Raw genomic sequence first — 189,908 nt, 5'->3', positions numbered from 1 at the left:
CTGGCGTGAAAGGTGAAACAGGGGAGCTAAGCTGCGGGACAAGGTCTTACCTTAATGGACGCGTCAGATTCACCCTGTTTCAGGTGAAGGTAGCTAACCATCACCTACTGCAGGATTCAAGATACAAGGGACGCGCTTTTGCCCGGCCAATTCATCGACTGACTCCGATAATCCGCAATCAGGGTCAACCCACTGCGGTGTTTCGTGGTAACGTGGATGTTTTGTGGTAAGTGTCAGGAAAGGCAGTGATGGCAACGAATAAAATTGATACCACGCTGGTTAGCGCGGGACGAAGCAAACGTTACACTCAGGGCTCAGTTAACAGCGTCATTCAGCGCGCATCTTCACTGGTTTTTGACACGGTTGCTGACAAAAAACGGGCGACGGCAGGTCGTGCATCGGGCGAGCTTTTTTATGGTCGCCGTGGCACCCTCACCCACTTCTCGCTGCAAGACGCCATGACCGAACTGGAAGGCGGCGCGGGTTGCGCGCTGTATCCGTGCGGTGCAGCGGCAGTATCCAATGCGATTATCTCTTTTGTCGAAGCGGGCGATCACATTCTGGTGAGCGGCGCCGTGTATGAACCGACGCAAGATTTCTGCACCAAAATTCTCAGTAAGCTGAATGTCACCACCACGTTCTTTGATCACTGCATTGGCAGCGAAATCAGTGAACTGATTCAGCCAAACACGCGCGTGGTATTCCTCGAATCTCCCGCCTCCATCACCATGGAAGTGCAGGACATTCCCGCCATCGTCGCCGCCGTACGTGCGAAAGCGCCCGACGCGATCATCATGATTGATAATACCTGGGCGGCGGGCGTGTTGTTTAACGCGCTGGAGCATGGCATCGATATTTCGATTCAGGCGGGCACCAAATACATTATTGGTCACAGCGATGCGATGATTGGCACTGCCGTCGCCAATGAACGTTGCTGGCCGCAGCTGCGTGAAAACTCGTACCTGATGGGCCAGATGGTGGATGCCGATACGGCATACATGGCCAGTCGCGGCTTGCGCACGCTCGGTACGCGTTTGCGCCAGCATGAAGAGAGCGGTTTGCAGGTTGCCGAATGGCTGGCCGCTCAACCGGAAGTGGCGCGCGTTAACCATCCGGCGCTGGCGCAGAGTAAAGGTCATGAATTCTGGCAGCGCGATTTCAACGGCAGCAGCGGACTCTTTTCCTTCATCCTGCATGAAAAATTGAGCCGTGAGCAGCTGGCGAATTACCTCGATCACTTCCACCATTTCAGCATGGCTTATTCCTGGGGTGGCTATGAATCCCTGATTCTGGCCAACCAACCGGAAGAGCTGGCGGAGATTCGCCCGGCAGGCGGCGTCGATTTCGACGGTACCCTGGTGCGTTTGCATATTGGTCTTGAACACGTTGATGACCTGCTGAACGACCTGAAAGCGGGCTTTGCGCGCTTAAAACAGTAAATATTTAAACAAAACCTAAACCATTTCGTGCCGCATCGGTGAGATCAACGTCTGCGATGCCACAGATGGTTAAAATAGAATCCTTGTGACTCGATGGGATAGCAGATGGGTGTTTTACATGAGATTGTTCACGCGCTCTGGCATCAGGATTTTGCCGCGCTGGCCAATCCGGATGTCGTGTGGATTGTCTACGGCGTGATGTTTTTAACGCTGTTTCTGGAAAACGGTTTGTTGCCTGCCTCTTTTCTGCCGGGTGACAGCCTGTTGCTGCTCGCAGGCGCCATGATTGCCAAAGGCGTGATGGATTTCGTGCCCACCATGGTGATTCTGACCACCGCCGCCAGCCTGGGTTGCTGGTTGAGTTATTTACAGGGGCGATGGCTGGGCAATACGCGGATGGTCAAAAGCTGGTTGATGCATTTGCCGGCGCAATATCATCAGCGCGCCTGGAATCTGTTTAACCGCCACGGTTTGATGGCGTTGCTGGTCGGGCGTTTCCTGGCGTTTGTTCGTACCTTGCTGCCGACCATGGCGGGCATTTCGGGTTTACAGAATGGGCGCTTCCAGCTGTTTAACTGGCTGAGCGGCGCGCTGTGGGTCGGGATTGTGGTCGCCATGGGCTATGGCATCAGTCAGGTGCCGTTTATCAAGCGTCACGAAGATCAGGTGATGGCGGTGCTGATGGTGCTGCCGATGGTGTTGCTGTTTGTCGGTCTGACCGGCAGCATCGTGGTGATCTGGAAAAAACGCCGCCAGAAAATATGATTAAGACGCGGCGTCAAACGGCAACGTTTGACGCACGCGGCTGGCTTCCTCTCCCGGCGTCACGCCGAAATAGCGCTTAAACTCCCGCGAGAATTGCGAAGGGCTTTCATAGCCTACACGTACCGCTGCCGCACTGGCTTTCATCCCATCCTGCAACATCATTAATCGTGCCTGATGCAGACGATAGCGCTTCAGATATTGCAGCGGCGAGGTTTGGGTGACGGCTTTAAAGTTGTGATGAAATGCCGAAACGCTCATGTTCACTTCGGCTGCCAGCATATCGACGCTGAGGCTTTCGGCGAAATGGCTTTCGATGCGTCGCAAGGCGCGCGCAATCTGGCTGAACTGGGTCTGACGATTCACCAGCGACAGCAGCGCACCGCCAATCGGGCCGGTGAGCACGTAGTAGATAATTTCCCGCACCAACTGTGGGCCCAGCACGCGCGCATCACGCGGATGGCTCATCGCATCCAGCAAACGCTCGGCAGCGCACAGCATCTCTTCACTCATAAACGCCGAATGGATACCGGAAGTCTGCAACTGCGGCTGAAATTGTTCGTCGTCGCCAATATCCATCAACAGATCCTGCAAGCTGGCGATATCCACGCTCAGGCACATGCCGGCCAACGGCTCTTCCGGAGTGGCTTCGGTTTCGCACTCCACCGGCAGCGGTACGGTCAGCATCAAATACTTCGTGGCGTCGTAATGAAACACCGTGCTGCCGAGATAACCGGTTTTACGTCCCTGAAAAAGAATCACAATGCCGGGTTGATACATCATCGGCGTGCGCGGAAGCGTTTCGCAGGCGTAGATGAGCTTGACGTTTTCCACAGCGCACAGCGGCTTACGCGCATCATTCATTAGCGCGGTTACGCGCTGCGCCAGCTGGCGGCAAAGGGCATCGTTCGGCATGGATCACTCTCAGGCAGCAAAAAAATCAGTGTGCCGCAATGCTGCTCAAAGCTCCACCCTTCAGCAGAATCAGGCAAGATTCTGGCAGAAATGACCAGGGTAAAAGGGCGAGGTGATTGCCACAATGATCCTGCGGTTGAGTTTGTTGACTAGACTTAACCACAGCGCTTTTACGGTAAGTCACTGCGACAGATAAGGAGCAACTATGGCAGAGCAACCCATTATCAAACTGCACGACGGCAATATGATGCCGCAACTCGGACTCGGGGTCTGGCAAGCGAGTATCGAGGATGCCCGGGCGGCGATTGTCGAGGCCCTAAAAGTAGGCTATCGCTCGATTGACACCGCCGCCATCTACAAAAATGAGGAAGCCGTCGGTCAGGCACTGCAGGACACCGATGTCGCACGCGAAGACATTTTCATTACCACCAAACTGTGGAATGACGACCAGCAGAACGGTCAGCAGGCGATTGAGACCAGCCTGAAGAAGCTGCAACTGGAGAGCGTCGATCTCTATCTGATGCACTGGCCGTGCCCGGAAAAAGATCACTACGTTGAAGCCTGGAAAAAGATGATTGAGCTGCAACAGCAGGGCTTAACCAAAAGCATTGGCGTCTGTAACTTCCATGAAGCCCATCTCAAACGCCTGATCGATGAAACAGGCGTCTCGCCGGTGGTGAACCAGATTGAGCTGCACCCGATGCTGCAACAGCGCACCCTGCATGCCTGGAATGCACTGCATCAGATCCAAACCGAATCCTGGAGCCCGCTGGCGCAAGGCGGTAAAGGAGTATTCGATCAGGAGATCATCCGCGAACTGGCGAAGAAATACGGTAAGACGCCAGCGCAGATTGTCATTCGCTGGCATCTGGATAGCGGATTAGTGGTGATTCCAAAATCGGTGACGCCGGAACGTATTCGTGAAAACTTCCAGGTGTTCGACTTCAGACTGGAAAAACCCGAGATCAGCGAGATCACTAAGCTGGATAAAGGAAATCGTTTGGGGCCGGATCCGGAGAGCTTTAACGGCTAAGTCGGCACCGTTTAACCGCCAGGCGGATACGGTCAATGCGTGCTCGCCTGTATTGGCTTCACAACAGCCATGCGGTCATGTGCGGGTTGCTATGAATCGTGATCCTGTCGATTTGACGATCTGTTGTAAGGTGCGCATCGCTGCGCACCTTTTTTCTTATGGCACCGGATTGACCTGCAACTGCCCCGCCGTGCCGCGGTCGGCTAATTCCAGCGTCTGGCTGTAGTAGACAAACGGGAAGTGATCCGACGAACTCTGCGGGAAGCTCACCAGCAACTCCACATCACCATCCACCCATACCGTATCTTTCCAGCCGCGATCTTCGCCCATCGGCTGTGCGCCATTGACGCTTTTGATCAGGAACATCACGCCCTGAATATGCAGCGATTGCGGGCGATCGGCATGGATAATCCAGCGTTCAAAGGTGCCCTGCTGCACCGTGGTGTCGATGCGGCTCATGTCCCACAGTGCGCCATTGATACCCGGCACACTGTCGCCAATGCGGAATTCGCGCGTGCGCACCGCCACGCCATCCAGAATCTGATCCGCTAATAAACGCATCGGCAGATTGTCGGTAACCAGCGGCAGTAAGCCGGTGGGGCGCAGGCTGAGAACCAGCGTGTTGGCGAGGATGGAGGAAGGTTCAAACAGACCACGCAGGCGATCCATCAGGCCCGCCGCAGTCCCTGCCGTAATCGAGACTTCATCGCCCTGCGACATATCCACCAGCACTTCACGGCGTTCACCGGGTGCCAGCGACAGCGTTTGCACCGCAACGGGCGCAGGCAGGAAGCCTTGATCGCTGGCAATCACGGTAAACGGACGATTATCCGAGAAGCTCAAATCAAAGCGACGCGCGTTCGAAGCATTCAACAGGCGCAGACGCACCCAACCACGCGACACCTCGACATACGGATTCTGCACGCCGTTGACCAGCAACGTATCCCCGAGGAAACCGCCGTCTGATGGTGGGTTATAAACCGGCGTGGCAAAGTTATCGAGACGCTTGTCCTGGATAATCAGCGGGAAGTCATCAACGCCATAGTGTTTGGGCAGCGGCAGCGCTTTGCTGACGTCATCTTCAATCAGCCACATGCCCGCCAGACCGTTGTAGACGTGTGGCGCCATACGATTTGGCGTATTGGCGTGATACCACAAGGTCGATGCCCCCTGGCGAACCGGCAATACCGGCGCCCAGTCAACGCCGGCTGACATCATGCGCGGTGCACCGCCCATTAAGGCACCCGGCACCTGCAATCCACTTACCGTCATCGCCACCGGTTCGTTGAGACGGTTGCTGTAAATCAACTTCACGTCATCGCCGCTGTAGACGCGCACCGTGGGACCGAGGTACAGGCCATTAATACCCCAGACCGGCACTTTATTGTTATTACCGCTAAATGACCAATGGCTGCGTTGCAGCGTCAGAAAGAGCGGTTGGCCACGGCGAGACTCAAGCAGTGGCGGAACAGGAAGCGGCACATCGCCCATCGGAGCCGCAGCGTAGGCGGCATAAGGCATGCTACTGGTCGCCAGCGCAACACCGGCGGAAAGCTGAATAAACTGACGTCTGCTGCAAGACATAAAACTTCAGACCTTTTGAGCGGGGCGTGAAGACGCCGTGTCCATGTTGTTCTTGTTAGTGAGTTTTTGCTGTGATGAGCACGGGGCAGCGTTTCTACCCCGTGGATGGCTAGAGTTTACCGTTTTTTTCGCGTTCGGCGACTTCGGCGTTCAATTCTTCCAGCTTAGCAGACATTAATTCGCGGCAGTGGGTGGCTAATTTGCGCACCGAGGTGGTTTCAAACTGTTTGGTATCCACTGGCGGCAGCATTTCAACAATCACCAGGCCGTTGTTCCAGCGATTAAGTTTCACTTTGCCGTGGGTATTCGACACCACCACAGGAATGATCGGCACACCTGCTGCCACTGCAGCATGAAACGCACCGGTTTTAAACGGCAGTAAACCACGGCCACGGCTGCGGGTACCTTCCGGGAACATCCAGAATGAAATCTTCTTTTTATTAAACTGCTCGACCAGTTCACCGATGGTGCCATGCGCTTTGGCGCGGTTATCACGGTCAATCAGCAAATTACCGGTCAGCCAGTAGAGTTGACCAAAGAATGGGATCCACAGCAGGCTCTTTTTGCCGACGGTGACCGTGGTCGGCTGCACGATCTTCGCCGCCGTGATCATGTCGTAATTGTTCTGATGGTTGGCAATATAAATCGCATTGCCATAGCTCTCCGCGTCGGCGGGTTTGCGCAGCTCGACTTTGACGCCAAATACCGTCGACAGGCGACCAAACATATGGCCGAACGTCGCCACATGGCGAGGATTACGCGGTGAGAACAAACACCAGATACTGCCGAAGATGCACACCAAAATCGAATAAACGATAACAATAATCGTGCGTAAAATTAGTAACATAGCTTCCTCAAGTTGGGCAATCCATTGCCTGGTCAGTCTTATTCTTCGCTACTGGCGTCACTTTTCGGGCGCGCTGGCGCGTTCACTTCCACGCTATCAATGCGCTGCAGGCCACGCGACACGCTGCCACGACGACCGCGATCGGCACGCACTTTTTGCAGATCCTCATCACGCATGATCAGCTTACGTTTGCCGACATACAGGGTAATCGAGCTGCCCGGCGGCAGAATCAGCAACCACTGCAGCTTATCCACGCCCGCAGCGGCATCCGCTGATGGAATAGAGATGATTTTATTACCTTTGCCTTTCGACATCTGTGGCAGATCGCCCACCGGGAACATCAACATACGTCCGGCCTGGGTAATCGCCAGCAGCATATCATCGCCCGAATGCACCGCCATTGGCGTCATCACTTTGGCATTGTCTGGCAACGTTAGCAGCGCTTTACCGGCGCGGTTGCGCGAAATCAAATCGGCAAAGGTACAGATAAAGCCGTAACCCGCATCGGAGGCCATCAACAGTTTTTGGTCGTCCGCTTCCATCAGCACCTGTTCAAACGCGGCACCTGGCGGTGGCGTCAGTTTGCCGGTTAGCGGCTCGCCCTGCCCGCGCGCCGACGGCAACGAGGTCGGATCCAGCGTATAGCTACGGCCGGTGGAGTCGATAAAGGCCACTGGCTGATTGCTCTTACCGCGTGCGGCGGCGAGGTAACTGTCACCGGCTTTGTAACTGAGACCGGTTGGATCGATATCGTGGCCTTTGGCGCTGCGCACCCAGCCCATCTGCGACAGCACAATCGTCACCGGCTCGGCACTCACCAGCTCGGTTTCGCTCAGCGCTTTAGCTTCTTCACGCTCATGCAGCGGCGAACGACGATCGTCGCCATAAGCTTGCGCATCCGCCAGCAGCTCTTTCTTCAGCAGGTTGCTCATCTTGCGTTCGGACGCCAGAATCGCCTGCAGTTGATCGCGCTCTTTCTCCAGCTCCGCCTGCTCACCGCGAATCTTCATCTCTTCCAGTTTGGCGAGATGGCGCAGTTTCAGTTCCAAAATGGATTCGGCTTGCGTATCGCTGAGTTCAAAGCGCGACATCAGCACTTGCTTAGGCTCGTCCTCGGTACGGATGATGTGAATCACTTCATCAATGTTGAGGAACGCCACCAGCAAACCTTCGAGGATATGCAGGCGGCGCAGCACGCGCTCTAAACGATAGTTCAGGCGGCGCGTCACGGTATCGCGACGGTACACCAGCCATTCAGACAGGATCTCCAGCAGGTTTTTCACCGCCGGACGGTTATCCAGCCCAATCATATTCAGGTTAACGCGATAGCTCTTTTCCAGATCGGTGGTGGCAAACAGATGATTCATCACCTGCTCCACATCCACACGATTCGAGCGTGGCACAATCACCAGACGCGTTGGGTTCTCGTGGTTGGATTCATCACGCAGATCTTCCACCATCGGCAGCTTTTTATTACGCATCTGGTTAGCGATCTGCTCCAGCACGCGCGCACCGGAAACCTGGTGCGGCAGTGCAGTGATCACCACATCGCCATCTTCTTTCTTCCACACCGCGCGCTGACGGATCGAACCGCGCCCGCTTTGGTAGATTTTGCGGATCTCGCTGCGCGGCGTGATGATCTCGGCTTCGGTCGGATAATCCGGGCCCTGCACAATATCCAGCAACTCATCCAGCGTGGTGTTGGGTTTGTCGATCAGCTTCACCGCCGCTTCCGCCACTTCACGCAGGTTGTGCGGTGGGATATCGGTGGCCATGCCCACGGCGATACCGGTGGTGCCGTTCAGCAGGATATTCGGCAGACGTGCCGGCAACATCTTCGGCTCCTGCATGGTGCCGTCAAAGTTCGGGATGTAATCGACCGTGCCTTGTCCCAATTCACCCAGCAAAATCTCGGCATATTTGGAGAGGCGTGACTCGGTGTAACGCATCGCGGCGAAGGATTTGGGATCGTCCGGCGCCCCCCAGTTGCCCTGACCATCCACCAGCGGGTAGCGATAGGAGAACGGCTGTGCCATCAACACCATCGCTTCATAACAGGCGCTGTCGCCATGCGGATGATATTTACCTAATACGTCACCGACGGTACGGGCAGATTTTTTGAATTTGGCGCTGGCATTGAGGCCCAGTTCCGACATCGCGTATACAATTCGGCGCTGCACCGGCTTGAGGCCATCGCCGATATACGGCAGTGCGCGGTCCATGATCACGTACATGGAGTAGTTCAGGTACGCGTTTTCCGTAAATTTGTGCAGGGCAAGACGCTCTGCACCATCCTGCGTCAATTCGCTCATTAAGCTCGCATCCTCACTTCGTGGCCCGCAACGGCGGGGCATCCGGCGCTCATTTGGCGAGGATAGTACCTTATTCGTGCGAGTTAGTCACAGGGAAGCCAATGACCGCAGGCAGAATCGTATGGCATTAAATAACGTGATATCGGTTGGAAAATGAAAAAGGAATGAGATCAATATCACAATGAATATCCCCATTAATATGTGAGCATGATCGCAATTAATTATTAACTATTTCAGGTGTATTAAAGCTGTCCGTAATCATGGACAACATTTAGTATTGTTGCTTACACCGTCCTTTCCTAAATTTATACTCCATAAGACATCAATATTGCGCTCCTGATTTCTGGCATGAAGAAATAGATAACGAGGAAATAATCTTAAAAACGCTTTGCCAAAATAAAGGGTGACCGAATGCAAATACTGACTTCGCGACAACACCGTTTAGTCAAACTGCTGTTGCAACATGCTGCACCGCAGCCGATCAGAGAATTAGCCCTTCAGTTGGGCGTGTCAGAAAAGACGATTCAGCGCGACTTGCAGTGGCTGGAAAGCTGGCTTGGTAGCTGGTCACTGACGCTGGAGAAAACCCCAGGCCGCGGCGTGCGTTTGCGGGTTGATGATATCCAGCAGCGCCTGCAACTGGAGCAGCAACTCAACGGCGATGAAAGCAGTGCCGATGCGCTGGGGCAAAACAGCCGCCGAGTAAAAATTGCCTCGCAGTTGCTGAGTGACGCCCCGCGTGCGACCTCTATCAGTAAGCTGTCGGAACGCTATTTTATCAGCCACGCCTCGATTGTGAATGACCTGAAAGTGATTGAAGAGTGGCTACAACCGTTGGGTTTGACGCTGCAACGTGGGCCAGGTGGCACCCATATCGAAGGTAACGAACAGGCGCTGCGTCAGGCAATGGTCTCCCTGATCAATGATGTGATGCAGCAAAACGTTGCCGGAACGCCGCTGTTGCCACGTCTCGATCCCGGCAGCCAGCAGGCACTGGTGCATTATTTTGGCGATGAGGATGTGGCTTTTGTGCAGACGCTGCTGCAACAGATGGAGCAGCAACTCAGTTACCCGCTGGGCGATGCCTGGTATCTGAATCTCTGCACCCATATTCTGATCATGATGCACCGGATGGCGCAGGGGAATGCGCTGGCACTGGCAACTCTGGCCACAATGCAGGATCTCGATCAGCGCATTTTACTGATTGCCCAGCAAATGGTGACGCAGATTGAACAGCGGATGTGCTGTGCCCTGCCCGCCGATGAAGTGGGTTTTATTTATCAATATATCGTGTCATCCGGCATTGTGGTGGAAGAGCGCGGCGATAATGCGCCGATGCATAATCAATTCTGCACCGCAGAGTCCGTAAAAATAACCTGTGAATTAATTGATCGTTTCGCAGCCTTTATTCAGCAAGATTTAGCGCAGGACCGATTATTATTTGACGGCTTACTGGTGCATATAAAGCCACTATTAAATCGACTCAAATATCATATTCATATTCGCAATCCGCTGCTGGAGGATATTCAGCAGGAAATGAAAGGCATATTTTCGTTAACGCACCAGGCGATGCAATTAACTGCTCGCACTTATGGGCTTTCGCCAGTGGCTGACGACGAAATCGGTTATCTCTGCGTGCATTTCCAGGCCGCGCTGGAGCGGCAAATTGCCCATAAACGCATTCTGGTGGTGTGTTCCAGCGGCGTGGGGACGTCGCATCTGCTGAAGAGCCGCATCTTGCGGGCGTTCCCTGACTGGGAAATCGCGGGTGTCGTCTCCGCCAGCAATCACGCCGCGTTTTGTCAGAACCAGACAGTGGATTTAGTGATCACCACTATCCATCTCAACGCCGGGCCTATTCCGGCAGTGTATGTGAGTGCATTTTTTAACGATGACGATATCCGGCGGGTCACTGACGCCATGATTGGCAGCCAGCTGCCGGACGGCGCGCACTGCGCGTTGGCTGAACATTAATTGAATGAGGTAAAACCCATGGACATTTCCCGCATTCTGACGCCACGCCGCGTTAACCTGGCGCTCACCGCCACCACCAAAGAAGAAGTGATCAACGAACTGACCGATCTGCTGTATCAGGACGGCGCCATCACCGATCGTGCAGCCTTTATTGAAGATGTCTGGCTGCGTGAAGCTGAGGGCTCTACCGGGTTCGAAAACCACGTTGCCATTCCGCACGGCAAGTCTTCCGCCGTCCAACACACCACATTAGCCATTGGTCGTACCCAACAGGATATCCCCTGGGAAACGCTCGATGGCAGCCAGGTGCGCTGCATCATCCTGTTCGCGGTGCGACTGGAAGATCAGAACACTACCCATATTCGCCTGTTGTCGCAGGTGGCCAGCGCGCTGGCCGATGATGAGGTGATAGCCCAACTGCTGGTGGAAAACGACCCCAGCAATATCATCCGGCTGTTTAGCCAGTACGCCGAAACCGACCTCTGTTAATCCCCTAACTCTTTGAGGTGACACATGAATATCGTCTGTGTAGCGGCCTGCACGGCAGGCATCGCGCATACCTATATTGCGCGTGAAAAACTGATCAAAGGCGCTCATGCACTGGGCCACACCATCCACGTTGAAACCCAGGGCACCATCGGCACTGAAACCGCGTTGACGCGTGAAGACATCGCCGCCGCTGACGTGGTGATCCTCGCCATTGATGTGAAGATCAACGGTGAAGAACGCTTTCAGGGCAAACCCATCGTACGAGTGAAAACCGAAGTGGTGATCAAGTCACCGGTGAAATTCCTCGAAAAAGTGGCGGATTCACTGGCGCGTGCCTGAGGAGATCCATCATGAACGACAACAAACGTCAGTACGGACAAGAGATCAAAGGCCATCTGCTCACCGGGATATCCTGGATGATCCCGCTAATCGTCGCCGCCGGGATCTGTATCGCGCTCGGCCAGGTGATTGGCGGGCCGGATGTCGGCAAGCAAACCGGCACTATCGCCTGGATGTTGAACCAGATCGGCGGCTGGGGCATGGGCTTGATCGTGCCGCTGATCAGCGCGGCCATCGCCTACTCCATCGCCGATCGTCCCGGCTTTGCGCCCGGTTTGATCGTCGGTTTTATCTGCGGGCAGATCGGCACCGGTTTTATCGGCGGTATGCTCGGCGGCTTCCTGGTGGGTTACACGGTATTGCTGTTGCGCCGCACCATTAAGCTGCCGCAGTCGATGCAGGGGTTGATGCCGATTATGGTGCTGCCGGTGTTGAGCACCATCATCGCCGGTCTGTTGATGATGACCTTTATTGGCCAGCCGATTGTCTGGCTGCAGAAGGCGCTGATTCATCTGCTGGAATCGATGCAGGGCGGATCGAAGTTTGTGCTGGGTGCGGTGCTGGGTGCGATGGCGACTTTTGACTTCGGCGGCCCCATCAACAAAACCATGTCGCTGTTCGCCGACGGCATGCTGGTCGACGGAATTTATGGCCCGGAAGCAGTGAAGTTTGTCGGCTCAATGATTCCGCCGTTTGGCATCACGCTGTCGTATCTGCTGACGCGCCATAAGTACACCAAAGCGGAGAAAGAGGCGCTGAAAGCCGCCTTCCCGATGGGTATCTGCATGATTACCGAAGGGGTGATTCCGATTGCGGCGCGTGACCTGCTGCGTGTGGTCGGCAGCTGCGTGGTGGCCTCTGCCATCGCCGGTGGGCTGATTATGGTGTGGGGCGTGGAAGCACCAGTGCCGCACGGCGGCATGTTTGTGGTGCCGCTGTTCACCAAACCGCTGATGTTCTGTCTGGCGCTGGGCATCGGCACCGTGGTATGCGGCGTGATGCTGTCGCTGATGAAGAAACCAGTGACGCAGGCAGATGAAGAGTTCGATGACGTGGAAGCCCCTGGCGTCCGCGACGAAGAGATCAAATTCACACTGGAATAAGGAGCCACCATGTTTGCCATGATGAATGACCTGATTCAGGCCGCCGCTAAGCAGCAGTATGCCGTGCTGGCGATAAACTGCTTCAACCTTGAAACCGCGCGGGCGGCGATTCAGGCCGCCGAACAGCAGCGTGCACCGCTGATATTGAATGTCTATCAGGGTCACAGCACGCACTTCCCACCCGCCGTGGCCGTGCCGCTGGTGCAGGCGCTGGCGAAAGACGCCACGGTACCGGTTGCCCTTGCGCTGGACCACGGCAAGGCCTTTCCGCTGATTGGTCAGGCGTTTCGCGCCGGCTTTACCGGCCTGATGATCGATGCCTCTGCCGATCCGCTGGCCGAAAATATTCGCCAGACCGCAGCGGTAGTGAAGATGGCGCACACCGCTGGCGTTTGCGTCGAAGGCGAGCTGGGGCATATCGCCGATGCGCCGACCTACGAGTTAGCCGATGCCTCCGTGAAGATGACGCAGGTTGCCGACGTGCTGCCGTTTATCGAGCAAACCGATATCGATTTGCTGGCGATTTCAGTGGGCACCGCGCACGGCCTTTATCCGGCAGGCGTGAAGCCGAAGATTGATTTCCAGCGCTTGCAGGAGCTGCATGCGGTCTCAACACGCCCATTGGCACTGCATGGCGGTTCGGGCACACCCGCCGAGGATATTCGCCGCGTTAGTCAGCATGGTGTAGCGAAGATTAACGTCGGTGCCGCCGTGTTTGATGCCGGTAAAAACGCGGTTGAGCAGGCGCTGAAACAGCATCCGCACGCGGAACTGGCCGATCTGCTTGGGCTGATGGAATCCGCCTGCCGTGAAGTGGTGATTGAGTATCTGAGCTGGTCGGGATCGGCTGGCAAAGCGTAGTGCTGAAACGAACGCACGTGATTTGACGCATGAATACGCACCTGAAAAGCCGCTTCGGTCATCGCGATTTAAAGCAGCGGCAAGATACCGCGCGATAAATCGTGCAGCAACAGGATGCAGAAGCATTTCCCTTTTTATCCATCATCGGGTCGGCGCACGCGTCGGCTCTGGTAAAACTCACGTTGAGGAAATATTAACATGTTGATTTCAATGAAAGAGATGTTGGCACCGACTCGTGAACACCGCTACGCCATCGGCGCATTTAACGTGGCAGACAGCTGCTTTATCCGTGCCGTGGTGGAGGAAGCCGAAGCCACCAACACTCCGGCGATCATCTCGATTCACCCGAGTGAGCTGGAGTTTGTGACCGATGAATTCTTTGGCTATGTGCGGGAACGCACGCTGAAGAGCAAAGTGCCCTTCACCATTCACCTCGACCACGGTGCATCGATTGCGCAGGTGCTGCGCGCCATCCAATGTGGATTTACGTCGGTGATGATCGATGGATCACTGCTGCCGTACGAAGAGAACGTGGCGCTGACCAAAGAGGTGGTGAAGCTGGCGCATTCGGTGGGCGTGTCGGTGGAAGGTGAACTCGGCACCATTGGCGATACCGGCACCACCGTGGAAGGTGGCGTTAGCAAGGTGATCTATACCGAACCGGCGCAGGCAGAAGATTTTATCCAGCGCACCGGCGTCGATACCCTGGCAGTGGCAATTGGCACCGCACACGGTATCTATCCAAAAGATATGAAGCCGGAACTGCAGATGCATATTCTGAAGGATATTGCTCAACGCACCGATATTCCGCTGGTGCTGCACGGTGGTTCTGCTAACCCGGATGCGGAGATTGCTGAGGCGGTGACCCTCGGCGTGGGCAAAATCAATATTTCCAGCGATATGAAGTACGCCTACTTCGCTAAACTGCGCGAAATTCTGGCGCGTGAAACCTGGTGGGATCCCAATGTGATTTATCCGGAAGCGATTACCGCCGCCAAAGCAGTGATTCGCTACAAGATGAATCTGTTTGGTGGATTGGGTAAAGCGAGTTTGTATCGCTGAGTGCTCGAATGGGGCCACGTTGCCCCTTTTGAGCCACGCAATAATCGCGCCGCTCCAGTAGCGGCGCGATGCATCAGGCCTGAGTTTACTTAATCACACCCAGCCACTGCGAGGCGATCTGCGCATATTCGCCGGTGGCGGTGCTGAGATGTAGCCACTGATCGACATACAGTTTCCAGCTCATATCATCACGCGGAATCATGTAGGCTTTCTCACCATACTGCATCGGCTTATCCGGATTGATGGCACACAGCGTGGGGTAATGCTTCATCTGGAACAATGCTTCGGACGCATCCGTAATCATCACATCGGCTTTCTTATCCACCAGCTGCTGGAAAATACCGACGTTATCGGCCAGTTGCAGCGTCGACTGCGGTAAGTGGCTGTGCACAAAGGCTTCATTGGTGCCGCCAGCCGGTTCAATCACCCGCACGCTCGGCTTGTTGATCTGCGCGACGGTTTGGTATTTGTCTTTATCATCACAGCGCACCAGCGGGATTTTGCCATCCACACCCAGCGGCTCGGCAAACCAGGCTATCTGCTGGCGTTTTAAGGTAACGGACACGCCACCCAGCGCGATATCACACTGCTTCGCCACGAAATCGTCACTCATGGTTTTCCAGGTGGTCGGCACCCACTGCACTTTGGCGCCCAGACTTGCCGCCAGTGACTGCGCCATGCTGATATCCAGCCCTTCATACTGCCCATCGCTGCGCAGATAGCTGTAAGGCTTGTAGTCTCCCGTGGTACAGACTTTCAGGGTTTTACTGCTACGAATCTCGTCGAGGTGGGATTGCGCCGACGCAGCGCCACTCACCAGAAGTAATGCACTCAGTATCGCGGTTTTCATGGTTTCTTCTTTTTTATGTTGATGTTGGTTTGCGCGCGGATTGTTGCATAGCCCTGCGCATTGTTGCTTTATTAGCAAAAGTCTTGTGATCAATCACGCATTTTTTTGCTTCGCCTGCGCGCGTACAGTGTGCGCCATCAACGGGAAACGGAGCGAATCATCCATGAGCAATATTTTAATCATCGACGGCGGTAAAACTTTTGCCCACTCGAAAGGCGAACTGAATCACACCCTCACTGACGTGGCAGCCAGCCAGCTGCGCGATCTGGGCCATAACGTGGTGGTCACCCTTGCAGACAGCGATTACAACGTGGCAGAAGAAGTGCAGAAATATCTCGACAGCGATGTGGTGATTTATCAGATGCCTGGCTGGTGGATGGGCGAGCCGTGGACGGTGAAAAAATACATTGATGACGTGTTCACCGAAGGCCACGGTTCACTGTATGCCAGTGATGGCCGTACGCGCAGCGATGCGGGCAAAAAGTACGGTTCAGGCGGTCTGATTCAGGGCAAAAAATACATGCTGTCGCTGACGTGGAATGCACCGCTGGAAGCGTTTAATGATCCTGAGCAGTTCTTCGAAGGCGTGGGCGTGGATGGTCTCTATCTGCACTTCCACAAAGCCAACCAGTTCCTTGGCATGGAAGGTTTACCGACCTTTATCTGTAACGATGTGATCAAGATGCCGGACGTGCCGCGCGATATCGAACGTTATCGGACTCATCTCAGCCAGATCTTTGCTTAACTGTAAGCACACCGGGAAAAGAGGAAGCGCTATGTTAACCGTCGTTGCAGAAATTTGCGTCAAGCCAGGCCGCCGTCATGTGGTGCTGGATGCCATCAATAAATTGATCCCCACCGTGCTGGAAGAAGAGGGTTGCCATCAGTATGACGCGCTGGTTGACCATCAGGCGCAGGTGCCGTGGAAGCAAAATTCCCCAGATTCCATTTTCATGCTGGAGCAGTGGGAATCGCTGCGCCATCTTGAGCAGCATCAGCAAATGCCGCATATGGATGCGCATCGCGCCACGATTAAAGACGATGTGGTGGATGTGAAGATCCTGGTATTAGAGCCGGTTCGTTAATCGTCTAAGCCTCTGCCTATGCAGGGGCTTTTTTATAGCAGGCGATCTTGTTCTATCTTCTCGCGCAGAAAATCGAGAAAACAGGTAATGCGCGAGGTCAGAGATTGATTACGGTAATACACGGCGTGAATCGGCAGGCGCCATTCGCGCGTTTCCTGCTCCAGCACCTGCACTAAATCGCCCCGCTCGCGATCTTTACGGCTGACAAAATCAGACAGGCGCGCAATGCCCTGTCCTGCTAACGCCAGCTGACGCAACGTCTCGCCACTGGAAGCCGACAGCGTGGGCTTAATCTGCAAAAACTCACCCTCACTTTGCCAAACAGGCCAGACATTGTGTGCATCCAACTGACTGAAGCCGAGCAGCTGATGAGCTGCTAACGCCTCAACTGATTCCGGGCTGCCATACTGCTGCAGGTAAGCCGGGCTCGCCACTAAACGCGTGGCGCTGCTGCCCAGCACGCGGGCACGCAGCGTAGAATCACGCAACTCCCCGACGCGAATCGCGATATCGGTCTGCTGCTCCAGCAAATCGATCATGATGTCGTCGGTATTCAACTCCAGCTGAATCAGCGGGTAACGCTGTCGAAATTCCGCCACCAGCGGCACGATCACGTGCAGCATAAAGGGGGCGTTGGCATTGATGCGCAATCTGCCTGAAGGAATGTCTCGGCGCTGGGCGATCTGCTCTTCTGCCAGTTCTACCGACGAAAGGATCTGGCGCGCATGATCGAGGAAGATCAAGCCTTCCTCGGTAAGCGCGAGACGCCGCGTGGTGCGGTGCATTAGCGTGGTTTGTAATTTGCTTTCCAGCCGACTCAACGCCCGGCTGATACCAGAACTGGTTTGATCGAGCTGCTCGGCCGCCGCTGTGATTGAGCCGGTATCCACCACCGCCACCCAGGCGCGTAGCTCTTCCAGTGTGATTTTCACGTTCCTTTCCCCGGTAAAAATGTTTGGCTTGCCCAAATAACAAGGGACGCCGCAGCGTCCCAGGTCATCAAGCTTCCAGGTCGGCGAGGTCGCCTTTTTCCTGTAGCCAGTTACGGCGATCTTCAGAACGCTTTTTCGCCAGCAGCATGTCCATCACGCGCAGCGTCTGCTCGACATCATCATCGCTGACTGTCAGCTGCACCAGACGACGGGTGTTCGGGTCGAGCGTGGTTTCACGCAGCTGCAGCGGGTTCATCTCACCCAGACCTTTGAAGCGCTGTACGTTCGGTTTGCCCTTCTTGCGCTTCAGCTGCTCTAGCACGCCCTCTTTCTCGTCTTCATCCAACGCGTAAAAGACTTCTTTGCCGAGATCGATGCGATACAGCGGTGGCATGGCGACATAAACATGGCCATGTTGCACCAGCGAGCGGAAGTGCTTCACAAACAGCGCACACAACAAGGTGGCGATGTGTAAGCCATCGGAGTCCGCATCCGCAAGGATACAGATCTTGCCGTAACGCAGTTGGCTCAGATCTTCACTGTCGGGATCGATACCGATCGCCACAGAAATATCATGAACTTCCTGCGAGGCCAGCACTTCGTCCGATGAGACTTCCCAGGTGTTCAGGATCTTACCTTTAAGCGGCATGATCGCCTGATAATCACGATCGCGCGCCTGCTTGGCCGATCCACCTGCGGAGTCCCCTTCCACCAGGAAGAGTTCGGTGCGATTCAGATCCTGTGCACTACAGTCTGCCAGTTTGCCCGGCAGTGCGGGTCCGCTGGTGAGCTTTTTACGCACCACTTTCTTGGCCGCGCGCATACGACGCTGAGCACTGGAGATCGCCAGTTCGGCCAGCATTTCGGCGGCTTGCACGTTCTGGTTCAACCACAAGCTGAAAGCATCTTTTACGATAGCCGAGACAAATGCCGCGCACTGACGCGAAGAGAGACGCTCTTTGGTTTGACCGGCGAACTGTGGATCCTGCATTTTGACCGACAGCACGTAGGCGCAGCGATCCCAAATATCTTCCGCAGACAGTTTTACGCCGCGTGGCAGGATATTGCGGAACTCGCAGAACTCACGCATCGCATCCAGCAAGCCCTGACGCAGACCGTTAACGTGCGTCCCGCCTTGCATAGTGGGAATCAGGTTGACGTAGCTTTCGGTCAGCAGTTCGCCGCCTTCTGGTAGCCATAGTAACGCCCAATCCACCGCTTCCACATCACCGGCAAAGCTGCCGACAAAGGGTTTTTCCGGCAAGGTGGGGAGGCCGTTGACTGCTTCTGATAAGTAATCAGAGAGGCCGCCATGATAGAGCCATGTCTGCTCGGTATCATTGACCTTGTCTTTAAACACGATCTCCACGCCCGGACACAGCACCGCTTTGGCTTTCAACACATGCGTCAGGCGCGACACCGAGAAGCGTGGACTGTCGAAGAAACTCTCATCCGGCCAGAAATGCACGCGCGTGCCCGTGTTACGTTTGCCGACCGTGCCGGTCACCGTCAGATCCTGCACTTTATCGCCATTTTCGAAGGCAATATCGTAGATCTCGCCATTGCGGCGCACGGTGACTTCAACGCGTTTTGACAGGGCGTTGACCACCGAAATCCCCACGCCGTGCAAGCCGCCGGAGAACTGGTAGTTTTTGTTGGAGAATTTACCGCCCGCATGCAGACGGCAAAGAATCAGCTCAACCGCTGGCACACCCTCTTCCGGATGGATATCTACCGGCATGCCGCGACCGTCATCGATGACTTCCAGTGACTGATCCGCATGCAGGATCACTTCCACGCGCCTGGCGTGACCCGCCAGCGCCTCATCGACACTGTTATCGATCACTTCCTGGCCCAGATGGTTTGGGCGCGTGGTATCGGTGTACATCCCCGGACGACGACGCACCGGTTCAAGGCCGGTTAAGACCTCAATGGCATCGGCATTATAACTTGATTGGCTCATCGTAACTGTCTGATTAGCAATAGGAATAGGGGTCCATCTCGCAGCAATCAGGGAGCATTTAGTCCCAGAAAATCAATGATCTGCGCAAAATGGCGTTCGAATCCGATATAAGCATGATTGCCACCCTCTTCGACCGTTTGGCGGCATGCGCTGTAGTATTCCAGCGCCTGGCGGTAATCGAGTACTTCATCGCCGGTCTGTTGCAGCAGCCAGAGTAAATCGGGCGCTTCGAGAGGGTCAATCTGCATGACTTTCAGATCGTAAATGTGGCGTGACTCTAACACATATTGCTGGCCGGTGTAGGGATTACGGTTCTCGCCGAGGTAATCCACCAGCAGCTCAAACGGGCGCACCGCTGGATTGACCACCACCGCAGGCAGCATAAAGCATTGCGAGAGCCAGGTAGCGAAGTAGCCCCCGAGCGACGATCCCACCAGGCCGAGCGGTTCACCGGCGTACTGCATCACCAGCTCTTCCAGCATGCTGGCGGCTTCGGCGGGGAACGTGGGCAGCTGCGGCACCAGAACATTAATGTGCGGATGATGTTGCGCTACCCACTGCTGCAGTTGTGTGGCTTTGGCCGATTGCGGAGAGCTGTTGAATCCGTGCAGATAGATCAGCGCCGCCATCGCTTAGTAGCCCTCGGAATCTAAATCGGGGCGGAACAGATCGCTTTGCAGACGATTCACTTCGGTCTCCAGTAAGCCATCTGCCTTCAGAGTTAACCAGCGCCAACCTGGCGCGACGTTATCGATGGTGAAGTTGGTGCAATGCGGTTTGAACTGCACGCAGGTCGAAGGAGAAGCCAGCACGCGACGACCATGCCAGTCGAGATCTAATTCCTGATGAATGTGGCCACACACCAGATTACGCGCACGCGGGAAGTGTTGCAGCACCGCTTCTAATTGATGGGGATTGCGCAAGCTATGCTGATCCAGCCAGGTACAGCCGGAAGCGAGCGGATGATGGTGCAGCAGCACCAGCGTATGGCGCTCAGGATGCAGGCGCAGCGCCTTGTCGAGCCACTCGAGTTGGTATTCGCTTAACATGCCATGCGGCACACCAAAGACCTGACTATCCAGCAGCACCAGCTGCCAGTGCTCACCCAACAGCACATGTTTATCGGAAGCGATACCGGCATCGGCGAGCGTATTGACCATCGCGGGCTGAAAATCGTGATTCCCCGGCAGCCAGACACACGGTTTCGGCAGGCGTGAAATGCCCGCTACAAAGTGTTGATAAGCTTCGACGGTGTGATCCTGGGCGAGATCGCCGGTGGCGATAATCAAATCATAATCGCGCTGTTGTGCCATGATGGCGTCCAGCACCGCATCAAAACTCGACCAGGTATTTACCCCAAGCAGCGATTGATGTTTTCCTGCAAAAAGATGGGTGTCCGTGATTTGTAAAATCCTGATATCGGCCCCATTTGCCGCAGGAAGAGTAAGCAGGCTATCCAAAGCGTTTCCTTTCTCTCCACGCCATAGTTGTATGCTATCAGCAGACCGGCACTGCTACAGCGCCGTGCGCCAGACAATAGCGCAACCAATCTGCAAGAAACTGGTTAATCTGATGTTTTTCATCGCGCTGATGCAGTTTTTTATTAGGGTAATCATAGCGCGCTTTGAAGCGATAGATCTGCTGAGTGGAACACACTTCAGCGACCATCGCATCATGGTACAGCCGAACGGACATGGATGGCAGGCTCCAGTAACTTACTGCCGGGGCCACCTGGCGAATCTCCACCAGCGTGGTATAACGCGTCGACTCTTGAATAGTCAGCTGATAACGGGCGCCGCTCACCTGATAGATCACCGACGCGCCTGCCTCGTCATCACGCGGCAGCAGGCGACGCAGTTGGGCGAAATTGGTTTCGCACAATCGCATCATTTCGGGAAAGTCAGGGGTATAGCGCTGTTTCATTTTAGCTTCCACTCTTGTCGTAGTTTTTCATGGTGCAACGCCAGCCATTGCAGGGCGATGACAGATGCCGCGTTATCAATAATCCCCTCTTCCACCCAGCGATAAGCCTGTTCGCGGCTCACCACATGGACAAGAATATCCTCATTCTCTTCCTCCAGCCCGTGATTTCCCTCTGCCAGGCTGGCATCCACTTCGCCCACCAGCACCGACAAACGTTCAGACGTTCCGCCTGGGCTGGCTAAGTAATTCACTATCGGTTTCACACGCCCGACCTTGAGGCCTGCTTCTTCTCCGGCTTCGCGACGCGCCACATCTTCCGGCGTTTCACCGGGTTCAATGATACCGGCCACCATTTCCAGCAGCCAGGGCGTTGGGCTGGAATCATAAGCCGGGATGCGAATCTGTTCGATTAGCACCACTTCGTCGCGTAAGGGATCATAGGGTAGCAGCACGGCGGCGTGTCCGCGCTCAAAAACTTCGCGTACCACCTCACCGCTCATCTCGCCATTAAAGCGGCGATGGCGGAAACGGTAGCTAATAATGGAAAAAAAACCATCGTAGCGTGTATCGCGTGCAATAATTTCTACATCGTTTTTTGTGAAAGTCACAGGGGATTTTTTTTCACCCGCCATCATCTGGTTCCTTATGCAGATTGGGATGGAGCGAAGAAAAGCCAACCCTTGTGCTCCGTCCGAGTGGTTCTTTCTGAATTATTTACGTAAATTAGGGGAAGAAGGCACGTTCAGCCAACTTATCTCTGACGCCGCCTCTGTAGAATCGGCGATTATTTTTTGGCTTACCTGCAGCACTACCAGTGCAATTTGCTGCAACAAAAGGAATGCAAATGAAAAAACTGCTCCCACTTTTTATTGGGTTGAGCCTGGGCGGATTTAGCCTTGCCAGCCAGGCAGAGAACCTGTTGCAGGTTTACCAGCAGGCGCGCCTTAGCAACCCGGATCTGCGTGCTTCAGCCGCTGACCGTGATGCAGCCTTTGAGAAAATTAACGAAGCGCGTAGCCCTTTATTGCCACAGCTCGGTCTGGGCGCAGATTATACCTATAACAACGGTTACCGTGACAGCAGCGGTCTTCATTCCAACACGACCAGCGCTTCTCTGCAATTAACACAAACCATTTTCGATATGTCGAAATGGCGTGCGCTGTCGCTGCAGGAAAAAACCGCCGGGATTCAGGATGTGACTTATCAGGTTGCACAGCAGGATCTGATTCTGAATACCGCAACGGCGTATTTCAACGTGTTGAAGGCGATTGATACCCTTTCTTACACAGAAGCGCAGAAACAGTCGATCTACCGCGAATTGGATCAAACCACCCAACGCTTCAACGTGGGTCTGGTGGCGATCACTGACGTGCAGAACGCCCGTGCGCAGTACGACAGTGTGCTGGCCAGCGAAGTGACCGCGCGTAACAACCTTGATAACGCGGTGGAATCGCTGCGTCAGATTACCGGTATGGATTATCTGGCACTGGCTTCACTGAATATCGATCGTTTCAAAACTGCACGCCCGGATGCCGTTGCTTCCTTGCTGAAGCAGGCTGAAAGCCGCAATCTCAGCCTGTTATCTGCACGTTTGAGCCAGGACCTGGCGCGCGAGCAAATTCGCTCTGCTGAATCTGGTCATATGCCAACGCTGGATCTGACTGCCTCTACTGGTGTGTCTAACAGCAAATATGGCGGCAGCCGTGCTAACCAGAGTTCTGGCACCACTGACTCCATCACGGGTTCCAACCAGGTTGGCCTGAGCTTCTCCCTGCCGCTGTACAGCGGTGGTTCGGTGACCTCGCAGGTGAAACAGGCGCAGTACAACTTTGTTGCCGCAAGCGAACAGCTGGAAGGCGCACATCGTAGTGCGATCCAGACCGTACGTTCGTCCTTCAACAACGTTAACGCGTCGATCAGCAGCATCGATGCTTACAAACAGGCCGTTGTGTCTGCTCAGAGCTCATTGGATGCGATGGAAGCCGGTTATCAGGTGGGTACCCGTACCATCGTTGATGTGCTGGATGCGACCACAACCCTGTTCAACTCTAAACAGCAACTTTCTGATGCGCGTTACAGCTACCTGATTAACCAGCTGAACATCAAATATGCGCTGGGTACGTTGAATGAGCAGGACCTGCAGCAGCTGAACAGCACGCTGGGCAAGGAAATCACCACCGCACCTGAAGTGGTGGCTCCGGAAAACAGCCAGCAGGCTTCACGTGTCGATAATGGCCCGAAAACTTCGGCACCTTCAGCCGCCGCGAAAGCGCGCCCGGCTGCCGCGCACAGCAGCGGAAATCCTTTCGGTAATTAATCCCTTAAGGGGCCGCTTGCGGCCCCTTTCGCATTCAAACGTATAACAACGTAAAGATCCCCCAGCCATCCGGCTTCTCGCTTCATTTTCCACCACTCATCACCTATCCTAAGCCCCACCTTTGGGCACAGGATGAAAATAATGAAACGGACTAAACATATTCGTCATGCCGCTTTTCGTAAAAGCTGGCAGGCACGCCATTTAACGCCAGTGGCACTCGCGGTGACCGCAGTGTTTATGCTGGCTGGCTGCGAACAAAGCGATGAGACAGTATCGCTGTACCAAAACGCGGATGATTGTGCGAAAGCTAACCCTAGCCAGAGCGCGCAATGTACCACTGCGTATAACAATGCGAAGAAAGAAGCCGAACGCACCGCACCGAAATACGCCACGCGCGAAGATTGCGTCGCAGAGTTCGGTGAGAATCAGTGCCAGCAAACACCTGCCCAGGCCGGTGTCGGTAGCACCAACAATGCCGAAGCGCAGCAGAGCGGTAGCTTCTGGATGCCGCTGATGGCCGGTTACATGATGGGTCGCATGATGGGCGGCGGCGCGGGCTTTGCGCAGCAACCGCTGTTCTCACCGAAAACCCCGAACAGCCCGGCTAACGGCCAGTTTGTCGATGCTTCCGGCAAAAACTATGGTGCAGCGACCTCAGGCCGCAGCATGAACGTGCCGAAAACCGCCATGGCACCTAAGCCAGCGACCACCTCCACCATCACCCGTGGTGGCTTCGGTGAAACCGTTGCGAAACAAAACACCATGCAGCGCAGCAATGCCACCAGCACCAATCGCAGCAGCACTGGCAGCAGCCGCTCGATGGGAGGCTAAGCCGCAATATGCAACGTATTGCTATCAGCGAACGTCCGGACTGGCGTGAAAAAGCCAACGAATATGGCTTCCAGTTTCACACCATGTACGGTGAACCTTATTGGTGTGAAGACGCTTACTACCAGTTCACCCTCGCACAGGTTGAGCAATTGGAAGATACCACCGCTGAACTGCATCAGATGTGTCTGCAGGCGGTGGAAAAAGTGGTGAACAGTGATGAACTGCTCACCCGCTTCTGCATTCCCAAACACACCTGGGACTTCGTACGAGACTCGTGGAAGCTGCGTCAGCCGTCGCTCTATTCCCGCCTGGATTTAGCCTGGGACGGTAAAGGCGATGCCAAGCTGCTGGAGAATAACGCCGACACGCCGACCTCTCTGTATGAAGCCGCCTTTTTCCAGTGGATCTGGCTGGAAGATCAAGTCAATGCGGGCAACCTGCCACAAGGCAGTGACCAGTTTAATAGCCTGCAGGAAAAGTTGATTGAGCGCTTTGCCGCGTTGCATCAGGAGCACGGTTTTAACTGGCTGCACTTTGCCTGCTGCCGTGACACCGAAGAAGATCGCGCCACAGTACAGTACATGCAGGATTGCGCCACCGAAGCCGGCCTGCCGAATGAATTCCTGTATATCGATGAAATTGGGTTGGGTGAAAGAGGCCAGTTTACCGATCAGCACGATCAGGTGATCAGCAACCTGTTTAAGCTCTACCCGTGGGAATTCATGCTGCGTGAAGTGTTCTCCACCAAACTGGCGGATGCCGGTGTGCGTTGGTTAGAACCGGCATGGAAAAGTATTATCTCGAATAAAGCGCTGCTGCCGCTATTGTGGGAGATGTTCCCTGACCATCCCAACCTGCTGCCTGCCTACTTTGCCGATGATAAAAATGCCCCGCAGATGGACAAGTACGTGGTGAAACCGCTGTTTTCACGTGAAGGTGCCAATATTCGCATCATCGAAAACGGCCAGGAGATCGCCCGTGCTGACGGTCCGTACGGCGAAGAAGGGATGATCATCCAGCAATTCCATCCGTTGCCGAAGTTCGGCGACAGCTACACCTTGATCGGTAGCTGGCTGATTGACGATCAACCTGCTGGTATCGGCATTCGTGAAGATCGCGCGCTGATCACTCAGGATCTGTCACGCTTCTACCCGCATACCTTTATCGAATAAATGCTGTGCCGCCCGTGAGACACGGGCGGCCAGTGCATTAACTGACCTGCACCGAAAGCATACTGATTGCGCCCATCTCCATCCCTTCCACCGGAATGCTGATCGACTCCTCCTCGGCACGCGCGCCGAGGATATAGAGCAACGGCAGATAGTGCTCTGGCGTTGGGTTGGACATCTCTGCACCTTCGTGTTGCAGATAATTCACCAGTGGATGATCCGCTGCTTCGCCGGCAAAGCTCAAATTCTCACGCACAAATTCATTGAAGCTTTCTGCCCATGGATAGCTTGTGGCGGCACCCTGCCAGCGCAGCATCCGCAAGTTATGCACCACGTTACCGCTGGCGACGATCATCACCCCTTCGTCACGCAGCGATGCCAGTTTACGACCCAGTTCGAAGTGCCATTCCGCTGGTTTTGTCCCATCGATACTTAACTGCACCACCGGGATATCGGCTTGCGGGTACATTTTGGCTAACACGCCCCATGAGCCGTGATCAAATCCCCACTCCTGGTCGGCATGCACGTCAATCGGTGCCAGCAAATCGATCACTTGCTGTGCCAGTTCTGGCGAGCCCGGTGCTGGATAACGCACATCAAACAGCGCCTGCGGGAAGCCACCAAAATCATGGATGGTGCGAGGATTATGCATGGCCGTTACCGCCGTACCGCGTGTGTACCAGTGTGCCGACACCGCGAGAATGGCGCGCGGACGTGGCAATGTTGCACCCAGATGCTGCCATGCGCGGGTATAGGTATTGTCTTCCAGTACGTTCATCGGGCTGCCGTGACCTAAAAACAGGGCGGGCATACGGTTGTGGCTCATGATGGTTCCTCTGACGAAAGTGTCGCTTTATTAGCCGCTACGATACGCGCTTTCGTGCCGGGATTAACGCTGATAACTGTGATGATCTCTATCAGGGAATTTGAATAAGAAATGGCGGAGTGGATGGACGGTGAAAATGGGGTTTTAAGATGTACTTATGCGCTATAAAAAATCCGCAGCCTGGAAAGCCGCGGATCTTTTGATGACGATAACTGAGGCTTAGCTTGCCTGGCGCGTTTCACGCTCGCGGCGATAAGCCACCAGATCTTCAATCGTTACGACCGGCATATCGTGTTGTTTGGCAAACACAATCGCTTCTGGCGCATGCGCCATGCTGCCGTCGTCATTGGTCAATTCACACAGCACACCGGCGGGTTTGAAGCCTGCTAATGTCACCAAATCGATGGTGGCTTCAGTGTGACCACCACGCGTCAGCACACCGCCTTCGCGCGCGCGCAGCGGGAAAACATGGCCTGGACGGTTGAGATCGCTCGGCTTCGCGCCATCTGCCACAGCGGCACGAATGGTGGTGACGCGGTCAGCGGCAGAAACACCGGTGGTGACACCTTCCGCTGCTTCGATGGTGACGGTAAAGCCGGTGCCATAAGAGCTGGTGTTGGTTTCTACCATCATCGGCAGATCCAACTGCTGGCGGCGTTCTTCAGTAATGCACAAGCAGACAATGCCGCTGCCGTGGCGAATGGTTAATGCCATTTGCTCTACGGTCATGGTTTCGGCGGCAAAGATCATGTCACCTTCGTTTTCACGATTTTCATCGTCGAGCACCATCACACCGCGACCGTTACGCAGCGCATCGATGGCGCGTTCTACACGCTGTTCCGGCGTGCCAAATTCAGAAAGAAGCGTCTGATTCATGGTAAAAAACCTTATAAAAAATATATGAGTTACCAGAACCAGGGCGTGCTTAGGAGTGCGCAAATAATACACATGGCAAAAACGTGACGCGGGCGTAAGCCCGGCTGATGTCGTTACCCTCTCCCATCCGGACTCTAACCGTCGGCCCCGGAATTACACCGGATCTGCTGACCTTTCACTTTGCAGCGAAAGCGCTCGCGGGCTTTCAGCCGAAGCTGATTTACCGCCGGTGGGGAATTTCGCCCCGCCCTGAGAATAAGCGAGGTCACTATAACGCCAATCATCTGGACGGGCAATCGACAAAAGCGCAAATGCTTTTGCATTTACTGCGATGCGGAATTCAGGTTTAACCTTTTCGTTTCAGGCATTACACTTAACCTTTGTTGAGTCGGAACACGTGCTGTTATCAGCCACCGCAACCAGGAAATCATCATGATCGACACGAAAAAAATTGAACAACTGGCTCGCCAGGTCCATGAAGCCATGCCAAAAGGGATTCGCGACTTTGGCGACGATGTCGAAAAGAAAATTCGTCAGGTATTGCAGGCGCAGTTAACCCGCATGGATTTAGTTAATCGTGAAGAGTTTGATGTGCAGACGCAGGTACTGCTGCGCACGCGCGAGAAGTTGGCCGCACTGGAACAGCGCCTGGCAAAACTGGAGAGTGAGAGCCCAGCCGCACCGGCGCCTGCGGTGGTGACACCGGACCCGGCGGGTAAGATCGACACTCCGCAGTAATTCGCTGACTCGGCGGCGTATATTGCTCGAAAACACTCGCTGAGCTTACATTGCTCGCAGACAACAACAGGCGGCCATTAGGCCGCCTGTTTAGTCAGAATACGCTTGCTTCTTCGCTCGCCGTGAGTGATAGCGAATCATCTGGAATCTTAGTGCTCGCGTGAGTGGCTGCGAATCATTGAAAACCCCAGTGCTCGCTTTTGATGACAGCGAATCTTCTGGGATCTCAATGCTCATCATGAGTGGCTGCGAATCGTCTTGATGATGTTAGTGGTGGAGATACCGTCTTCAAAGTTCAGCACGCGCACGTCACCGCCGTTGGCCCAAACCTCTTTACTGCCCGCGATATCTTCCGGCTTATAATCACCGCCCTTCACCAGCAGATCCGGTAACACACCTGCAATCAAACGCTGTGGCGTATCTTCTTCAAACAGCACCACCCAATCCACCGCTTCCAGCGCACCGAGCACGATCATACGGTTTTCCTGCGGGTTAACCGGACGGGTTTCACCTTTCAGACGTTTGGTGGAAGCATCGCTGTTCACCGCCACAATCAGACGGTCACCCAGCTTACGTGCATTGGCAAGATAGGAAACGTGGCCCGCATGCAAGATGTCGAACACGCCGTTGGTCATCACCACTTTCTCTCCGCGCTGACGCGCCAGCGCCACCGCTGCTTTAAGCTCGGCTTCGGTCATCACACCAAACCCGCTGTCCGGGCGGGCGTGAATGGCGTTTTCCAGCTCAACGGTGCTCACGGTTGATGTGCCGAGTTTACCCACGACCACGCCCGCTGCGGCATTGGCGAAGAAACAGGCTTCTTCCAGACTGTCTCCGGCCGCCAGCACGGCGGCCAGCACGCCAATCACCGTGTCACCTGCACCGGTGACGTCAAACACTTCCTGCGCCTGCGTCGGCAGATGCAGCGGCGCTTTGCCCGGTTGCAGCAACGTCATGCCGTTTTCAGAGCGGGTGACCAGCAGCGCGGAGAGCTCATAATCGGCGATGAGCTGCATGCCGCGGCTGACAATCTCTTCCACGGTTTTGCATTTACCCACCACGGCTTCGAATTCAGACAGGTTTGGCGTCAGCAGAGTCGCACCGCGATAGCGCTCAAAATCCGTGCCTTTCGGGTCGATCAACACCGGCACGTTGGCTTCACGCGCCAGCTGAATCATGGTTTGCACGCTGCTCAACGCGCCTTTGGCGTAATCTGACAGCACCAGTGCACCGGCCTGCGCCAGCGATTGACGCATACGATCGTGAATAGGCTGTGGATCAACCTGCTCGAAACCCTCTTCGAAATCGAGGCGGATCAGCTGCTGGTTGCGAGAAAGCACGCGCAGTTTGGTGATGGTGGGATGGCTTTTCACCGCGACAAAATCACAATCGACTTTGACCTTTTCCAGCGTCTCACTCAGCACACGTGCCGCATCGTCTTCACCGGTCAGGCCAATCAAACGCGAACCAGCACCCAGTGCAGCAATGTTCATCGCCACGTTGGCCGCGCCGCCTGGACGCTCTTCGATGGTATCGACTTTCACCACCGGTACCGGGGCTTCAGGCGAGATACGGCTGGTTGGGCCATACCAGTAGCGATCTAACATGACATCGCCAACAACCAGCACAGCGGCTTTGCCAAAAGCGGGCAGTGTTACTTTCATTCCAAAGACTCCAGACTACGGTCAAAATTATGCGCGGATAATAACATACCCCGATGAGACTTCGAGCCACAGGTGCATGGGCAGCGCGCCTTCCTGTAGGCCGGGTCACTAAGGGGCGAAGCGTTATTTTACGTTTCCGCGCTATCAGATTCGGTGGCAGCCAGCCAGCGTTGCCAACTGCGATGCACGGCAGCCCGCTCAGTAGCAAAAGATTCCGGTGCGACGTGCCCCGGCAACTCCTGCAATGCCAGATGGTGCAATGCATCACGCAGCGTGACATAGGCGTGAGTCAGCGCCTGCGCTTCTTCTGCATCCATGATCTCCTGACGCGCCATCAACTCAAAAATTCGCACATTGTCCGACCAGCGCGTCAACGCAGGCTGCTCTGCCGCGTAGCCTAAGACAAGATATTGCGCGATGAATTCAATATCGGTGATGCCGCCTTCATCAGTTTTAATCTCCCAGCGTCCTTTGTGTTTGTTGCTGAGGTGGGCGCGCATTTTCTCACGCATTTCACGCACTTCTTTTTGCAGTGCAGGACGCTCACGCGGCAGGCAAAGAATGCCGCGACGGATGTCATTGAAGCGATCGCAGAGCGACGTCTCACCAAACACAATACGCGCACGCACCAGCGCCTGATGTTCCCAGGTCCAGGCTTCATTACGCTGATAATCATCCAAGGCGGCAAAGGTACTCACCAGCATGCCCGCCGCGCCAGACGGACGCAGGCGCGCATCGACTTCATACAAGATGCCTGAGGAGGTGCGCGTGCTGAACAGATGCATCACGCGCTGCGCCAGCCGCAGGTAAAACTGGCGGCCATCAATCACGCGTTCGCCATCAGTTTCCGCATCGTCCGGGCAGTCGTGCAGGAACACCAAATCCAGATCGGAGCTGTAACCCAGCTCCCAGCCACCCAGTTTGCCGTAGCCGACCACGGCAAAACCACGCTCGCTGTTGCTGGTGAGGTGCGAAGGACGACCATAGCGCTGCACCATCATTTGCCACGCTTGCTGCACCACCGATTCGATAATGGCTTCCGCCAGCCAGGTTAAGTGATCACTCACTTTCATCACCGGCAGCGTTTCAGCGATATCGGCAGCAGCAATGCGCAGATGCTGCGCCTGCTTGAACTGTCGCAGCGCTTCCAGCTGCTGTTCTTCATCATCGGTAGGAATGCGCAGCAGATACTGGCGCAATTCATCGCGATACGCATCGGTGGCTGTCGCCTGGTACAGCGTGGCGGGATCGAGCAGTTCATCCAGCAACAGCGGATAACGTGCCAACTGGCTGGCGACCATTGGCGAGGCGGCACACAGGCGAATCAGATGGCGCAGTGCGCCGTGATATTCCGTCAGCAGCTCCAGATAGGTGCTGCGCGTCAACACACCGAGCAGCAGCGGTGTCAGGCGCCCCAGTACCACATCGGCGTCTTCGCGCGGACAAACCTCACTCAGCAGACGCGGCATCAGTTGATCAAGCGCTAAACGCCCACGCGGGCCGATGGTGCGACGACTGACATCCTGGCGGAAACTGTTTAGCGATTCGTACAGCGCATGACGTTGCGCTTCGTTCAGCTGCGGCACAGCAGGAATGAGATCGCTCTCCTCCAGCGTGTCTTGCCACAGGCCTGCGAATTCAGCCAGCTGCGGTTGATCGTCAACATCTGGCGCATCATCACCAATCAGTTCATCAAAGATACTGCGCACGCCTGCCATCTGCTGCTCAAGCTGCACCATCAGCGCATCCCAGTCCGCCGCGCCCATCGCCCAGGCTAAACGCTGGCGATCGAGTGGGTTTTCCGGCAGCGTTTGCGTCTGCTCATCGTTGATGCTTTGCAGCAGATTTTCCAGACGACGCAGGAATAGATAGGCCTCACGCAAATGTTCCACCTGCGCCGTGCTCAGCAAAGCCAGTTCACCGATGGCCTGCAGCGTTGGCAGCAGGGAACGAAGCTGAAGTGAGCGCTCACGTCCACCACGAATGAGCTGGAACACCTGCACGATAAATTCGGTTTCGCGAATGCCGCCCGCCCCGAGTTTGATGTTGTCTTTCAGGCCACGACGCCGTACTTCACGGGCAATCATGCCTTTCATGTTACGCAGTGACTGAATCACACTGAAATCGATGTAGCGGCGATAGACGAACGGACGCAGCATCTGCTGCAGTTCCTGGCTCCAGTGGCCCTGGTCGTCGCCCATCAGGCGCGCTTTGACCATCGCGTAACGCTCCCAGTCGCGGCCCTGCTCCTGATAATAGTCTTCCAGCGCAGCAAAGCTCAGCACCAGCGGACCGCTGTCACCAAACGGGCGCAGACGCATATCCACGCGATAGACGAAACCATCCACGGTAGGCTGATCCAGCACTTTGATCAGGCGCTGACCCATGCGGGTAAAGAATTGAGCGTTATCGAGTTCGCGACGGCCCCCTTGCGTCACGCCGTTTTCCGGCCAGGCAAAGATCAGGTCGATATCGGAAGAGAAGTTGAGTTCGCCGCCGCCCAGTTTGCCCATGCCAAGGATCAGCATGGGCTGCGCTTCACCGGCTTCATTGCACGGCGTGCCGAAATCGCGGCTGCAATCCTGCCACACCCAATCACGAGCGGCAGCGATGAGGATCTCCGCCAGCGTGCTGAGTTGCGTCAGGCTCTGTTCGGTACTGGCGTGTTGCAGCGCCTGCATCCACGCTATACGCACCAACATATGGCGGCGGAACAGGCGCAGTTCGCGCATCAGGGAAGTTTCATTTTCCACGCCCGCCAGCGCCTGATTTAGCCAGGAACTGTAGTGTTGCCACTCATCTGGTAGAGGCGGTTGCTGCTGGAGCTGTTGCCACCACTCCGGATGCTGCTGCAGGTTATCAACGATAAAGTCACTAAAGGTCAGCGCGCCCGCCTGCTCTGCCGTAAAGGCGGAAGGCGGCATATTCAGGCGCTCGGCCACGATAGCTAACTGCGCCTGCATCAGCGCCGGTAACGGTAACAACATCTTCCCTCCCTGATTCGATTGTGCGTCCGACTTAGCGTTTCACTCCGCTATTCAGCCAGAACGGCGATGGCCGAATGGCCAGATTAACCAGTTGAATCAACCCGCGCTCCTGCTGGATGCGAATCGCATGCTGCAGCTCCTGCCAGCCTGCCAGCCAGACATTCACCTCTTCCGCTGGATAAGCCCCTGCCAGCAGATGCACCGCTAAAAGCTGGCGATTCAGGCGCGTGGATTTGTCCTGGAATTCGTTAAACAGCTGCACGTCGACAAAGGTCTCACGCAGATCGGCAGCAATACGGCTGAGCATGATATCGCTGAAGCGTTTGAACGAACCCTGCAGCTTGCTTTTGCTCTTATCATCCAGCCAGTTCTGCCATTGCGACTCCACCAGCCAGTGAGTAAGTGCTAACTGGGCATCAACAGAGACCGTAGAAAAACAGGCGGTTTCCGCATCAATTTCTGCATCCGCTAACAGCTCATCGAGACGCGTCAGCTTCTGGCGCAGATCGCTGCTCGCCTTGCGCGGCACCAGCGCACCAAACAGCGAGAACGCCTGTCGCAGGGTTTCCAGCGCATCCATCACCGCTTCTTTGGCATCGGTATTTCCACGCAGCCACACTTCTTCATGGTACTGCCACTGGTTAAGACCGGCGGTCATCGCGTTGACCATGCCCTGCTCTACTGTGGCTTTAGCGCCGATTTTTTGTAGCGCTAACGCACGCAGCGGACGGGCAGGATTGCCCTGAGCGAGCTGATAACCGCGCGCGGCTTTGCTCAAACTGCCCAGGCGCAGGCCGCCTGCGGTGATCAAGGCTTCAGCGAACTTCAGCATGTCGGCGCGCTGGCCGCTTTTCAGCTCCAGCTCCACTTCGTACAGCGGCTCGCTCAATTCACCTGCGGCAACGTCTCCACGATCAAACGCCACTTCAATTTCGCTCTCACCAAACTGCACCAGCCAGGCTTCACGCTGGAAATGGGTGCTGAACAGCGGTTGCAGGCGCTGCTGTAATGCCGCCACATCGGTGCCTTCTGGCCAGATTTCAGCCGGCAGCTGGGCGATATCCAGCGTTGGCTCGGTGAGGTCGACGTTATATTCCGGGCGCTGATGCAGACCGCCCACGGTTTTTCCGGCGGCCTTCAGCGTCATCTCATAACGCTGATCGACACCGCGGATGCGCAGGCCCATGTCCCAACGACGTAGCTGATTGTCATCGGTCTCAAAATAGATGTTGGTCAGCTCGCGCGCGGCGAAGTGCTGATGTGGCCACGCGGCAAGGGTTTCACCGAGTTTTTCGGCGGCTTGTGGTGTGGCAATGAACTTTAATTCGATTTCGATGGTCATAATTTTTTATTCAATACGCTGCTGGCACTTACGAGTTTAATCTGGCGAAGAGTAATGCACCGGAAGCCCGCTGTCTCCGCTTTCTTGTGCTTTTACGACCCTTTTCGCACCAGATTGAGACCAGGATAGTTCTCATTCAGATTTTTGAGAAGCGTCTCCAGACTGTGCCGGTAATTTTACGCCATTAAGAAAAAACGACATCGAATGAAAAAAATCACACTTGCTGCCCTTTCTTTGCTGGCATTTAGCGCCATCGCCCCCGTTCATGCTGCTGACGAAAAGCGTTATATCTCCGATGAATTATCTACTTGGGTACGCAGCGGCCCGGGCGATCAATATCGCCTGATTGGCAAGCTGAATGCCGGAGAGGAAGTCACCCTGTTGCAGGTCAACAACGATTCCCAATATGGCCAGATTCGTGATGCCGAAGGGAAAACCAACTGGATCCCACTGTCCCAGTTGAGTGCCGAACCGAGCCTGCGCACTCGCGTGCCGCAGCTGGAGCAACAGGTCAAAGATCTCACCGCTAAGCTGGCGAATATCGACAACAGCTGGAATCAGCGTACTTCTGAAATGCAGAGTAAAGTGGCGAACAGCGACGGCACCATTGACGGCCTGAAAGCGGAAAATCAAAAGCTGAAAAATGAGCTGATTGTCGCGCAGAAGAAAGTCAGCGCCGCGAACGTCCAGTTGGATGACAAACAGCGCACCATCATCATGCAGTGGTTTATGTATGGCGGCGGCGTGTTAGGTGTTGGCTTACTGCTTGGTTTGGTGCTGCCGCACATGGTGCCGCGCCGCAAGAAAAACGATCGCTGGATGAACTAAAACCGCCACGCCGATTTGTTCTTTTCTTCAAGGGGATCGTAAGATGCCCCTTTTGGCGTGCCCGATATTTAGCCAAAGTATGCAACAATAACGCAACATGCGTGCACGGCGCGCAGAATACATTGCCTCTGGAGTGGTTGAGTGAAGACGTTTCTGGTCGGTGGCGCGGTGCGTGATGCCTTACTGCGTTTGCCGGTAAAAGATAGAGATTGGGTGGTGGTCGGTGCCACACCTGAAGCGATGCTGGCACAAGGTTATCAGCAGGTGGGCCGGGATTTTCCGGTTTTTTTGCACCCACGCAGTCGTGAAGAGTATGCACTGGCGCGTACCGAACGCAAAAATGGCAAAGGCTACACCGGTTTTGTCACACAATTCGCCCCAGACGTGACGCTGGAGCAGGATTTGCAGCGCCGTGATCTCACCATCAATGCCATTGCGCAGGCCGACGACGGCAGCTTAATCGACCCTTATCGCGGACAGCAGGATTTGGCGAAACGCACCCTGCGCCATGTCTCATCCGCTTTTAACGAAGATCCACTGCGCGTGCTGCGCGTGGCGCGTTTCGCTGCCCGTTTTGCCCACCTCAATTTCCGTGTCGCGGATGAAACGCAGGCTTTAATGCGTGAGATGGCGGAGAGCGGCGAATTAGCTGACCTCACGGCCGAACGCGTGTGGAAAGAGACCGAGAAGGCGCTGCTGACCCGCAATCCGCAGGTCTATTTTCAGGTATTGCGTGACTGCGGCGCATTGCAGGTGCTGTTCCCGGAGCTGGATAACCTGTACGGCATTCCGGCGCCGATCAAATGGCATCCCGAAATTGATACCGGCGTGCACGCGTTAATGACGCTGACGATGTCTGCCGCGCTGTCAGAGGAATTGGACGTGCGCTTCGCCACGCTGTTCCACGATGTCGGTAAAGCGCTGACGCCGCCGGAAAAATGGCCGAGCCATCATGGTCACGGTTTAGCCGGCGTGCCGATTGTTGAAGCACTGTGCCAGCGGCTGCGCGTGCCCAATCAGGTGCGCGATCTGGCACTGGTGGTCACGGAATTCCACGATATCGTCCACACCATTGAACGCCAGTCAGCGGAATCATTGGTTGCCCTGTTCGATCGCATTGATGCATGGCGCAAGCCCGATCGCGTAGAGAAGATGGCACTGACCAGCGAAGCCGATGCGCGTGGTCGCACCGGAATGGAAAGCATGGCCTATCCACAAGGCGATTATCTGCGTCAGGCGTTTGCGCTGGCTCAGGCGGTACCAACGAAGGATGTGGTCGCAGCAGGTTTTAAAGGACCAGCCGTGCGGGAAGAGTTGACGCGTCGTCGGGTGATGGCAGTGCAGGATGGGTTGATCAACGTGCGGCCAGCATAACCGGCCGCACGCCGCGCTTACATGAAGATGGCGTAAACCGCCGCCGCCACGATAAAGCGATAGATAGCGAACGAAACAAACGAAATACGCTTAATCAGTTCCAGGAACACTTTGATCGCCAGCAGAGCAACGATAAAAGCGGTCACGAAGCCGACGGCGAACATTGGGAAATCCTGCATGGTCAGGAAGCCCATGCTCTTGTAGAGATCCAATCCGGTGGCACCAATCATCATCGGCACCGCAAGGATGAATGAGAACTCTGATGCAGCATAACGGCTCACGCCCATCAGCATACCGCCAGAAATGGTGGCACCCGAGCGCGAGAAGCCCGGCCACAGCGCCAGACACTGGAAGCAACCAATCATAAACGCCTGGCGGTAAGTGATATCATCGATACCTACCGCTTTAGGCTGTTTAGGTTTGAAGTACTCAGCCACCAACAGCAACACGCCGCCGACGACCAGTGCGTACATCACGTTAATCGGATTAAACAGGCTTTTGATTTGATCGTGCAGCAGCAAGCCAATCACCACCGCCGGAACCATACCTAACAAAATGTGAATCAGGGTCAGTTTCCCGGTTCCAGTGCCTTCATGCGGCTCTTTACCGAAGTGAATACCAATCAGTCCGAACAGGCGACGCCAGAACATCACCACTACCGCTAAAATTGAACCCAGCTGAATGACGACTTCAAAGGTTTCAGCTTTATCGCCCTCGAAGCCCAACAGATGGCCAACGATGATCATATGGCCCGTAGAAGAGACCGGCAGGAATTCCGTGAGGCCTTCCACAACCCCCAGGATTGCAGCAACCCAAAGCTGGTGAATATCTGCCATCAAAATTTTTCCTCTATCCGTTTTAAACAGTAAAAAGGCGGTCGCAAGGTGCTACCGCCTAAAATTATGCCTGCGCCACGCTGAAGGAAACCTTAAGAAAATCGGCAACTTCGCGTCCGTTAGCGCAACGGCCTCAAGTGAGACACACCATAATTTGGTTTGGTTTCATTGTGATGGCAATCACGGATGATTTATTTAGGAATAGTCCCGCGCTCGATACGCACGCCAACGGTCGCTGCCTGGGCCACCGCGCCAGGTTTACCGACCTTGATGCGCACACCCGGCGTTTTGAAACGATTCATCAACAGATCGGCAATTTCTTCCGCCACACGTTCGACCAGGGCAAAGCGCTGGCCCTGCAGATGATTGAGGATAACCTCGGTGACATCGGCGTAGCTCAGACAGTCGTTCACATCGTCACTCACCGCAGCACGACGGTTGTCCCACGCCATTTCGACATCGAGCACCAGCTTCTGCTGCATGCCCTGTTCCCAGTCGTAAACGCCAATGGTGGTGAACACGGTGAGTTGTTCTATAAATACGATATCCATGATGTCAGTCTCTGTTTTTGGCTAAGCCGGATACCACTTCCGGCGGATTATGCGTATTATCCACGCTTATCGAGAACAAAACGACCCAAAAGGAACGGTACGAGGCTATGAGTGCTATCGCGCTTGGTATGATTATTTTCGCGTATCTTTGCGGCTCGATTTCCAGTGCGATCCTGGTTTGTAAACTCGCGCGTTTACCCGATCCGCGTACTGCTGGCTCCGGCAACCCCGGTGCGACCAACGTGTTGCGCATTGGTGGTAAAGCCGCTGCGGCTGCGGTACTGATCTTCGACGTGGCAAAAGGGATGATTCCGGTGTGGATCGCCTATCTGCTGCACGTTACGCCGATGTATCTCGGCTTAACCGCGATTGCCGCCTGTCTCGGCCATATCTATCCGGTATTCTTTCGTTTTCGTGGCGGTAAAGGTGTGGCGACGGCGTTCGGTGCGATTGCACCCATTGGCTGGGATTTGACGGGATTGATGACCGGCACTTGGCTGCTGACGGTGCTGCTGAGCGGCTACTCCTCGCTGGGTGCGATTGTCAGTGCGCTGATTGCCCCGTTCTACGTGTGGTGGTTCAAACCGCAGTTTACCTTCCCGGTTTCGATGCTCTCCTGTTTGATTCTGTTGCGTCATCACGACAACATCCAGCGCCTGTGGCGCGGGCAGGAAAATAAGATCTGGAAGCGGAAAAAGAAGAAATAAAAAAACCGGCGCGATGCCGGTTTTTTCGTTTTAGATAGCGGGCAATTCGGCCAGTGGCCAACGTGGCCGGACGCTGACGCCTAATCCACCGCGTGTGCCGCCTTTCAGCCGCACCATGCCAGCGTAGGCAATCATCGCGCCGTTATCAGTACAGAACTCCGGGCGTGCATAAAACACCTCGCCACCGCGCTTTTGCATCATCTCGGCCATACGCTCACGCAGCGTACGGTTGGCGCTGACACCACCGGCAATCACCAGACGTTTAAAGCCGGTCTGCTCCAGCGCGCGTTTGCACTTGATCATCAGCGTATCCACCACCGCATCTTCAAACGCACGCGCGATATCGGCACGCGCCTGTTCATCGCCGTTATGCTCACGAATGGTGTTGGCGGCGAAGGTTTTCAGACCCGAGAAGCTGAAATCCAGCCCTGGGCGATCGGTCATCGGGCGCGGGAATTTGAAGCGACCCGGCGTGCCCTGCTGCGCCATGCGCGACAGCATCGGCCCGCCTGGATAATCCAGACCGAGCAGTTTGGCGGTTTTATCGAAAGCTTCGCCAGCCGCATCGTCAATCGATTCACCCAGCAAAGTGTATTCACCAATACCCGTGACGCTGATCAACTGCGTGTGACCACCCGAAACCAGCAATGCCACAAACGGGAATTCCGGTGGATTCTCTTCCAGCATCGGCGCCAGCAGATGGCCTTCCATATGATGCACAGGCACCGCAGGCACATTCCACGCAAACGCCAGTGCACGGCCGATAGTGGCGCCCACTAAAAGCGCACCAACCAAACCTGGACCGGCGGTATAGGCCACGGCATCAATGTCTTTTGCGGCTAATCCGGCTTCTTTCAGCGCAGCCTGAATCAGCGGAACGGTTTTACGCACGTGGTCACGTGAGGCCAGTTCGGGCACTACGCCACCGTAATCGGCGTGCAGTTTGACCTGGCTATATAATTGATTCGCCAACAGACCGGACGCATCGTCATAAATCGCGATGCCGGTTTCATCGCAGGACGTTTCAATACCCAGAACTCGCATAGCTTTTATCACCCTCTTCTTGCGGCGCGCAGTGTAGCACAGGCGAATCACACGCTGGACGACTTTGCCAGGAAAAAGTGTTTTTCTGTCGCACAAAGAGTGCGCTATACTCCACGGCCTGAAAAAACCGGCAGCCGCGATGGCATATGTCTCTGTTGGTTCTAAATTGTTCATGGTGCTTTACAACTCGGCTACGGCTGGAGTAAAATGCTGCACCATTTTAAAAGTGCTGGCGCCGCAGTCAGCAGCAAAACCGAATTTATCGAGGTAAGAGTTACATGCCGGTAATTAAAGTACGTGAAAACGAGCCTTTCGACGTAGCACTGCGTCGCTTCAAGCGTTCTTGCGAGAAAGCAGGTGTTCTGGCGGAAGTTCGTCGTCGTGAGTTTTATGAAAAACCAACGACTGAGCGTAAGCGCGCTAAAGCGTCTGCTGTTAAGCGTCACGCCAAGAAACTGGCTCGCGAAAACGCACGCCGCACTCGTCTGTACTAATTTCTTTCGGAAGTTCGCTTCCGCCGCGTGTTAAACGCAGACAGAGTCAAGTAAGAGGCCGTGCTTTCCGAAAGGAAGCGCGGCTTGTTGCCGTTTATGAGCTGAAAAACCGGGGCTTATGGCTGGACGAATTCCACGCGTATTTATCAATGACTTACTTGCCCGCACGGATATCGTGGATCTTATCGATGCCCGCGTTAAGCTGAAAAAGCAGGGTAAGAACTATCACGCGTGCTGTCCTTTTCATAACGAGAAAACCCCCTCTTTCACCGTAAGCGGTGAGAAGCAGTTTTATTACTGCTTCGGCTGTGGCGCCAAAGGTAACGCCATCGACTTCCTGATGAATCACGATCGTCTGGATTTCGTTGAAAGCGTTGAGGAGCTGGCCACGCAACACGGCTTAGAAGTGCCGTATGAAGCGGGCAACGGCCCCAGCCCGATGGAACGTCATCAGCGCCAAAGTCTGTATCAGCTGCTGGAAGGCCTCGACGGTTTCTATCAGCAAAGCCTGCGTAACCCGCAAGCGACATCTGCACAAAATTATCTCGCCACACGCGGTCTCAGCCAGCAAGTGATCGATCACTTCGCGATTGGTTATGCGCCAGCAGGCTGGGATAACGTGCTGAAACGTTTTGGTCAGCAGAAAGAGGACCGCGAATCCTTGATGGAAGCGGGCATGCTGGTCAGTAACGATTCCGGCCGCACTTATGATCGTTTCCGCGATCGCGTGATGTTCCCGATTCGCGATAAGCGTGGGCGCGTCATTGGCTTTGGTGGACGTGTACTGGGCAACGATACGCCGAAGTACCTTAACTCGCCGGAAACACCGATTTTCCATAAAGGCCGTCAGCTATATGGCCTGTATGAAGCGCAAAAGAATCATCCGCAGCCAGCGCGTTTACTGGTTGTAGAAGGCTATATGGACGTGGTGGCGCTGGCGCAATTTGGCATTGATTATGCCGTTGCCTCGCTGGGCACCTCGACCACCGCTGAGCACATTCAGCTGCTGTTCCGCTCTACCGACACGGTGATTTGCTGTTACGACGGTGACCGCGCGGGGCGCGAAGCCGCATGGCGTGCACTGGAAACCGCATTGCCTTACATGAATGACGGTCGTCAGCTACGCTTTATGTTTTTGCCAGATGGCGAGGACCCGGACACGCTGGTGCGTAAAGAAGGCAAAGAGGCGTTTGAAGCGCGGATGGAGCAGGCTTTACCGCTCTCCACGTTTTTATTCGACAGCCTGATGCCGCAGGTCGATCTGAGCACGCGTGACGGTAAAACCAAGCTGGCAACGCTGGCGCTGCCGTTGATTAGCCAGATCCCCGGTGAAACTTTACGCATTTATATGCGTCAGAATCTGGGTAATAAACTCGGCATTCTGGACGATAACCAGTTAGACAAGCTGATGCCAAAGCAGGCAGAAAGAGGCACTGCGCCAACGGCTCCCCCGTTGAAGCGCACCACCATGCGCGTGTTGATTGCGTTACTGGTGCAGAATCCGCAATTTGCCGCCATCGTTCCTACGCTGGACGGGCTTGAGCAGTCAAAAATGGCGGGTTTGCCGCTGTTTGTGGAGTTAGTCAGTCGTTGTACGGAGAATCCTGGCCTGACGACCGGACAGCTACTAGAGTTATATCGCGGGACAGAATTTAGCCAGCCCCTTGAAACGCTGGCCACCTGGAACCACATGATAGTGGATGAAGAAGCAGAAGCCGTGTTCCAGGATTCACTGGCGAGTCTTTATGACTCAGCCCTTGAACAGCGCCTTGAAGCGCTTATCGCACGCGACCGTACCGAAGGCCTGAGCGCCGCCGAACGCCGCGAGTTCTGGGCCTTAAGCCAGGCATTAGCGAAAAAATAAGATTATTACCGGGTCAGAACTGTGAAGGCTGTGAAAGCACACATTCTGACTTGGGTGTACGGTTTTCGCTTTTTTAAGCCCACCGTACGAGGGCCGTCGGCGTCGAAGCCAGTTTCGTTACCGCCAGCGCGCAGTAACCGGAGCGTACTGAAGTACGTGAGGATTACGAGCACTGCCGGGGACGAAAATGGCGAGTAAGCCAGGCCCGAACAGAACTCAAGCGGCTTAAGTGCCGATATATGAAGGGTCGATACCCTGGCCGCGTTGAAGGCAGCGGCAAAAGAACAACGCCTTCACTGTTATAGTTGGCTCGCTGCCGACCGACACCAATCTAATTAACAGAAGTGTGGATACCGTCTTATGGAGCAAAACCCGCAGTCACAGCTTAAGCTGCTTGTCACCCGTGGTAAGGAGCAGGGCTATCTGACCTATGCTGAGGTCAATGACCATCTGCCGGAAGATATCGTCGACTCCGATCAGATCGAAGACATCATCCAGATGATTAACGACATGGGTATTCAGGTTGTTGAAGAAGCACCTGATGCCGATGATCTGATGTTGAATGAGAACAGTACTGATACTGACGAAGATGCCGCAGAAGCTGCCGCGCAGGTACTCTCTAGCGTTGAATCTGAAATTGGCCGTACTACTGACCCTGTGCGTATGTATATGCGCGAAATGGGTACCGTTGAGCTGCTGACGCGCGAAGGCGAAATCGACATCGCTAAGCGTATCGAAGACGGTATCAACCAGGTTCAGTGCTCAGTTGCCGAATACCCGGAAGCCATCACCTATCTGCTCGATCAGTACGATCGTGTGGAAGCGGGCGAATCTCGCCTGTCTGACCTGATCACCGGCTTTGTTGACCCGAACGCGGAAGAAGATATCGCGCCAACTGCCACTCACGTGGGTTCTGAACTGTCTGAAGAAGACCGTAACGACGACGATGAAGAAGACGAAGATGGCGACGACGACAGCTCTGACGATGATAACTCCATCGATCCAGAACTGGCGCGTGAGAAGTTCAACGATCTGCGCACCCAGTACGAAACCACCCGTACCGTGATCAAAGCCAAAGGCCGCAGCCACGCTGATGCCGTTGCAGAAATCAATAACCTGTCTGAAGTGTTCAAACAGTTCCGCCTGGTGCCGAAGCAATTCGACTACCTGGTGAACAGTATGCGCGTCATGATGGAGCGCGTGCGTACGCAAGAGCGCCTGATCATGAAGCTGTGTATTGAAATCTGCAAAATGCCGAAGAAGAACTTCATCACCCTGTTCACCGGCAACGAAACCAGCCCAAGCTGGTTCAAAGCGGCGCTGGCCATGAATAAACCCTGGTCAGAGAAACTGCTTGAAGTTGAAGATGATGTGACGCGTTCACTGCAGAAATTGCAGCAGATTGAAGAAGAGACCGGCCTGACCATCGAGCAGGTTAAAGACATCAACCGTCGCATGTCGATCGGCGAAGCCAAAGCGCGTCGTGCGAAGAAAGAGATGGTTGAAGCGAACTTGCGTCTGGTTATTTCTATCGCGAAGAAATACACCAACCGTGGTCTGCAGTTCCTCGATCTGATTCAGGAAGGTAACATCGGCCTGATGAAAGCGGTTGATAAGTTTGAATACCGTCGTGGTTATAAGTTCTCAACTTATGCGACCTGGTGGATTCGTCAGGCTATCACCCGTTCTATCGCCGACCAGGCACGTACCATCCGTATTCCGGTGCATATGATTGAGACCATCAACAAGCTCAACCGTATTTCGCGCCAGATGCTGCAAGAGATGGGCCGTGAGCCAACGCCGGAAGAGCTGGCTGAGCGTATGCTGATGCCAGAAGATAAGATTCGCAAAGTGCTGAAAATTGCTAAAGAGCCGATCTCTATGGAGACGCCGATTGGTGATGATGAAGATTCACATCTGGGCGATTTTATCGAAGACACCACGCTGGAGCTGCCGCTGGATTCTGCTACCTCAGAAAGCCTGCGTTCAGCCACCCACGACGTGCTGGCGGGTCTGACTGCGCGTGAAGCGAAAGTCCTGCGTATGCGTTTCGGTATCGATATGAACACCGACCACACGCTGGAAGAGGTTGGCAAACAGTTTGACGTTACCCGTGAGCGTATTCGTCAGATCGAAGCCAAGGCGCTGCGCAAGCTGCGTCACCCAAGCCGCTCCGAAGTGCTGCGTAGCTTCCTTGACGATTAATCCTCGTTAAGACGAAAAACCCCGGCTCGCCGGGGTTTTTTATTGCCTTCAAAACGGCGTTAGCCCTTTTTCCTGCATCATTTTGCGCGCTTTGTCGCTCTGCAAATACTTCACAAACTGCGCCGCCGCCTGCTTCTGCTGTGTGCTGCGCGTAATCACCGCGCCGTATAGCGTATCCTGCTGCACCGCTGGCGGAATCAGTCCGACGATGGTAATCCCCTTCACCGCCTGCAGCTCGCTGTTCTGCTGGAAGCCCAGCTCCGCTTTACCTTGTGCCACCGCTTCACCCACCGGTGTGGCGGGGATCACGGACACTTTGCTGGCGGTCTTCGGCCCCAACTTCAGCTTACTCAGCATCTTGCCTTGAATATATTTGCCGCTGGCACTGTCTGATATCGCGATGCTGGAGGCTTCCGTGAGGACCTGTTTGAATTTCGCTACCGTGCTGATATCCGGCGGCGTCATGCCCTGCTTCACCGCCATCGCGATATAAGAGTGCGCCAGCACCTTATGGCTGCGGCTATCCACAAATTTGGCCTGCTCCAGCGGTTTGATGGCGTAATCGACCATCACCAGCACATCGGCATTATCCTGACGTTTCAGACGATTAGGGATCGCCTGTGGCGTATCGCCCATCGAGGGCGCCGCTTCCAGCTGCAGAGTATTGCCAGTTTGTTGCTGATAATCCTGCTTCAGGCTCTCAATCACCGGATACATGCCACCGGAGCTAAATACTTTCAGCGTCTCTGCCTGTGCCGTCTGTTGCGCCATCACCAGCAGCGCCACTAACGCGATTGTGCGTTTCATCTTCCCTCTCTTTATTTGCCATAAAGATTTGGGTTTAGTCAGAAACCGCAAATTGAACAACTTTAGGGCCGCGTTAAGCGGAGCACGCTCACGCGTTATTCTGTAACCAATCATGAAGTTGGCGATAAGCTGTCGCCATCTCCTCTATCGTCGCGCGGTTCAACCCGCTGGGATTGGGCAGCACCCACAGGCTCGTTTCGCCCAACGTTTGCGGCTGCTCGCCTCACTCTACTTTGCGCTGTCGGAACGCTTTCTGGAACGCATCCTTACCCAGCACCGCCAGTGCACGCGGCTGATAGCGTAAGATCTTCTCCTGCAAACGCGCCCCACCATCGCGTAGCTCATCACCCGCCAACTCGTTAGCCTGAATGGTGGGACGCTCAACCAGCATGGTGATGCCACAACCTGTTTCCAGCAGCCGCTGCTCCTGTTCCGGTTTCAGCAATTCGCGGGTAAAACCGGCCTGATGGATCACCTTCCAGAAGCGATTCCCCGGATGAGCAAAGTGGAAGCCGGTGTGCGCCGATGACTTGCCCGGATTGATGCCACAAAACAGCACCTGCAAATCCGGTGCAATAATGTCCTGAATATCGTGCTCGCTCATGCACTCTCCAATCCTGCGCGCTGTTTCACCGAGCGACGGCTAACCGCCAGCATATTGCGCGCTTCCTCATCATCCGGACAGGCGCGCGCCAGCGCCACCGCACCGACCATTTCGGCCAGCATACTGGCGGCGACATCATCAGCCTGAGGATGGTGCATTTCATTGAGTGCCTGCGCCAGCCGTTGCCGCACCGCATCACGACGTTGCGAGAACAGCGTGCGTGTTTCAATCGGCAGATGGGCAATCTCACTCACCAGGGCAGGCATCGGGCAGCCTTCTCCCGGCGTGTTGCGATGATGCTCAGAGAGATAGTTATCGATCAGTTGTGTCAGTCGCTCGGCTGGATCTTTCAGACTGATAATCGCAGCGAAGCGCTGCGCCGAATCGGCAAACATCTCGGCAATCACCGCTTCAACCAGCGCTTCCCGCGAATCAAAGTGCGCGTAGAAGCCGCCGTGAGTTAAGCCCGCGCGCTTCATCAGCGCCGCCACGCCAATACCTTCAGTGCCGCATTCACGCATCACCACTGCTGCCTCATCCAGTATGCGCTGCCGCGTGCGCGCCTTGTGGCTCAGCTTTTCCATCTCTCACCATCCTGCTCATCGTTAATGGCAATCAGTGTAATTATTACGATCATCATATTCCAGCTTGACGAAAAATATGATGATCGTCATATTAAGTTCCATCAGATATGACAACCATCATTTACAGGAACCGACCATGACACAACAACTGGCTTTGATTACCGGCGCATCCAGCGGCATTGGTGCAACTTACGCGAAACAGCTGGCCGCACGCGGCAGCAATTTGATTCTGGTGGCGCGTGATGCATCGCGTCTTAACCAGCTGGCGCAGTCGCTGCGTGACGCGCACGGCGTGGAAGTGAGTGTGCTGGCGGCCGATCTGACGCGCACTGAAGATTTGCAACGCGTGGCGCAAACCCTTGCGGACAACGAGCGGATTACGATGCTGGTGAACAATGCCGGGATGGCAGTTGAAGGCGAGTTCGTCGCGGGTGATATCTCGCAAATACAAACCATGCTGACGTTAAACATTGTGGCTCTGACGCAGCTGGCACATGCAGCCGCGCAAGCATTCCGCCGCCGTGGTACGGGAACGATTGTGAATATCGCTTCCGTGCTGGCACTGGTGAATGAAATGGCGAATGGTGCGTACAACGCCAGTAAGGCCTTTGTGCTCTCGCTGACGCGCAATATGCAGCGTGAGCTGGCGGAGAGTGGCGTGCGTATTCAGGCGGTATTGCCGGGCTTAACCCGTACCGAAATCTTCGAGCGCTCGGGGAAATCGGTTGATGACCTTCCGGCTGAGAGCGTGATGGAGGTTGAGGATTTGGTGGCTGCGGCACTGCGCGGGCTGGATAGCGGTGAGCTGATCACCATTCCTTCAGTGGAAGATCTGGGACTATGGCAGAGCATGGAGAGTGCTCGCTTCGCCATCCTGCCGTTTATCTCGTTGAATAAGCCGGCTTCGCGTTATTTATGAGATGTGAGTGGTGATTGAGATGAGGTGGAAGGATAGCCTTGTCTCAAAAACCTGCTGAGGTTGTGGGCTGATTGAGCGATCTTAGGGGGTGGGAAGGGATTTTTGCTTGGAGATCAAGGAGTCAGAGATTGTTCTAATTTTCACCAACCGATTGGTGAACGCTGGATCACCCCTCCGAGATACTTTATAATCCCCGCTCCGCTGGCCCCTTAGCTCAGTGGTTAGAGCAGGCGACTCATAATCGCTTGGTCGCTGGTTCAAACCCAGCAGGGGCCACCAAATTTATCTTTAAAATCATGTAATTAAGTCAATTCATCTGCAATTGAATGTCCCCCTTTTGTACCCCTACATTTTTTTGTGCCTTCACAGCTACATTTACGCACGCCAAACTGAATGAAACTGAAACGCAGCGCTTTGAATGCGCATCCTGTAATCTCATTATTGACCAGCTCGTTGTCGAGCTTTACTGAACTGTTCAACTTTTTGCTGAACCACATCTGAGGAATGTGCATCAAGGCGTTCGCCAAATGCCTCATCTGACCTTTTTAAAAGGGCGATTTCTTTAGGAATAAATTCGCTTCCCCCTTTTGTTTTGTCTGTTAATACTAGATTTCCCCCTTCCAACTTTACCTCAACAACTGCAAATAAATACTTTTTACCCATAATAATTTCATAGACATATCCAACGCCCGACTTTCTGAAGGTGTTTTTGTACCCTTCCAATAAAAAGTAGTCCGTAATTTGTGGCGTTGCTCGAATAAATTCCCGGATAGCTGGGGTTGAAATTATTCCATCGAACTTACCATCATAAACATTTAAATCCATCGTTGTCTGATCGTCGTTTTCAAGCCATTCATTTGCTGAAATAGAGCCTTCATTGTCATTTTCAGTTCGTGATGACCATGAGCCACTCATTGAAGGCGTTGATAAATACCATCCTTCAACCAGATTATAATTTCTCTTAACTAAATCTGAATCTACTGTCACAATCGTAAAAATAGCCCCAACAATAGCAGCAATAATAAAATACCACTTTTTAATTAATTCCATTCCCAAACCCATAAAATATTTAAATTATTAAATAACTATAAATTAACAATCCTAACCTTTCTACCTTGACTAATAATAGGCGTCAAAATAAATGATCTTCACTATGCATTGCTTTATCATCCGAAGAGAACATTTTACGCTCCTTCATTTATAAATTAGGTCTTAATCAAAATTGAACTATGGTGAATGGTTTCTGAGTCATTGCATTTCAAATAAACCTTATGTAGCATTTCTAATTCACACTCGTAGTTAACAATGCTGTTAACATAATCCGCCAGACTTGTGACTCCACTTTTAAAAAAATCGGACTTGATTTTATTACTTAAGCGTTCATCAATTGAATACTTATCATCCTGAGAAGAATATTTAATTGCTAAAAAAACCACATTATTAGATATTAACATTTCAGACGGCGATGACAACTCAATAAATTTCGCGCTACCGTTAAACTTATCTAAAGACCGCTTGTTGATATTAGCATTACGAATAAATGAACAACGGGAGTTTGAAAGGGAACTGACTATCTGTTGAACTGTAAAACCCATTTCCAAATAGCTGAAACACATTAATAACACTAGCAGACGATCACTCACTTGCGTTTCATAAGTGATATTATTATCATCGCTAAGTTTAATATATTTGTTGCCATGCGCAATAGCATTGCGGAAGCGCTTAATTAATTTAAAATCTTCATCCGTGAAACCAATGATTTCTTTCAAATCATCATTCATTTGGGTCATTAAAAAATCATATTTACCTTGCAATGTTCTCTCGAAAGATCTTTTTACTCCCATAACTCTTTCTTTAATTAAATAATAAACTTCACTATCAGTATCACTGAGATTTAGGGAAGATTCAAAGCTATCTAAAGTCTCCTTTATCTTAGTTTTTAACTGATTAAATATGTTTTCATCCATTAATCCAGTTTTAGCTGGCGTTGTATGACTGGCAAACATTTCAAGAACAATTATTCTAGATAGAATCTGATATTCCCAAACGCCTCTATACTCATAGGAAGTCGGAAGTCTATTCCAAATTTCCCTAAAAGAAATTTTAGAAAAATAGTTTGTGAATATGTCACCCCAAGCGTCATCTCTAATAATATCAATATAATTTTTGAATGCATGGTGTTTATCACTTAGAGGCTCCTGGGAATCTAATGCAGAAGGAAAATATAAACTTTTAAACCTTGCACGATTGGAACTCAAATACGTATTAACGCTTTGTATTGAAATAAAAACCCCAATTAATAATGAAAATAAGTTTCTAATCTCATGACAAAGCTCACTAGCTTCATTTAGCCCTAACAAACCACTATTTTTCTTGAGGATAATGCTATATTCTGTAATGACGCTGGTTTTCAAAGAACCTTCACTTTCAAAATCAATCCTTCGATTATTTTCTATACTATAACTGACACCATTGAAAATGAACTCTTCTCTGAATGAATCCACACTTATATCGCAAGAGATAAGATCGCCATCGTTCTTAAACGGCTGAATTTGCTCAAACCATGTAGATAACCCTGTAAAAAAAATTTCTAAAGTATCAAATTCAAATTCACTATTTCCCAAAGATACATAATTACAAAAAATCGTAAGGTCTCTAACCTCTACAGCGTGCAGTGTTAAGCTGACATTTGAATCTCTGTCTCGGCAAATAATGTTATCTTGACCAGAACTAATGCTTTTCAAACTTAAAGACAACTCTTTTGAAAATTCATCAAAACTTAAATGTGGAATAGTCCCCTTACCAAAACTTAAAGTTCCAGTAAAACTTTCATCATTAATTGAGACGATGACTTTAAATGTTAGAAGTTTGAAAAAATCAAATGATTTATTAGCCACTTTATTATATCCTTATTATAAAATAATTTACCCTAGTAAACATACGCAGCCTGCTGCGCTTAATTCTTATTCGAAAATGGTTCATCTGCAATAGGCAACTATTCCAGTTTACCAATTCCATTTTTTGAACCGTACATCCCAAAACTCCCCCCGCGTCCAAACATGTACCTTTTATACGCCGCAAGCTTCAATCCAGAATGCATCTTCTGTGAGATTTTCACCACATGCCATAAAAAAAATGTGCGCCGTTGATGGAAATCTTCTTCATTTTATTGCCCTCACACAAACCCAAACTCAATATATAATAACAGTGTTCTGATTTACATGTTTAAAGATTCCCTCTGCGCTACGAAATTCCCCAACTCCCTGCCACAGCTGGATTTTGTTGGGTAATGGGTTCAACCGAATGAGACTCATTTAAAATAAAATATGCGACATAAAACATAAAATATCCTTTATTTTCATAGCATTGCTATTTAATTAAGATCCATTCAAGATCCACAAAACTGAAAATCATTAGAATTCTTCTAATGTTTTCATATAGCGAACCCAAGCAGAAAGCCAGCAGCGACACGCTCTGGCACATCGGTTTGTAGGAAAATAAAACTAAAAAACTTTTATAGTGCAAAACCCGCAGGCTGGTGCGGTGTTGCGCCTTTGGTGAGTTAAGCAATTATTTTGCCCGGCTGGGTCGTAGCCAGTGCCACGCTATGCGCATGATCCTCTTGAAGGGGGAAGTTGGGCAGGTCCGATGCTTGCGCGTCTCTCTGCGCCGCTGATGGTGGCTGATGGCAGGCGAAAAAAAACGCTTTATTAACGTGTCTTTCGGGGTTACGGCTTAGCCTACAGCGGGTGAATACTTCTTGCGTAATGCGGTGGTTTTCTGGCCACTCTGCATAATCTCAGCACTGTTCGTAGGCTGTTTCGTTGGCGGGTGCTTATGTCTGGCTAACTGGTCAGCTAGTAGCTGCACAGGTTCAACCGTATAAAGTATCAGCTGTGCCACGTTTATCTCTTGTGACCCAAACCATACCCTAGGCGCAATTATCTCCTGACGCGTCCGGCAATGCTTTTACGCAACTGACAAACCATTTCTGACAGTTCCTTTCCCAAGGTGACCGACGCACTTACCGTGATGTCGGTTTAAACATCCCCCCTACTGTAGCCAGCTGATTACCCTTTATGCCCGTAATTAAATTCCCGGTTGTGGCATGCTTAAAATAGCACCTGCCAGCAGTGTAGCCTTTCCCTGTACTGAAGTTTTATAGGTGAGCTTGATGATGGTTTCACGGCTGACAAGTTCGCGCGACTCGGTCTTGGCTCTCACCTAACGCGCCATCGATGCTTAACGAATGGCTTGATAGGTCTTCCGCTCCCAGTCTGCCGCCTGCATCACGCACTGTGATATCTCTTCGCGCTGCAGTTGCAGCTGCAGCTGATCGCCGGGTTTGACGTCCAGCAGGCTGGTGCCATCCGGCACAGTTTGTCGCACAAACGGCTTGTCCGGCCTTCCACAGTTTAATCCCACTTCAATCAGCGTTCCTTCCGGCGGCAACTGGAATATGCCCGAATCGTTACCCGCCATTGGCACGGAAAGCCAAACAGCCGGGCAAGCTGGCGTGGTTCCGCCCGGCTTACGCCGCGCACGGTTAATTTAAAGCTGGCGTATTTCAGGTAACGTGCTACGCCGGTTAAATGAATGGACCGCACCCAATTCTCTAGAGAACGTGCGAGAGTTTAAAATCAGTGAATCGGAGATGGCATATCTGACCATTGAGAAAATTAGAACCCTCCTCGCCGAATGTGAGAACAGCCGTTCTAAGGATTTAACTACAGTTGTGAAAATCTGCCTGGCAACTGGTGCACGATAGAGTGAGGCTGAAATCCTGAAGGGTAATCAAATCCGCGACGGTCAGATTATCTACGTGAAAACTAAAGGCAAGAAAAACCGAACGGTGCCGATAACTAAAAAATTACAGGCTGATCTGCCATCCAGTTGAAAAGCGCACTTGCTCTTTAAACCTTGTTACTCAGCCTTTAGAAAGGCCATGCAGCGCGCCGGTATTGAAACACCTACTGGTAAGCTTACGCATGTTTTGCGCCACACCTTCGCGTCTCATTTAATGGTGAATCTCGGCAACATCCTTGTGCTTCAGCGGATTTTGGGGTACACGAATATTAAGGTCACGATACGGTATGCGCACTTTGCTACTGACCACCAATCAGAAGCGATGATGCTAAATCCGCTAAATCGACTAGATGAGTTTTAAGACTACATTATCCGCCACATCTACGGCGACATAAATTAACAATTACCAGTAATAAAATATAAAATATCAGAGAGGATAAGTTCATCATGGATAATGAAATAAAAACATCTCAAGATCTTAAGATAGAAGAATTTCTAGTCAGAAATAATCTTACAAAAACTGACTTTGAAAAAGCCAATATAAAGTGGGCAGAGCTCTTAAAAATCGGCATATCTCATTCAGAAAACTATGGCTACTTAAAAGAAACGGCAGTTATGCTATCTTCGGTCTTTCAACAGGTGAACGAAGTGCATTCGGTAAGGTGGCGAGTCAAAGACCCCGAGCATCTTATGGCTAAAATAATTAGAAAGCGCAATGATAAAAATGAAAAGTATAATGAAATATGTGATGAAAACTACACCAAAATCGTTACTGATTTAATTGGAATAAGAGTCCTACACCTATTTAAGGAAGATTGGCGGCCGATTCATGGCTTCATAAAATCTAAGTGTAAGTTATCAGAAAAGCCTGTGGTGTATATCAGAAAGGGGGATGATGAGGCGCCGGATGAATTTAATAGTGAAGATTGTGAAATTAAGATCCATAATGCAGGATATCGCTCCGCACATTATATAACCACTACGCGTCCAATGATGGAGGATATCTTCACTGAGATCCAAGTCAGAACTATATTTGAGGAAGGATGGAGTGAAATTGATCATAGAGTACGTTACCCTAATTTTTCTGATAACGAACTTTTGAATTATTTCCTAATGATATTCAATAGATTCTCAGGTAGTGCCGATGAAATGGGTTCTTTCGTTCTATCTCTAAGGGATACCATTGAGTTAATGGAACTATCAAAAATTGAGATTTCAAAAATAGAAAATGAAAAAGCGGAAAGTTTAGCAAAGATTGAAGAACTTGTTGCCAAATTAGACACTGAACAGAAGAGAGCAGGTAAAGCGTCTAATGAACTTTCAGAGCTTAGAAAAGAGATTAACATTCTTAAAATGAATGAATCAGCGAACATAAGAAATAACTTTAGAAAATCAATTGATACATCTAACATTAAAAACTTAAATTCGAATTATGAAAGTTCCTTTGGAACGAGAGTTAACAGTAGAGAAAAACCCAATCCTTTTGATGATAACTTGCCACACTATTTAAACTCAAGGATAAATGAAAAATTGACAACACTTATGAAATCAAGCAATAGCAGACAGCAAAAAATGCTTTTGGAAGTGTTAGGGAATAACCCAATTTTACAATCAATAGAATTGGAAAATGTTAATAATCTTAAAAAGCGATCAGATTCTGCCATTGGTCGGTTGAGCAAAGTTAAAGAGGATGATTCGATATTGAAAATAGAAAAACCGAAAACAAACAAAAAATCTAATGGTAGGCTGAAATAAATAGTATTAAATAATAGTATCAATGTATATTTTCACCAAACAGAGATCACCCTGAGATAGTCAATTATTGACATCTGAGCCATGTTGGCAGCAAAGTGGCAGCAGAGCGCAATGCGATGTGCCACTTTTCATCACTATTCATTCTAGAAAAAACAATTAAATCAGTAAATTACTTATTTACCTCGCTTCAAATTGGGACTCATAATCGCTTGGTCGCTGGTTCAAACCCAGCAGGGGCCACCAAATCTTCCTACATTTCCTAAAAGCTTTCGCAACATCATCAACCACTTGATAGCTCACTCGAATGCCCATTCGCGTGAAGAAATTCTATTGTTCGGTTCTTAACAATCTTAACCCATTCTTCAGCTGACAATTCCCATCGCTCGGGTGCGAACTCGCCACGATAACGCGCTATAAATACGTCGTATCCATCGGACTGCTCTTCGATTTCAATCAGATTTGCTAACAACATGCGCTGATTGAATGGCATTGAGGTAGATAAATAATCATCGAGTAAATTATCGAACTCACAATTTTCATCAATCAAATCACAATCCTGCCCAAAATGAGCGATTACCAAAGTATCGATTTCACAAGGCTTAAGAATGTTAGTATCCATTTATTTCTCACATAGTAAGGCACACGGATATAATTAAATTTATTTTCAATCAAAAATTTGAGTTCAAACTAAGCTGTCTCATTTATCTAACCTCACTATTATTTATTCCTGCAAGCAGTTTACTTACACCAGAAACGGTAATAATAGCTAACACAACAGCAAAAATGCCAAAACATATAAGTAGAGAAAGCAGAGGATTGACTATTCCGCCCAAGCTAGTGAAATCACTCAAACGAGCAAGCTGTCCAGAGGGTAAAGTACGAAGAATGATCTCCGGTATAATTAGAAAATAGATAATAACAACCAAGACATAAATAAGCGTTTTTTTTGTTTTCTTCATCTTCTTTCTTGCCCTTACTTACGAACATGATCAAAAATTGGGTATAGGATACATCATGGAGCGAAGGTATGTCACAAACCTATTTATAGCTGAAGATGCAGTCCAATAAGCAGCTGGCGATCGCGCTAACTCATTCATTAAACCAGATCCATGCAGATCAGCTGTCTACTATAGATATGTTCAAGATGGGCGCACAGCGGCTCAGCAACTATGGTTCATGCTTTGTACCTAATGAATATTATCGCAGCTCATGCCGTGATACATGGAGAGAGGACAAAAGGTTAGTTCTGGCGTTAGGTGAGATCTATAAAAGAAAAGATGTCGCATTAGATATGGTCGAAATATATTTTCGTAAAACCTTCACAAAACTTGGCGTTCAAAAAAGCAATAATCTCGTCTCTCACATCCAAAAAATGTTAGGGATCGCGGCCGAACATGCTTCAACAAAATCGAGCAAAATGGCTTTATCACTGACGATTGCCAATTTAGTGCTCGGCAGCGCCGACTTCAAGAAAAAGCATATCAATCTCGTTAACTCATTTTCTACATGGTTTGTGAATGGCGCTACGCTTTATGCCAAAGCGCAAACGGCTGCCTCTGCGGCTAACAGATTAAAATTTCAAAATCCTGCTTATTATCAAGCTCTATCAAGAGAAAATATTGAGATGCTTTACTTCCTCATTGAACCGCAAATGTCTGAAATCATTTATCAGGTAAAATCCGGTGATAACAATGAAGAAAAAATTGCAGATGCTTTATACGAGATTTTGAAAAAATGAAGAGAGCACTTTTGTGGTTACTTCAGTCACTTATCTACCTCATTCCCCTCGCAGCCGTTGTAGCAGGGATCTACATTTTCGTCCGCTTTATGCCAAATTACGCAGCCTTCCTTAGCATATCCTGGGTGATCGTTGTTTCCTTCATCTACATCAAATACAACAGATGGTATTGAATATCTCCAACACCATCTGTCAGCACCCTCTTTTAACACCCAACCCAAATCATCGGTGATAGAGCCACTCAACTTGAGAAGACCGGTAAATCGTAACCCAACCCATCACTCCCCTTCCAACCCACAAACCTGCCACCGCACTGAACTCACGCCCTTCTCCAGACTAATCCGTCCCACCAGACTCTCCAGCTGATCCGTCATACTCGGTTTACCAAGTACTTCCGCATTGACCTCCATGCGATGCGGCGGGTTCATATCTTCGCTGTGCAGTGATTGCAGACGTAATCCGCTGCCGCCGAGGCTATGCAGCATCAGACTGCGCACCTGCACTTCATCTTGCGCCAGACAGATAATCTGCACTTTGTAGTGCTGCACCACTTCTTCCGCAGGCACCAGGCTCTGGCGATTTATGCCCTGCGCCAAATCGCGCAGCAGAATATTGGCGCACAGAATCACCATGCAGCCAATCGCCGCTTCCAGTAGCAATCCCATGCTGCACAGCACGCCCACGGCGGCGGTGCACCACAGGGTTGCGGCAGTATTCAGGCCGCGCACGTTAAGGCCGTCGCGCATGATCACCCCGCCGCCGAGGAAGCCGATGCCAGAAACCACATAGGCCGCTACGCGTGAGGCATCGGTGGCGATGCCGGGTACGCTTTGCGTCATCAAAACAAATAAACAGGCGCCAGTGCTGACCAGCGCATTAGTGCGCAAACCGGTCATACGTTGGCGAAGCTGGCGCTCGCTGCCAATCAGCGCGCCCAGAACCAGCGCGACAGTGACGCGCAGTAAAAAGATTTTCCAATCCATCATAAACCTCACTCCGCTGCTTCAGGCAGGCGGAACTTCAGGGGGTAATAAATGGATTACAGCCGGTGCCGCTGCCGCTGAAATTCAGCAGCATCACGCATAAAAACAGGGGGAGATTCTGGAAGGAAATCCACCGTCTTAACGCACGGTTAAGACAGCGTTGAAGGCTATCTTACCGCAGGGACCTTTTGTAATCGTTCGGGACAGGTGTCCAATGCAGTTATCCTCTTGGGTAAAAATTCGCCGGGATTCTAAACCTCGTATCCTGTTATGGCTACTCCAAATAGCGCTTTCGTTTAGGTTGGGTTAAAGACTTCGCTATCGGAATCCCCAACCTGTTGATGCCTTTTATCACCGTGCTATCTTACCCACTCGCTATACCGCAATCGGATCAAGACCAATGGCAAAACAACGTGTAGGAATCGTGTTTGGTGGCAAATCGGCCGAGCATGAGGTGTCGTTACAATCAGCGAAAAACATCCTCGAAGCCATCGATAAGAGCAAATACGAGGTGGTGCTGCTGGGCATCGATAAACAGGGTGAATGGCATCTGAATGATGCTTCCGGCTTCCTGCTGAATGCCGATAACCCGGCGCTGATTGCCCTGAATCGCTCAGGTGAAAACGTCGCGCTGGTGCCGGGCAGTGCTTCGCAGCAGCTGATCACCCGTCAGCAGGCGCAGCCACTGTCACAGCTTGATGTGATCTTCCCGATCGTGCACGGCACCCTGGGTGAAGATGGATCACTGCAGGGCTTGTTGCGCATGGCGAATCTGCCGTTTGTCGGATCGGATGTGCTGGGCTCAGCGGTGAGCATGGACAAAGATTTCACCAAGCGTTTGCTGCGCGATGCGGGCTTAAAAGTCGCGCCGTGGATCAGCGTGACGCAGGCACAGCGCGCACGTCTGGATGCGCAAGCCGTGATCGATCAGTTCGGATTACCGCTATTTATCAAGCCCGCCAATCAGGGATCGTCTGTCGGTGTCAGCAAAGTGGATCATATCGACGATCTGGCGGCTGCGCTGGATCTGGCCTTTACCTTCGATCGTAAGGTGCTGATCGAGCAAGGCATCAAAGGCCGCGAGATTGAGTGTGCGGTGCTGGGTAATGATGAACCCGAAGCCAGCCCGTGTGGCGAAGTGGTGGTGCATGATGCCTTCTATTCGTACGACACCAAATACATCAGCGCCGACGGTGCACAAGTGGTGGTGCCCGCCGCCATCAGCGAGCAAGCCAGCGAAGCAATTCGGGCCGTGGCGATTCGCGCGTTCCAGGCGCTGGAGTGCTTTGGTATGGCACGCGTTGATGTGTTCCTGACCGAGAGCGGCGAGATCGTGGTGAACGAGGTGAATACCCTGCCGGGCTTTACCAATATCAGCATGTATCCGAAGTTGTGGCAGGCGGCAGGATTAAGCTACAGCGATTTGATTACGCGCTTGATTGAGCTGGCGCAGCAACGCCATCAGCAGAGCAGCAAGCTAAAAAGCAGCGTTTAATCTTCACGTTCCGGGTGCGCATGAATGCGCACCCTACAACGGCTAAACAGGTTTGTCATTGATGGCGATCGAAACAAATTAGCGCCAGGCAGTTGTGAGGTTGTCATCAATGGCGACCGAAAAAACCAGCACCAAGCCATCGTAAGGTCGCCATTCACGGCGAACAAAACAACCCAGCATCAAGCCATCTGATGGTCGCCACTCACGGCGACCATCACGCACTTCACGCCACGTCATTCACCATGCTTCGCGGCTCCATCGCTGGAGAAGTTTGGTTACGGCCATTGCGTTTCGAGAGGTAGAGATTTTTATCCGCTGCCGACACCAGACGGTTAATCACGCCCGGCCATTCCCGCTCACTCTGCGCACTGCCGCGCGCCAGGCCTAAACTGGCGGTGACCGTCACCGTGTTGCCCTGAATCCAGAACTTCTCTTTGACCATCGCCTGACGAATCGCTTCGGCCAGTTGGTAAAGTTGCAGATGGCTGTAGTCGAACACCACCACCACAAACTCTTCGCCACCAAAGCGACACACCATGCCGCGATTGCCCACCACGCGTTGCATACGGCGCGCAATCTCTTCCAGCACGCCATCACCGGCATCGTGGCCAAAGTTGTCGTTAATCGCTTTGAAATAGTCGACATCCAGCATCACTACGCCCGCTTCGCGCTGTAAGGAGAACGGCTCCTGTTTCAGGCTTTCATACAGGCCAGAACGCGACAGCAACTGGGTGAGGAAATCGAAATTCGCCCGCAACGCCAGACGATGATTGAGCTGACGAATCGCATCCATACTCACTGCCACCAGCAGCGGGCTGAGGGCCACCGTTGCCACACCCAGTCGCGCCGAGGTGAGGTGGCTGATCGGCAGCAGTGCGTCATCGCCCTGAATATTCATTACGCCATGGGAAACGAGAACGATCTCAGTGATGCCGGTAATCAGGATCACCAGGCTTGTAACAGGAATCGGTAACACGATGGCGCACCAGATCAGCGCCGGCACCGGGAAGGTTAAGCTACCTGCCCCGCCAATCATCGCCCCCATGGTCAGTGACAGCACCACTGCCGCCAGCGGCAACAGTTTGCCGGGATGCAGCAAGGTGCGCGGTGAGACGTTGCGCAAGGAGCGCGCCAGCATCACCGGCAACAGCATCAGGGAAGTCGAGAACTGCTCGCTAAACCAGTCGCCCCACGCCACCACAAAGCGCGCGTTGAAATCGATATCCTGCGCCCATGCACCCCAGGTGGCACAGGCGGCGGCACCGAGGAAACAGGCCGGGAAGATGCGCATGGCGTTGAACACCTGGCTGTTGGCCGAAGGTGGCTGCAGGTGTTTGATCAACATGCTGACCGAAACGAGAATAAACAGGATATTGGCGAAGTTTACGGTTACCGCAGGCAGCGCCCAGCCGGAGAACACCGTGTCGTTAAAAATCATCGCGGCAAAGCACACCAGATAGCTGGACGTGGTATGCAGGAAAGGATTTCGCACCATTAAACCGGCAATCAGCGCGTTCACCGGCCAAAACAGGGAGAACTCCTCCGGAATGCGCAGATGACTGCCAATAAAGCAGAAGAAAAGCGTAATCAGGAACAGCGAGAGTGCATTCTTTTTTAAATTATTCTCAGCAAACAGCTTAACGCGCATACGTCTGAACCCTGTAACCTGGAAATCGCTGCCTCTTGCCCACGGGCATCAGCAAGCATTTAACCTGAAATAACTGTGCGATGATTCGGCAATTAAGCGAGTGTTCGTCATCCTACTCTGCGACTGGGCGGCACTCAATGCGCCGGATCGGCGAGATGTGAGCGCGCTAGCAGGGTTGAAACCCGAGAAACAAGGATGAGAGCTGCTGCAATTATGCCCTGCAAATAAAAAAATCGGATATCCGAGATATCCGATTTTTACGTGAAAAACCAGTTTTTCAGCAAAGCGTTATTGCTATTTAACCGCAACGGGCCACTGACTCAGACGAATACCACGATCGCGCGCGTTTTCGCCGAAATCCTGTAGTACCGCTTTGACGTCCGGATCCAGGTACTCGGCGTTATCGTGATCAACAATCACCGTGCTGTTTTCCGGGATCTCCGCCAGCAATCCCTGCAGTTTTGGGTTGTGCATAAAGGTGAGGTTTTGCTGGAAGCGCAGCACGTAGTGATCGTCATAGCGGGTAAGCTGCAGCGCGTTGCGGTGGCTTTTGTAGATGCTATACAGAATCTGCGTGGCGATACCGATACCAATCCCCGCCAGCATGCCGAACACAATAATGCCGCCGATGGTGGCGAGGAACGGCACGTACTGCTGAGCGCCCATGCGGAACTGCTCAATGAACAGACGCGGCGTTGCCAGCTTATAGCCGGTATACAGCAAGACAGCGGCAAGGCTGGCTAGAGGAATGGCGTTGAGCAGATCGCTGAACCACAAGCCGCAGATCAGCAACAGCGCGCCGTGGATCAGAATCGACAGTTTGGTCTGCGCCCCGACGCTGACATTCACCGAGCTGCGCACAATCACCGCCGTAATCGGCATCGCACCAAGGAAACCAGCAGTCAGGTTGCCGATGCCCTGTGCGAACATCTCTTTATTTGGCGAAGGTGCCGGATGCTGCGGACGCAGTTTTTTCAGCGCCTCCTGACTCAGCAGCGTTTCCAGGCTTGCCACCAGCGCCAGCGTCACGGCAACCACCCAGACTGAAGGATTTTGCCACGCCAGCCAGTCAGGGGTTTCCAGCTCCGCCGCCAGCGCTGACAGGCTATCAAAGGCTGGCAACGCAATACGCGGTAGCCCTTCCGCCAGGCTCGGGAACAGGCGATCGCCAAACACCGTCGCCATGCAGCCGAACAACACGGCCACCAGTGGGCCCGGAATCCAACCAAGCAGCTTGACCGATTTCACTATTGGCGTGGTCCACAGCCAGAGAATCAGCAGACCGATGCCCGCCACCAGCATCGCACTTAGCGAAAACTGAAATCCGCCATTCACCAGCGACACCAGCTCAGCATCACCTGCGGCACCGAAGGCCACCGGGATCTGCTGCATAATCAGCAAAATACCGATCGCCGCCAGCATCCCTTTGATCACACTGCCCGGCACCAGCGAAATGAAGCGACCGGCTCGCAGCAAACCAAGCAGGCACTGCAGCACGCCCGCCAGAATCAGCGCGGTGAGGAAAGCGGAGAAGCTGCCTAGCGTCTGGATCGAGGCCACCACAATGGTCACCAGACCTGCCGCCGGGCCGCTGACGGCAAAACGCGAGGGACTCAGTGAAGTGACCAGCAGGCCGCCGATCACCCCGGTGAGCAATCCGGCAAACGGCGGTAAACCGCTGGCCTGCGCGATGCCAAGGCACAGCGGCAGCGCCACCAAAAACACCACCAGACCGGCGGGAACGTCCTGACGCAGCGTGTTAAGGTTCATGGCACCGATTCCTTTGCAGATTGCTGAGTAAGCTCTTTCAAATGACCCGACTGCAGGTCATACACGCAGCCAAACACTTCCAGCGATTGCCCGGCTTGCCAGGCCTGTCGCACTGGCTCACACGCCACTAACTGAGCAAACTGGGCGATGACGTTGGCTTCGACTAAGCGGTTGAGCTTACTGCTCTCCTCTTCCTCAGCACTGGCGTGATATTCCACCAGACCTTGTTGCAGGCTACTGCGCAACGCAGCGATGCGTCTTGCCAGCGCCGAATCCTCTTTTGCCAGCGGGCTAGCGGGCAACCCCAGCGCAGCCTGCACGCCGCCGCAGCCGTAGTGGCCGCACAGGACAATGCGCTCCACGCCGAGGTAGAAAATCGCGTATTGCAGCACGCTCATCAGGTTATCGTCATCGGTCACCACCATATTGGCGATGTTGCGATGCACAAACAGTTCGCCGGGATGCGAGCCAGTCAGCACTTCGGCAGGTACGCGGCTATCGGAACAACCGATCCACAGCGAATGCGGTTTTTGTTGATGCAGATATTGTTCGAAATAATCTGGATTACGCTCGCGGCGCTGTAATGCCCAACTGCGATTTTTCGCTAATAAGGGTTTAAGTGTCGTCACAATTATCTTCTCTCTACGTCCAGAAATATCGATTTCAGGCTAAGTCACAGGGTTTTAAACGCCGCTAAGACGATCGATGGAGTATGAAAGCAGAGCTTCCTCACATAAATTGTTTATAGCTGCTAATGCTTGTGGTTGCACAATCAATATTTCCGTGCACAACAAAATCGAACTCCCTGTAAAATAAACGTCAGGAAGTGTCGATTAAAAGTAATTTAATGCAAGCCGAGAGAATTGATTAAAAAACAACATTTGTTATGTGAATCATGTAATTAATCTGAATATTAAATTATGCATCTGGAATGAATCGACAAAAATATACACGCAGTCTTTTCATGCCTTTGCACTAGTATGGTGAATTGAATGATTTGAGTTGAGAAAAATCTTAATTATAAAATTTATGATTGGAGTCATTCACTGGGTAAATAGCAGAATAGCGATATTTTCCGCCAATCACTTGCCTGTAATTAAGCAAGAGATCAGGAAAATAATAAGGAGAATAATAATGACGATGAAAAGTAAATATCACTGGCCCTGAATTAAAATCACCGCGCCTGCCGCAACAGGCGCTAATTCGCTTGACGAATTATTTACCGTTCCACGCTTTCATACGCGCTTCACGCACCTGCAGCTGCTGTTCCGGCGTCAGTTTGTTGTAGTTCTCCGCCATGCCACTTTCCCAGTCACCGTACAGCGGATTAGGCAGCACGATAAACTGCGTACCAAAATGCTGATGATTGAGGTTAACGAACTGCTGACGCTGTGCATTGCCCTGATGCCAGGTCGCGCCACCAAAATCATTCAGGTTATCGCCCACGTACAACACCACGTTATATCCGGCGTTTTTAATCGCATCGAAGCGCTCCTGTTTATTGGAGTTCCCGGTGCTAAGACGCACGGTTTTGTCACTCACGCCGCTGAAGCCCAGCTTGTTGAGGTTGTCCACCGTCGCGGCGTAATCCTTCTGGTCGCGGTTCGAGACGTAGAACAGGGTGCCGCCGTGGCTGTTGACGTAGTTGGCGAACTCCACCGCGCCCGGCACGGCGGTGGCCTGACGCGCCTGAGTCCAGGCTGACCAGGTTTTGCCAGAGAACGGCTGGCCGTTTTTCGCCTGCCATGCGCTATAGGCACTGTTATCGATCATGGTTTCATCGAGATCGACGATCACCGCTTTCGGCTTGCCCGCCAGCGATGGCGCAGCATCAAACGCCATGCGCGCAGTGTTAAATGCCTGCCAGCTTAATGCCTGATACTCACCGGACTGCTGGAACCAGTTCACTGCCAATACCGATTGCTGGCCGAGCTGCTGCTGCGCCTGCTGTTTGGCCGGTTGCGCGCATCCTGTTAGCAGCAGCGCAAGAATGCCGGACGCTGCCAGCAAAGAGGTGTTTTTCATCAGATCATCCTTAAGTGATTATGGTCAGTTTGTGTAAAGCTTTAAAAATGTAGCAGTTAACGTAAGCTGTGGGCAGAAGAAAGCTGCCGCCCTGTCAAAGGAGACACTTATGTCACATGCCGGACCGCGTTCAACGCTGCTTGATGCCCTGCCGTGGCTCGATTATGCCTTTCAGCCTGCGGGCCAACCGGTGCCCACGGATGCCGCCTATGGCCAGCAGCGCCACAGCGCCCAGGTGGTGCTGGCAACCCAAAACCTGCCGCCGAAAAGCTGCGAATCCGATGGCGTGATTGGGGAAAACCAGCTGCCGGTGGCGGTGTATACCGCTGACTGTTTGCCGGTACTGTTCGCTGATAGCGCGCAGCATCAGGTGGCGGCAGTGCATGCCGGATTGAAAGGCACGCTGAGTGGAGTGCTAAACAGTGCCATTGACGGATTGCTCAAACGTGGTGCCCGCACCGAAACGCTGCATGTCGCCATCGGCCCGGCCATTGGTCCGTGCTGTTATGAGCTGGGCAAAGATTTGGTGACGCAGATGCAAGAACGCGCAGATTTGCCTGCGCTGCAGTGGGCGAGCGAGCAACCACGCAATAGCGCAGCGATCCGTCCGCAGGCGCGGGCGCATCATCAGGGCGTGTGGTTTGATTTGCCGCATCTGGCGCGAGGGTTGCTGTTACAGCGTGGCATTCCTGCCGAGCAGATCGAGGTGTTAAACGTCTGCACTTATTGCATGGCGGAGTCGGGATCGAGCTATCGCTACAACACCCATTTTGACAGCGGCTATCAATCGCGATTTTCGTGGATTCGTCGTCGCGACTGAGTGGCTGCACGTCCCTGTGCAGCCCGTTGCATCAGTGAATGATGGCGTTAAGTGCCAGCACACCCGCCAGACCGAGAATCGAGATCAGCGTCTCCATCACCGTCCAGGTTTTCAGGGTTTCTACCACGCTCAGGTTGAAGTACCCCTTAAACAGCCAGAAGCCCGGATCGTTGACGTGTGAGGCGATCACGCTGCCCGAACCTACCGCCAGCACCATCAATGCCGGATCGGCATGGGTCACCGCGATGATCGGCGTGACGATCCCGGCGGTGGTGATCGCCGCAACCGTGGCCGATCCCAGCGCGATACGCAGCATCGCTGCCACCGTCCAGCACATCAGCAGCGGAGACAGTGACGATCCTTTCATCATGTCCGCAATATAGTTGCCCACGCCGCTGTCCACCAGCACCTGCTTAAACGCACCACCCCCAGCAATGATGAAGACGATCATGGCGATAGCGGCAATCGACTCGCCGCACATATCCATCACTTCTTCCATCTTGCGACCGTTGCGCAGACCCAGCGTCAGTACGGCGATCACTACGGCAATAAACAGCGCCACCGCCGGGTTACCGATGAACTCAAAGAACTGACGCAGCGGGTTCTCTTTTGGCGTGGTCAGCTCAAACACAGCGGCAATCGCCATCAGCACCACCGGGATGATGGCGGCAAAGATACTGATACCGAAACCTGGCATCTCTTCTTCAGAGAAGATCTTCGGGTTGTACAAGCCTTCCGGTGGTGATTTCTCAAAGCTCTTCAAGAATTTCGAGAAGATCGGACCGGCCACGATCACCGTCGGAATGGTGATGATCATGCCGTACAGCAGTGTGGTGCCAAGGTTCGCGCCAAAGATGGTGGCGATCGCGGTTGGACCGGGATGCGGCGGCAGGAAGCAGTGCGTCACCGAGAGTGCAGCCACCATCGGCACGCCGACGTACAGCAGCGGCAAACCAGCCGCCGCGACGATGGTGAACACCAGCGGCAGCAGCAGCACGAAGCCCACTTCATAGAACATCGCCAGACCAACGATCAGTCCGGTGACCACCAGCGCCCATTGCAGCCGCTCTTTACCAAAAGCAGCAATCAGGGTGGTGGCGACGCGTTGTGCCGCGCCGGTGTCCGAAACTAATCGCCCGAGCATGGCACCGAAGCCGAGGATCATCGCTAATCCACCGAGCGTCGAGCCGATACCTTTTTGGATCGAGGCCATTACGTTGAGCGGCGTCATCCCTTCAGCGATACCCACCACCGCCGAGACAAACACCAACGCAATAAAGCCGTTGACCTTAAATACAATCATCAATACCAGCAGCAGTATCACACCCAGCACAATAATGGTTATTGGCATTTTTTATTATCCTTAGGAATACAGAGGGGTGATTAAGGTCTAGGCGCGGCCCGGCGAAAATGCCAGCCGCACCATGGCATTACACGGCGACGCGCATACCGCCATCAACGAACAGCAAGTGACCATTCACGAAATCAGACGCGCCCGAGGCGAGGAACACCGCAGCACCGATCAGCTCTTCCGGTTTACCCCAGCGGGCGGCTGGCGTGCGTTTGGTGAGCCAACCGGTAAAGGCCGGATCGTCGGCCAGCGCCTGCGTCATCTCCGTGACGAAGTAGCCTGGTGCAATGGCGTTCACCTGGATGTTATGGCGCGCCAGCTCGACGCACATACCGCGCGTCAGCATGGTGACGGCGCCTTTGGAAGCGGCGTAAGGCGTGATGGTGTCGCGGCCCAGTTCGCTTTGCATCGAACCGATATTGATGATTTTACCGCGCTGGCGATCGACCATTTTTTTCGCCACGGTTTGAGAGACCAGGAACACGGCGGTCTGGTTAACGGCAATCACGTCATTCCAGTCCTGCTCCGGGAATTCGAGGAACGGACGGCGGCGCTGGATCCCGGCGTTGTTGACCAGAATATCAATCGGTCCCCATTCGGCTTCAATCTCATCCACCGCCTGCTGCACCTGCGCAGACTGCGTCACATCAAAGGCTTTGGCATGGGCGCGCAGGCCCAGCTCGCGCAGTTTCGCCGCGCCCTGTTCTGCCCCCTGTTTGGTGGTGGCGTTGACGATCACTTCCGCGCCGGCTTCACCCAGGCCACGCGCCAGCAGAAAACCAATACCGCGCGCCGAACCGGTGAGTAATACACGCTTGCCTTCGAGGGAAAATAACTGACTCATCACTGCTCCTTAAAAGGTTAACTGGACTTTCGCCGCACGAGTTTTATCGCCAGCAAACTGCAAGGCCGCGTCGATGTCCTGCAAATCGTATTCACCGCTGAACAGCGGCAGCGGGTTGACCACACCGTTCGCCAGCCACTCGACGGCGGTGTTGAATTCATGGGTAAAGCGGAAAGAACCGACCAGCTGAATCTCTTTGGCAATCAGCGCTATGATCGGGAAGTTCGGGATAGTGCCACCCATGCCGACCTGCACCAGCGTACCTTTGGCGCACACCACATCGAGGCAGCGCTGTAACGAGGAAGGATGGCCAGAAGCCTCAAACGCCACATCGAAATAGCCTTTGTCGGCCAGATAAGGCGTGAAATCGCCCTCGGCGGCATGGATCACATCGGTCGCGCCCATCTGCTGCGCCATCTCCAGCGAACGCTCGCTAATGTCGCTGCATACCACAGAGGCGGCACCGCGCGCTTTCGCTGCCGCCGCAATTAAGCAGCCAATCGGACCGACGCCGGAAATGAACACGTGCTTGCCGGTAAGATCGCCCGCCTGATGCGTGGCGTGAATGCACACCGCCAGCGGCTCGGCAAACACCATCACGGTTTCATCGGCATCCTGTGGGAAAGGCACGCACTGTTTGCTATCCACCACTTTGTACTGGGTGAAACCGCCGTCGACATGCGGCACATACATCGCACTGCCGAAGAAGCGCATGGAGGTGCACTGGTTTTCCTGATCGCGCTGGCAGTATTTGCACTCGCCGCACGGTTTGGACGGATTGACCGCCACTTTTTGATTCGGCTTCAGGTCCGGGTTGTCGCTTTCCACCACATGACCAATCACTTCATGACCGAGGATCATCGGCATTTTGACTTCGAAGCTACCGACTTTGCCTTCCTGATAGTAATGCAGGTCAGATCCACAAATGCCGCCGCGCGTAATACGCACCAGCGTGCCTGTGCCGTCCCAATTCACCTGTTGCGGTGCGACGCTGACCTGTTTTTTCCCGGTAATCACGCAGGATTGCGTTTCGATATTCATGGTTTCCCCATTTGTTGCTGTTGCAATGGGGGCTATCAAAGCGGGATCAGAGGCTGAAAACTGTGAACCAGATCACTCTAAATCATGTTACGAAATAGCTGTTACCTGGAACGTGAACTGCTCGTACAGAAGATGGAAGCGGGATCACTTTTTGCTGGGGAAAACCAAGACTCGTCTTGGGGATTAACCACAGTGAGCTATGTCATTATCGCCGCACCCTCACCCGGGAAAGTCGTCTGGATTGAGTCTGACAGGAGTCATAACTATAGAGCTAAATCATTAGCCCTCATCTTCAAGCTGTTTCAGGGTGCACAGGTCTCTTCCCGTGCCGGGCGAAGGAGTCCGAACCTTTCGCCTGCGACCTGTCGCCCTGCTTTTTTTGAGGTTTCTCACAGCCTGAACACCGCGAATTTCCATCCCAACCAATTCCCGCTAAAGTTGACTCATCCGACCACTTTCCGAGACTGTGTTCATGACTGAGCATTACGCCCACCTGTTTGCCCCGCTGGATCTGGGATTTACCCAACTAAAGAATCGTTTTCTGATGGGTTCCATGCACACCGGGCTGGAAGAACACACTGATGGCGCCACACGATTAGCCGCGTTTTATGCGGAACGCGCGCGGGGAGGCGTGGCACTGATTGTGACCGGCGGCATCGCACCCAACCCACAGGGCGTGGTGGCACACGGCGGCGCCATCCTCAATCAGGAGAGCCAGTGCGACTGGCATCGCACCCTCACCGATGCGGTGCATGCCGCGGGCGGCAAAATCGCGCTGCAAATTCTGCATGCCGGGCGTTACAGCTATCAACGCGATTTGGTTGCGCCTTCAGCGTTGCAGGCACCGATTAACCCTTTCACGCCGCGCGAACTGAGCGATGGCGAGATTCGTCAGACCATTGCGGACTTTGCCCAGTGCGCGAGGTTGGCCCAGCAGGCCGGTTATGATGGCGTCGAGATCATGGGCTCCGAAGGTTATCTGATTAATCAGTTCCTGGTGGCGCACACCAACCATCGTGACGATGAGTGGGGCGGCGATGTGCAGCGCCGTCGTCGCTTTGCGCTGGAAGTCACGCAGGCGGTGCGCGAAGCGGTCGGCCCGGCGTTTATCATCATCTTCCGCCTGTCGATGCTCGATCTGGTGAACAACGGCAGTTCGCTGGAAGAGACGCTGACGCTGGCAAAGGCGCTGGAGCAGCGCGGTGTGACGCTGTTCAACAGCGGTATTGGCTGGCACGAAGCGCGCATCCCGACTATCGCCACTTGCGTACCGCGTGCCGGTTTTGCGTGGGTCACGCAGCATCTGCGTGAAGCGGTATCCGTCCCCGTTATTGCCACTAACCGTATCAACCATCCGCAGGTGGCGGAATCGCTGCTGCGCGATGGCATTGCCGATATGGTCTCGATGGCACGTCCGTTTCTTGCCGATGCGGCCTTTGTGCGCAAAGCGCAGGCAGGGCAGCCGGATGCCATCAACACCTGCATCGCCTGCAATCAGGCCTGTCTCGATCAGATCTTTGTCGGCAAAGTCACTTCATGTCTGGTTAATCCCCGCGCCTGCCACGAAACCCTGATGCCGGTAATCCCAGTTGAACAGCCTAAACAGATTGCGGTGGTCGGTGCTGGCCCGGCGGGCATGGCGTTCGCGCTACAGGCAGCCGAGCGCGGCCATCAGGTGACACTGTATGAAGCGGACGCACAGATTGGCGGCCAGTTTAATATTGCGCGTCAGATCCCCGGCAAAGAGGAGTTTAGCGAGACGCTGCGCTACTTCCGCCATCAGCTGGAGACACAGGGCGTGGCAATTCGCACCGGGCATCGCGTGAGCGCTGATGAGCTGGAAAGTGTGGATGAAGTGGTGATCGCCACCGGTATTGCGCCGCGTCAGTTGTCGATTCCCGGCATCGACCATGCCAGCGTACTCAGCTACCTCGATGTGATTCGCGATAAAAAGCCGGTCGGCCAGCGCGTCGCCATTATCGGTGCGGGCGGTATTGGCTTTGATACTGCCGAGTTTTTGCTGCATCAAAACGCGCACGAAGATTTCTATCAGAGCTGGGGCATCGATCACAGCTTACAGGCGCGCGGCGGGTTAGTCCGTCCGCAGCCGCTGGCAGCGGATCGGCAAATCTGGCTGTTGCAACGTAAATCCGGCAAGCCCGGCGCCGGGCTGGCGAAAACCACCGGTTGGATCCATCGCGCCAGTTTGCAGGCGCACGGCGTGCAGATGTGGGGCGACGTCGAGTATCTGAAGATTGATGATGCCGGATTGCACTTGCGCCATCAGGGCGAGCCGATCACGCTGGCGGTGGATAACGTGGTGATTTGTGCCGGGCAGGAACCGTTGCGTCAGCTGGCGGATGAGCTGGCCGCACGCGGTAAAGCGGTAAAGCTGATTGGTGGAGCCGATGTGGCGCAGGAGCTGGATGCTCGCCGCGCCATCGCACAGGCCACTGAGCTGGCGCTCAGCGTGTGATTAACGCAGTTTGACCGAACGCAGCACCACGAACTTGGCGTTAGACGCCACCAGCTCACAGTTGCCAAACAGCTTTTTCATTTTGACGTGATAACCGAGGTGGCGGTTGCCGACAATACGCAACTCGCCGCCGTACTGCAGGCAACGTTTGGCATCACGCAGCATTTGCCAGGCCAGATGATCGGTCACCGCGTGCTGCTGATGGAACGGCGGATTGCACAGTACCGCGTGCAGACGATCCGACGGGAAGCCACTCAGTACGTTGTTGACGCGGAACTGGCAGCGTGCCAGATCCTGCGGACGGTTCACTTCCACGTTGAGCTTACTGGACGCCACGGCCATGTAGGATTCGTCATAGAACAGCACGTCCGCCTGCGGGTTCTGTTCCAGCGCCAATAAACCAATCACGCCGTTGCCGCAGCCAAGATCGAGGATTTCCCCTTCAATATCTGACGGCAGATGCTGCATAAAGAAACGCGCACCCACGTCCAGCGATCCGCGAGAGAACACGTTAGCGTGGTTGTGAATCTGGTAAGAGGAATCGTCCAGCGGCCACACCGTGGTCTCTGACACCTCCGGCAGTTTGGGCGCGCTGTAAGTGCAGTAAATCAGGCGCGATTTCTTCCACGCCAGTGAGGTTTTGCTCTCACCGAGAATGCGATCGAACAACTGCTGCGTGGAGTTGTGGATGTCTTTGGCTTTTGCCGCGCCGAGGATCAGCGTATCAGCCGTGATCACTTTACGCAGCGCGCGCAACTGGTGCTCCAGCAGGGCCAGCGCTTTCGGGATTTTAATCAGCACGACGGCAGGCGCAGCAGGCAGCGGCGCCAGGCTATCGATAAAGTGCACCTGATCTTCATCCATCTCATTGAGACGCAGGTTCTGCTTCGCCGCCTGCTCGCTCAGCAGCGAGTCGCTGACGTGCCACACTTCACGGCCGTTCAGTCCGCAGGTCAACGCACCAAAGCTGTCGTTGAACACCAGCACCGGTCCTTCTGGCAGTTCTTGCTGCAACAGATATTCATCGGCGGAATCCCACGCCTGTAACGGGCTTTCTTCACGCATCGGCGGGAAGCGCTGCAAGGTCAGCGTGCGATTGGTCAGTTCAAGTTGGCTCATGGAATCTCCGGCGTGGTACACTTTGCGCGATTTTCGCCCTAAAAAGGGGGCGCAGTATACTGTCTTTCGTCGGGAATCCCAATGTCATTAATCTATCTGCAGGGTTATCCTGAAAACATCCTCGAACAGGTGCAGTTGCTGATTGATAATCAGCGATTGGGCAGCTTTTTGCAGGAACGCTATCCTGACACGCACAATATTGTCAGTGACCGTGCGCTGTATGATTACACCCAGGCAATGAAAAACCGTTATATGCGCAGCGCGCCGCCAGTGAGCAAAGTCATCTGGGATAACAAAATCAAGGTGATGAAACATGCGCTTGGCCTGCACACCGCCATCTCGCGTGTGCAGGGCGGCAACCTGAAAGCCAAAGCCGAGATTCGTATCTCCACCTTCTTCCGTCTGGCACCGGAACCGTTCCTGCGCATGATCGTGGTGCACGAACTGGCGCACCTGAAAGAGAAGGATCACGACAAAGCGTTCTACCAACTCTGCTGCCATATGGAACCGGATTACCACCAACTGGAGTTCGATGCGCGCCTGTGGATGACGGATCAGGCGATGCGCGGTAACGCGGCTTAGCGATTCATTTCGTTGCAATTTTCCCCTCAGCGCATATGCTCAGGAGTGTCTTAGATCGGCCTCGACTTCTCACCTGCTGGGCTAAAAACGATGACACTCCAACAATTACACTATTTTCTGGCGGCGATTGATCTGGGCACCATGTCCAAGGCCGCCGAGTCTTTAGAGATCTCTCAGCCCTCCCTTTCCGATCAGATCCTGCGACTGGAAAGCGAAATGGGCACCCATCTGTTTATTCGCACCAACCGTCGCCTGATATTGACCGATGCCGGTCTACGCCTTGAGCCTCATGCGCGCGCAACCGTGCAAGCGGCCAAACGCGGTTATGAAGCGGTGCAGTCCGTGCGCGAGCTGAAAGGCGGACTGGCATCTTTCGGCACCTTCAGTTCTGCCTACCAATATTTTCTCGCCGATCTGATTTGCGAGTTCCGGGCGCGCTATCCCGGCGTGCGTCTGCGTTTAACCGGCACTAACTCTTCGGACGTGGCGCGCTCGGTGATTGATGGCGAGATTGAAGCCGGGCTGGTGATGCTGCCGGTGAATAATAAAAATCTGGTGGTCAGTGAACCGGTCTGGTCAACGCAAATTGGCTATATCTCGGCGAGTGATGCGCGTTTATATGGGCCGAAGGATATTCATGCCTTATTACAGGCACCGCTGATATTCAGTGAAGCCACCTGGCACACCAGCGATCCGATCCGTCGTCTGCTCAATCAGCGTGCTCAGGAGATCGGTGCGCGGCTGGAACCGATTATTGAAGTGGAACATCAGGCAACGGCACTGGAATTGGCCGCGAGAGGATTAGGAGATCTTATCGCTACGCGTCCGATCCTGCACCACCTCGGATACGGCGATAAGCTGAAATGGGTACCCATCGAACCGCCCGCTTTTGAGGTGTTTGCCTTTATTCACCGTGCTGACACCGCCATTTCTGCTGCCACCCGCGAAATGATGCAGCTGATGCGCCGTTATTTGCAGGAGGTGCAATCCACTTACAGCCATATCGAATGCTAATGGCTGAGCGTGCATATAGGGCAAACCTATATGAACCAAAATCATAACCCTATTCATTCTGCGCAAATAGCCGCTTAAAACTATGTCAATCACGTTACCCCAATGTTGCAAAAACTTTGCAGGAGAGACGTATGACATCCCAGGCTCGCTATTGTGTGATTGGTGCGGGTGCCGCCGGACTGGCAGCACTGCGCACTCTGCAGGAACAGGGTATTACCGCCGATTGCTTCGAAAAAAGCGATCGGGTGGGCGGTCACTGGCATCACGATTACGATGCGCTTCATCTCATTACACCGAAGAAATCGTCAGGATTCGATGGCTTCCCCATGCCAGAAGCGTGGCCGGTTTATCCCAGCCGCGATCAGGTACGTGAATACATTGATAGCTATGCCGATCACTTCAATCTGCGCCAGCAGATCCGTTTCAACAGCAGCGTAGATCGCATAGAGCCGCTGGGTCATGCGGGCAGTGACGGCTGGCGTGTCGCCGTCAATGGCAAACCCCATGTCTATGCTGGGGTGCTGGTCGCTAACGGCCATCTTTGGGATTGCGCTTTCCCGCCGCAAGCTCAGAATTTTAGCGGCATTTCGCTGCACTCGGGCCAGTACCGCAACACTGAACAGCTGCAAGGCAAAGTATTGGTTGTGGGCTGCGGCAACTCCGGTTGTGATTTGGCCGTAGACGCGGCGCAGCACCGTCTGGTGACCGATATCGTGATTCGTCGCGGCCAGGTGTTCCAGCCAAAAGCGCTGCTGGGGGTACCGCGTGCCGAAATCCCGTTCCTCAACGACTTGCCTCCCGAATTGCAAAATGCCTTCACTCAGGTGCTGACGATGATTTCATTGGGGCGCTGGGAGAATTACCCTGGCATGCCTGAACCGGAAAGCTGGGATTTGGAAAAACAACCACCGGTGGTGAACACCCTCTTGATGTACTGGATCCAGCATGGCCGCATTAACGTGCGTCCCGGCATCGACAGCATCAGCGGTAAAACCGTCACGTTTAGCGATGGCAGCCAGGCGGATTACGACAGCATTTTGTGGGCGACGGGCTTCAATACGCGCTTGCCGTTCCTCGATGACAGTTTACTGGAGTGGCAGGATGGCGTGCCTCTACGCACCGCCGCCATGACGCTGCCGACCTCGCTGGAAAACCTCTACTTCGTCGGACTCGCCGCACCGCGTGGCCCGCAGTGGCCAACTTATTGCCTGCAAACCCGACTGATCGCCCGCATGTTGCAGCTGCGCGAACAGGGTATCAGCAATCTCAGCCACCTGCTGGCCACCCAGCAGCAGCCCGATTCGCGTATCGATATTGTGCGTCGCCTGTGGCTGGAAAATCTTGAGGAGACCTGGCGCACGCTGGATCTGCTGGAGAAAGTCAGCATCGCCCCGAAGCACCCTTCCACCCTGATGGCTTGATCGGAGTAACACAGAATGCAATCACAAAAACCTGTGGTGTTGGTGACCGGTGCTGCTTCCGGTATGGGCAAAGCGGTGATGGAGAAGTTTCAGCGTGAACAGTGGGAAGTGATCGCCATCGATCGTTGTGAGATGGCGCACCAGCCGGGTATCACTGCCGTGACCGCCGATATCACGCAGTATGCTGCGCTGCGCGAGGCCGTTGCCACAGCACTTGAGGGACGGCACATCCACGCGATGATCAACGCCGCCGGCATCTTCCCCACCTCAACATTGGAAAGCAGCACCGACGCCCTTTATCGGCTGATCTTTGACGTCAACGTACTTGGCAGCGTCAACATGACCAAAGTCGCCAGTGAATTCATCTGCCCCCAGGGCGGCGCTTTCCTGCTGTTCGCCTCGGTGGATGCTTTCGCTGTCTCCCCTTCGCAACTGCTGTACAGCGCATCGAAAGCCGCGGTGGTTTCTCTGGTCAAATCGCTGGCGATTGAGCTGGTGGGTCAAGGCATCGTGGTCAATGCCATCGCTCCCGGCTGGGTGGAAACCGAAGGCACCTTAAAGAGCGGACGTATTCATGAGGGCGTGAAGTCGGTGCCGCTGCAACGTGCCGCCAGCGTGACAGAAATCGCCGACTGGGTGTGGCATCTGGGCGCGCAACCAGGCTACGTCACCGGTGAAACGCTGGTGATTTCCGGGGGAAGCTACATGCGCTAACCCTTTTACAGACGTCGTACTCCACTTCAATCAGACAGGGTAAGGCAATGAAAGAAAACACAATAAGTCCATCGCTTAATGGAGCTGTACGATTTGTAAAGGACCGAACTCCCTCACGCCAGATGTCGCGCCAGGGGCAACTCACCAAAGCCGTAACCGGGGTGACGCTGGGCAACATGGTGGAGTGGTTCGATTTTGCCATTTACTCCTCCATGGCGATGATCATGGCGAAAGTCTTTTTCCCCACCACCAACAGCTATAACGAACTGATTGCGATTTATGCGGCTTTTGCCGCCGGTTTTCTGATTCGCCCACTCGGCGGTTTCCTGTTTGGCCCGATCGGTGACCGATTTGGCCGCCGCACCGCATTAGTGTTGAGTATCAGCATGATGTCGCTGGCGACCTTGTGTATCGCCATGATCCCCAGCTATCACAGCATTGGCATTGTTGCGCCTATCTTGCTGGTGGTGATGCGCATGCTACAAGGGCTCTCTACCGGCGGCGAATACGGTGGGTCCTGCATTTTTATCGCCGAACACAGCCCTGATAAACGTCGCACCTTCTTCACCAGTTGGCTGGAGTTCGGCAACATCGCCGGCTTCCTGGTGGGCGGCATCATTGTGAACGTGATCAGTAGTGTGTTAGGCGAAAACACCATGGTGGCATGGGGCTGGCGCGTCCCCTTTGTGATTGCCGGACTGATGGGCATCGTGGCGCTGTTTATCCGCCTGCATGTCGATGAAACGCCGGTATTCCGTGAAATGCAGGCTGGTAAAGCTAAAGCCACGGCACGGGCGCCGTCTTTGTGGGCGCTGATCCTCAAAGAGTGGCCCCAGTTGCTGCGCTGCGCAGGCCTGGTGGCGGCTTTCAATATCAATTACTACATCGTGCTGGGCTATATCCCGAGTTATCTGGTGAGCTTTATGGGCATGTCAGAAACGTTCAGCGCCAATCTGTCGTTGATTGCCACGCTGGCACTGCTGTTGTTTATTCCGGTGTTCGGCATGCTGGGCGATCGCTTCGGTCGTAAGCGCATGCTCACCATCGGCAGTGTTCTGATCATCATTTCCGCCATTCCGGTGTTTTGGGCACTGCAAAGCCACGGCATGGCAGCGATTGTCATCGGCATGACGGTACTGCTGCTGGGCATGCTGTTCTTTGAGGGCACCATTCCCGCCACCCTGACGTCACTGTTTGGCAGCACCGTGCGCTACAGCTGTTTTGCCATCAGCTACAACCTGTCTGTTTCACTGCTCGGCGGCACCGCGCCGCTGATCAACACCTGGCTGATCAAGCAGACCGGCATCACGTTAATCCCCGCGTTCTATCTGATCGGCGGCGCCGTGCTTGGCTTACTGGCGCTATGGAAAATGCATGATCGTACTGGAAAGCCCTTACCCACCTAACCCTCAGTTTTAATGGAGAACGTTATGAGCCCAACCCCTAAAGTGAAGATTTCCTCTGGCGGCGCTTATGAAGCCGTATTTGGCTACTCACGTGCCGTGAAGGCTGATAATCAGCTGCATATTTCCGGCACCTGCGCCACGCCGGATTTTGAAAAAGCGGATGCCTATGAGCAGACCAAATCCATCCTCAGCACCATTACTAAGGTGGTGCATCAGGCGGATATGGAAATGGAGGATGTGGTGCGCACCGTGGTGTATGTGCGCGATATGAATGATGCGGATAAAGTGGCGCAGGCGCACCTCGAGACCTTTGGCACCATCCGCCCGGCCAGCACCATTGTGCAGGTGGATTCGATGCTGCGTACCTGGCAGAGAGTGGAAATCGAAACCTACGCCATTCGCTAAATGGCTGGCAGCGCCCTTAACCGGGCGCTGTTGTTATAAGAATTCCTGCGCCTTCTGAATCAAACTGGTTTTGGTCAAGGCACCCATAAAGCGGCGCTCTTGTGGATTGTTGAGCACCGGTAAACGCTCCAGCGTCACGCGGGCAAAGGCCTCCCAGCCTTCACGCATACTCTGGTTCTGATAAATGCACGGGAAGTTATCATCCATCACGCTGCTGACCGGGGAATCCAGGGTGATCTCCTGCGATAACACTTTGCGCGAGATGTCATGGATCGATACTACCCCCAGAAACTGCCCCGCACTGTTGATCACATACACATAGCGTTCGCGCTTCAGCGAACTGACTGCCAGCGCCTGCCCCACAGACTCTTCCGGCTGGAGCGCCGCACCAGGAATGATCAGCTGATCTACGCGCATATTATCGAAATCGAATTTGGCTTCTGAGCGGCTAAAGTGGTTGCTCACCACCGGATAGGTGCTGGCCGATTGCAGTCGGTACACCACCATGGAAGCCAGCACCGAGGCGATCATGATCGGGAATAACAGGCTGCTGTTGAGCGTCATCTCCAGCACCATCAGCATCGCCATTAACGGCGCCTGACTCACGGCCGCTAATACCGCCGCCATACCAATCGCCGCGTAAAGCAGGGTATCGCCAACCGGCAGATGAAGTGCCACGCCCATCTGCGCCAGCGCCACGCCGAGCAGCGCGCCAATCAGTAGCGAAGGGGTAAACAGACCGCCCACCGCGTTCGATCCCACCGACAGCGTGGTGGCCAGGGTTTTGAGCACCAGCAGGCCAATCAATCCAGCCAGCACATAGTGACCATCGATAATCTTCACGATCACTTCGTAGCCGTTGCCCAGAATATCGGTGGATATAAGCGCCAGAAAGCCCACCGCTAAGCCACCAAGCCCCAGACGTGCTGGCAATGATTTAATACGACCAAATAGCGTTTTGCTGCGGGCAATCAACTTTATCAGCAACCAACCGGCAAAACCGGCCACCACGCCAATCAGAATGGTCATCAACAAACTGCTGATATCCATCTGGAACAAGGCTTCGGAGAGCGGATAGAGCGCACTGCGAAAGCCAAGTGACCACATGGTCATCACCGCCACCGCCGAGGCGACAATCAGCGGGATCAGCCGCTGCAGCGCCGAGATACCAAACGCAATTTCAGCGACAAATATCGCTGAGGCCAGCGGCGCGTGGTACACCGAAGAGAGCCCTGCCGCTGCCGCCATCGCCACAATATCGCTGTTACGCATCTGCGGGAACCAGCGGCCCATCAGGCTGCCACTCAGCGCGGAGAGCTGCACCATCGGCCCCTCTTTACCAATCGAAGCACCGCTGCCGATACTGGCAATCGAGGAGAGTGCACGAAACAGCGAAGTTTTGGTCGGCACCGCATCCAGGCGCGCGTTGATCACTTCGAGGTAATCGGTTTTGACCGTTTCCTGTTTCTCAATCGCCACCGCATAGCGCAGGAAGAACCCCGCCAGCACACCGCCCGCGCCCACCAGCAGCGGCCAGAAGATCCATGGCCAGACATGCATCGCCACGGTGATTTCGCTGTCGCTGTTAAACAGCAGGCGGTTAATCAAATCAATGACGCCGCGAAAGGCTAAGGTCACCAGCGACGCGACGAATCCCACGGGGATAGCAATCAGCAGTGTGGTCCAGTTCAATGCATGTTTACTTCCACTCACCCACGCGTCCCCACTAGCTGGTTAAAAAAATGTGCCGCATCATCATATTGGAATGCGGATCGCATGATCAAATTTCGTCTGACGAACGATCCGCTGAACATGCTACTCTGCCGCTTTACTGTTGCAGGAGTACAAAGCCGTGATTCGTTTTGCCATTGTGGGAACCAACTGGATAACCCGCCAGTTTATCGACGCCGCGCATGAGACCGGCAAAATGAAGTTAAGCGGTGTCTATTCGCGCCAGCAGTCACAGGCGGATGCCTTTATCGCTGACTATCCCTGCAAACTTACCTTTACTTCCCTCGACGATTTGGCGGCCAGCCCGGAAATCGATGCGGTGTATATCGCCAGCCCGAATGCGTTACACGCTGAGCAAGCGATGTTGTTTATGTCGCACGGCAAACATGTGATTTGCGAAAAGCCGATGGCATCGAATCTGCGTGAGGCCGAGGCGATGATCGCCTGCGCGCGCCAGCATCAGGTAGTACTGTTCGAGGCGTTTAAAACTGCCAGCCTGCCGACCTTCCTGCAACTGCAGAACACCCTGCCGCAACTTGGCAAGCTGCGTAAAGCGTTGATTAACTACTGCCAGTATTCATCACGTTACCAGCGTTATCTCGACGGCGAAAATCCCAATACCTTTAATCCGCGCTGGTCGAACGGCTCGATAATGGATATTGGCTTTTACTGCCTGGCCGCTGCCGTCACATTGTGGGGCGAACCGCAGCAGGTGAAAGCGCAGGCTTCGCTGCTGGAGAGTGGCGTCGATGCGCACGGTGTGGTGGTGCTGAGCTACGGCGATTTTGATGTCACGCTGCTGCACTCCAAGGTGAGCGATTCACTGATTCCGAGCGAAATTCAGGGCGAAGCCGGCTCACTGGTGATTGAGAAAATCTCGGAATGCCAGCAGTTACGCTTTATCCCACGCGGTGGCGAGAGCCAGAATCTGACGCAACCGCAGCATATCAACACCATGCTGTATGAAGCCGAGGCCTTTGCCCAACGGGTTAAGCAGCGCCAGGTCGAGCATCCGGCACTGGAAGCCTCGCGCATCACAGCAAAACTGCTGACGGAAATCCGCCGCCAGACTGGCGTGGTGTTCCCGGCAGACCAGGCTTAAGTGTAAATATTGCAGAATATTTCAAACTCCCCATTGAATACCTCAGCCGTTGGACGTATCTTGACCGCTGCAAAGGGGAGTAACTTGTAAGCTGATTGATCGTCATTACGATGCTAAACGCATCCGGTCGTCAGGCAACCCGGAATCTATTCTGAGTTGTAAGTGAGACCTTGCCTGAAGGCGAGGTTTGCTTGCAGCTTGATCAAAGCGGCTAACGTCTTCTGACTTAGCCGCTTTTTTATTTTCCGGACAGGATTACAACTATGCACACTGTAGGCACACCGTTACTCTGGGGCAGCTTCGCTGTTGTTGTGCTCATCATGCTGGCGATCGATCTCTTCTTACAGGGACGTCGCGGCGCACAAACCATGTCATTTAAGCAGGCCGCCGTTTGGTCGTTGGTTTGGATCTCCGTTTCCCTGCTGTTCAGCGCCGCTTTCTGGTGGTACCTCGAAGGCACCGCCGGCCGAGAAGTGGCGACCGCGCAAACCCTCGCTTTCCTCACCGGCTACGTGCTGGAAAAAGCGCTGGCGGTGGATAACGTCTTCGTCTGGCTGATGCTGTTCAGCTACTTCGCTATTCCGGCAAACCTGCAACGCCGCGTGCTGGTGTATGGCGTGCTGGGCGCGATCGTATTGCGTACCATCATGATCTTCGCCGGCAGCTATCTGGTGACGCAGTTCAGCTGGATCCTCTACGTGTTCGGCGCTTTCCTGCTGTTCACCGGCCTGAAAATGGCGTTTGCCAAAGAAGGCGATGACGCGGCAGTGGGCGACAAACCGGTGGTGCGCTGGCTGCGTAAACATCTGCGCATGACGGATAATCTCGAAGGCGAGAAGTTCTTCACCCGCAAAAACGGGGTGCTGTTTGCCACCCCGCTACTGCTGGTGCTGATCATGGTGGAGCTAAGCGATGTGATTTTCGCGGTTGATAGTATTCCGGCGATCTTCGCAGTGACGACCGATCCCTTTATCGTCCTGACCTCGAACCTGTTCGCGATTCTCGGTCTGCGCGCCATGTACTTCCTGCTGGCGAACGTGGCTGAGCGCTTCTCGATGCTGAAATATGGCCTGGCGATTGTGCTGGTGTTTATCGGTATCAAGATGCTGATCGTCGAGTTCTATCACATCCCGGTGGGCATCTCACTGTCGGTGGTGGGCGTGATTCTGGGCGGTACCCTGCTGATTAACGCCTGGGTTAACCACAGAAACGACCAGAAACACATCTCATCATAATCTTCTGCAGGGGCGGTAATCGCCCCTGCTTTGTTTCGCCAGCTGCAAATTTCACCTTTCATAGCTCTGTCACATTTCACATCGTCAGCAGATCAAAAAACCGATCTGCGCCGCACGTCCAGAATTATCTCTTCCCTCACCAGGACTTTTCCTTATACTCCGCCGGGCAAACCGTTTGGCGCGGAGCAACCGCGCACAACACTCATACCGCTATAAAAAGACCGAACTATGCTAAATAACTTTATTGGACGTCTGGGCGCGCTGTTCGCAGGAAGCCTGGTAAAACAAATCATGATTGGCCTGATTGCCGGCGTAGCGCTGGCGTGGTTCTCACGTGATGCCGCTCTGGCCGTAGGTCTGCTGGGTGAACTGTTCGTTCGCGCCCTGAAGGCGGTGGCCCCGCTGCTGGTGTTGGTTTTGGTGATTTCTTCGATTGCTAATCATCAACAAGGGCAGAAAACCAACATCCGTCCCATCATCATGCTCTATCTGTTGAGCACCTTCTTCGCCGCTGTGGTCGCGGTCACCTTGAGCCATCTGTTCCCGCAAACTCTGTCAATGAACGTGGGCGCAACCGAAATTTCACCGCCGTCTGGCATTACCGAAGTGCTGCACGGTCTGTTGATGAGCATGGTGGCTAACCCGATTGACGCGTTACTCAACGCCAACTACATCGGCATTCTGGTGTGGGCCATCGGCCTCGGTCTGGCTTTCCGCCATGCCAGCCCAAGCAGCAAGGCGTTTCTTACCGATGCTTCGCATGCGGCGACGTGGGTGGTGCGTTGCGTGATTCGCTGTGCGCCGCTGGGGATTTTTGGTCTGGTGGCCTCGATTCTGGCCTCAACCGGCTTTGGTGCACTTGAGGAGTACGCTACGCTGCTGGCGCTGCTGCTGGGATGCATGGCCATCATGGCGTTGATTGTGAATCCGATTCTGGTGTTCCAAAAGATTCGTCGTAACCCTTATCCGCTGGTGTTTACCTGCATCCGTGAAAGTGGCGTGACCGCGTTCTTTACCCGCAGCTCTGCCGCAAACATTCCGGTGAACATGGCGATCGCCAAACGCCTGAATCTTGACGAAGACACTTACTCCGTCTCCATTCCACTGGGTGCGACCATCAGCATGGCAGGCGCGTCTACCACCATCACGATACTGACGCTGGCAGCGGTGCATACCTTGGGGATTTCTGTGGATGTGCCGACGGCCATTCTGCTGAGTTTCGTGGCCTCGATTTGTGCCTGTGGCGCCTCGGGTGTGGCCGGCGGTTCGCTGCTGTTGATTCCTGTCGCCTGTAACATGTTCGGGATTCCAAATGACCTGGCGATGCAGGTGGTGGCCATCGGCTTTATCATCAGCGTATTGCAGGATTCCGCCGAGACGGCGCTAAACTCGTCGACCGATATTCTGTTTACGGCAGCGGTGTGCCAGGCGGAAGCCGAGCGCGAACCGCGTACGGTGTCTGAAGCAGAATAAATTGGCATTGCACAGGGCGGCATTCATGCCGCCCTTAAGATAAGCAGGTGTGATTGTTTTCAGATGCACATCGATCGCACCTGAGCTTTACAGCGTGACACCACTCTTAAATATCGCTAACTCGCGAAAATCATTGGCTTCGTTACGCGCCGGTTGACCGTTGGCAATCGCCACAATCATATCGACGAAATCGGCCAGCATCTCCGGCATACTCATGCCCTCAATCAAACGCCCGGCATTAAAATCAATCCAGTGCGGTTTCTTCTCTGCCAGCTGCGAGTTGGTGGCAATCTTCACGGTAGGCACGAATCCGCCATAGGGCGTGCCGCGTCCGGTGGTGAACAACACCATATGACAACCTGCGCCCGCCAGCGCGCTGGTAGCCACCGCGTCATTCCCCGGCGCACTCAGCAGATTCAGCCCCGGCGTATTCAGTCGTTCGCCATATTTCAGCACATCCACCACCTGGCTCTGCCCCGCTTTCTGCGTGCAGCCAAGGGATTTCTCCTCCAGCGTGGTGATACCGCCCGCCTTGTTACCCGGCGATGGGTTCTCATAGATCGGCTGCTGATGGTCGATAAAGTAACGCTTGAATTCGTTGATCATCGCCACGGTTTTATCAAAGGTGGCTTCATCCCGGCAACGGCTCATCAAAATGCGCTCTGCGCCAAACATTTCCGGCACTTCGGTCAGCACCGTAGTGCCGCCGTTGGCAATCATCTGATCGGAGAAGCAGCCCAGCATCGGGTTGGCGGTGATGCCAGAGAAACCGTCAGATCCGCCGCATTCCAGTCCGAACTTCAGTTCGCTGAGCTTGCCCGGTTGACGCTGATCGCCACGCATCACGTTGTACAGCGCATGCAGCCGTTCAAGGCCGGCTTCGACTTCGTCGTCCTGCTTCTGACACTCCATAAAGTGCACGCGGTCACTGTCGAAGCCGCCCAGCGTTTCGCGGAACACATCCACCTGATTGTTCTCACAACCCAGGCCGATCACCAGCACCGCACCGGCATTGGGATGGCGCACCATGTTTTGCAGCATGGTGCGGGTGTTTTCATGGTCCTGACCGAGCTGAGAACAACCAAACGGATGGCTGAACAGGTGCACCCCATCGATCCCTTCTGCCTCGTTGGTCTCCTTGAGGAAGCGCGACAGAATCTGCCGGGCGATGCCGTTCACACAGCCCACCGTTGGCAGAATCCACAGCTCATTACGAATACCGACTTCACCGCTGGCGCGGCGGTAAATCTGCACCTCGCGATCGCCGGCCTGAGCGGGGATATCGAGAAACTCCGGCTGGTAGTCGTACTCATCCACATCGCTCAAATTAGTGCGGGCGTTGCTGGAGTGAATGATTTCGCCAATGGCGATCGGGCGCGTGGCATGGGCAATCGGCAAGCCGTATTTGATCACCAGCGCATCCGTTGCCAGCGGCGTCAGCGCAAACTTGTGGCCCCGACCAACCTCTTGCTGCAAGGTAATGAACTGGCGATCAATCTCGACTTTGGTATCGGCAGGTAAATCGCGCAGCGCTACCGCCACGTTGTCGCGCGAATGGATTCTTATCGCATCTTGCATAGCGTTATCTCAGTTGTACCAGCGCCGTCCGCATCCCGTGGACAACGATGTTTTGCAGGTATTGGCTGACTGCGGCCACTAATCCGGGCCGCTGAGTGAGATCTTCGCCCCAGTGTGAGCGGTTGCTGAGTACCGCCTGCACCAGCTGTTCCGGGGTCAATGTGTCCTGGTTTACGGCTGGCCACAGTTCTGCGAACTGCTGCAACCAGTGGTCGTCGTCTTGCAAAGGCCACTGCTGGTCGCCCTGCTTGCCGCGATAAAACGCCAGTAGCGCGGCAAAGGCGAAGGTTAGGCGCGGTGGCCATTGGCCGGTTTGCTGCTGAGACAACAATAGCTGTGGCAGCAAACGGGTACGGAATTTGGTCATGCCGTTGAGCGCAATGGAGAGCAGCGCATGGCGGATAAACGGATTGCGGAAGCGACGCTGTACCGCATCGGCAAAGGCGTGCAGTTCATCGCGCGGCAGATCCAGCGTCGGGATCACTTCTTCACGCAGCAGCGCATCGACATAGTTCGCAATGGCGGCGTCATCCATCGCCTCGCCGACGCTTTCCAGTCCGGCCTGAAACGCCACCGGCACCATCGCAGTGTGCGCACCGTTGAGGATCGCTACCTTCTGGGCTTTGTAGGGCGTGATGTCATCAACGAACTTCACTTCCGGCGCCAGCGCGGCGAGCTTCAGTTCCTGCGCCAGCGCATCCGGCCCCTGAATGACAAACTGGTAATAGACTTCGCCCGCCACCAGATAGCGATCTTCGTAACCCAGCTGTGCAGCGATGTCAGTGCCATCGGCGGGATAACCGGTGACAATGCGATCCACCAGCGTGTTATAGAACGCACAGTGATCCAGCACCCAGCGGGCAAATTCCGGCGGCAGCTGCCAGTGCTTGATATAGCGCAGCACCAGATCACGCAGTGCATCGCCGTTGTGATCGATTAACTCGCACGGCACGATCAACCAGCCTTTCTCTGCCGCACCGGCAAAGTGGCGGAAACGCGCCCACAGCAGTTGCGTCAACTTGCCGGGGAAGGAAGAGGCTGGCGCATCCTCCAGCCGATCCTGCTCAACAAAGGCAATGCCTGCTTCGGTGGTATTAGAGAACACAAAGCGCATCTGCGGCGCACGGGCCAGTGCGAGAAAACCCTCAAACTGCTGATAGGGCTGGATCTCGCGATTGAGGCTGCGGATTAGGCGGGTTTCACTTACCTGCTCGCCCTGCGTGTTCAATCCACGGATCAGCGTGGTGTACAAACCGTCCTGCTGATTCAGTGAGTCTTCCACCACGCGATTGCGCGGCCGCACCACCACCACGCCCGCATCGGTGCCCTGATGCTCATTGAGCCAGTCGAGCTGCCAGTCAATAAACGCCCGCAGGAAGTTGCCTTCCCCAAACTGGATCACGCGCTCGCTATAGCTTACGCCGGGGAAATCGTGACGGTTTAGCCGCTGCATCATCAGGCTCCCAACTCAATGCCGAAGTAATCGCGCGCGTTGTTAAAGCAGATGTTTTGCACCATCTGCCCCAACAGCGCTTCGTCGGCTGGCGCTTCCCCGCGTTCAACCCAATTGCCGATCATCTGGCACAGCAGGCGACGGAAGTATTCGTGGCGGGTGTAGGAGAGGAAACTGCGGCTGTCGGTGAGCATGCCGACGAAGCGACTCAATAGGCCGATTTGCGCCAGCTGCGTCATCTGACGATGCATGCCATCAAGCTGATCGTTAAACCACCATGCGGAACCAAACTGCATCTTGCCGGGTTCACCTTCGCCCTGGAAATTGCCCGCCATGGTCGCCAGCACTTCGTTGTCGCGCGGGTTAACGCAATAAAGGATGGTTTTCGGCAGTGCATTGTTGCGGTTCTGCGCATCCAGTAAACGGCCCAGCGGGATCGCCATCGGCGCGTCATTGATGGAGTCAAAGCCTACATCCGGGCCGAGAATATCGAACTGCCGACGATTAGCATTACGCAGCGCGCCAATGTGATACTGCTGCGCCCAGCCGCGACGCGCATATTCGCTGCCAAGCCACACCAGCACCGCTGTTTTGAACTGCGCCACTTCTTCTTGCGTCGGTGCAGCACCTTGCAGGCGACGCGCCAGGATACTATCCAGCGTGCTTTCATCGGCCTCGGCAAACAGCACTACGTCCAGCGCATGGTCGGAGATTTTACAGCCGTGTGCGGCAAAATGATCGAGACGCAGGCTCAACGCGCGGCGCAGATCATCAAAACGTTGCACGCTGACATCGGCGACCTGTTCCAGGCGCTGAATCCACGGCAGGAAGGTATCCAGCTCAATGTTGAAAGCTTTATCCGGACGCCAGCTTGGCAGCACTTTAACGCTAAAGCTGGCATCGTCCGCCAGCGTGCGATGGTGCTGCAGATCGTCAAGTGGATCGTCAGTGGTACCGACCATTTTCACCTTCATCTGCTGCATGATGCCGCGTGCGCTAAAGGCATCCTGCGCCAGCAGCTCATTGCACTGCTGCCAGATGCGATCCGCGCTCTGCTCATTCAGCAATACATCGGTAATGCCAAACGGACGGCGCAGCTCAAGGTGCGTCCAGTGATACAGCGGATTGCCGATAGTGTGCGGCACCGTGCGTGCCCAGGCGTTGAATTTCTCGCGATCGCTGGCGTCGCCGGTGCACAGCGCTTCGGGTACGCCATTAGCACGCATCGCACGCCATTTGTAATGATCGCCTTTCAGCCAGATGTCATAGAGATTGGTGAAGCGGTAATTTTCGGCAATCTGCTGGGGCGGTAAATGGCAGTGATAGTCGAAAATCGGCTGGTCTTTGGCGTAGTCATGGTACAGACGACGGGCGAACTCGCTATCGAGTAGAAAATCCTCACTCATAAAACGCGACATACCTGCTTCCTCATGTTTGGGGCCAATTGGCTTCTGATTCAAAGTTATCATACCAATTTTGACGATCGGCAAAATTGTTTGCGATAGACCTCACAATAATGACAGTTTCCCTGTGGGTATATGGACAAAATAGTCAGCCACATTGCACTAACTTGCTGTTATAACGCCTGTTTAGCGGATCACACAGCACATGCAGGGTTTTTGTGATGGCATTCAACTTTTAAAGTTGTATAACAAGTTAATCTCTCGCCTCGTTGATGCCGAACCTCCTGGCACATCTCATAACAACAAGGCGGCAGGTCTGATTCGTCATCGCCGCCAGCGGGAGTGCTCAAGTGCTCCCCTACCTTTAATGGCAAGTGTTACGACAGACTGGAAGAGGTTAATGATGCGTAAGATCAAAGGGCTACGCTGGTACATGATTGGGCTGGTGACAGTGGGCACCATACTCGGTTACCTGACGCGTAATACCATTGCCGTGGCTGCGCCGACGCTGGAAACGCAGCTGGGTATTACCACCCAACAATATTCCTATATCGTCGCCGCCTATTCGGCGTGCTACACCGTGATGCAACCTGTGGCGGGTTATGTGCTGGATTTGCTGGGCACCAAAATTGGCTACGCGGTGTTTGCCATCCTCTGGGCGATCTTCTGTGCTGCCACCGCCATGGCAGGCAGCTGGGGCGGTTTTGCGCTGGCACGTGGCGCGGTGGGCGCGGCCGAAGCGGCGATGATTCCTGCAGGCCTGAAAGCCAGTAGCGAATGGTTCCCGGCCAAAGAGCGTTCCGTCGCGGTAGGCTACTTCAACGTTGGTTCATCGATTGGTGCGATGCTGGCGCCACCGCTGGTGGTATGGGCGATTCTGGCGCACAGCTGGCAGCTGGCCTTTATCATTACTGGCGTGCTGAGCATGGCGTGGGCGCTGTGCTGGTTAATATTTTATAAACATCCTAAACAGCAAACCAAGCTCAGCGATGAAGAGCGTCACTACATTATTTCCGGTCAGGAAGTACAGCATCAGACCGGCAATAACAGCAAAATGTCAGCCCGTCAGATTCTGCGTAATCGTCAGTTCTGGGGTATTGCCCTGCCACGTTTCCTCGCGGAACCGGCATGGGGCACCTTTAACGCGTGGATCCCGCTGTTTATGTTCAAGGTCTACGGCTTCAACCTGAAAGAGATCGCCATGTTCGCCTGGATGCCGATGCTGTTTGCCGACCTCGGCTGTATCGTCGGTGGTTACCTGCCACCGCTGTTCCAGCGCTGGTTTGGCGTGAACCTGATTGTGTCGCGCAAACTGGTGGTGACCATGGGCGCTGTGCTGATGATTGCACCGGGCACCATTGGTTTGTTTACCAGCCCTTACGTAGCGATTGGTTTGCTGTGCGTCGGTGGCTTCGCCCATCAGGCACTGTCCGGTGCATTGATCACCCTCTCCTCGGATGTATTTGGCCGTAATGAAGTGGCCACGGCAAATGGCCTGACCGGCATGGCCGCGTGGACTGCCAGCACCCTGTTTGCGCTGGTGGTGGGTGCATTAGCTGATACGCTGGGCTTCAGTCCGCTGTTTGCCGCGCTGGCAGTATTTGACCTGCTCGGTGCCTGTGTAATCTGGACCGTGCTGAAAAATCAGCCGGTATCTGAGCTGGACGTTCAGCACGTGGCACAACCGGCAACAGCTCGCACTTAATCTCCACGCTTTGGGCTGGCGCACGTCAGCCCATTTCCTCCACCCGGTCAAAGTGGTATAACAACTCATCCTTCCCTGCCACAGCGAACCGCGCAATGGATCTGAACGAATCCCGTCGTCTTTACCAACAACTCGCCAGTGAACTCAAACGTCGTATCGAGGCGGATGATTATCGTGTAGGCGATAAGCTGCCTGCTGAACGCCTGATCGCTGAAGAGATGGAAGTCAGCCGCACTGTGGTTCGCGAAGCCATCATTATGCTGGAAGTGGAAGGGTATGTTGAAGTACGTAAAGGCTCAGGCATCCACGTCATCAGCAATCAACAGCAAAACCGTGAGACCACCCCCAGCCAACTGGAATTTGCCAGCTTCGGACCGTTTGAGCTGTTACAGGCGCGCCAGCTTATAGAAAGCAACGTGGCCGAGTTTGCCGCCACCCAGGTCACACGCCAGGACATCATGGCGTTGATGGCGATTCAGGAAAAAGCCCGCCAGGAAGACCATTCTCGTGATTCAGAATGGGATATGCATTTCCACGTACGCATCGCTCAATCCACGCAAAATAGCGCGCTCGCCGCGATTGTCGAGAAGATGTGGTTGCATCGCCTGCACAACCCTTATTGGCTCAAACTGCACGAACATATTGATGCGCGCAACATCACCAGCTGGTGCGACGATCATGACCAGATTCTGAAAGCACTTATGCGCAAAGATCCCGCCGCCAGTAAGCTGGCAATGTGGCAGCACCTGGAAAATACTAAACAGATGCTGTTTAACGCCACCGCCGACGATTTTGAATTTAATGTCGACCGTTACATGTTTGCGGAAAATCCCGTCATCCTGCCGGAAGGTAATGACAATTCTTATTGATTCTGCTGCATTTCCAGGCGAATAAGTCAGTTAATCTGCAATAGTGTCAGCTCATGTAAAGCTCCTTTTGAGCATCTGCGTCAAAAGGTAAAACTCCTGTGCGAGCGCCACTTTACACTGTCTGACCTGCGTGATTTTTGTTACAGTTATCGCCCTTTTCTTACCCTTTGCGACAGGGCTTTAAAAAGTCGCTGATTTAACAATCAATTCTGGATGGATCCGGAAATCCCGCAACGGCTGCATACCAAAAATGTATAACCAAGCCAGCCTGCGCCTCAGCCCCTTACGGGCACGTTTAACAATGATGTTCAGGAATGATTGATGGATATTTTGAAAGCATTGCTGCATGCCCTGTGGCAGCAGGATTACGAAATGCTCTCCGACCCGACACTGGTTTGGGCCATTTATGGCGTGCTGTTCTTGATCCTGTTTCTTGAGAATGGCCTGCTACCCGCCGCGTTTCTGCCCGGCGATAGTCTGTTGATTTTAGTCGGTGTTTTGATTGCCAAAGGCACCATGGGTTTCCCGCTGACCATCCTGATTCTGACCACTGGCGCCAGTCTGGGCTGCTGGGTAAGCTACATTCAGGGCCGATGGCTGGGGAATACGCCTACCGTACAGAAGTGGCTCTCGCACCTTCCGGCGCAATATCATCAACGCGCGCACAGCTTATTCCATCGCCATGGTCTTTCGGCCTTGCTGATCGGTCGGTTCATTGCCTTTGTGCGCACCCTGCTGCCGACCATCGCGGGGCTTTCTGGCCTGAGTAATGCACGCTTTCAGTTCTTCAACTGGATGAGCGGCTTCCTGTGGGTGCTGATTCTGACGGTGCTCGGTTTCGCGCTGGGCAAAACGCCGATTTTCCGCCGCTATGAAGATGAACTGATGTTCTGCCTGATGCTGTTACCGCTGGTGTTGCTGGTGATTGGTCTGGTGGGCTCTCTGGTGGTGCTGTGGCGTAAACGTCAGTCTTCACGTAATGGGAATTCACAGCCATGATCAGATTCCGTGGATTCCCCAGGCGCTTCGTGCCCTGGGCGCTTGGCGCTGTGCTGGCGCTGCTGGCGGTGATTTTTGTGCCGTCGATGTTGCAGCACGATACCGTGGTGCAAATCCGTGTTGCCCACAATGGCACCAATCTGCCGGATGGCTTTTATCTGTATCAGCAGCTTAGTGCGCAAGGTGTGCGTATCAAAAGCATTACACCTGCGGGCGATGCGCTGGTGATTCATTTCGAAAATGAAGAACAAAGCCTTGCCGCCCAAAAAGTGCTGAAACGCTTACTGCCACAGGGCTTTGTCGTTGCAAGCGGACCGCAAGCTTCGCAGCAAGTACCTGACAGCAACCGCCCAACTTATAGCTGATTTTAGCCGTCTGGTGATAAGCCAGACGGTGAATCAATCCTCGCTATCCCCGCGTCTTCGTTGAATTTTTTCGTCTGCTGTCTATGCTTAAAGGTAGCGCGAGTTAAGACAAGCTGGGACGCTTCTCCTGCCCGGTTTGCGGCAGGTCATCAACAATGGAAGGTAAAACCTGATGAAACATCAATTACTGCTGGGTGCTATTCTGTTCTCTCTCTCGGGATCTCTGATGGCAGCCGAGTCGCTGTGTCAGCAAAAAGAGCACGACATTCAGCGCGAAATCGACATGGCTAAACAGCATGATAATCAGCGCCGGGTGACCGGGCTGGAGCGCGCGCTCACTGAAGTACGTGCGAATTGTACTGATGAGAGACTGAAGTCAGCCCACAGCGAACGCATTGCAGAGCAAAAACACAAAATTGCGGAACGTGAGCGTGAGTTGAAGGAAGAGCGTCAGGATGGAGACAAAGATAAGATTGAGAAGCGCGAACGTAAGCTGGAAGAGGCACAGCACGAGCTGAAAAAGCTTGAGGCTGAGCCCTACTAATCGGACTTAAATAGATGATGTAATGGAGAACTTCATGTCTAAAGACACCACATCTGAACATCTGCGTGCGGAACTGAAAAACCTTGCTGACACCCTGGAAGAAGTACTGAGCAGCTCGGCGGATAAATCGAAAACCGAACTGGACAAACTGCGCAGCAAAGCGCGCGGCGCGATTGAAAGTTCGCGTGAGAGACTGGGCGATTCCGGTGAACGCATCGCGCAATCCACGCGTGAAGCGGCAGAAAAGGCCGACGAGTATGTGCGCGATAATCCGTGGCACGGCGTAGGCATCGGTGCAGCTGTCGGTGTACTGATCGGCATCCTGATCTCACGTCGTTGATATGAGCGATAGTCAGAGCCACGGCCCAGGCAAAGGGGTCTTCAACATCGGTCAGCGCATCGTCACCACCCTGGTCGGGATGGTGGAAACGCGCGTCCGTCTGGCGATTGTCGAGCTGGAGGAGGAGAAAGCCAATCTGATTCAGATGCTGATGATGGTTGGACTGACGATGCTGTTTACCGCTTTTGGTTTAATGAGCCTGATGGTGCTGATCATCTGGGCGGTAGATGCGCAGTATCGGCTGATGGCGATTGCCATTACTACCGCCGTACTGTTTGCGCTGGCGCTGATCTTTGGTGTGTGGACGCTATATAAGTCACGCCAGTCAACGTTGCTGCGTCATACCCGCAAGGAGCTGGAAACCGATCGCAGCTTGCTGGAGGAGCATCGCTCATGAGCCGTCGTGAACGTGAAGCACGCATTCATGAACTGTTGAATCAGGTTCAGCAGCAGCGATTGGATCTTAGTGCTGCACGCCGTGACTGGCTGGATGGCACCGCTCACTACGATCGCGGCTGGCTAACGTTTCTTAGCTTACGCCGCTATCTGGCGATTGGCAGCAGCGCACTGGCTATCTGGTCAATCCGCAGTCCTAACCGTATTTTGCGTTGGGCAAAACGCGGTTTTGGGCTTTGGAGTACCTGGCGCATGATTAAGTCCACGCTCGAACCTCGCTAACGCCTTCATTTGAAACCGGATCTAAAAGATTCGGTTTTTCTTTATCAAAATCCCTGAACAACATTGACAGTTTAACTCGCTTACAACTGTTGCAACCTGCGACTATCATCTTCCTCCATCAGCCCAACGAATTGCGATCAGCGATTCTGCGGGATCAAAACCTTGCAGGCCAACAACCTGCTTCTTAATTCTTGTTGGAGTAAATGATGAAAAAATTCGAAGACTCAGGCCTGTTGCTGGCACGCGTATTAATGACCATTCTGTTCATCACTGCGGGCTGGGGCAAAATCACCGGTTATGCCGGTACCGCACAATACATGCAGGCGATGGGCGTCCCGGGCTTCTTATTGCCGCTGGTTATTCTGCTGGAGTTCGGCGGCGGTCTGGCAATTCTGTTCGGTTTCCTGACGCGTTTCACCGCACTGTTCACTGCGGGCTTCACTGTGCTGACTGCGTTCCTGTTCCACAGCAACTTTGCTGAAGGCGTTAACCAGCTGATGTTCATGAAGAACCTGTCCATCGCCGGTGGTTTCCTGGTGCTGGGTCTGGTAGGTCCGGGTGCATACAGCATCGACCGTCTGATTCGTGCTCGTTTCGCACCAGCAGCCGCACGCTAAGCACACAAGCGCTGCCAGAACACATATACTGATTTGCAGGGGCGAGGATTTTCCTCGCCCTTTTTCTTTATGGAGGGCTTATGGGACAACTGATTGACGGTGTATGGCATGACACCTGGTACGATACGAAGTCAACCGGTGGCCGCTTCAAACGCACAGAAGCAGTCTGGCGCAACTGGATCACCGCAGATGGCAGTGCTGGCCCCACCGGCAAGGCGGGTTTCGCTGCCGAGCGCGATCGCTATCATCTTTATGTTTCTCTTGCCTGTCCGTGGGCACACCGCACGCTGCTGATGCGCCAGCTTAAAGGGCTGGAAGAGATGATTTCCGTCTCAGTGGTGCATCCATTGATGCTGGAAAACGGCTGGACCTTCGACGACGATTTCCCGGACGCAACCGGCGACTCTCTGTATCAAAACGAATACCTCTATCAGCTCTACCTGCACGCCGACCCGCAATATACAGGCCGCGTGACCGTTCCGGTGCTGTGGGATAAAACTCAGCACACCATCGTCAGCAATGAATCGGCTGATATCATCCGTATGCTCAACACGGCCTTTGATGCACAAGGTGCCCGCGCCGGGGATTATTATCCGCCGGCGTTGCGCGATAAGATCGATGAGCTGAACGGTTGGATTTACGACACGGTGAACAATGGCGTGTATAAGAGCGGATTCGCGACCTCGCAGGCGGCCTATGATGAATCAGTCACCGCGCTGTTCCATTCGCTGGCGCGACTTGAGCAGATCCTCGGGCAGCATCGCTACCTGGCCGGCGATCGCCTGACGGAAGCGGATTTGCGTTTATGGACCACCTTAGTCCGCTTCGACCCGGTGTATGTCACGCATTTCAAGTGCGACCGTCACCGCATCAGTGATTACCGCAATTTGAGCGGCTTCCTGCGTGATATCTACCAAATGCCAGGCATCGCCGACACGGTAAATCTGCCGCATATTCGCCATCACTACTACTGCAGCCATAAAACCATCAACCCGAGCGGCGTGATTTCGCTAGGCCCGGCGTTTGACTGGGATGAGCCACACGGCCGCGGTTGAGGTTAGTGGGGATCATTGCGTTCAACACACTCCTTTTTTAAGGAGTGTGTTGTGCAGGTTTTAAAAGGTGGAATACGAGGTGAACCGCCTGACACTCCATTTCTTCATGCGCGTTAGCCGCTAAGAGTCAGGCCGATGTGCCCACTTTTAAGCAAACTTAATCAGCACCATCCCCGCAATCAGCAATCCCACCCCTAACCAGCCGATGCGATTCAGACGTTGACCAAACAGTACCCAACCAGCCGCTACCGTTGCCACCAGACCAAAACCACCCCACAGTGCATAAGCCACTGAGAGATCGATCCCTTTCACCGCTTGTGACAACGCACTGAATGCCCCCAGCACCGCGACCAGTGAGAGCAGGCCGTAAATGACACGGCGGAAACCATCGGAGTATTTGAGAAAGATATTCGCGACGATCTCCAGCCCAATCGCCAGTGCAAGCCAGGCAACGTGCGCCGCATTAAACGTGGCCATGTTGCAGCTCCTTGCGTGTCAGCGTGCCAGATTTGATTAGCGCAATTCCCGCCACCAGCGTGATTAAGCCCGCCACCTTCATCAGCGATAAGGGTTCACCGAACAGCGTGACGCTGAACAGGGTGATAAACAGAATGCCGATACCTTCCCACATCGCATAGGCCACGCCTAAAGCGATACGTTTTACGGCGAAAGACAGGAAAATATAAGAGAGCGCGATCATCACCAGCATAAAAATAAAACCCGCATTGTCGTCATTGACGCTGGCCCATTTCATAGAGAGCGTGCCGGTTATTTCAGCCAGGATAGCTAAAACTAATAAAAGCCAATAGCGCATACTTTCTCTCCTTAAGAGAAATAGAAAACTATCACGCGAAATAAACGCATGTGAAATTTTAAGAATATTTTTAAATAAGGAGAGTGTGGCGCTAAAGCGCGAAGCGCCAGTGCTGGTCGCAGATCGAGCAGTGGAAGTGTTCAGAGAGATAAATAGAGGTTGCCATCATTGGGGCGAGCATTTTGTCCATAATTTTACAACTTATCCACGCTGTTGCTTTTCGTCGATGTGGATGAAAAATTGTCCTCGGTAGTGAAACACGCACCTATTCTGGCATAAGGTTTATTTTGTTATGCGGGATTTTCATTTCTTTACGCTTTGGCATTTTTTATTCTCTGCGAACGAGAATTTATTTTAATTATTGGTATGCCGCGTTCTTTTCATAGAGAGGGGAGTGGACAGTCATTCATCTTGCGCCGTACGCCAGATAGCAAAAAACCCGCCGAGGCGGGTTTTTCACATGAAAAAGTCGAAACTGACCGATAAGCCGGGTTCTGTCGTGGACAGTCATTCATCTAGGCCAGCAATCGCTCACTGGCTCAAGCAGCCTACCCGGGTTCAGTACGGGCCGTACCTTGTGAACCCCTATTTGGCCTTGCTCCGGGTGGAGTTTACCGTGCCACGAACTGTTGCCAGCCGCGCGGTGCGCTCTTACCGCACCCTTTCACCCTTACCTGATCCCATTACTGGGCCATCGGCGGTTTGCTCTCTGTTGCACTGGTCGTAGGCTTGCGCCCCCCAGGCGTTACCTGGCACCCTGCCCTATGGAGCCCGGACTTTCCTCCCCTCTGCCCGTCTCCCCCGAAAGGGACGACGACAAAGCGGCGACTGTCTGGTCAGCTTCGGCGCGGGATAATAGGCGATCCGCCCGCGTTTGTCACGCCTCTTGCTGCTCCAGCGCGTACTTATAGAGGGCGTTCTTCTTAACGCCATGAATTTCCGCCGTTAACGCAGCGGCTTTTTTCAGCGGCAACTCAGTTTGCAGCAACGCCAGGGTTCGCAACGCTTCGGCAGGCAGCGCTTCGTCATCGGCCTTATGCCCTTCAACAATCAGCACCATCTCGCCTTTGCGACGGTTTTCGTCTTCCAGTACCCAGGCCAGCAGTTCGCCCACCGGCGCGCCCTGGATGGTTTCCCAGGTTTTGGTGATTTCACGCGCCAGCACCACATAGCGATCTGCACCCCATACGCTCACCATATCTTGCAGGCTATCGATCAAACGGTGAGTGGATTCATAAAAAATGAGGGTACGTGGTTCATTCTCAAGGGAGCGCAGCACATCGCAGCGGCCTTTACTCTTGGCAGGCAGAAATCCTTCGTAACAGAAACGATCTGACGGTAACCCCGCCGCACTTAATGCTGTAATCGCCGCGCAGGCACCCGGCAACGGAACCACGCGCACACCTGCTTCACGGCAGCGACGTACCAGATGATAGCCAGGATCGTTGATTAATGGCGTGCCCGCATCCGAGACCAGCGCAATGCTCTGGCCTTCTTGCAGCTTGGCTAACAACACTTCTGCTTTCTGTTGTTCGTTGTGGTCGTGAAGTGCGAACAGTCGCGCATTGATGGCGAAATGTTGTAGCAACAGCCCGGTATGACGTGTATCTTCCGCTGCGACCAGATCGACGCTCGCAAGCACCGTCAGCGCACGCTGCGTGATATCACCCAGGTTACCGATCGGGGTAGGAACGATATAGAGCGTGCTGGCAGAAATCTCTGCCCGATCGAGTTGTTTCATTGTTTCATCCGAATTGCCGATTTAATATTGAGCATCTAGAAAAAAACATCACTGGATACAGTATGCTTCCTTCAAAAGTCGTACGTCATAAAGCAGGACGCTTTGTACCTGTTCTTCTCGCTGGACTGATTTTAGCCGCCTGTAGCGGCCAGGGACCGCAGCAAACCTCCAACGTCAATATTCAGGGGCCTGCTACTGGCAGGTCTGACTATTATCTGCAGCAGGTGCAGCAAAGCAGCGATGATAGCAAGACCGACTGGCAATTACTTGCCATCCGTGCCCTGTTGAAGGAAGGAAAGTATCCGCAGGCTAACGATCAGATCTCGCAACTGCCACAACAGCTCTCTGCAGTGCAGCAGCAGGAGCTGCAATTACTGCGCGCGCAGATGCAGATTGGTCAGCAGGATTTCGGCGGCGCTCAGCAGACGCTGGGTCAGGTGAAGACTGATGGCCTGTCTCAGGATCAGCAGGTGCGCTACTACGCTCTGCAAATCGCTGCGGCACAGAATCGCCCTTCACTCGCACTGTTACGCGCCTATATTGCTCAGGAGCCGTTGCTGCAAGGCGCCGACCACCAGAGCAATATTGACGCCACCTGGCAAGCTCTGACGCAAATGACGCAGGATCAGCTGAACAGCCTGGTGATTAACGCCAATGAGAACACCCTGCAAGGCTGGCTCGATCTGCTCAACACCTGGCACACCAACAGCCAGGATCCGCAGATGCTGAAAGCGGCGATCAAAGACTGGCAGACACGTTATCCGCAAAACCCGGGTGCGAAAACATTACCAACGCAGCTTAGCCAGGTGCAAAACTTCACCAAAGCCTCGACCAGCACCATCGCCCTACTGCTGCCGCTGAATGGCCAGGCACAGGTTTTTGCCAATGCGATTCAGAAAGGTTTTAACGATGCTAAAAATGGCGTGTTAACTGCACCAGCCCCGCAACCCGCCCCTGCTGCGCCAGTGGCAACCAACGCCAACGCTCAGCCTTCAGCGCCACAGACTGGCGACGCCAGTGCTCAGCAGCCTGCCGATGCTAACGCTGCCGCTAACACGGTTGTCAGCCCGGCCATGGCGGGCAATATGCCACCGCAGACCGAACAGCCGCAGCCCGCAGCACAACCGGCGACTACGGCGGCTCAGCCGGACAGCAACGCTCAGGTTAAAGTTTATGACACCAGCAGCCAGCCGATTGCCCAGGTAATGCAGCAGGCTCAGCAGGATGGCGCGACCATCGTGGTGGGCCCACTGTTGAAAAACGACGTGGAATCGGTGGTGAACAGCCAGACGCCACTCAACGTGCTGGCGCTGAACGAGCCAGAACAGATCCAGAACCATCCGAATATTTGTTATTTTGCGCTTTCTCCTGAAGACGAAGCGCGCGATGCCGCGCACCATATCTACGAGCAAGGCAAACGCCAGCCATTACTGCTGGTACCGCGTAGCAGCTATGGCGATCGCGTCAGCAAGGCGTTCGCACAGGAGTGGCAGCAATTGGGCGGCTCCACCGTACTGCAACAGCGTTTCGGTGGCGTTTCTGAGCTGAAACAAGGTATTAATAGCGGAGCCGGTATCGCATTGAGTGGCACGCCGTTGACGGTTGAACAGCCACAGTCTGCCGGCGTGGCCGTTGCGGGTTTGACCATTCCGGCACCGCAAACCACCCCGCCAGCGCCAACGGCCGATGCCAGCGGTGGCAGTGTGGATGCGGTGTACATCGTGGCCAGCCAGGATGAGCTGCAACTGATCAAGCCGATGATCGCGATGCGCACCAGCAGCCGCAACAACATCGCACTGTATGCCAGCTCCCGCAGTGCGCAGGCGGGTGCCGGTCCAGACTTCCGTCTGGAAATGGATGGCCTGCAGTTCAGTGATATTCCGCTGCTCTCCGGCAACAATCCGGGTCTGATGCAGCAGGCGGCGAAGTCGTTTAACAACGATTATTCGCTGGTTCGTCTCTACGCGATGGGCATTGATGCCTGGACGCTGGCGAATCACTTTAACCAGATGCGTCAGGTGCCTGGCTTTGCCATTGACGGCAACACCGGCAAGCTGAGCGCCGACACGGATTGCGTGATCAACAGGAAGTTGGCATGGAACCAGTATCGTCAGGGACAAATCGTTCCGGTGCAGTAAACCGCCAGCGCATTGGCGCTGAGCAGGAGCAGCAGGCGCGTCGCTATCTGGAGCGCGCCGGGCTGCGATGGATTGCCAGCAACGTGCGTTGCCGCAGTGGGGAAATTGACCTCATTATGCGAGACGCCGATTGCTGGGTGTTTGTCGAAGTGCGCTATCGACGCGATGCGCGCTACGGCGGTGCCGCCGCCAGCGTGACGCGCCAGAAACAACAAAAGCTGCTGCGTACCGCTGCATGGTGGTTGCTGGCACGCGGCGGCAGTTTTGATACGGTGAATTGCCGTTTTGACATCATTGCCATTACCGGGCGTGAGCTGGAATGGCTGCCCGATGCCTTTAATGCCGATGGATAGAACCAGGTGGTCTTGTGCAGGACAGAATTAAAGCGTGTTTTACCGAAAGTATTCAGACTCAAATCGCCGCTGCGGAGGCGCTGCCGGATGCGATTTCTCGCGCCGCTATGACGCTGGTGCAGTCGCTGCTGAACGGTAACAAAATCCTGAGTTGTGGTAACGGTGCTTCATCGGCCAATGCTCAGCATTTTGCCGCCAGTATGATTAACCGTTTTGAGACCGAGCGCCCCAGCCTGCCTGCGTTGGCACTGAGCGCCGACAATGTCATGCTGACGGCGATCGGCAACGATCGTCTCCACGATGAAGTTTATGCCAAGCAGGTTCGCGCGCTTGGTCAGGCCGGTGATGTGCTGCTGGCTATTTCAACCCGTGGCAACACCCGCGATATTGTTAAAGCGGTTGAAGCTGCGGTGACTCGCGATATGACTATCGTCGCGTTGACCGGCCATGATGGCGGTGAGCTGGCGGGCCTGTTGGGTCCGCACGATGTGGAAATTCGCATTCCGTCACATCGCAGTGCACGCATTCAGGAGATGCATATGCTGACGCTGAACTGCCTGTGTGATTTGATTGATAACACTTTGTTCCCACACCAGGAATGACTGAAGGAGCTCAAATGAAAGCATTGAACGCTGTCGCCATTCTTTTAACCGCCATGATGCTGCAAGGCTGTGTTGCCGTTGTGGCAGGCGGCGCCGCTGTGGCGACCAAAACCGCAACGGACCCGCGCACCGTAGGTACGCAAGTGGATGATGGTACGCTGGAACTGCGTGTCAGTAACGCACTGGCTAAAGATGAACAAATCAAAAACCAGGCGCGCGTCGTGGTCACCGCTTATCAGGGCAAAGTGCTGCTGACCGGCCAATCACCATCGGCGGATTTGGCGAGCCGCGCTAAGCAGATTGCCATGGGCGTGGATGGTGCCACCGAGGTGTATAACGAAATCCGCACTGGCCAGAAAGTGAGCCTCGGAACCTCATCATCCGATACCTGGATCACCACCAAAATCCGCTCGCAGCTGCTGGGTAGCGATCAGGTGAAATCATCGAACGTGAAAGTGACCACGGAAAACGGTGAAGTGTTCCTGCTGGGTCTGGTGACACAACAGGAAGCCACTGCGGCGGCCGATGTGGCCAGTCGTGTAAGCGGTGTGAAACACGTAACGACCGCGTTCACCATCCTGAAGTAATCTGCATCTGACGGGCGCAGTCAGCTGCGCCCCGACCACAGACAAGGGCAGCCTCAGCGGGCTGCCTTTTTTATGCCGGTAAATCGATGACGAGGGCACGTAGCGGCGTTTTCGCCTGCAACGTAATCTGCTGTTCTTCACTCAAGAACGCGCCGTCACCGCAGCTCAGTAACTCCTGATTGGCGCTACTTGCCTGCAGATCCAACGAACCGTGGATAGATTGCAGATAGGCACGAGGGCCGTTCAGTTTCACCATATGCTGCTCACCGGGTGCGAGTATCACCTGATGGACCCAAACTTGCTGACGCAGTTGCAGGCTGCCATCCACGCCGTCTGGCGAGGCCAGCAAGAAACGGGTCTGCTGCGGCACAGCGATTTTCTGCAGCAGCGGATTCTCTCGATCCGGGCAGGCCGCCAGCCAGAGCTGCATGCGTGTTAGCGGGTGATCTTTGCTGATATTGATTTCACTGTAGTTCACGCCCTGCCGCGCCGACAGCAGCATGGCTTCGCCTTCCCGCGCGATCAGGTGGTTACCTTCGCTATCGCGGTACTCTGCTTCGCCCTGCAACACCAGGTTCAGCACATCCACCTGCGGATAGCTGCGTGGCTGGAACGCCGCACCGGGTGCCAGCACTTCCTGATTGAGCACACGCAATGAAGCGTAGCCCATTAATTTCGGGTCAAAATAGTGGCCAAAAGAGAAGCTGTATCGCGCCTGCAACCAACCGAAATCGGCCTGGCCACATGCTGACGCGCAGCGGGTTGTCATCATGATTTACCTCCGACGCACTGCGGTGAGATTCGACCACAGGCTTTATACGTTAATGGTAAAAGGCTGGACGCCGGATTGTTAGCCAGTTAATCTGCCTGGCATATTCAAATTTACTGACAGAGAACCGGCATGGCAAAAGACCGCGCGTTAACCCTCGAAGCTTTACGTGTGATGGATGCTATTGATCGTCGTGGTAGCTTTGCTGCGGCAGCCGATGAACTTGGCCGCGTTCCCTCTGCATTGAGCTACACCATGCAGAAGCTGGAAGAAGAGCTGGACGTGGTGCTGTTTGACCGATCCGGCCATCGCACCAAGTTCACCAATGTCGGGCGTATGCTACTGGAGCGTGGGCGCGTGCTGCTGGAAGCGGCCGATAAACTCACCACCGATGCCGAAGCGCTGGCTCGCGGTTGGGAAACCCATCTCACCATCGTGGCCGAAGCACTGATCCCCACCAATCTGCTGTTTCCTGTCGTTGAAAAGCTGGCTGAGAAAGCCAACACGCAGATTTCGCTGGTGACGGAAGTGCTGGCCGGTGCCTGGGAGCGCCTGGAACAAGGCCGCGCAGATATCGTGATAGCGCCTGATATGCATTTCCGTGCATCAACCGAGATCAACACCCGTAAGCTCTACAGCATTATGAGCGTCTACGTGGCCAGTCCGGATCACCCGATTCATCAGGAAGCCGAGCCGCTGTCTGAAGTGACGCGCGTGAAGTATCGCGGCATCGCGGTGGCGGATACCGCGCGCGAACGCCCGGTGTTAACGGTGCAGCTGCTGGATAAACAGCAACGCCTGACGGTGAGTAGCATGGACGATAAACGCCGAGCGCTGCTGGCAGGATTGGGTGTCGCCACCATGCCTTATCCGATGGTGGAACAGGATATCGCCGAAGGTCGTCTGCGTGTGGTGAGTGCCGAATACACCCGTGAAGTGGATATTATTATGGCGTGGCGCCGCGATAGCATGGGTGAAGCCAAGGCGTGGTGCCTGCGTGAAATCCCGCGGTTGCTGGCAAAGCAGCGCGGTTGATTAAGACCAGAACGGGATAAATGCCACCCCAACGCCGAACATCGTAATGGCGGCATTCATCCCAAACATTTTAATGCGGAATTCATGCCGGACATTGTTTTGGCGATATTCAAGCCGCCCTGATTGACGATCACATCCGGCTCAGACAATCGATCGCCACCGCTTTAAAGCTGACGAAATCCGCGCAATCGCGCAATCGGGTCATCGCCCTCTCCCGCAGGAAGGTGACGAACAGATCGTAAATCGCCATCGCCTCTTCGTATTCGCTTTTGCTGATCGCCAGCATGAAAATCACCGAAGCGGTTTCATCACCCCAGCTCACGCCATGCGGCGCCAGCACGGTATACACCACGGTTTTCTTCGCCAGCAATCCCAGTGAGTGTGGCAGCGCAATGCCTTCGCCGAGCAGGGTGCTGACAATCGCTTCTCGCTCTTCGACGGAGGGATAAAAGTCCGCATCCACACAGCCTTCTGACTCCAGCTGATCGCACAACACGCGGAACAGCGCGGATTGCGTCATCGGCTTATCCAGCACCATAAAGTGCTGTGCATCGAAGTATTTTTCCAGCATGTAAGGCCGTGTGCGATCCACCAGCACCAGCTTACCCAACTGCTCCAGCTGGAACTCGGTCGGGAACGGCGACATCACCGCAATCGGTTTATTCTTCTCACTCAAACGCACGGTGGAAATCACGAAATCTTCGTCAATGTGTTCGCGCATCTCGTAATCACGCTGCGACAAACGCGCCGTGACCACCAACTGCGGGTATTTACGCAGCAGTAGCGCTTCAATCATGCGCAGTGTGGAGTTGCCGCTGTCGCACACCAACAGCACCTGCGGATGGCGTTGATAGCCGACATCGTAATGCCGCTCTAGCCCGACACCGATGTGCAGCACCAGAAAACCGATTTCGTTCTCGCTGATGCTGTACGGCGTGTACTTTCCCCAGCTGGTGACCGCCGCCAGCGTCACGTCATACGCCATCGGATAGTGCTGTTTGATGTTACTCAGCAGCGGGTTGGGGATGTGAATCTGGTAGCGCACCCGGGTAATCATAGTTTTGATATGGGTGAGCAGATCGGCCCGCAGTTGCTCATCCTGCTGCAAGCGGTAGTTGTAATGGGTGTTGATGTAGTTCAGCAGGTAATCGACTAACGCATCGGCGTCATCAGCATTAATGGTGCTGGGCGACAGCGCCTGAATCTGCCGGGCGGCGATATTGACGCGCAGCCAGTTCTCTTCCGCCTGCGAGATCGGTTTGCCGACCAGCGGCTGCATCAGATTCACCAGATGATGCGCGGCTTCGCGCACCTCATCACCGACATCTTCTGCGCCGGGATCGTTGAGCGGGAAACCTTCGCTGATGCGTCGCACCGCCACCGCACAGTAAATTTGCAGATAGCGCTCGCCCTCATCGCTCAGGCGAATCGCATACTGATTAAAGCAGTGCTGCAACAGCGGTTCCAGCTGTGCCAGGATGCCGCTGTGCAGCGCTTCCACCGTCAACAGCGGGCTGTCGGGCATCTCCTGATCAATTTGCCACAGCAAATCCGTCAGGCAGGTGCGGATCGCCGCTTCGCTGCCGAACAACTTCATGCCGTAATGCGGCTTGGTTTCGATATTCAGATGATAGCGGCCCAGCCACTCGCGCACTTCCGCCATATCACTTTGCAGGGTAGCGCGGCTGACAAACCACTCTTCCGACAGGTCTTCCAGCTTGAGTGAATAGGCGGCGGTGAGAAAACGCGTGAGCAAATAGCGCACGCGATCCTGAGAAGTGCGCGGCACGCGCAGCGGCGCGGCGCTCTCTTCCTGCAGACGGTCAAAAAGCGCCACATCGTCGATCTTCAGCTGATATCCCGCGCCGCGCGCCAGTACGAACTGTGCGCCGTGTTGCTCCAGCAGCGCATTCAGCGCGGTGATATCGGTGCGCACCGTGCGCGTTGAAACTGAAAAGCGGCGCGCCAGTTCATCCTGTGGCAGCGTTTCGTTTTGCAGCGCAGCGAAAAGTTGGGCCAGACGCTGATTGGGAAATCTCACGGAGCTTCACCTGTGACTCGTTTGTTACAGCAGTTTCTTGCACGTTGCCAGAAGCTGACGCACATCGTCAATGCGCGTGTCGCCAGTGGCACTGTCGATGATCGAACTATAGACGTGTGGAATCACTTTGCTGACGCCCGCATCGAGTGCAATCTGCACAATGGCTTCGAAGTTATTGAGATCGATGCCGCCGGTCGGTTCCAGCCAGAAGTCGTGACGCGCACAGGCTTCAGCAACGGCACGGTACTCATTCACCGCTTTTAAGCCGCCCATCGGGAAGTATTTCACCGAACTGCCACCCATGTCTTGCAGCATGGCGATGGCGCTGTCGATCGGCACAATCGCATCTTCCAGTTGCGAGCTGCGCGGTCCGGTGGAAATTTTCACCAGGCCCGGCGTGCCGGTTGGTGAAATCAAACCGTTGACCACGGTGTGATTCTGCCCGAGCAGCGCGCGGCTGGTCGCCACACCGGTAAACACCTGGTTCACGTGCTGCGGTTGCAGCACCGCTGAGATCTCACTCACCATCGCCGACTGATTCGGATCGCCCGCGCCCAGTCCGACGGACAGCGCGTTGTCGATCAGTGCCGCGTACTCACGCATATCGGCAATCGCTTCTTCATTGCTCGCGTAATTTTTTGATAAGACGCCCACCAGCACGTGGCCTTCTGCGGCCTGCCAGATCTCTTTGGCGTTCTGCTTAGAACCGGCCAGCACGTTGAGGCACAGACGGCCCTGATAGAAATTCGGGTTCAGACTCATGCGCGTTTTCCTCCGCTGAGTAACGCCTGGATACGGCTAAAAATAATATGCAACTGATCGGCACTGACGCTGCGCACGTCGGCTTCGATAATGCCTTCATTGGCCTTGTAGCCACGGAAGTAGATAGCAATGTCGCCGGTTTTCAACGCCTGCACCAGCTCGCCGGTTGGCCATTGTGTGACGGCTTCATCGAACTTGATCTCAGCACGGGCGATATCGCGGCCCGCCGCATCCCACACTACGCGTGCGGACACACCATTCAGCGTATTGAGGTTGTCGATAAACGGCGTCATGTTGGCGACCATCTCAGCGCCGGTGGTTTTCGGCTGCACCAGATAGTTTTCAATCGCCTGCGTCAGACCGAGAATGCCCTCTTTACCAACTTTCATCGCGCGGCCAATACCGTTGCTTTGACGTTTGACCCATTCAACGTACTGGGTGCGGCCAATCACCAGACCGCTGGTCGGCCCTTCAATCGCCTTGGCACCGCTGTAGATCACCAGGTCTGCACCCATCTGGTAGTAGCACTGCAGATCTTCTTCTGCCGCCGCATCCACGATTAACGGGATACCGTGTTTACGCGCGACCACCGCCGCCTGCTCCACACTCAGGTGGCTCTTCTGCACGCAGTGATGTGATTTGATGTACAGCAGCGCCGCCGTGGTTGGCGTGATGGCGGCGGCCAGCTGCTCAGGCGAGCACTCGTTGCTGTAACCGGCTTCCACTAAACGTCCACCGCCCAGTGCCACCATCGCGCCCACCGGTGCGCCGAAGTTCACGTTGTGGCCTTTCGGCACCACAATATCGTGCGGCACGGTCAGCGGCGCGGCATGCAGGTTGTCCAGCAGCCAGTCGTTATCTTTGACGATCACCGCCGCCACGCTCTGCGCGATGCCAGCCGAGGCGCAGGAGACCACTACCGCGTTCTCCACATCCAGCAGTTTAGCGATATAGGCGCCGGTTTTATTGACCAGATCTTTGATCTCGAAATAGTGATTCAAACCGTAGCTGACGGTCTCGACCACATCGGCAGATGGGGTTGAAACACCGAGAATGGTCATACGACCGGAGGCATTGATGACCTGTTTCAGGTCATATTTTTCATAAATCGAAGACATGATTGGCTTTCCCTTCATCTGTCAGATGCCACTCACCCGCGACAACCACGGCCAGCGGCAGCAAATGTTGCTCACCCAAAACCCGTTCGCCTTCAGCATCAACGAACGGGCGGGCTTCCTCTTTGACGGTAAAAATGGTCAGGTCGGCGTCATAACCTTCGGTTAAGCGCCCTTTGCCCGCTAAGCGCAGGCCAGCAGCGGCATTACCGGTGACGCAGTCGATAACCTGCGGCAGCGTCATGCCAATGCTGAAGAATTTCGACATCACGTGCGCCAGGCTATGTACCGGGCCGTTGATGCGGTTGCGACAGTAAATGTCCGAGCTAATAGTGTCGGGCAGAATGCCCTGCGCGATGGCCTGACGGGCCACTTCGAAGCTGAAGCTGGCGCTGCCGTGGCCGATATCCAGCTTCACGCCGCGCGCGATGGCATTTTTCACCGCGGCTTTCAGTTCGCCCTGCGGCGACAGAATGCGGTTCGGTTTGCCGTTGAAGCAGTGAGTGATGATGTCACCGGAGGTGAGCAAATCGGCGATCTCTTCCAGCACCGGCGGGTTGTTGCCGATGTGCACCATCAGCGGCAGATTTCCCGCCGCCTGCTGAATGGCTTTGGCGCGAATCAGCGGCTGAATGCCATTTTCACCCACCACGCTGCTGCTCATGCGCGCTTTCAGCCCCACGATAAAGTCCGGGCGACGTTTCACCGCCTGCACCACCGCATCACCGTCGATTTGCGCCATATCCGCCAGTTCGTTCTGGGTGATGATGCCGGTGCGTGAGATGTTGATCAGCGCGCGTACTTCAGTGGTGGCGGAACGGGTGAGCTGATAGAAATCGTCGATATGATCCGCGCCGGTGCTGCCTGCATCAACCACGGTAGTGACGCCCTGCGCCATCCCAATCGCATCGGCTTCATCGTGATAAATCGGGGATTTGGGATAGCAGTGCACGTGGCTGTCGATCCAGCCGGCGCTGACGTAATAGCGCCCCTCTAAATCGCGCTCCTGCTGAGCTGAACCGCTGACGTCGCCGACCGCAACAATTTTGCCGTGCTGGATGGCGATATCCACCAGCTGTTCGTCGCACAAACGCGCGCGGCGCAGAATCAGATCAAACATATTTACTCCTTAACAACCTGCATTCAGCCTGGTGCGCATCAATACGCACCCTACGGAATTTGCATCACATCTGTGTGGGGTCATCAATGCGCCTCCACACAGAATGCACTGTTCAATCGTAGGGTCGCCGTGAAGGGCGACCGTTAAATCGGTGACAGCTTTACAGCGAAACCGGGAACATTGCGCCTAACGCCATGGCACCTAAAATCGCGCCACCGGTGATCGGTTTGTTCCACAGATAAAACAACAACGCACCCACCAGCGAACCGATGCCAATCGGAATCGACGCGGCCATCGCAGACAGGATGATCAACGGCCCAAGGAAGCGACCCGATGCATTACCTGCGCCCATCATCACGTCCGCACCGTAGGTGGAATCGCTCTGATTGATGGTGAACTTACGCGCCAGGATAATCAGATAACCGATCGCTAAACCCACCACCAGGCCCGTGGCCAGTGATGCGGCAAAGTTCGCCACCGGGAACACAATGCCCGCGCCCAGCAGCAAAGCCGGAACGCCCAGCCCGACACCGGTTTGAATCGCACCGCCAATATCCAGAATCCCGACCAGCGAACCCTCGATGATGCGGGCAAACAGGAAGCTGGCACCAAACGCCGCCACGGCGCCATACACGCCGGTTTCCATGCCGGAACGCAGCATTGAAACAAACGCCACTTCGTTAAATGCACCGATGCCGTACAGGTAGTACATGTGCGTACCGGCAAACACCCCGGCGGACAGCAGGCCAACAAAGATCGGGAAAGACCAGTCGGCGTACCAGAACCCTTTGTTTTCGGTCTCGTTCATTCTCAAGGCTCCTTATTTGCCGCTCAGGCTGTTGTGAATCATGTCCAGCCAGCCAGGAATGCCAAGTTGGAAGGATTGCAGCAGTTTCATGTCGAAACCACGGAAGAAGCCGCTCAGAGCGAACAGCAGCACAATCGCGAACATCATCACTTTGGTGACTTTGTTCCAGCCGCTCTCTTCCACGCCTTTACCAATCAGGATACCCAGCACCAGACCCGGTACGGCATTGCCCATGATCAACTGCGCCAGACCACCAAAGATGGTCGCCCAGAAACCGGATTTCTTACCGGCATCAATCGCTGCCAGCCAGAAGATCACCGGCATTACGGTGTTCACCAGCAGGTTGGCCGCCGGCACCAGTACTTTAACCGCCGTAACCTGTAATGCCGCCGGCACCGCAGAAGCGGTACTGTTGAGGAACGCCACCACGATCATGCCGATGATGCCGCAGGCAATCGCCATGCGTTTCGGGTTGTGCAGGGTTTCCGCGACGTTACGATTTTTCACCATCAACGCAGCCGCGCCCCAGTTGGGCAAAATGCGGTGGTCAACGTCCTGTGTGAAGGAGCCTGCCGCCACAGACGATGCCCAGGCGTTAAAGAAGAAGCCAAGACCAAAGGAAAAGTGCGATGCAGGATCGCCTTCACAGGAATTGAGTTCACCCAAGGTACGAAACGCGCCCATACCCTGGGTGGTCGGTGCGTGGAACATGCGCGCTGCGCCCGCTCCTACCCCAACGCCAACCAATCCACCAATGATCAACGACTTAAACAAAATGATTAAAAACATGTTGTTGTACCCTTTGTTGTCGTTTTTATTTCGTCGCGATGAAATCCACCTTGTCGGTGTCGATCACGGTGACGCTGACGGTAATCTCCAGCTCGACGCTGTAATTCCGTCGTTCGCGCGCCAGAAAGAAGAACAAGAACTTCTCTGTGCGTACGCTCTCCTGCGCGCGCAGCACCCGCACATCTATGGGTTCAATGCGCAACAGAATCTTTTGGCTGGTGCGCAGCACTTGCTGCTGCACCTTGCTCAATGCATCGGAAAAGGCTTTCGCTTTGCTGTCGCCTTTGCCCTGCACCGTTACCTGCGTCTCGTATTGCTGTTTCATGCTTAGCTGCCGTGTTTTTTATTCCAGGCCTGCACCAGACGTTCACCCAGCTCTTCTTTATCCATAAAGCCAAAGCCCAGCACGGTGGCGCCTTCGTTGATGGCGGTCACGCCTTCATCAATCGAACGCATACCGTGTTTGGCTTTGTAGCCATATTTGTTCTGTGCAGTGATGGCACCCGCGCCGCCGCTGCCGCAGAAGGAGATGCCGAAATCGGCGTTTTCCGCTTTCATCACATCGCCCAGCTTCATATCCGCTGCGACGCCCGGCACCACCACGGCACGGCCGCCTGCTTTCTCAATACCGGCTGCGACTTTCTGACCTTTACCCAGACGATCACCAATCACGACTGTTACCATGTTCAATTCCTCTCGATTTATGCTTCGTTGGATTTCGCCACTTCGATATGCACCGATAACAGCCAGGCTTCTTCTTTGGGCAGATTGCCAAACAGATCCACCACCTGCTGTGCCAGCGCCATGGTTTCTGGCGAGATATCTTCAAACAGTTCGGCTTCCACTTCCGGCAAGGCTTCTCCCGTGAGGGAACGCGCTGCCATCGCCCGTACATGCGAGGCCAGCATTTGCTGCTGCACGGCATTGGCTTCGATGTGGTGCGCGGCGTAGATCGCCGCAATCTGCTTCAACGTGTTATCCGCCAACGCCTGAATGGCTTCTGGCGTACTCGGTTTCAGCGGGACAGCTTCACTCCTCACCTTGCTACTCCTGTTTACTGCGGATAATTAGAGATAATTCGCGTTAGAAAGAAATTACGCTTTCCGCTTCAGGCTGTGGAGACGCATCTTTTCCACCTCAAAGTGGAAATCCCACGGGCGTGTGTGCGCCAGATCGCACTACGCATGAAGTGTGCGAAACAGGTCACAAAAATGCGGGTTATGACGGAAATCGATGCGTTTAAACGGAGGGAATGCGAGAGGAGATAAGGCCAGCCACAGGGCTGGCCGGGTTATCAGCGGAATTTCTTATGGTTGGCGTTACGAATATCTTCCAACTTCTTCGCTTCAGTTTTGGCTTCGTCGAGCTTGTTGGCTTTCGCCAACTGATCGACGACATCAATCTGCGCAATCAGAGAATCAAGACCGGCGTGATAATCCTTAATCTGGGCGCTATCGGCAGCCTGACCTTCCAGTTTTTCCGGCGTGGATTTTTTAGCATCCTCCGCCGCCTGGCGCATCTTGCCGAGCGCGGTTTGCATTTCCTGAGCATCAGAGGTTTTCTTCACCACGCTCAGGCCATCTTTCAGGGTATCCATATCACTCTTCAGGTCAGCGGCGAATACGCTAGCCGAGGAGAACAACAGCGAGAGAGACAACATTGCAATCACATGCTTACGCATAAATATTCCTTATTTCCCGTCATATTTCAGGTTCCAGACACGTTGGCTACGCTCACTCACCTCAGTCACTTACTGATGTAATGTCCTGAGGATTCATTCACTTGCCGCCTTTCTGTCACGCGAATTATTTAGGGGTATTATTGTCGGGCTAAAAAAAAAGCAGCCTTGCGGGCTGCTTTCATGAAGCGATGTCTTTATTGTCCGGCGATTTTCATCTCCGGCAGCAGCACCGACCCGCATTGTATATTGCTGCGCGTTTCAATGTCGTTACCGAGCGTTACCATATTGAGCCACATATCCTTGAGGTTGCCCGCAATTGTGATCTCACTCACAGGATATTGGATTTCACCGTTCTCAACCCAGAAGCCTGAGGCACCGCGTGAGTAATCACCGGTCATGGCGCTGACACTGGAGCCCATCATTTCGGTAACCACTAAACCACGGCCCATCTGCTTCAGCATATCTTCAAAGCTATGCCCCTGACCCGCAATGCGCCAGTTGTGAATGCCGCCCGCATGACCGGTGCTCTGCAGGCCAAGCTTGCGTGCCGAATAGCTGGTCAGCAGCCAGTTTTGCAGCACGCCATCTTTGATAATGTCACGCGCCTGGGTACGCACGCCTTCGCTGTCGAACGGCGTAGACGCCAGCCCTTTCAGCAGGTGCGGCTTCTCTTCAATGGTCAGCCACTCGGGCAGAATCTGTTTGCCGAGTGAATCCAGCAGGAAGGTCGCTTTGCGATAGACGCTACCGCCGCTGATCATGCCGACCAGATGGCCAAACAGACCCGTCGCCACTTCCGGCGCGAAGATCACCGGCGCTTTCATGGTTGGCAGTTTGCGCGGCGCCAGGCGTGACAACACGCGACGTGCGCACTCTTGTCCCACCCAATCCGCAGTTTGCAGATCGTCAATGGAACGGCCGATGGTGTAGGCATAGTCGCGCTCCATGTTGCCATCCTGCTCGGCAATCACACAGCTGGAGAGCGAATGGCGGCTGGAGCAGTAGCTCTGCAACATGCCGTGGCTGTTACCGAACACTTTGATGCCGACGTGGCTGTTAAAGCTGCCGCCTTCGGTATTGGTGATGCGCTTGTCAGCTTGCAGCGACGCCTGTTCGGCCTGTGCAGCCCATTCGATAGCGCGATCGGCGTCGATCTCCCACGGATGGTAAAGATCGAGATCCGGCGCTTCAAACGCCAGCAGATCGGGATCGGCCGGTGCGCCAAAAGGATCAACCGAGGTGTAGCGCGCAATGTCGATCGCCGCCTGCACGGTGCGTTTGATGGCATCCGGGCTGAGATCGGTCGAGGAGGCACTGCCTTTGCGGTTCTGATGATAGACGGTGATGCCAAGTGCACCATCGCTGTTGAATTCGACGTTTTCCACTTCGCCATAGCGGGTACTGACGCCGATGCCGGTGGTTTTGGTCACCGCGACTTCTGCTCCATCGGTGCTGGCTTTCGCCAGTTCCAGCGCCTGCGCGACAGCCTGTTCTAACACTTTACGTTGTTCTGCAACCTGAGTAGATACGTTCATCGACCTGCCGTCTAATCTTAAGTATGAATTCATTGAGTCTATCAGACTCAGAGAACAATTTCGCAGTCGCCCGATAAACTGGTAGGATTAGCCTCTTTTTTTTAGGGAGCCAAGAGATGACCAAGCAGCCCGATGACTGGCTCGACAATGTGCCAGATAATCAAAACGAAGAAGATGAAGACGAAGAGATTATCTGGGTCAGCAAAAGCGAAATTAAACGCGACGCCGAAGAGCTGAAACGCCTGGGCGCCGAGTTAGTTGATCTGGGGAAAAACTCCCTCGACAAAATTCCACTCGACGATGATCTGCGTGCCGCCATTGAGCTGGCACAGCGTATTAAAAAGGAAGGCCGTCGCCGCCAGTTGCAGCTGATCGGTAAGATGTTGCGCGCGCGCGATGAAGATCCGATTCGTCAGGCACTGGATAAGCTGAAGAACCGCCATAACCAGCAGGTTGCGCTGTTCCATAAACTCGAGCAACTGCGCGATCGCATGATCGAGAAAGGCGATGATGCTATCGCAGAAGTGATTAATCTCTATCCGCAGGCCGATCGCCAGCAGCTGCGCACCATGATCCGTAATGCGCAGAAAGAGAAAGCCGCTAACAAACCACCGAAAGCCACCCGTCAGATCTTCCAGTATCTGCGCGAGCTGGCAGAGGCGTGAGTTTACCGCGTGCATAAAAAGGGTCGCCAGTGGGCGACCCTTTTTAGTTTGGGCAAATAACAGAGCGTCATCAAACCCAGTGGCAACCCCGATTAAAGGGTCGCCACGCCATCAACGTCCCAATCTCTCCAGCAGTTTCTGGTGAATGCCACCAAACCCGCCGTTACTCATCACCAGAATGGAATCACCTGGCTGGGCTTCTTTTGCCACCATTTCCACCAGCGTATCGATATCCGCGCTCCACTTCGCCGGCTGGATGCAGGCTTCCGCGACATCAGACACCTGCCATGGAATGTGGTGCGGCTGGAACAGGAACACGCTATCGGCGCGACCCAGAGAGGGGGCCAGCTCGTTTTTGCTCACGCCCATCTTCATGGTGTTGGATCGCGGCTCCAGTACCGCCAGAATACGCGCGGTACCACCGACTTTGCTGCGCAGCGCCGCCAGCGTGGCCAGAATCGCGGTGGGGTGATGGGCAAAATCGTCATACACCTTGATGGCATTCACTTCACCACGCAGCTCAAGACGACGACGCGCATTGATAAAGCTGCTCAATGCCTCACCGGCATCCACCGGTTTCACCCCGACGTGACGCGCGGCCGCAATCGCCATCAGGCCATTGTGCATGTTGTGCTCGCCGACCAGCGCCCAGTTCACTTCACCGACTTTCTCGCCGTCCAGCCAGATTTCCCAGTGGGAGGAGTCCGGCGTCAGCTTTTTCGCCTGCCAGTGACCGTTGTCGCCGACGGTTTCCTGCTCGCTCCAGCAGCCCATCGCCATCACTTGCTTGAGATTGTTATCGTGCTCCGGCAGCAGGATTTTGCCCTGGCCCGGCACGATGCGAATCAGATGATGGAACTGCTTCTGGATCGCGCGCAGATCGTCAAAGATATCGGCGTGATCGAATTCGAGATTGTTGAGGATCAGCGTGCGCGGGCAGTAGTGGACAAATTTGGAACGCTTGTCGAAGAACGCGCTGTCGTATTCATCCGCCTCAATCACAAAGAATGGACTTTTTCCTAATTTTGCCGAAACCTCGAAGTTTCCTGGCACCCCACCGATGATAAAGCCCGGTTCAAGGCCACAGGCCTCCAGAATCCACGCTGCCATGCCTGCGGTAGTGGTTTTGCCATGGGTTCCGGCCACGGCCAGTACCCAGCGGTCACGCAGCACGAAATCGTGCAGCCACTGCGGGCCAGAGAGGTACGGAATGTTACGTTCCAGTACCGCTTCCACACACGGATTACCGCGCGTCATGGCGTTGCCAATGATCACCAGATCCGGCTGCGGCTCAAGCTGACTGGCGTCATAACCTTCAGTCAATTCAATGCCTTGCTGTTCCAGCAAGGTGCTCATCGGCGGGTAGACATTGGCGTCAGAGCCGGTCACTTCATGCCCTAGCGAACGGGCCAGCATTGCCAGTCCGCCCATGAAAGTGCCACAAATCCCAAGGATGTGAATACGCATAAAGAGATCCATTACTCAAAAGTTCGGCGCACAGTGTAACCCCGAGCAGAGTGGGAAGAAACGGATTAGGACTATGGTTTTTAAAGTTCAATCGGCTAAACTGCGCTCATACGTTGGTAGCGTGTTAAAGCTGCTGCCACTCCATCGTAGATTCAGGGAATGTGTTATGAAAACGTTAGGCGAATTCATCGTCGAGAAGCAACACGACTTTCCACACGCCACAGGTGAACTGACGGCGCTGATTTCCTCCATTAAGCTCGGAGCCAAGATTATCCACCGCGACATCAACAAAGCGGGTCTGGTGGATATCCTCGGTGCCAGCGGCGTGGAAAACGTGCAGGGCGAACAGCAGATGAAGCTGGACCTCTTCGCGAATGAAAAACTGAAAGCTGCCCTGAAAGCGCGTGGAGTGGTTGCCGGTATCGCTTCCGAAGAAGAAGATGAGTTTGTCATCTTTGAAGGCTCAGAAGACGGTAAATACGTGGTGTTGATGGATCCGCTGGACGGCTCTTCCAACATCGACGTGAACGTTTCCGTCGGCACCATCTTCTCCATCTACCACCGCATCAGTGAGCCGGGTACGCCGATCACCGAAGCTGACTTTATGCAGCCGGGCAACAAGCAGGTTGCGGCCGGTTACGTGGTTTACGGTTCTTCCACCATGATGGTTTACACCACCGGTGTGGGCGTGCATGCGTTTACTTACGATCCGTCACTGGGCGTGTTCTGTCTGAGCCATGAGCGCATGACCTTCCCGGAGAAAGGCTACACCTACTCCATCAACGAAGGTAACTACATTCGCTTCCCGCAGGGCGTGAAGAAATACCTGAAGTTCTGTCAGGAAGAGGATATCGCCACCAAGCGTCCGTACACCTCGCGTTATATCGGTTCACTGGTGGCAGACTTCCACCGTAACCTGCTGAAAGGCGGTATCTACCTCTACCCAAGCACCGCTAGTCACCCGAAAGGCAAACTGCGTCTGCTATATGAGTGCAACCCAATGGCATTCCTGGCGGAACAAGCCGGCGGCAAAGCCAGCGATGGTGCCAACCGTATCCTCGACATCCAGCCTGAAACCCTGCACCAGCGTTGCCCGTTCTTCTGCGGTAACGATGCGATGGTGGATGACGTTGAGCGCTTTATGCGTGAGTTCCCGGACAGCCACGAATAAGCTGATGTGATTTGAAAAAGCCCGCCAATAATGAGCGGGCTTTTTATTAGGTTATTTTCGCCGCTTTGCTTGCCGATCAATCAATTCACCCTGCGCGGAGTAGTAGCGGCTAGGCCAGATTTCATCCGGTGCGATGCCAATCGCTTCGGCAATCAGCCATTCGCCCCTGGGCCAGGGCCGGATTAAGGCATTGCCCAAAGTGGTCGAACACAACCCCGCCTCACGTGATACGGCGGCTAATGAAGTCCCTCTCTTGCGTAAGGCGGCAATAATATCGGCCTGATGCCAGTCCTGCTTGCTTTCACCCACGTCACTCTCCTTAGTTCTCGTTATAGGTTGCCATAACGATACTACGTTACTCGTAGTATCTGACAAGCAGCAAATCTACGATTCTCGTAGGCATGAAACCGACCTCTTCCCTGCAAAAAACCTTCTGTAGACGCCTGAAACAGGTGCGTCTGGTGAAGGGTTTTTCGCAAAAAGGGTTAGGGATTGCCGCTGGCATTGAAGAATTTTCCGCCAGTGCGCGCATCAATCGTTATGAAGTCGGTGTGCATCAGCCCGATTTACTGACGCTGCAACTGCTGGCGAAAGCGCTGGAGATCCCCGCCGCCTATTTTCTGGCAGAAGATGACCAATTAGCAGACATGATCCTGCGCTTTGCTGAAGAGATAAGTAGCAACGCGCCATAAGCACGTTGCACCTGTTTTTACGCGGCGACCACGCGGAACTGCGCCATTGATTCCTGCAACTGCTGTGACTGCGCTTCCAGTGACTGCGTGGCGGCGCTGGCTTCTTCCACCAGCGCGGCGTTTTGCTGCGCGGCTTCATCCATCTGCGTCACCGCCTGATTCACCTGCTCAATCCCACGGCTCTGCTCTTCCGAGGCAATAGAGATCTCTTTCATCAGTGAGGTCACACGCATCACTTCGCTGGAGATTTCATCCATGGTTTCACCGGCGCGTGTCGCCATATCGCTGCCCTCCTTGACGCGCGTCTGCGATTCACTGATCAACTCACGAATCTCTTTAGCGGCGGTCGCACTGCGGCCAGCCAGCGTACGCACTTCGTTAGCGACCACGGCAAAGCCTCGGCCCTGCTCGCCAGCACGCGCGGCTTCCACCGAGGCGTTCAGCGCGAGGATATTGGTCTGGAAGGCGATACCATCAATCACGCTGAGGATGTCGCCGATGCGGTTAGAGCTTTGGGTGATCTCCTGCATCTTCTCCATCACGTAACCCACCACCTCTGCGCCACGATCGGCGCTGGTCGATACATTGCTGGCCAACTGATTGGCCTGCTGAGCGTTACTGGCGTTAAGACGGACGGTGGCGGTCAGCTGCTCCATGCTGGCGGCAGTTTGCTCCAGCGAAGCAGCGGACTCTTCGGTGCGCTGCGACAGATGCACAGTGCCCGCCGCCAGTTCACGGCTGCCCACATCAATCTGCATGCTGGCTTCACGCACCTGACTCACCGAATCACGCAACGCCAGCTGCATATCGGAAAGGGCCTGATTCAGGCGACCAATTTCATTTTTGCCTGCGGCAGGTAAAGGCTGCGAGAGATCGCCCGCCGCAATCTGTTCCAGATGCACGATTGCGTTGTCCAGAGGACGCAGCAGCGAGCGACGCAACAACTGCCAGGCCAGTACGATCAGCAGCAGTGTCAGTACCATCACCACGCCAATCATCACCTTCATCCGGACTTCGTTGTCAGCCGCCTGCTTGAGGCGTGCCGCAGAGACTTCATCGGCGTAAATACTGAAATCATTCACCGCCTTCGAATAGTTTGCTGCCAGCTGTGATTGTTTGCCTTCCAGCACCTGATAGTACTCATCGGTATACTGTTTTTTTAAGGCATCCATCATGGGCGTGATGCCTTCTTTATCGTAGACGTTGTAGGTCGCCACAATCGCATCGGCCAGAGTTTTACCATGCGCTGTTACGGTGCCTGCATCGACAAATGCTTTGAGGAACTGGTGAGAACTGTCCACTGCGGCTTGCGCCTGCTGCGTGACTTTGGCGCCGTCATCCAACAGACCAATTTCGATCTTACGAACGGCCAGCGCCGCATTGGCGCGGGCGCGCATTAAATCTGAACGGCTTTGGTAGAGCTTATTGAGTTCAATCCCCTGAATGCGGTTCAGCGCATCCAGAGATTGATTTCCAGCATTAATGGCATAGATGCCCATGGCGCTGACGGCTAACAGCATCACCGTCATGATGGCCAACAACGCAAGTAAAGCGGTACGTATTGATAGTTGTCTGATCATGATCATTCCCGTGTGTATGAAAAGGCAGAACTCCACTGGCCCTAAAACGGAGAGATTATCGGCAGCTGGGCGCAGAAACTTTATCCAATGTTGATGGTCAATCTGCCGACGTTCGCTTACCCTTCAGCTTTTCTGAAGTCCGCTGCGCAAAAATGAAGGAATGAAATGATGAAAAAGTGGCTCCCGATTGCCTGTCTGTTCGCCAGTAGTATGGCTATGGCGCAGACGCATCCGCTCGACCAGCAGCTGCAACAGTGTCTGGACAAGGAATCCAGCACCGCAGGCATGTCTCAGTGCTACGGCAGCGCCAATAAGGCCTGGGATAAAGAGATGAATACGCAGTACAACCAGATAATGAAAAAATTAACTGGCGAACCTAAAGACAAATTACGTGCTGCCCAACGCGCGTGGCTGGCCTATCGCGATAGCTGGATCGAGGCCAGCCGCAGCTATTTTGTGAGTCGCCAGGGCAGCATGGCAGCCCTTTCCATCGGGGCTCAGGGCGTTAATCTGGTGCGGAATCAGGCTTTAATGTTGCAATCAATGAACAAAGGCAGTTGCGCCAATCCCGATGATTGTTGATAAATGGTGGCGTTAAAAAAACGTCAGCGCAGGCACTGACCTGCGCATCCATCCATCTTCAGGGAGAAAACATGGCTGCTTATGCCTCTACCATCATTCTGGTCTGCCTCGCCGTCCTGAGCTATTTCGTTCATAACAGTGCCGTTACCATTTCCATTCTGATCCTGCTCGCCATCAAGCTGACACCGCTGTCGCAGTTCTTCCCGTATGTGGAAAAACAGGGCATTCAGATCGGTATTATTATTCTAACTGTCGCAGTGATGGCACCACTGGCAAGTGGGACGCTGCCCGCTTCATCCTTGCTGAAGTCATTTGCTAACTGGCAATCGATCGTGGCGATCATTGTCGGGGTGTTTGTTGCCTGGCTGGGCGGGCGCGGCGTCAGTTTTATGAGCGTGCAGCCTTCAGTGATTGGTGGATTGTTAATCGGCACCGTGATTGGCGTGGCTTTTTTCCGTGGTGTGCCGGTCGGACCACTGATTGCTGCAGGGATTGTCTCGCTGTTTGTCACCGCGAAGTAGGCCGTTGGAGCATTCCGAAACGCCAAAAAGGGGGCATACTTTCAGAGTCAGTTGGCTATAATAGCCGTCACTCAACATACGACCAATGAAGGAAAGCCAGATGAGTTTGAACCAGGTGCCTGCAGGTAAAGAACTGCCAGAAGATATCTATGTCGTTATCGAGATCCCAGCTAACGCCGATCCGATCAAATATGAAGTGGACAAAGAGTCTGGCGCCCTGTTTGTAGACCGTTTCATGTCTACCGCCATGTTCTATCCGTGCAACTACGGTTACATCAACCACACCCTGTCTCTGGATGGTGATCCGGTTGACGTGCTGGTACCAACCCCGTATCCGCTGGTGCCGGGCTCAGTGATTCGCTGCCGTCCAGTTGGCGTGCTGAAAATGACCGACGAGTCTGGCGAAGATGCCAAACTGGTTGCGGTTCCGCACACCAAACTGAGCAAAGAATACGATCACATCAAAGATGTGAACGACCTGCCAGAACTGCTGAAAGCGCAGATCACCCACTTCTTCGAGCACTACAAAGATCTGGAAAAAGGCAAATGGGTAAAAGTTGACGGCTGGGACAACGCTGAAGCGGCCAAAGCTGAAATCATCTCTTCTTACGAGCGCGCACAGAAGAAATAATCTTCTCTGCCTCGCAAGCATAAAAAAACACCGTCCAATGGACGGTGTTTTTATTTATGCCTCGGGTGCGTCGTCGCGCTTTAGCCAGTCACCGCTCGCAATGCGGGTGCGACCCGCAATCGAACGCTGATAGACATACAGCCAGGCACTGCCGTAAGGCGTCTGGATGAGTTGGCGTTTGTACTCGCCATTCTTGGTGCGCAAGGCATCGAGTTCGCCCAGCGTGCTGGCGTCGATGCGATACACTTCGCAGAAGACGGTTCCCTCATCTTCAACGACGCCCGGGTAGTGACCCAGATTGTAGAGCGCAAACCCTTCAATCTGATGGTCGCCGAGCCATTGCGCATTCGTCATCCAGTGACTGTTTCCCTGTTTGCGCCGTAAACTGCCGTAGACAATTATTCGCATTGCTAAAACTCAAACTGATAGAGCAAATCCAGTGCCTGATCGAGACCGGACACGGCTTCCAAATAGAGTTTGGGCATCAGGCGGTAACGCAAGGTTAACGTCGCCAGTGAATCAAATATGCCAACACCGTATTTTACTTGTAGACCCGGCAGTACATAACCGCTCACCTGCACCTGCTGGCTGTCGCCTACACCGGTGGTATCAAGCGCGAGGTTACTGACGCCGAATGTCTCGCCGATTTTACCCATAACCTGACCACTTTGTGCAACCCCTAACCCCACAAGTGCTGAAGTTAATGCATTACTGTCGCCATCACTGCTGAGTCCCTGACCGCGTAATAAGTAAGAAAGCGCTTCCTGCTGCGACATGGCGGGGTCAGAGAACACCTCGACTTTCGGCTCATCGGCCAGGCCGGTGACGCGAATACCGGCGGTGACATCATCTTCGGTGGCTTCCGGGTTACGTATCGCTTCAAGGTTAACGTACGGCTGATCTGGCGGCCCGGCAAACTGCAACTCGCCTTTACGCACAATCAGATCCTGCCCGTAAGCGTGGAAGCGGCCATCAGGAATATTGATCTGTCCGTTTAAGCCCAGACCGGTTTTATCCTGCACCAGTTTAAGATCGCCATTCAGCTTGGCTTTTAGACCAAAGGCTGACAGCCGCACATCGTTACCGACATGGATCACCAGGTTGCTGTTGATCGGAATGGCGGCGGTCTTCGGTTGAATCGGCTTGAGATCTTTATCCAGCATCACCTCATCCGAGGAGACGCCAGTGGCGCTTTCCGGCACTTCCTGCACCGTGATGCGCGCCCACGGAATATCCACTTTGCCATCCAGATTGAAGGCGGCTGGCGTGGCTTCAAACACCAGGTCTGGCGAGACATCCATACGCACCATCGGTGGCACGGTGACACGAATACGGTTGCCCTGCGCGGTGATGCGCGCACGCCAGTTATCCAGCTGGCTCCAGTCGGCATTGCCGCCCAGATTGAGGTTGCCCTGCGTCGTCTGTAACAGGCCGTTAAGCGTCGAACTCATGCCATTGAACACCATGTTCAGATTGGCGGAGGTGAGTGTGACCGGCATAAAGCTGGCCTGCACGTTGACATCGCTCAACCCCAACTGGCCAAACACCTGCGGCTGTTGCAGTGTGCCGCCCAGACGCAAGTTGCTATTGAGGTTGCCTTTAATCTTTTCACCCTGCATCAACGCCGGATTGAACATCGCCAGCGACAGATTGCTGATACCAATATTACCTGACAGCTGGCGACGGGTTTGCGGATCGGCAATCTGCACATTACCGCTCAGCTGGCCGTTGTTGACGATGTGAATCAGCCAATCGAGTTGGGCACGACCGTTGCGCATCGCGGCATTCAGGTTAAGCGTGTCAAAGGCGATCGGCAGCGTGTTGCCCTGCACGTCTTGTTCGACTTTCACGCCGTTACCTTTCAGCGAGACCGTACCGGTTGGCAGCGCGCCGTCGGCGGTCCAGTTCACACGCGCATCCCCACTGAATACGCCATTAAGCTTGGTGGCATCCGTGAGGAAAGGTTTGATCATCGCCAGATCAAAGCGGTTCAGCACCACATGGGCGTGACCGCTGGCCCCGGCTTCAATCGGCTCCGGTACACACAGCTGGGCATTCGGGTTCTGCCAGCAGTGTGGCCCGATAGTGGCGGTCTGCTTAGTGTTGAGGTAATCAATCGCCATCGCACGCGTCAGACGCCATTCGCCCACCGGGGTATCAAAGTGGGTGTTGTTGAGATTGCCCTGCCAGCGTTCAGTTTTGCGATCAAAGCTGCCGTTGAGTGCCAACTGGCCGGAGACCGGCTCGCCCTGCACGTTCAGCTTGAGCTGATGCTGCTTCTCGTTGCCGTCCGCATTCAGCGTCAACATATTGATCTTCAGCGCGTCCTGTTGCAGTTGCTCAACGCGCAGCTGCAGCTTACCGGCGATCTGATCGCTGGATTTCACATCTCCTTCCAGCGCCACACGACGAATCTGCAGTTGCTGCCAGCGCAAGCCGGTTGCAGTGAGATCGGCCAGCAGCTGCGGTGCCTGCAAGGTGCCGCGTGCTTTTACCGTGCCTTTCGCCACGCCGCCGAGTCCCGGCAGTGCGTTATCCAGGTGCGGCGCATCAATATTGGCATCCAGGTTGAGCTTGTCGCCCAGTTCACCTTTCACGTCCAAATGGTTGCGGCCCAGCGCGATGTTAATGCCCGGGATTTTCCACTGGTTATAGCTGTTGCCGGTGAGTGAGCCATTGGCGCTGACGGCGTTCTGCTTCACGTTCCCTTTCAGCTCCAGCTGCGGCACGCTGAGCTGCCAACTGCCGCCGTACAGGCTGCCACGTGTGGCAATTTTGCCGTCGAGTTTGGCAGGCCAGTCCGGGTACTGTTTGGCGGTGTTGATGCCGGAGAGCGTCAGTTCACTGCGCCAGCTAATGGCTTTGCTCCAGTCCACCAGCGCGGTTAAATCGACATTGCCCTGCAGTGCCGCCACGCGCAGCTTGTCCAGACTGAACTGCTGCACGTTGCCTTTGCCGTCGAGCGAGATGGTCGCCGGCGGCACCGCTTCGCCTTTCACGGCGGTACGCAGCGACATCACGTAGTCGGTGGCTTTGCCTTTGAACTGATAATCGAGGTTATCCGCCTGATACTGCACCGGGCCGGTGAGCGGCCAGCGCAATTCCGGGCTGGTGAGTTTCAGTGACAGTGGCAGACCCGCCACCGCCGGTTGTGCTGCGGCATCCAACTGTGCGCGGACCGGGCCCGAGAGATTCAGCCCCAGCTTCAGTTCTTCACGCATCGCACCGCTAAGGTTCATTTTGATCTTCTCGCCCTTGATCGGATCGAGATTCAGCGATCCATTCAGCGAAAAATTCACTGGCCAGTTATCCGCCAGTTGCGCATCACCGCTGGCATTCACCTGCCCTTGCGGTGAATCGATGTCAAAGGTTTCTAACTGAAGATGGCGGTCAGCGGTTTTGGCTTTCAGCAACAGACGGGTAATCGACACATCGGTATCGCCGGTCAGAAGCAGCTGTTCGCCGAGCAGCTCCTGAACGGTAATATCCAGCGGCAGCTGGAAGTCAGGCAGTTCGGGTAACAGCGGTTTGGCAAACATCTCTTGCAGCGTTTCACCCAAGGGTTTCTCATCCGGCTGCGGCTGTTGCACTTTCGGCTGCACCACTTGCTCATCAACCACTTTCGCCGCCTTCGGCAGCGCTATTAGCAGGCTTTGAATATGCGTTGGGGTTAACGTCAGCGCGCGACCCTGCCAGTTGAGGCCGGTGGTGAAGTCCAGCAGCGAGATGGATGTGTCATCCACTTTGACGTTGATGTTATGCAGCCCGACCTTGCTGAGCGTTATCGGATACGGCGTGGTCAGGTTGGTGCTACCGCTCTCTTCCTGCGGCGGTGGTGCAGCGGCCGGGGCCATTTTCTTGCTGTCGACCACCACGCTGACATCCTGCAAGCCGATGTCATTCACGCACACCGACGAGTGCAGCAGGCAGTTCAGGTTGAGCGCCAAATGGAAGCGTCCCGCATCCACGCTGACGCCCGGCATCTCATACTTCACCCCACTCAGCGTCAGATCGCGCCAGCCACCTTCGACTTTGTTTATAGATAAACCAGGCACCCAGCGATCGGCACCTTTCAGCACCAGATGCAATCCGGGTGTGGTGCCAATCAGAAACGCCACGCTGCCAAACAGCACCACCAGAAAAATACCGAATCCAATCAGGACCTTTTTCCACAGCTTCATAGTTCAGGCCCCAGTCCTACATAGAATTGCAAACCATGTTCCTTGTCATCGCCAATCGGCCGTGCGATATCAAATTTGATTGGCCCGACCGGAGAAGCCCAGCGCACGCCAATACCAGCACCGGTTTTAAAATCACTCTGTTTGATGTCGTTTACCGCTTCACCGGAATCGACAAACACCGCGCCCCACCACTTGCCGGTCACGTTGTATTGATACTCCAGCGAGCCGGTGGCCATTTTGGAGGCACCGGTCAGCTTGCCGTCACTGTCGCGTGGCGAGACATCTTTGTATTTATAGCCGCGAATACTGCGGTCGCCCCCGGCGAAGAAGCGCAGATCCGGCGGAACTTTGTCGAAGTCGTTGGTCTCGATCCAGCCCAGGTTACCGCGTACCACAAAGCGATTTTTCTCGCCCAGCATACGGATCCAGACGTTTTGCGCCTGCAGGATCAGGAAGTCGACATCCGATCCCCAGGTGGTATCGGAGACATCGACGGAATAACGCTGCGAATCGCCCCAGGTCGGCATCAAGCCACCGCGCGAACGCGTGCGGCTCAAACTCACGCCCGGATAGAGCAGCATGGTGGTGTTGGTGACACTGCCTTGGGTGAAGTGATCGAGACTCCATTTCAGGTTTACCGCGCGCTGCCAGCCGGAGCTGCTGTCCCAGTTACGCGACACGCCCAGCGTGGTGGTATCGGCTTTGGTGTCGTTGAGATCGGTACGCTTCAAACCACCGGAGAAGGTGTAATACTGCTCCAGCGGGCTTTTCAGCAAGGGCACTTTATAGCTGAGATCGAGCTGTTGTTCAGGTGCGGAAATATAGGAGCTGGCGGTGAGGCTATGACCGCTGCTGTTGATCCACGGCTTTTTCCACGTGCCTTTCAGGCGCGGGCCGACATCGGTGGAATAGCCGACACCGGCTTCGATGGTGTTTTCAACGCGTGGCGAAACGGCGGCATTCAGCGGTAGCACTTTGGTCTGGCGACCTTTGTCGAATTCCGGGGCAACGACCACCGAGTTAAACCAGCCCGTGGCTGACAAGCGGCGGTTCAGTTCCGCTAAATCGCGCGAGCTGTAGGGATCGCCCTTTTTGAACGGCACCAGATTACGCAGATAGGCTTCGTTGATTTGCGAGCCCTGGAAGCTGACATCGCCAAAACGGTAGCGCGGACCACTGTCGTAATCGATATCCCAGAATGCTTCGCGTCTTTCGACCGAAACGCCAAGCTGGCTTTGCTTAAAGTCACCGTCGAAGTAACCATTACGCAGTGCCAGGCTGGAGAAGCCATTTTTAAATGTGTCGTATTCGCCGTGATTGAGTTGGGTGCCGACTTTCGGCGTGCCCTGCTTCACCCAGGCTTTATAATCATCATCGTTTTTCGCCGCACCTTCGACCACGATATGACTGCCACCGATTTTCACTGGTTCGCCCGGCTTAACGTGGGCGATCAGCACCGGTCGACCGCCCTGCGGCGGCGCGGGACGTGATTCGAAATCGATTTCGGGTTCGTAATAACCGAGTGCCCGCAAGCCTTCTTTAATCGCCTGCGAGACACGCGCCTGGAAGCGCCCATCACTCGACACTTCGTCACTTCCAATGGTGGACAGGCGCGCCCTGACGTTCTTCTGTAAATCCCCGGTTAGCCCTTCAAGCTGCAAGCGCACTTTCGCTGCCTCAACGGCAGGTGCAGCAAGCAACAGGCTGGCCAAACAATAAATATGCAATCGCGGCACGCGTACTCCTGTTAATAATGCCTGCCCCTTATTCCGCAGGGGCGTTATTTCTCATCGGAGGCTATCACCACCACTCGCTTACCCATCAGCATAGCCGCTCTTTTCGGCGGATGGCTGAGGAAAAATGGTCACTAAGCCAAATCATTTCCTATTGTCGGTAAATGGGGGTGGCGATACAACACCGAAGCCGCACTTCTGCGACTGTGCGTCGCGCACTCGGATTATTCCGACCTCCTTGTGCGCGCCTCTGGCGGCGGCATAAGCGCTGCTGCTATAATCAGCACCCAGCAGGCATGACCTGCTTTCCTTTCTGCCCCGACGTTAACGTTCCTTGTCGAAATGGCGCAGACATTTTTGGCACGGATAGCCCTGTATGACAGGCGAATACTGGATGTTCTCCTGCGCTGCCCAGGCCAAAAATGACAAGTGATTAACCCAACGGATCTTTTATGCTCGATAGCTTACTTGTCATTCTTTTACTGATTGTGATCAGTTCATTCTTTTCTCTTTCTGAGATCTCGCTGGCGGCTGCCCGTAAGATCAAACTTAAACTGCTGGCCGATGAAGGCAACATCAATGCGCAGCGCGTGCTGAAAATGCAGGAACAGCCTGGCATGTTCTTCACCGTGGTGCAGATTGGCCTCAATGCCGTGGCCATCCTCGGTGGTATTGTCGGCGATGCCGCGTTTTCCCCCGCCTTCAGCAGTTTATTTAGCCGCTTTATGGCCCCTGAACTGGCCGATCAGCTCAGCTTTATCTGTTCCTTCACCGTGGTCACCAGCCTGTTTATTTTGTTTGCCGATTTAACGCCGAAGCGTGTGGGGATGATCGCGCCGGAAGCGGTGGCGCTGCGCATCATCAATCCGATGCGCTTCTGCTTGCTGGTGATGCGTCCGCTGGTGTGGCTGTTTAACGGGCTGGCCAACGTGTTTTTCCGCATCTTCAAGCTGCCGATGGTGCGTAAAGACGACATCACCTCCGACGATATTTACGCGGTGGTGGAAGCCGGTGCACTGGCTGGGGTGCTGCGTAAGCAGGAACACGAACTGATCGAAAACGTGTTTGAGCTGGAATCGCGTACCGTGCCGTCTTCGATGACGTCACGCGAGAACGTGGTGTGGTTTGATCTGCACGAAGATGAAAACAGCCTCAAAACCAAAATCGCCCAGCATCCGCACTCTAAATTTCTGGTATGTGATGGCGACATCGATCATATCGTCGGTTATGTCGATTCCAAAGAGCTGCTGCTGCGCGTGCTGGGCAATCAGAGCCTAACCCTGAGCAGCGGCGTGCAGATTCGCTCTGCGCTGATTGTGCCGGACACATTAACGCTCTCTGAAGCGCTGGAAAGCTTTAAAACCGCGGGCGAAGACTTCGCGGTAATCATGAACGAATACGCGCTGGTGGTGGGGATCATTACCCTCAACGACGTGATGACCACGCTGATGGGTGATTTGGTTGGCCAGGGTCAGGAAGAGCAGATTGTGGCGCGTGATGAGAACTCATGGCTGGTTGAAGGCGGCACACCGATTGATGACGTGATGCGCGTGCTGGATATCGATGATTTCCCACAGTCCGGCAACTATGAAACCATTGGTGGTTTTATGATGTACATGCTGCGCAAAATCCCGAAACGTACCGATTTCGTCAAGTTCTCAGGTTACAAGTTTGAAGTAGTAGATATCGACAGTTATCGCATCGATCAGCTGCTGGTGACGCGTATTGACGATCGTCCGCCGGTGCTGAGTGTGACGAAGAGCGCGACTGATGAGCTGGAGTCGCCATAGTACCGGGCGGCAGAAAAAAACAAGGCGCGATTTCTCGCGCCGCTACTGAGGGCGCCTAATTGCATGGCGCCCTTTCTTTTTACTGCTTAGTTGTACTCGGCTTGCAAACGCAGGACCTGGCGGTTGATCTCGGACATCACGCTAAGGTGCTGTTTATCTTTGACGCGGGGCAACATCACTTTGCCTTTATCGAACTCAAACGCGCCAACATCCTTGATATACAACCTTCCTTTAAAAAGCGTTTTTACGTATTTCGCAATTTGCAGCGGATTATAGCGCTGGAAGATTTTCATACTGCCTAACTCCTGAACAGATGTACTACGCTTCGTCGTTGCCAAATCCGGTACGAACCCATGAAGCGCAAATGAGGCATAACTATAGAACACCAATCGTTACGTATGTTCCGAAAAGGTGAATTTTTTACTGAATTGACACATTATTACAGAACACTCTGTTATGCCGTTCACAAAACCCAGTATAAACCTTCACTCATTAAGGAATTGTGGCGTGGGTTGCAAAGCTGTTAACTCATCGCGACAGGCGCATCATCCACACCTAATATTGCAAAAACATGAATAACTGGTCGGATCACTAAGGAGTATCACCATGCGTTTGGCACACTCTGTGTTAGCCCTGGCACTGCTGGTTCCCAGCCTTGTCTCAGCCCATGCTTTTAAGATCGGCGATCGTGTTCCGCCAGTGGGCGTGAGCGACAGAGGCGAACTGCTTTATCAACAAGATAAGTTTAGCTACCAACCGTGGAATAGCGCGCAGCTGAGTGGAAAAGTGCGTGTCATCTTACATATTGCCGGGCGTTCTTCGGCCAAAGAACAGAATGCCGCGCTGATTGAAGCGATCAAAGCGGCGAAATTCCCGCATGACCGTTACCAGACGACCACCATTGTGAACACCGACGATGCGATTCCCGGCACGGGGATGTTTGTGCGCAGCAGTATTGATAGCAACAAGCAGCAATATCCGTGGTCGCAATTTATCGTCGACAGCAACGGCAACGTGCGTAAGGTCTGGCAGCTGGAGAAAGGCGGTTCAACTATTGTGGTGCTGGATAAGACCGGACATGTGCGATATGCCAAAGAGGGTGCACTTACGCAGGATGAAGTGCAGCAGGCGATGACGTTGATTCGTGAGTTGTTGCAGTAAAAACGGAGGTCGCCATTAATGGCGACCCTGTGTTGCCCGGCTTGTGTTCTATATTCATCCCGGAATGAATAGCGAAAACACAGGCTGCGAATTTCTCTGTTCATCCCGGAATGAGCAACGAAAACACAGACTGCTTTCGCAAGGTGCGCGTCAGGAACTAAAACAGCGAGACGCGGAAACCCGGATTCAGGAAGGATTCGCGCGGCGTGTAGTCGAGAGTTTTACCCTGCCAGTCATGCACGTGGGCTCCCGCCGCAATCGCCACCGCGTGACCTGCTCCGGTATCCCAAATGTTGGTTGGCCCAAAACGCGGATAGAGCTGCGCTTTACCTTCCGCCACCAGACAGAATTTCAGTGAAGAGCCAATTGCCGTGGTTTGATGTTCGCCTAACTGCGTCAGATACTCTTTCAGCTCTTCATCTTTATCTGCATGCGAACGGCTGACAACCACCAGCAGTGGACGCGCCTCGCGCGCCTGAATCTGCGTTTTATGGCCGCCCTCTTCTTTCCAGGCTTTGCCTTCAGCGGCCGAATACATCACACCCAACGCGGGCGCATAGACCACACCTAACACCGGTTTGCCGTTTTCAATCAGGGCAATATTGACAGTGAATTCACCGTTGCGCTTGATGAACTCTTTGGTGCCATCCAGCGGATCCACCAGCCAATATTTTTTCCAGTTCTGGCGCACAGCCCAGCTCGGCGGATCTTCCTCTGATAACACCGGCACTTCTGGGGAGAGCGCGGCCAACCCTTCCACGATGACTTTGTGCGCCGCGAGATCGGCAGCCGTGACCGGCGAATCATCTGACTTGCGCGTCACATCCATCGGCTGCTCACCCGCATAGACATGCATAATCGCATCGCCTGCTTCACGCGCCAGTTGGCTAATTTTATCTAACATTATTCACCTCTTTTCCGCTGATTCTGCCTGTCAGACATCAACAGCTCACCTCTACACATTTTAGCAGTTGTGTTCCCATGCTTTGCGGCTGAACTGTCTGAAACGGCAATCTATATGATTATCAATACCATAGTTCAAGGTTGGCGGCTATGGCGTGATACTGAATCCCTTTTTAGCGGACAGCGAAGCCTGCTGATGCGTGAAAGTCTGAGACACATCACAAATTGAAATGATAATTCGTCATTGTTTTACATTATTTTGAGAGGCCCATTAGATCAGACAAGGAGCAACTCATGTTCAAAGCGAGCATGTCGTTACTGGCGCTGTGTGTGACGGCGGCCACGGTGCAAGCCGCTACAGTGGATCTGCGCATTCTGGAAACCACCGATCTGCACAGTAATATGATGGATTTCGATTACTACAAAGACACACCAACTGAGAAATTTGGCCTGGTGCGCACCGCCACACTGATTCAACAGGCACGCGCAGAAGCAAAAAACAGTGTGCTGGTCGATAACGGCGACATCATTCAGGGCAGCCCGCTGGGCGATTACATGGCCGCTAAGGGGCTGAAAAAAGGCGATGTGCATCCGGTATATAAAGCGATGAACACGCTGGATTACGCAGTAGGCAACTTAGGCAATCACGAATTCAATTACGGCTTACCCTATCTGCAGAAAGCGATTGCCGGGGCACGCTTTCCCTATGTGAATGCCAACATTATCGATGAAAAAAGCGGAAAACCGCTGTTTAACCCCTATCTCATCAAAGAAACCACCGTTACCGACCGCAGCGGTAACCCGCATCGCTTAAAAATTGGCTACATCGGCTTCGTTCCACCGCAGATTATGGTGTGGGATCGCAACAATCTGCAGGGCAAAGTGCGCGTTGATGACATCACGGAAACAGCGAAGCGCTATGTGCCGGAAATGCGCGCAAAAGGTGCTGAAATAATCATCGCCATTCCGCACTCAGGTCTAAGCAGTGAGCCTTATCACGCCATGGCAGAGAATTCCGTCTACTACCTCAGCCAGGTGCCGGGCATCAACGCTATTATGTTTGGTCACGCGCATGCGGTGTTCCCGAGCAAAGAGTTTGCCGCCATTAAAGGAGCTGATATTGCACAAGGCACGTTAAACGGTGTTCCTTCGGTGATGCCTGGCATGTGGGGCGATCACCTCGGCGTGGTCGATCTGGTGCTAAATAATGAAGGCGGCAAGTGGCAGGTCACGCAGGGCAAGGCTGAAGCGCGGCCCATTTACGATCCGGTTGCTAAAAAATCACTGGCCGCAGAAGACAGCGGTCTGGTGAAAGTGCTGGAGCAGGATCACCGTGCCACGCGTGAGTTTGTTGCTAAGCCGATCGGTAAATCCGCCGATGTGATGTACAGCTATCTGTCGTTGGTGCAGGACGATCCCACTGTGCAGATCGTCAATAATGCGCAGCGCGCCTATGTTGAGCACTTTATTCAGGGCGATCCCGATCTTGGTCGCCTGCCAGTGCTTTCCGCTGCCGCACCGTTTAAAGCAGGTGGCCGTAAAAACGATCCCGCCAGCTACACCGAAGTAGAGAAAGGTGAACTGACCTTCCGCAATGCCGCCGACCTGTATCTTTATCCGAATACCCTGGTGGTGATGAAAGTCACCGGTGCGCAGGTGAAGGAGTGGCTGGAATGCTCAGCCGCGCAGTTTAATCAGATCGATCCCCACAGCAGTAAACCGCAAGCGCTAATTAACTGGGATTTCCGCACCTATAACTTCGACGTGATTGATGGCGTCGATTACCAAATCGATGTGACGCAGCCTGCACGCTATGACGGCGAATGTACGTTGATTAACAAAGACGCTTCACGCATTAAGGATCTGACATGGCAGGGTAAGCCCATCGACCCTAATGCGGTATTCCTCGTCGCCACCAACAACTATCGTGCTTACGGCGGGAAGTTTGCCGGCACCGGCGATAAATACGTGGCGTTTGCTTCACCAGATGAGAACCGTTCGGTGGTCGCGGCTTATATCAGCAGCGAAACCAAAGTACACGGCGACGTGAAACCGCAGGCCGATCATAACTGGCGTTTAGCGCCGATTCACAGTGATACGCCGCTGGATATTCGCTTTGAAACGGCACCGGGCGAGAAAGCCACGCAGTTTATTGAGAAGTACGCTGATTATCCGATGAAAGCCGTGGGCAGTGACGAGATCGGTTTTGCGATTTGGCGGGTGGATTTGCAGAAGCAGTAAGGCTATAGCCGGGCTGCCAAATGAATAGATGGCACCCGGCTTTGATGCATCACCGCGAGCACAATAATTCCCTGTTGGATTGTCTGGTAATAAATCATATGACTCACAAAGGGAAAGCTGAGAACACCTTCGGCGAGATCGGACGCTCTGCTGATCCCCATCGTCGGTAGTTCAGACAGCGTGTGCAATGTGCGCTGCAAACGTCTCAAGTATTGATGAGATTGCGCTTCGCCCCAGTGCTGCAAGGTGAACTGACGAATATCGACAAGATCCTGCCGCGCTTCATCCGTGAGCTGAAATTTGGCCATTTAATCCAGTAGTTGATTGAAAAATGTTTCACCGTCGGTCAGTCGTCCGTTGGCAACGTCTTCCCTGGCTCGGGCAATTTTTTCCTGCAAAAACTGCTGCTTCATGAGTTCAATTGCCTGAAACTCTTCAGCAGATATGACAACAGCGACAGGTTTTCCGTTCCGACTGATTTGTACCGGTTCACGCTGAGCTTTGAGAAGCATATCCCCAAATTGCGTTTTAGCTTCGTTGGCAGACAGTAGATACATTTCGCACCTTCCGCTTAAATCGTTCGATTCCCTCATTGTATTAGCCAATCGGGTAAAGATCAGCCAGATTTACAAACAAAAAAACCGGCATTTACGCCGGTTTTAATGAATTGCTGAATGCTTACAGAATTTCCAGCAGCTCGACTTCGAACACCAGGGTGCTGAATGGCGGGATGGATGCGCCAGCACCGCGTTCGCCGTAGGCAAGGTTTTGTGGAATCACTAATTCCCACTTAGAACCGACTGGCATCAGGGTCAGCGCTTCAATCCAGCCAGCAATAACGCCGCTTACCGGGAATTCAGCCGGTTCGCCACGTGCCACTGAGCTATCAAATACCGTACCGTCGATCAGTTTGCCTGTGTAGTGTACACGGACACGATCCTGACGTGATGGGATTGGGCCATCGCCTTGAGCGATGACGCTGAACTGCAGACCAGATTCCGTGCTGCTCACGCCTTCACGCTGCGCATTCTGCTCCAGGAATTTATGGCCTTCAGCCGCCATGGCTTCCACACGCTCACGGCGAACGCCTTCTGCACGTTCGTGCACTTCACGCAGCGCGCGATGTACCACATCAACAGGCACAGCCGGTGAGTTCCCTTCCAGCGCATCGCGCAGACCTGCGAGTAGTGCTTCCGGCTGCAGACCCTGCAGTCCAGATTCCTGCAGCTGCTGGCCGACCTGTAAACCGATACCGTAACTTGCTTGTGATTCGACGCTGTCGAATGAAGGGGTGGTCATCTTGATTCCTTAATCCCGGAGAAAATAGAAACGGCAGCATAACAGCGCAGGCGGCTGGCGTAAAATCTGCAGCGCCGCAGATGACATTTCTCAGCGAAAGAGAAACAATACGCAGGTCAAATTTTTCAATGCTGGCAGGCACTTCGCGCCCGCATTGCCCATACTATAGCTGTGGCAACGTTTTCGTCGTACAGCGCTAAGAAAGAGAGAATACATGGGCCAGATTGCCCCACGACGCCGCAGGACGCGCGCACCGCGTGCTTTTACTTTATCGAGGTTGCAACGTTGGCTGCCGCAATTTCCGCGCAAGGCCGCCAGCGAGGAGGATTCACGAATGGCTTCTGATACCCCTTCCCGCGTTCCCGCCGTGATGCTGCGCGTCTGGCATCTACTGGATGATGTGCGCTGGATGAACCCGCTACCGGCCTTCCATCGCCGTGGCATTGTGATTGCCTTGCTGGTTCTGCTATTAGCGTTTCTGTGGCCAAGCAGTACGCCGCAATATCCGATTGAGCGCCCGGCAGATAACAGCAGCAAAGAGGTGCCGTTGCAGGCGGAGATTTACGACAACAAGCAGCCGCAGAACACCCAACCGAAAACCGATTCTCAGGGTGAGTGGCACAACTACACGGTGGCATCAGGTCAGACGCTGGCACAGTTGTTCCGCGACAATAATCTGCCGGTGAATGATGTGTTCGCGATGGCACGCGTCGAGGGTGACGATCAGCCGCTTAGCGCATTGAAGAATGGCCAGCAGGTGAAAGTTCGTCAGAACGCGCAAGGCGTGGTGACAGGATTAACGGTGGATGGCAGCAACGGCCCGGTGTTATTTACTCGCCAGCCAGACGGCAGCTTTATCCGCGCTCAGTAAATCGCAGATACAAAAACGCCGGCACATGGCCGGCGTTTTCGCGTTACCGAGTAAAAAATTACTCAGCCACTACATTCACAACTAGTTTAGCGAATACTTCGCTGTGAACCTGGAAGTCAACTTCGTGCTCACCGGTAGAACGCAGAACGCCGTTTGGCAGACGCACTTCGCTCTTAGCCACTTCAACGCCAGCTGCAGTCACTGCATCAGCGATGTCGCGGGTACCGATTGAACCGAACAGTTTACCTTCGTCGCCTGATTTAGACGCGATGGTAACGGTGCCCAGTGCGTTGATTTTCTCTGCACGTGCGTTAGCAGCAGCCAGAACGTCAGCCAGTTTGGCTTCCAGTTCAGCGCGACGCGCTTCGAAGAACTCAACGTTTTTCTTGGTAGCAGGAACAGCTTTGCCCTGTGGAACCAGGAAGTTACGAGCGTAGCCCGCTTTAACGTTAACCTGATCACCCAGGCTGCCCAGGTTTGCTACTTTATCAAGCAGAATAACTTGCATTACCTTATCCTCTTAAAGTCGTTAATGGACAACTACCAATTACTGATGACGATCAGTGTATGGCAGCAGGGACAGGTAGCGAGCGCGCTTGATGCAACGAGCGAGCTGACGCTGGTATTTTGCACGAGTACCGGTGATACGGCTCGGGACAATTTTACCGCTTTCGGTAATGTAGTTTTTCAGTGTAGCGATATCTTTGTAATCAATCTCTACAACGCCTTCCGCGGTGAAACGGCAGAATTTGCGACGACGGAAATAACGTGCCATTTGGCTAGTCTCCAGAATCTATCAATTCAATCTGCTCGGCATGTAACACCATTCTGCTCTGACCATTGCGTGCCTGATGGCAGCTAATGAAACCTTCGAGAACGAGTTGCGTACCGACCGTTATATGTTGAGTAATCACCTGATGGGTGCTGCCGCTGATAATCACCGGCATCTGACACCAGGCTTGCCGGTGAAAACCGGCTTCCTCCTGCACAGAACGGTGCTCAAGCACGAACTGGCAGTGAGGAATCCCTGACGGACTGACTTTTCGAACTGGCGTCTTGCACACAGTGCCTGACAGGCGCAGTCGATTTGCCGTCATGTCGGATTACTCTTCAGAATCCCCAGCATCTGAGTCATCTGATGATTCGTTAGCGAAGTCTTCGCGACGATCACGACGCTCATCTTTCGCTTTAACCATCGGAGATGCTTCAGTTACCGCGTGCTTAACGCGCATAACCATGCTGCGGATAACGGCGTCGTTGAAGCGGAAGTTAGTTTCCAGCTCGTCAATCACTTCCTGCGGTGCTTCTACGTTCAGCAGAACATAGTGAGCTTTGTGCAGTTTGTTGATTGGGTAAGCCAGCTGACGGCGGCCCCAGTCTTCCAGACGGTGAATCGTGCCCTGTGCACCGGTGATAGCACCAGTGTAACGCTCGATCATACCTGGAACCTGTTCGCTCTGGTCAGGATGGACCATAAATACGATTTCGTAATGACGCATCGATAGCTCCTTACGGATTATTCAGCCTCCTGTCGGGGTCAGCTGCGGCCCATGGAAGCAAGGAACGTTATAGGTTGTGAATCATTTAAATGAAACACACCTCTGAATGCAGCTGAAAAATTGACGCGTAATCATACTGGCGTCCCCCTGGAAACTCAAGCGCACAATTCATCAAATCACTTGGGTCATGCCAGTTAAGCGCACCTTTTGTGCTAAGGATTAAGATTCAGCAGGTTAGCGAAGGTTTGTTCAAAATTGCTGATGGAGGCGTTCAACAGGGCGATCTGGCATCAATGTGGCGAAGAACTAAACTATTTACAGGCGCAACGGTTTGGCTTATTCGCGGCGTCTGAGAGTGCAATCCCTAGAGTGAGGAGTCGAATATGAAAACCATCATTTTCGCCACTTTACTGGGTCTCTTCCTGTCTCCACCCGCTTTCGCCAGCTCCGCTGACTACGCGCAGCAGATGAGAAGTAACAGCAGCAATGCGGCTTCAGGCTATGTCTATGTCAACCGGCTGGATGCGCCTGGCAGTAACCCAGTCAGTGCGAATACCAGTGCAGCAGATCGTCTGTCTTCACAACTGTAAATCGGATGACGTAACGGGCTGGCTCACTTTGCCAGCCCGAGTTGTTTCTACAGCTGATGTTTGAAAAAACTCACCAGTGCAGTCAGGGCTGAAGGCGTGATTTTGTGGCCGATTTGCTTTTCCGACAGGTAGGTCATTTTTTCGTTCAACGCGGCTTCACGCAGCGCTTTCTCCAGCCGGACGGTTTCAGCGAACGGCACCACTTCATCGGCTTCACCGTGCCATAACAGCAGCGGGCGATTGGCCAGCTTATCCAGTTGCTGGCTGGGGTCGTAAGGTGCCAGCGGCGCGATGCGAGCAGCGAAGGCCTCTTTCTGCTCTGGCGTGCGCGCCACCAGCGGTGGGAACAGCGTATGGCTGAGCTGCATAAAGTAACCGGAGCCCATCATACAAGCGACGCTATGAATCTGCGGATAGCGCACCATCGCACCCAACGCCGTCATACCGCCCATCGAAGCACCAGCCACCGCGAAGCGCTCATCGGCAATCAAATCTTTCTCACGCAGCGCCGCTTCTAACTGTGGCACTTCGTCGATGTTCTGTTTGAGGATCTCCCAGAAGTGCGTCATACGCGCTTCGGTATCGCCGTTGTAGCGCGCGCCGTGCATGTCGGCATCCGGCATCACGACGCGAAACCCAGCCTGCGCCAGCGCCACCGCAAAGTAGCTGTACACTTCTTTGGATGAGGTAAAGCCGTGATAAAACAGGATGGTGGGTAAACGTGCCTGCCGCTGCCCGGCGGGTGCCGCATGAATACACTCGATGCCTGCCAGGTTTTCCGTTGCCAACTCAATCATACCGCCTCCGTTGAGAATGATTATCACCCGTCACAGTGTAAGCGCGAAGCGGCAAAACGCGAGCGACTTCACATTTAATCAGAATAATTTCTGTACTAAACCTTTTGCCGCATTTGCCGTTGATCTTGTACCCCTCCAATAGTCTTGAAATAGGTACTTTATGAAGCGTCTCTCTCTCAGCGCCATGGGTCTCGGCATTAAACTGTCTGTATTGACGTCTTTAAGCGTGGCGATTGTGCTGTTTACCCTGACCCTAACCCTGAGTCATAACGCGGCCCGTCAACTAGAGCAGCTGGCGACTGACGATATGCAGAATCAGGTGCTAGGCATTAATGAAATGGCCACCATGTTTAACGCCACGTTGTCTGAAGAAGTGGCGAACTACACCAAACTTTTCCAGAGCTTCCTGCCCAAGCGCTTTAGTCGTGATGAGAACGATCGCATTCAGGTCGGCGAATTCAGCACGCCTACGCTGCGCGCCGGGCTGAAAACCCTCAACCTCGATCAAATCGCGGTGGATGATTTTCTCGATCGCACCGGTGCGGTGTCGACCATCTTTGTGCGTGACGGTGAAGACTATGTCCGTATTGCTACCTCGCTGAAAAAAGAGGATGGCAATCGTGCCATTGGCACCAAACTAGATCGCAGCAGCGCGGCATGGCGCAGCGTCAATCAGGGCGAAGTTTATCGCGGACTGGCCACGCTGTTTGGCCATCGTTATATCACCCAGTATCAGCCGGTGCAGGATGAGAGCGGCGCGGTGATCGCTATTCTGTTCGTTGGCGTACAGATCGATACGCAATACGCCCTGATGCGTGACAAAGTGCTGGCGCGCCATCTCGGCGACAGTGGCAACTTCTTTGTGTTGAACGGTGCCACCGGCAGCACGCAGGGACAGTATCTGTTTGATCGTCAATCAGAAGGCAAATTGCCGCGTTGGGATCAGACCGTCCAGCAGCAACTGTTAACCCAGCCAAAAGGGTTAATGAGTATTGAGCTCGATGGCGAGACTAAGTTATTGGCGTGGCAGCAACTGCCGGGCTGGAACTGGATTATTGCCGGAGAAGTGAGTCGTGCCAGCCTGCTGGCCCCGATAACCCAGAGCCGTAACCTGTTTATCGTGATTGGGCTTGCCCTGGTCATCGCTTTCGCCGTGGGCTTTATCTGGTATAGCCGACGCGCCATTACGCGCCCGTTGCAGCAGGTGATTCATCTGGCGGAGCAGTATGCGGCCGGTAATTTGCAGGCGCATCTGGATTCCACCCGCCGTGATGAAGTTGGCCAACTGGTCGCGGCGATTAACGGTATCGGCGATGGGCTGGAAAAAGTGGTGAGTCAGGTTCGCTATGCGGCACGCGATATCAGTCGTGGCACTGACACTATCGCCGCCAGCAGCTCCAGCATTAGCGAACAGATCAATCGTCAGGCTAGTAGCGTGGAAGAGACCTCTGCCAGCATGGAGCAGTTTGGTGCCACCGTGGCGCAAACCGCGGCCAACGTCCGCCAGGCGATGGCGCTGGTCGGTGAAGCGGCCAGCACCGTCAATCATGGCGGCAGTACGGTGGCACGCTCGGTCGAAACTATGGCGGAGATCCGCGTGGCTTCACAGAGCATTGCTGATATCACCCATGTGATTGAATCGATCGCTTTCCAGACCAATATTCTGGCACTTAACGCGGCGGTGGAAGCGGCGCGTGCCGGTGAGCACGGCAAAGGCTTTGCCGTGGTGGCAGCGGAAGTCCGTGCGCTGGCGCAGCGCAGTGCCAATGCGGCTAAAGAGATCGATAACTTGATCGCCACTTCCATCGATAAAGTGGCGGCTGGGCATACGCTGTCGGAGCAAACGCGTGATGCGATGCAGCATATCGTCAGCCATATTGAGCAGGTGAAAACGCTGATGGGCGAGATCAATATTGCTGCGCAAGAGCAGGCAGCGGGCATTGGTCAGGTGAATCTGGCAATGAATCACATTGGCCAGGCAACGCATCAAAGCAGCGATATGATCACCCAATCGGAAACCACCGCGCAGACGCTAAGCCAGCAAGGTCATCATTTGACGCAGCTAGTGAGTGTTTTTCATTTGAAAGACTGATGTGAACGGGGAAGATGGCCTAAACTGGAGCCATCTTCCTTTTCAGGAGCGTGTTATGCATCGCTTTTTACTGGTGTTGAGCCTATTACTAACCGGATGTGCTGCGTTTAAAACCACGCCGGAAGCCCCACCGCCGCCCACCAGCCACGCGCAGGAAATCAGCCGCGCGCAAAGCTATGGCTTGCGCAAGCTGGGCAATATTACGGTCTCTACCCGTGGTTCACCGGATGATGCCGAGCGCGCACTGGCCGCACGCGCGAATCAGGCGGGCGCGGTTTACTATCAAATCCTGATGCTGGATGAAACCACGCTGCCCGGTTTTTGGTACGGTACTGCGATTCTCTATGGTGCGCCTTCAGCCAGCGCTGGCGCGCAACAGTAAGCGCGTGCAGAGGTCGTCACTCAACGAACGTCGCCCCCGCATATCCAGGTGTTGATCGCACCAGCCATCAGCCAACGGCGGTTCTGCCACTTTTAACAGAATCGCCGCGCTCGCCAGTTGTAACAGTTCCTGCGTCACCTCACGTGCCATACCTTCCCGCACATGGTTGAGCTGCAGCCTTAACTGGCGCCAGCGACGATCAAAGTGGCGATTGCTGCCTTTTACCGCTTCAAATTCATCGTTGAGCATGGTCATGACGTCCGCCTGGCGACCCAGCACGCGCAGCACGTCGAGGCACATCACGTTGCCAGAACCCTCCCAGATGCTATTAACCGGCATCTCACGGTACAGACGCGGCAGTTCACTCTCTTCGCAGTAGCCGATGCCGCCCAGCACTTCCATCGATTCTGCCACAAACGGCATGCCCGCTTTGCAGATGCCAAACTTGGCGGCGGGGGTGAACAGTCGCGCGTACAAACGCTCGTGCTCGCTGGCGGGCGTGGACCATGCGCGCGCTAATCGCATCAGCAGCGCGGTTTGCCCTTCCAGTTGCAGAGCCTGCTGCGCCAGCACGGTGCGCATTAATGGCTGATCGCTAAGGTTTTTGCCCATCACCTGGCGCTGCTGCGCGTGATGCAGGGCAATCGACAAGGCGCGGCGCATTAAGCCATGGCTGCCCAAGGCGCAATCAAAGCGCGTCATACCGCCCATTTTCAGGATCAGCCGCACGCCATCGCCCTCTTCGCCCATCAACCAGCCAATCGCATCCTGGAATTCCACTTCGGCGCTGGCATTAGAGCGGTTGCCGAGCTTGTCCTTCAGGCGCTCGATGCGAATCGCGTTGCGCGTGCCATCAGGCAGTAGACGCGGCAGAAAGAAACAGCTCAGCCCTTGCGAAGTCTGCGCCAGAATGAGATGCGCATCGCTTTGCGGCACAGAGAAAAACCATTTGTGACCGGTGATGCGATAAGGTTCGCCTGTGCCGTGCACACCAATCGGTTCCGCGCGCGTGCTGTTGCTGAGCACATCGGTTCCGCCCTGTTTCTCGGTCATACCCATGCCAATCAACAGGCCGCGCTTTTTGTTGCCCGGCTGGTGATGCGCATCGTAGCGATCGCTCAGCAGCGCCTCGCGCCAATCCGCGTAGGCTTCCGGCAGATGGTTTTGCAGTAGCGGAATGGCGGCGTGGGTCATGGTCACCGGGCAGAGCGAACCCGCTTCGACTTGCGCATGCAAAATAAAGCGCGCGGCACGCGCTACCATCGCATTAGGCTGAACATCGGGCTGCCAGCTGAGGTTGTGCAAGCGGCTGGCACATAATCCCTGCATTAGCAGATGCCATGCCGGGTGAAAGCGCACCTCGTCCAGCCGTCCACCGCGTGCGTCGTAGCGCTGCAGCTCAGGCGGTTGGGTATTCGCCAGCCGGCCTAACTCCAGCGATTCGGCGCTGCCCAGTTGCAATCCGACAGAGGCCAGCCATTCGCGGTCCCAGCCAGCACCCTCACGTGCCACTGCCTCGCACAAAGCAATATCGCGGGTGAATAAATTGCTGTTACTGAGAGGATGGGGCTGATTGAAAACGCTGTGGGTTGTCCAGGTCATAATGTGGCATCTCCCTCATAAAACGCATGGTTCAAGTATGAGGGGGATGTGCAGTTATGCCTGGCTCAGAAACACTTTTGCGGTGGGGATCACGCCAAACGCTGACGTACCGCTTCGAACAGGCAGACGCCGGTGGCGACAGAGACGTTCAGTGAAGAGACGCTGCCCGCCATTGGGATGCTGATCAGCTCATCACAGTGTTCACGGGTCAGACGACGCATGCCTTCGCCTTCCGCGCCCATCACCAGCGCCATCGGGCCAGTCATTTTGCTCTGGTAAACGGTGTGATCGGCTTCACCTGCGGTGCCAACCACCCAGATGTTGTACTCCTGCAGTAAACGCAGGGTACGTGCCAGGTTGGTGACGCGAATCAATGGCACGTTCTCTGCTGCACCACTGGCGACTTTTTTCGCGGTGGCATTCAGCGGGGCGGCACGATCTTTCGGCACGATGACGGCATGCACGCCCGCAGCATCGGCGCTACGCAGGCAGGCACCGAGATTATGCGGATCGGTAACGCCATCCAGTACCAGCAGGAACGGTTTTTCCAGGCTTTGCAGCAGATCCGGCAGATCGCCTTCCTGATAGTTTTTACCCTGTTTAACGCGTGCCACGATACCCTGATGCACACCGCCTTCCACCTGGCTGTCGAGCCATTGGCGGTTAGCCACCTGAACCACAATTCCCTGAGCTTCCAGTGCGGCAATCAGCGGCTGCAGGCGACGATCGTCACGGCCTTTGAGAATAAAGACTTCCTGGAAACGCTGAGGATCACGTTCCAGCAGCGCCTGCACGGCATGAATACCAAAAATTATTTCACTCATTTGTTTGCTCAAGGTTGGATGTATCGATTTGAAAATTTGAGTATTAATTTCGATGCACATAACTGCGCACCCTACAAAACGCGCTGATTTAACGTACGCTCGTCGTCACAACACGCTGAACTAACTTAATGTCGCCATCACTACGCACTTATCCATGATCTGTCGTGCGGGCGCCATCACAGCACGCTGGCCTAACTTTGGGGCGCCGTTTAAGGCGACCCCAGCTTCAAAGTGCGATCAGGTCTTCAGGCTTCGCGAGCCAACCCTCAAGCTTCGTTAGGTTTCTTCTTCGACCCGCGCTTGGCCTTGGTGGCGGCGGCGATTTTACGGGTTTTCTCAGAGACTTTTTTGCCTTTTTTCTCAGTTTTAGCCGATTTTTCAGCAGGCGCATGCTGCTTCTTCTCGCTGCGGAACGCTGAATCTGGCTCGAAGGTGCCCTTTTTACCCGCATCACGACGACGTCTTGCCGGCGGCTTGCCACCGCGCTTCTCACGTTCGCGCTCGGTTTTACCCTCGCCGCGCGGTACGCGCTTGCTGGAGATGAGCGCAAAGTCGATTTTGCGCTCATCCATGTGCACCGCTTCCACACGCACTTCCACCGTATCGCCTAAACGATAAGTACGGCCACCAGATTCGCCAATCAGACGCTGACCAATTGGATCGAAACGGTAGTAATCGTTGTCCAGCGAAGAGACGTGCACCAGGCCATCGATAAACAGATCGTTGAGACGCACAAAGAAGCCAAAACCGGTCACGCTGGAGATCACGCCGCTAAACACGTTGCCAACCTGATCCTGCATGAAGTCACATTTCAGCCAGTCCGCGACATCACGCGTGGCTTCATCAGCACGGCGTTCGGTCATCGAACAGTGCTGACCGAGCTGCAACATTTGCTGCATATCGTAGTGATAGCCGCCGTTTGGCGTGGTATTACCTTTCAGCGTGCCCTGCTCTTTCGCCAGCAGGTATTTGATCGCGCGGTGCAACAGCAGATCAGGGTAACGGCGAATCGGTGAGGTGAAGTGCGCATAGGACTGCAACGCCAGGCCAAAGTGACCACGGTTTTCAGGATCGTACACCGCTTGCTTCATTGATCGCAGCAACATGGTTTGCAGCATTTCTGCATCGGGGCGATCGGCTACTTGCTTGAGCAATTCGGCATAGTCGACAGGCTGCGGTTTCGCGCCTCCTGGCAGGCTCAAGCCCAGCTCGTTCAATACGGTGCGGAAGCTTTTGATGCTATCTTCGGTTGGACGATCGTGATCGCGGAACAGTGACGGTTCCTGATGCTTCTCAACATAACGCGCCGAGGCGATGTTGGCGAGAATCATGCACTCTTCGATCAGCTTGTGCGCATCGTTACGCACGGTACGTTCAACGCGATCAATACGACGCTCCGCATTGAAGATAAATTTGGCCTCTTCCGTTTCGAAGGAGATGCCGCCACGCTGCTCACGTGCGGTTTCCAGCTCCTGATACATGTGATGCAGCTCTTCAAGGTGTTTAACCTGTGCTGCATACTGCTCACGCAGCTCGGTATCGCCCTGCAGAATGTTCCACACCTTGGTGTAGGTCAGACGCGCATGGGAGTTCATCACCGCCTCGTAGTGCTTATAGCCGGTGAGCTTGCCGCTGGAAGAGATGGTCATCTCGCATACCATGCAGAGGCGATCAACCTGCGGATTCAGCGAGCACAGTCCATTGGAGAGGATCTCCGGCAGCATCGGCACCACTTGCGATGGGAAGTAGACCGAGGTGCCGCGTTGATGCGCTTCGTTATCTAACGCTGTGCCTGGGCGCACGTAATAACTGACGTCAGCAATCGCCACCCATAGACGCCAGCCACCACCGCGCTTTTTCTCACAGTAGACGGCATCGTCAAAGTCACGCGCATCTTCACCATCAATGGTAACGAGCGGTAATTCACGCAGATCGACGCGGCCTTTTTTTGCCTCCTCTGGCACCTGCTCTTTCAGTTTCGAGATCTCTTTCTCAACTTCTTCCGGCCAGGTATGTGGGATCTCGTGGGTGCGCAGCGCCATATCGACCGCAAGACCGGTGCCCATATTATCGCCGAGAATCTCGGTGACCTTACCGATGGCTTTGGTGCGACGGGTTGAGCGCTGGACGATCTCTACTACCACCACCGAGCCCATGCGCGCGCCCTGGGTTTCTTCCTGCGGAATCAGGATGTCGAAGCTCAGGCGGCTGTCATCCGGCACCACAAATCCAGTACCGGCATCGGTAAAGTAACGGCCAACGATCTGGCTGTTACGGGGTTCCAGCACGCGCACCACGCGTGCCTCGCGACGACCTTTTCGATCCGCGCTGCCTGGCTGTGCCAGAATCACATCACCGTGCAGGCAGAATTTCATCTGCTCAGCAGACAGATAGAAATCATCTTTCTGGCCTTCGACGCGCAGGAAGCCATAGCCATCACGGTGACCAATCACTTTACCGCGCAGTAAGTCGAGGCGTTCTGGCAGGGCGTAACATTGACGACGGGTAAACACCAGCTGACCGTCACGCTCCATGGCGCGCAGACGACGGCGCAGCGCTTCAAGCTGCTCTTCGCTGGTGATATTCAATTCCTGGGCAATTTCATCACGATTGATGGGTTTCTCACGCTTTTCTAACAGCGCCAGAATAAATTCGCGGCTTGGAATGGGGTTGTCGTACTTTTCTGCTTCTCTATCCTGGTAAGGATCTTTTGACATTACGGTTCCTCCGATGTCATTTAATTTGGATTGCCACCGGCGGTTCGGACAATAAAATTTGGTACAGTGAATCGTTATCTTTGACCAGATCGGCCAACGTATAGTTATCCAGCTCTTTGAGGAATAACTGGACCGCATCGTGCAGCGCCTTGCGCAGACGACAGGCCGGTGTGATGGCACACTCCTCACAGTTCACCAGCTGCAAAGGCTCCATTTTTCTCACTACCTGACCAATGACGATTTTTTCCGGGTCCATGCCTAAACGAATTCCGCCGTTTTTACCGCGTGTCGCGGCGACAAAGCCAGCCCGGCTGAGTTGGTTGATGATTTTAACCATATGGTTACGCGACACCCCGTAGGTATCGGTGACTTCGGTAATGTTGGTCTGCTTACCTTCCGGCAACGTCGCCATGTAAATCAGCGCACGCAGACCATAATCGGTGAAACTCGTTAGCTGCACATATACCTCGGTGAATCATCGGGCGTTAGGGTTATGCGCCGGTCGGCGTGGTATTTAAGTATGATGATAAACCAGAGCGTGGAAGCCGGTGCGTTTTTTCTTAAGCAAGTATCGATAATTGCAAGAAAAAAGAGAGTGAGCGGAGTCAAAGAGCGGATAAACAAAGGCCGGACAGTGTCCGGCCATGTAAGATTATGCGTCGAACGGGTCGCGCAGAATCATGGTCTCACTGCGGTCCGGGCCAGTTGAAATAATATCAATCGGCACACCGGTCACTTCTTCTACACGCTTGATGTAGTCACGTGCGGCCTGTGGCAGACCTTCCAGCGTTTTCACACCAAAGGTGGTTTCGCTCCAGCCAGGCATGGTTTCGTAGATTGGCTCAATACCTTCCCAACCTTCCGCAGCCAGTGGCGTGGTGGTCATCTCGCGGCCATCCGGCATGCGATAAGCCACACAGATTTTCACTTCTTTCAGGCCATCCAGCACGTCCAGTTTGGTCATGCAGAAACCTGACAGGGAGTTGATCTGTACTGCGCGACGTACGGCAACCGCATCCAGCCAGCCGGTACGACGACGGCGACCGGTGGTCGCGCCAAACTCGTGGCCCTGAGCACACAGGAACTCGCCAGTTTCATCAAACAGTTCGGTAGGGAATGGACCCGCACCAACACGCGTTGAGTAAGCTTTAACGATACCCAGCACGTAATCAACATAACGTGGGCCAATACCGGAGCCCGTCGCCACGCCACCTGCGGTGGTGTTAGACGAGGTCACGTACGGATAAGTACCGTGGTCGATATCCAGCAGCGTACCCTGTGCGCCTTCGAACATGATCAGATCGCCACGCTTGCGCGCACCGTCCAACAGGTCAGAAACGTCAACCACCATGCTGGTCAGAATGTCAGCCACAGCCAACGTATCGCTCAGCACTTTTTCGTAGTCAACCGCATCAGTTTTGTAGTAGTTAACCAGCTGGAAGTTGTAGAAATCGACGATTTCTTTCAGCTTAACGGCGAAGGTTTCTTTATTGAAGAGGTCGCTCACGCGCAGACCGCGACGTGCAACTTTATCTTCGTAAGCTGGACCGATACCACGACCGGTGGTACCAATCGCTTTGGCGCCACGCGCTTTTTCGCGCGCCACGTCCATCGCGACGTGATATTGCAGAATCAGTGGACATGCTTCAGAGATCAGCAGACGTTCACGTACCGGCACACCGCGCTCTTCCAGACCTTTCATCTCTTTCATCAGCGCTTCAGGCGACAATACAACACCATTACCAATGATGCTGGTCACGTTATCACGCAGGATGCCAGATGGAATTAAGTGGAGGACGGTTTTTTCACCGTTGATGACAAGTGTATGGCCTGCATTGTGGCCACCCTGGTAACGCACAACGAAATTCGCGCGTTCAGTCAGAAGGTCTACGATCTTACCTTTACCTTCGTCACCCCATTGGGTGCCCAGTACGACGACGTTCTTACCCATTTTTTCAAAATCACCGATTGCTTAAAAATGGATTCTACCATCGGTTTTGCTCACTTTCAGCACTTTTAGCATACGATTGCGCGGTTTTTTGCCCGCGTTTTGATCAATACAACATGTTGGGGGAAACATCGACTGCAAGACACAATTTAGCCGTGCGTTATCGCTCAAATTTAACGCTATGCGCTCGCGTGCACGCTCAGCATGTAATAAATCACCACGCCCGCTACCACTAATCCACCACCAAAACGATGCAGGATGCGATCGGGCAACTGCGCCATAGACAGAATCATGCGGCGCCAGATACGCGGCAGAAACATCGGACCCAGCCCTTCCAGCACCAGAACTAATGCCAGCGCCATCCAGATGGTTGTGTTCATTCTATTTTTCCCAAAAAAAAAGGCCGACAACATTGTCGGCCTCAAGGTTATATCAGTTCTTAACGCGCGGTGTTAGTCGGTGCCTTCATAAAGCGGAAGAAATCGCTATCCGGGCTCAACACCATCACATCCTGGTTATCAGAGAAGCTGTTCTCGTAAGCACGCAGGCTGCGGATAAAGGCATAGAAATCAGGATCCTGACCGAAAGCATCTGCAAACAGTTTTGCTGCCTGCGCATCACCTTCACCACGTGAAATCAATGCCTGACGCTGGGCTTCAGCCAAAGTACGTGTGACCTGGTAATCCGCCTGAGCACGCAGTTTTTCAGCCTCTTCCTGACCTTGTGAACGCTGGCTACGGGCAACCGCTTCACGCTCAGCGCGCATACGGTTGTAGATAGCATCAGACACTTCCGCTGGCAGGTTGATCTGCTTGATGCGTACGTCAACCACCTGAATACCCAGGGCAGCCATACTGTTCGGATTCGGTGCTGGCTCGCTGCTGTTGGTTTCACGCTCTACGCGGGCTGCCGCGCTGGCAATCGCATCATCTGCGGCTGGCGTCTGCACTTCGTCATCACTGCCTGCGGTACCGGTGTTCAACGCATCACGCACGTCGGTGGTCAAACGACCACGTGAATCCGTCACGATGTCTTTCACATCCAGGCGCCCCATCTCAGAGCGCAGACGGTCACTAAACTTACGTTTCAGCAGCACTTCAGCCTGAGAAACATCACCACCGCCAGTTGCCAGGTAGTAGCGGCTAAAATCACTGATACGCCACTTGATGTAGGAATCAACGATCAGGTCTTTCTTCTCTTTGGTAACAAAGCGATCGGCTTGGTTGTCCATGGTCTGGATACGTGCATCCAGCGACTTCACAGTTTCAATGAATGGGATCTTGAAATGCAGACCCGGCTCATAAACCTGCGGCTTGTTCTCGCTATCGCGCAGAACTTTACCGAAGCGCAGCACGATACCGCGCTCACCTTCTTGCACCACGAACAGCGATGCGTACAGCGCCACCAGGACGACAATAATTACGGCAATAATTGGCTTACGCATCGATTACTCCCTCCCTGCGCGCTGGGTATCGTTGCGTAACGCATTGGCGCGACGCTGGTCCATGATGCTGCTCGGACTATAAGACGAAGAGTCATCATTGCTGGCACTGCTGCCAGACGAAGGCAGCTTCATCAAATTAGTGTTTTTCTGGCCTGCCTGGCTGCCAGAAATCTGACCACCACGCATCAGTTGATCCAGCGGCAGCACCATCAGGCTGTTACCACGGTCATTAACCAGGACTTTACGCGTATGGCTCAGCACGCGTTCCATGCTTTCGATATACAGACGCTCTTTGGTGATTTGCGGTGCGGCTTTGTATTCCGGCAGCAGTAAAGCAAAGCGTGCCACTTCACCCTGAGCTTCTAACACCGTACGCTCTTTGTAAGCGCGGGCTTCTTCCAGAATACGCTGCGCCTGACCGTTCGCACGCGGCTGCACTTCATTTGAATAGGCTTCTGCTTCACGCACGTACTGCTCACGGTTTTCGCGTGCGGCGATGGCATCGTCAAACGAGGCCTTCACTTCTTCCGGTGGACGTGCCGCCTGGAAGTTGACGTCAAGCAGGGTAATACCCATGTTGTAAGGGCGGATGGTTTCATCCAGCTCACGTTGCGTCTCGCTACGCACCACGGTACGGCCTTCGGTGAGGATACGGTCCATGGTAGAACGACCAATCACACCGCGCAGCGCGCTGTCGGTGGCCTGACGCAGACTGTCGTCAGCGCTGGTGACCGCATACAAATATTGCTCAGGATTGGTCACGCGGTACTGCACGTTCATTTCAACGCGCACCACGTTTTCGTCCGAAGTCAGCATCACGCCAGAGGCGGCCAGTTCACGCACGGCTTCAACGTTAACGGCACGCACCTGATCGATAAAGGTTGGCTTCCAGTTCAGGCCCGGCTCAACCAGATGGCTGAACTTACCAAAACGGGTCACAACGCCACGTTCTGCTTCTTTGATGGTGTAGAAACCGCTGGCAGCCCAGATGACCACTGCGGCTACGGCAACGATGCCAACCAGTTTGCCACCGCTACCGCCGCCGCGCTGGCCATTGTTGTCACTCTGTTTGCCACCGCCCAGTCCGCCGAGTTTTTTACTCAGCTTACGGAAGATATCATCCAGATCAGGAGGCCCCTGATCGCGCCCTCCCTTATTTCCCCCAGAGTTGCCGCCTTGATTATTGCTGCTTCCCCACGGGTCGCGGTCCTGTCCGTTATTTCCGGGCTGATTCCACGCCATGTTTCTACTCCATTTATTGTATTTACGTTTTTTACCCTTCCTCTTTCGAATTGCGGCCCAGAGAAATAATTGCAGCAATTTTCAACAAGTTAGGTAAAGGCGTTAGGGCAATATCAAACAATATAACTGGCTAATGACGGTTCCTGTTTGCACAAACGACGCCAGTCAACGATTGGCATTCGCACATGCATACCTACAGAACCATCATCTTCATTCCATTCTTTCTCAATCGCCTGCAGTTGGTAGAAGCGGCTGCGCAAACGGCCCGCTTCTGGCGGCAGACGTAAATCATACTGCGCAATTTCACCGGCTAAGCGTTCAGACAGCGCCTGCCAAAGTAAGGGTAGACCTTCACCGCTCTGAGCAGAAAGCCAGACGCGTGTCGGCTTATTCTCTTCATCACGATCAATACGCGGCACAAAACCGTCCAGCATGTCGATTTTATTCATAATCAACAGCGTGGGAATTTCATCCGATTCGATTTCTGCCAATACTTCATTAACGGCGTCGATGTTGTCGTTGACGCGCAAATCGGCAGCGTCAATCACGTGCAGCAAGAGCGTCGCCTGACGTGTTTCCTGCAGTGTGGCTTTAAAGGCCGCCACTAAGTCATGCGGTAAGTGGCGAATAAACCCAACGGTATCCGCTAAAACCACCTCACCCACGTCTGCCACATTCAGGCGACGCAGTGTCGGATCGAGGGTCGCAAACAGCTGATCGGCCGCATATACATTGGCTGACGTCACCGCATTGAACAGGGTAGATTTGCCGGCGTTGGTGTATCCCACCAGCGAAACGGTCGGCACATCGGCTTTGGCGCGTGCTTGTCGGCCCTGTTCGCGCTGCTTCTCCACACGCTCAAGGCGAGAAAGGATGAGACTAATGCGATTACGCAGTAAGCGGCGGTCCGTTTCCAGCTGCGTTTCACCGGGACCACGCAAACCAATACCGCCTTTTTGGCGCTCAAGGTGCGTCCATCCACGCACCAAACGGGTTGCCATGTGGCGTAACTGTGCCAGCTCGACCTGTAATTTACCCTCATGGGTACGGGCGCGCTGAGCAAAAATATCGAGAATTAAGCCAGTGCGGTCGACAACGCGACATTCACACACTCGCTCGAGATTACGTTCCTGGGCAGGCGATAAGGCATGATCGAATAATACGACCGATGCTCCACTCGCTTTCACCGCATCGGCAATTTCAACTGCCTTTCCTTCACCGACAAAATATTTGGGATGTGGCGCTTTACGGCTGCCAGTAATCACATGCAGCGCTTCGACGCCCGCAGAAGAGACAAGAGTTTCGAACTCCTGCAAATCTTCCAGCTCTTTGTCTTGGGAGAACCAGATGTGTACCAGTACGGCCTGCTCACCGGCATCATAACGGTCAAACAAGCTATAACCTCGCTAAAATAAAATAACCAGGACGGGAAAACGCTTTCGCTCCCCAGCCCTGGCTTTACGGCAGCGCAAAATTATTCTGCGTTATCGCCGTCTTGTTGTGGCTGCGACTGAGCGCCCTGGTTGCTTCCGCTATGGTGGTAATTGCTGCTGCCACCGCTACCGCCCGGGTTGTTGCTATGGTGCGAAACCGGACGAGAAGGAACCACTGTAGAGATGGCGTGCTTGTACACCATCTGGCTAACCGTGTTTTTCAACAGAATGACGAACTGATCAAAGGATTCAATTTGTCCTTGCAGCTTAATACCATTCACCAAATAGATCGAAACCGGTACACGTTCACGACGCAATGCGTTCAAAAACGGGTCTTGTAATGATTGCCCCTTAGCCATTCTATCTTTTCCTTATATGCTTGTTGTTTGTTACTTTAAGAACCGTGGTTCAGAAAAACTGCGTAAAAATTTGCGCACGATAACGGACCAATTGTACACAATCATCCCTGCTACGCACTAACTACCTGAAGCACCGCATTACGGGCTAATTCTGGCTCGTCACTGTCTAACCAATGGACGTTTGGCCAGCCACGTAACCAGGTCATCTGGCGTTTAGCGAGCTGCCGGGTGGCGCAAATTCCCCGATAAACCATTTCGTCGTAATCGATTTCACCAGAGAGATAAGACCACATCTGGCGATAACCTACACAACGAATGGAAGGCATATCCGTATGCAAATCACCTCGTGCAAACAGTTCACGAGCCTCCGCTTCAAATCCTGACGCTAGCATCTGGTCGTAACGCAACGCAATGCGTTGATGTATCAGTTCACGATTCGCCGGAGCGATAGCAAACTGGTACACGTCGTAGGGTAACGCTTCGCCGGACGTTTTTGTCAGTTCCGTTAAAGTTTTACCCGAAATAAAAAAAACTTCCAGTGCTCGCGAAAGTCTCTGCGGATCATTCGGATGAATACGACTACCGGCGACCGGATCGATTTCACACAGCTGGCGGTGCAGGGCTTCCCACCCTTTCTCCGCCGCCATTTGCTCTATCCGCTGACGCACCTCGGGATCGGCCGAGGGCAACGGCGACAATCCTTCAAGCAACGCCTTGAAGTAGAGCATGGTTCCACCAACAAGCAACGGAATCTTACCCTTTTGGGTAATCTCCGCCATTTCTGCCAGCGCATCGCGACGAAACTCAGCGGCGGAATACGCTTCCACCGGATCGCGAATGTCCAGCAAACGATGGGGCGCCAGTGCTAACTCTTCTGCCGACGGTTTCGCCGTGCCAATATCCATCCCGCGATAGATTAAGGCAGAGTCAACGCTGATAAGTTCCACCGGAAGTTGCTGACGCAGCGAAATCGCTAATGCCGTCTTACCGGAGGCGGTAGGCCCCATCAAAAAAATTGCCTTTGGCCGGCTAGCCTGGTTTAGTTCACTCATGCTTCAACGCGTTAATCGCGCTCTCAATCTCAATGGTCTGTAACAGACCTGAAGGCGGCGACTTGAGCAGATGCGGGCATAGCCTTTCCAGCTCTGCCAGCAGTGCAATCGCCTGCGAGTGATTCCAGTGAGCGTGTTCTGCATCATCACGACGTGCCAGCCATTGGGCCAACGCAGATGCAGAAACCTCTTGCTGCCGGGCCAAGTAGCCTAACAGTTCTGGAATCAAGATTTGTAAATTTTGTGTGCGTAACGGTAAAGGGACGGCGCGTAAGGTGACGTGCTGACCTTCTCGTTGTAAATCAATGCCCATCAGCCTCAATAACGCGCCCTGAACATCGATCACATTCAACTCTTCTTTGGCAATTTTCAGCCGGACCGGGATCAGTAAAGGTTGAGGTTTCAAGCCCTCTTCTCCCGGTTGTAACTGGGCCTGTTTCAGCCAGCGTGAGGCCACATTCAGTGACAACAACTGTAATTGATGACCCCGTTCCAGCAGCGCATATTGCTCATGCATCACGCTCAGCACACGACCAAAACTTTGCGCATGTGCAGCCAGCGGCGCTTCGCGTGCTTCAGGCTGACGCACGGGAGCCGGTTGCGGCGCGGCGGCGCGAGGGGTTTCGGCCACAGGCGTTTTCATTAACTGCTGGTAGGCGGCACCTTCACGTGCACGATACACCGGCTCTTTATTCTGCCAACCCGCGTGCGTTCCCGCCGCAGCCGAACCGCTGCTGCTGGAGCTGGTGCTATTGCGTGATGGGCTCGCGGGTTGCGCAAAGTGATTCGCGCCCGCGGCCTGTCGGTTCTCTGGCTGCCACTTTGGCGCGGGCTCTTCCGCATGCGCGATGGGCAACTCTGCGGCACGGCTTGCCTGCAAAGCACTCATGACGCCCTGCCAGATGAAATCATGCACCAGCCGTGACTGGTGAAAACGGACTTCGTGCTTGGCGGGATGAACGTTGACATCTACCTGATGGGGATCGATCTCCAGATACAGCACATAAGCGGGTTGTTGATCTTCCCCCAACTGCGTCTGGTACGCCTGCCGAATCGCATGGTTGATCAGCTTGTCACGCATCATGCGTCCATTGACGTAGCAATATTGCAGATCCGTCACCTGACGTGACCCGGCGGGATCGGCCACCCATCCGCGCAACGCCAAATCGTCATGCTGCCAGTCAATGCGCAGAGCATGTTGCATAAAGGGGGTGCCACAGATGGCGCCAAGACGGCGTTCACGCTGCGCTTCCTGATCCACGGCGCGATACTGGCGAATCATCTTGCCGTTGTGGGTCAGCGAAATTGCCACGTCAAAGCGCGCCAGCGCGATACGGCGAATCACTTCATCAATATGGGTAAATTCGGTCTTCTCAGTGCGCATGAACTTGCGCCGCGCCGGGGTGTTGTAAAACAGATCGAGCACTTCCAGCGACGTCCCGACAGGATGCGCAGCGGGTTTCACCGTGACATCCATATCTCGCCCTTCCGCATAGGCCTGCCAGGCTTCGTTTTGATCCACGGTGCGAGAGGTTAACGTGAGGCGTGAAACCGAACTGATACTGGCGAGAGCTTCGCCGCGAAAACCGAGGCTTACAATCGCCTCAAGATCATCCAGCGAAGCAATTTTACTGGTGGCATGGCGAGCCAATGCCATGGCCAGTTCGGCTTTGGCGATGCCACAACCGTTATCGCGGATGCGAATCAACTTCGCGCCGCCTTTTTCGATATCAACGTCAATGCGCGTCGCGCCGGCATCAAGACTGTTTTCCACCAGCTCTTTTACGACCGATGCCGGGCGCTCAACCACTTCGCCGGCGGCAATCTGGTTCGCCAGCTGCGGCGGTAAAATCTGTATTGGCATGGTGGTGATCCTTTAAGCAGACTGGAGCCGCAGCGCCAGCAATCAGGATTGTGGAATCTTTAAGTTTTGCCCCAGCATCACGTTGCTCGACTTCATATTATTCGCCTGCATGATGGCTTTGGGGCTGACACCATAATGAGCGGCGATCCCAGTGAGTGAATCACCGCGTACCACTTTGTGTCGGGTAGGACGACTCGCAGCGGTCACGCTCACGCCCGATTTTGCCGGGACTTTCAAACGTTGCCCGACCCACACCACATCGCGTTTCAGGCTATTGAGGTCACGCAGGGTTGCCATGCTGACACCGTATTTGGCGGCAATACCTGACAACGTCTCACCACGCGTCACCGTATGGCGCTGCGTCGCGCCAGTGTATTGCACGGTACCGGTTGCCGGGTTGCTGGCAACGCTAACCGCTGGTGCGCTGTCCAGCGGCCGGTTTTCCTCCTTTGGGATGGATTGCAGCGGATGCGCGAGGAAATAGTTACGCAGTCCTTTATAGATCGACTGAGCAATTTTCTCCTGATACGCGCTGCTGCCAAGCAGCCGCTCCTCCGCCGCGTTACTGATAAAGCCAGTCTCAACCAGTAAAGAAGGGATATCCGGGGAACGCAACACGCCTAAGCTGGCATGCTCCGGTAAACGTTTGTGCAACGGCGTCACTCCGCGCAGTTGCTGCAGCACTTTCACCGCGACATCATAACCAACGCGCTGTGAATGCCCGAATTGCAGATCCAGTACCGCCTGGCTTAAGTAAGGATCAGCCTGGCTGTTTGCCAGTAAATCACCGGCACCGCCCAGCAATTCGGACTGCTTCTCTTTCTGTTCCAGCCAGTTCGCCATTTCGTTATTGGCGCGGCGGTTTGATAACACCCAAACGGATGCGCCGGTCGCCGAATGGTTGGGCGCGGCGTCGGCGTGAATCGATACCAGTAAATTGGCATTCTCTTTTCGCGCTACCTCGGAACGACCCATCACCGAGATAAAGTAATCGCCGTTTCGCGTCAGCACGGGCTTAAACATCGGGTCCTGATCCATCAGCGCTTTCAGTTTGCGCGCAATGGCAATGGTGACGTTCTTCTCGTGCAGGCCATGCTGGCCCGATGCGCCGGGATCCTGACCACCGTGGCCGGCGTCAATCGCCACAATCACCGTGTCATTGCGTGAAACGGCGCCACCCGGACGTACCGTGGTGTTGCTGCTGGTGACGGTGGTCACCGGATTGGCATTAAAGGGATTCGCCGCACTCTCGCTCTGGCGAGCGGTGGTCACCGGTGCGGCAGCAGTGCTGCGTTTTGCCGGTTGCGTACCGCGAATGGTAAACACCACGCGATACTGATTGCCGTCACGTTGGGTGCTGGCACGCGTGTGTGCCGCCTGGGTCAGTTCGAACACCAAACGAATACTCTGTTTATCTTTCGGCTGGCTATTGCGAATGCGTTGTACGATGTTTTCGCCGCTAAAGTTCAGCGGCAAGCCCTTAATCGCGCCACTTTGCCTAATATCCAGCACCACACGATTGGGGTTATGCAGCGGGAAGAAACCATACACGGGTTGACCATTAAAACTCAGCGTGACGGTTGCCTGACTGTCGCCATTTTCGACTTTGATATCTGACAAGGTGGCAGATAACGCCGAAGCAGAAACGATACAGAGCGCAGCCAGCAGAATCCCTTTCATCCATGCGGTCATGCCGACTCCCTGCCTTGCTGGAACTGGGCCAGCAGCGTTTCACCCACTGCAGAAACCGCGCTGATCTCCGCTTCTCGCGCCGCGTCCACGTAGCGCAGCGTCAATGCCAGATCGGGCTCGGGTAATACGCCAGCGCCCTGCTGCGGCCATTCGACCAGGCACAATGCATCCCCGCTGAAGTAATCGCGGATACCCATAAACTCCAGCTCTTCAGGATCGGCCAGGCGATAAAGATCGAAGTGATACAGCGTGCGTGAGCCGAGTTCGTAGGGCTCCACCAGCGTATAGGTTGGGCTTTTGACATTACCCTGATGGCCAAGCGCCTGCAAAAAGCCGCGGCTAAACGTGGTTTTACCGGCGCCGAGATCGCCATAAAGATAGATCACCAACGCGCTGCTGCAAACGCGGGCAAGTTGCGCACCCAGATTTAGGGTTGCCGCCTCATCGGGCAAAGGGATAACACAGGTTTTCATGCTTTATTGTTGGATCATCTCTGGATTAACAAACTGCCACAGCAGTTCGAACAAATCAGTGGCTAACATGCCGCGCGTACCGCGCTGCCGGGCAACCGCATCTGCCGCTGCACCGTGTGCGACACAGCCCGCGCAGGCTGCCTCAAGTAAAGTCAGTTTCTGGCCCAGCATGGCCGCAATGATACCGCTCAGGACATCGCCCATGCCGCCGGATGCCATCCCCGCATTGCCTACATCCGCAATCGCGATGTCACCTGCCGCGCTGGCCACGATCGTGCCTGCGCCTTTCAGCACCACCACACCGCCATAGCGCTTAGCGAGCGTTTGCGCCGCCTGTAAGCGGTCGCGCTCGACCTCACTGGTCTTCACGCCTAACAGCCGTGCGGCCTCGCCAGGATGCGGAGTAATGATGCGATTCTGACGGTAATCCGGCTTGATTGCCAGCAGGTTAAGCGCATCAGCATCCCAAAGCATCGGCTTTTCACTGGCCGCGACTTTTTTCAGTGCCTTCTGAGCCCACTCACGTTGTCCCAGTCCGGGCCCGATAGCGATCACGTCTGCCCATTGCAGGGCCTGTTCCAGCGTTTCTTCACGTAGCACATCGACCATGAGCTCCGGCCGCGCGGTCAGAATCGGGCCGATATTATCTTCATGCGTGAGCACGCGCACAAGCCCAGCACCACTGCGCAGCGCCGCTTCCGCCGTCATTCGAATCGCCCCGGCGGTGCCAGTATCCCCTCCCACTACCACTAAACGTCCATGGTCACCTTTGTGCGAAGTGGCTTTTCGTGGTTTCAGCCAGTGCACCAGATCAGCCACATCGTAGCGTTGAATGGGATCCGTCTCGCCTGCAAGGAAGGTGTTCAGCCCTAGCGCATCACAATGTAATCGACCCACGTGATCGCGAGCTTTGCCGGTCAACAGCCCCGGTTTGAGCACAATCATGCTTAGAGTGTCATCCGCGTTGATGGCATTGCCCGGCGTGGTGCCGGTGGCAGCATCTAATCCCGACGGAATATCGATCGCGAATATCGGTGCGGCATGTGCATTGGCCCGCTCTATCAGTTCAGCGTAAGGCGCGGCTGGCGCACGATTGATGCCGGTGCCGAGCAATGCATCGATGATCACATCAATGTTTTGCGGCCATGACGCATCCGGGGCATGTATCACCCCGCCCGCCGCCAGCCAGGCTTCATGCGCCTGCTGCGCTTCTTCTGGCAAGGGTTTATTACCGCTGCACGCCAGCAATGTGACGTGCAATCCTGCCGCCTGTGCCAGTCGCGCCACCACATAGCCATCGCCCCCGTTATTACCCTGTCCGCACAGAATCAGCCAGTGCTGCGCCTGCGGCCACTGTGCCCGCACTCGCTCATAGCTCGCCTGCCCGGCGCGCAGCATTAATTCGTACAAGGTTAAACCCAGGCTATCCGCCGCATCGCGCTCCAGTTGCCCTATCGCCTGCGCAGGCCAGACAGAGTGTGGTAAACTGCGCGGGTTTGCTTCAATTGCCTGGTTTCTCATGTCATACCCTCTCGATCTTCAACAGCTTGCCCACCAGATTAAACAGTGGGGGCGCGAACTCGGCTTTCAGCAGGTTGGTATTTGCGATACCGATCTTAGCGCTGAAGAGCCCAAATTACAGGATTGGCTGGAGAAGCAGTATCACGGAGAGATGGACTGGATGGCGCGCCACGGCATGATGCGTGCGCGTCCGCATGAACTCCTGCCCGGCACACTGCGCGTGATCAGCGTGCGCATGAACTACCTTCCGGCCAAAGCGGCGTTTGCCAGCACCTTAAAAAATCCTCAGCTAGGCTATGTCAGCCGTTATGCGCTGGGCCGCGATTATCACAAAGTATTGCGCAATCGCCTGAAAAAGCTTGGAGAAATGATTCAGGCGCATTGTGGCGAACTCAATTTTCGCCCATTTGTCGATTCCGCCCCCATCCTTGAACGGCCGATTGCCGCCAAAGCAGGCCTGGGCTGGACCGGTAAACACTCGCTCATTCTCAATCGCGAAGCCGGTTCCTGGTTCTTTCTCGGCGAGTTGCTGATTGATTTGCCGTTGCCCGTCGATCAGCCTCAGGAAGAACAGTGCGGTCGCTGCGTCGCCTGCATCACTATTTGCCCGACTTCCGCCATCGTTGAGCCTTATGTGGTTGATGCGCGGCGCTGTATTTCCTATCTCACCATCGAACTCGAAGGCGCGATACCGGAAGAGTTCCGCCCGCTGATTGGTAACCGCATCTACGGATGTGACGATTGCCAGCTTATCTGTCCGTGGAATCGTTATGGTCAGTTGACCGATGAAGATGATTTCTCGCCGCGCGCGGTGCTGCACGCGCCGCCGTTGGTGGATCTCTTCAAGTGGGATGAAGCGAAATTCTTGCGAGTCACTGAAGGCTCTGCGATTCGCCGCATCGGCCACTTACGCTGGCTGAGGAATATCGCAGTGGCATTGGGCAATGCGCCCTGGGCAGAAGAAAATCTGGCGGCGTTGCAAATGCGTAGCGGTGAAAACGCCATGCTGGATGAGCATATTGACTGGGCCATCACGCAGCAATTACAGAGGCGTGCGGCGCAGAGCGTGGATGTTCAGCCCGCGAAGAAACAGCGCTTAGTGCGCGCCGTCGAGAAAGGCCTGGTCCGTGATGCGTGATTAACCAATCGCGCAGGATAAAATCCTTTTCCACATGCTGTGAATAAAATTATAAAGCCGAATAGTGACGAGGATCATTATATCGTCTACCAAGACCACTCACAGACTGAAATACCTTTAATTCATTAATAATCAATGAGTTAAGCGATTACTGTAAACATTTAAGTAGAATATTGCGCGCAGGGGCTTGTCCAGAGCTTGTGGATAACTCTGTTCAAAACAGTTTTGCAGATAGAGTAAAACGCCGTCGGTACGTTGCAGGCGCATTGTGGATAACCTGTAAGATAACTGCAACAGACTACAGGCATCGTTGGTGCTAATGCGGTACGTAAAATTTCCAGAAAGAAAACCAGGCCGCATAAGATCGATAAAGACTGCAGCAGTTTTAAGTCTGATTACGCCCGAGAGCAAATAACATTAGTGAATATGAAAATCTGGAGCGGGAAACGAGACTCGAACTCGCGACCCCGACCTTGGCAAGGTCGTGCTCTACCAACTGAGCTATTCCCGCAAAGAGGTTACTACTAACTAAAACAGATTTTGGAGCGGGAAACGAGACTCGAACTCGCGACCCCGACCTTGGCAAGGTCGTGCTCTACCAACTGAGCTATTCCCGCAAAGAGGTTACTGCTAACGAAGTTTGGAGCGGGAAACGAGACTCGAACTCGCGACCCCGACCTTGGCAAGGTCGTGCTCTACCAACTGAGCTATTCCCGCATAATCTTCGTCTTTCAATTTGCTGCCGCGTTAGCTTCCTTCACTCACACAGGTCACTTACTGACGTAAGCTCTCTGTGATTCGTTCAGTTGCTGCCTTGCCGCAAACCGAAATACTTGATTCTGGAACTTCGTGTTACTGCTGCGCACCGTAATAAATTCTTCACCGGTACGGGGTGCGCATTATACGAGAAATCCTTTCAGTCGCAAGAGTCTAAAAGCAAAATTTTGCGCTTTCAGTGCGTTTGCTGATTTAATCAGCAACCTGATGATTTCCTGCGCACCCTTAGGCGATTAAAGCTGCAAGAAGTGTTCGCGGTAGTAGGCCAACTCCGCAACGGACTCGCGGATATCATCCAGCGCCTGGTGGCTGCCCGCTTTTTTGAAGCCCGGCAGGATATCGGGTTTCCAGCGACGCGCCAGTTCTTTCAGCGTGCTGACATCCAGATAACGGTAGTGGAAGTAGGCTTCCAGCTCCGGCATGTATTTGAACAGGAAGCGACGATCCTGGCCAATGCTGTTGCCGCAAATCGGAGAAGTGTTAGCCGGAACCCACTGCTTGAGAAATTCGATGGTCGCCAGCTCTGCAGCACGGTCGTCGTATTGGCTGGCTTTCACACGTTCTACCAGGCCACTGTTGGTGTGCGTACGCACATTCCACTCATCCATCAATGCCAATTGCTCATCAGACTGATGCACCGCAAACACCGGGCCTTCTGCCAGGATATTCAGGTTGGCATCGGTGACGATCGTGGCGATCTCAATAATGCGATCCTGCTCCGGATCCAATCCGGTCATTTCCAGGTCGATCCAAATCAGATTATTTTCATTTCCAGCTGTCATGCGTTTCCCGCCTGTTGCCAAAGTCGTCATTACACTCGTTTCAGGTGTATCATAGACGTTTTGCCCAGCGGGGCGAAGCCTGGCGAAAGCCGTGAGAGGATGCGTGAGCAAAAATAAACTGTCGAAGGGTCAACAACGTCGCGTAAGCGCTAACCATCAGCGTCGTCTGCAGCAACGGAATGAAAAGCCGGAACCGGATGACAACCTGTTTGGAGAAGCGAGCGAAGGCGTGGTGATCAGCCGTTTCGGCATGCACGCAGATGTGGAAGACGGCGTAGGCGAAGTGCATCGCTGCAATATCCGTCGCACCATTCGCTCGCTGGTCACCGGCGACCGTGTGCTGTGGCGTGCGGCCATTGGCGGCGGTAAAGGCATCGTGGAAGCGGTTCATGAACGTAAAACGGTACTGACGCGTCCGGATTTCTATGATGGCGTCAAACCGATTGCAGCCAACATCGATCAGATCATCATTGTGTCGGCGATCCTGCCGGAGCTGTCGCTCAATATCATCGATCGTTATCTGGTGGCCAGTGAAACCCTGGGTGTTGAGCCGCTGCTGGTACTGAACAAAACCGATCTGCTCGACGCGGAAGCCCGCGCGTTTGTCGATGAGCAGATGGATATCTATCGTAAAATTGGCTATCGCGTGTTGATGGTCTCCAGCCGTGCCAAAGATGGCCTGGCGGAGCTGGAACAGGCCTTAACCGATCGCGTGAGCATTTTTGCCGGTCAATCCGGCGTGGGTAAATCCAGTTTGCTGAACAACCTGTTGGGACTGGAATTGGCGGGCGATGAGATTCTGACCAACGATGTGTCTGATAACTCCGGTCTGGGACAGCACACCACCACCGCTTCGCGCCTGTATCACTTCCCGCACGGCGGCGACGTGATCGATTCTCCAGGCGTACGTGAATTCGGTTTATGGCATCTGGAGCCGGAACAAATCACCCGTGGATTTGTCGAATTTCGTGAGTTTATCGGCGGTTGCCGTTTCCGCGACTGCAAGCATGATACCGATCCCGGCTGCGCCATTCGCGAAGCGGTAGAGGAAGGAACAATCAACATCTCGCGCTTCGATAACTACCACCGGATTCTGGAGAGTATGGCGCAGGTAAAAACGCGTAAAAACTTTTCCGCCAGCGAAGATTAACGGGTACAACGGCACATTCGCCAACTGACCGGGGCGCTGCTACAATCCGCCCCCTTTTGTGTAAACCAAGCGTAATTAAGCCAGGAGGCAACGGTGTTTGATCGTTTTAAACTCGGCCTGAATCATATTCTGCCTAAAAAAGGGCTGACCGAACTTGCCGGCTGGGGCGCCAGTCGTCGCGGTGGCTGGCTGACCAAAGCGGTCATCGACATGTTTGTCTGGTACTACAAAGTGGATATGGCCGAAGCCAGCAAACCCCATACTGGTAGCTATCGCACCTTCAATGACTTCTTCGTGCGTCCGCTAAAAGAGGGTGCGCGCCCGATTGATCCCGATGCGACCCTGCTGGCGCTGCCAGCTGATGGCGCGGTGAGCCAGTTAGGCCGCATTGAAGGCGATCAGATCTTCCAGGCGAAAGGCCATTACTATTCGTTGCAGGCCTTGCTGGCCGGTAACGACGATCTGGCAGAAAAGTTCGTCGATGGTGAGTTCATCACCACCTATCTCGCACCGCGCGATTATCACCGTGTGCACATGCCCTGTAACGGTATTCTGCGCGAAATGATTTATGTGCCGGGCGATCTTTACTCCGTCAACCCGCTGACAGCACGTAACATCCCGAATCTGTTTGCACGCAATGAGCGTGTGATCTGCGTCTTCGATACCGATCATGGCCCGATGGTGCAGATCCTGGTAGGGGCAACCATTGTCGGCAGCATCGAAACCGTGTGGGCGGGCACCATTACGCCACCTCGTGAAGGGGTGATTAAACGCTGGCGTTATCCTTCAGCGGATCATGACGGCGCCGTTGTGTTGTTGAAAGGTCAGGAAATGGGACGTTTCAAACTCGGTTCGACGGTGATTAACCTGTTCGCACCGGGCCGCGTCAAGCTGGCGGAAAGTCTCGAAGCCGAGAGCAAAACCCGCCTTGGCCAACCGCTGGCGATTGCCCTGCCGCAGCCCGGCGACAGCGCCCCGCTCGCTGAATAACCGGAACCTCTCCCGTGCGCGTTCTTCTCTCTCTACTGCTGAGCCTGGTGCTCAGCAGTTCTGTATTGGCAGCCACCGTTCCTCCTGCGAGTCAACTGAAGCAGGAATTGGATGCGGCCAAATCCGCCAAAGCCTCTCCCGCTCAAGCCGAGCAAGTTCAGGCGATTGAAGCGGCGATCAATTTCCTCTCTGAACGAGATGAATCGCTGGAGCGTGCCAAACAGTATCAGCAGGTGATTGATGATTTCCCACGGCTGGCACGTGAACTGCGTCAGCAGATTGCTACGCTGACCGACAGCAGTAAAACGGTGCGCACCAACATGAGCAGCGCCGAGCTGGATCAGGAAATCCTGCAAATCAGCAGCCAGCTGCTGGAAGAAGGCCGCCAGGCGCAGCAAGAGCAGGACCGCGCACGTGAAATCAGTGACTCACTGTCACAGTTACCGCAGCAGCAGACTGACGCACGCCGGGCGATGACCGAAAGCGATCGCCGCGCTCAGGGTTTCTCAGCGGCCGCCACGCCGCTGGCTCAGGCGCAGATTTATGCCCGCCTGGCCGAAAATGCTGCCAATAAAGCCCGTGTCGATGAGTTAGAACTGGCACAGCTCTCCGCCAATAATCGCCAGGAGCTGGCGCGTATGCGGGCGGAAGTGCATCAGCGTAAAGTGACGCAGCTGGATAACTATCTGCAATCGTTGCGCAATCAGCTGAATAATCAGCGTCAGCGAGAAGCGGAACTGGCGCTCGAACGCACTGAACAGCTGGCGGAAAACAGTGGCGATTTACCGGCTTCGATCAGCGATCAATTCCGTGTCAACCGTGAGCTATCAGCCGACCTGAATGCGCAAGCCCAACGTATGGATTTGGTCGCTTCGCAGCAACGTCTGGCCACCAACCAAACGCTACAGGTACGCCAGGCTCTCAGCACGCTGCGCGAACAATCACAATGGCTGGGCGCCTCGAATCTGCTGGGTGAAGCCTTGCGTGCGCAAGTCGCCCGATTGCCGGATATGCCGAAGTCGCAGCAGATAGACAGTGAGATGGGCCAACTGCGTGTGCAACGGCTGCATTATGAAGATTTGCTGGAGCGGCAAAAGGATCTGCGCAAAGAGAAGCAGGATGACGGCACGCCGTTCACCAGCGAGCAAACCCGTATTCTTGATGCCCAGTTGAAAACCCAGCGCGAGCTGCTCAATTCACTGATCTCCGGCTGCGATACACTGATTCTGGAAATCACCAAGCTGAAGGTGTCGAACACGCAGTTGCAGGACGCCCTGGGTGAAGTGAAGGAAGCCACCCACCGTTATTTGTTCTGGACGGCGGATGTCAGCGCCATCGACCTGAAGTATCCGATTGACGTGGCGCGTGACTTAACCCGCCTGCTGTCGCTGGATACCTTAGGGCAACTCGGTAAAGCGCTGGCGATGATGTTTACCAGCAAAGAAACCGTGATGCCAATCATCTGCGCAGTGCTGTTGGTGGGCTTCAGCATCAGCTCGCGCCGTCATTACAATGCCTTTATGGCGCGTTCCGCCAGCAAAGTGGGCAAAGTGACTCAGGACCGCTTTAGCCTGACGTTGCGCACTGTGTTCTGGTCGATTCTGGTCGCCGTGCCGCTGCCGGTATTGTGGGCCGCGCTGGGCTTTGGTTTGCAGCATGCCTGGCCTTATCCGTTTGCCGTTGCGATTGGAGATGGCATCACTGCCACGCTGCCGCTGCTGTGGGCCTTTATGATCAGTGCTGCTTTTGCGCGTCATGATGGGCTATTTGTGGTGCACTTCCGCTGGCCGCAGGCGCGAGTCGCGCGTGCTATGCGTTACTACTCGCTGACGGTTGGCCTGATTGTGCCGCTGATCATGCTGCTGATTGCCTTTGCCAATCTCGACGATCCACAGTTCTCCGGCACGCTCGGTCGCCTGTGCTTCATTTTGATTTGCGGTGCGTTAAGTATTGTCACCGTCAGCCTTAAACGTGCAGGCATTCCGCTGTATCTGGATAAAGAGGGCAACGGCGACAACTTCGTTAACCGTATTCTGTGGAACCTGATGATTGCCATCCCGCTGGTAGCGGCGTTGGCTTCCTGCATCGGCTATCTGGCGACCGCGCAGGCGCTGCTGGCGCGCCTGGAAACCTCGGTAGGCATTTGGTTCTTCCTGTTGGTTATTTACCACATTATCCGCCGCTGGATGCTGATCCAACGCCGTCGCATCGCCTTTGATCGCGCCCGCCAACGCCGTGCCGATATGCTGGCGAACCGCGCGCGCAGTGAAGAAGAGAAAGAGCAACAGGCTCCCGCCAACGCCGATACGATTGAGATCGATGAACCGAGCCTGGATCTGGATGAGATCAGTGCGCAGTCGTTGCGTCTGGTGCGCTCTATTCTCACGTTGATTGCGCTGGTATCGGTGATTGTACTGTGGTCAGAAATTCACTCGGCCTTTAGTTTCCTCGACAACATCCCACTGTGGGATGCCAGCACCACGGTGCAGGGCGTGGAGAGCGTGCAGCCGATTACGCTGGGCGCGGTGCTGATTGCCATCCTGGTGTTCATTATCACTACTCAGCTGGTGCGTAACATGCCTGCCCTGCTGGAACTGGCGTTGCTGCAACACATCAGCCTGTCACCTGGCACCGGTTATGCCATCACTACCCTGACCAAATACGTGCTGATGCTGATTGGCGGATTAGTCGGCTTCTCGATCATTGGCGTTGAGTGGGCAAAACTGCAGTGGCTGGTGGCGGCATTAGGTCTGGGGTTGGGCTTTGGTATGCAGGAGATCTTCGCCAACTTTATTTCTGGCCTGATTATCCTGTTCGAAAAGCCGATCCGTATTGGCGATACCGTCACCATTCGCGATTTGACCGGCAGCATTACCCGCATCAATACCCGCGCCACCACGATTACCGATTGGGACCGTAAAGAGATCATCGTGCCTAACAAGGCCTTTATCACTGAGCAGTTCGTTAACTGGTCGTTGTCGGATTCTGTCACGCGTGTGGTGCTGACCATCCCGGCTCCGGCACACGTCAACAGTGATGAAGTCACCAACATTCTCAAGCAGGCGGCCGAGCGCTGTACCTACGTGCTGGATATGCCCGCACCGGATGTGTTCCTGGTGGATTTACAGCAAGGCATTCAGCTGTTTGAATTGCGTGTGCACGCAGCTGAGATGGGCCACCGCATGCCGCTGCGTCATGAGTTGCATCAGTTGATTCTGCGCGGCTTTGAAGAGCACGGTATTGAGATGCCGTTCCCACCATTCCAGGTGCGTATGGAAACGCTGGGACGTAAAACACCGGCCAGCAATGGCTCACCGTCCAGCCAGACCTTTAAATCTGGCGGCTTATAAATGACAACGCCCGGCAATCACCGGGCGCTGTTTTTTCTGCTGAGCGTTACTTCACAAACTCTTCGCCCTGCGCGATATCTTTCTTCAGCGTATCCAGCATCCCGTTAAGCGCCTGCTGTTCAAACGCACTCAAAGAACCCAACGGGCGACGTTCCACGATACCGTTCTTGCCGATGAGCAGCGGCTGGGAGAAGAAGCGCGCATACTCACCGTCCCCTTCAACATAAGCACATTCGACCACGTTTGCTTCGCCCTGCAGCGCACGCACCAGTGAGAGACCAAAGCGCGCAGCAGCCTGCCCCATGGACAAGGTCGCCGATCCACCACCGGCTTTCGCTTCCACCACTTCGGTGCCCGCGTTCTGAATGCGTTTCGTCAGGTCAGCCACTTCCTGATCGCTGAAGTTGATGCCTTTAACCTGCGACAGCAGCGGCAGAATCGTCACGCCTGAGTGACCGCCCACCACCGGGACCTCGATCTCAGTTGGCTGCTTGCCTTTGAGCGCTGCGACAAAGGTATTGGCGCGGATAATGTCGAGGGTTGAGACACCAAACAGACGGTTCTTGTCATACACGCCGGCTTTCTTCAGCACTTCAGCCGCAATGGCCACCGTGGTGTTAACCGGATTAGTGATCACGCCAATCAGCGCTTTCGGCGCGGTGCTGGCAACCTGCTCGATCAGGTTACGTACAATGCCCGCGTTAACGTTAAACAGGTCGGCGCGATCCATGCCGGGTTTACGTGCCACACCCGCAGAAATCAGCACAATATCGGCTCCCTGCAGCGCAGGTGTCGCGTCTTCGCCACTAAACCCTTCCACCTTCACAGAGGTAGGAATATGGCTGAGATCAACCGCCACACCGGGCGTGACCGGGGCGATATCATAAAGTGAGAGAGCGGAACCTGCGGGTAATTGAGTTTTGAGCAGCAGTGCGAGCGCCTGGCCAATACCACCGGCTGCACCGAGAACGGCAACTTTCATCCTGAACTCCTTATGAAGGTGGGGCAGAGATATGCCGAAAATCCATCAGGTTACGAGTTTAATCAACTTCTCAGGCGATAGCGACAAACCTGTCGCGCAATAACATGACGCCGCAATCGGCTCCCGAGACATCTCCACTTCAGAAGTCGCCTGAATGATACAATCGCAGCCAGAAGACAATGGACGGCAATGATCATCGATATAGTTGTTACCACTTCAATACTATAACAACATTGCAACCTTCGCTTTGCGCGTCAGCCCGCGATTTTGGCGCAACACAAAACTCTGCTATGATGCCTGTCCGCAGTTGATTAGCGCGATTCTCTCACTACGCTTATTGCATAAAAATTCATCTAAATGCATAATAATTTATCTGCCGCTGGCCTGTTGCCTGCTGCACCCCTCTTTTATTGGTAGCTTATGCGAAACCCATCAAAACAAGACGACTTGATCAAAGCGTTCAAAGCGTTATTAAAAGAAGAAAAATTCAGCTCTCAGGGCGAAATCGTACAGGCGCTGCAGGAAGACGGCTTCGAGAACATCAACCAGTCAAAAGTTTCTCGTATGCTGACCAAGTTTGGTGCCGTGCGCACCCGCAATGCCAAAATGGAAATGGTTTATTGTTTGCCAGCCGAACTTGGCGTGCCGACCACCACCAGCCCATTGAAGAATCTGGTGTTGGATATCGATTACAACGATGCCTTAGTGGTGATTCACACCAGCCCGGGTGCTGCGCAGCTGATTGCACGCCTGCTGGATTCACTCGGTAAAGCGGAAGGCATTCTCGGTACTATCGCGGGGGATGACACCATCTTTATTACCCCTGCGCGTAGTTTCTCCGTAAAACAGCTGCACGATGCCGTGCTGGTTTTATTCGAACAGGAACTATAAAACCCTGGTCTTAACCGGCAGATCATCTGCCGGTAACATCCTTCCTGACGATCCGTTACCCGCCACGCTTGTTACAAAATCCTTTTTTAATAATAAGTTATCGATATAGCTGCCGGTTCTGCATCTGCCAAAATATTGGTACGACCTTTTCCCCTTCTTAACCATTCGCGCTATTTTACACTGCTTTACATATCGTGCTTAGAGGTTATGGCTTCCTAATACGTATCAGCCAGCGAGATCAACCATGATCTTTCGCACGAAAAGATAATTTGATGCAGATCATTGTTTTTACGAATAAATAACAGCCAATGGTTAAGAATCAACCGGTTTTAATAACTTCCAGTTCTAAAAAGGTGCCATAAGGATAAAGAATAACAACCAAACATTATTAGCCAGATATTAATTTCATGGGTGATTAGATCTATACTTGTTTTCGTGATGCAAATCACACGAAAGAAAAAGATAAAAACAGAAGACGAGGAAAAATACCATGAACGTTAAAACTACTATCGCAACCCTGAGTGTTCTATCTGCCCTGTCATTTGGTGCTTTTGCAGCAGATTCTATCAATGCCCAACAGGCAGCGAATCTGCAACCTGCCGGCACCATTAGTGTGAGCGGCGTGGGCGGTTCTCCGATGGATATCCATGAGCAGCTGAATGCCAAAGCCGATCAGGAAGGCGCTAAAGCCTACCGTGTGATCGAAGCGAATACCGGCGACAGCTATCACGCCACCGCTGAACTTTATAAATAAGTTTGCTGAACAAGACGCAGTGTGAACGGCGACCCGTTTGAGACGCATTTGCCTCTCAGGTTGCCATACCCCATTTCAGGAGAGTGAATCATGAAAACCAAATTAGCTATCGCCATCGTAGGTCTGGCTTCCGTATTGTCCTTCGGTGCCAGTGCCGCCAGCCTGGTTTCTAACGAACAAGCCGAGCAACTGCAACCGTTGAATCAAACCATCAGCGTGAGCGGTGTTGACGGTGACCAGACCAACGTCCGTCAGGAACTGTCGCAGAAAGCCGATGCTCAGGGTGCCAGCCATTACCGCATCATTGAGAATAATCGTGGCGACACCTTCCACGTGACTGCAGAACTGTACAAATAAGACTACATCGAACGTCGGGCGCCTGAACGGCGCCAGACAATTTATCGACGACCCGCCTCACCCACCCTTGCCGCAGGTTGTTGATTACAACGAGGAGAAAAAATCATGAAAATCAAAGCAACCATCGCAGCCGCCAGCCTTCTTTCCCTGTTTGCCTTCGGTGCATCAGCCGCCCAACTGGTAACGGATGAGCAGGCGCAAAATCTGCAACCTACCGGCAGCACTATCACCATCAGCGGTACCGGCGGTTCGCCAATGGATTACCGTGCTGAGCTTTCTCAGAAAGCCGATGCACAAGGTGCCAGTGCTTATAAAGTGATTGAAGCGAAAACCGGCGACAGCTATCACGTGACCGCCGAGCTGTATAAATAATTCCTCGTCAATTCTGACGAACCCTTTGGCCCCGCTCGCCGGGGCCCTTTTTCGGCTTGTCACTTCACATTAAAGCGGAGCTGGCCTTCCAGCTCCTCTTCTGCTTCATCAAACAGCAGGATTAATGCGCCATACCGGCGTTTCTGCCCTGTCCCCAGATTCACAAACTCAATTTCCAGCGGCAATGGCAACTGCTCCCCAAGTATCGCATCCCAGAGATCGTCAAGATCGCTGATGGCCAGATCCGCCAGCGCAAAACGATCGCTGAACTGGCGATAGAAATGGGCTTGATCGACGATTTCGTCGAAATCAAAACGCTCGGTTCTCATCGTGATTCCCTCTTGCAGGCAGGGCCGCCCGTCAGGCAAGCCCACCAATGTGCAGCGCTTTCACTTCCAGGTACTCTTCCATCCCCAGCACCGAACCTTCGCGCCCCAAACCGGACTCTTTTACACCGCCAAACGGTGCCAGTTCAGTGGATACGGCACACTCATTAATGCCAATCATCCCGGCCTCCAGCGCCGCCGAGACCCGGAACACCCGTTGCAGATTTTGCGTGTAGAAATAGGCGGCTAATCCGTATTCCGTGTTATTGGCGCGCTGAATGACATCGGCTTCATCATCAAAGCGGAAGCAGGCGGCGACCGGACCAAAGGTCTCTTCCTGGGCCAGCTTCATCCCCTCATGCGCCTCGGCAATCACCGTCGGCTGCCAGAAGTTGCCTCCCAGCGGATGACGTTCGCCGCCAATCAGCAACTTACCGCCTTTGCTCAGCGCATCCTTAACGTGCTCCTCTACTTTTTCCAGCGCCGACTGCTCGATCAGCGGGCCGACTATCACGCCTTCCTCTACGCCATTACCCACTTTCAGCTTGCCCACGGCATCGGCCAGTTGATTGACGAAACGATCGTAGACCGCGTTGTGTACATAAAAGCGGTTAACGCTGACACAGACCTGGCCCGCATTGCGGAATTTGTTAGCAATTGCGCCCTGTACCGCCGCATCAATATCCGCATCCTCAAACACGATATAAGGCGCATTGCCACCCAGCTCCATCGAGACTTTCTTCATGGTGTCCGAGGCGTTGCGCATCAGCGTTTTGCCCACGGCGGTTGAACCGGTGAACGAGATTTTACGCACCGCGGGACTCGACATAATGGCGTCGCTAATGGCATGGGTATCGCCCGCCACCGCATTCAATACGCCGTCGGGTACGCCCGCTTCCTGCGCCAGCGCGACTAACGCAAACGCACACAGCGGCGTATTGTTCGCCGGTTTGATGATGCCGGTGCAGCCTGCTGCCAGCGCCGGGCCCAGCTTGCGTGTCAGCATCGCCATCGGGAAATTCCACGGCGTGATAGCCGCCACCACACCAATCGGTTCACGTGTTGCCAGAATGCGCGAACCCGGTTTCGCCGGCGGGATGATTTCGCCGTTGGCACGTTTAGCTTGCTCGGCAAACCATTGAATAAAGTTGGCGGCGTACTCGACTTCGCCTTCGGCTTCTTTCAGGGGTTTGCCCTGCTCGGCCGTCATCAGTTGCCCGAGCCAGCTTTTGTTCTCAATGATCAGTTGATACCAGCGATTAAGAATCTCCGCGCGCTGTTTCGCGGTTTTATCACGCCATGCCGGAAAAGCCTGCTGAGCGGCAGCGATGGCCCGCTCGGTTTCCGCCTTACCCGCGCGTGCGACTTTTGCCAGCACTTCGCCGGTTGCCGGATTAGTGACGTCAAAGGTGGCACTGGCGTTGTGCCACTGGCCCGCAGCGAAATAGCCGGTTTTGAACAGCGAGTGTTGCTGTAGAGAGGTGGACATTATTCTTCTCCTGCTAGTTTGCATCCTGTCAGGAAAGTATAGATGCCAATATCATCGGGTTTTGTGTCAGCGTGGGATCAAAAAGGCCGCTGCAACGTGCAGCGGCCGATTTCAGATTTGGATGAGGGTGTTTTGGTATTTATCCAGCATCAACGACAGCCGTTTCACCGGTTCGGTAACGCTCTCCGGTGCCGAATAGTGATGGAGCTTTTCCTGATAAATCTCCAGTTCCTTCAACAAACGCTCAAAGTAGTAGCGCCGCTTGTCATCGCTGGTGGCTGAAATCACGCGATCGGCGGTGTATCGCAACTGACGGTGATAAGCCGAAAGCTCCGCGTTAACCGGGACTTCAGCATTACGCAGTCGCTGATGACCGATAATCAGCGTCAGCGCGATGCGGTATTTGTCGATATCGCCGGGGAACAGATTGAGCAGCAGGAACAGCTGCTGATAGAGCGCGGGCAGATGATTCTCGCGACGGCGCGCCTGATTAGTGGTCAAGGCCGCCACAGCCGCATACATAAAGCGATTCAACAATTTACGGCCGGTACGTGCTTTGGATTTATCGCGAATCAGCAGAATCACCATCATCGCCACAAAGCTGCCGATCCACTGGCCCAACGCATTATCGAGGAAGACGTTGAACTCGAACTTCATCGGATTATCCAGCACCAGCACATTGATGGTGCCAATCAACGCACCTAACGTACCAATCTGGCGTCGTTGCACGAAGATACCGCCGATAAACCCGAGTGCGCCAATCGCGATACACAACAACAACGCGCTTTGCTGGGTAGCTGGCAGGATATAGATGAAGTAGAGCATGCCGAGTGGTACGGCGAAGGCCATACCGTAGAAGAAGTCTTTCGCCATCATCAACGGATTCGGCATACGCATCGCCAGCGCGGTGATGACGGCCAGCATCACCATACAGCCACTACCCGAAGTCCAGCCGGTATAGAGCCAAAACAGAGAGCCGAGCGCGGTCGCCACAAAAGTACGCACGCCGTTGATCATCGCATGATGGGTTTCCGCCGAACGTGCCTGAATCACCACTTCGCGCTGCAGGATACTCTCTTCCAGCGTGGTAATGCGGCTGTTACTGCGTACACCATTAATCAGCAGCAGATACTCTGTTGCTGCGCCGACCCAACTTGCCACCGTCATCGGCACATTTTTGTTGCTGACGCTGATCAAACGACGCATCACCTTCATACGCTTATGCACGTCATCGACGTTATGGACGTCTTTCTCAATCAGCAGGCGATACTGCGTCGGAATATAATCCGGACGAGCGTTTTGAATCAGGAAGGTTTCAGCGGCTTGCGTAATTAACGTCAGCGACAGCGTATTCAGCATCTGTAACCGGCGGCTGGTATTTTTCCAGCGCGAAGATTCCATCAGCAATTGGCTGCGCATGCCGTTGAGTGCCGTGGTGCGACGTACCAGCGCGCTCCAGGTACGATCCACCTCGTCTTTATCCGCGTGGGCGACACACAGTTGCAGCAGTTTGTAATGCGCCACCAGCAGCGAATCGACTTCAGCATCAATCACTTTTTTGATCGAGCGCGGCGAAAACAACATATCCGCAAGAATCGCACACAGAATCCCAATGACGATTTCACTGCAACGTTCAACGGCAAACTGGGGTGCCAGCGTTAAACCGCCACTGGCATCGGCAGTAATCACGATAATCAGTGCAGTGTAACCCGCCAGTCCCAATGCGTAAGAGTTCTCGACCTTAATCAGCGAAGAGAGCCAGACGCACATCCCCGCCCATAAACAGCACAGCAGCAGCATCACCACCGGTGCACGCACCGTAGCGATCATGATAGTGAGGGCGGCAATACAGCCAATAAATGTACCAATGATGCGCAGAATGCCGCGATAGCGCAGTGCGCCAGAATAGGGATCGCCCCCCGCAGCAAAGGCGGTACCACCGGCAACAATGCCGGCGGTCATCACCGCCCAACGCGGCGTTTCCAGATTAAAGTGAAAGCCAATCATCAGCGCCGCAACCAGCGCAAATGTCAGCTTCACCGGGAAACGCAAAAACTCAATCATAACGCCCTCGCTTAACCAAACTCGCGCAGGCGGTTAAAGAACTGCGTCAACGGCGAGACTTTGGTCTGGCGATCTTTATCACCGGTGATCACCACCGTGGCGGTAGTGCCCGCCGGGAAGCGGTTGCCCGGTTGATCGTCAAGACGAATACGCACCGGTACGCGCTGTGCCAGTCGTACCCATTCGAGGTTGGAATCGATGGTCGCCATACCTTTGCTGTCCACGCTGCTGCTGCTGTTGGTCACACCCGCCGCGATGCTGTCCACCGTGCCGCGCAATACGGTATTACTGCCCAGCGGGGTGATTTCAGCGCGGAAGCCCGGACGCACGCCATCCAGCTTGGTCTCTTCCATATAAGCCAGCACATAGAATGAGTGCTGCTGTACCAATGCCACGGCAACGGAACCACGGGTGATGAACTCGCCCTGATAAACGTTCAGGTTAGTGACCCAGCCATCTGAAGGCGCTTTGATGGTGGTGCGATCCAGGTCGATCACCGCCAGATCGCGCGTTGCCACCGATTTTGCCAGCTGATGTTCGCTGGTTTGCAGATCGTTATTAGCCTGGTCGATGGCTTCACGCGACATGGCACTGGTGCCGAGTTGATTACGGCGCGCCGCTTCACGACGCTTTTCATTGACTAATGCCTGGTAATATTCGACATCCGCCTGGGCTTCATCCAGCGCTTTCTGGTAGCGCGGGCGATCCACGACAAACAGCGTATCCCCCTGTTTCACCAGCTGGTTGTCGTGCACCGGCACGTCAGTGATAAGGCCGGTCACGTCCGGCGAGATCGCCACCACATCAGCGGAGAATTTGGCGTCACGCGTCCAGGGCGATTCGGTGTAGAACACCCAGGCGCGGAAGATGATCACGATTGCGATGATAACCAGCAGGATAGTAATCGCGTAACGCGCGATTTTTCTTATGAGCGCTTTCACTTAAAAACCTCAGACGAATAGACGGGATACAAGGTAAAACACGCAGCAATACAACGCTGTGTTAAAAAGTGCCGGATGCCACACCAGGTCATAAATTCCGCTGGGCGTCAGCACGCGTTTCACCAGCCAGAACAGCGCCAGAGAAACCAGTAGTTCAATGAAGATGGGCGGAAAACTCAGCCCGAATACGACAAATACCGGAAGCACACTCATTACGGTTCCTTAGTTCGACCTTGCCGGATTGCACCGATACCTGCCCTCATGCCGCATGGCACGTCGGGTTGAGAATCAGGGGATGATTGGGAGACTGATGGCAACATTCAGGCCGCGTTGAGCTAATGATAGCGTATCATCGTGTAAATACAGCCGTGTTAAGGTGCGGTGAACAGACCCAGCGTGCGTATAGTAACGCGCATGACTATACGTTTTCTACATATTGTGAGCTAAATCACTTTTTAGCCAGAGTAAACAATGGAACGACTTAAAGGCATGTCCATTTTCGCCAAAGTGGTTGAATTAGGTTCTTTTACCGCCGCGGCACGTCAGCTTCATCTTAGCGTTTCGTCAATCAGCCAAATTGTCGCCAAACTGGAAGATGAGTTGCAGGTCAAATTGTTAAATCGCAGTACGCGCAGTATTGGTCTGACCGAAGCAGGTAAGATCTACTATCAGGGCTGCCGCCGCATGCTGGCTGAAGCGTCTCAGGTGCACGAACAGCTTTATGCCTTTAATAATACGCCGATCGGTATTCTGCGTATCGGCTGCTCCTCCACCATGGCGCAAAACGTGTTGTCTGCAATGACCAGCGATATGCTACGTGAATATCCTGGTCTGAGCGTCAATCTGGTTACCGGCATTCCCGCGCCAGATTTGATCGCTAACGGCCTGGATCTCGTGGTCCGCGTAGGCGCGTTGCAAGATTCAAATCTGTTCTCACGCCGACTGGGCGCGATGCCGATGGTGGTCTGTGCCGCAAAAAGTTATCTGGCACAGCATGGTACGCCAGACAAACCGGGTGAAATCGATAATTTTTCATGGCTGGAGTACAGCGTACGCCCGGATAACACCTTTGAACTGGTCGCGCCGGAAGGGTTGGTGACGCGGCTGACGCCACAAGGGCGCTTCGTGACTAATGATTCACAGACGCTGATTCGCTGGCTGAAAGCCGGTTGCGGCATCGCCTACGTCCCCCTGATGTGGGTGATTGATGAGATTAACGCCGGGGAGATCGATATTCTGTTCCCGCAATATCACTCAGAACCGCGTCCGGTGTATGCGCTCTATACCGAGAAAGACAAGATGCCGTTGAAGGTGCAGGTATGTATCGATTATCTGACCGAGTACTTTAAGCAGGTGGCGCAACAGTATCAGCAGCATCGTAAGAGTTAACGGTCTGGGCGCCATACAGGGTGTCCCTACGATGCGCGAAACGACTATTTGTAAGGTGCGCCATAGGGAAACTCAGACTGTTCGATAATCTGTAGAGTCCGCCATGCGAACATCAACTTACGGTCATTCGTAGAGGCCGCCGTGGAATCATCAGACTCCACGGCCATTCGAAATGGTGCGTCATGGGGACATCAGACTTTACTGTCATTCGGAAGGTGCGCATTGATGCGCACCAGGAATGATTATGCAGTTCCGCCGACGGTGATTTTATCCAGCTTCAGGGTTGGCTGGCCGACGCCGACCGGCACACTCTGCCCCTCTTTACCGCACACGCCAACGCCTTTATCCAGCGCCAGATCGTTACCGACCATTGAGATCTGCTGCATCGCTTCAATACCGGAACCAATCAGCGTAGCGCCTTTCACCGGCGTAGTGACTTTGCCGTTTTCAATCAGATAGGCTTCTGAGGTTGAGAACACAAACTTGCCCGAGGTGATATCTACCTGACCGCCACCAAAGTTCGGTGCATAAATCCCGTACTCAACGCTGGAAATGATGTCCTGCGGCGTGGATTTACCCGCCAGCATATAGGTGTTGGTCATACGTGGCATCGGCAGATGCGCATAGGATTCACGACGCCCGTTACCGGTTGGCGGTACGCCCATCAGACGCGCATTGAGCTTGTCCTGCATGTAGCCTTTGAGCACACCGTTTTCGATCAGGACGTTATACTGGCCTGGCACGCCTTCGTCATCCACTGCCAGTGAGCCGCGCAGCCCTTCGATGGTGCCATCGTCAACCACGGTGCAGAGTTCAGAGGCCACCAGTTGCCCCATTTTTCCGCTGAAGACCGAAGTTTCACGACGATTGAAATCGCCTTCCAGACCATGACCGACTGCTTCATGCAGCAGCACGCCCGGCCAGCCAGCGCCCAATACCACCGGCAAGGTGCCCGCAGGCGCGGCCACGGCAGAGAGGTTCACCAGCGCCAGACGCACCGCTTCACGCGCCCATGCATCGGCACGGACATCACCGTTTTCATCGGCATAGAAGAACTCATAACCGGTACGCGCGCCGCCGCCGCTGGAGCCGCGTTCACGTTTACCCTGATCTTCCACCTGCACGCTGATCGACAGACGCACCAGTGGTCGGATATCCGCAGCCAGCGTACCATCGGTGGCCGCCACCAGCACCTGCTCGTACACGCCAGTCAGGCTGGCATTGACTTCCTGCACGCGCGGATCGGCCGCACGTGCCACGGTATCAACACGATGCAGCAGTGCAATTTTGTCTTCGCGCGTCAGGCTGTCCAGCGGATTCACCGGCGCATATAGCGAACGGTTGATCACAGCTGAAAGTGTATGCGCTTTGCCATTGCCCTGCTCACGAACAATACTGCGCGCGGCTTCAGAAGACTGGCGGAGGGCGTTCAGGGTGATTTGGTCTGCGTAAGCGAAACCGGTTTTCTCACCACTGATAGCTCGCACACCGACACCCTGGTCGATGTGGTAAGAACCATCTTTAATGATTTTGTCTTCCAGCACCCAGGATTCATGGAAACTGGACTGGAAGTAGAGGTCGGCATAATCCAGACGACGTTCTGAAAGCTGCCCTAACAGGGAAAAAAGGTCCTGCTGATTAATGCTGTTCGCAGCTAGTAACTGCTCACTTACCAGATTCAGAGTCATCGTTTCTCACTCATTATGTGCTCGGATAGTCATAGCCTGCGGCAATTCCCCGACGGCGTCAAATTCACTTCTTGTCGTCTTCGCGCGGTTTGCGCAGCACTTCATTGATTTCCGGTTTATCCAACGGTCCGCTAATGTGATAACGCAGTAGCGAGATCTTATTCCACAGCGGGCCCAATACTTTACTGGCGGCAAATACGGCGGCCCCGATCACCGGGTTGACCACAAAGGCCGTCGCCACCCCCACCGAAGCGGAGATCTCAGGGGCAACGACCGCTTCCATATCTATCTGGCGCTTCGCCAAATCAATTTTTCCCTGCATGGCGATATCCGCTTCAAGGCCATCGACCAGCAGGTTATCCGTGTGCATCACACCGTTCTCGATCCACGCCGTGCCGTTAATTGAATCGAAATAGAAGCCTTCACTGAAGGTGTCACTGAAATCGAAGCGCAGCTTGCGCAGCAAGGCGTCAAAACTCATCAGGCGTAACAACTGCCCCGCACGCCCGGTGTTCACATCCGCAATCTGGCCTTTGCCAAAATGGGTTTTCAGCGTACCGCTCAACGTTTCCGCTGAAGGCTGCCACGGGGCGGAACGCCAGTGCAGGTCATAATCCACGTTAAACGGCGCGTCACGAAGTGGGGTATTCATCCCAAACCAGTTAACGGCATCATTAATGTTTTTACCGCTCAGACTGCCTTTTAATGAGGTACGCTGATTGCCCGGCTTATTGACCCATTCTCCGTTGATCTTCAGCTTCGCACTGCCGGAATCCACGCTACCGTTAGTAAGTGCTAACGTATCTCCCTGCGGCTGTAATCTGGCCTGCATATGTCCAAACTTCTGCCCGCGCAGCCAGCACTCATCACAGTTTAGCTGCATCGCTGGCCAGTTACTGAAGTCTACTGTGCTGCTGTTGTCACCCAACGGCGAGGCGTTGTTGTCGCTGCTGTTCGCCCATTCTGGATTGTAGTAAAGATAGCTAAGGTCGATTTGCCATGGCGCATGCTGTGCGGTTTGCAAACTGCCACGCGCTTCGCGGCTTTCCAGCTGAAGTTGAGTGTTACCGGTCGGCCCTTGCGTGACGGTGGCATTAACGTCATGCCACTGCTGGCCACCGAGCATAAGTGCCGGTGTCCGCAGAGTCACATCGCCTGGTAACAGCGCGCCGCCGACTTCCGTTTCGCCCTGAGCATTACGCGAACCACTGCTTCCCGCCAATAGCCCCATCCAGGCTTCACCATCCAGCGGCGGTAAATTGAGTTCCATCCCGCGTTTTTCGGGCAGCTTCGGTGTGCTCTTCGCATCGTTGAGCCAGATGCCACGATCCACACGCAGCTGAGGTTCGAGAATCCAGCGGCTGTTAAAACGGTTATGCTCGCGCACGCTGCCGCTTAGCGTGAATCCTTTCAGATCACCGGTGGCGTTAATGGCGATGGGCATCGCTTCACCCGCCTGCTTATCCAGTGGCGAAGGTAAGTGACTACTTACTGTTTTTGCATCGCCCTGCAAATCGACTTTATAGGTCGCGCCCCCTTTGTGTGGCAGCGTGATGTCGACATTGCCCTGCCACGGCAGACTGCCGCTCAATTGACTGCTAACGCTGGTCGGCAACACTTTCAGTTTCGACGGTTGCCAGTCGCCCAGCAGCTTCACATTGACACCGAAGTTGTCAGGGTTTTCGGTAGTGGTAAAACTGACGCCAGTGGGCTGACCAAACCAGTTGGCCTGCATCTCTTCACTTTCGAGATTGCCGTTGTTGTAACGGAAACGTCCAGTGAGGTTTTCCAGCGTGGTGTTTAACGGCTTAATGTGCAGGCTGTTATTGTTAATCACCACATTACCGCTGGCATGAACCAATTCACCATCCAGCGGAATATTGAGATTCAATGAACCGCGCACATTGCCACCGATTTGCAACTGCTGCAGTGCCGCGCCCAACGTCGATTTCAGAGGCGTCTGTTCGAAGTAATCGGCAATCTGCTTGCCCTGACCGCTAAGATCGCCATTAATAATCAACTTCTCTTTGAGATAGTCGGGGATCACCGCGCTGACGTTACGCGCATCCACTTCCCCCAATTTGGTTTTCTCGGCTTTCATCCACAGGCCGTCGTTAACAAAATCGAGGTCGATATCGAGGTTTTCCAGCGCGGGCCAACCGGGCTGGAACAGGAAGGTGGATTGACGCAGCGGCACCCATACTTCAAACATGCCGTCATTGTGCTTAAACGGGAACAGGCTGGGATTACCGGCGAACAACAGCGTGGCATTGTCCACCTTCCCGCCTTTGATCGACTCGCTGAGGAAATGGGTCAGATCATGGCCCATTAGCGGTTCCGGGAAGTAGCGCCAGGCATCACCCGCATCGGTGACGCGAATGCCCGCCAGAATATTCAGCTGTGGCGCTTTGCCGATATTTTGCTGATAGCGGAAATCACCGCGCGCCCACAGGGAACGTGCCTGAACATCAAGATTCTGACCGTCCAGCGTCAGGCCGCTGGCATCGCGCTGCCAGTTCAGTTTGCCAGTGATCTGTTGAATTTGCAGTGGCGCCTGGAACATGTCGCCATAAGGCACTTCCGCTTGTCCCATCGCCACATCCAACCGACCGTTACTCACGCTGCCGCTGGCGGTACCGTTTAGATTGCTGATCCCTGGCAACAGCTCCCAATGCTGCCACGCCAGGTTGCGCCATTTGGCTTGCAGGCGGGTTTGTTCGGGCTGATTGAGCGGAATATCCAGCGCCAGCGCATCGATGTTGCCGCGCGGCTGCAATGCACGCCAGTTATCCAGTAACGCAGGGGATAAGGGTTTGAACAGCGGTACCAACGGTGCCAGACGCTCCAGATCCAGTTGCGTGGCACGCACACGCACCTCCGCACCACTGTTGGCGCCCAGCATCTGCTGGTCTTCCGGCTTCCACAGCAATGAGAAGTGTCCCGGTGCCCAGGCTATGCCATCGGTGCTGAGTCGGGTTTGCGGGACGGACAAACTCCAGCCATTTTGGAAACGCGCCAGATGCGCGGTTAAGCCATCAACCTGCAGTTGGTGATCGCCCTGTTCGCCGCGCCAGCGTGCACCGCCTTTACTGAGCAACAGGTCACCGGCGTAGACATCGCCATCACGCAGATTCACCCATGCCGCCAGGCTGAAACGGGCACTTTCGAGGCTGGTGTTGTCGCGCAGCCACGGACCGATCCACGGACGCACATCGACGTCATCCGCTTGCATCCAGATGCGGCCATCGTTGAGTAATCCGTTGGTATCGTTGAGATCGAGTCGCACCTGCACTACACCATGCTGACCGGTAAAGCTGGAGAGATTGACTTCCCCTTCCGCACGGTGACGCGTGCTTTCGTTGAGCCAGGTCAGGCGCGGAATCGCCAGCTCAGCGTGCTGGCCAGAGGGCGTGAGAAAACGGATGCTGCTATCACGCAGATCAAAGTGGTCAAACTGGCGCAGAAACAGATCGTTGATTTGCGCCGGCTTAAAGCTATTTTTTTGTTGATCGCTGGTGAGCAGCGGATGATTGGTTTCGAGACGCAGTTGCCAGAAGGTAAGATCACGGAACTGCCAGCGCCAGTGCAGCAGCGATTGCCAGACGTTAAGCGCCAGATTTACGCGGCCAATGGTGAGTTTGCCATCTTCCGGCATCACAACGTTGAGATTACGCACCTGCAGGGTTGGGCCGAAGTTCTCCCATTTACCCTGCAGCTCGCTGGCATCCACCGTCACTCCGCTGACGCGTGAAATCGTCTGCAGTATGTCGCTGCGATAGCTGTTGAGATGCGGCATAACGAGGCGCAACCCGCTGACCAGCAGCGCCACAATAACGATGATTGCGGCGAGCAGCAGTAACAAAATCCTCGGCAACCGCCTCACACACCTCTCCTTGCTTCCCGTTGAATAACGGCGTTCAGCCTCACGACTTACATCATGACGACGTCAAACTGCTCCTGAGTATAGAGCGGCTCAACATGGACTTTAACCTGCTTACCGACAAAGATTTCCACTTCAGCCAGCGCATGTGACTCTTCGCTTTTTAACGCCTCGCCCACTGCCGGGGAAACATAAACGAGGAAACGATCGGAATCATAAGCATGATGCACACGCACGATTTCGCGCATGATTTCGTAGCAGACCGTTTCCACCGTTTTCAGCGTGCCGCGCCCTTTGCACACCGGGCAATCGGCACAGAGCACATGTTCAATACTTTCCCGCGTGCGTTTGCGCGTCATTTCCACCAGACCGAGCGCCGAGAAGCCGTTGATACCGGTTTTCACCCGATCTTTGCTCAGCGCACTTTCCAGCGAATGCAGTACGCGGCGACGATGGTCGTCATTACTCATGTCGATAAAATCGATGATGATAATGCCGCCCAAATTGCGCAGACGCAGCTGGCGAGCAATCGCCTGTGTGGCTTCAATGTTGGTATTGAAGATGGTTTCGTCGAGATTACGATGCCCAACAAATGCACCGGTATTGATATCGACGGTGGTCATGGCTTCGGTTTGATCGATGATCAGATAGCCGCCCGACTTGAGTTCAACCTTGCGCTCCAGAGAGCGCTGGATTTCATTCTCAACATCAAACAGATCGAAGATTGGCTGTTTGCCGCTGTACAGCTCCAGCTTGCTGGCCATTTCCGGGATATATTCGCCGGTAAATTCCACCAGCAGATCGCAGGTCAGACGTGAATCAACGCGAATACGATCCAGCGCTGCGCCGGCAAAGTCGCGCAACACGCGCTGTGCTAACGCTAACTCGCCGTACAGCAGACAGCGCGTCTGGTTACGTTTCTTACGCTCGCTGACTTTGGTCCAGAGACGCTTGAGAAACGCGGCATCCTGCGCCAGGTCTTCCTCGCAGATGCCTTCGGCGGCAGTACGAATAATGAAGCCGCCGAGGTCGTCGCAGTAGGCGGAAACGACCGCTTTCAAGCGATCACGCTCCGCTTCGCTTTCAATGCGTTGTGATACTCCAACGTGTGATGCACCTGGCATAAACACCAGATAACGAGAAGGCAACGTAATATCAGTGGTGAGTCGTGCACCTTTGGTGCCGAGTGGATCTTTCACCACCTGTACCACCAGATCCTGGCCGGGACGCACCAGCTCGCTGATATCGCGTACGACAAAGTTTTTCTTCTCATCACCCGCCACGCATTCGGTGTGCGGCATGATGTCAGAAGCGTGCAGGAAGGCGGCTTTATCCATGCCGATATCGACAAACGCAGCCTGCATACCGGGCAACACGCGGCTAATGCGACCTTTATAGATATTCCCTACGATACCGCGCCGTGCTTCGCGCTCAATGTGAATTTCCTGCAGAATGCCGCCATCAATATAGGCAACACGGGTTTCAGAAGGTGTAACGTTAACCAGCAGCTCAGCCGTCATCTTGTCCCCTTAACGCACGCAGTGACTGAAAGTGGCTCAGCAACTCATTGGTTTCAACCAGCGGTAATCCCACTACGGCGTGATAGCTTCCATTAATCTTGCGGACAAAATTGCCGCCCAGACCCTGTATTCCGTACGCGCCGGCTTTGTCCATCGGCTCGCCGCTGGCAATATAGTGCGAGATTTCTTCTGCCGTGATATTGCGGAATGTCACGTCAGTGGTGACAAGGCAATCCAGCTCGCGTGCACTGTCAGCCAGCGCGACGGCGGTCATCACCTGATGCGTTTGCCCGGAGAGTTGACTCAACATCTGCGCTGCGTGTGCAGCATCGCGCGGCTTTTCCAGCACGTCATTGTTGAGTACCACGATGGTATCTGCACCCAGCACCGGTAAATCCTGCGGTGCGACCGCCACACCTGCGCGCGCTTTGTCCAAAGCCAGACGGCGCACATAAACTTCCGCCGCTTCCTCTGGCTGGCGCTGCTCTTCAACGTCGGTAATCAGGCGCTCAAACTGCAGACCCAATTGCGTGAGCAGTTCACGTCGACGCGGTGAACCGGATGCGAGATACAGGCTTATCATAGTCTTCCTTACTGAACAGCGAACTGACGGCGAATCTTTCTCATTAATAAGAATAGCCAGGGCCATAGAATGCCGTCGACCACACTGCTCCAGAAGATTTCCGGGCGGAATGAGACGTTGATGACCAGGAATTCAGCCCAGAAAACAATGACATCCACCGCGAGCGACAGCACCATAACCATTAATGCCTGCTGCCACAACGCCAGATTTCGGAATAGCTGAAATTTGAAGGCCACCAGATACGCGATGATGCTGAACGCCAGCGCGCGCACCCCCAGCGTCGAACCGGCCACCAGGTCCATCACGGCCCCTAAAAAGAAGCCTGTACCAACATTAACCCGGTGCGGTAATGCCAGAACCCAATAAACCAGGATCAACAAAAGCCATGAAGGCCGGAACATGTAGATTTGTTCCGGCCAGGGCATGATTTGCAGAATGAGGGCAATCAGAAAGGACAGCCAGATAACCCATCGGCCCTGGCTGCGATATCGACTCAAGGCTGGCCTCCGCGTGTGTTCGCTGGGATCCCTTGCGAACGACTGCTGTTAGCGGGTGCCGGCGGCCCCATTTGCTGCGTAGGCTGCATCATATCCGGTGCCGGTGGGCCCATTTCGCCTGCTGGCGGCAAGACCTGTGGCATCATCTGCATCAGACGCTCATTCGCCACGCGGTGAACTTCATCTGGTGCCATTGGCATGTCGCCATTCTTATCCGCGCCCCACAACAGCAGCAGGTAACGCAGACGTTGCAGGCCAGCCGTCGGATGCGCCTGAATCACGGTGTAGGCACGTTGGGTATCGACTTTCACGGAAGAGACCACTCCAACCGGGTAGCCTTCAGGGAAACGCCCGCCGAGACCTGACGTCACCAGCACATCGCCGACACGAATGTCGGTGTTGCCCGGCAGATGTTCCAGCTGCAAATCTTCACTGCAGCCGTTACCCGCCGCAATCACGCGAATATCATTACGTAACACCTGAATCGGCAACGCATGCGAAGCATCACAAATCAGCAGTACACGGCTGGTCACCTGACCCACAGCCACCACCTGACCCACCACACCTTTATCACTGATCACCGGCTGGCCTTCGTAAACACCGTTTACGCTGCCTTTATCGATAACCACCTGATCGGTATACGGATCGGTGCCGGTTGAAATCACCTGGGTCACCATCTTGTGCTCATCCTGACGCAGCGGCGAGCCGAGCAGCTCACGCAGACGTGCGTTTTCCTGCTTGTATTGCCCCAGCATCAGCAGGTCACTGTTTTTCAGGAAGAGCTCACGGCGCAGCGCTTTGTTTTCCAGCTCGAGCTGCTGGCGTGAAGCCAGCGTTTCTGAGACGCCGTCAAGAAGCTGTCGCGGCCCATTGGCCAGAAAATAAAATGGACTTACCGACGTGTCCAGGTAGTTGCGGATCTGGGAGAAGGAGCTCACGCGGCTGTCTGCGATAATAATCGCGATAGCCACAATGACTGCCAGAAAGAGACGCAACTGCAGGGAAGGCCCCCTGCTAAAAATCGGCTTCATAAATTCTGCGTGTTCCTCGACATCAGGGAAGAAGCGCCAGTCTTATGACTAACGCCTCCAGGGCTGGACGCATCTCGCCGTCGTGCGCAGCGTCGATAGGCGCGACTCCCTGCGCAATTTGACCACGGTCTCAGCCGATGAGGATTTACTCCTCGCTGAACAAATCGCCGCCGTGCATGTCGATCATTTCCAACGCTTTACCACCGCCGCGCGCGACGCAGGTCAGCGGGTCTTCTGCAACGACAACCGGAATACCGGTTTCTTCCATCAGCAGACGATCCAGATTGCGCAGCAATGCGCCACCACCGGTCAGCACCATGCCGCGCTCGGAAATATCAGAAGCCAGTTCTGGTGGGCACTGTTCCAGCGCGACCATTACTGCACTCACGATACCGGTCAACGGCTCTTGCAGCGCTTCGAGGATTTCATTGGAGTTCAGGGTAAAGCCACGCGGTACACCTTCAGCCAGGTTACGACCACGTACTTCAATTTCGTGTACTTCATCACCCGGATAGGCAGAACCAATGCCATGCTTGATACGTTCCGCAGTGGCTTCACCAATCAGTGAACCGTAGTTGCGGCGCACATAGTTAATGATAGCTTCATCGAAGCGGTCACCACCGATACGTACAGAAGAAGAGTAGACCACGCCGTTCAGGGAGATAACGGCCACTTCAGTGGTACCACCACCGATATCCACCACCATCGAACCGGTTGCTTCAGATACCGGCAGGCCTGCACCAATTGCGGCAGCCATCGGCTCTTCAATCAGAAACACTTCGCGCGCGCCTGCACCTTGTGCAGATTCACGGATAGCACGGCGCTCAACCTGAGTGGCGCCAACCGGTACGCAGACCAGCACACGTGGGCTTGGACGCATAAAGCTGTTGCTGTGCACTTGTTTAATGAAGTGCTGGAGCATTTTTTCAGTCACGAAGAAGTCGGCGATCACGCCATCTTTCATAGGACGGATGGCCGCGATGTTGCCTGGAGTACGACCCAGCATCTGCTTGGCGTCATGACCTACGGCCGCAACGCTCTTTGGCGAACCGGCACGATCCTGACGAATGGCAACCACGGAAGGCTCGTTCAGCACGATGCCTTGTCCTTTTACGTAAATCAGGGTATTCGCGGTACCCAGGTCAATGGACAAGTCATTGGAAAACATGCCACGAAATTTTTTAAACATACTAAGGGATAATCCTGCAAGCTGGGGGCGGAAAATAAAATCCGCCTACTTTACCAACCACGCGAAGCCGCTACAAGGCGCAAAAACGTTCTGCTTCGGTGAAAAAATACGCTGAATAATTTTTTGGGCCGATTCGCTTATCCCTGGCCGCCGTTAAATAGCGCTAAGCCGCCCTATTAAACGTAAATTCCCCCTTAATCACCGGGCGAATTTCGACATAAAATCTAACATTTCCAGCCATCATAAGCGCGGACGTAATCCACCAAAGGGCAGAAAAAGGCCCCTCAGCGCCACTTTACTGGCTGAAGACCTAAATTCGATAACGTTGTGAATGTTTTTTCACGTTACTGTTCACCGGCAATGATGGGGCAAAGAAGTCGCCCTGCCCACCTGCCACGCCCAGATTCGCCAGCGTTTGCCACTCCGCGCGCGTACGCACGCCCGCAGCAAAAACTTGTGTCGAGGTGGATTTGCACACTTCCAGTAAACTTTGCACAAATAACTGGTTTTCAGTACGACGTTCAATATTACGTACCAGCCCCGGATCGAGTTTGATCACTTCGATTGGGAACTGCTTGATATAAGCACTGCTCACCACGGTCATGCCCGCCTGATCCACCGCCACACGGCAACCAAACGCGGTCAACATTTGGAAAACCGGCACTAAGCGATTGATGTGTTGACAAACATCAGCCTCAGCAAGTTCAAATAAAAAACGTTTTCTTTGCGATTTTGTACATTGCAGCAAAAGCTTTTGCAGCCAGCGCTGGAATGGACGCTGTAATAAGGAGTCAATATTGACGGGTAACGCCAGCGTTTCATCAGGCCACACTTCAGAGAGTGCCGCGATTCGCGTCACCAGTTGGCGATCCCAACTGTCGGTCAAACCCAGTTGCAGCACCAGTGGCATAAACTCGGCCGACACCACTTCTTTGTCGCCATCGAACACGCGCGCCAGCATTTCACGGTGGTGCACTTTGCCATCCAGCAACACAGCCGGTTTTTGGTAAAGACGTGGGCCGCCGCGATTAAGCGTGTTTTCCAGCAGCGTTCGCCAGCGCACACTACCACGTCCCATGTCTAAGGTATTGCCTTCACCGACTGACCAACTGTTACCGCCCTGCAAGGCGGCACGACGGGTCGCCATCTCGACATTTTCCATCACCTGCGGCACGGTTTCTCCGCTGCGCCACGCGCTGATGCCAATGTGGATTAAATCATCGCGATCGACCATACGCATCGGCGGCAATGAGTCGACCGCGTTGATCAACTGATCGGCGATACTGTTGGCCTCTTTGAGCGTGCGGTGCGGCAATAACACGGCAAAATCGCTGCGGAAGTAGCGTGCCAGTAAAGCGCCTGGATATCGCAGAACAAATGTCGACAGCATATTAATCAGGTCAAACAGGTATTCATCCACCAGCGTTTGGCCCAGCGTTTCATGAAGCGTGTCGAGATCGGGCAGGCGCACCATCATCACCACGCCATGTGTGCCCACATCTTCCTGATCTTCCAGCAGCGTGGCTAACTGGTTATCGAAGAACAGGCGGTTATTCAGGCCGGTGCGTGAATCCTGTGCGGCAAACGTACGGATAAGCGTATCAATGCGCAAGCGCTGCTCGCCCGCTTCCTGAAGATCGTTAAGCAAAGTGTCAATGGCGCGACTGGCTTTTGGCGGCCATTCGGCATAATGGCCGACGTAGGGCACGCGCTCACCCGCCAGAATACGCTCGGAGCGAGCTTCTAAACGCTCCATGTGCTGCCAGCGACGATTGATCCAGCGATGCGTCATCACCAGTAAAGCCGACATAATCGCCACCACGCTGAGCAGGACAATCAGCGTATAGGCACCGGTAAAGGAACGGAACCAGGTTTTCGCAGGATCGAGTACCACTACACGCAGCTCAAGGCCGGGAGAGTGCACTAACGGAAGATCGAACTGAATAAAACGATTCGGCTCATCTTCGAGCATAGGATTTTCATGGCGAGCGAGTTGAAACACCACGGTATTGCCGTTATGCATCTCAATCTGTTCCGCATTGATCACCGGCATGATGCGCGTCAACCACTGCGTCAGTTCTTGTGGCGATTGCGTTGTCAGCGCTTTATCGACTTCGGTCGCTAGCGTATTGACGCGTGTTTCAACGCGTTGTTGCGATAGCCAGATAAAACTAAAAGCGCAGCCGACCAGCATCAATAACATTGCCAGTAAGCTTAATAATGTAATAAACGCAGAAAACTTAGTTGTTAATCGCATCCCTGTGCCTGTATCACTGCGGTTCTAAACGGTCGCCATCCGACGGCGCCAACCTGCTCATTGGCGTAAACCTGAGCAAAATAGCACAAAACATCGTCTGAATCAGCGCCAGACGCGCATCAAATTAGGCGGTGCGCCATGCTAATCGGACCTGCGGCGCGAGTATAGCCGCAAAGTGTGATGGCTTGCGTTTCACACGGGCTTTTTCGTCCTATTCTCAACAGAGCCCGCTTGCCAGGAAATTTCATATTTTTCCGGGCAAAGTGGCGTGTCCAGCGCGAGTTGATCATGCTGAGTACAACACCACCTTTTTCGCCGGAGAATGCCATGAAGCTGAAGCAATACCTTACCGAATCCGACGTGACGCCCGAGAGCATCTTTAATATGCGCCGCCGTCAGGTGTTGAAAGCGCTGGGATTAGGCGCCGCTGCGGCAAGTTTACCCGGCGCGGCGCAGGCAGATGTGCTGAGCTGGTTTAAAGGCAATGACCGTCCACCTGCCCCCGCAGGTCGCGATCTGCAATTTACCAAACCCGCGCAGTATCAGGCCGATCTGCCGATGACACCGTTTGACAAGGTTTCTGGCTATAACAACTTTTATGAGTTTGGTCTGGATAAGGCCGATCCAGCTGCCAACGCCGGCACGCTGAAAACTGAGCCCTGGCAGTTGCGCATTGAAGGTGAAGTGGCGAAACCGATCACGCTGGATATGGACGACATCTTTAAACGTTTTGCCATGGAGCAGCGTATTTATCGCATGCGCTGTGTTGAAGCGTGGTCGATGGTGATCCCTTGGGTGGGCTTTGAGCTGAATAAATTACTCAAACTGGCTGAACCCACCAGCAATGCCCGCTTTGTCGCCTTTCAGACGTTATATGCTCCGGACCAGATGCCAGGTCAGAAAGATCGCTTTATTGGCGGTGGGCTGGATTATCCGTATGTGGAAGGGTTGCGTCTTGATGAAGCGATGCACCCTCTCACACTATTAAGCACCGGCGTGTACGGTAAAGCGCTGCCGCCACAGAATGGCGCCCCGATTCGCCTGACGGTGCCGTGGAAATACGGTTTCAAGGGCATCAAGTCCATCGTTAAAATCACCCTGACGCGCGACCAGCCTCCTACCACATGGAACCAAATCGCCAATAACGAATATGGATTTTATGCCAACGTTAACCCCCATGTGAATCACCCGCGCTGGTCGCAGGCCACCGAGCGTTTTATTGGTTCCGGCGGCATTCTGAATGTCGAACGCCAGCCAACCCTGCTGTTTAACGGCTACGCTAAAGAGGTGGCTTCACTGTATCGCGGGCTCGATTTACGGGAGAACTACTGAGTGCGACTGACGTTACGCCATATCACCCTGTTAAAAGTGGTGCTGCATCTCGCGGCTTTCCTGCCGTTTGTGTATCTGTTTATGGCAGCCAGCCAGGGTTGGTTAAGTGCCGACCCGGCGAAAGATATCCAGCATTTTACCGGCAGAATGGCGTTAAAGTTGCTTTTGGCGACGCTGCTGGTGAGCCCACTCACGCGTTACCTGAAACAGCCTCTGCTGATTCGCACCCGCCGCCTGCTCGGCGTGTGGTGTTTTGCCTGGGCATGTTTGCATTTGACCAGCTATTACCTGCTGGAACTGGGTTATAACCACCTGCAACTGCTGGGTAGTGAGATCGTTTCACGTCCTTATCTGTTACTGGGTATGATCTGCTGGCTGGTGCTGTTTGCCCTCGCCATCACCTCATTTCAACGTGCCCAACGTAAGCTTGGCCGTCGCTGGCAAACCCTGCACAACGGCATCTATCTTGTCGCGATCCTCGCACCTATCCACTATCTTTGGTCGGTGAAAGTCTTCTCCCCGCAGCCCTGGATTTATGCGCTGGTGGCTTTAGTGCTGTTAGGTTGGCGTTACAATAAGTTGCGTAAACTTCTGCATCGATAATCCCCGCATGGTTGTCTTCCTGCTGTGAAATCTGATAAAAGGTGTGGCCTTCGGGCCGCATCCGATCAACTTCGCAGATAAGACCAGTATTTTGCTGCGAATTGCGACGAAACGGATATAATGCCCGGCTTTATTGCAAGCGAAGTCGTCTTTTTCACTCTCAGGAGTGACAAACGACAGATGTCGCGGTATTTTACGCGATGCCTTACTGATTGCAGGAGATAGCAGCAAGATGGCGCACGAATTTCACATACTGCTTTTAAACGGCCCCAACCTGAATTTGTTGGGAACGCGCGAGCCTGAGAAGTATGGGCACACCACGTTGGCAGAAATTGTCAGCGATTTGACCCAGCAGGCCGATCAGCACCATGTGAAATTGAGTCATTTGCAATCGAATGCAGAGTTTCAGTTGATTGATCGTATTCACGAGGCCCGTGGCAATGTGGATTACATCATCATCAACCCGGCTGCATTCACGCATACCAGCGTTGCACTGCGTGATGCCCTGTTGGCGGTTAGCATCCCTTTTATTGAGGTGCATCTCTCGAACGTGCATGCACGCGAGCCGTTCCGACATCACTCCTATCTTTCTGATGTATCTGCTGGCGTCATTTGTGGACTTGGCGCTGATGGATACTCATGGGCTTTACAAACGGCAGTAAAACGCCTGTCACATTCCAATTAAACAGAGTACGGAACCACACTCATGGATATTCGTAAAATTAAGAAACTGATCGAACTGGTAGAAGAGTCTGGCATCTCCGAGCTGGAAATCTCTGAAGGCGAAGAGTCAGTTCGTATCAGCCGTTCACCTGCGAACGCTGGCTATCCGGTCATGCAACAGGCTTATGCTGCGCCAGTGATGCAGCAGCCTGCGCTGGCGACCGCCGTTGCACCTGCAGCCGCTGCGCCGGCTGAAGCCGCTAAGCCGGAAATCACCGGCCACATCGTGCGTTCTCCGATGGTCGGCACTTTCTACCGTACCCCAAGCCCGGATGCGAAAGCCTTCGTGGAAGTGGGCCAGAAAGTCAACGCGGGCGATACCCTGTGCATCGTTGAAGCGATGA

178 protein-coding genes, 4 tRNA genes, 1 other RNA gene, 2 pseudogenes and 1 riboswitch are annotated in these 189,908 nt (G+C 54.2%); of the genes and pseudogenes, 79 read left to right on the top strand and 106 right to left on the bottom strand.

What is annotated here, in order from left to right:
• The first annotated feature begins 248 nt into the window (after positions 1–248).
• Positions 249–1,439 carry a cystathionine beta-lyase gene (gene metC / locus FD744_RS15400; protein WP_034828423.1) on the top strand — a complete coding sequence of 397 codons (1,191 nt, stop codon included), beginning with the start codon at positions 249–251 and terminating at the stop codon, positions 1,437–1,439.
• A gap of 105 nt (positions 1,440–1,544) precedes the next feature.
• Positions 1,545–2,204 carry a DedA family protein gene (locus FD744_RS15395; protein ID WP_034828422.1) on the top strand — a complete coding sequence of 220 codons (660 nt, stop codon included), beginning with the start codon at positions 1,545–1,547 and terminating at the stop codon, positions 2,202–2,204.
• On the opposite strand, the gene FD744_RS15390 is transcribed toward FD744_RS15395, so the two are convergent.
• Positions 2,205–3,116, bottom strand: coding sequence for an AraC family transcriptional regulator (locus FD744_RS15390; RefSeq protein ID WP_034828421.1), 912 nt, complete (start codon positions 3,114–3,116; stop codon positions 2,205–2,207).
• Between the two features lie 205 nt (positions 3,117–3,321).
• Here FD744_RS15390 and dkgA point away from each other — a divergent pair, with 205 nt between their 5' ends.
• Positions 3,322–4,149, top strand: a complete 828-nt coding sequence (gene dkgA / locus FD744_RS15385; RefSeq protein WP_034828419.1) for a 2,5-didehydrogluconate reductase DkgA — start codon at positions 3,322–3,324, stop codon at positions 4,147–4,149.
• A gap of 156 nt (positions 4,150–4,305) precedes the next feature.
• Here dkgA and ftsP read toward each other — a convergent pair whose 3' ends face one another.
• From ftsP to parC, 3 genes are all read right to left on the bottom strand, one after another.
• A complete protein-coding gene (gene ftsP / locus FD744_RS15380; RefSeq protein WP_058961926.1) occupies positions 4,306–5,733 on the bottom strand; it encodes a cell division protein FtsP in 1,428 nt (475 codons plus the stop codon).
• A gap of 109 nt (positions 5,734–5,842) precedes the next feature.
• Entirely contained in the window at positions 5,843–6,580 is a 738-nt protein-coding gene (locus FD744_RS15375; RefSeq protein WP_058961927.1) for a 1-acylglycerol-3-phosphate O-acyltransferase, read from the bottom strand.
• Between the two features lie 38 nt (positions 6,581–6,618).
• Positions 6,619–8,892 carry a DNA topoisomerase IV subunit A gene (gene parC, locus FD744_RS15370; RefSeq protein ID WP_034828416.1) on the bottom strand — a complete coding sequence of 758 codons (2,274 nt, stop codon included), beginning with the start codon at positions 8,890–8,892 and terminating at the stop codon, positions 6,619–6,621.
• 411 nt (positions 8,893–9,303) lie between these two features.
• Here parC and FD744_RS15365 point away from each other — a divergent pair, with 411 nt between their 5' ends.
• The 6 genes from FD744_RS15365 (at position 9,304) to FD744_RS15340 (ending at position 14,720) form a co-directional block, all read left to right on the top strand.
• A complete protein-coding gene (locus FD744_RS15365; protein WP_097118136.1) occupies positions 9,304–10,866 on the top strand; it encodes a transcription antiterminator in 1,563 nt (520 codons plus the stop codon).
• Positions 10,867–10,884: 18 nt separating this feature from the next.
• On the top strand, positions 10,885–11,355 hold the full coding sequence (locus tag FD744_RS15360) for a PTS sugar transporter subunit IIA (RefSeq protein WP_034828413.1): 471 nt from the start codon (positions 10,885–10,887) through the stop codon (positions 11,353–11,355).
• 24 nt (positions 11,356–11,379) lie between these two features.
• Positions 11,380–11,694, top strand: coding sequence for a PTS fructose transporter subunit IIB (locus tag FD744_RS15355; RefSeq protein ID WP_034828411.1), 315 nt, complete (start codon positions 11,380–11,382; stop codon positions 11,692–11,694).
• A gap of 11 nt (positions 11,695–11,705) precedes the next feature.
• Positions 11,706–12,797 (top strand): PTS fructose transporter subunit IIC, encoded by a 1,092-nt coding sequence (locus FD744_RS15350; RefSeq protein WP_034828408.1) that lies wholly within the window; start codon positions 11,706–11,708, stop codon positions 12,795–12,797.
• Positions 12,798–12,806: 9 nt separating this feature from the next.
• A complete protein-coding gene (locus tag FD744_RS15345; RefSeq protein WP_160868638.1) occupies positions 12,807–13,658 on the top strand; it encodes a class II fructose-bisphosphate aldolase in 852 nt (283 codons plus the stop codon).
• A gap of 198 nt (positions 13,659–13,856) precedes the next feature.
• The gene (locus FD744_RS15340) at positions 13,857–14,720 is read left to right on the top strand and encodes a ketose-bisphosphate aldolase (RefSeq protein WP_034828403.1); all 864 of its coding nucleotides are present in this window, start codon (positions 13,857–13,859) and stop codon (positions 14,718–14,720) included.
• Positions 14,721–14,805: 85 nt separating this feature from the next.
• Here the strand turns inward: FD744_RS15340 and FD744_RS15335 are convergent, their stop codons facing one another.
• Complete coding sequence (locus FD744_RS15335; RefSeq protein ID WP_045831819.1) at positions 14,806–15,570, bottom strand: transporter substrate-binding domain-containing protein; 765 nt, start codon at positions 15,568–15,570, stop codon at positions 14,806–14,808.
• A 163-nt stretch (positions 15,571–15,733) separates the two neighbouring features.
• Here FD744_RS15335 and FD744_RS15330 point away from each other — a divergent pair, with 163 nt between their 5' ends.
• Positions 15,734–16,315 carry an NAD(P)H-dependent oxidoreductase gene (locus FD744_RS15330; RefSeq protein ID WP_034828398.1) on the top strand — a complete coding sequence of 194 codons (582 nt, stop codon included), beginning with the start codon at positions 15,734–15,736 and terminating at the stop codon, positions 16,313–16,315.
• Positions 16,316–16,346: 31 nt separating this feature from the next.
• Positions 16,347–16,655, top strand: a complete 309-nt coding sequence (locus FD744_RS15325) for a putative quinol monooxygenase (protein WP_058961933.1) — start codon at positions 16,347–16,349, stop codon at positions 16,653–16,655.
• Positions 16,656–16,687: 32 nt separating this feature from the next.
• Here the strand turns inward: FD744_RS15325 and FD744_RS15320 are convergent, their stop codons facing one another.
• The 6 genes from FD744_RS15320 to nudF form a co-directional block, all read right to left on the bottom strand.
• The gene (locus FD744_RS15320) at positions 16,688–17,587 is read right to left on the bottom strand and encodes a LysR substrate-binding domain-containing protein (RefSeq protein ID WP_160833685.1); all 900 of its coding nucleotides are present in this window, start codon (positions 17,585–17,587) and stop codon (positions 16,688–16,690) included.
• Positions 17,588–17,654: 67 nt separating this feature from the next.
• Positions 17,655–19,550, bottom strand: coding sequence for a DNA topoisomerase IV subunit B (gene parE, locus FD744_RS15315; RefSeq protein WP_160868637.1), 1,896 nt, complete (start codon positions 19,548–19,550; stop codon positions 17,655–17,657).
• Between the two features lie 47 nt (positions 19,551–19,597).
• On the bottom strand, positions 19,598–20,179 hold the full coding sequence (gene yqiA, locus FD744_RS15310; protein WP_058961936.1) for an esterase YqiA: 582 nt from the start codon (positions 20,177–20,179) through the stop codon (positions 19,598–19,600).
• A 3-nt stretch (positions 20,180–20,182) separates the two neighbouring features.
• On the bottom strand, positions 20,183–21,010 hold the full coding sequence (cpdA, locus tag FD744_RS15305) for a 3',5'-cyclic-AMP phosphodiesterase (RefSeq protein WP_160868636.1): 828 nt from the start codon (positions 21,008–21,010) through the stop codon (positions 20,183–20,185).
• A 37-nt stretch (positions 21,011–21,047) separates the two neighbouring features.
• Positions 21,048–21,473, bottom strand: a complete 426-nt coding sequence (locus FD744_RS15300; protein ID WP_034828381.1) for a DUF1249 family protein — start codon at positions 21,471–21,473, stop codon at positions 21,048–21,050.
• Complete coding sequence (gene nudF, locus FD744_RS15295; protein ID WP_058961938.1) at positions 21,470–22,105, bottom strand: ADP-ribose diphosphatase; 636 nt, start codon at positions 22,103–22,105, stop codon at positions 21,470–21,472. The genes FD744_RS15300 and nudF overlap by 4 nt, the downstream gene beginning before the upstream one ends.
• A 212-nt stretch (positions 22,106–22,317) precedes the next feature.
• Here nudF and tolC point away from each other — a divergent pair, with 212 nt between their 5' ends.
• The 3 genes from tolC to FD744_RS15275 all read left to right on the top strand — a co-directional run bounded on the left by tolC (position 22,318) and on the right by FD744_RS15275 (position 25,793).
• Complete coding sequence (gene tolC, locus FD744_RS15285) at positions 22,318–23,790, top strand: outer membrane channel protein TolC (RefSeq protein ID WP_160868635.1); 1,473 nt, start codon at positions 22,318–22,320, stop codon at positions 23,788–23,790.
• A gap of 141 nt (positions 23,791–23,931) precedes the next feature.
• On the top strand, positions 23,932–24,621 hold the full coding sequence (locus tag FD744_RS15280; protein ID WP_160868634.1) for a DUF1190 family protein: 690 nt from the start codon (positions 23,932–23,934) through the stop codon (positions 24,619–24,621).
• 8 nt (positions 24,622–24,629) lie between these two features.
• Positions 24,630–25,793 (top strand): glutathionylspermidine synthase family protein, encoded by a 1,164-nt coding sequence (locus FD744_RS15275; RefSeq protein ID WP_160868633.1) that lies wholly within the window; start codon positions 24,630–24,632, stop codon positions 25,791–25,793.
• A 37-nt stretch (positions 25,794–25,830) separates the two neighbouring features.
• Here FD744_RS15275 and ygiD read toward each other — a convergent pair whose 3' ends face one another.
• Entirely contained in the window at positions 25,831–26,616 is a 786-nt protein-coding gene (gene ygiD, locus FD744_RS15270; protein WP_160868632.1) for a 4,5-DOPA dioxygenase extradiol, read from the bottom strand.
• A gap of 219 nt (positions 26,617–26,835) precedes the next feature.
• Entirely contained in the window at positions 26,836–27,492 is a 657-nt protein-coding gene (ribB, locus tag FD744_RS15265; RefSeq protein WP_034828370.1) for a 3,4-dihydroxy-2-butanone-4-phosphate synthase, read from the bottom strand.
• 111 nt (positions 27,493–27,603) lie between these two features.
• Positions 27,604–27,753, bottom strand: a riboswitch (FMN riboswitch).
• A gap of 171 nt (positions 27,754–27,924) precedes the next feature.
• Here ribB and FD744_RS15260 point away from each other — a divergent pair.
• The gene (locus tag FD744_RS15260) at positions 27,925–28,230 is read left to right on the top strand and encodes an accessory factor UbiK family protein (RefSeq protein ID WP_034828368.1); all 306 of its coding nucleotides are present in this window, start codon (positions 27,925–27,927) and stop codon (positions 28,228–28,230) included.
• A gap of 236 nt (positions 28,231–28,466) precedes the next feature.
• Here the strand turns inward: FD744_RS15260 and hldE are convergent, their stop codons facing one another.
• The 3 genes from hldE to FD744_RS15245 all read right to left on the bottom strand — a co-directional run bounded on the left by hldE (position 28,467) and on the right by FD744_RS15245 (position 34,223).
• The gene (gene hldE / locus FD744_RS15255) at positions 28,467–29,894 is read right to left on the bottom strand and encodes a bifunctional D-glycero-beta-D-manno-heptose-7-phosphate kinase/D-glycero-beta-D-manno-heptose 1-phosphate adenylyltransferase HldE (RefSeq protein WP_160868631.1); all 1,428 of its coding nucleotides are present in this window, start codon (positions 29,892–29,894) and stop codon (positions 28,467–28,469) included.
• A gap of 128 nt (positions 29,895–30,022) precedes the next feature.
• A complete protein-coding gene (gene glnE, locus FD744_RS15250) occupies positions 30,023–32,881 on the bottom strand; it encodes a bifunctional [glutamate--ammonia ligase]-adenylyl-L-tyrosine phosphorylase/[glutamate--ammonia-ligase] adenylyltransferase (RefSeq protein WP_160868630.1) in 2,859 nt (952 codons plus the stop codon).
• A 31-nt stretch (positions 32,882–32,912) separates the two neighbouring features.
• On the bottom strand, positions 32,913–34,223 hold the full coding sequence (locus tag FD744_RS15245; protein ID WP_160868629.1) for an inorganic triphosphatase: 1,311 nt from the start codon (positions 34,221–34,223) through the stop codon (positions 32,913–32,915).
• Positions 34,224–34,427: 204 nt separating this feature from the next.
• Here FD744_RS15245 and FD744_RS15240 point away from each other — a divergent pair, with 204 nt between their 5' ends.
• Together FD744_RS15240 and FD744_RS15235 are read left to right on the top strand one after the other, a co-directional pair.
• On the top strand, positions 34,428–35,051 hold the full coding sequence (locus FD744_RS15240) for a TIGR04211 family SH3 domain-containing protein (protein WP_034828360.1): 624 nt from the start codon (positions 34,428–34,430) through the stop codon (positions 35,049–35,051).
• Between the two features lie 141 nt (positions 35,052–35,192).
• The gene (locus FD744_RS15235) at positions 35,193–36,425 is read left to right on the top strand and encodes a multifunctional CCA addition/repair protein (protein ID WP_034828358.1); all 1,233 of its coding nucleotides are present in this window, start codon (positions 35,193–35,195) and stop codon (positions 36,423–36,425) included.
• 17 nt (positions 36,426–36,442) lie between these two features.
• Here FD744_RS15235 and bacA read toward each other — a convergent pair whose 3' ends face one another.
• Together bacA and folB are read right to left on the bottom strand one after the other, a co-directional pair.
• The gene (gene bacA / locus FD744_RS15230; protein WP_058959467.1) at positions 36,443–37,261 is read right to left on the bottom strand and encodes an undecaprenyl-diphosphate phosphatase; all 819 of its coding nucleotides are present in this window, start codon (positions 37,259–37,261) and stop codon (positions 36,443–36,445) included.
• Positions 37,262–37,452: 191 nt separating this feature from the next.
• The gene (gene folB, locus FD744_RS15225; protein WP_034828354.1) at positions 37,453–37,812 is read right to left on the bottom strand and encodes a bifunctional dihydroneopterin aldolase/7,8-dihydroneopterin epimerase; all 360 of its coding nucleotides are present in this window, start codon (positions 37,810–37,812) and stop codon (positions 37,453–37,455) included.
• A gap of 107 nt (positions 37,813–37,919) precedes the next feature.
• Here folB and plsY point away from each other — a divergent pair, with 107 nt between their 5' ends.
• Positions 37,920–38,519: a glycerol-3-phosphate 1-O-acyltransferase PlsY gene (plsY, locus tag FD744_RS15220; RefSeq protein WP_034828352.1), complete on the top strand. Its 600-nt coding sequence runs from the start codon at positions 37,920–37,922 to the stop codon at positions 38,517–38,519.
• 30 nt (positions 38,520–38,549) lie between these two features.
• On the opposite strand, the gene tsaD is transcribed toward plsY, so the two are convergent.
• Positions 38,550–39,563 carry a tRNA (adenosine(37)-N6)-threonylcarbamoyltransferase complex transferase subunit TsaD gene (tsaD, locus tag FD744_RS15215; RefSeq protein ID WP_160868628.1) on the bottom strand — a complete coding sequence of 338 codons (1,014 nt, stop codon included), beginning with the start codon at positions 39,561–39,563 and terminating at the stop codon, positions 38,550–38,552.
• 278 nt (positions 39,564–39,841) lie between these two features.
• Here tsaD and rpsU point away from each other — a divergent pair, with 278 nt between their 5' ends.
• From rpsU to rpoD, 3 genes are all read left to right on the top strand, one after another.
• The gene (rpsU, locus tag FD744_RS15210) at positions 39,842–40,057 is read left to right on the top strand and encodes a 30S ribosomal protein S21 (RefSeq protein WP_001144069.1); all 216 of its coding nucleotides are present in this window, start codon (positions 39,842–39,844) and stop codon (positions 40,055–40,057) included.
• Positions 40,058–40,175: 118 nt separating this feature from the next.
• Positions 40,176–41,921, top strand: a complete 1,746-nt coding sequence (gene dnaG / locus FD744_RS15205; protein ID WP_160868627.1) for a DNA primase — start codon at positions 40,176–40,178, stop codon at positions 41,919–41,921.
• A gap of 360 nt (positions 41,922–42,281) precedes the next feature.
• Positions 42,282–44,126, top strand: coding sequence for an RNA polymerase sigma factor RpoD (gene rpoD / locus FD744_RS15200; protein WP_034828348.1), 1,845 nt, complete (start codon positions 42,282–42,284; stop codon positions 44,124–44,126).
• 48 nt (positions 44,127–44,174) lie between these two features.
• On the opposite strand, the gene FD744_RS15195 is transcribed toward rpoD, so the two are convergent.
• The 3 genes and pseudogenes from FD744_RS15195 to FD744_RS15185 form a co-directional block, all read right to left on the bottom strand.
• The gene (locus tag FD744_RS15195) at positions 44,175–44,933 is read right to left on the bottom strand and encodes a substrate-binding domain-containing protein (protein ID WP_160868626.1); all 759 of its coding nucleotides are present in this window, start codon (positions 44,931–44,933) and stop codon (positions 44,175–44,177) included.
• Positions 44,934–45,021: 88 nt separating this feature from the next.
• Positions 45,022–45,537, bottom strand: a pseudogene (mug, locus tag FD744_RS15190) (G/U mismatch-specific DNA glycosylase).
• Entirely contained in the window at positions 45,534–46,121 is a 588-nt protein-coding gene (locus tag FD744_RS15185; protein WP_160868625.1) for a TetR/AcrR family transcriptional regulator, read from the bottom strand. Before FD744_RS15185 ends, mug begins: the two are co-directional and overlap by 4 nt.
• A 136-nt stretch (positions 46,122–46,257) precedes the next feature.
• Between FD744_RS15185 and FD744_RS15180 the strand changes: the two genes are divergently transcribed.
• A complete protein-coding gene (locus FD744_RS15180) occupies positions 46,258–47,040 on the top strand; it encodes an SDR family oxidoreductase (protein ID WP_160868624.1) in 783 nt (260 codons plus the stop codon).
• 203 nt (positions 47,041–47,243) lie between these two features.
• A tRNA-Ile gene (locus FD744_RS15175) sits at positions 47,244–47,319 on the top strand.
• Positions 47,320–47,478: 159 nt separating this feature from the next.
• On the opposite strand, the gene FD744_RS15170 is transcribed toward FD744_RS15175, so the two are convergent.
• From FD744_RS15170 to FD744_RS15160, 3 genes are all read right to left on the bottom strand, one after another.
• Positions 47,479–48,090 (bottom strand): hypothetical protein, encoded by a 612-nt coding sequence (locus FD744_RS15170; RefSeq protein WP_160868623.1) that lies wholly within the window; start codon positions 48,088–48,090, stop codon positions 47,479–47,481.
• Positions 48,091–48,245: 155 nt separating this feature from the next.
• The gene (locus tag FD744_RS15165; protein WP_160868622.1) at positions 48,246–49,937 is read right to left on the bottom strand and encodes a hypothetical protein; all 1,692 of its coding nucleotides are present in this window, start codon (positions 49,935–49,937) and stop codon (positions 48,246–48,248) included.
• A 1,345-nt stretch (positions 49,938–51,282) separates the two neighbouring features.
• A complete protein-coding gene (locus FD744_RS15160; RefSeq protein WP_160868621.1) occupies positions 51,283–51,522 on the bottom strand; it encodes a hypothetical protein in 240 nt (79 codons plus the stop codon).
• A 48-nt stretch (positions 51,523–51,570) separates the two neighbouring features.
• On the opposite strand from FD744_RS15160, the pseudogene FD744_RS15155 reads away from it, so the two are divergent.
• Positions 51,571–52,207, top strand: a pseudogene (locus FD744_RS15155) (tyrosine-type recombinase/integrase); the annotation flags it as partial.
• A gap of 86 nt (positions 52,208–52,293) precedes the next feature.
• Positions 52,294–53,601: a RelA/SpoT domain-containing protein gene (locus FD744_RS15150; protein ID WP_160868620.1), complete on the top strand. Its 1,308-nt coding sequence runs from the start codon at positions 52,294–52,296 to the stop codon at positions 53,599–53,601.
• A gap of 280 nt (positions 53,602–53,881) precedes the next feature.
• Here the strand turns inward: FD744_RS15150 and FD744_RS15145 are convergent, their stop codons facing one another.
• Both FD744_RS15145 and FD744_RS25370 read right to left on the bottom strand, forming a co-directional pair.
• Positions 53,882–54,220, bottom strand: coding sequence for a contact-dependent growth inhibition system immunity protein (locus FD744_RS15145; RefSeq protein ID WP_160868619.1), 339 nt, complete (start codon positions 54,218–54,220; stop codon positions 53,882–53,884).
• Positions 54,221–54,302: 82 nt separating this feature from the next.
• Complete coding sequence (locus FD744_RS25370; RefSeq protein ID WP_202403524.1) at positions 54,303–54,560, bottom strand: hypothetical protein; 258 nt, start codon at positions 54,558–54,560, stop codon at positions 54,303–54,305.
• 95 nt (positions 54,561–54,655) lie between these two features.
• On the opposite strand from FD744_RS25370, the gene FD744_RS15140 reads away from it, so the two are divergent.
• Positions 54,656–55,339, top strand: coding sequence for a hypothetical protein (locus FD744_RS15140; protein ID WP_237449397.1), 684 nt, complete (start codon positions 54,656–54,658; stop codon positions 55,337–55,339).
• A gap of 278 nt (positions 55,340–55,617) precedes the next feature.
• Here the strand turns inward: FD744_RS15140 and FD744_RS15135 are convergent, their stop codons facing one another.
• Complete coding sequence (locus FD744_RS15135) at positions 55,618–56,322, bottom strand: MgtC/SapB family protein (protein ID WP_034828565.1); 705 nt, start codon at positions 56,320–56,322, stop codon at positions 55,618–55,620.
• Positions 56,323–56,722: 400 nt separating this feature from the next.
• Between FD744_RS15135 and ddlA the strand changes: the two genes are divergently transcribed.
• Positions 56,723–57,817: a D-alanine--D-alanine ligase gene (gene ddlA / locus FD744_RS15130; RefSeq protein WP_160833713.1), complete on the top strand. Its 1,095-nt coding sequence runs from the start codon at positions 56,723–56,725 to the stop codon at positions 57,815–57,817.
• A gap of 78 nt (positions 57,818–57,895) precedes the next feature.
• On the opposite strand, the gene FD744_RS15125 is transcribed toward ddlA, so the two are convergent.
• The 5 genes from FD744_RS15125 to FD744_RS15105 all read right to left on the bottom strand — a co-directional run bounded on the left by FD744_RS15125 (position 57,896) and on the right by FD744_RS15105 (position 63,260).
• Positions 57,896–58,054 carry a hypothetical protein gene (locus FD744_RS15125; protein ID WP_160868618.1) on the bottom strand — a complete coding sequence of 53 codons (159 nt, stop codon included), beginning with the start codon at positions 58,052–58,054 and terminating at the stop codon, positions 57,896–57,898.
• Positions 58,041–59,465 carry a GGDEF domain-containing protein gene (locus tag FD744_RS15120; protein WP_160868617.1) on the bottom strand — a complete coding sequence of 475 codons (1,425 nt, stop codon included), beginning with the start codon at positions 59,463–59,465 and terminating at the stop codon, positions 58,041–58,043. Before FD744_RS15120 ends, FD744_RS15125 begins: the two co-directional genes overlap by 14 nt.
• 294 nt (positions 59,466–59,759) lie before the next feature.
• Positions 59,760–61,235: a SulP family inorganic anion transporter gene (locus FD744_RS15115; RefSeq protein ID WP_160868616.1), complete on the bottom strand. Its 1,476-nt coding sequence runs from the start codon at positions 61,233–61,235 to the stop codon at positions 59,760–59,762.
• Positions 61,232–61,870: a carbonic anhydrase gene (locus tag FD744_RS15110; protein ID WP_160868641.1), complete on the bottom strand. Its 639-nt coding sequence runs from the start codon at positions 61,868–61,870 to the stop codon at positions 61,232–61,234. Before FD744_RS15110 ends, FD744_RS15115 begins: the two co-directional genes overlap by 4 nt.
• A gap of 580 nt (positions 61,871–62,450) precedes the next feature.
• Positions 62,451–63,260, bottom strand: a complete 810-nt coding sequence (locus FD744_RS15105; protein ID WP_034828310.1) for a 5'-nucleotidase, lipoprotein e(P4) family — start codon at positions 63,258–63,260, stop codon at positions 62,451–62,453.
• Positions 63,261–63,369: 109 nt separating this feature from the next.
• On the opposite strand from FD744_RS15105, the gene FD744_RS15100 reads away from it, so the two are divergent.
• A complete protein-coding gene (locus FD744_RS15100) occupies positions 63,370–64,080 on the top strand; it encodes a polyphenol oxidase family protein (RefSeq protein WP_160868615.1) in 711 nt (236 codons plus the stop codon).
• A gap of 31 nt (positions 64,081–64,111) precedes the next feature.
• Here FD744_RS15100 and FD744_RS15095 read toward each other — a convergent pair whose 3' ends face one another.
• The 3 genes from FD744_RS15095 to idnD form a co-directional block, all read right to left on the bottom strand.
• Positions 64,112–65,431 (bottom strand): gluconate:H+ symporter, encoded by a 1,320-nt coding sequence (locus FD744_RS15095; protein ID WP_160868614.1) that lies wholly within the window; start codon positions 65,429–65,431, stop codon positions 64,112–64,114.
• 79 nt (positions 65,432–65,510) lie between these two features.
• Positions 65,511–66,275: a gluconate 5-dehydrogenase gene (gene idnO / locus FD744_RS15090; RefSeq protein ID WP_160868613.1), complete on the bottom strand. Its 765-nt coding sequence runs from the start codon at positions 66,273–66,275 to the stop codon at positions 65,511–65,513.
• A gap of 9 nt (positions 66,276–66,284) precedes the next feature.
• A complete protein-coding gene (gene idnD / locus FD744_RS15085; protein WP_160868612.1) occupies positions 66,285–67,316 on the bottom strand; it encodes an L-idonate 5-dehydrogenase in 1,032 nt (343 codons plus the stop codon).
• A 472-nt stretch (positions 67,317–67,788) separates the two neighbouring features.
• Here idnD and FD744_RS15080 point away from each other — a divergent pair, with 472 nt between their 5' ends.
• Complete coding sequence (locus tag FD744_RS15080) at positions 67,789–69,792, top strand: NADPH-dependent 2,4-dienoyl-CoA reductase (protein ID WP_160868611.1); 2,004 nt, start codon at positions 67,789–67,791, stop codon at positions 69,790–69,792.
• On the opposite strand, the gene rlmG is transcribed toward FD744_RS15080, so the two are convergent.
• The gene (gene rlmG / locus FD744_RS15075; RefSeq protein ID WP_058959519.1) at positions 69,793–70,911 is read right to left on the bottom strand and encodes a 23S rRNA (guanine(1835)-N(2))-methyltransferase RlmG; all 1,119 of its coding nucleotides are present in this window, start codon (positions 70,909–70,911) and stop codon (positions 69,793–69,795) included.
• Between the two features lie 81 nt (positions 70,912–70,992).
• Here rlmG and FD744_RS15070 point away from each other — a divergent pair, with 81 nt between their 5' ends.
• The 6 genes from FD744_RS15070 to FD744_RS15045 all read left to right on the top strand — a co-directional run bounded on the left by FD744_RS15070 (position 70,993) and on the right by FD744_RS15045 (position 76,453).
• The gene (locus FD744_RS15070) at positions 70,993–71,493 is read left to right on the top strand and encodes a M48 family metallopeptidase (RefSeq protein ID WP_034830993.1); all 501 of its coding nucleotides are present in this window, start codon (positions 70,993–70,995) and stop codon (positions 71,491–71,493) included.
• 90 nt (positions 71,494–71,583) lie between these two features.
• A complete protein-coding gene (locus FD744_RS15065; RefSeq protein WP_034830994.1) occupies positions 71,584–72,507 on the top strand; it encodes a LysR family transcriptional regulator in 924 nt (307 codons plus the stop codon).
• 131 nt (positions 72,508–72,638) lie between these two features.
• A complete protein-coding gene (locus FD744_RS15060; protein ID WP_160868610.1) occupies positions 72,639–73,928 on the top strand; it encodes an NAD(P)/FAD-dependent oxidoreductase in 1,290 nt (429 codons plus the stop codon).
• Positions 73,929–73,943: 15 nt separating this feature from the next.
• Positions 73,944–74,642, top strand: a complete 699-nt coding sequence (locus FD744_RS15055; RefSeq protein WP_160868609.1) for an SDR family NAD(P)-dependent oxidoreductase — start codon at positions 73,944–73,946, stop codon at positions 74,640–74,642.
• A 122-nt stretch (positions 74,643–74,764) separates the two neighbouring features.
• On the top strand, positions 74,765–76,048 hold the full coding sequence (locus FD744_RS15050; protein ID WP_237449396.1) for an MFS transporter: 1,284 nt from the start codon (positions 74,765–74,767) through the stop codon (positions 76,046–76,048).
• A 24-nt stretch (positions 76,049–76,072) separates the two neighbouring features.
• Positions 76,073–76,453 (top strand): Rid family hydrolase, encoded by a 381-nt coding sequence (locus FD744_RS15045; RefSeq protein WP_080748220.1) that lies wholly within the window; start codon positions 76,073–76,075, stop codon positions 76,451–76,453.
• Between the two features lie 33 nt (positions 76,454–76,486).
• Here FD744_RS15045 and FD744_RS15040 read toward each other — a convergent pair whose 3' ends face one another.
• Positions 76,487–78,166, bottom strand: coding sequence for a chloride channel protein (locus tag FD744_RS15040; RefSeq protein ID WP_160868607.1), 1,680 nt, complete (start codon positions 78,164–78,166; stop codon positions 76,487–76,489).
• A 139-nt stretch (positions 78,167–78,305) separates the two neighbouring features.
• Here FD744_RS15040 and FD744_RS15035 point away from each other — a divergent pair, with 139 nt between their 5' ends.
• From FD744_RS15035 to sstT, 3 genes are all read left to right on the top strand, one after another.
• Entirely contained in the window at positions 78,306–79,286 is a 981-nt protein-coding gene (locus FD744_RS15035; protein WP_160868606.1) for a Gfo/Idh/MocA family protein, read from the top strand.
• 263 nt (positions 79,287–79,549) lie between these two features.
• Positions 79,550–80,521: a TerC family protein gene (locus FD744_RS15030; RefSeq protein ID WP_160868605.1), complete on the top strand. Its 972-nt coding sequence runs from the start codon at positions 79,550–79,552 to the stop codon at positions 80,519–80,521.
• A gap of 228 nt (positions 80,522–80,749) precedes the next feature.
• Positions 80,750–81,994: a serine/threonine transporter SstT gene (sstT, locus tag FD744_RS15025; protein WP_160868604.1), complete on the top strand. Its 1,245-nt coding sequence runs from the start codon at positions 80,750–80,752 to the stop codon at positions 81,992–81,994.
• 87 nt (positions 81,995–82,081) lie between these two features.
• Here sstT and FD744_RS15020 read toward each other — a convergent pair whose 3' ends face one another.
• Genes FD744_RS15020 through uxaC form a run of 3 tightly spaced genes read right to left on the bottom strand, consistent with a single transcriptional unit; the run spans position 82,082 to position 86,443 of the window.
• Positions 82,082–83,572 carry a UxaA family hydrolase gene (locus tag FD744_RS15020; RefSeq protein WP_160868603.1) on the bottom strand — a complete coding sequence of 497 codons (1,491 nt, stop codon included), beginning with the start codon at positions 83,570–83,572 and terminating at the stop codon, positions 82,082–82,084.
• A 4-nt stretch (positions 83,573–83,576) separates the two neighbouring features.
• Entirely contained in the window at positions 83,577–85,025 is a 1,449-nt protein-coding gene (locus FD744_RS15015) for a tagaturonate reductase (protein WP_160868640.1), read from the bottom strand.
• Between the two features lie 2 nt (positions 85,026–85,027).
• On the bottom strand, positions 85,028–86,443 hold the full coding sequence (gene uxaC / locus FD744_RS15010; RefSeq protein ID WP_160868602.1) for a glucuronate isomerase: 1,416 nt from the start codon (positions 86,441–86,443) through the stop codon (positions 85,028–85,030).
• A gap of 388 nt (positions 86,444–86,831) precedes the next feature.
• Here uxaC and FD744_RS15005 point away from each other — a divergent pair, with 388 nt between their 5' ends.
• From FD744_RS15005 to FD744_RS14960, 10 genes are all read left to right on the top strand, one after another.
• Positions 86,832–88,133, top strand: a complete 1,302-nt coding sequence (locus tag FD744_RS15005) for an MFS transporter (protein WP_097119559.1) — start codon at positions 86,832–86,834, stop codon at positions 88,131–88,133.
• A gap of 95 nt (positions 88,134–88,228) precedes the next feature.
• Complete coding sequence (gene exuR / locus FD744_RS15000; protein WP_034829188.1) at positions 88,229–89,002, top strand: transcriptional regulator ExuR; 774 nt, start codon at positions 88,229–88,231, stop codon at positions 89,000–89,002.
• Positions 89,003–89,323: 321 nt separating this feature from the next.
• Entirely contained in the window at positions 89,324–90,001 is a 678-nt protein-coding gene (locus FD744_RS14995) for a DedA family protein (RefSeq protein ID WP_034829190.1), read from the top strand.
• Entirely contained in the window at positions 89,998–90,366 is a 369-nt protein-coding gene (gene mzrA / locus FD744_RS14990; RefSeq protein ID WP_034829191.1) for an EnvZ/OmpR regulon moderator MzrA, read from the top strand. Before FD744_RS14995 ends, mzrA begins: the two co-directional genes overlap by 4 nt.
• Positions 90,367–90,538: 172 nt before the next feature.
• Positions 90,539–90,910: a DUF1090 domain-containing protein gene (locus tag FD744_RS14985; RefSeq protein ID WP_034829192.1), complete on the top strand. Its 372-nt coding sequence runs from the start codon at positions 90,539–90,541 to the stop codon at positions 90,908–90,910.
• A 34-nt stretch (positions 90,911–90,944) separates the two neighbouring features.
• On the top strand, positions 90,945–91,250 hold the full coding sequence (locus FD744_RS14980; RefSeq protein ID WP_034829194.1) for a YqjD family protein: 306 nt from the start codon (positions 90,945–90,947) through the stop codon (positions 91,248–91,250).
• Between the two features lies 1 nt (position 91,251).
• Positions 91,252–91,647 (top strand): phage holin family protein, encoded by a 396-nt coding sequence (locus FD744_RS14975; RefSeq protein WP_034829196.1) that lies wholly within the window; start codon positions 91,252–91,254, stop codon positions 91,645–91,647.
• On the top strand, positions 91,644–91,928 hold the full coding sequence (locus tag FD744_RS14970; protein ID WP_038644523.1) for a YqjK-like family protein: 285 nt from the start codon (positions 91,644–91,646) through the stop codon (positions 91,926–91,928). The genes FD744_RS14975 and FD744_RS14970 overlap by 4 nt, the downstream gene beginning before the upstream one ends.
• Before the next feature lie 206 nt (positions 91,929–92,134).
• A complete protein-coding gene (locus tag FD744_RS14965) occupies positions 92,135–92,545 on the top strand; it encodes a DoxX family protein (protein ID WP_058959530.1) in 411 nt (136 codons plus the stop codon).
• Positions 92,546–92,625: 80 nt separating this feature from the next.
• Positions 92,626–93,600, top strand: coding sequence for a glutathione S-transferase family protein (locus tag FD744_RS14960; RefSeq protein WP_160868601.1), 975 nt, complete (start codon positions 92,626–92,628; stop codon positions 93,598–93,600).
• Positions 93,601–93,747: 147 nt separating this feature from the next.
• Here the strand turns inward: FD744_RS14960 and mdtI are convergent, their stop codons facing one another.
• The 4 genes from mdtI to rsmI all read right to left on the bottom strand — a co-directional run bounded on the left by mdtI (position 93,748) and on the right by rsmI (position 96,155).
• A complete protein-coding gene (mdtI, locus tag FD744_RS14955; protein WP_160868600.1) occupies positions 93,748–94,077 on the bottom strand; it encodes a multidrug/spermidine efflux SMR transporter subunit MdtI in 330 nt (109 codons plus the stop codon).
• On the bottom strand, positions 94,064–94,414 hold the full coding sequence (gene mdtJ / locus FD744_RS14950; protein ID WP_160868599.1) for a multidrug/spermidine efflux SMR transporter subunit MdtJ: 351 nt from the start codon (positions 94,412–94,414) through the stop codon (positions 94,064–94,066). Before mdtJ ends, mdtI begins: the two co-directional genes overlap by 14 nt.
• A 467-nt stretch (positions 94,415–94,881) precedes the next feature.
• An RNA gene (gene rnpB, locus FD744_RS14945) (RNase P RNA component class A) lies at positions 94,882–95,258 on the bottom strand.
• A gap of 33 nt (positions 95,259–95,291) precedes the next feature.
• A complete protein-coding gene (gene rsmI / locus FD744_RS14940) occupies positions 95,292–96,155 on the bottom strand; it encodes a 16S rRNA (cytidine(1402)-2'-O)-methyltransferase (protein ID WP_160868598.1) in 864 nt (287 codons plus the stop codon).
• Between the two features lie 62 nt (positions 96,156–96,217).
• Between rsmI and FD744_RS14935 the strand changes: the two genes are divergently transcribed.
• The 4 genes from FD744_RS14935 to dolP are packed head-to-tail and all read left to right on the top strand — an operon-like array spanning position 96,218 to position 99,835.
• Positions 96,218–98,293 (top strand): penicillin-binding protein activator, encoded by a 2,076-nt coding sequence (locus FD744_RS14935; protein WP_160868597.1) that lies wholly within the window; start codon positions 96,218–96,220, stop codon positions 98,291–98,293.
• Entirely contained in the window at positions 98,251–98,646 is a 396-nt protein-coding gene (locus FD744_RS14930; RefSeq protein ID WP_160868596.1) for a YraN family protein, read from the top strand. The genes FD744_RS14935 and FD744_RS14930 overlap by 43 nt, the downstream gene beginning before the upstream one ends.
• Before the next feature lie 14 nt (positions 98,647–98,660).
• Complete coding sequence (gene diaA / locus FD744_RS14925; RefSeq protein WP_034829211.1) at positions 98,661–99,248, top strand: DnaA initiator-associating protein DiaA; 588 nt, start codon at positions 98,661–98,663, stop codon at positions 99,246–99,248.
• A 14-nt stretch (positions 99,249–99,262) separates the two neighbouring features.
• A complete protein-coding gene (dolP, locus tag FD744_RS14920; protein ID WP_034829213.1) occupies positions 99,263–99,835 on the top strand; it encodes a division/outer membrane stress-associated lipid-binding lipoprotein in 573 nt (190 codons plus the stop codon).
• A 70-nt stretch (positions 99,836–99,905) separates the two neighbouring features.
• Here dolP and FD744_RS14915 read toward each other — a convergent pair whose 3' ends face one another.
• Complete coding sequence (locus FD744_RS14915) at positions 99,906–100,607, bottom strand: pirin family protein (RefSeq protein WP_160868595.1); 702 nt, start codon at positions 100,605–100,607, stop codon at positions 99,906–99,908.
• 129 nt (positions 100,608–100,736) lie between these two features.
• Between FD744_RS14915 and FD744_RS14910 the strand changes: the two genes are divergently transcribed.
• Positions 100,737–101,639 (top strand): LysR family transcriptional regulator, encoded by a 903-nt coding sequence (locus FD744_RS14910; RefSeq protein ID WP_034829216.1) that lies wholly within the window; start codon positions 100,737–100,739, stop codon positions 101,637–101,639.
• A 130-nt stretch (positions 101,640–101,769) separates the two neighbouring features.
• On the opposite strand, the gene FD744_RS14905 is transcribed toward FD744_RS14910, so the two are convergent.
• The 11 genes from FD744_RS14905 to pmbA all read right to left on the bottom strand — a co-directional run bounded on the left by FD744_RS14905 (position 101,770) and on the right by pmbA (position 111,490).
• The gene (locus FD744_RS14905; RefSeq protein ID WP_160868594.1) at positions 101,770–103,680 is read right to left on the bottom strand and encodes a BglG family transcription antiterminator; all 1,911 of its coding nucleotides are present in this window, start codon (positions 103,678–103,680) and stop codon (positions 101,770–101,772) included.
• 24 nt (positions 103,681–103,704) lie between these two features.
• Positions 103,705–104,442, bottom strand: a complete 738-nt coding sequence (locus FD744_RS14900) for a KDGP aldolase family protein (RefSeq protein ID WP_038644502.1) — start codon at positions 104,440–104,442, stop codon at positions 103,705–103,707.
• Positions 104,439–105,560, bottom strand: coding sequence for a DgaE family pyridoxal phosphate-dependent ammonia lyase (locus FD744_RS14895; protein WP_160868593.1), 1,122 nt, complete (start codon positions 105,558–105,560; stop codon positions 104,439–104,441). The genes FD744_RS14900 and FD744_RS14895 overlap by 4 nt, the downstream gene beginning before the upstream one ends.
• Positions 105,544–106,677, bottom strand: coding sequence for an amidohydrolase/deacetylase family metallohydrolase (locus tag FD744_RS14890; protein WP_160868592.1), 1,134 nt, complete (start codon positions 106,675–106,677; stop codon positions 105,544–105,546). The genes FD744_RS14895 and FD744_RS14890 overlap by 17 nt, the downstream gene beginning before the upstream one ends.
• A 160-nt stretch (positions 106,678–106,837) precedes the next feature.
• On the bottom strand, positions 106,838–107,485 hold the full coding sequence (locus FD744_RS14885) for a DUF4310 family protein (protein WP_034829224.1): 648 nt from the start codon (positions 107,483–107,485) through the stop codon (positions 106,838–106,840).
• A gap of 12 nt (positions 107,486–107,497) precedes the next feature.
• Entirely contained in the window at positions 107,498–108,274 is a 777-nt protein-coding gene (locus FD744_RS14880; RefSeq protein ID WP_034829226.1) for a DUF4311 domain-containing protein, read from the bottom strand.
• 25 nt (positions 108,275–108,299) lie between these two features.
• Complete coding sequence (locus FD744_RS14875) at positions 108,300–108,599, bottom strand: DUF4312 family protein (RefSeq protein ID WP_034829228.1); 300 nt, start codon at positions 108,597–108,599, stop codon at positions 108,300–108,302.
• A gap of 2 nt (positions 108,600–108,601) precedes the next feature.
• Positions 108,602–108,958: an SFCGS family glycine-rich protein gene (locus FD744_RS14870; RefSeq protein ID WP_009087404.1), complete on the bottom strand. Its 357-nt coding sequence runs from the start codon at positions 108,956–108,958 to the stop codon at positions 108,602–108,604.
• Positions 108,959–108,975: 17 nt separating this feature from the next.
• The gene (locus FD744_RS14865) at positions 108,976–109,314 is read right to left on the bottom strand and encodes a glycine dehydrogenase (RefSeq protein WP_034829231.1); all 339 of its coding nucleotides are present in this window, start codon (positions 109,312–109,314) and stop codon (positions 108,976–108,978) included.
• A 254-nt stretch (positions 109,315–109,568) separates the two neighbouring features.
• Positions 109,569–109,955: a cytochrome b562 gene (cybC, locus tag FD744_RS14860; RefSeq protein ID WP_038644492.1), complete on the bottom strand. Its 387-nt coding sequence runs from the start codon at positions 109,953–109,955 to the stop codon at positions 109,569–109,571.
• 194 nt (positions 109,956–110,149) lie between these two features.
• On the bottom strand, positions 110,150–111,490 hold the full coding sequence (pmbA, locus tag FD744_RS14855; RefSeq protein WP_045816560.1) for a metalloprotease PmbA: 1,341 nt from the start codon (positions 111,488–111,490) through the stop codon (positions 110,150–110,152).
• Between the two features lie 116 nt (positions 111,491–111,606).
• On the opposite strand from pmbA, the gene yjgA reads away from it, so the two are divergent.
• On the top strand, positions 111,607–112,155 hold the full coding sequence (yjgA, locus tag FD744_RS14850) for a ribosome biogenesis factor YjgA (RefSeq protein ID WP_160868591.1): 549 nt from the start codon (positions 111,607–111,609) through the stop codon (positions 112,153–112,155).
• 111 nt (positions 112,156–112,266) lie between these two features.
• Here yjgA and mpl read toward each other — a convergent pair whose 3' ends face one another.
• Entirely contained in the window at positions 112,267–113,622 is a 1,356-nt protein-coding gene (gene mpl / locus FD744_RS14845; protein ID WP_160868590.1) for a UDP-N-acetylmuramate:L-alanyl-gamma-D-glutamyl-meso-diaminopimelate ligase, read from the bottom strand.
• Between the two features lie 166 nt (positions 113,623–113,788).
• On the opposite strand from mpl, the gene fbp reads away from it, so the two are divergent.
• On the top strand, positions 113,789–114,793 hold the full coding sequence (gene fbp, locus FD744_RS14840) for a class 1 fructose-bisphosphatase (RefSeq protein ID WP_034829242.1): 1,005 nt from the start codon (positions 113,789–113,791) through the stop codon (positions 114,791–114,793).
• Between the two features lie 51 nt (positions 114,794–114,844).
• Here the strand turns inward: fbp and FD744_RS14835 are convergent, their stop codons facing one another.
• Positions 114,845–115,102 carry a helix-turn-helix transcriptional regulator gene (locus FD744_RS14835; protein ID WP_034829244.1) on the bottom strand — a complete coding sequence of 86 codons (258 nt, stop codon included), beginning with the start codon at positions 115,100–115,102 and terminating at the stop codon, positions 114,845–114,847.
• 92 nt (positions 115,103–115,194) lie between these two features.
• Here FD744_RS14835 and FD744_RS14830 point away from each other — a divergent pair, with 92 nt between their 5' ends.
• Positions 115,195–115,485 (top strand): helix-turn-helix domain-containing protein, encoded by a 291-nt coding sequence (locus FD744_RS14830; protein WP_097119505.1) that lies wholly within the window; start codon positions 115,195–115,197, stop codon positions 115,483–115,485.
• Between the two features lie 17 nt (positions 115,486–115,502).
• Here the strand turns inward: FD744_RS14830 and FD744_RS14825 are convergent, their stop codons facing one another.
• On the bottom strand, positions 115,503–117,062 hold the full coding sequence (locus FD744_RS14825) for a methyl-accepting chemotaxis protein (protein ID WP_160868639.1): 1,560 nt from the start codon (positions 117,060–117,062) through the stop codon (positions 115,503–115,505).
• Between the two features lie 171 nt (positions 117,063–117,233).
• On the opposite strand from FD744_RS14825, the gene FD744_RS14820 reads away from it, so the two are divergent.
• The 3 genes from FD744_RS14820 to ppa all read left to right on the top strand — a co-directional run bounded on the left by FD744_RS14820 (position 117,234) and on the right by ppa (position 118,799).
• The gene (locus tag FD744_RS14820) at positions 117,234–117,647 is read left to right on the top strand and encodes a lysozyme inhibitor LprI family protein (RefSeq protein ID WP_160868589.1); all 414 of its coding nucleotides are present in this window, start codon (positions 117,234–117,236) and stop codon (positions 117,645–117,647) included.
• A 71-nt stretch (positions 117,648–117,718) separates the two neighbouring features.
• A complete protein-coding gene (locus FD744_RS14815; protein WP_038644476.1) occupies positions 117,719–118,168 on the top strand; it encodes a DUF441 domain-containing protein in 450 nt (149 codons plus the stop codon).
• 100 nt (positions 118,169–118,268) lie between these two features.
• Positions 118,269–118,799 (top strand): inorganic diphosphatase, encoded by a 531-nt coding sequence (gene ppa / locus FD744_RS14810; protein WP_034829250.1) that lies wholly within the window; start codon positions 118,269–118,271, stop codon positions 118,797–118,799.
• A 54-nt stretch (positions 118,800–118,853) separates the two neighbouring features.
• On the opposite strand, the gene FD744_RS14805 is transcribed toward ppa, so the two are convergent.
• The 3 genes from FD744_RS14805 to FD744_RS14795 are packed head-to-tail and all read right to left on the bottom strand — an operon-like array spanning position 118,854 to position 124,716.
• The gene (locus FD744_RS14805) at positions 118,854–119,207 is read right to left on the bottom strand and encodes a gamma-glutamylcyclotransferase (RefSeq protein ID WP_034829253.1); all 354 of its coding nucleotides are present in this window, start codon (positions 119,205–119,207) and stop codon (positions 118,854–118,856) included.
• Between the two features lie 2 nt (positions 119,208–119,209).
• Positions 119,210–122,980, bottom strand: coding sequence for a translocation/assembly module TamB domain-containing protein (locus FD744_RS14800; protein WP_160868588.1), 3,771 nt, complete (start codon positions 122,978–122,980; stop codon positions 119,210–119,212).
• Positions 122,977–124,716 (bottom strand): autotransporter assembly complex family protein, encoded by a 1,740-nt coding sequence (locus FD744_RS14795; RefSeq protein ID WP_160868587.1) that lies wholly within the window; start codon positions 124,714–124,716, stop codon positions 122,977–122,979. The genes FD744_RS14800 and FD744_RS14795 overlap by 4 nt, the downstream gene beginning before the upstream one ends.
• Before the next feature lie 449 nt (positions 124,717–125,165).
• On the opposite strand from FD744_RS14795, the gene FD744_RS14790 reads away from it, so the two are divergent.
• Entirely contained in the window at positions 125,166–126,503 is a 1,338-nt protein-coding gene (locus tag FD744_RS14790) for a hemolysin family protein (RefSeq protein ID WP_034829259.1), read from the top strand.
• Positions 126,504–126,589: 86 nt separating this feature from the next.
• On the opposite strand, the gene FD744_RS14785 is transcribed toward FD744_RS14790, so the two are convergent.
• Positions 126,590–126,796 (bottom strand): DUF1107 domain-containing protein, encoded by a 207-nt coding sequence (locus tag FD744_RS14785; RefSeq protein WP_031280153.1) that lies wholly within the window; start codon positions 126,794–126,796, stop codon positions 126,590–126,592.
• Between the two features lie 313 nt (positions 126,797–127,109).
• On the opposite strand from FD744_RS14785, the gene FD744_RS14780 reads away from it, so the two are divergent.
• Complete coding sequence (locus FD744_RS14780) at positions 127,110–127,664, top strand: YtfJ family protein (RefSeq protein ID WP_160868586.1); 555 nt, start codon at positions 127,110–127,112, stop codon at positions 127,662–127,664.
• A 157-nt stretch (positions 127,665–127,821) separates the two neighbouring features.
• On the opposite strand, the gene cysQ is transcribed toward FD744_RS14780, so the two are convergent.
• Positions 127,822–128,568, bottom strand: a complete 747-nt coding sequence (gene cysQ, locus FD744_RS14775; protein WP_160868585.1) for a 3'(2'),5'-bisphosphate nucleotidase CysQ — start codon at positions 128,566–128,568, stop codon at positions 127,822–127,824.
• Positions 128,569–128,861: 293 nt separating this feature from the next.
• On the opposite strand from cysQ, the gene FD744_RS14770 reads away from it, so the two are divergent.
• Positions 128,862–130,808: a bifunctional 2',3'-cyclic-nucleotide 2'-phosphodiesterase/3'-nucleotidase gene (locus FD744_RS14770; RefSeq protein ID WP_160868584.1), complete on the top strand. Its 1,947-nt coding sequence runs from the start codon at positions 128,862–128,864 to the stop codon at positions 130,806–130,808.
• A 2-nt stretch (positions 130,809–130,810) separates the two neighbouring features.
• Here FD744_RS14770 and FD744_RS14765 read toward each other — a convergent pair whose 3' ends face one another.
• From FD744_RS14765 to fklB, 3 genes are all read right to left on the bottom strand, one after another.
• The gene (locus FD744_RS14765) at positions 130,811–131,116 is read right to left on the bottom strand and encodes a type II toxin-antitoxin system RelE/ParE family toxin (protein ID WP_100703288.1); all 306 of its coding nucleotides are present in this window, start codon (positions 131,114–131,116) and stop codon (positions 130,811–130,813) included.
• The gene (locus FD744_RS14760; protein WP_038644444.1) at positions 131,117–131,365 is read right to left on the bottom strand and encodes a type II toxin-antitoxin system Phd/YefM family antitoxin; all 249 of its coding nucleotides are present in this window, start codon (positions 131,363–131,365) and stop codon (positions 131,117–131,119) included.
• Between the two features lie 121 nt (positions 131,366–131,486).
• The gene (gene fklB / locus FD744_RS14755) at positions 131,487–132,107 is read right to left on the bottom strand and encodes an FKBP-type peptidyl-prolyl cis-trans isomerase (RefSeq protein ID WP_038644441.1); all 621 of its coding nucleotides are present in this window, start codon (positions 132,105–132,107) and stop codon (positions 131,487–131,489) included.
• Between the two features lie 214 nt (positions 132,108–132,321).
• On the opposite strand from fklB, the gene FD744_RS14750 reads away from it, so the two are divergent.
• On the top strand, positions 132,322–132,978 hold the full coding sequence (locus FD744_RS14750; protein WP_160868583.1) for a LysM-like peptidoglycan-binding domain-containing protein: 657 nt from the start codon (positions 132,322–132,324) through the stop codon (positions 132,976–132,978).
• A gap of 58 nt (positions 132,979–133,036) precedes the next feature.
• On the opposite strand, the gene rplI is transcribed toward FD744_RS14750, so the two are convergent.
• The 4 genes from rplI to rpsF are packed head-to-tail and all read right to left on the bottom strand — an operon-like array spanning position 133,037 to position 134,477.
• Positions 133,037–133,486, bottom strand: coding sequence for a 50S ribosomal protein L9 (gene rplI / locus FD744_RS14745; RefSeq protein WP_034829315.1), 450 nt, complete (start codon positions 133,484–133,486; stop codon positions 133,037–133,039).
• 39 nt (positions 133,487–133,525) lie between these two features.
• Positions 133,526–133,753: a 30S ribosomal protein S18 gene (gene rpsR / locus FD744_RS14740; RefSeq protein WP_002210155.1), complete on the bottom strand. Its 228-nt coding sequence runs from the start codon at positions 133,751–133,753 to the stop codon at positions 133,526–133,528.
• 4 nt (positions 133,754–133,757) lie between these two features.
• Positions 133,758–134,075, bottom strand: coding sequence for a primosomal replication protein N (priB, locus tag FD744_RS14735; RefSeq protein WP_034829319.1), 318 nt, complete (start codon positions 134,073–134,075; stop codon positions 133,758–133,760).
• Positions 134,076–134,081: 6 nt separating this feature from the next.
• Positions 134,082–134,477 (bottom strand): 30S ribosomal protein S6, encoded by a 396-nt coding sequence (gene rpsF / locus FD744_RS14730; protein WP_034829324.1) that lies wholly within the window; start codon positions 134,475–134,477, stop codon positions 134,082–134,084.
• Positions 134,478–134,860: 383 nt separating this feature from the next.
• On the opposite strand from rpsF, the gene FD744_RS14725 reads away from it, so the two are divergent.
• On the top strand, positions 134,861–135,067 hold the full coding sequence (locus FD744_RS14725; protein WP_034829327.1) for a hypothetical protein: 207 nt from the start codon (positions 134,861–134,863) through the stop codon (positions 135,065–135,067).
• A gap of 47 nt (positions 135,068–135,114) precedes the next feature.
• Here the strand turns inward: FD744_RS14725 and yjfP are convergent, their stop codons facing one another.
• Positions 135,115–135,864 (bottom strand): esterase, encoded by a 750-nt coding sequence (gene yjfP / locus FD744_RS14720; protein WP_160868582.1) that lies wholly within the window; start codon positions 135,862–135,864, stop codon positions 135,115–135,117.
• Between the two features lie 160 nt (positions 135,865–136,024).
• Between yjfP and FD744_RS14715 the strand changes: the two genes are divergently transcribed.
• Complete coding sequence (locus tag FD744_RS14715) at positions 136,025–137,956, top strand: methyl-accepting chemotaxis protein (RefSeq protein ID WP_160868581.1); 1,932 nt, start codon at positions 136,025–136,027, stop codon at positions 137,954–137,956.
• 55 nt (positions 137,957–138,011) lie between these two features.
• The gene (gene bsmA / locus FD744_RS14710; protein WP_160868580.1) at positions 138,012–138,338 is read left to right on the top strand and encodes a biofilm peroxide resistance protein BsmA; all 327 of its coding nucleotides are present in this window, start codon (positions 138,012–138,014) and stop codon (positions 138,336–138,338) included.
• Here bsmA and FD744_RS14705 read toward each other — a convergent pair.
• The 15 genes from FD744_RS14705 to nnr form a co-directional block, all read right to left on the bottom strand.
• Positions 138,312–139,940, bottom strand: coding sequence for an isovaleryl-CoA dehydrogenase (locus FD744_RS14705; protein WP_160868579.1), 1,629 nt, complete (start codon positions 139,938–139,940; stop codon positions 138,312–138,314). The two genes, bsmA and FD744_RS14705, sit on opposite strands and share 27 nt — an antisense overlap.
• Before the next feature lie 89 nt (positions 139,941–140,029).
• Positions 140,030–140,764 carry a 23S rRNA (guanosine(2251)-2'-O)-methyltransferase RlmB gene (gene rlmB, locus FD744_RS14700; protein WP_034829342.1) on the bottom strand — a complete coding sequence of 245 codons (735 nt, stop codon included), beginning with the start codon at positions 140,762–140,764 and terminating at the stop codon, positions 140,030–140,032.
• 266 nt (positions 140,765–141,030) lie between these two features.
• Positions 141,031–143,481, bottom strand: a complete 2,451-nt coding sequence (gene rnr, locus FD744_RS14695; protein WP_160868578.1) for a ribonuclease R — start codon at positions 143,479–143,481, stop codon at positions 141,031–141,033.
• Between the two features lie 16 nt (positions 143,482–143,497).
• A complete protein-coding gene (gene nsrR / locus FD744_RS14690; RefSeq protein WP_034829346.1) occupies positions 143,498–143,941 on the bottom strand; it encodes a nitric oxide-sensing transcriptional repressor NsrR in 444 nt (147 codons plus the stop codon).
• Between the two features lie 192 nt (positions 143,942–144,133).
• Positions 144,134–145,432, bottom strand: a complete 1,299-nt coding sequence (locus tag FD744_RS14685; RefSeq protein WP_034829348.1) for an adenylosuccinate synthase — start codon at positions 145,430–145,432, stop codon at positions 144,134–144,136.
• A gap of 176 nt (positions 145,433–145,608) precedes the next feature.
• Complete coding sequence (locus FD744_RS14680; protein ID WP_034829350.1) at positions 145,609–145,809, bottom strand: DUF2065 family protein; 201 nt, start codon at positions 145,807–145,809, stop codon at positions 145,609–145,611.
• Positions 145,810–145,868: 59 nt separating this feature from the next.
• On the bottom strand, positions 145,869–146,873 hold the full coding sequence (hflC, locus tag FD744_RS14675) for a protease modulator HflC (protein WP_034829352.1): 1,005 nt from the start codon (positions 146,871–146,873) through the stop codon (positions 145,869–145,871).
• Between the two features lie 3 nt (positions 146,874–146,876).
• Positions 146,877–148,115, bottom strand: coding sequence for an FtsH protease activity modulator HflK (gene hflK, locus FD744_RS14670; RefSeq protein WP_034829354.1), 1,239 nt, complete (start codon positions 148,113–148,115; stop codon positions 146,877–146,879).
• A 113-nt stretch (positions 148,116–148,228) separates the two neighbouring features.
• Positions 148,229–149,509, bottom strand: coding sequence for a ribosome rescue GTPase HflX (gene hflX, locus FD744_RS14665; protein WP_160868577.1), 1,281 nt, complete (start codon positions 149,507–149,509; stop codon positions 148,229–148,231).
• Positions 149,510–149,589: 80 nt separating this feature from the next.
• Positions 149,590–149,907 (bottom strand): RNA chaperone Hfq, encoded by a 318-nt coding sequence (gene hfq / locus FD744_RS14660; protein ID WP_034829366.1) that lies wholly within the window; start codon positions 149,905–149,907, stop codon positions 149,590–149,592.
• 110 nt (positions 149,908–150,017) lie between these two features.
• Entirely contained in the window at positions 150,018–150,959 is a 942-nt protein-coding gene (gene miaA / locus FD744_RS14655; protein WP_160868576.1) for a tRNA (adenosine(37)-N6)-dimethylallyltransferase MiaA, read from the bottom strand.
• Positions 150,952–152,823 (bottom strand): DNA mismatch repair endonuclease MutL, encoded by a 1,872-nt coding sequence (gene mutL / locus FD744_RS14650; protein WP_160868575.1) that lies wholly within the window; start codon positions 152,821–152,823, stop codon positions 150,952–150,954. The genes miaA and mutL overlap by 8 nt, the downstream gene beginning before the upstream one ends.
• A 42-nt stretch (positions 152,824–152,865) precedes the next feature.
• Positions 152,866–154,503, bottom strand: coding sequence for an N-acetylmuramoyl-L-alanine amidase AmiB (gene amiB, locus FD744_RS14645; protein WP_373424411.1), 1,638 nt, complete (start codon positions 154,501–154,503; stop codon positions 152,866–152,868).
• A gap of 8 nt (positions 154,504–154,511) precedes the next feature.
• Positions 154,512–154,988 (bottom strand): tRNA (adenosine(37)-N6)-threonylcarbamoyltransferase complex ATPase subunit type 1 TsaE, encoded by a 477-nt coding sequence (gene tsaE / locus FD744_RS14640; RefSeq protein ID WP_034829377.1) that lies wholly within the window; start codon positions 154,986–154,988, stop codon positions 154,512–154,514.
• A 3-nt stretch (positions 154,989–154,991) separates the two neighbouring features.
• Complete coding sequence (gene nnr, locus FD744_RS14635; protein WP_160868574.1) at positions 154,992–156,509, bottom strand: bifunctional ADP-dependent NAD(P)H-hydrate dehydratase/NAD(P)H-hydrate epimerase; 1,518 nt, start codon at positions 156,507–156,509, stop codon at positions 154,992–154,994.
• Between nnr and queG the strand changes: the two genes are divergently transcribed.
• Positions 156,508–157,647 carry a tRNA epoxyqueuosine(34) reductase QueG gene (gene queG, locus FD744_RS14630; protein WP_097119483.1) on the top strand — a complete coding sequence of 380 codons (1,140 nt, stop codon included), beginning with the start codon at positions 156,508–156,510 and terminating at the stop codon, positions 157,645–157,647. The two genes, nnr and queG, sit on opposite strands and share 2 nt — an antisense overlap.
• A gap of 435 nt (positions 157,648–158,082) precedes the next feature.
• Here queG and FD744_RS14625 read toward each other — a convergent pair.
• The 4 genes from FD744_RS14625 to orn all read right to left on the bottom strand — a co-directional run bounded on the left by FD744_RS14625 (position 158,083) and on the right by orn (position 159,206).
• Positions 158,083–158,158, bottom strand: a tRNA-Gly gene (locus FD744_RS14625).
• Between the two features lie 30 nt (positions 158,159–158,188).
• Positions 158,189–158,264: transfer RNA gene (locus tag FD744_RS14620), tRNA-Gly, on the bottom strand.
• A gap of 24 nt (positions 158,265–158,288) precedes the next feature.
• Positions 158,289–158,364, bottom strand: a tRNA-Gly gene (locus tag FD744_RS14615).
• A gap of 293 nt (positions 158,365–158,657) precedes the next feature.
• Positions 158,658–159,206, bottom strand: a complete 549-nt coding sequence (gene orn, locus FD744_RS14610; protein WP_034829381.1) for an oligoribonuclease — start codon at positions 159,204–159,206, stop codon at positions 158,658–158,660.
• Positions 159,207–159,309: 103 nt separating this feature from the next.
• Here orn and rsgA point away from each other — a divergent pair, with 103 nt between their 5' ends.
• The 3 genes from rsgA (at position 159,310) to mscM (ending at position 164,696) form a co-directional block, all read left to right on the top strand.
• Positions 159,310–160,356: a small ribosomal subunit biogenesis GTPase RsgA gene (gene rsgA, locus FD744_RS14605; RefSeq protein WP_034829385.1), complete on the top strand. Its 1,047-nt coding sequence runs from the start codon at positions 159,310–159,312 to the stop codon at positions 160,354–160,356.
• Positions 160,357–160,449: 93 nt separating this feature from the next.
• Complete coding sequence (asd, locus tag FD744_RS14600; protein WP_034829399.1) at positions 160,450–161,346, top strand: archaetidylserine decarboxylase; 897 nt, start codon at positions 160,450–160,452, stop codon at positions 161,344–161,346.
• Positions 161,347–161,360: 14 nt separating this feature from the next.
• Positions 161,361–164,696: a miniconductance mechanosensitive channel MscM gene (gene mscM, locus FD744_RS14595; RefSeq protein WP_160868573.1), complete on the top strand. Its 3,336-nt coding sequence runs from the start codon at positions 161,361–161,363 to the stop codon at positions 164,694–164,696.
• A 46-nt stretch (positions 164,697–164,742) separates the two neighbouring features.
• Here mscM and mdh read toward each other — a convergent pair whose 3' ends face one another.
• Positions 164,743–165,678: a malate dehydrogenase gene (gene mdh, locus FD744_RS14590; protein ID WP_160868572.1), complete on the bottom strand. Its 936-nt coding sequence runs from the start codon at positions 165,676–165,678 to the stop codon at positions 164,743–164,745.
• 420 nt (positions 165,679–166,098) lie between these two features.
• Here mdh and argR point away from each other — a divergent pair, with 420 nt between their 5' ends.
• From argR to yhcN (FD744_RS14570), 4 genes are all read left to right on the top strand, one after another.
• Positions 166,099–166,569, top strand: coding sequence for a transcriptional regulator ArgR (argR, locus tag FD744_RS14585; protein WP_034831131.1), 471 nt, complete (start codon positions 166,099–166,101; stop codon positions 166,567–166,569).
• Positions 166,570–167,059: 490 nt separating this feature from the next.
• Positions 167,060–167,323, top strand: coding sequence for a peroxide/acid stress response protein YhcN (gene yhcN / locus FD744_RS14580; RefSeq protein WP_034831133.1), 264 nt, complete (start codon positions 167,060–167,062; stop codon positions 167,321–167,323).
• Between the two features lie 90 nt (positions 167,324–167,413).
• The gene (locus tag FD744_RS14575) at positions 167,414–167,680 is read left to right on the top strand and encodes a YdgH/BhsA/McbA-like domain containing protein (RefSeq protein ID WP_034831135.1); all 267 of its coding nucleotides are present in this window, start codon (positions 167,414–167,416) and stop codon (positions 167,678–167,680) included.
• 105 nt (positions 167,681–167,785) lie between these two features.
• Entirely contained in the window at positions 167,786–168,052 is a 267-nt protein-coding gene (yhcN, locus tag FD744_RS14570; RefSeq protein ID WP_034831137.1) for a peroxide/acid stress response protein YhcN, read from the top strand.
• A 59-nt stretch (positions 168,053–168,111) separates the two neighbouring features.
• Here yhcN (FD744_RS14570) and FD744_RS14565 read toward each other — a convergent pair whose 3' ends face one another.
• The 5 genes from FD744_RS14565 to aaeX all read right to left on the bottom strand — a co-directional run bounded on the left by FD744_RS14565 (position 168,112) and on the right by aaeX (position 173,085).
• A complete protein-coding gene (locus FD744_RS14565) occupies positions 168,112–168,381 on the bottom strand; it encodes a hypothetical protein (protein ID WP_034831139.1) in 270 nt (89 codons plus the stop codon).
• A 31-nt stretch (positions 168,382–168,412) separates the two neighbouring features.
• On the bottom strand, positions 168,413–169,867 hold the full coding sequence (locus FD744_RS14560) for an NAD-dependent succinate-semialdehyde dehydrogenase (RefSeq protein WP_160868571.1): 1,455 nt from the start codon (positions 169,865–169,867) through the stop codon (positions 168,413–168,415).
• 111 nt (positions 169,868–169,978) lie between these two features.
• The gene (gene aaeB / locus FD744_RS14555; RefSeq protein ID WP_058959561.1) at positions 169,979–171,931 is read right to left on the bottom strand and encodes a p-hydroxybenzoic acid efflux pump subunit AaeB; all 1,953 of its coding nucleotides are present in this window, start codon (positions 171,929–171,931) and stop codon (positions 169,979–169,981) included.
• A gap of 11 nt (positions 171,932–171,942) precedes the next feature.
• Positions 171,943–172,872 (bottom strand): p-hydroxybenzoic acid efflux pump subunit AaeA, encoded by a 930-nt coding sequence (aaeA, locus tag FD744_RS14550; RefSeq protein ID WP_058959562.1) that lies wholly within the window; start codon positions 172,870–172,872, stop codon positions 171,943–171,945.
• Positions 172,873–172,881: 9 nt separating this feature from the next.
• Positions 172,882–173,085: a p-hydroxybenzoic acid efflux pump operon protein AaeX gene (gene aaeX, locus FD744_RS14545; RefSeq protein WP_021508145.1), complete on the bottom strand. Its 204-nt coding sequence runs from the start codon at positions 173,083–173,085 to the stop codon at positions 172,882–172,884.
• A 258-nt stretch (positions 173,086–173,343) separates the two neighbouring features.
• Between aaeX and aaeR the strand changes: the two genes are divergently transcribed.
• A complete protein-coding gene (aaeR, locus tag FD744_RS14540) occupies positions 173,344–174,261 on the top strand; it encodes an HTH-type transcriptional activator AaeR (protein WP_038644372.1) in 918 nt (305 codons plus the stop codon).
• Positions 174,262–174,503: 242 nt separating this feature from the next.
• On the opposite strand, the gene tldD is transcribed toward aaeR, so the two are convergent.
• From tldD to csrD, 8 genes are all read right to left on the bottom strand, one after another.
• Entirely contained in the window at positions 174,504–175,949 is a 1,446-nt protein-coding gene (gene tldD, locus FD744_RS14535; protein ID WP_038644371.1) for a metalloprotease TldD, read from the bottom strand.
• A 64-nt stretch (positions 175,950–176,013) separates the two neighbouring features.
• The gene (yhdP, locus tag FD744_RS14530) at positions 176,014–179,832 is read right to left on the bottom strand and encodes an AsmA2 domain-containing protein YhdP (RefSeq protein ID WP_160868570.1); all 3,819 of its coding nucleotides are present in this window, start codon (positions 179,830–179,832) and stop codon (positions 176,014–176,016) included.
• Positions 179,833–179,879: 47 nt separating this feature from the next.
• Positions 179,880–181,349: a ribonuclease G gene (rng, locus tag FD744_RS14525; protein ID WP_038644369.1), complete on the bottom strand. Its 1,470-nt coding sequence runs from the start codon at positions 181,347–181,349 to the stop codon at positions 179,880–179,882.
• Positions 181,339–181,932, bottom strand: coding sequence for a nucleoside triphosphate pyrophosphatase (locus FD744_RS14520; RefSeq protein ID WP_034830874.1), 594 nt, complete (start codon positions 181,930–181,932; stop codon positions 181,339–181,341). Before FD744_RS14520 ends, rng begins: the two co-directional genes overlap by 11 nt.
• A gap of 8 nt (positions 181,933–181,940) precedes the next feature.
• Positions 181,941–182,429 carry a rod shape-determining protein MreD gene (mreD, locus tag FD744_RS14515; RefSeq protein ID WP_034830875.1) on the bottom strand — a complete coding sequence of 163 codons (489 nt, stop codon included), beginning with the start codon at positions 182,427–182,429 and terminating at the stop codon, positions 181,941–181,943.
• Positions 182,426–183,460, bottom strand: coding sequence for a rod shape-determining protein MreC (gene mreC, locus FD744_RS14510; RefSeq protein WP_034830877.1), 1,035 nt, complete (start codon positions 183,458–183,460; stop codon positions 182,426–182,428). Before mreC ends, mreD begins: the two co-directional genes overlap by 4 nt.
• A 145-nt stretch (positions 183,461–183,605) precedes the next feature.
• The gene (gene mreB / locus FD744_RS14505; protein ID WP_007891976.1) at positions 183,606–184,649 is read right to left on the bottom strand and encodes a rod shape-determining protein MreB; all 1,044 of its coding nucleotides are present in this window, start codon (positions 184,647–184,649) and stop codon (positions 183,606–183,608) included.
• Positions 184,650–184,959: 310 nt separating this feature from the next.
• Positions 184,960–186,906 carry an RNase E specificity factor CsrD gene (gene csrD, locus FD744_RS14500; RefSeq protein ID WP_160834438.1) on the bottom strand — a complete coding sequence of 649 codons (1,947 nt, stop codon included), beginning with the start codon at positions 186,904–186,906 and terminating at the stop codon, positions 184,960–184,962.
• Positions 186,907–187,233: 327 nt separating this feature from the next.
• Between csrD and msrP the strand changes: the two genes are divergently transcribed.
• The 4 genes from msrP to accB all read left to right on the top strand — a co-directional run.
• Positions 187,234–188,238 carry a protein-methionine-sulfoxide reductase catalytic subunit MsrP gene (gene msrP, locus FD744_RS14495; RefSeq protein ID WP_034831065.1) on the top strand — a complete coding sequence of 335 codons (1,005 nt, stop codon included), beginning with the start codon at positions 187,234–187,236 and terminating at the stop codon, positions 188,236–188,238.
• Positions 188,239–188,841 (top strand): protein-methionine-sulfoxide reductase heme-binding subunit MsrQ, encoded by a 603-nt coding sequence (gene msrQ, locus FD744_RS14490; RefSeq protein WP_034831066.1) that lies wholly within the window; start codon positions 188,239–188,241, stop codon positions 188,839–188,841.
• 232 nt (positions 188,842–189,073) lie between these two features.
• Positions 189,074–189,526, top strand: coding sequence for a type II 3-dehydroquinate dehydratase (gene aroQ / locus FD744_RS14485; RefSeq protein ID WP_058959566.1), 453 nt, complete (start codon positions 189,074–189,076; stop codon positions 189,524–189,526).
• A 21-nt stretch (positions 189,527–189,547) separates the two neighbouring features.
• On the top strand, positions 189,548–189,908 hold a 361-nt coding region (gene accB, locus FD744_RS14480; RefSeq protein WP_160868569.1), incomplete at its 3' end, for an acetyl-CoA carboxylase biotin carboxyl carrier protein.

It is taken from the genome of Pantoea sp. Taur (assembly GCF_009830025.1).
GTDB lineage: Bacteria > Pseudomonadota > Gammaproteobacteria > Enterobacterales > Enterobacteriaceae > Pantoea > Pantoea communis.
This window is presented reverse-complemented; position numbering and strand designations above follow the sequence as displayed.

What these genes read in the sequence shown, in the direction of transcription:
- FD744_RS15125 (WP_160868618.1), bottom strand. Translation starts at nt 58,054, where the DNA reads ATGACGTGGCGTGAAGTGCGTGATGGTCGCCGTGAGTGGCGACCATCA.
- rnr (WP_160868578.1), bottom strand. Translation starts at nt 143,481, where the DNA reads ATGTCAAAAGATCCTTACCAGGATAGAGAAGCAGAAAAGTACGACAAC.
- FD744_RS15360 (WP_034828413.1), top strand. Translation starts at nt 10,885, where the DNA reads ATGGACATTTCCCGCATTCTGACGCCACGCCGCGTTAACCTGGCGCTC.
- rsmI (WP_160868598.1), bottom strand. Translation starts at nt 96,155, where the DNA reads ATGAAACAACTCGATCGGGCAGAGATTTCTGCCAGCACGCTCTATATC.
- FD744_RS14785 (WP_031280153.1), bottom strand. Translation starts at nt 126,796, where the DNA reads ATGAAAATCTTCCAGCGCTATAATCCGCTGCAAATTGCGAAATACGTA.
- ygiD (WP_160868632.1), bottom strand. Translation starts at nt 26,616, where the DNA reads ATGAGCCACAACCGTATGCCCGCCCTGTTTTTAGGTCACGGCAGCCCG.
- ddlA (WP_160833713.1), top strand. Translation starts at nt 56,723, where the DNA reads ATGGCAAAACAACGTGTAGGAATCGTGTTTGGTGGCAAATCGGCCGAG.
- FD744_RS14715 (WP_160868581.1), top strand. Translation starts at nt 136,025, where the DNA reads ATGAAGCGTCTCTCTCTCAGCGCCATGGGTCTCGGCATTAAACTGTCT.
- rpoD (WP_034828348.1), top strand. Translation starts at nt 42,282, where the DNA reads ATGGAGCAAAACCCGCAGTCACAGCTTAAGCTGCTTGTCACCCGTGGT.
- FD744_RS14910 (WP_034829216.1), top strand. Translation starts at nt 100,737, where the DNA reads ATGGCAAAAGACCGCGCGTTAACCCTCGAAGCTTTACGTGTGATGGAT.
- ftsP (WP_058961926.1), bottom strand. Translation starts at nt 5,733, where the DNA reads ATGTCTTGCAGCAGACGTCAGTTTATTCAGCTTTCCGCCGGTGTTGCG.
- miaA (WP_160868576.1), bottom strand. Translation starts at nt 150,959, where the DNA reads ATGAGTGAACTAAACCAGGCTAGCCGGCCAAAGGCAATTTTTTTGATG.
- bacA (WP_058959467.1), bottom strand. Translation starts at nt 37,261, where the DNA reads ATGGCAGATATTCACCAGCTTTGGGTTGCTGCAATCCTGGGGGTTGTG.
- yjfP (WP_160868582.1), bottom strand. Translation starts at nt 135,864, where the DNA reads ATGATTGAGTTGGCAACGGAAAACCTGGCAGGCATCGAGTGTATTCAT.
- FD744_RS14815 (WP_038644476.1), top strand. Translation starts at nt 117,719, where the DNA reads ATGGCTGCTTATGCCTCTACCATCATTCTGGTCTGCCTCGCCGTCCTG.
- FD744_RS14520 (WP_034830874.1), bottom strand. Translation starts at nt 181,932, where the DNA reads ATGATAAGCCTGTATCTCGCATCCGGTTCACCGCGTCGACGTGAACTG.
- FD744_RS15145 (WP_160868619.1), bottom strand. Translation starts at nt 54,220, where the DNA reads ATGGATACTAACATTCTTAAGCCTTGTGAAATCGATACTTTGGTAATC.
- nnr (WP_160868574.1), bottom strand. Translation starts at nt 156,509, where the DNA reads ATGAGAAACCAGGCAATTGAAGCAAACCCGCGCAGTTTACCACACTCT.
- fbp (WP_034829242.1), top strand. Translation starts at nt 113,789, where the DNA reads ATGAAAACGTTAGGCGAATTCATCGTCGAGAAGCAACACGACTTTCCA.
- argR (WP_034831131.1), top strand. Translation starts at nt 166,099, where the DNA reads ATGCGAAACCCATCAAAACAAGACGACTTGATCAAAGCGTTCAAAGCG.
- hfq (WP_034829366.1), bottom strand. Translation starts at nt 149,907, where the DNA reads ATGGCTAAGGGGCAATCATTACAAGACCCGTTTTTGAACGCATTGCGT.
- FD744_RS15050 (WP_237449396.1), top strand. Translation starts at nt 74,765, where the DNA reads ATGTCGCGCCAGGGGCAACTCACCAAAGCCGTAACCGGGGTGACGCTG.
- yqiA (WP_058961936.1), bottom strand. Translation starts at nt 20,179, where the DNA reads ATGGCGGCGCTGATCTATCTGCACGGATTCAACAGCTCTCCGCAATCG.
- FD744_RS14800 (WP_160868588.1), bottom strand. Translation starts at nt 122,980, where the DNA reads ATGAAGCTGTGGAAAAAGGTCCTGATTGGATTCGGTATTTTTCTGGTG.
- bsmA (WP_160868580.1), top strand. Translation starts at nt 138,012, where the DNA reads ATGCATCGCTTTTTACTGGTGTTGAGCCTATTACTAACCGGATGTGCT.
- FD744_RS14880 (WP_034829226.1), bottom strand. Translation starts at nt 108,274, where the DNA reads ATGTTTTTAATCATTTTGTTTAAGTCGTTGATCATTGGTGGATTGGTT.
- FD744_RS15345 (WP_160868638.1), top strand. Translation starts at nt 12,807, where the DNA reads ATGTTTGCCATGATGAATGACCTGATTCAGGCCGCCGCTAAGCAGCAG.
- FD744_RS15140 (WP_237449397.1), top strand. Translation starts at nt 54,656, where the DNA reads ATGCAGTCCAATAAGCAGCTGGCGATCGCGCTAACTCATTCATTAAAC.
- FD744_RS15030 (WP_160868605.1), top strand. Translation starts at nt 79,550, where the DNA reads ATGCACACTGTAGGCACACCGTTACTCTGGGGCAGCTTCGCTGTTGTT.
- glnE (WP_160868630.1), bottom strand. Translation starts at nt 32,881, where the DNA reads ATGTTGTTACCGTTACCGGCGCTGATGCAGGCGCAGTTAGCTATCGTG.
- FD744_RS14790 (WP_034829259.1), top strand. Translation starts at nt 125,166, where the DNA reads ATGCTCGATAGCTTACTTGTCATTCTTTTACTGATTGTGATCAGTTCA.
- FD744_RS15335 (WP_045831819.1), bottom strand. Translation starts at nt 15,570, where the DNA reads ATGAAAACCGCGATACTGAGTGCATTACTTCTGGTGAGTGGCGCTGCG.
- tsaD (WP_160868628.1), bottom strand. Translation starts at nt 39,563, where the DNA reads ATGCGAGTTCTGGGTATTGAAACGTCCTGCGATGAAACCGGCATCGCG.
- FD744_RS15350 (WP_034828408.1), top strand. Translation starts at nt 11,706, where the DNA reads ATGAACGACAACAAACGTCAGTACGGACAAGAGATCAAAGGCCATCTG.
- FD744_RS15300 (WP_034828381.1), bottom strand. Translation starts at nt 21,473, where the DNA reads ATGAAACAGCGCTATACCCCTGACTTTCCCGAAATGATGCGATTGTGC.
- FD744_RS15355 (WP_034828411.1), top strand. Translation starts at nt 11,380, where the DNA reads ATGAATATCGTCTGTGTAGCGGCCTGCACGGCAGGCATCGCGCATACC.
- sstT (WP_160868604.1), top strand. Translation starts at nt 80,750, where the DNA reads ATGCTAAATAACTTTATTGGACGTCTGGGCGCGCTGTTCGCAGGAAGC.
- FD744_RS15020 (WP_160868603.1), bottom strand. Translation starts at nt 83,572, where the DNA reads ATGCAAGATGCGATAAGAATCCATTCGCGCGACAACGTGGCGGTAGCG.
- aaeR (WP_038644372.1), top strand. Translation starts at nt 173,344, where the DNA reads ATGGAACGACTTAAAGGCATGTCCATTTTCGCCAAAGTGGTTGAATTA.
- FD744_RS15100 (WP_160868615.1), top strand. Translation starts at nt 63,370, where the DNA reads ATGTCACATGCCGGACCGCGTTCAACGCTGCTTGATGCCCTGCCGTGG.
- rpsF (WP_034829324.1), bottom strand. Translation starts at nt 134,477, where the DNA reads ATGCGTCATTACGAAATCGTATTTATGGTCCATCCTGACCAGAGCGAA.
- dkgA (WP_034828419.1), top strand. Translation starts at nt 3,322, where the DNA reads ATGGCAGAGCAACCCATTATCAAACTGCACGACGGCAATATGATGCCG.
- FD744_RS14915 (WP_160868595.1), bottom strand. Translation starts at nt 100,607, where the DNA reads ATGATGACAACCCGCTGCGCGTCAGCATGTGGCCAGGCCGATTTCGGT.
- FD744_RS15065 (WP_034830994.1), top strand. Translation starts at nt 71,584, where the DNA reads ATGACACTCCAACAATTACACTATTTTCTGGCGGCGATTGATCTGGGC.
- mdtI (WP_160868600.1), bottom strand. Translation starts at nt 94,077, where the DNA reads ATGGCCACGTTTAATGCGGCGCACGTTGCCTGGCTTGCACTGGCGATT.
- FD744_RS15390 (WP_034828421.1), bottom strand. Translation starts at nt 3,116, where the DNA reads ATGCCGAACGATGCCCTTTGCCGCCAGCTGGCGCAGCGCGTAACCGCG.
- FD744_RS15195 (WP_160868626.1), bottom strand. Translation starts at nt 44,933, where the DNA reads ATGAAACGCACAATCGCGTTAGTGGCGCTGCTGGTGATGGCGCAACAG.
- FD744_RS14995 (WP_034829190.1), top strand. Translation starts at nt 89,324, where the DNA reads ATGGATATTTTGAAAGCATTGCTGCATGCCCTGTGGCAGCAGGATTAC.
- FD744_RS15280 (WP_160868634.1), top strand. Translation starts at nt 23,932, where the DNA reads ATGAAACGGACTAAACATATTCGTCATGCCGCTTTTCGTAAAAGCTGG.
- rng (WP_038644369.1), bottom strand. Translation starts at nt 181,349, where the DNA reads ATGACGGCTGAGCTGCTGGTTAACGTTACACCTTCTGAAACCCGTGTT.
- FD744_RS14900 (WP_038644502.1), bottom strand. Translation starts at nt 104,442, where the DNA reads ATGAGTCTGAACCCGAATTTCTATCAGGGCCGTCTGTGCCTCAACGTG.
- FD744_RS14830 (WP_097119505.1), top strand. Translation starts at nt 115,195, where the DNA reads ATGAAACCGACCTCTTCCCTGCAAAAAACCTTCTGTAGACGCCTGAAA.
- FD744_RS14960 (WP_160868601.1), top strand. Translation starts at nt 92,626, where the DNA reads ATGGGACAACTGATTGACGGTGTATGGCATGACACCTGGTACGATACG.
- folB (WP_034828354.1), bottom strand. Translation starts at nt 37,812, where the DNA reads ATGGATATCGTATTTATAGAACAACTCACCGTGTTCACCACCATTGGC.
- amiB (WP_373424411.1), bottom strand. Translation starts at nt 154,503, where the DNA reads ATGAAAGGGATTCTGCTGGCTGCGCTCTGTATCGTTTCTGCTTCGGCG.
- FD744_RS15115 (WP_160868616.1), bottom strand. Translation starts at nt 61,235, where the DNA reads ATGAACCTTAACACGCTGCGTCAGGACGTTCCCGCCGGTCTGGTGGTG.
- rpsR (WP_002210155.1), bottom strand. Translation starts at nt 133,753, where the DNA reads ATGGCACGTTATTTCCGTCGTCGCAAATTCTGCCGTTTCACCGCGGAA.
- nudF (WP_058961938.1), bottom strand. Translation starts at nt 22,105, where the DNA reads ATGGCGGGTGAAAAAAAATCCCCTGTGACTTTCACAAAAAACGATGTA.
- idnD (WP_160868612.1), bottom strand. Translation starts at nt 67,316, where the DNA reads ATGAATATCGAAACGCAATCCTGCGTGATTACCGGGAAAAAACAGGTC.
- FD744_RS15135 (WP_034828565.1), bottom strand. Translation starts at nt 56,322, where the DNA reads ATGGATTGGAAAATCTTTTTACTGCGCGTCACTGTCGCGCTGGTTCTG.
- FD744_RS14980 (WP_034829194.1), top strand. Translation starts at nt 90,945, where the DNA reads ATGTCTAAAGACACCACATCTGAACATCTGCGTGCGGAACTGAAAAAC.
- FD744_RS15340 (WP_034828403.1), top strand. Translation starts at nt 13,857, where the DNA reads ATGTTGATTTCAATGAAAGAGATGTTGGCACCGACTCGTGAACACCGC.
- FD744_RS25370 (WP_202403524.1), bottom strand. Translation starts at nt 54,560, where the DNA reads ATGAAGAAAACAAAAAAAACGCTTATTTATGTCTTGGTTGTTATTATC.
- aaeX (WP_021508145.1), bottom strand. Translation starts at nt 173,085, where the DNA reads ATGAGTGTGCTTCCGGTATTTGTCGTATTCGGGCTGAGTTTTCCGCCC.
- FD744_RS15395 (WP_034828422.1), top strand. Translation starts at nt 1,545, where the DNA reads ATGGGTGTTTTACATGAGATTGTTCACGCGCTCTGGCATCAGGATTTT.
- ppa (WP_034829250.1), top strand. Translation starts at nt 118,269, where the DNA reads ATGAGTTTGAACCAGGTGCCTGCAGGTAAAGAACTGCCAGAAGATATC.
- FD744_RS15120 (WP_160868617.1), bottom strand. Translation starts at nt 59,465, where the DNA reads ATGCGCGTTAAGCTGTTTGCTGAGAATAATTTAAAAAAGAATGCACTC.
- mutL (WP_160868575.1), bottom strand. Translation starts at nt 152,823, where the DNA reads ATGCCAATACAGATTTTACCGCCGCAGCTGGCGAACCAGATTGCCGCC.
- FD744_RS15325 (WP_058961933.1), top strand. Translation starts at nt 16,347, where the DNA reads ATGTTAACCGTCGTTGCAGAAATTTGCGTCAAGCCAGGCCGCCGTCAT.
- rlmB (WP_034829342.1), bottom strand. Translation starts at nt 140,764, where the DNA reads ATGAGTGAAATAATTTTTGGTATTCATGCCGTGCAGGCGCTGCTGGAA.
- FD744_RS14985 (WP_034829192.1), top strand. Translation starts at nt 90,539, where the DNA reads ATGAAACATCAATTACTGCTGGGTGCTATTCTGTTCTCTCTCTCGGGA.
- FD744_RS14895 (WP_160868593.1), bottom strand. Translation starts at nt 105,560, where the DNA reads ATGTCTTCGATTTATGAAAAATATGACCTGAAACAGGTCATCAATGCC.
- metC (WP_034828423.1), top strand. Translation starts at nt 249, where the DNA reads ATGGCAACGAATAAAATTGATACCACGCTGGTTAGCGCGGGACGAAGC.
- pmbA (WP_045816560.1), bottom strand. Translation starts at nt 111,490, where the DNA reads ATGAACGTATCTACTCAGGTTGCAGAACAACGTAAAGTGTTAGAACAG.
- FD744_RS14970 (WP_038644523.1), top strand. Translation starts at nt 91,644, where the DNA reads ATGAGCCGTCGTGAACGTGAAGCACGCATTCATGAACTGTTGAATCAG.
- FD744_RS14765 (WP_100703288.1), bottom strand. Translation starts at nt 131,116, where the DNA reads ATGGCCAAATTTCAGCTCACGGATGAAGCGCGGCAGGATCTTGTCGAT.
- aaeB (WP_058959561.1), bottom strand. Translation starts at nt 171,931, where the DNA reads ATGATTGAGTTTTTGCGTTTCCCGGTGAAGCTGACATTTGCGCTGGTT.
- hldE (WP_160868631.1), bottom strand. Translation starts at nt 29,894, where the DNA reads ATGAAAGTAACACTGCCCGCTTTTGGCAAAGCCGCTGTGCTGGTTGTT.
- exuR (WP_034829188.1), top strand. Translation starts at nt 88,229, where the DNA reads ATGGATCTGAACGAATCCCGTCGTCTTTACCAACAACTCGCCAGTGAA.
- cysQ (WP_160868585.1), bottom strand. Translation starts at nt 128,568, where the DNA reads ATGTTAGATAAAATTAGCCAACTGGCGCGTGAAGCAGGCGATGCGATT.
- FD744_RS14890 (WP_160868592.1), bottom strand. Translation starts at nt 106,677, where the DNA reads ATGTTTGATCTGATTCTGCGCCGCGCGCGTTTGTGCGACGAACAGCTG.
- FD744_RS14685 (WP_034829348.1), bottom strand. Translation starts at nt 145,432, where the DNA reads ATGGGTAAGAACGTCGTCGTACTGGGCACCCAATGGGGTGACGAAGGT.
- FD744_RS15170 (WP_160868623.1), bottom strand. Translation starts at nt 48,090, where the DNA reads ATGGAATTAATTAAAAAGTGGTATTTTATTATTGCTGCTATTGTTGGG.
- FD744_RS15080 (WP_160868611.1), top strand. Translation starts at nt 67,789, where the DNA reads ATGACTGAGCATTACGCCCACCTGTTTGCCCCGCTGGATCTGGGATTT.
- FD744_RS14965 (WP_058959530.1), top strand. Translation starts at nt 92,135, where the DNA reads ATGAAAAAATTCGAAGACTCAGGCCTGTTGCTGGCACGCGTATTAATG.
- yhcN (WP_034831133.1), top strand. Translation starts at nt 167,060, where the DNA reads ATGAACGTTAAAACTACTATCGCAACCCTGAGTGTTCTATCTGCCCTG.
- mdtJ (WP_160868599.1), bottom strand. Translation starts at nt 94,414, where the DNA reads ATGCGCTATTGGCTTTTATTAGTTTTAGCTATCCTGGCTGAAATAACC.
- msrP (WP_034831065.1), top strand. Translation starts at nt 187,234, where the DNA reads ATGAAGCTGAAGCAATACCTTACCGAATCCGACGTGACGCCCGAGAGC.
- mzrA (WP_034829191.1), top strand. Translation starts at nt 89,998, where the DNA reads ATGATCAGATTCCGTGGATTCCCCAGGCGCTTCGTGCCCTGGGCGCTT.
- FD744_RS15160 (WP_160868621.1), bottom strand. Translation starts at nt 51,522, where the DNA reads ATGGCGGGTAACGATTCGGGCATATTCCAGTTGCCGCCGGAAGGAACG.
- dolP (WP_034829213.1), top strand. Translation starts at nt 99,263, where the DNA reads ATGAAAGCATTGAACGCTGTCGCCATTCTTTTAACCGCCATGATGCTG.
- tldD (WP_038644371.1), bottom strand. Translation starts at nt 175,949, where the DNA reads ATGACTCTGAATCTGGTAAGTGAGCAGTTACTAGCTGCGAACAGCATT.
- fklB (WP_038644441.1), bottom strand. Translation starts at nt 132,107, where the DNA reads ATGACCACCCCTTCATTCGACAGCGTCGAATCACAAGCAAGTTACGGT.
- FD744_RS14575 (WP_034831135.1), top strand. Translation starts at nt 167,414, where the DNA reads ATGAAAACCAAATTAGCTATCGCCATCGTAGGTCTGGCTTCCGTATTG.
- yhcN (WP_034831137.1), top strand. Translation starts at nt 167,786, where the DNA reads ATGAAAATCAAAGCAACCATCGCAGCCGCCAGCCTTCTTTCCCTGTTT.
- plsY (WP_034828352.1), top strand. Translation starts at nt 37,920, where the DNA reads ATGAGTGCTATCGCGCTTGGTATGATTATTTTCGCGTATCTTTGCGGC.
- FD744_RS14770 (WP_160868584.1), top strand. Translation starts at nt 128,862, where the DNA reads ATGTTCAAAGCGAGCATGTCGTTACTGGCGCTGTGTGTGACGGCGGCC.
- queG (WP_097119483.1), top strand. Translation starts at nt 156,508, where the DNA reads ATGTCATACCCTCTCGATCTTCAACAGCTTGCCCACCAGATTAAACAG.
- FD744_RS14870 (WP_009087404.1), bottom strand. Translation starts at nt 108,958, where the DNA reads ATGGTAACAGTCGTGATTGGTGATCGTCTGGGTAAAGGTCAGAAAGTC.
- idnO (WP_160868613.1), bottom strand. Translation starts at nt 66,275, where the DNA reads ATGAGTCAGTTATTTTCCCTCGAAGGCAAGCGTGTATTACTCACCGGT.
- FD744_RS15105 (WP_034828310.1), bottom strand. Translation starts at nt 63,260, where the DNA reads ATGAAAAACACCTCTTTGCTGGCAGCGTCCGGCATTCTTGCGCTGCTG.
- FD744_RS15240 (WP_034828360.1), top strand. Translation starts at nt 34,428, where the DNA reads ATGAAAAAAATCACACTTGCTGCCCTTTCTTTGCTGGCATTTAGCGCC.
- FD744_RS14560 (WP_160868571.1), bottom strand. Translation starts at nt 169,867, where the DNA reads ATGTCCACCTCTCTACAGCAACACTCGCTGTTCAAAACCGGCTATTTC.
- FD744_RS15275 (WP_160868633.1), top strand. Translation starts at nt 24,630, where the DNA reads ATGCAACGTATTGCTATCAGCGAACGTCCGGACTGGCGTGAAAAAGCC.
- FD744_RS14705 (WP_160868579.1), bottom strand. Translation starts at nt 139,940, where the DNA reads ATGACCTGGACAACCCACAGCGTTTTCAATCAGCCCCATCCTCTCAGT.
- FD744_RS14725 (WP_034829327.1), top strand. Translation starts at nt 134,861, where the DNA reads ATGAAAACCATCATTTTCGCCACTTTACTGGGTCTCTTCCTGTCTCCA.
- FD744_RS15055 (WP_160868609.1), top strand. Translation starts at nt 73,944, where the DNA reads ATGCAATCACAAAAACCTGTGGTGTTGGTGACCGGTGCTGCTTCCGGT.
- mdh (WP_160868572.1), bottom strand. Translation starts at nt 165,678, where the DNA reads ATGAAAGTTGCCGTTCTCGGTGCAGCCGGTGGTATTGGCCAGGCGCTC.
- hflK (WP_034829354.1), bottom strand. Translation starts at nt 148,115, where the DNA reads ATGGCGTGGAATCAGCCCGGAAATAACGGACAGGACCGCGACCCGTGG.
- mreB (WP_007891976.1), bottom strand. Translation starts at nt 184,649, where the DNA reads ATGTTTAAAAAATTTCGTGGCATGTTTTCCAATGACTTGTCCATTGAC.
- FD744_RS14875 (WP_034829228.1), bottom strand. Translation starts at nt 108,599, where the DNA reads ATGAAACAGCAATACGAGACGCAGGTAACGGTGCAGGGCAAAGGCGAC.
- mreC (WP_034830877.1), bottom strand. Translation starts at nt 183,460, where the DNA reads ATGAAGCCGATTTTTAGCAGGGGGCCTTCCCTGCAGTTGCGTCTCTTT.
- FD744_RS15005 (WP_097119559.1), top strand. Translation starts at nt 86,832, where the DNA reads ATGCGTAAGATCAAAGGGCTACGCTGGTACATGATTGGGCTGGTGACA.
- FD744_RS15365 (WP_097118136.1), top strand. Translation starts at nt 9,304, where the DNA reads ATGCAAATACTGACTTCGCGACAACACCGTTTAGTCAAACTGCTGTTG.
- FD744_RS15095 (WP_160868614.1), bottom strand. Translation starts at nt 65,431, where the DNA reads ATGCCAATAACCATTATTGTGCTGGGTGTGATACTGCTGCTGGTATTG.
- FD744_RS14760 (WP_038644444.1), bottom strand. Translation starts at nt 131,365, where the DNA reads ATGTATCTACTGTCTGCCAACGAAGCTAAAACGCAATTTGGGGATATG.
- rplI (WP_034829315.1), bottom strand. Translation starts at nt 133,486, where the DNA reads ATGCAAGTTATTCTGCTTGATAAAGTAGCAAACCTGGGCAGCCTGGGT.
- FD744_RS14820 (WP_160868589.1), top strand. Translation starts at nt 117,234, where the DNA reads ATGAAAAAGTGGCTCCCGATTGCCTGTCTGTTCGCCAGTAGTATGGCT.
- cybC (WP_038644492.1), bottom strand. Translation starts at nt 109,955, where the DNA reads ATGCGTAAGCATGTGATTGCAATGTTGTCTCTCTCGCTGTTGTTCTCC.
- FD744_RS15245 (WP_160868629.1), bottom strand. Translation starts at nt 34,223, where the DNA reads ATGACCATCGAAATCGAATTAAAGTTCATTGCCACACCACAAGCCGCC.
- FD744_RS15375 (WP_058961927.1), bottom strand. Translation starts at nt 6,580, where the DNA reads ATGTTACTAATTTTACGCACGATTATTGTTATCGTTTATTCGATTTTG.
- yjgA (WP_160868591.1), top strand. Translation starts at nt 111,607, where the DNA reads ATGACCAAGCAGCCCGATGACTGGCTCGACAATGTGCCAGATAATCAA.
- FD744_RS15150 (WP_160868620.1), top strand. Translation starts at nt 52,294, where the DNA reads ATGGATAATGAAATAAAAACATCTCAAGATCTTAAGATAGAAGAATTT.
- priB (WP_034829319.1), bottom strand. Translation starts at nt 134,075, where the DNA reads ATGACGGCAAATCGACTGCGCCTGTCAGGCACTGTGTGCAAGACGCCA.
- tolC (WP_160868635.1), top strand. Translation starts at nt 22,318, where the DNA reads ATGAAAAAACTGCTCCCACTTTTTATTGGGTTGAGCCTGGGCGGATTT.
- orn (WP_034829381.1), bottom strand. Translation starts at nt 159,206, where the DNA reads ATGACAGCTGGAAATGAAAATAATCTGATTTGGATCGACCTGGAAATG.
- FD744_RS15185 (WP_160868625.1), bottom strand. Translation starts at nt 46,121, where the DNA reads ATGGAAAAGCTGAGCCACAAGGCGCGCACGCGGCAGCGCATACTGGAT.
- FD744_RS15180 (WP_160868624.1), top strand. Translation starts at nt 46,258, where the DNA reads ATGACACAACAACTGGCTTTGATTACCGGCGCATCCAGCGGCATTGGT.
- FD744_RS14750 (WP_160868583.1), top strand. Translation starts at nt 132,322, where the DNA reads ATGGGCCAGATTGCCCCACGACGCCGCAGGACGCGCGCACCGCGTGCT.
- FD744_RS14680 (WP_034829350.1), bottom strand. Translation starts at nt 145,809, where the DNA reads ATGAACACAACCATCTGGATGGCGCTGGCATTAGTTCTGGTGCTGGAA.
- csrD (WP_160834438.1), bottom strand. Translation starts at nt 186,906, where the DNA reads ATGCGATTAACAACTAAGTTTTCTGCGTTTATTACATTATTAAGCTTA.
- hflC (WP_034829352.1), bottom strand. Translation starts at nt 146,873, where the DNA reads ATGCGTAAGCCAATTATTGCCGTAATTATTGTCGTCCTGGTGGCGCTG.
- FD744_RS15260 (WP_034828368.1), top strand. Translation starts at nt 27,925, where the DNA reads ATGATCGACACGAAAAAAATTGAACAACTGGCTCGCCAGGTCCATGAA.
- rlmG (WP_058959519.1), bottom strand. Translation starts at nt 70,911, where the DNA reads ATGAGCCAACTTGAACTGACCAATCGCACGCTGACCTTGCAGCGCTTC.
- rpsU (WP_001144069.1), top strand. Translation starts at nt 39,842, where the DNA reads ATGCCGGTAATTAAAGTACGTGAAAACGAGCCTTTCGACGTAGCACTG.
- FD744_RS15330 (WP_034828398.1), top strand. Translation starts at nt 15,734, where the DNA reads ATGAGCAATATTTTAATCATCGACGGCGGTAAAACTTTTGCCCACTCG.
- parE (WP_160868637.1), bottom strand. Translation starts at nt 19,550, where the DNA reads ATGAGCCAATCAAGTTATAATGCCGATGCCATTGAGGTCTTAACCGGC.
- uxaC (WP_160868602.1), bottom strand. Translation starts at nt 86,443, where the DNA reads ATGTCGCGTTTTATGAGTGAGGATTTTCTACTCGATAGCGAGTTCGCC.
- dnaG (WP_160868627.1), top strand. Translation starts at nt 40,176, where the DNA reads ATGGCTGGACGAATTCCACGCGTATTTATCAATGACTTACTTGCCCGC.
- FD744_RS14975 (WP_034829196.1), top strand. Translation starts at nt 91,252, where the DNA reads ATGAGCGATAGTCAGAGCCACGGCCCAGGCAAAGGGGTCTTCAACATC.
- FD744_RS14805 (WP_034829253.1), bottom strand. Translation starts at nt 119,207, where the DNA reads ATGCGAATAATTGTCTACGGCAGTTTACGGCGCAAACAGGGAAACAGT.
- parC (WP_034828416.1), bottom strand. Translation starts at nt 8,892, where the DNA reads ATGAGCGAATTGACGCAGGATGGTGCAGAGCGTCTTGCCCTGCACAAA.
- FD744_RS14780 (WP_160868586.1), top strand. Translation starts at nt 127,110, where the DNA reads ATGCGTTTGGCACACTCTGTGTTAGCCCTGGCACTGCTGGTTCCCAGC.
- tsaE (WP_034829377.1), bottom strand. Translation starts at nt 154,988, where the DNA reads ATGAAAACCTGTGTTATCCCTTTGCCCGATGAGGCGGCAACCCTAAAT.
- FD744_RS15015 (WP_160868640.1), bottom strand. Translation starts at nt 85,025, where the DNA reads ATGCAGCGGCTAAACCGTCACGATTTCCCCGGCGTAAGCTATAGCGAG.
- FD744_RS15060 (WP_160868610.1), top strand. Translation starts at nt 72,639, where the DNA reads ATGACATCCCAGGCTCGCTATTGTGTGATTGGTGCGGGTGCCGCCGGA.
- FD744_RS14935 (WP_160868597.1), top strand. Translation starts at nt 96,218, where the DNA reads ATGCTTCCTTCAAAAGTCGTACGTCATAAAGCAGGACGCTTTGTACCT.
- aroQ (WP_058959566.1), top strand. Translation starts at nt 189,074, where the DNA reads ATGGCGCACGAATTTCACATACTGCTTTTAAACGGCCCCAACCTGAAT.
- FD744_RS14930 (WP_160868596.1), top strand. Translation starts at nt 98,251, where the DNA reads ATGGAACCAGTATCGTCAGGGACAAATCGTTCCGGTGCAGTAAACCGC.
- FD744_RS15070 (WP_034830993.1), top strand. Translation starts at nt 70,993, where the DNA reads ATGTCATTAATCTATCTGCAGGGTTATCCTGAAAACATCCTCGAACAG.
- ribB (WP_034828370.1), bottom strand. Translation starts at nt 27,492, where the DNA reads ATGAATCAGACGCTTCTTTCTGAATTTGGCACGCCGGAACAGCGTGTA.
- FD744_RS15045 (WP_080748220.1), top strand. Translation starts at nt 76,073, where the DNA reads ATGAGCCCAACCCCTAAAGTGAAGATTTCCTCTGGCGGCGCTTATGAA.
- FD744_RS14565 (WP_034831139.1), bottom strand. Translation starts at nt 168,381, where the DNA reads ATGAGAACCGAGCGTTTTGATTTCGACGAAATCGTCGATCAAGCCCAT.
- FD744_RS14885 (WP_034829224.1), bottom strand. Translation starts at nt 107,485, where the DNA reads ATGAACGAGACCGAAAACAAAGGGTTCTGGTACGCCGACTGGTCTTTC.
- mpl (WP_160868590.1), bottom strand. Translation starts at nt 113,622, where the DNA reads ATGCGTATTCACATCCTTGGGATTTGTGGCACTTTCATGGGCGGACTG.